Source organism: Evansella sp. AB-rgal1 (assembly GCF_041820985.1).
Classification (GTDB): Bacteria; Bacillota; Bacilli; order Bacillales; family Salisediminibacteriaceae; genus Evansella.
Genome location: NZ_JBGUAU010000002.1, coordinates 1 through 230,686 on the forward strand (window position 1 = coordinate 1; position 230,686 = coordinate 230,686).

Annotated in this window: 234 protein-coding genes, 1 tRNA gene, 4 pseudogenes and 2 riboswitches (1 of these 241 cut by a window edge); of the genes and pseudogenes, 202 read left to right on the plus strand and 37 right to left on the minus strand. The window is 35.5% G+C overall.

Features of this window, described 5'->3' with window-relative positions:
• The first annotated feature begins 11 nt into the window (after positions 1-11).
• From ACERII_RS01525 to ACERII_RS01615, 19 genes are all read left to right on the plus strand, one after another.
• On the plus strand, positions 12-329 hold the full coding sequence (locus ACERII_RS01525; RefSeq protein WP_373639914.1) for a hypothetical protein: 318 nt from the start codon (positions 12-14) through the stop codon (positions 327-329).
• Between the two features lie 397 nt (positions 330-726).
• Complete coding sequence (accB, locus tag ACERII_RS01530) at positions 727-1,233, plus strand: acetyl-CoA carboxylase biotin carboxyl carrier protein (protein ID WP_373639666.1); 507 nt, start codon at positions 727-729, stop codon at positions 1,231-1,233.
• Positions 1,234-1,244: 11 nt separating this feature from the next.
• Positions 1,245-2,606, plus strand: coding sequence for an acetyl-CoA carboxylase biotin carboxylase subunit (gene accC, locus ACERII_RS01535; RefSeq protein WP_373639667.1), 1,362 nt, complete (start codon positions 1,245-1,247; stop codon positions 2,604-2,606).
• A 23-nt stretch (positions 2,607-2,629) separates the two neighbouring features.
• Positions 2,630-3,049, plus strand: coding sequence for an Asp23/Gls24 family envelope stress response protein (locus tag ACERII_RS01540; protein ID WP_373639668.1), 420 nt, complete (start codon positions 2,630-2,632; stop codon positions 3,047-3,049).
• A 334-nt stretch (positions 3,050-3,383) separates the two neighbouring features.
• Positions 3,384-3,776, plus strand: coding sequence for a transcription antitermination factor NusB (gene nusB / locus ACERII_RS01545; RefSeq protein WP_373639669.1), 393 nt, complete (start codon positions 3,384-3,386; stop codon positions 3,774-3,776).
• Between the two features lie 22 nt (positions 3,777-3,798).
• Positions 3,799-4,656 carry a bifunctional methylenetetrahydrofolate dehydrogenase/methenyltetrahydrofolate cyclohydrolase FolD gene (folD, locus tag ACERII_RS01550; protein ID WP_373639670.1) on the plus strand — a complete coding sequence of 286 codons (858 nt, stop codon included), beginning with the start codon at positions 3,799-3,801 and terminating at the stop codon, positions 4,654-4,656.
• 4 nt (positions 4,657-4,660) lie between these two features.
• Positions 4,661-6,040 carry an exodeoxyribonuclease VII large subunit gene (xseA, locus tag ACERII_RS01555; RefSeq protein ID WP_373639671.1) on the plus strand — a complete coding sequence of 460 codons (1,380 nt, stop codon included), beginning with the start codon at positions 4,661-4,663 and terminating at the stop codon, positions 6,038-6,040.
• Entirely contained in the window at positions 6,030-6,266 is a 237-nt protein-coding gene (locus tag ACERII_RS01560) for an exodeoxyribonuclease VII small subunit (RefSeq protein ID WP_373639672.1), read from the plus strand. Before xseA ends, ACERII_RS01560 begins: the two co-directional genes overlap by 11 nt.
• Positions 6,263-7,144 carry a polyprenyl synthetase family protein gene (locus ACERII_RS01565; protein ID WP_373639673.1) on the plus strand — a complete coding sequence of 294 codons (882 nt, stop codon included), beginning with the start codon at positions 6,263-6,265 and terminating at the stop codon, positions 7,142-7,144. Before ACERII_RS01560 ends, ACERII_RS01565 begins: the two co-directional genes overlap by 4 nt.
• 769 nt (positions 7,145-7,913) lie before the next feature.
• Positions 7,914-8,528: a CNNM metal transporter family protein gene (locus ACERII_RS01570; protein ID WP_373639674.1), complete on the plus strand. Its 615-nt coding sequence runs from the start codon at positions 7,914-7,916 to the stop codon at positions 8,526-8,528.
• A gap of 9 nt (positions 8,529-8,537) precedes the next feature.
• Positions 8,538-10,427 carry a 1-deoxy-D-xylulose-5-phosphate synthase gene (gene dxs, locus ACERII_RS01575; RefSeq protein WP_373639675.1) on the plus strand — a complete coding sequence of 630 codons (1,890 nt, stop codon included), beginning with the start codon at positions 8,538-8,540 and terminating at the stop codon, positions 10,425-10,427.
• Positions 10,428-10,432: 5 nt separating this feature from the next.
• Positions 10,433-11,236 carry a TlyA family RNA methyltransferase gene (locus ACERII_RS01580; protein ID WP_373639676.1) on the plus strand — a complete coding sequence of 268 codons (804 nt, stop codon included), beginning with the start codon at positions 10,433-10,435 and terminating at the stop codon, positions 11,234-11,236.
• 188 nt (positions 11,237-11,424) lie between these two features.
• Entirely contained in the window at positions 11,425-11,874 is a 450-nt protein-coding gene (gene ahrC, locus ACERII_RS01585; RefSeq protein ID WP_373639678.1) for a transcriptional regulator AhrC/ArgR, read from the plus strand.
• A gap of 53 nt (positions 11,875-11,927) precedes the next feature.
• Positions 11,928-13,652 (plus strand): DNA repair protein RecN, encoded by a 1,725-nt coding sequence (recN, locus tag ACERII_RS01590; RefSeq protein WP_373639679.1) that lies wholly within the window; start codon positions 11,928-11,930, stop codon positions 13,650-13,652.
• A gap of 137 nt (positions 13,653-13,789) precedes the next feature.
• A complete protein-coding gene (gene spoIVB / locus ACERII_RS01595; protein ID WP_373639680.1) occupies positions 13,790-15,070 on the plus strand; it encodes a SpoIVB peptidase in 1,281 nt (426 codons plus the stop codon).
• 609 nt (positions 15,071-15,679) lie between these two features.
• Positions 15,680-16,465, plus strand: a complete 786-nt coding sequence (gene spo0A, locus ACERII_RS01600; protein ID WP_373639681.1) for a sporulation transcription factor Spo0A — start codon at positions 15,680-15,682, stop codon at positions 16,463-16,465.
• 150 nt (positions 16,466-16,615) lie between these two features.
• The gene (gene steA, locus ACERII_RS01605; protein ID WP_373639682.1) at positions 16,616-17,683 is read left to right on the plus strand and encodes a putative cytokinetic ring protein SteA; all 1,068 of its coding nucleotides are present in this window, start codon (positions 16,616-16,618) and stop codon (positions 17,681-17,683) included.
• Positions 17,684-17,686: 3 nt separating this feature from the next.
• Positions 17,687-18,343: a glycosyltransferase family 2 protein gene (locus tag ACERII_RS01610; protein ID WP_373639683.1), complete on the plus strand. Its 657-nt coding sequence runs from the start codon at positions 17,687-17,689 to the stop codon at positions 18,341-18,343.
• A complete protein-coding gene (locus ACERII_RS01615) occupies positions 18,331-19,119 on the plus strand; it encodes a hypothetical protein (RefSeq protein WP_373639684.1) in 789 nt (262 codons plus the stop codon). The genes ACERII_RS01610 and ACERII_RS01615 overlap by 13 nt, the downstream gene beginning before the upstream one ends.
• Positions 19,120-19,478: 359 nt before the next feature.
• Here ACERII_RS01615 and ACERII_RS01620 read toward each other — a convergent pair whose 3' ends face one another.
• Positions 19,479-19,715 (minus strand): DUF2627 domain-containing protein, encoded by a 237-nt coding sequence (locus ACERII_RS01620; protein WP_373639915.1) that lies wholly within the window; start codon positions 19,713-19,715, stop codon positions 19,479-19,481.
• Between the two features lie 198 nt (positions 19,716-19,913).
• Between ACERII_RS01620 and ACERII_RS01625 the strand changes: the two genes are divergently transcribed.
• The 16 genes from ACERII_RS01625 to ACERII_RS01700 all read left to right on the plus strand — a co-directional run bounded on the left by ACERII_RS01625 (position 19,914) and on the right by ACERII_RS01700 (position 35,499).
• Positions 19,914-21,977 (plus strand): sigma 54-interacting transcriptional regulator, encoded by a 2,064-nt coding sequence (locus tag ACERII_RS01625; RefSeq protein WP_373639685.1) that lies wholly within the window; start codon positions 19,914-19,916, stop codon positions 21,975-21,977.
• Between the two features lie 162 nt (positions 21,978-22,139).
• Entirely contained in the window at positions 22,140-23,048 is a 909-nt protein-coding gene (locus tag ACERII_RS01630) for a bifunctional enoyl-CoA hydratase/phosphate acetyltransferase (protein ID WP_373639686.1), read from the plus strand.
• A gap of 32 nt (positions 23,049-23,080) precedes the next feature.
• The gene (bcd, locus tag ACERII_RS01635; protein WP_373639688.1) at positions 23,081-24,178 is read left to right on the plus strand and encodes a branched-chain amino acid dehydrogenase; all 1,098 of its coding nucleotides are present in this window, start codon (positions 23,081-23,083) and stop codon (positions 24,176-24,178) included.
• Between the two features lie 82 nt (positions 24,179-24,260).
• Complete coding sequence (buk, locus tag ACERII_RS01640; protein WP_373639689.1) at positions 24,261-25,343, plus strand: butyrate kinase; 1,083 nt, start codon at positions 24,261-24,263, stop codon at positions 25,341-25,343.
• A 50-nt stretch (positions 25,344-25,393) separates the two neighbouring features.
• On the plus strand, positions 25,394-26,818 hold the full coding sequence (lpdA, locus tag ACERII_RS01645; protein WP_373639690.1) for a dihydrolipoyl dehydrogenase: 1,425 nt from the start codon (positions 25,394-25,396) through the stop codon (positions 26,816-26,818).
• Positions 26,819-27,027: 209 nt separating this feature from the next.
• On the plus strand, positions 27,028-27,969 hold the full coding sequence (locus ACERII_RS01650) for a thiamine pyrophosphate-dependent dehydrogenase E1 component subunit alpha (protein WP_373639916.1): 942 nt from the start codon (positions 27,028-27,030) through the stop codon (positions 27,967-27,969).
• A gap of 7 nt (positions 27,970-27,976) precedes the next feature.
• Positions 27,977-28,960, plus strand: a complete 984-nt coding sequence (locus tag ACERII_RS01655; protein ID WP_373639691.1) for an alpha-ketoacid dehydrogenase subunit beta — start codon at positions 27,977-27,979, stop codon at positions 28,958-28,960.
• Between the two features lie 34 nt (positions 28,961-28,994).
• Entirely contained in the window at positions 28,995-30,254 is a 1,260-nt protein-coding gene (locus ACERII_RS01660; protein ID WP_373639692.1) for a dihydrolipoamide acetyltransferase family protein, read from the plus strand.
• Positions 30,255-30,475: 221 nt separating this feature from the next.
• Entirely contained in the window at positions 30,476-30,949 is a 474-nt protein-coding gene (locus ACERII_RS01665; protein WP_373639693.1) for a hypothetical protein, read from the plus strand.
• Positions 30,950-31,059: 110 nt separating this feature from the next.
• Positions 31,060-32,346, plus strand: coding sequence for a metal ABC transporter solute-binding protein, Zn/Mn family (locus ACERII_RS01670; protein ID WP_373639694.1), 1,287 nt, complete (start codon positions 31,060-31,062; stop codon positions 32,344-32,346).
• Between the two features lie 174 nt (positions 32,347-32,520).
• On the plus strand, positions 32,521-32,949 hold the full coding sequence (locus ACERII_RS01675; protein WP_373639695.1) for a BrxA/BrxB family bacilliredoxin: 429 nt from the start codon (positions 32,521-32,523) through the stop codon (positions 32,947-32,949).
• 96 nt (positions 32,950-33,045) lie between these two features.
• Positions 33,046-33,399, plus strand: coding sequence for a hypothetical protein (locus ACERII_RS01680; protein WP_373639696.1), 354 nt, complete (start codon positions 33,046-33,048; stop codon positions 33,397-33,399).
• Positions 33,400-33,469: 70 nt separating this feature from the next.
• A tRNA-Arg gene (locus ACERII_RS01685) sits at positions 33,470-33,544 on the plus strand.
• Positions 33,545-33,637: 93 nt separating this feature from the next.
• A complete protein-coding gene (locus ACERII_RS01690) occupies positions 33,638-33,841 on the plus strand; it encodes a hypothetical protein (RefSeq protein ID WP_373639697.1) in 204 nt (67 codons plus the stop codon).
• Positions 33,842-33,936: 95 nt separating this feature from the next.
• Positions 33,937-34,905 (plus strand): aromatic acid exporter family protein, encoded by a 969-nt coding sequence (locus ACERII_RS01695; protein ID WP_373639698.1) that lies wholly within the window; start codon positions 33,937-33,939, stop codon positions 34,903-34,905.
• An 84-nt stretch (positions 34,906-34,989) separates the two neighbouring features.
• Positions 34,990-35,499, plus strand: coding sequence for a L,D-transpeptidase (locus ACERII_RS01700; protein ID WP_373639700.1), 510 nt, complete (start codon positions 34,990-34,992; stop codon positions 35,497-35,499).
• A 54-nt stretch (positions 35,500-35,553) separates the two neighbouring features.
• Here ACERII_RS01700 and prli42 read toward each other — a convergent pair whose 3' ends face one another.
• On the minus strand, positions 35,554-35,643 hold the full coding sequence (gene prli42, locus ACERII_RS01705) for a stressosome-associated protein Prli42 (protein WP_373639701.1): 90 nt from the start codon (positions 35,641-35,643) through the stop codon (positions 35,554-35,556).
• 191 nt (positions 35,644-35,834) lie between these two features.
• Here prli42 and mce point away from each other — a divergent pair, with 191 nt between their 5' ends.
• The 3 genes from mce to ACERII_RS01720 all read left to right on the plus strand — a co-directional run bounded on the left by mce (position 35,835) and on the right by ACERII_RS01720 (position 38,145).
• Positions 35,835-36,257 (plus strand): methylmalonyl-CoA epimerase, encoded by a 423-nt coding sequence (mce, locus tag ACERII_RS01710; protein WP_373639702.1) that lies wholly within the window; start codon positions 35,835-35,837, stop codon positions 36,255-36,257.
• 94 nt (positions 36,258-36,351) lie between these two features.
• Positions 36,352-37,467 carry a M20/M25/M40 family metallo-hydrolase gene (locus tag ACERII_RS01715; protein ID WP_373639703.1) on the plus strand — a complete coding sequence of 372 codons (1,116 nt, stop codon included), beginning with the start codon at positions 36,352-36,354 and terminating at the stop codon, positions 37,465-37,467.
• A gap of 192 nt (positions 37,468-37,659) precedes the next feature.
• Positions 37,660-38,145: a MarR family winged helix-turn-helix transcriptional regulator gene (locus ACERII_RS01720; RefSeq protein ID WP_373639704.1), complete on the plus strand. Its 486-nt coding sequence runs from the start codon at positions 37,660-37,662 to the stop codon at positions 38,143-38,145.
• A 24-nt stretch (positions 38,146-38,169) separates the two neighbouring features.
• Here ACERII_RS01720 and ACERII_RS01725 read toward each other — a convergent pair whose 3' ends face one another.
• The gene (locus ACERII_RS01725) at positions 38,170-38,367 is read right to left on the minus strand and encodes a hypothetical protein (RefSeq protein ID WP_373639706.1); all 198 of its coding nucleotides are present in this window, start codon (positions 38,365-38,367) and stop codon (positions 38,170-38,172) included.
• Between the two features lie 204 nt (positions 38,368-38,571).
• On the opposite strand from ACERII_RS01725, the gene ACERII_RS01730 reads away from it, so the two are divergent.
• The 10 genes from ACERII_RS01730 to ACERII_RS01775 all read left to right on the plus strand — a co-directional run bounded on the left by ACERII_RS01730 (position 38,572) and on the right by ACERII_RS01775 (position 53,214).
• The gene (locus tag ACERII_RS01730; RefSeq protein ID WP_373639707.1) at positions 38,572-39,843 is read left to right on the plus strand and encodes a DNA polymerase IV; all 1,272 of its coding nucleotides are present in this window, start codon (positions 38,572-38,574) and stop codon (positions 39,841-39,843) included.
• A 141-nt stretch (positions 39,844-39,984) separates the two neighbouring features.
• Positions 39,985-42,489, plus strand: coding sequence for a hypothetical protein (locus ACERII_RS01735; RefSeq protein ID WP_373639708.1), 2,505 nt, complete (start codon positions 39,985-39,987; stop codon positions 42,487-42,489).
• On the plus strand, positions 42,486-42,785 hold the full coding sequence (locus ACERII_RS01740; RefSeq protein ID WP_373639709.1) for an EscU/YscU/HrcU family type III secretion system export apparatus switch protein: 300 nt from the start codon (positions 42,486-42,488) through the stop codon (positions 42,783-42,785). The genes ACERII_RS01735 and ACERII_RS01740 overlap by 4 nt, the downstream gene beginning before the upstream one ends.
• A gap of 94 nt (positions 42,786-42,879) precedes the next feature.
• Entirely contained in the window at positions 42,880-43,305 is a 426-nt protein-coding gene (gene fliS / locus ACERII_RS01745) for a flagellar export chaperone FliS (RefSeq protein ID WP_373639710.1), read from the plus strand.
• A 15-nt stretch (positions 43,306-43,320) separates the two neighbouring features.
• Positions 43,321-44,931, plus strand: coding sequence for a flagellin N-terminal helical domain-containing protein (locus ACERII_RS01750; protein ID WP_373639711.1), 1,611 nt, complete (start codon positions 43,321-43,323; stop codon positions 44,929-44,931).
• Between the two features lie 189 nt (positions 44,932-45,120).
• Complete coding sequence (locus tag ACERII_RS01755) at positions 45,121-45,558, plus strand: YaaR family protein (RefSeq protein WP_373639713.1); 438 nt, start codon at positions 45,121-45,123, stop codon at positions 45,556-45,558.
• A 182-nt stretch (positions 45,559-45,740) separates the two neighbouring features.
• Positions 45,741-47,075 (plus strand): efflux RND transporter periplasmic adaptor subunit, encoded by a 1,335-nt coding sequence (locus ACERII_RS01760; protein WP_373639714.1) that lies wholly within the window; start codon positions 45,741-45,743, stop codon positions 47,073-47,075.
• Positions 47,076-47,108: 33 nt separating this feature from the next.
• Positions 47,109-50,183 carry an efflux RND transporter permease subunit gene (locus ACERII_RS01765; RefSeq protein WP_373639715.1) on the plus strand — a complete coding sequence of 1,025 codons (3,075 nt, stop codon included), beginning with the start codon at positions 47,109-47,111 and terminating at the stop codon, positions 50,181-50,183.
• Between the two features lie 220 nt (positions 50,184-50,403).
• Complete coding sequence (locus ACERII_RS01770) at positions 50,404-51,501, plus strand: extracellular solute-binding protein (protein ID WP_373639716.1); 1,098 nt, start codon at positions 50,404-50,406, stop codon at positions 51,499-51,501.
• 27 nt (positions 51,502-51,528) lie between these two features.
• Positions 51,529-53,214: an ABC transporter permease gene (locus tag ACERII_RS01775; protein ID WP_373639717.1), complete on the plus strand. Its 1,686-nt coding sequence runs from the start codon at positions 51,529-51,531 to the stop codon at positions 53,212-53,214.
• Between the two features lie 100 nt (positions 53,215-53,314).
• Here the strand turns inward: ACERII_RS01775 and ACERII_RS01780 are convergent, their stop codons facing one another.
• Positions 53,315-54,751, minus strand: a complete 1,437-nt coding sequence (locus tag ACERII_RS01780; RefSeq protein ID WP_373639718.1) for a phospholipase D-like domain-containing protein — start codon at positions 54,749-54,751, stop codon at positions 53,315-53,317.
• 155 nt (positions 54,752-54,906) lie between these two features.
• On the opposite strand from ACERII_RS01780, the gene ACERII_RS01785 reads away from it, so the two are divergent.
• Together ACERII_RS01785 and asnB (ACERII_RS01790) are read left to right on the plus strand one after the other, a co-directional pair.
• Entirely contained in the window at positions 54,907-55,134 is a 228-nt protein-coding gene (locus ACERII_RS01785; RefSeq protein WP_373639719.1) for a hypothetical protein, read from the plus strand.
• Positions 55,135-55,331: 197 nt separating this feature from the next.
• Entirely contained in the window at positions 55,332-57,239 is a 1,908-nt protein-coding gene (gene asnB / locus ACERII_RS01790) for an asparagine synthase (glutamine-hydrolyzing) (protein WP_373639721.1), read from the plus strand.
• Between the two features lie 879 nt (positions 57,240-58,118).
• On the opposite strand, the gene ACERII_RS01795 is transcribed toward asnB (ACERII_RS01790), so the two are convergent.
• The 3 genes from ACERII_RS01795 to cbpB form a co-directional block, all read right to left on the minus strand.
• Positions 58,119-59,123 (minus strand): C39 family peptidase, encoded by a 1,005-nt coding sequence (locus tag ACERII_RS01795; RefSeq protein ID WP_373639722.1) that lies wholly within the window; start codon positions 59,121-59,123, stop codon positions 58,119-58,121.
• A gap of 402 nt (positions 59,124-59,525) precedes the next feature.
• Positions 59,526-60,542, minus strand: coding sequence for an NADPH dehydrogenase NamA (gene namA / locus ACERII_RS01800; protein ID WP_373639723.1), 1,017 nt, complete (start codon positions 60,540-60,542; stop codon positions 59,526-59,528).
• A 140-nt stretch (positions 60,543-60,682) separates the two neighbouring features.
• The gene (gene cbpB / locus ACERII_RS01805) at positions 60,683-61,138 is read right to left on the minus strand and encodes a cyclic-di-AMP-binding protein CbpB (RefSeq protein ID WP_373639917.1); all 456 of its coding nucleotides are present in this window, start codon (positions 61,136-61,138) and stop codon (positions 60,683-60,685) included.
• A 344-nt stretch (positions 61,139-61,482) separates the two neighbouring features.
• On the opposite strand from cbpB, the gene ACERII_RS01810 reads away from it, so the two are divergent.
• Positions 61,483-61,725, plus strand: a complete 243-nt coding sequence (locus ACERII_RS01810; RefSeq protein WP_373639724.1) for a hypothetical protein — start codon at positions 61,483-61,485, stop codon at positions 61,723-61,725.
• Positions 61,726-61,817: 92 nt separating this feature from the next.
• Positions 61,818-63,443, plus strand: coding sequence for a M20/M25/M40 family metallo-hydrolase (locus tag ACERII_RS01815; RefSeq protein WP_373639725.1), 1,626 nt, complete (start codon positions 61,818-61,820; stop codon positions 63,441-63,443).
• Between the two features lie 48 nt (positions 63,444-63,491).
• Here the strand turns inward: ACERII_RS01815 and ACERII_RS01820 are convergent, their stop codons facing one another.
• The 6 genes from ACERII_RS01820 to proC form a co-directional block, all read right to left on the minus strand.
• Positions 63,492-64,052, minus strand: a complete 561-nt coding sequence (locus tag ACERII_RS01820; RefSeq protein WP_373639726.1) for a GNAT family N-acetyltransferase — start codon at positions 64,050-64,052, stop codon at positions 63,492-63,494.
• A gap of 9 nt (positions 64,053-64,061) precedes the next feature.
• The gene (locus tag ACERII_RS01825) at positions 64,062-64,865 is read right to left on the minus strand and encodes a divergent polysaccharide deacetylase family protein (protein WP_373639727.1); all 804 of its coding nucleotides are present in this window, start codon (positions 64,863-64,865) and stop codon (positions 64,062-64,064) included.
• A gap of 112 nt (positions 64,866-64,977) precedes the next feature.
• Positions 64,978-65,274: a MerR family transcriptional regulator gene (locus ACERII_RS01830; RefSeq protein ID WP_373639728.1), complete on the minus strand. Its 297-nt coding sequence runs from the start codon at positions 65,272-65,274 to the stop codon at positions 64,978-64,980.
• A gap of 148 nt (positions 65,275-65,422) precedes the next feature.
• On the minus strand, positions 65,423-66,232 hold the full coding sequence (locus tag ACERII_RS01835) for an ion transporter (RefSeq protein ID WP_373639729.1): 810 nt from the start codon (positions 66,230-66,232) through the stop codon (positions 65,423-65,425).
• A gap of 240 nt (positions 66,233-66,472) precedes the next feature.
• The gene (locus ACERII_RS01840) at positions 66,473-67,786 is read right to left on the minus strand and encodes a phytoene desaturase family protein (protein WP_373639730.1); all 1,314 of its coding nucleotides are present in this window, start codon (positions 67,784-67,786) and stop codon (positions 66,473-66,475) included.
• 152 nt (positions 67,787-67,938) lie between these two features.
• Positions 67,939-68,799 carry a pyrroline-5-carboxylate reductase gene (gene proC / locus ACERII_RS01845; RefSeq protein ID WP_373639731.1) on the minus strand — a complete coding sequence of 287 codons (861 nt, stop codon included), beginning with the start codon at positions 68,797-68,799 and terminating at the stop codon, positions 67,939-67,941.
• Positions 68,800-69,022: 223 nt separating this feature from the next.
• On the opposite strand from proC, the gene ACERII_RS01850 reads away from it, so the two are divergent.
• On the plus strand, positions 69,023-69,811 hold the full coding sequence (locus ACERII_RS01850; protein ID WP_373639918.1) for an SDR family NAD(P)-dependent oxidoreductase: 789 nt from the start codon (positions 69,023-69,025) through the stop codon (positions 69,809-69,811).
• 84 nt (positions 69,812-69,895) lie between these two features.
• Here ACERII_RS01850 and ACERII_RS01855 read toward each other — a convergent pair whose 3' ends face one another.
• Positions 69,896-71,095, minus strand: a complete 1,200-nt coding sequence (locus tag ACERII_RS01855; RefSeq protein WP_373639732.1) for a cystathionine gamma-synthase family protein — start codon at positions 71,093-71,095, stop codon at positions 69,896-69,898.
• Between the two features lie 239 nt (positions 71,096-71,334).
• Between ACERII_RS01855 and ACERII_RS01860 the strand changes: the two genes are divergently transcribed.
• Entirely contained in the window at positions 71,335-72,174 is an 840-nt protein-coding gene (locus ACERII_RS01860) for an MBL fold metallo-hydrolase (protein ID WP_373639919.1), read from the plus strand.
• A 167-nt stretch (positions 72,175-72,341) separates the two neighbouring features.
• Positions 72,342-73,631 (plus strand): Y-family DNA polymerase, encoded by a 1,290-nt coding sequence (locus ACERII_RS01865; protein WP_373639734.1) that lies wholly within the window; start codon positions 72,342-72,344, stop codon positions 73,629-73,631.
• A 71-nt stretch (positions 73,632-73,702) separates the two neighbouring features.
• Here the strand turns inward: ACERII_RS01865 and ACERII_RS01870 are convergent, their stop codons facing one another.
• Positions 73,703-74,056 carry a YolD-like family protein gene (locus tag ACERII_RS01870; protein WP_373639735.1) on the minus strand — a complete coding sequence of 118 codons (354 nt, stop codon included), beginning with the start codon at positions 74,054-74,056 and terminating at the stop codon, positions 73,703-73,705.
• 226 nt (positions 74,057-74,282) lie between these two features.
• On the opposite strand from ACERII_RS01870, the gene ACERII_RS01875 reads away from it, so the two are divergent.
• From ACERII_RS01875 to ACERII_RS01890, 4 genes are all read left to right on the plus strand, one after another.
• Positions 74,283-74,570, plus strand: coding sequence for a hypothetical protein (locus ACERII_RS01875; protein ID WP_373639736.1), 288 nt, complete (start codon positions 74,283-74,285; stop codon positions 74,568-74,570).
• A 223-nt stretch (positions 74,571-74,793) separates the two neighbouring features.
• The gene (locus ACERII_RS01880) at positions 74,794-75,273 is read left to right on the plus strand and encodes a low molecular weight protein-tyrosine-phosphatase (RefSeq protein WP_373639737.1); all 480 of its coding nucleotides are present in this window, start codon (positions 74,794-74,796) and stop codon (positions 75,271-75,273) included.
• Positions 75,274-75,698: 425 nt separating this feature from the next.
• Positions 75,699-77,546 carry an asparagine synthase (glutamine-hydrolyzing) gene (gene asnB, locus ACERII_RS01885; RefSeq protein WP_373639738.1) on the plus strand — a complete coding sequence of 616 codons (1,848 nt, stop codon included), beginning with the start codon at positions 75,699-75,701 and terminating at the stop codon, positions 77,544-77,546.
• 128 nt (positions 77,547-77,674) lie between these two features.
• Positions 77,675-78,418, plus strand: a complete 744-nt coding sequence (locus ACERII_RS01890) for an SDR family oxidoreductase (RefSeq protein WP_373639739.1) — start codon at positions 77,675-77,677, stop codon at positions 78,416-78,418.
• Between the two features lie 48 nt (positions 78,419-78,466).
• On the opposite strand, the gene ACERII_RS01895 is transcribed toward ACERII_RS01890, so the two are convergent.
• Together ACERII_RS01895 and ACERII_RS01900 are read right to left on the minus strand one after the other, a co-directional pair.
• On the minus strand, positions 78,467-79,984 hold the full coding sequence (locus tag ACERII_RS01895; protein ID WP_373639740.1) for an NCS2 family permease: 1,518 nt from the start codon (positions 79,982-79,984) through the stop codon (positions 78,467-78,469).
• A gap of 67 nt (positions 79,985-80,051) precedes the next feature.
• Positions 80,052-80,654, minus strand: a complete 603-nt coding sequence (locus ACERII_RS01900; RefSeq protein WP_373639741.1) for a xanthine phosphoribosyltransferase — start codon at positions 80,652-80,654, stop codon at positions 80,052-80,054.
• A gap of 157 nt (positions 80,655-80,811) precedes the next feature.
• A riboswitch (purine riboswitch) is annotated at positions 80,812-80,913 on the minus strand.
• Positions 80,914-81,152: 239 nt separating this feature from the next.
• Here ACERII_RS01900 and ACERII_RS01905 point away from each other — a divergent pair.
• Positions 81,153-81,680 carry a PTS sugar transporter subunit IIA gene (locus tag ACERII_RS01905; protein WP_373639742.1) on the plus strand — a complete coding sequence of 176 codons (528 nt, stop codon included), beginning with the start codon at positions 81,153-81,155 and terminating at the stop codon, positions 81,678-81,680.
• 206 nt (positions 81,681-81,886) lie between these two features.
• On the opposite strand, the gene ACERII_RS01910 is transcribed toward ACERII_RS01905, so the two are convergent.
• The 4 genes from ACERII_RS01910 to ACERII_RS01925 all read right to left on the minus strand — a co-directional run bounded on the left by ACERII_RS01910 (position 81,887) and on the right by ACERII_RS01925 (position 85,998).
• Positions 81,887-82,870 carry a TIGR03943 family putative permease subunit gene (locus ACERII_RS01910; protein WP_373639743.1) on the minus strand — a complete coding sequence of 328 codons (984 nt, stop codon included), beginning with the start codon at positions 82,868-82,870 and terminating at the stop codon, positions 81,887-81,889.
• Positions 82,871-82,889: 19 nt separating this feature from the next.
• Positions 82,890-83,930, minus strand: coding sequence for a permease (locus tag ACERII_RS01915; RefSeq protein ID WP_373639744.1), 1,041 nt, complete (start codon positions 83,928-83,930; stop codon positions 82,890-82,892).
• Positions 83,931-84,119: 189 nt separating this feature from the next.
• On the minus strand, positions 84,120-84,953 hold the full coding sequence (locus tag ACERII_RS01920; RefSeq protein WP_373639745.1) for an undecaprenyl-diphosphate phosphatase: 834 nt from the start codon (positions 84,951-84,953) through the stop codon (positions 84,120-84,122).
• 130 nt (positions 84,954-85,083) lie between these two features.
• Positions 85,084-85,998 carry an aldo/keto reductase gene (locus ACERII_RS01925; RefSeq protein WP_373639746.1) on the minus strand — a complete coding sequence of 305 codons (915 nt, stop codon included), beginning with the start codon at positions 85,996-85,998 and terminating at the stop codon, positions 85,084-85,086.
• A gap of 121 nt (positions 85,999-86,119) precedes the next feature.
• Between ACERII_RS01925 and ACERII_RS01930 the strand changes: the two genes are divergently transcribed.
• Entirely contained in the window at positions 86,120-87,217 is a 1,098-nt protein-coding gene (locus tag ACERII_RS01930) for a DUF3866 family protein (RefSeq protein ID WP_373639747.1), read from the plus strand.
• A 29-nt stretch (positions 87,218-87,246) separates the two neighbouring features.
• Here ACERII_RS01930 and mciZ read toward each other — a convergent pair.
• Positions 87,247-87,315 (minus strand): annotated as a pseudogene (gene mciZ / locus ACERII_RS01935) (Z-ring formation inhibitor MciZ); the annotation flags it as partial.
• Positions 87,316-87,379: 64 nt separating this feature from the next.
• Between mciZ and ACERII_RS01940 the strand changes: the two are divergent.
• From ACERII_RS01940 to ACERII_RS02035, 20 genes are all read left to right on the plus strand, one after another.
• Positions 87,380-87,916 carry an NUDIX domain-containing protein gene (locus ACERII_RS01940; RefSeq protein WP_373639748.1) on the plus strand — a complete coding sequence of 179 codons (537 nt, stop codon included), beginning with the start codon at positions 87,380-87,382 and terminating at the stop codon, positions 87,914-87,916.
• A 15-nt stretch (positions 87,917-87,931) separates the two neighbouring features.
• A complete protein-coding gene (locus ACERII_RS01945; RefSeq protein ID WP_373639749.1) occupies positions 87,932-89,122 on the plus strand; it encodes an endonuclease Q family protein in 1,191 nt (396 codons plus the stop codon).
• 88 nt (positions 89,123-89,210) lie between these two features.
• Entirely contained in the window at positions 89,211-89,855 is a 645-nt protein-coding gene (spoIIM, locus tag ACERII_RS01950; protein ID WP_373639750.1) for a stage II sporulation protein M, read from the plus strand.
• Between the two features lie 171 nt (positions 89,856-90,026).
• The gene (fur, locus tag ACERII_RS01955; protein WP_373639751.1) at positions 90,027-90,476 is read left to right on the plus strand and encodes a ferric iron uptake transcriptional regulator; all 450 of its coding nucleotides are present in this window, start codon (positions 90,027-90,029) and stop codon (positions 90,474-90,476) included.
• A 606-nt stretch (positions 90,477-91,082) separates the two neighbouring features.
• Positions 91,083-91,313, plus strand: coding sequence for a YqzK family protein (locus tag ACERII_RS01960; protein ID WP_373639752.1), 231 nt, complete (start codon positions 91,083-91,085; stop codon positions 91,311-91,313).
• Between the two features lie 37 nt (positions 91,314-91,350).
• Complete coding sequence (xerD, locus tag ACERII_RS01965; protein ID WP_373639753.1) at positions 91,351-92,232, plus strand: site-specific tyrosine recombinase XerD; 882 nt, start codon at positions 91,351-91,353, stop codon at positions 92,230-92,232.
• Between the two features lie 497 nt (positions 92,233-92,729).
• Positions 92,730-93,908 carry a phosphopentomutase gene (gene deoB, locus ACERII_RS01970; RefSeq protein WP_373639754.1) on the plus strand — a complete coding sequence of 393 codons (1,179 nt, stop codon included), beginning with the start codon at positions 92,730-92,732 and terminating at the stop codon, positions 93,906-93,908.
• A 16-nt stretch (positions 93,909-93,924) separates the two neighbouring features.
• A complete protein-coding gene (locus ACERII_RS01975; protein WP_373639755.1) occupies positions 93,925-94,758 on the plus strand; it encodes a purine-nucleoside phosphorylase in 834 nt (277 codons plus the stop codon).
• Positions 94,755-95,588 carry a purine-nucleoside phosphorylase gene (locus ACERII_RS01980; protein WP_373639756.1) on the plus strand — a complete coding sequence of 278 codons (834 nt, stop codon included), beginning with the start codon at positions 94,755-94,757 and terminating at the stop codon, positions 95,586-95,588. Before ACERII_RS01975 ends, ACERII_RS01980 begins: the two co-directional genes overlap by 4 nt.
• A 16-nt stretch (positions 95,589-95,604) precedes the next feature.
• The gene (locus ACERII_RS01985) at positions 95,605-96,909 is read left to right on the plus strand and encodes a pyrimidine-nucleoside phosphorylase (RefSeq protein WP_373639757.1); all 1,305 of its coding nucleotides are present in this window, start codon (positions 95,605-95,607) and stop codon (positions 96,907-96,909) included.
• A 107-nt stretch (positions 96,910-97,016) separates the two neighbouring features.
• Positions 97,017-98,210 (plus strand): D-alanyl-D-alanine carboxypeptidase family protein, encoded by a 1,194-nt coding sequence (locus ACERII_RS01990; protein ID WP_483867429.1) that lies wholly within the window; start codon positions 97,017-97,019, stop codon positions 98,208-98,210.
• 151 nt (positions 98,211-98,361) lie between these two features.
• Positions 98,362-98,715, plus strand: coding sequence for an anti-sigma F factor antagonist (gene spoIIAA, locus ACERII_RS01995; protein ID WP_373639759.1), 354 nt, complete (start codon positions 98,362-98,364; stop codon positions 98,713-98,715).
• Entirely contained in the window at positions 98,712-99,152 is a 441-nt protein-coding gene (gene spoIIAB, locus ACERII_RS02000; RefSeq protein ID WP_373639760.1) for an anti-sigma F factor, read from the plus strand. Before spoIIAA ends, spoIIAB begins: the two co-directional genes overlap by 4 nt.
• Positions 99,153-99,164: 12 nt before the next feature.
• Positions 99,165-99,926, plus strand: a complete 762-nt coding sequence (gene sigF / locus ACERII_RS02005; protein WP_373639761.1) for an RNA polymerase sporulation sigma factor SigF — start codon at positions 99,165-99,167, stop codon at positions 99,924-99,926.
• Between the two features lie 105 nt (positions 99,927-100,031).
• A complete protein-coding gene (locus tag ACERII_RS02010) occupies positions 100,032-100,646 on the plus strand; it encodes a stage V sporulation protein AA (RefSeq protein ID WP_373639762.1) in 615 nt (204 codons plus the stop codon).
• 1 nt (position 100,647) lies between these two features.
• Positions 100,648-101,061 carry a stage V sporulation protein AB gene (locus ACERII_RS02015; RefSeq protein WP_373639763.1) on the plus strand — a complete coding sequence of 138 codons (414 nt, stop codon included), beginning with the start codon at positions 100,648-100,650 and terminating at the stop codon, positions 101,059-101,061.
• An 18-nt stretch (positions 101,062-101,079) separates the two neighbouring features.
• Positions 101,080-101,640: a stage V sporulation protein SpoVABEA gene (gene spoVAEA / locus ACERII_RS02020; RefSeq protein WP_373639764.1), complete on the plus strand. Its 561-nt coding sequence runs from the start codon at positions 101,080-101,082 to the stop codon at positions 101,638-101,640.
• Positions 101,641-101,643: 3 nt separating this feature from the next.
• On the plus strand, positions 101,644-103,128 hold the full coding sequence (locus ACERII_RS02025; RefSeq protein ID WP_373639765.1) for a spore germination protein: 1,485 nt from the start codon (positions 101,644-101,646) through the stop codon (positions 103,126-103,128).
• Positions 103,129-103,363: 235 nt separating this feature from the next.
• Entirely contained in the window at positions 103,364-104,683 is a 1,320-nt protein-coding gene (gene lysA, locus ACERII_RS02030; RefSeq protein WP_373639766.1) for a diaminopimelate decarboxylase, read from the plus strand.
• A 126-nt stretch (positions 104,684-104,809) separates the two neighbouring features.
• Positions 104,810-105,247, plus strand: coding sequence for a peptidylprolyl isomerase (locus tag ACERII_RS02035; protein ID WP_373639767.1), 438 nt, complete (start codon positions 104,810-104,812; stop codon positions 105,245-105,247).
• A gap of 344 nt (positions 105,248-105,591) precedes the next feature.
• Here the strand turns inward: ACERII_RS02035 and ACERII_RS02040 are convergent, their stop codons facing one another.
• Positions 105,592-106,140: a site-specific integrase gene (locus ACERII_RS02040; RefSeq protein ID WP_373639920.1), complete on the minus strand. Its 549-nt coding sequence runs from the start codon at positions 106,138-106,140 to the stop codon at positions 105,592-105,594.
• A 376-nt stretch (positions 106,141-106,516) separates the two neighbouring features.
• On the opposite strand from ACERII_RS02040, the gene ACERII_RS02045 reads away from it, so the two are divergent.
• Positions 106,517-107,059: a hypothetical protein gene (locus ACERII_RS02045; protein WP_373639768.1), complete on the plus strand. Its 543-nt coding sequence runs from the start codon at positions 106,517-106,519 to the stop codon at positions 107,057-107,059.
• Positions 107,060-107,071: 12 nt separating this feature from the next.
• The gene (locus tag ACERII_RS02050) at positions 107,072-107,605 is read left to right on the plus strand and encodes a hypothetical protein (RefSeq protein WP_373639769.1); all 534 of its coding nucleotides are present in this window, start codon (positions 107,072-107,074) and stop codon (positions 107,603-107,605) included.
• A 63-nt stretch (positions 107,606-107,668) separates the two neighbouring features.
• Here the strand turns inward: ACERII_RS02050 and ACERII_RS02055 are convergent.
• Positions 107,669-107,818: pseudogene (locus ACERII_RS02055) on the minus strand (helix-turn-helix transcriptional regulator); the annotation flags it as partial.
• A 135-nt stretch (positions 107,819-107,953) separates the two neighbouring features.
• Here ACERII_RS02055 and ACERII_RS02060 point away from each other — a divergent pair.
• From ACERII_RS02060 to ribH, 9 genes are all read left to right on the plus strand, one after another.
• Positions 107,954-108,088: a hypothetical protein gene (locus tag ACERII_RS02060; RefSeq protein WP_373639770.1), complete on the plus strand. Its 135-nt coding sequence runs from the start codon at positions 107,954-107,956 to the stop codon at positions 108,086-108,088.
• A gap of 106 nt (positions 108,089-108,194) precedes the next feature.
• Entirely contained in the window at positions 108,195-108,374 is a 180-nt protein-coding gene (locus ACERII_RS02065) for a hypothetical protein (RefSeq protein ID WP_373639771.1), read from the plus strand.
• Positions 108,375-108,497: 123 nt separating this feature from the next.
• On the plus strand, positions 108,498-108,782 hold the full coding sequence (locus ACERII_RS02070) for a hypothetical protein (protein WP_373639772.1): 285 nt from the start codon (positions 108,498-108,500) through the stop codon (positions 108,780-108,782).
• Positions 108,782-109,117, plus strand: coding sequence for a hypothetical protein (locus ACERII_RS02075; RefSeq protein WP_373639773.1), 336 nt, complete (start codon positions 108,782-108,784; stop codon positions 109,115-109,117). Before ACERII_RS02070 ends, ACERII_RS02075 begins: the two co-directional genes overlap by 1 nt.
• Complete coding sequence (locus tag ACERII_RS02080; RefSeq protein ID WP_373639774.1) at positions 109,114-109,485, plus strand: hypothetical protein; 372 nt, start codon at positions 109,114-109,116, stop codon at positions 109,483-109,485. The genes ACERII_RS02075 and ACERII_RS02080 overlap by 4 nt, the downstream gene beginning before the upstream one ends.
• Before the next feature lie 269 nt (positions 109,486-109,754).
• Positions 109,755-109,902, plus strand: a riboswitch (FMN riboswitch).
• 223 nt (positions 109,903-110,125) lie between these two features.
• The gene (gene ribD, locus ACERII_RS02085; protein ID WP_373639921.1) at positions 110,126-111,187 is read left to right on the plus strand and encodes a bifunctional diaminohydroxyphosphoribosylaminopyrimidine deaminase/5-amino-6-(5-phosphoribosylamino)uracil reductase RibD; all 1,062 of its coding nucleotides are present in this window, start codon (positions 110,126-110,128) and stop codon (positions 111,185-111,187) included.
• A 5-nt stretch (positions 111,188-111,192) separates the two neighbouring features.
• Positions 111,193-111,840 carry a riboflavin synthase gene (ribE, locus tag ACERII_RS02090; protein WP_373639775.1) on the plus strand — a complete coding sequence of 216 codons (648 nt, stop codon included), beginning with the start codon at positions 111,193-111,195 and terminating at the stop codon, positions 111,838-111,840.
• Between the two features lie 18 nt (positions 111,841-111,858).
• On the plus strand, positions 111,859-113,052 hold the full coding sequence (locus tag ACERII_RS02095) for a bifunctional 3,4-dihydroxy-2-butanone-4-phosphate synthase/GTP cyclohydrolase II (protein ID WP_373639776.1): 1,194 nt from the start codon (positions 111,859-111,861) through the stop codon (positions 113,050-113,052).
• A 20-nt stretch (positions 113,053-113,072) separates the two neighbouring features.
• Positions 113,073-113,540, plus strand: a complete 468-nt coding sequence (gene ribH / locus ACERII_RS02100; RefSeq protein WP_373639777.1) for a 6,7-dimethyl-8-ribityllumazine synthase — start codon at positions 113,073-113,075, stop codon at positions 113,538-113,540.
• Between the two features lie 43 nt (positions 113,541-113,583).
• Here the strand turns inward: ribH and ACERII_RS02105 are convergent, their stop codons facing one another.
• Positions 113,584-114,108 carry a DUF309 domain-containing protein gene (locus tag ACERII_RS02105; protein WP_373639778.1) on the minus strand — a complete coding sequence of 175 codons (525 nt, stop codon included), beginning with the start codon at positions 114,106-114,108 and terminating at the stop codon, positions 113,584-113,586.
• Between the two features lie 145 nt (positions 114,109-114,253).
• Here ACERII_RS02105 and ACERII_RS02110 point away from each other — a divergent pair, with 145 nt between their 5' ends.
• The 15 genes from ACERII_RS02110 to ACERII_RS02180 all read left to right on the plus strand — a co-directional run bounded on the left by ACERII_RS02110 (position 114,254) and on the right by ACERII_RS02180 (position 127,965).
• Positions 114,254-115,027 (plus strand): segregation/condensation protein A, encoded by a 774-nt coding sequence (locus ACERII_RS02110; RefSeq protein ID WP_373639922.1) that lies wholly within the window; start codon positions 114,254-114,256, stop codon positions 115,025-115,027.
• Positions 115,014-115,613, plus strand: a complete 600-nt coding sequence (gene scpB, locus ACERII_RS02115; protein WP_373639779.1) for an SMC-Scp complex subunit ScpB — start codon at positions 115,014-115,016, stop codon at positions 115,611-115,613. Before ACERII_RS02110 ends, scpB begins: the two co-directional genes overlap by 14 nt.
• Positions 115,614-115,643: 30 nt before the next feature.
• A complete protein-coding gene (locus tag ACERII_RS02120) occupies positions 115,644-116,150 on the plus strand; it encodes a DUF3907 family protein (protein ID WP_373639780.1) in 507 nt (168 codons plus the stop codon).
• Positions 116,151-116,259: 109 nt separating this feature from the next.
• Positions 116,260-117,126 (plus strand): superoxide dismutase, encoded by an 867-nt coding sequence (locus ACERII_RS02125; RefSeq protein ID WP_373639781.1) that lies wholly within the window; start codon positions 116,260-116,262, stop codon positions 117,124-117,126.
• Between the two features lie 260 nt (positions 117,127-117,386).
• Positions 117,387-117,818, plus strand: coding sequence for a YhcN/YlaJ family sporulation lipoprotein (locus tag ACERII_RS02130; RefSeq protein WP_373639782.1), 432 nt, complete (start codon positions 117,387-117,389; stop codon positions 117,816-117,818).
• A 30-nt stretch (positions 117,819-117,848) separates the two neighbouring features.
• Positions 117,849-118,199, plus strand: coding sequence for a stage V sporulation protein AE (spoVAE, locus tag ACERII_RS02135; protein WP_373639783.1), 351 nt, complete (start codon positions 117,849-117,851; stop codon positions 118,197-118,199).
• A gap of 146 nt (positions 118,200-118,345) precedes the next feature.
• Positions 118,346-119,500, plus strand: a complete 1,155-nt coding sequence (locus ACERII_RS02140; RefSeq protein ID WP_373639784.1) for a D-alanyl-D-alanine carboxypeptidase family protein — start codon at positions 118,346-118,348, stop codon at positions 119,498-119,500.
• The gene (locus ACERII_RS02145; protein ID WP_373639785.1) at positions 119,493-120,083 is read left to right on the plus strand and encodes a nucleoside recognition domain-containing protein; all 591 of its coding nucleotides are present in this window, start codon (positions 119,493-119,495) and stop codon (positions 120,081-120,083) included. The genes ACERII_RS02140 and ACERII_RS02145 overlap by 8 nt, the downstream gene beginning before the upstream one ends.
• Before the next feature lie 6 nt (positions 120,084-120,089).
• Positions 120,090-120,620, plus strand: coding sequence for a spore maturation protein (locus ACERII_RS02150; RefSeq protein ID WP_373639786.1), 531 nt, complete (start codon positions 120,090-120,092; stop codon positions 120,618-120,620).
• 452 nt (positions 120,621-121,072) lie between these two features.
• Positions 121,073-121,792, plus strand: coding sequence for a pseudouridine synthase (locus tag ACERII_RS02155; protein WP_373639787.1), 720 nt, complete (start codon positions 121,073-121,075; stop codon positions 121,790-121,792).
• Positions 121,793-121,884: 92 nt separating this feature from the next.
• A complete protein-coding gene (gene resA / locus ACERII_RS02160) occupies positions 121,885-122,412 on the plus strand; it encodes a thiol-disulfide oxidoreductase ResA (RefSeq protein WP_373639788.1) in 528 nt (175 codons plus the stop codon).
• Positions 122,413-122,424: 12 nt separating this feature from the next.
• Positions 122,425-124,110 carry a cytochrome c biogenesis protein ResB gene (gene resB / locus ACERII_RS02165; protein WP_373639789.1) on the plus strand — a complete coding sequence of 562 codons (1,686 nt, stop codon included), beginning with the start codon at positions 122,425-122,427 and terminating at the stop codon, positions 124,108-124,110.
• Positions 124,091-125,278: a c-type cytochrome biogenesis protein CcsB gene (ccsB, locus tag ACERII_RS02170; RefSeq protein ID WP_373639790.1), complete on the plus strand. Its 1,188-nt coding sequence runs from the start codon at positions 124,091-124,093 to the stop codon at positions 125,276-125,278. Before resB ends, ccsB begins: the two co-directional genes overlap by 20 nt.
• Before the next feature lie 186 nt (positions 125,279-125,464).
• The gene (locus ACERII_RS02175) at positions 125,465-126,181 is read left to right on the plus strand and encodes a response regulator transcription factor (RefSeq protein WP_373639791.1); all 717 of its coding nucleotides are present in this window, start codon (positions 125,465-125,467) and stop codon (positions 126,179-126,181) included.
• A complete protein-coding gene (locus ACERII_RS02180; RefSeq protein ID WP_373639792.1) occupies positions 126,181-127,965 on the plus strand; it encodes an ATP-binding protein in 1,785 nt (594 codons plus the stop codon). Before ACERII_RS02175 ends, ACERII_RS02180 begins: the two co-directional genes overlap by 1 nt.
• Positions 127,966-128,101: 136 nt before the next feature.
• On the opposite strand, the gene ACERII_RS02185 is transcribed toward ACERII_RS02180, so the two are convergent.
• Positions 128,102-128,617: a MogA/MoaB family molybdenum cofactor biosynthesis protein gene (locus ACERII_RS02185; protein WP_373639793.1), complete on the minus strand. Its 516-nt coding sequence runs from the start codon at positions 128,615-128,617 to the stop codon at positions 128,102-128,104.
• 426 nt (positions 128,618-129,043) lie between these two features.
• On the opposite strand from ACERII_RS02185, the gene ACERII_RS02190 reads away from it, so the two are divergent.
• Positions 129,044-129,589, plus strand: coding sequence for a cob(I)yrinic acid a,c-diamide adenosyltransferase (locus ACERII_RS02190; protein WP_373639794.1), 546 nt, complete (start codon positions 129,044-129,046; stop codon positions 129,587-129,589).
• A gap of 72 nt (positions 129,590-129,661) precedes the next feature.
• Here ACERII_RS02190 and ACERII_RS02195 read toward each other — a convergent pair whose 3' ends face one another.
• On the minus strand, positions 129,662-130,318 hold the full coding sequence (locus tag ACERII_RS02195) for a SurA N-terminal domain-containing protein (protein ID WP_373639795.1): 657 nt from the start codon (positions 130,316-130,318) through the stop codon (positions 129,662-129,664).
• A gap of 433 nt (positions 130,319-130,751) precedes the next feature.
• Between ACERII_RS02195 and ACERII_RS02200 the strand changes: the two genes are divergently transcribed.
• A complete protein-coding gene (locus tag ACERII_RS02200) occupies positions 130,752-131,396 on the plus strand; it encodes a Crp/Fnr family transcriptional regulator (protein WP_373639796.1) in 645 nt (214 codons plus the stop codon).
• Positions 131,397-131,438: 42 nt separating this feature from the next.
• Here ACERII_RS02200 and ACERII_RS02205 read toward each other — a convergent pair whose 3' ends face one another.
• A complete protein-coding gene (locus tag ACERII_RS02205; protein ID WP_373639797.1) occupies positions 131,439-131,687 on the minus strand; it encodes a ferredoxin in 249 nt (82 codons plus the stop codon).
• A 254-nt stretch (positions 131,688-131,941) separates the two neighbouring features.
• Here ACERII_RS02205 and ACERII_RS02210 point away from each other — a divergent pair, with 254 nt between their 5' ends.
• The 19 genes from ACERII_RS02210 to fni all read left to right on the plus strand — a co-directional run bounded on the left by ACERII_RS02210 (position 131,942) and on the right by fni (position 153,021).
• On the plus strand, positions 131,942-133,006 hold the full coding sequence (locus tag ACERII_RS02210) for a YpbB family protein (protein WP_373639799.1): 1,065 nt from the start codon (positions 131,942-131,944) through the stop codon (positions 133,004-133,006).
• On the plus strand, positions 132,999-134,525 hold the full coding sequence (locus ACERII_RS02215; RefSeq protein ID WP_373639800.1) for a RecQ family ATP-dependent DNA helicase: 1,527 nt from the start codon (positions 132,999-133,001) through the stop codon (positions 134,523-134,525). Before ACERII_RS02210 ends, ACERII_RS02215 begins: the two co-directional genes overlap by 8 nt.
• Entirely contained in the window at positions 134,522-135,109 is a 588-nt protein-coding gene (locus ACERII_RS02220; RefSeq protein ID WP_373639801.1) for a CPBP family intramembrane glutamic endopeptidase, read from the plus strand. The genes ACERII_RS02215 and ACERII_RS02220 overlap by 4 nt, the downstream gene beginning before the upstream one ends.
• An 80-nt stretch (positions 135,110-135,189) precedes the next feature.
• On the plus strand, positions 135,190-135,486 hold the full coding sequence (locus ACERII_RS02225; RefSeq protein WP_373639802.1) for a hypothetical protein: 297 nt from the start codon (positions 135,190-135,192) through the stop codon (positions 135,484-135,486).
• Between the two features lie 75 nt (positions 135,487-135,561).
• Complete coding sequence (locus tag ACERII_RS02230) at positions 135,562-136,011, plus strand: DUF2663 family protein (RefSeq protein WP_373639803.1); 450 nt, start codon at positions 135,562-135,564, stop codon at positions 136,009-136,011.
• A gap of 791 nt (positions 136,012-136,802) precedes the next feature.
• The gene (locus tag ACERII_RS02235) at positions 136,803-138,485 is read left to right on the plus strand and encodes a formate--tetrahydrofolate ligase (RefSeq protein WP_373639804.1); all 1,683 of its coding nucleotides are present in this window, start codon (positions 136,803-136,805) and stop codon (positions 138,483-138,485) included.
• Positions 138,486-139,033: 548 nt separating this feature from the next.
• Positions 139,034-139,789 carry a metallophosphoesterase gene (locus tag ACERII_RS02240; RefSeq protein ID WP_373639805.1) on the plus strand — a complete coding sequence of 252 codons (756 nt, stop codon included), beginning with the start codon at positions 139,034-139,036 and terminating at the stop codon, positions 139,787-139,789.
• 433 nt (positions 139,790-140,222) lie between these two features.
• A complete protein-coding gene (locus ACERII_RS02245) occupies positions 140,223-140,804 on the plus strand; it encodes a genetic competence negative regulator (protein ID WP_373639806.1) in 582 nt (193 codons plus the stop codon).
• A gap of 460 nt (positions 140,805-141,264) precedes the next feature.
• Positions 141,265-142,554 (plus strand): Glu/Leu/Phe/Val family dehydrogenase, encoded by a 1,290-nt coding sequence (locus ACERII_RS02250; protein ID WP_373639807.1) that lies wholly within the window; start codon positions 141,265-141,267, stop codon positions 142,552-142,554.
• Positions 142,555-142,663: 109 nt separating this feature from the next.
• Positions 142,664-143,635 carry a YpdA family putative bacillithiol disulfide reductase gene (locus ACERII_RS02255; RefSeq protein WP_373639923.1) on the plus strand — a complete coding sequence of 324 codons (972 nt, stop codon included), beginning with the start codon at positions 142,664-142,666 and terminating at the stop codon, positions 143,633-143,635.
• Between the two features lie 22 nt (positions 143,636-143,657).
• Positions 143,658-144,623, plus strand: a complete 966-nt coding sequence (locus ACERII_RS02260) for an asparaginase (RefSeq protein WP_373639808.1) — start codon at positions 143,658-143,660, stop codon at positions 144,621-144,623.
• Between the two features lie 129 nt (positions 144,624-144,752).
• On the plus strand, positions 144,753-145,421 hold the full coding sequence (gene prsW, locus ACERII_RS02265; protein WP_373639809.1) for a glutamic-type intramembrane protease PrsW: 669 nt from the start codon (positions 144,753-144,755) through the stop codon (positions 145,419-145,421).
• Between the two features lie 514 nt (positions 145,422-145,935).
• Positions 145,936-147,057, plus strand: coding sequence for a cell wall hydrolase (locus ACERII_RS02270; protein WP_373639810.1), 1,122 nt, complete (start codon positions 145,936-145,938; stop codon positions 147,055-147,057).
• An 18-nt stretch (positions 147,058-147,075) separates the two neighbouring features.
• Positions 147,076-148,422, plus strand: a complete 1,347-nt coding sequence (gene ypeB, locus ACERII_RS02275; protein WP_373639811.1) for a germination protein YpeB — start codon at positions 147,076-147,078, stop codon at positions 148,420-148,422.
• 175 nt (positions 148,423-148,597) lie between these two features.
• Positions 148,598-149,260 (plus strand): flagellar brake protein, encoded by a 663-nt coding sequence (locus ACERII_RS02280; protein WP_373639812.1) that lies wholly within the window; start codon positions 148,598-148,600, stop codon positions 149,258-149,260.
• 105 nt (positions 149,261-149,365) lie between these two features.
• Complete coding sequence (gene cmk, locus ACERII_RS02285; RefSeq protein WP_373639813.1) at positions 149,366-150,052, plus strand: (d)CMP kinase; 687 nt, start codon at positions 149,366-149,368, stop codon at positions 150,050-150,052.
• On the plus strand, positions 150,045-150,632 hold the full coding sequence (locus ACERII_RS02290) for a lysophospholipid acyltransferase family protein (RefSeq protein ID WP_373639814.1): 588 nt from the start codon (positions 150,045-150,047) through the stop codon (positions 150,630-150,632). Before cmk ends, ACERII_RS02290 begins: the two co-directional genes overlap by 8 nt.
• Before the next feature lie 148 nt (positions 150,633-150,780).
• Entirely contained in the window at positions 150,781-151,938 is a 1,158-nt protein-coding gene (gene rpsA, locus ACERII_RS02295) for a 30S ribosomal protein S1 (protein ID WP_373639815.1), read from the plus strand.
• Positions 151,939-151,959: 21 nt separating this feature from the next.
• The gene (gene fni, locus ACERII_RS02300) at positions 151,960-153,021 is read left to right on the plus strand and encodes a type 2 isopentenyl-diphosphate Delta-isomerase (RefSeq protein ID WP_373639816.1); all 1,062 of its coding nucleotides are present in this window, start codon (positions 151,960-151,962) and stop codon (positions 153,019-153,021) included.
• A gap of 413 nt (positions 153,022-153,434) precedes the next feature.
• Here the strand turns inward: fni and ACERII_RS02305 are convergent, their stop codons facing one another.
• Positions 153,435-153,569 (minus strand): YpzI family protein, encoded by a 135-nt coding sequence (locus tag ACERII_RS02305; protein WP_373639817.1) that lies wholly within the window; start codon positions 153,567-153,569, stop codon positions 153,435-153,437.
• Positions 153,570-153,654: 85 nt separating this feature from the next.
• Here ACERII_RS02305 and ACERII_RS02310 point away from each other — a divergent pair, with 85 nt between their 5' ends.
• The 18 genes from ACERII_RS02310 to ndk all read left to right on the plus strand — a co-directional run bounded on the left by ACERII_RS02310 (position 153,655) and on the right by ndk (position 168,606).
• Positions 153,655-154,284 carry a YphA family membrane protein gene (locus ACERII_RS02310; RefSeq protein ID WP_373639818.1) on the plus strand — a complete coding sequence of 210 codons (630 nt, stop codon included), beginning with the start codon at positions 153,655-153,657 and terminating at the stop codon, positions 154,282-154,284.
• A 151-nt stretch (positions 154,285-154,435) separates the two neighbouring features.
• Positions 154,436-155,752, plus strand: coding sequence for a ribosome biogenesis GTPase Der (der, locus tag ACERII_RS02315; RefSeq protein ID WP_373639819.1), 1,317 nt, complete (start codon positions 154,436-154,438; stop codon positions 155,750-155,752).
• Between the two features lie 20 nt (positions 155,753-155,772).
• Entirely contained in the window at positions 155,773-156,384 is a 612-nt protein-coding gene (gene plsY / locus ACERII_RS02320; RefSeq protein ID WP_373639820.1) for a glycerol-3-phosphate 1-O-acyltransferase PlsY, read from the plus strand.
• 62 nt (positions 156,385-156,446) lie between these two features.
• Entirely contained in the window at positions 156,447-157,496 is a 1,050-nt protein-coding gene (locus ACERII_RS02325) for an NAD(P)H-dependent glycerol-3-phosphate dehydrogenase (protein ID WP_373639821.1), read from the plus strand.
• A 94-nt stretch (positions 157,497-157,590) separates the two neighbouring features.
• Entirely contained in the window at positions 157,591-157,854 is a 264-nt protein-coding gene (locus ACERII_RS02330; protein WP_373639822.1) for a stage VI sporulation protein F, read from the plus strand.
• Between the two features lie 310 nt (positions 157,855-158,164).
• Positions 158,165-158,368: a DUF2768 domain-containing protein gene (locus ACERII_RS02335; RefSeq protein WP_373639823.1), complete on the plus strand. Its 204-nt coding sequence runs from the start codon at positions 158,165-158,167 to the stop codon at positions 158,366-158,368.
• Between the two features lie 20 nt (positions 158,369-158,388).
• A complete protein-coding gene (locus ACERII_RS02340; RefSeq protein WP_373639824.1) occupies positions 158,389-159,111 on the plus strand; it encodes a hypothetical protein in 723 nt (240 codons plus the stop codon).
• A gap of 391 nt (positions 159,112-159,502) precedes the next feature.
• A complete protein-coding gene (gene spoIVA, locus ACERII_RS02345) occupies positions 159,503-160,981 on the plus strand; it encodes a stage IV sporulation protein A (protein WP_373639825.1) in 1,479 nt (492 codons plus the stop codon).
• A gap of 647 nt (positions 160,982-161,628) precedes the next feature.
• Complete coding sequence (locus ACERII_RS02350; protein WP_088075078.1) at positions 161,629-161,901, plus strand: HU family DNA-binding protein; 273 nt, start codon at positions 161,629-161,631, stop codon at positions 161,899-161,901.
• A gap of 286 nt (positions 161,902-162,187) precedes the next feature.
• Positions 162,188-162,754 (plus strand): GTP cyclohydrolase I FolE, encoded by a 567-nt coding sequence (folE, locus tag ACERII_RS02355; RefSeq protein ID WP_373639826.1) that lies wholly within the window; start codon positions 162,188-162,190, stop codon positions 162,752-162,754.
• A 22-nt stretch (positions 162,755-162,776) separates the two neighbouring features.
• Complete coding sequence (gene mtrB, locus ACERII_RS02360) at positions 162,777-162,992, plus strand: trp RNA-binding attenuation protein MtrB (protein ID WP_373639827.1); 216 nt, start codon at positions 162,777-162,779, stop codon at positions 162,990-162,992.
• Positions 162,993-163,174: 182 nt separating this feature from the next.
• Positions 163,175-163,987, plus strand: coding sequence for a heptaprenyl diphosphate synthase component 1 (locus ACERII_RS02365; protein WP_373639828.1), 813 nt, complete (start codon positions 163,175-163,177; stop codon positions 163,985-163,987).
• 4 nt (positions 163,988-163,991) lie between these two features.
• Positions 163,992-164,696 (plus strand): demethylmenaquinone methyltransferase, encoded by a 705-nt coding sequence (locus ACERII_RS02370; protein ID WP_373639829.1) that lies wholly within the window; start codon positions 163,992-163,994, stop codon positions 164,694-164,696.
• Positions 164,697-164,734: 38 nt separating this feature from the next.
• The gene (locus tag ACERII_RS02375; protein ID WP_373639830.1) at positions 164,735-165,601 is read left to right on the plus strand and encodes a UbiA-like polyprenyltransferase; all 867 of its coding nucleotides are present in this window, start codon (positions 164,735-164,737) and stop codon (positions 165,599-165,601) included.
• Positions 165,592-166,194 (plus strand): UbiX family flavin prenyltransferase, encoded by a 603-nt coding sequence (locus tag ACERII_RS02380; protein ID WP_373639831.1) that lies wholly within the window; start codon positions 165,592-165,594, stop codon positions 166,192-166,194. The genes ACERII_RS02375 and ACERII_RS02380 overlap by 10 nt, the downstream gene beginning before the upstream one ends.
• Positions 166,194-167,051, plus strand: coding sequence for a menaquinone biosynthesis protein (locus tag ACERII_RS02385; RefSeq protein ID WP_373639832.1), 858 nt, complete (start codon positions 166,194-166,196; stop codon positions 167,049-167,051). The genes ACERII_RS02380 and ACERII_RS02385 overlap by 1 nt, the downstream gene beginning before the upstream one ends.
• A 15-nt stretch (positions 167,052-167,066) precedes the next feature.
• Positions 167,067-168,038 carry a heptaprenyl diphosphate synthase component II gene (gene hepT, locus ACERII_RS02390; RefSeq protein WP_373639833.1) on the plus strand — a complete coding sequence of 324 codons (972 nt, stop codon included), beginning with the start codon at positions 167,067-167,069 and terminating at the stop codon, positions 168,036-168,038.
• A 121-nt stretch (positions 168,039-168,159) separates the two neighbouring features.
• Complete coding sequence (gene ndk, locus ACERII_RS02395; RefSeq protein ID WP_373639834.1) at positions 168,160-168,606, plus strand: nucleoside-diphosphate kinase; 447 nt, start codon at positions 168,160-168,162, stop codon at positions 168,604-168,606.
• Between the two features lie 535 nt (positions 168,607-169,141).
• Here ndk and ACERII_RS02400 read toward each other — a convergent pair.
• Positions 169,142-169,345: pseudogene (locus ACERII_RS02400) on the minus strand (IS4 family transposase); the annotation flags it as partial.
• Positions 169,346-169,641: 296 nt separating this feature from the next.
• On the opposite strand from ACERII_RS02400, the gene ACERII_RS02405 reads away from it, so the two are divergent.
• The 24 genes and pseudogenes from ACERII_RS02405 to ACERII_RS02520 all read left to right on the plus strand — a co-directional run bounded on the left by ACERII_RS02405 (position 169,642) and on the right by ACERII_RS02520 (position 193,549).
• On the plus strand, positions 169,642-170,415 hold the full coding sequence (locus tag ACERII_RS02405) for a CheR family methyltransferase (RefSeq protein ID WP_373639835.1): 774 nt from the start codon (positions 169,642-169,644) through the stop codon (positions 170,413-170,415).
• Between the two features lie 176 nt (positions 170,416-170,591).
• On the plus strand, positions 170,592-171,761 hold the full coding sequence (gene aroC / locus ACERII_RS02410) for a chorismate synthase (RefSeq protein WP_373639924.1): 1,170 nt from the start codon (positions 170,592-170,594) through the stop codon (positions 171,759-171,761).
• Entirely contained in the window at positions 171,761-172,843 is a 1,083-nt protein-coding gene (gene aroB, locus ACERII_RS02415; RefSeq protein ID WP_373639836.1) for a 3-dehydroquinate synthase, read from the plus strand. Before aroC ends, aroB begins: the two co-directional genes overlap by 1 nt.
• Before the next feature lie 2 nt (positions 172,844-172,845).
• Positions 172,846-173,229 carry a chorismate mutase gene (aroH, locus tag ACERII_RS02420; protein ID WP_373639837.1) on the plus strand — a complete coding sequence of 128 codons (384 nt, stop codon included), beginning with the start codon at positions 172,846-172,848 and terminating at the stop codon, positions 173,227-173,229.
• A 266-nt stretch (positions 173,230-173,495) separates the two neighbouring features.
• Positions 173,496-175,010, plus strand: a complete 1,515-nt coding sequence (gene trpE / locus ACERII_RS02425) for an anthranilate synthase component I (protein WP_373639838.1) — start codon at positions 173,496-173,498, stop codon at positions 175,008-175,010.
• Positions 175,007-176,020, plus strand: coding sequence for an anthranilate phosphoribosyltransferase (gene trpD / locus ACERII_RS02430; RefSeq protein ID WP_373639839.1), 1,014 nt, complete (start codon positions 175,007-175,009; stop codon positions 176,018-176,020). The genes trpE and trpD overlap by 4 nt, the downstream gene beginning before the upstream one ends.
• Positions 176,017-176,790, plus strand: a complete 774-nt coding sequence (trpC, locus tag ACERII_RS02435; protein WP_373639840.1) for an indole-3-glycerol phosphate synthase TrpC — start codon at positions 176,017-176,019, stop codon at positions 176,788-176,790. Before trpD ends, trpC begins: the two co-directional genes overlap by 4 nt.
• Positions 176,787-177,413 (plus strand): annotated as a pseudogene (locus ACERII_RS02440) (phosphoribosylanthranilate isomerase); the annotation flags it as partial. The gene trpC and the pseudogene ACERII_RS02440, both read left to right, overlap by 4 nt.
• Positions 177,402-178,619, plus strand: coding sequence for a tryptophan synthase subunit beta (gene trpB, locus ACERII_RS02445; protein ID WP_373639925.1), 1,218 nt, complete (start codon positions 177,402-177,404; stop codon positions 178,617-178,619). The pseudogene ACERII_RS02440 and the gene trpB, both read left to right, overlap by 12 nt.
• Positions 178,612-179,409: a tryptophan synthase subunit alpha gene (gene trpA, locus ACERII_RS02450; RefSeq protein ID WP_373639841.1), complete on the plus strand. Its 798-nt coding sequence runs from the start codon at positions 178,612-178,614 to the stop codon at positions 179,407-179,409. Before trpB ends, trpA begins: the two co-directional genes overlap by 8 nt.
• A gap of 343 nt (positions 179,410-179,752) precedes the next feature.
• Complete coding sequence (gene hisC / locus ACERII_RS02455) at positions 179,753-180,832, plus strand: histidinol-phosphate transaminase (protein ID WP_373639842.1); 1,080 nt, start codon at positions 179,753-179,755, stop codon at positions 180,830-180,832.
• A gap of 19 nt (positions 180,833-180,851) precedes the next feature.
• Positions 180,852-181,955 (plus strand): prephenate dehydrogenase, encoded by a 1,104-nt coding sequence (locus ACERII_RS02460; RefSeq protein ID WP_373639843.1) that lies wholly within the window; start codon positions 180,852-180,854, stop codon positions 181,953-181,955.
• 11 nt (positions 181,956-181,966) lie between these two features.
• Positions 181,967-183,259, plus strand: coding sequence for a 3-phosphoshikimate 1-carboxyvinyltransferase (gene aroA, locus ACERII_RS02465; RefSeq protein ID WP_373639844.1), 1,293 nt, complete (start codon positions 181,967-181,969; stop codon positions 183,257-183,259).
• Between the two features lie 51 nt (positions 183,260-183,310).
• Positions 183,311-184,204 (plus strand): hypothetical protein, encoded by an 894-nt coding sequence (locus tag ACERII_RS02470; protein ID WP_373639845.1) that lies wholly within the window; start codon positions 183,311-183,313, stop codon positions 184,202-184,204.
• Between the two features lie 78 nt (positions 184,205-184,282).
• Positions 184,283-185,551, plus strand: coding sequence for a tetratricopeptide repeat protein (locus tag ACERII_RS02475; protein WP_373639846.1), 1,269 nt, complete (start codon positions 184,283-184,285; stop codon positions 185,549-185,551).
• 60 nt (positions 185,552-185,611) lie between these two features.
• Entirely contained in the window at positions 185,612-186,646 is a 1,035-nt protein-coding gene (locus tag ACERII_RS02480; RefSeq protein WP_373639847.1) for a hypothetical protein, read from the plus strand.
• 160 nt (positions 186,647-186,806) lie between these two features.
• Positions 186,807-187,352 (plus strand): ReoY family proteolytic degradation factor, encoded by a 546-nt coding sequence (locus ACERII_RS02485; protein ID WP_373639926.1) that lies wholly within the window; start codon positions 186,807-186,809, stop codon positions 187,350-187,352.
• A gap of 891 nt (positions 187,353-188,243) precedes the next feature.
• Entirely contained in the window at positions 188,244-188,717 is a 474-nt protein-coding gene (locus tag ACERII_RS02490) for a YpiF family protein (protein WP_373639848.1), read from the plus strand.
• A 150-nt stretch (positions 188,718-188,867) separates the two neighbouring features.
• Positions 188,868-189,374, plus strand: coding sequence for a QcrA and Rieske domain-containing protein (locus ACERII_RS02495; RefSeq protein WP_373639849.1), 507 nt, complete (start codon positions 188,868-188,870; stop codon positions 189,372-189,374).
• A gap of 27 nt (positions 189,375-189,401) precedes the next feature.
• Positions 189,402-190,073, plus strand: a complete 672-nt coding sequence (gene qcrB / locus ACERII_RS02500) for a menaquinol-cytochrome c reductase cytochrome b subunit (protein ID WP_373639850.1) — start codon at positions 189,402-189,404, stop codon at positions 190,071-190,073.
• A gap of 26 nt (positions 190,074-190,099) precedes the next feature.
• Positions 190,100-190,909 carry a menaquinol-cytochrome c reductase cytochrome b/c subunit gene (locus ACERII_RS02505; RefSeq protein WP_373639851.1) on the plus strand — a complete coding sequence of 270 codons (810 nt, stop codon included), beginning with the start codon at positions 190,100-190,102 and terminating at the stop codon, positions 190,907-190,909.
• A gap of 361 nt (positions 190,910-191,270) precedes the next feature.
• Entirely contained in the window at positions 191,271-191,864 is a 594-nt protein-coding gene (gene lhaT / locus ACERII_RS02510) for a lipoprotein heptaprenylglyceryl N-acetyltransferase LhaT (protein ID WP_373639852.1), read from the plus strand.
• Positions 191,865-191,950: 86 nt separating this feature from the next.
• Positions 191,951-192,766 (plus strand): sporulation protein YpjB, encoded by an 816-nt coding sequence (locus ACERII_RS02515; RefSeq protein WP_373639853.1) that lies wholly within the window; start codon positions 191,951-191,953, stop codon positions 192,764-192,766.
• 93 nt (positions 192,767-192,859) lie between these two features.
• Positions 192,860-193,549: a zinc metallopeptidase gene (locus tag ACERII_RS02520; protein WP_373639854.1), complete on the plus strand. Its 690-nt coding sequence runs from the start codon at positions 192,860-192,862 to the stop codon at positions 193,547-193,549.
• Positions 193,550-193,731: 182 nt separating this feature from the next.
• On the opposite strand, the gene ACERII_RS02525 is transcribed toward ACERII_RS02520, so the two are convergent.
• On the minus strand, positions 193,732-194,604 hold the full coding sequence (locus ACERII_RS02525; protein WP_373639855.1) for a YitT family protein: 873 nt from the start codon (positions 194,602-194,604) through the stop codon (positions 193,732-193,734).
• Between the two features lie 483 nt (positions 194,605-195,087).
• Here ACERII_RS02525 and dapB point away from each other — a divergent pair, with 483 nt between their 5' ends.
• From dapB to ACERII_RS02620, 19 genes are all read left to right on the plus strand, one after another.
• A complete protein-coding gene (dapB, locus tag ACERII_RS02530; RefSeq protein WP_373639856.1) occupies positions 195,088-195,882 on the plus strand; it encodes a 4-hydroxy-tetrahydrodipicolinate reductase in 795 nt (264 codons plus the stop codon).
• A 25-nt stretch (positions 195,883-195,907) separates the two neighbouring features.
• Positions 195,908-196,324, plus strand: a complete 417-nt coding sequence (locus ACERII_RS02535; RefSeq protein ID WP_373639857.1) for a methylglyoxal synthase — start codon at positions 195,908-195,910, stop codon at positions 196,322-196,324.
• Complete coding sequence (gene bshB1, locus ACERII_RS02540; RefSeq protein ID WP_373639858.1) at positions 196,321-197,025, plus strand: bacillithiol biosynthesis deacetylase BshB1; 705 nt, start codon at positions 196,321-196,323, stop codon at positions 197,023-197,025. The genes ACERII_RS02535 and bshB1 overlap by 4 nt, the downstream gene beginning before the upstream one ends.
• A 2-nt stretch (positions 197,026-197,027) precedes the next feature.
• On the plus strand, positions 197,028-198,155 hold the full coding sequence (bshA, locus tag ACERII_RS02545) for an N-acetyl-alpha-D-glucosaminyl L-malate synthase BshA (RefSeq protein ID WP_373639859.1): 1,128 nt from the start codon (positions 197,028-197,030) through the stop codon (positions 198,153-198,155).
• Between the two features lie 10 nt (positions 198,156-198,165).
• Positions 198,166-199,320 (plus strand): CCA tRNA nucleotidyltransferase, encoded by a 1,155-nt coding sequence (locus ACERII_RS02550; protein WP_373639860.1) that lies wholly within the window; start codon positions 198,166-198,168, stop codon positions 199,318-199,320.
• Entirely contained in the window at positions 199,317-200,282 is a 966-nt protein-coding gene (locus ACERII_RS02555; RefSeq protein ID WP_373639861.1) for a biotin--[acetyl-CoA-carboxylase] ligase, read from the plus strand. Before ACERII_RS02550 ends, ACERII_RS02555 begins: the two co-directional genes overlap by 4 nt.
• 277 nt (positions 200,283-200,559) lie before the next feature.
• Complete coding sequence (gene panB, locus ACERII_RS02560; RefSeq protein WP_373639862.1) at positions 200,560-201,396, plus strand: 3-methyl-2-oxobutanoate hydroxymethyltransferase; 837 nt, start codon at positions 200,560-200,562, stop codon at positions 201,394-201,396.
• Between the two features lies 1 nt (position 201,397).
• The gene (gene panC, locus ACERII_RS02565) at positions 201,398-202,243 is read left to right on the plus strand and encodes a pantoate--beta-alanine ligase (RefSeq protein WP_373639863.1); all 846 of its coding nucleotides are present in this window, start codon (positions 201,398-201,400) and stop codon (positions 202,241-202,243) included.
• Between the two features lie 13 nt (positions 202,244-202,256).
• Positions 202,257-202,640, plus strand: coding sequence for an aspartate 1-decarboxylase (gene panD, locus ACERII_RS02570; protein WP_373639864.1), 384 nt, complete (start codon positions 202,257-202,259; stop codon positions 202,638-202,640).
• 78 nt (positions 202,641-202,718) lie between these two features.
• Positions 202,719-203,780 carry a tetratricopeptide repeat protein gene (locus ACERII_RS02575; RefSeq protein WP_373639865.1) on the plus strand — a complete coding sequence of 354 codons (1,062 nt, stop codon included), beginning with the start codon at positions 202,719-202,721 and terminating at the stop codon, positions 203,778-203,780.
• A gap of 65 nt (positions 203,781-203,845) precedes the next feature.
• The gene (dinG, locus tag ACERII_RS02580) at positions 203,846-206,641 is read left to right on the plus strand and encodes an ATP-dependent DNA helicase DinG (protein WP_373639866.1); all 2,796 of its coding nucleotides are present in this window, start codon (positions 203,846-203,848) and stop codon (positions 206,639-206,641) included.
• 38 nt (positions 206,642-206,679) lie between these two features.
• Positions 206,680-207,552 (plus strand): ComEC/Rec2 family competence protein, encoded by an 873-nt coding sequence (locus tag ACERII_RS02585; protein WP_373639867.1) that lies wholly within the window; start codon positions 206,680-206,682, stop codon positions 207,550-207,552.
• Between the two features lie 46 nt (positions 207,553-207,598).
• On the plus strand, positions 207,599-208,909 hold the full coding sequence (locus ACERII_RS02590; protein WP_373639868.1) for an amidohydrolase: 1,311 nt from the start codon (positions 207,599-207,601) through the stop codon (positions 208,907-208,909).
• Between the two features lie 309 nt (positions 208,910-209,218).
• A complete protein-coding gene (locus ACERII_RS02595; protein ID WP_373639869.1) occupies positions 209,219-209,395 on the plus strand; it encodes a YpmA family protein in 177 nt (58 codons plus the stop codon).
• 15 nt (positions 209,396-209,410) lie between these two features.
• Complete coding sequence (locus tag ACERII_RS02600; protein WP_373639870.1) at positions 209,411-209,917, plus strand: cell wall elongation regulator TseB-like domain-containing protein; 507 nt, start codon at positions 209,411-209,413, stop codon at positions 209,915-209,917.
• Between the two features lie 110 nt (positions 209,918-210,027).
• Positions 210,028-211,317, plus strand: coding sequence for an asparagine--tRNA ligase (gene asnS, locus ACERII_RS02605; RefSeq protein WP_373639871.1), 1,290 nt, complete (start codon positions 210,028-210,030; stop codon positions 211,315-211,317).
• Positions 211,318-211,493: 176 nt separating this feature from the next.
• On the plus strand, positions 211,494-212,216 hold the full coding sequence (locus ACERII_RS02610; RefSeq protein ID WP_373639872.1) for a DnaD domain protein: 723 nt from the start codon (positions 211,494-211,496) through the stop codon (positions 212,214-212,216).
• A 13-nt stretch (positions 212,217-212,229) separates the two neighbouring features.
• Entirely contained in the window at positions 212,230-212,889 is a 660-nt protein-coding gene (gene nth / locus ACERII_RS02615; protein WP_373639873.1) for an endonuclease III, read from the plus strand.
• Entirely contained in the window at positions 212,886-213,401 is a 516-nt protein-coding gene (locus ACERII_RS02620) for a YpoC family protein (RefSeq protein WP_373639874.1), read from the plus strand. Before nth ends, ACERII_RS02620 begins: the two co-directional genes overlap by 4 nt.
• Positions 213,402-213,472: 71 nt before the next feature.
• Here the strand turns inward: ACERII_RS02620 and ACERII_RS02625 are convergent, their stop codons facing one another.
• Together ACERII_RS02625 and recU are read right to left on the minus strand one after the other, a co-directional pair.
• Positions 213,473-216,025, minus strand: coding sequence for a transglycosylase domain-containing protein (locus tag ACERII_RS02625; RefSeq protein ID WP_373639875.1), 2,553 nt, complete (start codon positions 216,023-216,025; stop codon positions 213,473-213,475).
• 48 nt (positions 216,026-216,073) lie between these two features.
• Positions 216,074-216,670 carry a Holliday junction resolvase RecU gene (recU, locus tag ACERII_RS02630; protein WP_373639876.1) on the minus strand — a complete coding sequence of 199 codons (597 nt, stop codon included), beginning with the start codon at positions 216,668-216,670 and terminating at the stop codon, positions 216,074-216,076.
• Positions 216,671-216,841: 171 nt separating this feature from the next.
• Here recU and ACERII_RS02635 point away from each other — a divergent pair, with 171 nt between their 5' ends.
• The 4 genes from ACERII_RS02635 to ACERII_RS02650 all read left to right on the plus strand — a co-directional run bounded on the left by ACERII_RS02635 (position 216,842) and on the right by ACERII_RS02650 (position 219,525).
• Positions 216,842-217,786 carry a DUF2515 family protein gene (locus ACERII_RS02635; RefSeq protein ID WP_373639877.1) on the plus strand — a complete coding sequence of 315 codons (945 nt, stop codon included), beginning with the start codon at positions 216,842-216,844 and terminating at the stop codon, positions 217,784-217,786.
• A 108-nt stretch (positions 217,787-217,894) separates the two neighbouring features.
• The gene (locus tag ACERII_RS02640; protein ID WP_373639927.1) at positions 217,895-218,419 is read left to right on the plus strand and encodes a helix-turn-helix domain-containing protein; all 525 of its coding nucleotides are present in this window, start codon (positions 217,895-217,897) and stop codon (positions 218,417-218,419) included.
• 50 nt (positions 218,420-218,469) lie between these two features.
• Positions 218,470-218,835: a YppE family protein gene (locus tag ACERII_RS02645; protein WP_373639878.1), complete on the plus strand. Its 366-nt coding sequence runs from the start codon at positions 218,470-218,472 to the stop codon at positions 218,833-218,835.
• Between the two features lie 237 nt (positions 218,836-219,072).
• Positions 219,073-219,525, plus strand: coding sequence for a TcaA NTF2-like domain-containing protein (locus ACERII_RS02650; RefSeq protein WP_373639879.1), 453 nt, complete (start codon positions 219,073-219,075; stop codon positions 219,523-219,525).
• Between the two features lie 73 nt (positions 219,526-219,598).
• Here the strand turns inward: ACERII_RS02650 and cbpA are convergent, their stop codons facing one another.
• Positions 219,599-220,228 carry a cyclic di-AMP binding protein CbpA gene (gene cbpA, locus ACERII_RS02655; RefSeq protein WP_373639880.1) on the minus strand — a complete coding sequence of 210 codons (630 nt, stop codon included), beginning with the start codon at positions 220,226-220,228 and terminating at the stop codon, positions 219,599-219,601.
• Between the two features lie 169 nt (positions 220,229-220,397).
• On the opposite strand from cbpA, the gene ACERII_RS02660 reads away from it, so the two are divergent.
• The 7 genes from ACERII_RS02660 (at position 220,398) to ACERII_RS02690 (ending at position 225,920) form a co-directional block, all read left to right on the plus strand.
• Positions 220,398-220,658: a DUF2524 family protein gene (locus tag ACERII_RS02660; protein WP_373639881.1), complete on the plus strand. Its 261-nt coding sequence runs from the start codon at positions 220,398-220,400 to the stop codon at positions 220,656-220,658.
• Positions 220,659-221,087: 429 nt separating this feature from the next.
• Complete coding sequence (locus tag ACERII_RS02665; RefSeq protein ID WP_373639882.1) at positions 221,088-221,657, plus strand: cysteine hydrolase family protein; 570 nt, start codon at positions 221,088-221,090, stop codon at positions 221,655-221,657.
• A 91-nt stretch (positions 221,658-221,748) separates the two neighbouring features.
• A complete protein-coding gene (locus ACERII_RS02670; protein ID WP_373639883.1) occupies positions 221,749-222,066 on the plus strand; it encodes a thioredoxin family protein in 318 nt (105 codons plus the stop codon).
• Between the two features lie 102 nt (positions 222,067-222,168).
• Positions 222,169-223,299 (plus strand): conserved virulence factor C family protein, encoded by a 1,131-nt coding sequence (locus ACERII_RS02675; protein WP_373639884.1) that lies wholly within the window; start codon positions 222,169-222,171, stop codon positions 223,297-223,299.
• 435 nt (positions 223,300-223,734) lie between these two features.
• On the plus strand, positions 223,735-223,947 hold the full coding sequence (locus ACERII_RS02680) for a hypothetical protein (RefSeq protein ID WP_373639885.1): 213 nt from the start codon (positions 223,735-223,737) through the stop codon (positions 223,945-223,947).
• 13 nt (positions 223,948-223,960) lie between these two features.
• Positions 223,961-224,440 carry a PH domain-containing protein gene (locus tag ACERII_RS02685; RefSeq protein ID WP_373639886.1) on the plus strand — a complete coding sequence of 160 codons (480 nt, stop codon included), beginning with the start codon at positions 223,961-223,963 and terminating at the stop codon, positions 224,438-224,440.
• On the plus strand, positions 224,433-225,920 hold the full coding sequence (locus ACERII_RS02690; protein WP_373639887.1) for a PH domain-containing protein: 1,488 nt from the start codon (positions 224,433-224,435) through the stop codon (positions 225,918-225,920). Before ACERII_RS02685 ends, ACERII_RS02690 begins: the two co-directional genes overlap by 8 nt.
• A gap of 25 nt (positions 225,921-225,945) precedes the next feature.
• Here the strand turns inward: ACERII_RS02690 and ACERII_RS02695 are convergent, their stop codons facing one another.
• Positions 225,946-226,914, minus strand: coding sequence for a DUF2777 family protein (locus ACERII_RS02695; RefSeq protein WP_373639888.1), 969 nt, complete (start codon positions 226,912-226,914; stop codon positions 225,946-225,948).
• A 667-nt stretch (positions 226,915-227,581) separates the two neighbouring features.
• On the opposite strand from ACERII_RS02695, the gene sigI reads away from it, so the two are divergent.
• Both sigI and ACERII_RS02705 read left to right on the plus strand, forming a co-directional pair.
• The gene (sigI, locus tag ACERII_RS02700; RefSeq protein WP_373639889.1) at positions 227,582-228,319 is read left to right on the plus strand and encodes an RNA polymerase sigma-I factor; all 738 of its coding nucleotides are present in this window, start codon (positions 227,582-227,584) and stop codon (positions 228,317-228,319) included.
• Positions 228,316-229,425 (plus strand): anti-sigma factor domain-containing protein, encoded by a 1,110-nt coding sequence (locus ACERII_RS02705; RefSeq protein WP_373639890.1) that lies wholly within the window; start codon positions 228,316-228,318, stop codon positions 229,423-229,425. The genes sigI and ACERII_RS02705 overlap by 4 nt, the downstream gene beginning before the upstream one ends.
• A 123-nt stretch (positions 229,426-229,548) precedes the next feature.
• Here ACERII_RS02705 and ACERII_RS02710 read toward each other — a convergent pair whose 3' ends face one another.
• Together ACERII_RS02710 and ACERII_RS02715 are read right to left on the minus strand one after the other, a co-directional pair.
• Entirely contained in the window at positions 229,549-230,475 is a 927-nt protein-coding gene (locus ACERII_RS02710) for a hypothetical protein (protein ID WP_373639891.1), read from the minus strand.
• Positions 230,476-230,508: 33 nt separating this feature from the next.
• Positions 230,509-230,686: the 3' end of a toxic anion resistance protein gene (locus ACERII_RS02715; protein WP_373639892.1), read on the minus strand. 869 nt of this gene lie beyond the right edge of the window; only the last 178 of its 1,047 coding nucleotides appear in the window; its start codon lies off the right edge, out of view; its stop codon occupies positions 230,509-230,511.

The following is a 230,686-nucleotide window of genomic DNA, read 5'->3' on the forward strand; positions in this document are numbered from 1 at the left end:
GAGAGATAAAAATGGAATGGTCAGATTTAACTGAAGGTGCAAAGGCAGTGTTAGAACAAACTAGAAATATAAAAAATGATAAAATTCAAATTGTGGAATTTGAAGTAGGGTATGAACAATCGGAAGAGGATGCAGGAGATTCAGAACCTATTTCTATTCAAGAAGAGGATTATCAAAGCCTAAAACAATTTACACAAGAAAATGAATATGGTGATAAATACCATATGGCACGAAATAAAAATATTGTCAAAATAATTTTATTAGAGAAAGGGAAAATTCCTGATAACTTGTCAGAAATTCCGATATTTAAAGAATATAAAAACGAATAAGAACAAAGTATCTTTTATAGCAATATTTTACATAGGACTATTGCTTCATTTAGGTGACTCAGGAAGGAATGCCCTCTTGAGTCGCCTTTTTTCAATTCTATTACATTTAGAAGAATGAAGCCTTTTGAAACTTCTAGAGCTGAAAATGTTTTCTCATGAAAATAATAAAAAAAGGTTTCCATTTATTCAATTATGATGTAGCATATTTTTTAGGACTAACTCATAAGACAAAATAACAAATGTGAATTTTTCACTAAGTACTGTTATCTATATATTTTGAGTATTAGCCTACATAATTTTTCTATAATACAGTTGGATATCAATAAGACTTTCAAATGACAAAAATTAAAAAACATGACTAAATTACTTATAAAACTAGAACAAGGAGTGAAGGAACATGTTAAAGATTCAAGAGATACGTGAGTTGATTAAATTAATTGATGAGTCTAGTATTGAAGAGTTTAAATTTGAACAAAGTGGTTCTAAAGTTACTTTAAGAAAGAATGTAAACACAAAAGGTAGTTCAGTCCAACAAGTTAATGTGCCAACAGCTGCAACACATGCTACATCTCATGTAGCTGAACCAACAACTGTAAGGCAAGAGGAATTACAATCATCGATGGAAGAAAAAGTGGTTGCTGAGAAGGATACGAAGGAGCATAATTATCACACAATAAAATCTCCAATGGTGGGTACTTTTTATTCTGCCCCATCACCAGATTCATCTCCATATGTATCAATAGGTGATAAAGTAAAAGAAGATACAGTAGTATGTATTGTTGAAGCAATGAAATTAATGAATGAAATTGAATCTGAACTGAAAGGTGAAATTGTAGAGATACTTGCTGAAAATGGACAATTAGTTGAATACGGACAAGAGTTATTTTTAGTGAAACCAGAGTAGGGGATGAAAACATGATTAAGAAGGTTCTTATTGCAAATAGAGGAGAAATTGCTGTTCGAATTATTAGAGCATGTAAAGAATTAAATATTGAGACAGTAGCAGTTTTTTCCGAAGCAGATAGCGACTCTCTCCATGTACGACTTGCAGATGAAGCGTATTGTATAGGTCCGACACCTTCCGTTGATAGTTATTTAAATTTTACAAACATAATGAGTGTCGCTACATTAACGGAGGTAGATGCAATTCATCCAGGATATGGTTTCTTATCGGAAAATGCTGCCTTTGCTGAAATATGCGATGAATGTAATATTACTTTCATCGGTCCAACGCCAGATGCAATCAATCAAATGGGAACAAAAGATGTGGCTCGTACTACAATGAAAAATGCTGGTGTACCAGTCGTTCCAGGGTCAAATGGAATCATTGAAAATGTTGAAGATGGTGTGAAAATAGCGGGAGAAATTGGTTACCCTGTAATAATTAAAGCTACTGCTGGAGGCGGAGGGAAAGGAATCCGTGTAGCTCGTGATGAGTCTGAGCTGCGTAAAGGAATCTCTGTAACTCAGAAAGAAGCGAAAGCTAACTTTGGGAATTCTGGGGTCTATTTAGAAAAATATATAGAAGATTTCCGTCATGTTGAGATCCAAGTGTTAGCCGATAAACATGGAAATGTGATTCACTTAGGTGAAAGAGATTGTACGATTCAACGTCGACTGCAAAAACTTGTAGAGGAAACACCATCTCCTGCGTTGACAGAAGAGAAAAGACAAGAAATGGGAGATGCTGCTGTCAAGGCAGCAGTTGCTGTAAATTACGTTGGAGCAGGAACAATCGAATTTATTTATGACCATAATAATGGTGACTTTTATTTCATGGAAATGAATACTCGAATCCAAGTAGAGCATCCTGTAACAGAAATGGTAACAGGAATAGATTTAATAAAAGAACAGATATTAGTTGCTTCTGGAGAAAAGCTTTCCTATACTCAAGAGGAAGTCACTTTTAAAGGGTGGTCCATAGAGTGCAGAATTAATGCGGAAAATCCTGACAAAAACTTTATGCCATCTCCAGGGAAAATTTCTATGTATTTGGCTCCTGGTGGGTATGGAATTCGAGTAGATAGTGCGGTTTTTCCTGGTTACGTTATACCTCCATATTATGATTCTATGATTGCGAAGCTTATCACTCATGGAGACACGAGACAAGAAGCAATAGCAAAGATGAAACGTGCATTAAGTGAATTTGTCATAGAGGGTGTAGACACAACGATCCCATTTCATCTTCGGTTGTTTGATCATGAAGTTTTTGTTGGCGGTGACTTTAATACGAAATTTTTGGAACAATATTCTTTAAAGCCAGAAATAGAAGAGTAAAATCTTCAAAAGGAGGAGTCAACATGAAAGAAAATCAGTTAATTCATATTCCGGACGATAAGGACGAATTAGGTAAAGTAGAAATTTCCCCAGAAGTTATCGAAGTAATTGCGGGACTCGCAGCAACAGAGGTTGAAGGTGTAGGAACAATGCGTGGAAACTTTGCTTCAGGAGTTGTTGAAAGATTAGGTAAGAAAAACAATCATGGTAAAGGTGTAAAAGTTGAATTAAAACAAGAGGGTATTAATGTTGATGTTTATGTACTTATAAATTATGGTTTTTCTATTCCTGAAGTGTGTAAAAAAATTCAAGAGAACATTTATCAAACATTACAGAATATGACTTCTATCCAGCTCACAGAAGTCAATGTTCATGTAGTTGGTGTACAGCTTGAACAGCCAAAACAAGATTTAGAGCAAAGTAAAAAAGAGCAAGGTGCTTAAGCCAGGGGGTTTCCTTGGCTTTTCTCTTTTTTATTCTATGCGGGATAATTATGCGTTGATTGTTAATGGAAAACTGTCTAGTACTACTAACTTTGAGGGTTGATATTCATATGTTATAGTCTATATACTTTCCTGTGGGGAAACTGCATTGATTTCCCACGATTCCGCTTAAGAATAACCCACGCCTAGTATGTAAGGAGAGGTGTCTTTCAAAAAAATGAAGAAGGAAATAAAAATCAGCAATGGACAAACTGTTTTCTCACAAAAGTTTGTGCTATCATCATTAAAGGGAATAATAGGTATTAACTTTTACACATGTTAAGGAGTCGTTATAATGAATAGAAGAGTAGCACGAATTAAAGCTATACAATCTTTATATCAGGTGGAGATGACAGGTGTTTCATCTGAAGAAGCTATTACTACAGTATTAAATGAAGGGGAAGAAAAAACCCCATTTTTACATTCGATAGTAAACGGTACATTAGAACATTTGGAAGAAATCGATCAATTACTAGAAGGAGCGTTACAGAATTGGTCAATTTCTCGTGTATCGAGAGTTGATCGGGCAATATTGAGGATAGCTACGTATGAGATGAAGTGGCTAGACGATATTCCGATTAACGTAAGTATTAATGAGGCGATAGATTTAGCAAAAGGATTTAACGGTGAGGAAGAGCCTGGGAAGTTTGTCAATGGTGTATTATCAAAATTAGCTAAGTCTTTATAGAAATAACATTAGGGGGATAACGATGACAGCAACAATTATATCAGGAAAAGAACTTGCGAGAGAAAAACGGGAACAAATGAAGATAGAAGTGGAACAGTTGAAATCTCAGGGTATTGTTCCAGGGTTAGCAGTTATTTTGGTTGGAGAAGATCCAGCTTCACAATCGTATGTAAAGTCAAAGCAAAAATCTTGCTATGAAGTAGGGATACATTCTGAATTGGATGAAGTGTCAGTGTCTATTACTGAGGATGAGTTGTTACATAAAATAGACGTATTAAATAAAGCAGATCATATTCACGGTATTTTGGTGCAGCTTCCTTTACCTAGTCATATTTCCGAAAAAGCTGTTATAGAAGCTATTAACCCGAGTAAAGATGTAGACGGATTTCATCCTATCAATGTTGGAAGAATGATGACGGGTCAAGAAGCATTTCTCCCTTGTACACCATATGGAATTGTGGAAATGATTAAATCAAAAGGGATTGAATTAGAAGGGCAACAAGTAGTAGTAGTTGGTCGCAGTAATATCGTTGGTAAGCCAGTTGGACAACTTCTTTTAAATGAAAATGCAACAGTGACCTATTGTCATTCTCGTACTAAAAATATGAAACAAATTACGAGAACTGCCGATATTCTAGTTGTTGCAGTGGGGAAAGCGCATTTTATTAATAAAGAATACATCAAAGAGGGGGCAGTTGTGATTGACGTTGGTGTGAATCGTAATGAAGAAGGCAAGCTTGTAGGTGATGTTGTATTCGACGAAGCAAAGGAAGTTGCATCATACATCACACCTGTTCCCGGTGGAGTAGGACCGATGACAATTACAATGCTCTTATATAATACTATTGTTTCTGCAAAACGACTTGTAAGTAAGGGGTAGTGGGATGAGCCGAGACTATATGTCCGTTAGTGATTTAACAAAAAGGATTAAAAGTCTAATTGATCGAGACACTCTCTTACAAAATGTATGGATTCGTGCAGAAATATCTAACTTTAAATGGCATTCTAGGGGACATATGTATTACACACTAAAAGATGATAAATCGAGAGTGAACGCTGTTATGTTTGCTGGAAATAATCAGTTTTTGAAATTCACACCTGAAAACGGGATGAATGTCCTTGTACGGGGAGATATTTCTGTTTACGAACCTCATGGTCTATACCAGTTATATGTTAAAGAAATGCAACCAGATGGCATTGGAAGTTTATATCTAGCATTTGAAGAGTTAAAGAAAAAATTAGAAATGGCAGGATATTTTTCAAAGGATATAAAGAAACAAATTCCATCTATTCCGCAGTCAATTGCTGTAATTACCTCCCCAACAGGAGCTGCTGTTAGAGATATAATTACTACTTTGGAAAGAAGGTTCCCATTAACAAAGGTAACGTTGCTACCAGCTTTAGTACAAGGCCCCAATGCTGCACCGTCTATAGCAAGAGCTATCAATCAGGCCAATGTTGCTAGCACGTTCGATGTAATAATCGTAGGTCGTGGGGGCGGTTCTTTAGAGGAACTATGGGCTTTTAATGAACAAATTGTTGCTGAAGCAATTTATAATTCACATATCCCAGTTATTTCTGCGGTTGGGCATGAAACAGATATTACAATTAGTGATTTTGTAGCTGATTTACGTGCTGCAACTCCTACTGCTGCAGCTGAATTAGCTGTACCTGATATAGGAGAACTGATGGTTAGAATACAGGATAGAAAAGACCGAGTCATCCGAGCGATGGACAGAAAAATAGAAAATCTAAAAGAACGATTAAATTATATGTCAAAGTCTTATGCTTTTCGTTATCCACAACAACTTTTAGAACAGAAAGAGCAGGATTTAGATAGGTTAGTTGAAAGTATGCAAAAAATAGTCAATCAAAAGATAGATAAGCAGACTACTAGCTTGGGGAACTTGAATTCCCGAATTGTTCGATTACATCCTGAACATCGAATAATGGGTGAAAAGAAAAAACTAAAGACGAATAGTGAATTACTCATGAAGTCATTTAATGCGCTTGTTTCACATAAGAAAAATAACTATGGACTTTTGATATCGAAACTCAATGTATTAAATCCCCTTAACGTAATGGAGAGAGGGTACAGCCTTGTATACAATGAAGAAGATAAATTAATTAAAAGTGTGCATGACACAGAAACGAACTCTAATATTACGATACAACTTCGAGACGGAAAATTACATTGTCAAATTCATAGTAGTAAAGAAGAGGAATTACCACAAGCGAAATGGAGTGTTAAGTATGAGCGATAAGAAAGAACTTACGTTTGAAGAGGCTATGGACAAACTTGAAGCGGTTGTGAATAAACTTGAAGAAGCTGATGTTCCATTAGAAGAAGCTATTACAATGTTTCAAGAGGGAATGCATCTATCAAAGTATTGTCATGATAGATTACAGCAAGTTGACAAGAAAATGACAGAGGTCTTAACGGAAGACGGTGAACTAAAACCATTTTTTGTAGAGGAGAAATCGGAGTGACAGAAACTTTCTTAACGTTTATAGAAAAAGAGAAAGAGGAACTAGATAGACGACTTCCTGCCTTAATTGATTCATTAAACATTTCTAATACACTTAAACAGTCCATGACTTACTCATTAAAGGCTGGAGGGAAACGTTTAAGACCAATGTTGTTACTAGCAACACTTAGTGGTTATAATAAACCACTAGATTTAGGGTATGATGTTGCAGCTGCTATTGAAATGATACATACCTATTCCTTAATACACGATGATTTACCTGCTATGGATGATGATGATCTTCGAAGAGGAAAGCCAACGAATCATAAAGTCTATGGTGAAGCTATGGCTATTTTAGCAGGTGACGGTCTGTTAACTTACAGTTTTCAATGTTTATCATCATTACATTTAGATAGTGAAATGAAAGTAAACTTAATTTTTGAAATTGCGAAAGCAGCAGGTCCATTAGGGATGGTAGGTGGACAAGTTGCTGACATCGAGGGAGAAAATAAGGAATTAAATGTTGACCAATTAGAAGAAATTCATAATAGGAAAACAGGAGAATTACTTGGAGTTTCTGTAGTTGCAGGCGCTATACTTGCAGGCGTTTCCGATGGAGAAAGGCATTCATTAAAGCTTTTTGCCAAACACTTAGGTATAGCTTTTCAAATAAAGGACGACATTTTAGATGTCGAAGGTGATCAACAAATAATCGGGAAGCCTGTAGGTAGTGATGAACAAAATAATAAAAGTACATATCCAAAGATCTTAGGTATGGATGGAGCAAAGGAAAAATTGTCGTACCATATAGAACACGCAAAAAAATACTTATATGAGACAAGCATGAATCATACATTATTAGAAGAATTAACAAATTATATCGAATCAAGGTCAAGATAATGTATGTCTTCTCCTATTTCTATTTTTGATTTCCATTCTTACATTTATCTTTTTTTCAATTGGAAAAGGTATACTGTTAAAGAAATGGTTGTACGTTGTGTAAACAAAATATCTCATGTTATAATAGATCTACCGAGTGGTGCTGTATTCTAGTCAGTTCTCCATTTTCGAAAGCGGGCCTAAAAATCCGCTAAAGGGCACATCGATGAAGTTCCTAGTTTTGGCTTGAGGCGCCCAGCTTTGGGTCTCAACTGGGAGTAAAGGTGGTAGGGCGATCCACAATGGCATGTGGGCGTTGACCCTGCAACCGCGGAGGCCTTTCGTTATGGCGACCGTTCCCGCGGAAAGCTATAACAAAGGTATGAACCTGCATTGCAAGTTGGGGAACTTGTAAGCAGCGTAGCCTGCCTTGAGTGGAGTTTGAGGGGATTATAGATGCTAGGTTGTATACACAGCAATCATCTATATGAAATCTACTCTGCAAAAGAGGATAGAAAATGGCAAAGAACTGCTGAGGAAAACTCCTAGACTGTTCCGCACGGACATTTGAAGAGGATTATAGTGCGTACTAAGTGGTAATCCAGTCTGACGTTTGGTGACAGCGTCAAGTTAGGTTTAATGGGAAACCGCCATAGCGGCGACGCTAAGGTACTTAACTGGGAAAACCTACTGGACCTAAGACGCAGTTTTTACTCTTAAAATGACCACTCGGATACATATCTTATAATAGCAATTAGTTTATTGCAGAAGATAGGAACGATGTTTTATAATGAAGGAATCTGTGAAAAAATCTTTAAGTTGGAGTGTTATAGTAGCCGTTATCACACTGGTGTTAGCGGCTATTTTTGCGATTGTTTCCACCTCCATTTTAAGTGGAGTAAGTTGGGCAGTTGGAATGGTCATTGTTTTTCTTATTGTATTAATTGGTGTATTATTTGATACGATAGGAGTAGCTGCAACTGCAGCGAATGAAAAACCTTTCCATGCTATGGCAGCTGAAAAATTAAATGGTGCAAAACAAGCGGTACATATTACAAGAAATGCAGATCGTTTTGCAAATTTCTGTAATGATGTAATAGGTGATATTTCCGGTGTCATTAGTGGCACAGCTTCTGCATACGTTGTTTTACGCTTGTCCATGCAATTAGGACATGATGAAGGATCAAACTTTCAATTGATAGCATCTATCTTGTTTACAAGTGTTGTTGCAGCACTAACTGTAGGTGGGAAATCAGTTGGAAAAACACTAGCAATACAGTACTCAACGGAAATCATTTATCATGTGGGTAGATTATTTTACTTTTTAGAGGTAAAATTGAAAATAACCATATTTAATGGTAAGAAACGTAAAAAGAATGGAAATAAGAATAATAAAAGAAAGTGAGGGTTTTTCTTGGATTTGTCTAGCATTAAAGACCCAGCATTGCTTAAGAAATGCAGCAAAACCGAACTGGAAGACCTTGCACAGGACATAAGGCATTTCTTAATAGAAAAATTATCAGTAACAGGTGGGCATTTAGGGCCCAACTTAGGTGTTGTTGAATTGACTTTAATTCTTCACCAATTATTCGAGAGTCCGAGAGATAAAATCATTTGGGATGTAGGACATCAGGCATATGTTCATAAAATATTAACTGGTCGTGCTAACCAATTTGATCAATTAAGACAATACAAAGGCTTATGTGGATTTCCTAAACGCTCTGAAAGTGAACATGATGTATGGGAAACTGGCCATAGCTCAACTTCTCTTTCTGCTGCAATGGGAATGGCAGTTGCAAGGGATATTAAAGGAACGAATGAGAAGATCGTTGCTGTGATTGGCGATGGAGCTTTAACGGGCGGTATGGCGTTAGAAGCTCTTAATCATATTGGTCATGAACAGAAAGACTTAATTGTTGTTCTAAATGATAACGAAATGTCTATTGCTCCTAATGTAGGTGCACTCCATAATGTGTTAGGAAGACTACGAACAGCAGGTAAATATCAAAAAGCAAAAGATGAATTAGAGATGTTGTTGAAACGAATTCCTGCTTTCGGTGGCAGAATTGCTTCGACTGCTGAACGTGTAAAAGATAGCTTGAAGTATTTACTCGTTTCAGGAATTTTCTTCGAAGAATTAGGGTTTACTTACTTAGGACCTGTAGATGGACATGATTTAGATGATCTTACCACAAATTTTAATTATGCAAAAAAAACTAAGGGGCCAGTTATCATTCATGTTATTACAAAAAAAGGTAAAGGCTACGCTCCTGCAGAAAACGATGCATTAGGAACTTGGCATGGTTTAGGACCTTATAAAATGGAGTCTGGAGAAGTAGTAAAAAAACCAGGACCTCCAAGTTATAGTGGTGTGTTTGCAAATACATTAAAAAAGGTAGCTCGTGAAGATAAACGTGTGGTCGCTTTAACTGCAGCAATGCCTGGTGGAACTAAATTAGACGTTTTTGCTAATGAGTTTCCTGACCGTATGTTTGATGTAGGAATTGCAGAACAACATGCTACTACAATGGCAGCAGGATTAGCTACACAAGGCTTAAAACCTGTATTTGCAGTCTACTCTACCTTCTTACAACGCGGTTATGATCAAGTTGTACATGATGTTTGTCGTCAAAATTTAAATGTGTTCTTTGCGATAGATCGTGCCGGTTTAGTAGGTGCGGATGGAGAAACCCATCAAGGTGTATTTGATATTTCATATTTAAGACACTTGCCTAATATGAAAATACTGATGCCGAAGGACGAAAACGAATTGCAGCATATGATTTATACTGCAGTATGTTATGATGACGGTCCAATTGCTGTTCGTTATCCACGAGGAAATGGCTATGGCGTAAAAATGGATGATGAATTAAAGCAAATACCAATAGGGAAATGGGAAATACTGAAAGAAGGAAACGATTTAACTATCCTTACATTTGGTACTACTATACCGATAGCGCTTGAAGCAGCAGAACTACTTGAAAAAGAAGGTATTTCTGTAGATGTTGTAAATGCCCGATCGATTAAACCAATGGATGAAGAAATGCTAGCAGAATTGGCATTAAAAAACCGACCAATTCTTACAGTTGAAGAAGCCGCACTACAAGGTGGCTTTGGAAGTGCTGTTTTAGAGTATTTTCATGATAATGGATTTCATTCAACAGTTGTTGAGAGAATGGGAGTTCCAGACCGATTTATTGAACACGGAAGTGTAAAAGAGCTTTGGGAAGAAATCGGACTAACCTCACAAAATATCATAAAATCTGTTGAAAAAATAATTCCAAGAAAGAGACAAAGAGCTTAATCACCATGGATAAAAAACAAAGAATTGATGTTTTATTAGTTGATAAAGGTCTAATTGATACAAGGGAAAAAGCAAAGCGCTCCATTATGGCTGGAATTGTTTATGCGGATGGAGAAAGGATTGATAAGCCAGGAACTAAGGTGAAAGAAACATCATACCTTGAGGTGAAAGGTCCAACAATTCCTTATGTAAGTCGTGGTGGGTTAAAATTAGAAAAAGCTATTGAAGCATTCGACATTGACTTACAAGATAAAATAGTAATTGATATCGGTGCTTCAACAGGTGGGTTTACAGATTGTGCTTTACAAAATGGAGCAAAACTTGTTTATGCTGTAGATGTTGGATATAATCAACTTGCTTGGAAGTTAAGACAAGACGAACGTGTTGTGGTTATGGAAAGAACCAATTTTCGTTATGTAACCCCTGAAAATTTTCAAATAGGCTCACCTGAATTTGCGACAATTGATGTTTCTTTTATTTCATTAAAACTAATCTTGCCTGTGCTTAAAAACATTTTAACTCCTTGTGGGCACGTATCAGCTTTAATTAAACCTCAGTTTGAGGCTGGGCGGGAACAAGTTGGGAAAAAAGGTATTGTCAGAGATCCAAAAATTCATGAACAAGTTCTCAAAACAATTGTATCTTTTGCTACGAATTGTGGATTTTCCGTAAAAGGGTTAGTTCCTTCACCAATACGCGGTGGCGAAGGAAATATCGAGTTTTTGATCTACTTATCCACTGAACTGAACGGAGAAAATTATGTGGATGATAAAAGAATGGAAGATGTCGTCAAAGAAGCACATCAATAAATACATGGCACCAGTTGATGCTGGTGTCTTTTTTTGACGAATTTATTTGAAATTTGTAAAAGAATTACGTTTATTAGTTGGACCTATTACTGTATACTTATTAATAAATACAATGAATATTTGTATAAATATTAAATTCGTATCCTATCAAGTGAAGCGATTTTGTTGATAATTAATGGAGGAATAACATGAATAAAGGGCAAAGACACATTAAAATTCGTGAAATAATAACAAATCAAGAAGTGGAGACTCAAGATGATTTGGTCCAACAATTAAGAAATAGTGGTTTTAACGTTACTCAAGCAACGGTTAGTAGAGACATAAAGGAATTACAGTTAGTAAAGGTACCAATGATGGATGGACGATACAAATACAGTCTTCCAGCTGATCAAAGGTTTAATCCATTGCAAAAATTAAAAAGGGCGTTAATGGATAGTTTTGTATCAGTTGATTACTCTAACAATTTAATTGTTATGAAAACGCTCCCTGGCAACGCAAATGCGGTTGGGGCGTTAATAGACAACTTAGATTGGAATGAAGTGTTGGGTACTATTTGTGGTGATGATACGATACTAATAATTTGCCGTGATTCCGGACAAACAGAGGAAGTCAGTGAACGGTTCTTGAATATGCTATAAATAAAATGTAATGAACAGGTAAAAGAAGTATTATATAAAGGATGTGAAAGGTCTTGTTAATGGAGCTATCAATCCGAAACTTCGCTATTATTGATCACATTACTATTCCTTTTGAAAAAGGTCTAACTGTTTTAACTGGTGAAACAGGGGCGGGGAAGTCGATTATTATTGATGCAATTGGTCAATTAATAGGTGGGAGAGGTTCAGTAGAATATGTGCGTCATGGAAGTAAACGAGCAGAAATAGAAGGTATTTTCTCTATTGTAGATCCTAAAGAAATAATGGGTTTGATAAAGGATCTTGATATTGAGATTGATGAAGATGAAACAATTATTTTAAAAAGGGAAATAACACAACAAGGCAAAAGTGTCTGTCGTATCAATGGAAAGCTTGTTACATTAGCTGTTCTGCGTCAATTTGGTCAAGCTTTAGTTGATATACATGGTCAGCATGAGCATCAGTATTTACTTCAAGAAGATAAACATCGATTTTTATTAGATCGCTTCTCAGAGCAGGTTATATCTGATGCGAAGAGAGAATATGAAAATGTATTCCAAACCTTTATTGATCAAAGAAATAAGGTGAGCCAAGTTTCAGAAAATGAACATGAAATAATGCAAAGGTTAGACCTTCTACAATTTCAGCAAAAAGAAATTAATGAGGCAAAATTAAAACCAGATGAAGATATAATATTGTTAGAAGAAAAGAAGAGATTAGATTATAGTGAGGACTTGTATAAATCTGTCCATCGTTCATATGAAGCATTGTATGGTGAACAGAAAGGCTTAGAATGGACAATGGTGGCAATGAATGAAATGGTAGATGCTGCTACTATGGATGAAAAGCTTGTTCCTCTTAAAGAAACGATTACAAATAACTATTATCTTTTAGAGGAAGTAGCGTATTCTCTAAGGAATTATTATGAGAATATTGAGTTCGATCCTGATCGACTAAATGATATTGAAGCAAGGTTAAGCGAGATTAATACTTTAAAACGAAAATATGGAAAAGAAACTGTAAATGACATCCTAGAGTATGTAGAAAGTCTAGATAAAGAGATAGATACCTTGAAGAATCGTGATGAGCGATTGCAACAATGGCAAAACGAATTACTTACAATAGCCAAGGAATTGCTAATTGTAGGAAAACGTTTGACAGATCTTCGTAAAAAAGCAGCTATTCAATTAAAAGACTCCATCCAAACGGAACTCATTAATTTATATATGAAAGATACAAATTTTGAAGTAGAGTTTAACGAAAACCAAATAGAAGTAGAAGAAATAATTAATATCAAAAAACGTCTTCCTATTTCTAAGAAAGGGATTGATTCTCTACATTTTCTTGTTTCAACAAATAAAGGGGAACCACTCAAACCATTAGCTAAAATTGCTTCTGGTGGTGAGATGTCTAGAATTATTTTAGCGCTCAAGACAATCTTGGCATCTCATGAAGGGGTAACTTCGCTTATATTTGATGAAGTTGATACTGGTGTAAGTGGTCGTGTTGCTCAAGCTATTGCGGAAAAAATACATGAAATATCTTTCGGTTCTCAAGTACTATGTATTAGTCATTTACCACAAGTTGCAGCTATGGCAGACAATCATTTATTTATTGCAAAAGAAACAAATGGTGACAGAGTTGTTACTTCTGTTAGAAGATTAAAGAAATCTGAACAAATAGAGGAAATTGGCAGAATGATATCGGGAGTGGAAATAACGGATTTAACGAGAGAACATGCTAAGGAATTACTTATTCGCGCTCAACAATCGAAGCAATAATTACCTATTCATTGAAAAGCTATCCAAATAAGGTTAGCTTTTTTCTTTTTCTGATGTTATAAATGATGTGAATCAAGGCAAAATTAGTAGTACAGCCATGGTGGAGGTGTAGGTTATAACGAGGAGAGTGAATAAGGTTGAATAAAAATTTGATAAAAAAGTGTGTAGGTGCAATTCTCCTTGTGTTATTGTTCTCTGCTGCATTTTATCCTCCACTCCAACATTATATTGAAACACCACATCACCTTGTCTTTTTTGAAGGTCAGGAATATAATGTACCAACTTCGATACCTGCATTAGCTACTAATAATGCATCAATTGAAATTGAAACTGAGGATGGAGTTACTAAATTAAAGGGGAAGCAAGCAGATAAATCTTCTGTTCAATTTGGGATTGGGAAAATTCCACTACGTTCGATGGATGTTACTGTCCTTCCGGAGCTAAAAGTGATACCAGGAGGACAATCTATTGGAGTAAGAGTACAAACAGAAGGTGTGTTAGTTGTGGGACATCACCTCATTGAAACTCAAGATGGAAGTGTATCACCAGGAGAAATAGCAGGAATAGAAGTTGGAGATATTATTACAAAGATGAACGGGGTTAAAATTGAAGAGATGAATGATATAAACCCTGTCGTCCAGGACTCAGGGGAGATAGATGGGCCTATACAAGTAGAGATTAAACGGGATGGAAAATCATATAAAAAAGAATTACAACCAATTAAAGGTAAAACGGATGAAAACTTTCGTTTAGGTTTGTATATTCGTGATTCAGCAGCAGGGGTAGGAACACTAACATTTTACGAACCGCAGTCAAAAAAATATGGAGCGCTAGGTCATGTAATTTCGGATATGGATACAAAAAAACCAATAGAGGTAAATGAAGGAGAAATAGTAAGTTCTAAGGTAACTTCTATTGAAAAAGGTATGACAGGGGAACCAGGTGAGAAACTTGCAAGATTTTCAAGTGATCGAAAAGTATTAGGTGATATACAAAAGAATAGCCCTTTTGGGATATTCGGAAAACTTCACGATGATATAGATAATGGAAAACTGAATAAACCTATGGATATTGGTCTTTCTCACCAAGTAAAGGAAGGACCTGCAGAGATTTTAACAGTAGTTGAGGGCGATAAAGTTAAACGATTTGATATTGAAATTGTCAGTAGTACAGAACAAAAATTTCCTGCTACAAAAGGAATGGTAATTAAAGTAACAGATCCTGAATTAATTGAAGCAACAGGTGGAATTGTTCAAGGTATGAGTGGTAGTCCTATTATTCAAAATGACCGTATTATAGGTGCAGTTACTCACGTCTTTGTAAATGATCCAACTTCTGGTTACGGTTGCCATATTGAATGGATGCTACAAGAAGCAGGAATTGATATATATGAAACAGATAAGTCCAAGGCGAGTTAATTCATACTCGTCTTTTTTTTATGGGTTGTATATAATGAGTCTACCCTGAAAATACGTGTATCAGATTATCTGGTAATTCTATTTTTGTTGGTTTGTATTCCATTCGCTTCAGTCCACTCCTTTCCGTGGGGAGTTGCCGATCCTCCTCGAAGAATTCCGCTTAAGTACATGCCCACGTCCTGTGGACAACGGCGTCATGTCGCCATCCTGGCTTCGTTCTGCGGTGTCTCGCCTTTACTCTGCTTCCCACAGGAGTTCGTGGACTTGCGCTCATTCCATATAAAGTGAAGAGTACTAACTATATACTCATAACGTATTTTCATCCGCCAATGTGCAAATTTTTTGGTTTCGTGGGAGTCGTCGACTATTGAAAAATCTATCCAATATAAAGTAATTATGATAAGATATAAATACAAATAAAGATTTTTCGACAAATGCACATCTCGTGTGTTGGTATTAATCGAATGTGGTCGAAAAACAGAGCTATAATGAATAAACAAGAGAAAAAATAACTTTTTATAGAAAAAATGAAAAAATAAAAAGGTATACACTTTAGTTTGTCGAATATGTGTTATGACAGAAATTAATTATGAGTGGGAGGAAGTTTTTGTGAAAAACGTAAGAGTTTGTATTGCAGATGATAATCGAGAGTTAGTAATGCTTTTAGAAGATTATATTAATTCTCAAGAGGATATGGAAGTTATAGGTAAGGCATATAATGGACAAGAGTGTTTAGAACTTGTGGAGGAGAACGAAACTGATGTTCTTATTCTTGATATCATTATGCCACATTTAGATGGTCTAGCGGTTTTGGAGAAGTTAAATGAAAGACAACTTACAAAACGCCCAAATATAATTATGTTAACTGCCTTTGGACAAGAAGATGTTACTAAAAAAGCTGTTGAACTAGGGGCCGCATACTACGTTTTAAAACCTTTTGATATGGATACATTAATGAATAAAATTCGTGACGTAAGTGGAAATTCCTCCGCCTACATTAAACCAACAACTACTTCATCTATTCGCAGAGAAAATAAACCAATGAATTTAGATGCAAGCATCACTAGTATTATTCACGAAATTGGAGTTCCGGCACACATTAAAGGTTATATGTATTTAAGAGAAGCTATTACTATGGTTTATAACGATATTGAATTATTGGGATCCATCACAAAGGTGCTATACCCAGATATCGCTAAGAAATTTAATACAACAGCAAGTCGTGTAGAAAGAGCGATTCGCCATGCAATTGAGGTTGCTTGGAGTCGTGGGAACATTGAATCAATCTCTAAAATGTTTGGGTATACAGTGAGTGTATCTAAAGCAAAACCAACAAACTCAGAGTTTATTGCAATGGTTGCAGATAAACTTCGAATTGAACATAAAGTGAGCTAAGCAGAAAATAAAAGGAAGGTATCTCAAGGGATGAAAGATTCTCTTTTGAGATACCTTCTTTTTTTATGAATTCGTCCTCATGCTTTTACAATATATTGACCATACTAAAGAAAGATATGTAAATCATTATAATGTATCGGAGGGAAAAACATGGAGAGTCTTATTGTTGGCAATAGTTATTGTGGTAAAGTAACAAAGCAATTGTTACATCGAGTTCCCCCTCATTCGATCATTATAGTAGAACATGAGGACATAGATTTAGTTGCAGCAGAGGATATGGTAAGAAAAAAAGTGAAAGCAGTTATTAATACAAAGGTTTCCATGAGTGGTAATGTTCCTCGAACTGGAATGATGCATTTGCAGGAAAATGATATACCTGTTTTTGATATAAGTTTAACAATGGAAGAATTAGAAGATGATTATAACTATATAAAAATTGAAAACAATAAATTGTTTAAAAAGCGTAATAGTACTTGGACTTTGTTAGGAACAGTTACCTTATATGACCACGAAAGAATTACAAGTAAACAACAGCAAGGAAAATACCAATTTCAGAACCTTTTCAGAAAGTTTGCGATGAATAGCTTAGATTTTGCTTCTTTTGAAATAGAATCTTTTATAGATGCTGTGCAATCTCTACCAAAATTAACTGATATAGAGGGTAAATTAGTATTTTTAGTTGCAAGAGGGGGAGGAGTTCAAGAAGATTTAAGAATGATAAGACCATTTATTAAGCATAACGAATGTATTGTTATTGCTGTAGACGGAGCATCAGGTGTACTTTATGAACATCAAATAAAACCAAATTATATTGTAGGAGATATGGATTCAATATCCTCTGATGCAAATAGGTATACTAGTACTTTTATCGCTCACTCATATATGGACGGTAAAAGTCCTGGTAAATCAAGACTAGAACAACTATCCGTAGAATGTACATCGATACCTTTTCCTGGTATTAGTGAAGATCTAGCACTTATGTTAGCTTATGTTTCTGACGCATTACATATTTATACGTTAGGTTGTAGAAACTCGTTTGTAGAATTAATTGAAAAAGGTAGAAAAGGAATGGGATCCACTTTATTAACACGAATGTATGCCGGTGAGAAAATATCGGATATAAAAGGAATTAATCAATGGTTATGCTTTCAATCAGGTTATCCCTTCCCAGAAACTTCCTTCATAAAAGATTATTTTAATGTAACGAAGGAGTATTAAATAATGAAAGTAGATGTAATTATTCCTGCCTTTAATGAAGCCAAACATATAAAGGACACACTAGAGTCCATAAATAGATTATCTTGGGTAAATGAGATCATTGTTGTAGATGATGGAAGTTGTGATGAGACATATTCCATTGCAAAATTATATTGTACAAAAGTACTACAACACAAACATAATAAAGGTAAGATGACTGCCGTATTCACCGGACTTTCCTATGTCCGTGGTGAGTGGATTATGATATTGGATGCGGACTTGGGTAGTACTGCTTGTGAAGCGCAAAAACTATTACCAGCAATACAAAATAATGTTGCAGACATGACTGTTGCCATCTTTCCTGAATTTTCGAAAAAGGGATTTGGCATAGTGAAGCGGCGAGTAAGAAATGTAATACTACGTAAGACTGGTAAGAGATTATTAGCTCCATTATCAGGACAACGCTGCTTTCATAGACGATGGATACCCTTTATTGTAAATGAAAAAGGCTATGGTTTTGGACTGGAAATGTTAATGAATATAGTTTTTCTAAATAATGGAGCTGTGATCAAGGAAATTCAAACAAACATGAATCATCGGTTAACAGGGAAAAATATGGAGGGATTTTATCACCGAGCAAAACAATGGTTAGAAATGGAGAAAACACTATGGAATCATTAGTAATTTTGGGTGTCCTAGTAATATTTATGTTTTTTTATGTATCTTTTATTTTTAAAGACTATGGACTATCGGTGAAAAATTATAAGGGGTTACTAGTTCCGTATAGCATAGGATTTATCTTCGTAGTACTACTATCTGGTGATTATCTATTCACTAATTATTTGGTGATAGACAAATATACGTATCACTATGTTTTTTTTATTTGGTTATTGGGCTTTATTGACGATTGTTTTGGATCTCAGTTTCCTAAAGGGATAAAAGGGCACTTTTCTATATTATTTAGAGAAAAAGAAGTTACGACAGGGTTAATTAAGGCTGTAGGTGTTGTGGCTTTCTCCATATATTATCTAGTCATGAAAACAGATATGACTCCGACTTCTCTTTTAGTTTTCGCGTTACTTGTATTATTTCCTCATACGATGAATTTGTTAGATACAAAGCCCTTAAGGGTTTGGAAAATAACAGCTGTTACTACTGTTGTTCCCTTTTTCCTTCTCTCAGAAAGAGATGCATTTTTTATTTTCCTATTTCTTGTAGTATGTATGTGGGCTATTTTTGAGTCGAGAATGAAGGCCATGTTGGGGGATAATGGTGCTATGATTACTGGATCTGTAGGCGCAATCGTTGCTTTACAATTTAATAGTACTTTTTACACTTTGTGTCTTGTGTTTTTCTGTGTCTTCATTACGGTTGTAGCAGAGAAGATTTCCATTCAATCTTGGTTGGAAAGAACACCAGTATTTCGACAAATAGATCAGTTGGGTAGAAAAAGTTAGTATGTTGGAGTGATTATAGTTTTCAGCATGAATTCTTAGTTAGTGGTAAGAAGGTACCGAATTGAAACCAGGACGAACCGATTAACAATTTAAGGGTGACTTCGAAAAGTATTGTTAGACTTTTTGAATCACCCTTTGCTATTTCGTAACCCTTTTTTATTTTAGCTATGTTAAAGGACAAAATTGATATATGTGCCATGTTGATATTTACGGAAGGGGCGAGACTCCTAAGGGGTACGGCCCAGGCGAGAGCCCCACACCGAGGTATGACCGAAAAGGCTTGCGGTTCGCCCCAAGGAAATCAGAAACCTTATATATAGTATAACTTAATATCAACGTGTAACAGGGCATTTATTTAGTTATTGCTTCCGAAAACGAGGTGCTACTTTATTGTTTTTACGATCACGATGCAAAATAAATCCACCAATAAACCAAACTCCAAATACTAGTGCGATACACCCTACCATGAATTGTACGAAAAGTGAATCGAATGGCCATATATATTGTTGAAAGAGAGTATCCCTCATAAGCTTAATTCCATATCCTGCAATAAATCCAGGAATAAGTAAAATACATAATGCTAAAAAACGTTGGATTGTCATAATATGTTCCTTCCTACATTGAATTGATGACTTTTCTATTATTTTATAGTAAGGACGTGATACTAGCAACGATATATGAAATAATTCATGAAATCTTTGTTACAAGATTTATTTTTTTTCTATAGAAAATCATGTATAGTATAGAAATGGTGTATGAAAAAAATTGCACACCTCGGGGATAGGAGGAATGTCATGAAAAATATACTAATAATTGGAGCTGGTAGAGGAGGTACTTCGTTATTAAAACTACTGATGGAAACGGAGCAATTTCATATTGCTGGAGTAGTTGACCGAAACAGAGAGAGTTCCGGTTTATTGTTGGCTAAGTATCATGGGATTCCAATATATCAAGATTGGAAAATTGCTATAAGTGAACTAGAACCAATTGATATTATCATTGAAGCTACCGGAAACAAAGGTATTCTTCAGCGAATTAGTCATAAAATCAAGGATATGGCTATTACCTTAATTCCTAGCTCGGTGGCTTCTATCCTATTTTACTTAATTGAAGAAAAAGAACACTTAATTGATGAAGTGCTTCAGCAGAACTCTAAACTGGATATGATTGTAAATTCCACTCATGATGGAATGATTGCTATTGATATACATAATCAAATTACTCTAATTAATAAACGTGCGGAAGAGATGGCAGATTTAATTAAAGAAGGAGTAATTGGTAAAGATATAAGAAAGATAATGCCTACAAGTAAGCTCCCACGAGTGATTAAAACAGGTAAAACGGAAATAAATCAGCATCAAATTATCGGCAAAGACCGTTCTATTCTTACCACTCGCGTTCCAATGTTTAAAGGAAACGAATTATTTGGTGCTTTAGCTGTTTTCCGCGATATAACGGAAATTGTTAACATGGCAGAGGAAGTAACAAACTTAAAAAGTATTCAAGAAATGCTTGAAGCAATCATTCAATCATCGAATGATGCTATTTCTGTAGTTGATGAACATGGGAAGGGCTTGTTAATAAATCCTGCCTATACAAAATTAACAGGACTTAAAAGAGACGCAGTAATTGGAAAACCAGCAAATATTGATATTTCCGAGGGAGAAAGTATGCATATGCGTGTCTTACAAACCGGAAAACCTGTTAGAGGTGTTAAAATGAAGGTTGGTGCTAGTCGAAAAGATGTAATTGTTAACGTGGCCCCTGTAATTGTAGATAAAAAATTAAAAGGTAGTGTTGCAGTTATTCATGATATGTCAGAGATAGAGTCATTAACAACAGAATTAGAACGAGCAAAGCAAATTATTCGCACACTAGAAGCGAAGTATAGTTTTTATGATATAATTGGAAATTCTGAAGAACTACAAATAGCGATACAACAAGCAAAAATGGCTGCCATTACACCTGCAACAATACTACTACAAGGAGAAAGTGGAACTGGAAAAGAGCTATTTGCTCATGCTATACATAACGCAAGCAAACGAAAATATAACAAATTTATTCGTGTGAATTGTGCAGCTATATCTGAAACATTACTAGAAAGTGAATTGTTTGGGTATGAAGAAGGAGCTTTCTCTGGTGCGAAGCGTGGTGGGAAGAAAGGATTATTTGAAGAAGCGAATGGAGGTAGTATTTTCTTAGATGAAATCGGTGAAATCTCTCCTCAGACTCAAGCGAAATTACTAAGGGTTTTACAGGAACAAGAGATAGTAAGAGTGGGCGGTACTAAGGCGATCTCCATTGATATAAGAATAATTGCTGCAACAAATGTAAATATGGAAGAGAAATTAGAGAAAAAAGAGTTTCGGAACGATCTATATTTTCGCTTAAACAGAATGCCGATTCATATCCCTGCATTAAGAAGAAGAAAGGAAGATATCCCAAGTCTTTGTGACCATCTTCTCATAAAATTAAATCAAGATTATGGGAGGAATGTGGAAGGTGTGACTAAAGAAGCTCGGAATAGACTCCAATTATATCACTGGCCAGGAAATGTTAGGGAATTAGAAAATATTTTAGGAAGAGCAATTATTCATATGCAATTGCACGAGAAGTTCATTGATATACAACATCTTCCTCAATTAGATAGTAAAGAAGAACCGGTGAAAAATACATTTGAACATCCTTCATATTACAATTCAAGTAAAACGCTTCAACTAATCATGGAGGAGACAGAGCAAGGTATCATTCGAACTGCACTACAGGAGAATGGTGGAAATAAAACGAAAACCGCAAAACAACTAGGAGTGTCCATTCGTAATTTATATTATAAATTGGACAAATATCATAATTCATAGAAATGCACTATCGTGCATGCAAAAAAATGCAAGTTACTGAAAAATTCTGCATGTTTTATTTTGATTTACACTATTAATCGGTTAATGTCTCGTATTTTTGATGTTGGCATAAAAATTGCATATTATATAACTGTAGTAATATGGAAGGAAGGTGGGTTCTCAGTGACGTTGGAAGAATTAATAACAGCAATTCAGGAACGTAAGAATTGTCAAAGAATTGTTGTAGCTCATGCAACACATATTTCATTATTTTATGCAGCGAAGAAGGCAATAGAGTTGAAATTAGCTGATTTTATATTCGTGGGACCTAAAGAAATAATGTCAGAGTTAAAAACCGAAGCTGGGCTCTCTCAAACAACTGATAAAGTGTTTCGATTATTAGAAGCACAAGATGAGCAAGAATCTTCCAGAATTGCAGTGGAAATGGTTGCTAAAGGAGAAGGGGATGTATTAATGAAAGGAATGGTTTCTACCTCTCTTCTTTTAAAAGCAGTATTAAATAAAGAATTTGGATTAAGGTCAGGTAATGTCCTTTCTCACTTAGCAGGCTTTTCCATTCCGAATAAAGAAAATATGATATTTCTTACTGATGCTGCTATGAATATATCTCCTAATTTACAGGAGAAGGTACAAATAGTCCAAAATGCAGTGGAGGCAGTTAGAAAAATAGGAATTAATAAACCCAAAGTGGCCGTAATCGCAGCTGTAGAGACTGTAAATCCAGCAATGGAAGCAACGATAGATGCAGCGTCTTTGACAGTGATGAACAAACGAAATCAAATAAAGAACTGCGTTATAGACGGTCCTTTAGGGTTTGATAATGCTGTTTCTTTGGAAGCTGCAGAACAAAAAGGGATACGTTCAGAAGTGGCTGGTCAAGCTGATATAATCGTAGCCCCTTCTATTGATGTAGGGAATGTTTTATATAAGTCGTTAACGATATTTGGAAATGCAACTGTCGGTGGAATGATCGTTGGAGCGAGATCACCAATTGTACTAACATCAAGAGCTGACTCTGTGGAAAGTAAAGTTTTTTCAATGGCGATGGCCGTAAGTACATCGTTGAAATAAAAATAAAGGATGAATTTTGAGGAGGAATACTAGTGGAATTATTTAAGTATATGGAGACATATGATTACGAACAAGTTGTAGTTTGTCAAGATAAGGAATCAGGATTAAAGGCGATAATTGCTATTCATGATACAACGCTTGGCCCAGCACTAGGTGGTACAAGAATGTGGACATACGAATCAGAAGAGGCTGCATTTGAGGATGCACTCCGATTAGCAAAGGGTATGACTTATAAAAATGCAGCTGCAGGTTTAAATTTAGGCGGGGGGAAAACTGTAATTATTGGTGACCCAAGAAAAGACAAAAATGAAGCAATGTTTCGTGCATTTGGACGTTTTATTCAAGGGTTGAATGGTAGATATATTACAGCTGAAGATGTTGGAACTACGGTAGAAGACATGGATCTTGTTTACCAGGAAACAGATTATGTAACAGGTATTTCACCAGCGTTTGGTTCTTCTGGAAATCCATCTCCAGTAACCGCATATGGGGTATATGTTGGTATGAAGGCTGCTGCAAAAGAAGCTTTCGGAACGGATTCGTTAGAAGGAAAACGAGTGGCAGTCCAAGGGGTAGGAAATGTAGCCTTTACTTTATGCCGTCATTTGCACGAAGAAGGTGCGAAGCTAATTGTTACAGATATTAATAAAGAAGCAGTTCAACGTGCGGTGGATGAATTTGGAGCTACTGCCGTAGATACAAATGACATTTATAGTGTCGATTGCGACATTTATTCACCTTGTGCACTTGGTGCCACGATTAATGACGAAACAATCCCTTTATTGAAGGCTAAAGTAATTGCAGGAGCCGCGAATAATCAATTGAAAGAAACAAAGCATGGTGATACTATCCAAGAGTTAGGGATAGTGTATGCGCCTGATTATGTTATTAATTCTGGTGGTGTAATTAACGTTGCTGATGAATTATTAGGATATAACCGAGAACGTGCGTTAAAAAAAGTGGAAACTATATATGATAGTATATCTAAGATATTTGATATATCGAAGCGTGATAATATTCCAACTTATGTTGCAGCTGATAGAATGGCAGAAGAGCGTATGGAAACAATGCGGAAGTCACGAAAACAGTTTTTAAAAAATGGAATGAATATTTTAAGTCGTGGGAGATAACTAGTAGAACTAATTTGGAAGACGATGATTCAAAAAGTACTTTTGAATCATCACCTCCTCTTAAGAAAAGGAAGGGAAACAAGTGGAACTTAATAATTTTCGAATTTTAGCTATAAATCCCGGTTCAACCTCCACAAAAATTGGAGTATTTGATAACGAAAGAATGATTATGGAAGAAACAATTCGACATGATCGTGATATCATAGGTAGTTTTGATTCTATCATTCATCAATATCCTTTTCGCAAACAAACAATCCTTGAAACATTAGATAAATATAATATTAATTTATCTAAGTTATCTGCCGTGGTAGGACGTGGGGGGTTATTACGTCCTATTGAGGGAGGCACGTATGCAGTTAATGAACAAATGCTTGAAGACCTTCGCGTTGGTTATTCAGGACAACATGCATCAAATTTAGGTGGAATCGTGGCAAATGAAATTGCCGAACAACTCAATATACGTGCTTATATTGTAGACCCAGTTGTAGTGGATGAAATGGAACCGATTGCAAAAATTTCAGGGTTTTCGGATATCGAACGAAAGAGTATTTTTCATGCTTTAAATCAAAAAGCAGTTGCTCGACGTGTTGCAGAGGAATTAGATAAATCCTACAGTGACTTGAAATTAATTGTTGTTCATATGGGTGGGGGAATCACGGTAGGTGTACATAAATATGGTAAAGTGATTGATGTTAATAACGGTTTACATGGAGAAGGACCTTTTTCTCCTGAGAGAGCAGGTACTGTTCCTGCAGGAGACCTTGTTGCAATGTGCTATTCTGGAGAATATTATGCTGATGAAATAATGAAAAAAATTGTTGGGCAAGGTGGTTTAGTAGGATATTTAGGTACAAATGATGCTGTAGAAGTAGAGAACAGGATTTCAAAAGGTGATGAAAAATCAGAACAGGTTTATGAAGCGATGGCATATCAAGTCGCAAAGGAAATTGGAGCTGCAGCAGTGGTATTATCTGGTGAGGTTGATGCTATCGTTTTAACTGGCGGTCTTGCTTATGGAAAACAGTTTGTTAAGAAGATTATTAATCGAATTAACTGGATAGGACCTGTATTAGTGAAGCCTGGTGAAAATGAGCTTCAAGCATTAGCAGAAGGAGCACTAAGAGTATTACGAGAAGAAGAAAATGCGAAAGAATATAAATTCTAAATATAAATAAAGGATTTTCTTATACAAATATAGAATAAGGAGGAGTAGCTATGACTAAGGAATATGACCTAGTCATAATAGGAGCTGGTACTGGGGGTTACGTTGCTGCCATTAGAGCGTCACAGCTAGGTATGAAGGTTGCTGTTGTGGAGAGAGAGAAATTAGGTGGAACTTGTTTACATAAAGGGTGTATCCCTAGTAAAGCGTTATTAAGAAGTGCAGAAGTATACAAAACGGTTCAAAATAGTGACGAGTTTGGTGTTGAGAATGCTGCACCTGTGCTAAATTTCTTAAAGGTTCAAGAAAGAAAACAGCGTATTGTGGATCAATTGCATAAGGGAGTACAGCATCTTATGAAAAAAGGGAAGATTGACATCTATGAGGGATATGGGCGCATATTAGGTCCGTCCATCTTTTCTCCTTCTCCTGGAACCATTTCTATCGAAAAAAATGATGGATCAGAAAATGACATGATTGTACCGAAGTATGTATTGATCGCAACAGGTAGTAAACCTAAAACATTACCTGGTCTTCCATCAAGTGACCATATTATGACTTCTGATGAGGCACTTCAACTAAACGAACTCCCTGAATCTATTACGATAATTGGTGGAGGGGTTATTGGGATAGAATGGGCTTCTATGTTAGCTGATTTTGGCGTAAATGTAACGGTCCTCGAATATTTACCAAGAATCCTGCCGTTGGAAGATGAAGATATATCAAAAGAAATGCTTAGGTCTATGAAGAAAAAAGGAGTAAAAATTATAACCAATGCAAAAGTTTTATCCGAACAAGTAAAAGAGGAATCTTCATCTATTGTCGTACCATACGAGTATAAGGAAGAAGTAAAAGAAATTCGTTCAGAAAAGGTATTAGTTTCTATTGGAAGGATTGCTAACACCAATGATATTGGTCTCCAAAATACAGATATTAATGTAGACAAGGATGTTATTGTTGTCAATGAAAACTATCAAACGAAGGAGTCTCATATTTATGCCATTGGGGATGTAATTGGTGGTTTGCAGTTAGCTCATGTTGCTTCACATGAAGGGATTGCGGCAGTTGAACATATGGCTGGAGGAACTCCTCATCGGGTTCAAGAAACAATGGTAGCAAAATGTACCTATTCTTCTCCAGAGGTAGCTAGTGTCGGTTTAACAGAAGCAGCAGCACGAGAAGAAGGCTTTAATGTCAAAACTGGTACATTTTCATTTAAGGCAATTGGTAAAGCTCTTGTTTATGGTGATACATCCGGTTTTGTTAAGTTCGTTTCCAATTCTGAGAATGATGATTTACTTGGTGTTCATATGATTGGACCACATGTGACAGATATGATTTCAGAAGCAGCCCTAGCCAAAATGTTAGATGCTACTCATTGGGAGGTTGGAGAAACAATCCATCCACATCCAAGTTTATCGGAAGCAATTGGGGAAGCCGCACTTGCTGTAGATGGTAAAGCCATTCATGGGGGGTAATATCTGATTCCAATTCAATAGATAAGGGAGACCTTATGCTATCGGTGGGAGACCGGATACGACATAACGCCGTGTCAACAGATCGTGGACTGAGCTTAGGTGGTATTTGGAAGCCTTGCGTTTTTTTATAAGGAAGGATTAAAGGAGGGTTTTATGTGAGTGAATTACGTCATCAACAAATTGGTTTGTCTGATGCTGAAGTGTTGAAAATGTATGAAACAATGCTATTAGCAAGAATGATCGATGAAAGAATGTGGCTTTTGAACCGAGCCGGTAAAATTCCATTTGTTATTTCTTGTCAAGGTCAAGAAGCAGCACAAGTTGGAGCAGCAACTGCACTAAATACAGAAAAAGATTATATTTTACCATATTATCGTGATATGGGAGTAGTTTTAACATTTGGTATGACAGCTAAAGAGCTCATGCTTTCTGGATTTGCAAAAGCGGAAGATCCCAACTCTGGTGGAAGGCAAATGCCAGGTCACTTCGGGAAAAAGAAAAATCGAATCGTAACAGGCTCTTCGCCTGTTACAACACAGGTTCCACATGCAGTAGGATTTGGATTGGCAGCCAAGATGAAAAAGGAAGATTTTGTTGCTTTTACAACGTTTGGTGAAGGGTCATCCAATCAAGGAGACTTTCATGAGGGGATTAACTTTGCTAGTGTTCATGATTTACCTGTGATTTTTATGTGTGAAAATAATAAATATGCCATTTCAGTTCCAATTGAGAAACAGTTACGCTGTGAAAAAGTCTCTGATCGAGCTATTGGTTATGGGATTCATGGGGAAACAGTAGATGGAAATGATCCATTAGCAGTTTATGCAGCAATATCGAAAGCAAGAGACAGAGCGCTTAAGGGAGAGGGACCATCTTTAATAGAGACAGTATCATATCGCTTAACTCCACATTCTAGTGATGATGATGATAGTACGTACCGTGCAAAAGAAGAAGTAGAGGAAGCAAAAAAGGTGGATTCTATCGTTACATTTGGTTCTTATTTAAAGAGTGCGGGAATCCTCACGGAGGAAATGGATAATAAGATTCGAAGCGAAATTCGTAAAGAAATTGATGAAGCTACAGATTACGCAGAGAATGCTCCATATGCAGATGCAGAGAGTGCATTAAAATACGTTTACGGAGAGGAGTGATCATATCATGCCAATTATATCTTATATTGAAGCAGTTACGAGTGCAATACGAGAAGAGATGGAACGAGATGAAAATGTATTTGTGTTAGGAGAAGATGTAGGGAAGCGAGGGGGAGTTTTCAGAGCAACCAACGGATTATATGATCAATTCGGTGAAGAAAGAGTGATAGATACTCCCCTAGCAGAATCTGCAATTGCTGGAGTAGGGATTGGAGCAGCAATGTATGGACTACGACCGATTGCTGAGATGCAATTTGCGGATTTCATCATGCCTGCTATAAATCAAATTATTTCAGAGGCAGCAAAAATACGGTACCGTTCTAATAACGATTGGACGTGTCCTATCACAATTCGTGCCCCATATGGCGGAGGTGTTCACGGAGCGTTATATCATTCTCAATCTATAGAAGCTATTTTTGCAAATGTTCCAGGGTTAAAAATTGTTATGCCTTCCACACCATATGATGTAAAAGGATTGTTGAAGTCTGCTATTCGAAGTGATGATCCTATATTGTTTTTTGAACACAAGCGAGCATATCGACTTATTAAAGGAGAAGTGCCTGTAGAAGATTATATACTTCCTATAGGAAAAGCGGATGTGAAGCGTGAAGGGGAAGATATTACTGTTATCACATATGGTCTATGTGTACACTTTGCTATGCAAGCTGCTGAAAACTTAGCGAAAGAAGGATACGAGGCTCATATCCTTGACTTACGTACTGTATACCCATTAGACAAGGAAGCTATTATTGAAGCTGCAAGGAAAACAGGTAAGGTACTTTTATTAACAGAAGATAATAAAGAAGGAAGTATTATTAGTGAGGTCTCCGCTATTATTGCAGAAAATTGTCTTTTCGAATTAGATGCACCTATTAAACGTTTAGCAGGTCCAGATATTCCTGCAATGCCTTATGCTCCAACAATGGAAAAATATTTTATGGTAAATCCAGATAAAGTGGAAGCGGCAATGAAAGAGCTTGCTGAGTTTTAGAAAGATTAGACCTTTTCAAGGAGGTACCAAGTAAATGGTAAAAAATATTACAATGCCCCAACTTGGAGAAAGTGTAACAGAGGGTACAATAACCAAATGGCTTGTGAAACCTGGTGATAAAGTCAATAAATATGATCCATTAGCAGAAGTTATGACAGATAAAGTAAATGCTGAAATTCCTTCTTCTTATAATGGAATGATAGAACAGTTAATTGCAAACGAGGATGAAACGATTGCAGTTGGAGAAGTTATATGTACTATCAGTGTTGATGGAGAAGTGGATAGTGAAAGTCCGATCAATCATCCTTCTACTAAAACTGACGAGACTGTAAAGGGATTAGTTTCAGAAGATAAGTCAAATAAACGGCGATATTCACCGGCTGTTTTGAAGTTAGCTCAAGAAAATGACATCGATTTAGAGTTGGTTGATGGATCCGGACGTGGAGGAAGGATAACAAGAAAAGACCTGTTAGCGATAATTTCTGGGGCTGTACCAAAACATCAATCAGTAAAAACTATTGCACAGCAACAGGATGTAGGAGTGGAAAGAGACAATGATAGGACTGTTTCGGAACCTTCTGTATCTTCCGGACGAGTAGAAGAAATTCCCGTTTCCAACGTACGAAAAGCTATTGCAAACAACATGGTTCGATCAAAACATGAAGCGCCTCATGCTTGGATGATGATTGAAGTAGATGTAACAGAACTTGTTCGTTATCGTAATAAAGTAAAAGATGAGTTTTATAAGAAAGAAGACATGAAGCTAACGTTTTTACCGTTTTTCATAAAAGCGACGGTAGATGCTTTAAAGAAATATCCTGAAGTAAACTCTATGTGGGCCGGAGATAAAATTATACAATACAAGGATGTTCATATTTCTTTAGCTGTTGCAACCGAGAAAGAATTATTTGTTCCTGTAATAAAACATGCGGATGAATTAAATATTAAAGGATTAGCTAGAGAAATTAATCAACTTGCATCAAAGGTCAGGTCTAATTCGTTACAGCAAAAGGATATGCAAGGTGGAACGTTTACAGTAAACAATACAGGTTCGTTTGGATCTATTCAATCACAACCAATTATAAATTACCCACAAGCTGCAATACTATCGGTTGAATCTATAGTGAAACGACCAGTGGTTCTGGAAAATGATGCGATAGCGATTCGACATATGGTGAATCTTTGTATGTCCTTAGATCATCGAGTGTTAGATGGACTTATTTGTGGGAAGTTTTTAGCTCATATCAAAAGAAATTTAGAAAATATGAGTAATCAAAATACTTCTATATATTGAACCATTGTTGGAAATGTCATTTATTTAAGTCAGCCTGGATATGAACGTTTGTATTAATCTATATATGGACTCTTTTTGCTGTTTAGAAGAGAGGAATTAATAAGAGGGAGTGTCAAAGAGTAAAATCCTTATTGACACCTCTTTTTTTCATTTTTCTTACGTAGAATAGCGTAATATTTTCCCGTACATACTAATGGAAAATATGGAAGGATGATTAAATCATGAGACCATTTAGATTATTATTAGTAACTATTTTTTTGATATTGCAGTTAGGAACACCTATTCATGCTCTTGCCGAGGACCAAGGTAATAAAGAAAGTAATATGGAAGAATGGGAAATGAAACAAGACATTGTTCATAGACATGATTCTATAAAAATACATTTACAATATTACTATGAGTTGTTGGTTGAAAAACATCGACCAGAATTAAAAGAAGAGTGGATTGAAATTAATCGTGAAAAAGAAGCGATTTTAAAGAAGATGAGAGAAATGAAAAAAGAAGGTAAAACATTTGATTTTACACAAATTGATGGTGAATGGAAGGTAAAACATGAACGCATTCATGAAGAATTTATGGAAGTAGTAAAAAGTAGAGATAATGAAAAAATAAAAAATATATTACCTGAAATTATAAACCTTTCAAAAGAATGGAACGAAGTGTACCGTGAACTTCTTATAAATATGAATATGTAAAAATCCCTCTATTAATCGTAGTCATTCTTATTTACAAATATGATAATGTAAGTTATAATCCTATTTGGGTTTGATAAAACGTAATGATTACGAAATGAGAGGGGAAAATGATGAAAAGATTATGTATTTTATTATCATTTATGTTAGTACTATCAATGATACTTACAGCATGTGGACAAAATGAAGGGGAAGCAGGTCAATCGAATAACGATGAAGATATCGTGGAACAAATAAAAGTTTATACTACTTTATTCCCATTTGAAGATTTTACGAAACGTATTGGTGGGGAATTTGTAGAAGTAACTAATATTATACCAGCTGGGGCAGATGCACATTCCTTTGAACCGACAGCGAGACAAATGATTGAAATCGCTGAAGGTGATTTATTTATTTATAATGGTGCAGGATTCGAAGGGTTTGCAGAGCGTATTAAAGAAACACTAGAGTCACATGATGTTGCTATTCTTACTGCTTCAACAGGAATTTCGTTAATTGGATATGATCACGATCATGACAATGGACATGACGATCACAATGATGACCATGATCACAACGATGATCATAACCACAATGATGACCATGATCACAATGACGATCACAATGATGACCATGATCACAACGATGATCATAACCATAATGATGACCATGATCACAACGATGATCATAACCATAATGATGACCATAATCACAACAATGATCATAACCATAATGATGACCATGATCACAACGATGATCATAACCATAATGATGACCATGATCACAATGACGATCATAACCATAATGATGACCATGATCACAATGACGATCATAACCATAATGATGACCATGATCACAACGACGACCACGATGACCATGATCACAATCATTCACATGGTGATGAAGATCCACACGTATGGCTTGACCCAATTCGAGCTATTACAATCGCAGAAAACATTAAAAATGCTTTAGTTGAACTTCGACCGGAATTACATGATGTTTTTGAAGAAAATTTTGATACATTAAAGCATGAACTGGAAGATCTTGATCAAGAGTTTATTAAATTGAAGGAAGAAATTTCAAAGGATTCTTTTGTAGTATCGCACGCAGGTTATGGTTACTGGGATGATCGTTACCATATTCACCAAATTGGTATTTCTGGAATTTCACCAACGAATGAACCTACAGCAAGACAAGTACAAAACATTATTGAACTACTAGAGACAAATAATATTAACTTTATTCTAGTGGAACAGAATATTCCGTCTGCTATTGCTAATACCATTCGAGACGAAGTAGGAGTAGAAACATTATACCTACACAACCTAGAAACATTACAACCAGAAGAAGTAGAGGCTGGAGAAGATTATTTTAGTTTAATGCGTAAAAATATCGAAGCTCTAAAAACGGCTCTACAATAGTTATATTACTTTTACCCGCTATGATAAATGATAGCGGGTACTTTCTTGAATAATTACATAGTACTGGTTAATTATCGGTATGATAATACAAAAATGTAAGCAAAAACATGGTAATCAATATTCTTAAAGTGTAAAATAAAGATAAGTGCTAGAAATAAGAAAGGGTGTAAGGGTATGGATTTTCAAATGTTTATGAACGATGTTGTACAAACAGCTAGAAAAGAAATGGTTCAATCTGGGTATCAAGAATTGAAAACACCTGAGGAAGTAGACAATGTTTTTAAAAACACTGGTACAACGTTCGTAATGATAAATTCTGTATGTGGATGTGCAGGAGGAATTGCTAGACCTTCCGCTGCCTATATGAAAAATTTTGAAGTGCAACCAGATAACTATGTAACAGTGTTTGCTGGTCAAGATAAAGAAGCTACTGCTCAAGCTAGATCCTATTTTAAAGGATATGAACCGTCATCTCCGTCTTTTGCTTTACTCAAAGATGGAGAGATACAAGCAATGGTTGAAAGACATGAAATTGAAGGTCATGAACCAATTGAAGTAGTTCAAAAATTAGAAAAGGCTTTTGAGCAATACTTTTCAAAATAATGATCTGAAAAAAACAAATTTCAAGTATTTTTTGGAATTTGTTTTTTTCTTATGCTATAATTTTAACTTAGTTAAGAAAGAAGTGGAGTGAAGAAAATGAAGGAACTGTATAAACAAATACATATTTATTTAAATATGGAGGAAGAGATAAGTTTCGAAGAATTTGACAATTATTATAAAAAAGTAATTGATTATTTTAACGATAATGCTGATAAGTTTGATGAGGAATTGCTTTGGAAAGCTCTGTTTATTTCTGAAAATGTTATGTCAAATGCAGAAGCAAGAGCAAAAGAATCAAAAGGTTCTCTTATGAAAAAGTATCAAAAAATCGCACAAAGATTATCTCTTTGGGCTCAGAATTTTACTGCAAGGTTAGCAGAAAAAGGATACACGGAAGATCAAATGAATGAGCGGTTTGAAAATATGTTTCAAGATGATGTGAATAGTTAAAAAGAATACTTGATTTTTTTTGTTTGGATTGCTATACTCCTATAGTACGGTTGATTAGTAGTCCAACTAAGCGCCTATGGTGAAATGGATATCACACGAGATTTCGGCTCTCGCGTTCTGGGTTCGAATCCTGGTGGGCGCGCCATACATATACAACAAACTCCAGTTTTTTACTGGAGTTTTTTTTATAGAAGAAGCTTATTTTCACGGAGACCTGCATGCCAGTGAAATTTGCACCATGGCGGAAAAAACGTTATTAGATGCTTTAGTAACATCGACTTTATATGGAATGAGCGTAAGTCCACGAACTCCTGTGGGAAGCAGAGCAGAGGCGAGACACGGTAGCAGACGAAGTCGTGAAGTTGGCTCGACAGCTCCTCACGGAAAGGAGTGGACAGAAGCGAATGGAATACAAACGAACAAAGTTAGTAATACTATATAGTTTGACCTCTAATTTACAGAGTATTTTCAGGGTACACTATAATGAGAACCATAATAATTAAAGTTGTTACTATATTTTTTTTGGAGTGACATAGCATGTTCAAAATTGGTTATCGAACATTAAAAACTGCATTAGGTGCAGCAATTGCGATTGCAATTGCTCAAGCTTTTCAGCTCGAATTTTTTGCTTCAGCAGGAATTATAACAATCTTATGTATACATAAAACAAGAAGAAAATCGTTTCAATTATCATATGTCCGTTTTTTAGCATGTTCAATCGGGTTATTTTATGCTGCCATTTTATTTGAACTTATAGGATATCACCCCATTTCTTTAGCTGTATTATTGTTAATGTTCATTCCTACAACGGTCTTATTAAAAGCGCAAGAAGGGATTGTAACGAGCTGTGTCATCATTTTACATATTTACGCATCAGGTTATGTTTCAGTTCCACTAATCATGAATGAATTTGCATTAATATCTATTGGTATTGGTTGCGCATTGCTTATGAATGCGTATATGCCTAGTGTGGAAAGAGAGTTACAAAAACAGCAGCAGCAAATAGAAAGGCTATATGCTAAAATCTTTCATGAATTTGCTATCTATATAAAATATGGAGATAGACAATGGGATGGGAAAGAGATTACGGAAGCGGCTAGCTTGTTAAACTCCGCGAAGAACATTGCTATTCAAAATTTGGACAATCATATATTACGATATGAAGACCAATATTATCATTATTTCAAAATGAGAGAGAAACAATTAGAAATCATTGAACGGATGATGCCTTTACTTGCGAAGATAGAAATACAAGTGAGGCAAGGAGAAATGATTGGGAACTTTATGGAAGAACTTAGTGGAGGTGTGACACCAAAAAATACTGCAGGAAAATATATTGATAAGTTAGAGCAGTTACGTAACAATTTTGACGAAATGCCACTTCCAGAAACAAGAATGGAATTCGAAGCTAGGTCGTCGTTATTTTATTTAGTATATGAAATGGAACAATATTTATTAATAAAACAACAGTTTAAACCCATCCAAAATTATTCTGTATTTCGATGAATAAAAGCAGGCACTTCAGTAACAACTATACTGTATAGGGTTGTTTAGCTTAAACATGTCACCAAGAAAAGGCAGTGATTAGGTGTGAAATCGATTTTATTAGCTATTCTTGTTGTTGTATCACCCATATGGCCAATTGGGGTGAATCCATCCGTGGGTGATCCTTATATTATCGTAAATAAAAAGTCTCATGAATTAGCTTACATTCTAGATGGGGAAGTAAAACAAATTTATGAAGTAGCTGTAGGAAAAGCAGAGGCAAAAACTCCAGAAGGGGAACATACTATCATCGTCAAAGCTGAAAATCCTTATTATCGAAAGAAGAATATAGAGGGTGGATCGAAGGAAAATCCATTAGGAACGAGATGGATCGGTTTTGACGCTGAAAATACTGACGGACGCATATATGGAATTCATGGTACAAATAATCCATCATCTATCGGGCAAGATATAACAGCTGGCTGTGTACGTATGAAAAATGAGGATGTTGAGATATTATTTCAAGAGGTACCAATAGGAATGAAAATCCTTATTACATCTAGTGATGAGAGCTTTGATGATTTAGGGAAGAAGCAAGGGGCAATTAGGAAATAAAGTCGTATTATGATAAAGAACCGAGCAAAAGGTATTGCTCGGTTTTTCGTTTTCTTAGAAAAATGCTAAACCAGTTAAAATAGTTCCGAAAAACATGATAGCGACCATAAGGTAAATAATAATTTTTCGATATTTACGGGGCATGTGACTTACCTCCTTGCATAGTACTACTATATATTTTACTGCTTGTCTGCACGTATGACAAGAGAATTACATAAATATATAGAAGTTACATATTTTTTCGTAAGGGATGGCAGGGATCAAATATTCTGTAACGAACTTAATTGTATAATCTTATATTAAATATATTTAAATAATTTGTAGGGGGTTTATAAATGAATCAATTACCCACAAGTGTAAATCATATTGGCATTGCAGTAAGGTCAATAAATAAAGCATTGTCCTTTTATGAACAAAACCTTCATCTCAAAGTAGAAAAAATAGTGGAAGTACCAACTCAAAAAGTGAGAGTAGCTTTTATACCTATAGGCGATTGTAAGCTTGAATTATTAGAACCACTTACAGAGGATAGTCCGGTAGCTAAATTTATTGAAAAAAGAGGCGAAGGGCTACATCATATCGCATATTCTGTAGTCAATATAGAAAAACGTTTAGAACAACTTCAGAATGAGGGGATAAAGCTCATAAATGAAAAGCCGGTTATAGGTGCAGGGGGTCATCCAATCGCATTTCTTCATCCAAGCAATGCCAGTGGAGTACTGACTGAACTATGTGAAGAACCAGAAAAGGATGATTAGGGTACTGGTGTATATAAGCCCATTCGAGGACTTGCTCTTTGTTTTTTGATACAATGTAAACTGGTCTATATTAAATTAGTGGAGGAATATACATATGGTCAATGAACAGCGCTTAGTAGACGAATTTTTAGAGCTTGTAAAGATAGACTCTGAAACAAAATATGAAAGAGAAATTGCAAATGTATTAAAAAATAAATTTGAAAGTTTAGGTGTACATGTAAAAGAAGATGATACTACTTCTATTACTGGTCATGGGGCGGGGAATCTTATTTGTACGTTGAAAGGGAAGGTTGAAGTTACTCCGATATACTTTACGTCGCATATGGATACGGTTGTTCCCGGGGTAGGAGTAAATCCAATTATTGAAGAAGGATACATAAAATCAGATGGTACAACCATTTTAGGTGCTGACGACAAGGCTGGCCTAGCAGCAATGTTAGAGTCTGTTAGACTTTTAAAAGAAAATAGTATGGAACATGGAACTATTCAATTTATTATCACAGTGGGAGAAGAGTCAGGGCTTGTGGGTGCTAAAGCTATTAATCCAGAAGATATTATTGCTAAATACGGATATGCTTTAGATAGTGATGGAAAGGTAGGTTCACTCATTGTTGCGGCACCAACACAATCCAAAGTAAGGGCTACTGTCTATGGAAAAACAGCACATGCTGGAGTGGCCCCTGAAAAAGGAATATCTGCCATCACCGTTGCATCAAAAGCTATATCAAAGATGCCTTTAGGTAGAATTGATGAAGAAACAACTGCTAACATTGGACGATTCGAGGGTGGAAGTCAAACAAATATTGTTTGTGACAGAGTGGATATCCTTGCAGAAGCACGCTCACTTATTCCAGAAAAAATGGAAAAACAAGTAACTGCGATGAAAAAAGCTTTTGATGACGCTGCAAAAGAGATGAATGCCCGTGTAGAAGTAGAAACAGAAGTTATCTATCCAGGATTTAAACATCAAGATGGAGATCATGTAGTAGAGGTGGCAAAGCGAGCTGTTGTAGCGATTGGTAGAGAAGTAAAGCTTTTGCAAAGTGGTGGAGGAAGTGATGCAAATGTCATTGCTGGTCACGGTATTCCGACAATCAACTTAGGAATTGGTTATGAAGAAATTCATACTACGAACGAACAAATTTCTATTGTGGAACTAGTGAAAACGACAGAATTGATTGTAGAAATTATTAAGGAATCAACAAAATAAAGGAATCATCTAATAATGATTTCTCATAGAAAAATGTCACTAAGATACCCTTTTAGTGACATTTTTCACGTATATTTTGTAGGTAACTATATTGCTACACGAAAGTTATGTCATTTATGTAAAAAATATCCTTAAATAAGGGAAGTTATGGTAGAATATAGTTAATGTTAAAAAAAGGGTGTGAATATAGGCATGTTTTATGATGGGGAAATACATAAATTATTAAACTATATTCGAGGATTAGGGAAAGTTTTAGAAGAAGATTGGCAAGCAACCGCAAAAGAGTTAGGTTTAACTTTGGCTGAATTACATGTTGTGTGGATTGTAGGTACAAATAATAAACTATCTATAACAAATATTGCAAAAATTGGTCTGTGGGATCGCTCAACAGTAATGCAGATTATAAAAAGACTTAGGGCAAAAGACATCGTAACAATTACGAAAGATGATAAAGATTTGCGAGTAACGTTTGTTACTTTAACAAAAGAGGGAGAGGAAAAAAGGAAACTTTCTGAAAACGCCAATACAAGATTTTTACACTATATGGATATGTATCAGAATGAAAATATACAATCGATGAAAGAAGTTTTAACATTCTTTAAAGATTCAAATACCTATTTTCACAACGTTGAATTTATTAATTGGGTAGAAGGAAGTTCTGAATTATTTAAGAAATGAGGAAAAAAGAACCTGCAACATTCTTTATTGAAGAATGCTAACAGGTTCAATTTTCCCGAATTCTAATGATTCAAGAATAGTTTCTTCAGAATAACCTATTTTATGGGACAGTTCTCTTATCGTTGGTGAAGGCCATTCATTCCTTTTGTATAAGGCCACAATTTCAAGTATTAAATATAAAACACAGTTGTGGATGGTCTTACTTTGGACTACGTTTGTCATCATAACGACCACCTTTCCACGTTTTGTACTTTCATCATAACATACCTCAAACAAAATAAAAGGAAACTACTCATTAAATTCGGATTATTCAGTGTATATTTTCTAAAAAAGTGTTAATAAATGAGATTTTTTCTCGTTTTTAACACTCTTATTTGATTTCTTTTGTTACCCTTCATTATAATTATGAATTGGAGGGGTGTCTTTATGGCAGACAAGGCGAATGGAAGAATTATTTTTCATGTTGATATGAATAGCTTCTATGCATCCGTCGAGGCGGCATATGAACCAGAATTACTAGGGAAACCGCTAGCAATTGCTGGTAATGCGGAAGCTAGGAGAGGTATTATTGTTACTGCAAGTTACGAGGCTCGTGCAAAAGGTGTAAAGGCTCCTATGCCGCTTTGGGAAGCTTTAAAAAAATGCCCCAATTTAATAGTGAGAGAACCGAATTTCGAACGATATAGAGCTTCATCAAAGAGAATGTTTCAATTACTCCAAACGATAACACCATTGGTTGAGCCAGTTTCAATTGATGAAGGATACATGGATGTGACGAATTTAGATCTTGAAATGAATCCTCTTCAACTTGCGAAGCATATTCAACAAAGAATCAAGAGAGAATTAAATTTACCTTGTAGTATAGGGATAGCGCCAAATAAATTTTTAGCAAAAATGGCTAGTGATATGAAAAAACCTATGGGGATAACAGTTCTAAGAAAAAGAGAAGTGAAAGTAAAACTATGGCCTTTACAAGTTATCGAAATGCATGGGGTAGGAAACAAAACCGCTGAAAAGTTAAAAAAACTAGGGATAGAAACTATAGAAGATATTGCTAATTCAAATGTGACTTTTCTAAAAGCTAATTTTGGAATAAGTGGGGAAAGAATGTATGAACGTGCATTTGGAATTGATAACAGGTTAGTTGATCCTAATTCTATCGATGAATTTAAAAGTATTGGAAACTCAACAACTCTTCCAAAAGATAGCAAGAATATAGCAGAAATTAAAAAAATAATTATGAATTTATCAGACTCTGTTGGTAGAAGAATTAGGAATAAAAATATGTATGCTGGTAATATCCAACTTACCATTCGATATCATGATTGGAACACCGTAACGAGAAGTAGTAAGTTAGAGTTTCCTATCAATAATCATAAAGATATCTACGATTCTGCTTGGAAACTTTGGAACAAATACTGGGATGGAAAGTCGGTTCGATTACTAGGGGTAACTGCTATGGATTTGGTGGAAAAAGGTCATGCTCACAAGCAACTGGATCTTTTTTCATACGAACAGGATATGAAAGAGGACAAACTAAGTTCAGTCGTCGATGAGCTTAGAAATAAGTTTGGAGAAAGTGTGGTTTTAAAAGGAACCCAAATTGGTAAAGGAGATCGAAGTGACCAATTACGTGATAAGAAAAAACGTGGTACAAGTCTGGAAAAAGACTTTTTGAGAGATATAAACAAGTCATAACTATGTTCTTTAGGATACTTTAGAATATAGTTATTTATTTTGGTCATTTTGTGCATGTTTGGTAGCGGAAAAAAACTATTAACAAATCCATTATTAATCCGATAAATAGAAAGAGCGTATGAACCACAAGGAGAGTTAATGATGGAAATCAATGATAATGTATTAAATATAAAAACGTCAAATAAAGAGCAGCCTCTTCAGTTAAGAGCTGGTGGGGTTTATGATGCGAAAATTGAATCTAGAGTATCTGAACGTGAAGCAGTAGTTTCCATTAGGGGCCAAAAAGTGAATGCGACCTTTTCGGGAACAGTTCCAAATGGAGATAAAGTTAGTGTACAAATAGAAGGTAGAACAGAAGATGGGGTAAGACTAAGAGAAGTATCAAGTAATAAAGGGTATGAAAAAAGTAGTGAGTCGGGACGTACTGTGGAGCAGTCACTTGAACGTCTAATACGGCATAGTACAGACCGAGCACCATCCCCAGAATTGAGACAGGCAGTGGAACGGCTACACAAAAATAACATTCCCTTATCGAAAGAATCCGTACGTGATTTACATCATTTTATCGAAAAAGGTATTGGCACAAGAGAACAGCGTTTAAACACAGTGGATATGATTACACAAAAACGACTAGAACCAACAAGCAGTAATTTACACTCAGTGCATGAAGCGTTGCACGGTAGAAAAATCTCTGAACAAATGAAGGAAATAAATCCGAAAACAAATATAAGAAATGAGACTATGGACACTTCCCGATTTATGTCAGGAAGAAATACAACCATAGAGCAACATATATCAGAAACTAGAGACATACAAAGAAATATAGATCGCGAGACCTCAGAACGCCGAGAACCAGAAGTGAGAGTAGATCGTCAGGCACCAGAAAGACGAGAACCAGAAGTGATTAATAGAAGTGACATTCGTTCAGTAGAGGATATAGGTAAAACTAACCGTAGTGAAGTTTCTAAAGCACTTGAACAACTTAATAAAAGTGAGAGATCACAATGGCCTGCTGAAATTAGGGCTGTTCAACAAGTATTAGAACGTTCCGATACTGGAGTACGTGCTATGGTAAACCAAGGTTTACGTGAAGCACTTCAACTTCAGTCTATGCAAAAAGCAATGGAGGCAAACGAACGAATTTCTATGCTTATGAACCAAGTACAAAGAAATGAAGCCCAACATGTAACACCGCAATCAACTGTTAATAGACAAATGTTAGAGAACTTTAACAGTCTTATTCAGAATGAACCTAATATGCAACAAGCAATAAATCAAATACAAAATACCATAGCAGGTAATAATGATAACCAAGAGGTAAATTTATTATTAAGGCAAGGAATTACTGATGCGATAAATAAGTTGGATCAAGGGCGTGAATTAAAGGCACGTCAAATAATAATTGACACAATCCAAAGAGCTGAAAATCTTCTACCAATGATGCATACGCCTCCGCAGGATAGTAGAGTGGAAATGGAACAATATGTGGCTAATGAGATTATGCAATCCATAAAAAGTCCATCTAAGCAGTTGCTAATGACAGAAGTTACAGAAAGACTTGCTGCTGCAACAGATGAATTTAAAAGTTTTAAACGTGAAGTTACAAACCAATTAAGTCGTATTGAACATATTATTCAGCAATTCCGATCACAGTCTACTCAACAAGCAAAACCTATGCTTGAAAACGTTATTCGTCAACTGGATAATGCTTTGTTAAAAAATAATTGGTTATTATTTGCTGATATGAAAACAGAAAAACAAGTATTGCAAGCTAGCTCTCAATTAGCGGAAGCAAAAAAGTTATTAGCAAAAGGAAATCATACGGAAGCAAGACAAATAGTGAGAGAAGTTCAAAATTCACTAGATAGATTAAATTTCAAACCAAACAATCAAAAGATTATTCATCATATTGTAAAAGAACAGGAATGGCAACAGTCCAAACCTGGTGTGCATCGCTTGAGTACACAATATGAACAAACAGTACGAACTTTGACCTACAATCAAGGATCAGCTAGAGAAGTCTTTGAGGGTTTAAGAGGGTTGGGATTAAATAGAGAAGCTGAAATTGGTCAACTTTTAGCATCTGGTAAAGATGTAGGAGAGGACCAGCAAAGAAATATGAAATCTCTTTTTTTTCAGGCAGCTCATAGGGACGAAGAGGGAAGTAAAATACAACAACAAGCTCAACAATCCTTGCAAAATATCGCTGGTCAACAATTGATGAGTAGATCAGACCATCAGCAAAACATGCAGATGTTAATGTTTCAAATTCCTTTATTGTTAAAAGACGCTGTAGAAAATTTACAAGTATTTGTTAACTCAAGGAATGAGGGAGAAAAAATTGATTGGGAAAACTGTAGTCTTTATTTTTTAATAGATACGAAAAAAATGGGGGAAGTAGGCATTTCTTTAAACGTTACAGAAAGATCATTAAGTGTAACGATAAAAAATGACTCAGCAAGTTTCCAATCTAAAGTTGAACCATTAGCCAATAAATATTTAGAAAAATTAAAAGATATTGGATTTAATGTTAAGGAACTCCACTTTGCAGCTATGAGTATGAAAGAAAATGTAGATGAGTTAAATAAAATAGAAGAGCAACAACGTCCTACAATGACAAAGAAAGGATTTGATTATAAAATATGATGGTTACAAGACACTTTAATCAAATAAAGAGACGTGAAATAAATGGACCATCTGCAGTTGTTATTCGATATGATGAAGCTTCTGGGGATGAACCGAAAGTTGTTGCACAAGGAAAAGGTCATGTCGCTGAAAAGATATTGGAATTAGCAAAGTTCAATGGGATACCTATGGAAGAAGATACAAACCTTCTGGAACATTTATTGGATATGAATTTAGGTGATAATATTCCTCCTCAGTTATACAGTGTAATGGCAGAAATATTATTATTAATTGAAGAAATGGATAGAAACTATTAAACAAAGAAAATAAATGTCGATAATAATAGTATGATGACGACACAAATCGAGAGTATATACTAGAATGTAGTAAAATTCGCAATAGCAGAGGTGAATGATAACCGTGATTTCAAACGAAGCATTACATAAAAAATCACCGCAGGAGATAACTTCTTTGTTATACGAAGCATGTTTAGATAACTTAGAGGCAGCAAGAAATTCAATTGAGCAAATTGACCATTATAAAGCAAATACACATTTACAAAAAGCAAATGATATATTACGTAGATTAGGTGCGGGGCTCAATTATGAAGCTGGAATTATAGCAGACCAACTTGATGCTGTGTATAACTATTTAGCAGATAAAACAATAGAAGCTAATTATTCTAAAGATGTGAAAATAATAGATGAAGTCATATCTCATGTTACTTCCATATCATTAGCTTGGCAAAAGGCAATGTTACAAAATATAGATAGCCAAACTAAATCTAGAAAACAAACAGCAAATGCATACGAACAGACATCGATTTACGAGAGTTAGAGAGGGGAACTAGAAATGAAGATTAATAATAACATACAAGCGTTGAACTCATACCGAAACTTATATCAAAATCAAATGAAGACATCCAAGAACTTAGAGAAGTTATCTTCTGGTTTAAGAATTAACCGAGCTGCTGATGACGCTGCTGGACTAGCTATTTCCGAAAAAATGAGATCGCAAATCCGAGGTTTAAAGCAAGCTGAAAGAAATGCTTTAGATGGTATTTCTTTAATGCAAACATCAGAAGGAGCTATGCAGGAAGTACATTCAATGCTTCAACGTATGCGTGAGCTTGCGGTTCAAGCATCCAATGATACGAATACCGAATATGACCGTGAGCAAATCCAAAAGGAAATTGACCAACTAAAATTAGAGATTGATAGTATTTCGGAGAAAACAGAGTTTAATACTCGAAAATTATTAGACGGTAGCAGTGCAGTATTATCAGTTGTTAACCGTACTAGCGTGGAAGCAAATCTTGTAGCTTCACCAAGAGTAACTGATGCAAGAATTGAGTCTGGAAATTATACACTTGCAGTTCATGATGTTACGATGAGTTATGATGTAAAACAACCATTTGCAGGTCTTGGCCAACCTGGTGCAAATGACATTGAGTTTGCAGACCCGGCTTTACCTGGACAAGCATTAGGAGAATATACAATTGAAATTAGAGAATTTACTGGTGCGAATGCTAGAGTAACAGTAAAAGGTCCTGATGGACTTCCTATTGCTGAGAATGTAGTAATAAACGCAGGTGAAAATGCAGGGTGGGCTCAAGTTGGTGGATTGAATATAAATGCAGAAAATATTACAGGTTCTGGAACAGTGAAAATCCAAATTGAAGCTCAACTTAATGCTAGTGTAGAAAAAGATGGTGTAACAACATTTGTTAATAGAGAATTCACAACACGTAATGGTATATTTAACCATAGTGGGATTGAATTTAATGTGAATAGTGATGTACAACCATCATATTTAGTAAATACAGAAATCGGTACTAATAATCACACAGTTAGTGCAATATCTAATTTTAATGTTCCAACTTATGCAGAGGTTTTAGCAGAATTAGGGCTAAATCCTGATGATGTTACCACTCCTGGATTTAATTCATCGGATAAAGTGGTTTCAGGTACAATACAGATTGATGGTGATGAACACAATATAAATGTGGTAGACAATGTAGCACTTAACCAATTTTCAAAGGTTACAAGAACAGAATTCTCAGTAACCAACAACTCTCTTGCTTTCCAAATTGGACCTAATACAAACCAAAACGTAATGATTGACATCCCTAAGATGGATACGGTTGAGCTAGGTATAGAAGAATTAAATGTTCTTACAAACAAAGATGCAAACCACGCTATCTTTGTATTAGATCAAGCAATTAATAAAATATCGGAGGCTCGTGCCAAGCTTGGAGCAACACAAAATCGTATGGAGCATACAATCAACAACTTACAAGTAACACATGAGAATCTAACTGCATCAGAATCTCGTATTCGTGATGCAGATATGGCACTTGAAATGACGGAGTTTACGAGAAATAACATCTTAAATCAATCTGCAACAGCTATGCTTGCACAGGCCAATCAATTGCCACAAGGAGTATTGCAGTTACTTCAATAGTAAGAAAATGGTGGGTTGAAAGGTGCAATATCTTCTCAACACACCATTTTTTGTATAAAACTTTTTCTTGGGTTTCCTTCCTTAGTTTCATATAATAGTCTTATGTGTTCCAATTAGACAAACTCAGTTTCTTTTTCTAATAAACAAAAATCAAAATAACATTTTTTCAAGAATTAAAAGGAGACCACTATGGATGTACAAAAAATAAATAGAGTTGGACTAAATAAAATCGATCAAAAAAAAGGTGGAACCGAAGCGAAAGTCTCTTTTCAGGAAATTATGCAAAAAGGAAGAGATAATCAAGCTTATGAAAGATTAGGTGTGTTATTAGGGAAGATAGAAGACCAAGGAAAGATTTTAGGGGAATCAAGAACTATTGACGAACTAAGGAAGTACAAGCAATTAGTTAAGGACTTTATGGATGATGCTGTAAAGCTTGGACTAAGCTTAGAGGAACAGAAAGGATTTAATCGAAGAGGTAGAACAAAGGTTTACAAAATAGTGAGAGAAGTAGATCGGAAACTATTGGATTTAACAGATGCTATCATAAAAGAACAAAAAAAGGGTCTGGATATTCTAAATATGGTTGGAGAGATTCAAGGATTGCTAATTAATATATATGCTTAAGTGAGTTTGTTAAAATAGTAGACATTACTGTTTTAACAAACTCTTATTTGTCTAAAAATGAATGAAATAGTTAAAAAAAGGACATATTCTCTTTTTAAAACAATGATAAAATAGTATTTGGAAGTCTATCTTCAAGGTTAATATATATAACCTTGGCTGAATTGGAATTAGGAGGAGTAAAATTGAAAAGTTCACGAAATATATTTGGCTTGGCATTAGCTGGTGTTATTTTTATCCTAATAGGCTGTAGTTCTCAAACTACTGATGATAAAGTAAGTACAGATCAAGAGGTACCTGTACATCCTGTTGAAATAATGGAAGTGACGAAAGGTATCTTAACTAATGAAACGAGACTATCAGGAAATGTCTTGGCGGGTGAGCACATGCCTGTTATACCGATGTTGGCTGGAGAAGTTACAGCAGTTCATGTGGAAAATGGAGATAAAGTAGAGCGGGGAGACATTCTAATTGAAATACAGGCAGAGGATATTGAACTTAGCATTGCCCAAGCTCGTGCGGGGTTAGAGGCAGCGGAAGCAAATTTAAAAAGCACCTTGGCGATGCAAGAACAAGGGATAAAACAAGCGGAATTTCAACTGGAGCAAGCCAAGAATGTTCATGACATGCTTGTAAATGCTGAGGATACTGTAGAATTAGAACTTGATGAAGATCTGTCAGAGGAACTAAGAAAATTGGTGGAACTTCTAATTGAAAGTAATTTACCCACAGAAAATGATATTAAGCAAGCAAAAAATGCCGTAAAACAAGCAGAGTTAGCAGTTAAACAAGCAAAATCAACGGATCAGATTGATGCAGTGAAAGCATCAGTAAAGCAAGCTGAAATTGCCGTCCAGATGGCAGAGCAACAATTAAAACATGCGGTTGTCCGAGCTCCAATATCAGGGCAAGTAAGTGGTTTTCGTACAATTGTTGGATCCTTGGTTTCACCACAAGCACCACTATTACAAATAGTCCAAATGGATGCCCCAATTGTCCAAGTCAATGTTAATGAATCTTTACTACCAAGTATGGAAAAAGATCAAGAAGTAACTATTCGTATAACTTCTTACAATGAACTGTATAAAGGGAAAATATCATATATTAGTCTTCTCCCAGGAGAACAGTCTCGGTCATATCCTGTGGAAATAGAAATAATAAATGCTGATGATAAATGGAGAGTGGGTATGCATGCAGAAGTAATCCTCGGTTCTGCTATAGGAAACGAACAGGTTTTAGTTCCTGTTTCTGCAGTACATCGTGAAGAAGATAGATTAAGTGTGTATGTTACAACAGATGGAATCAAAGTAGATAAAAGAGAAATTACGATTTTTGATGAGACACATGAATGGTATGCAATCGGTTCAGGCGTAGAAGAAGGTGAATTCCTTGTTACGAGAGGGAATCATCAATTATATGATGGAGCATACATTACAGTTAGAAATGATCTAGGTATTCAATTTAAATCGAATCAAGATGAAATGAATGGTGAAAGTGACGAATCTACTTCCGAGAAATGATGCTGAACACCTAAGATAACGGAGGACCTATGTATGAAATTAATAAATGAATCAGTAAAACGGCCAGTGGGAGTTATTATTATAGCTCTAGTAATGATTATTTTAGGCGGCGTCTCGATAAAAGGACTAAAAGTAGATTTAATGCCTGATTTAGATTTACCTATAGCAGTAGTTTCCACTTCTTATAATGGAGCAGCACCACAGGAGGTAGAGAATTTAGTCACTCGTCCATTAGAAGGAGTATTAAGCTCTACAGAAGGACTAGAGACGATACAATCAATCTCAGCACCTAATCAATCAGTTATTCTATTAATGTATGATTTCAATACGAACTTAGACATTGTTATGTTAGATCTTCGAGAACGAATTGATATGGTTCGACAAATGTTACCAGAGGGAGCTGGTTCTCCTAGTGTGATGAGATTTGATCCGAACCAAATGCCAATTATGCAAATAGGTATTTCTGCAAACTTAGATATTAATCGTTTAACAAATATCACTGATGATTCCATTATTCCGATGCTGGAACGAATTCCAGGAGTTGGACAGGTTAGCTTAACAGGTGGTCAAGTAAGAGAGATTGTTATTGAACCTGATCTCACTACATTAAATAATTATGGGTTATCTCTTTCTCAATTAACACAAATTATTGGTGGAGAGAGTATGAGTACTTCAGCAGGAGAGATTACACGCGGTGGTCAGGATATGCCGCTACGGATTGTAGGAGAATTTCGTTCTTTAAGTGATATTCAACAAATAAATATCCCTTTAAGAACAGGTGATCATATTAGACTTAGTGATGTAGCTACTGTCAAAGAAACATATCAACAAATGGCTTCCTATGCATATGTGAATGGACAACCTACATTAAGTTTAGATATTTTAAAGCAAGCTGATGCGAATACAGTAGATGTATCCAATGCGGTAACGAATGTGATAGAAAGAATTCAGCAAGATGTTCCGCAAGAAGTTACGTTAACAACAATCATGGACTCTGCTTTATTTATAAAAGAATCCATTAATAATGTTGTGGTAAATATGCTTATTGGTGGATCCATGGCTATAGTAGTTCTTCTTGTTTTTCTAAGAAGTTTTCGAAGTACGTTAATCATTGGATTATCTATTCCAATTGCTTTAATATCAGCATTTACACTCCTTTATTTTGCGGGAGAAACAATAAACATCATAACATTAGGAGGATTAGCTTTAGGGATAGGCTTATTAGTTGATAGCTCGATAGTAATATTGGAGAATATCTATAAGTATCGGGAAAGAGGATATAGTCGCAGAGAAGCAGCGAAAAAAGGTGCCAGTGAGGTATCATCTGCTGTCATTGCTTCCACATTAACAAGTTTAGTAGTATTTATTCCCATTGTTTTTACTGGTGGTATAGCAGCAGAGATTTTTATGCCTTTAGCATTAACTGTGGGATTTACCTTATTAGCATCTTTGGTAGTTTCTTTAACACTTGTTCCTATGCTATCAGGCCTCCTTTTACCGGAATTAACTGTTGTTGAAGATCCAAAAGGGTTTGGAAAAATATCACAATCCGTAGGGAATATTTTAGAAAAACTGAATAACTTGTATCGCAGTATATTAAACTGGTCGTTGAAACATAAACTAACGGTTGTTCTTATCACGCTTGTATTGTTAGGCTCAAGTTATGGATCCGTTCGAATGGTTGGTATTGAATTAATTCCTGCCTTTGACCAAGGGGAAATTACAGCCAGATTTGATGCACCACCAGGAACTTCTTTGGAAGAAACAAGAGAGTCGGTAGGAGAGTTAGAAGCATTTTTAATAGATACTGGAGATGTTGAAGTCATCCACACCTCTATAGGTGGGGGAGGAATGTTTGGGAGAAACAGAGGACTAAATAGTGGTGAATTGTATATTCGATTGCTGCCATCAAGTGAAAGAGAACGAACAACGAATGATATAATCTCACAACTTAGTGACTTTGCTGATACTCTTCCGGATCTAGATGTTAGAGTTAGAGCATTTGAAAGCGATGGTATGGGTGGAGAACCGATTGAGATTGAAGTTAGAGGGGAAGACTTTGATACACTAAAATTGATTGCAGATGATTTAAGTGATATTTTTAGCGAAATTCCTGGCACTTCAAATGTATCTCATTCCATGGGAGAAACAAGACCGGAAATGCAACTTCGTGTTGATCGAGATTTAGCAAGACAATATGGTTTATCTTACGCTGAAATAATGCAGTTTGTTCGAGCGGGAATTAATGGACAAGTGGCTACGTATATGCGGACAGAAGGTCAGGAAGTAAATGTTACTGTTATTTTACCTGAGGAATATCGTAATAATTTTAACCAGATCCAGATGCTTCCATTGTTAACTCCAATTGGAGATACAGTTCCTCTATCAGCTGTCGCTGAGTTCATCCAAGTGGAGGGGCCTGATGTAATTAATCGTCAAAATCAATCGCGTGGAGTTACGATTACTGGTGATATTATTGAACGTGATTTAGGTAGTGTCATAGGAGATATTGAAAGGGAGTTAGAAAGGTATATTTTCCCTGAAGGATATGATTATCATACCGGTGGAGAGTATGAAACAATGATGGATTCGTTCGCAGATCTTGCATTAGCATTAGGTCTTGCCATATTTCTTGTATATGCTGTAATGGCATTCCAATTTGAAAAGGTGCTTTATCCATTTATTGTTATGTTTAGTCTTCCAACAACGTTTATAGGGATCATGATTGGATTTTTACTAACAGGTAGACCTCTAAGTGTACCGGCTTTTATTGGGATCATCATGTTAGCTGGAATTGTTGTGAATAACGCGATAGTATTGGTTGATTATATAAATAAATTACGAAATAGAGGAATGACTAGAGAAGAGGCTATCTTAGAAGCTGCACCAACAAGACTACGCCCAATTCTCATGACGATGCTCACAACCGTTCTAGCTATGCTGCCTCTTGCAATGGGGATCGGCGAAGGGTCTGAACTTCAGGCTCCTATGGCAACCGTCATCGTGTTTGGATTATCATTCTCTACATTTACAACATTGGTGCTTGTTCCTGTTATCTACATTTATACAGATAATCTAACAAACTGGTGGAAAGGGTTATTTCATTAGGGTATGTAGGCTCACAATTTGTGATGCAAAAGAAATTGTCTTTTGCATCACTTTTATATAGAAGTAGATTTAGAGGTTAACGTTCTATAGGTACACCATTTATTGTCTTTAATAGCATAAAATGAAATGTAATTACATTGACATAGTTTCATAATCAAAATATATTTATATTTATTAGTGATAATCATTATCACTAAAAACCAGTATAGGGGGGAAGAGAATGAGTAGAATCGTAAAAGGAATGCTATTCTCCATCATCTTTGTTTCATTATTAATAATAACAGGGTGTGGAGCAAATAATGATGAAAACGCCGAAAATATGCAAACAGGAAATCATAGCGACGAATCAGTAGAATTAAGTGGTGAACTTGTAGTATACTCTTCTCGTAATGAAAACTTTGTACAACCATTACTTGATAAGTTTACAGAGAATACTGGAATTGAAGTAAGAGCACTTCATGGTGCCGATCCATTACAACTAGAGGAACAAGCTAATAACGTACAAGCTGATATATTTATTTCTAATGATCTGGGTGCATTGGGGTATTTACACAACCAAGGCTTACTAGCAGAATCTAATCTAGATGGAATTGAAACTATCCCCGCTGAATATCGCGCTGATGATAACGCATACTTTGCAATCTCAGCAAGAGCGAGAGGATTTATATATAATAAAGACTTAATAACATATGAAGAAATGCCAAAAAGTATAGAGGATCTTTTTAATCCCAAATGGTCCGAAGTTGGGTATGCAATCACTCGGGGCGGTAACGGTGGTATGATAGGTCATGTTTCAGCACTTCGCTACGAGTGGGGTGATGAGAAAACTGCGGAATGGATTGCTGCAATTAAAGATAATGCGGCAGGAATATTTCAAGGACATGGTGATATTCGTAGGGAAGTAGGAGCGGGAGTTCACGCATTTGGACTTGTAAATAACTACTATTTCCACCAACAGCTATTAGATGAAGATAATAATGTTGGTTTCATTTATCTCGATCAAGAAGAAGATCAAATGGGCGCAGTTGTAAATGCAGCTGGTGTTGGGCTTGTAGCGGGTTCGCCAAATGAAACGAATGCACAAGTATTCTTAGAATGGCTATTAAAACCAGAAAATCAAGTTGCTTTTGTTGGGGAATCATTGGAACTATTGATTAACTCTGAATATAGAGTAGAATACCCACCAGAAGTAGCAGAACAAATTGTTGAATTTACTGAGTTGAAAGTACAGGATATGCCTTTAAAAGAGCTCGGAAATCACTTTGAAGGAACAAAAGAGTTAATTGAATCATCCGGACTTGACTTAGAACTAAGATAACGAAATGTTGCACCGGGAGAGGGCATTATGACAAAAAATAGGAACTTAAAGCATGAAAAAAATAATAACAAGAGTGCCAAGGTTGGAGATAGGAATTCTCCAACCCTTCTCCATGTAATGAGAAGAAAATGGTATGATATTTGGCGCGGTAATCCACCAGGATTTGTTTTACTACTATGTGGTTTACTAGTAGCGGTTATTATGTCAATTCCAATTATCTATGTAATGTGGCGTTCCATGTTTGCAGGAGTAGACAGATGGATGCGCCTCTTGGATGAAAGGATTCCTCAATTATTATGGAATACATTGTCCTTAACAGTAGCAGTTACAGTATTAGCAGTAATTATTGGTGTTTCATTAGCGTGGATAGTAGTTCGAACGGATGTTCCAGGAAGAAAAATGTGGCAGTGGCTTTTGGCTTTGCCATTAGTAATTCCACCATATGTTGGGGCTGTAACATATATTATCATCTTCGGACCAAGTGGATGGGCGCGGGATGCTTGGAGAGAAACACCGTGGCTTGTATCAACCTTTGGTGAATATCCCATTAATATTTATTCGTTTTGGGGCGTATTTTTTGTTTTAACCATGTTTACATATCCTTATGTTTTTTTAATTGCAAGTGCATCTTTACGAAAAATGAATCGAAATTTTGAAGAAGTAGCTCGATCTCAAGGACTTTCAACAGCGCAAGTGTTTTGGAAGGTAAACCTGCCTTTTTTACGACCTGCGATTGGAGCTGGAGCAATTCTTATTTCGCTTTATGTATTATCTGATTTTGGTGCTATAGCGATGCTTCGTTATGTAACGTTTACAGCTGCTATCTATTTTCAACGAGCAGGATTTGATACTGCGTCAGCGACTGTATTAAGCTTAGTATTAATAGTATTAACAGTTGTTATATTATGGCTAGAATCTGTTACACGTAAGAAAAATAAATATTATCAAACAACAAATACGTATAAAGAACCTGATATTCTCCCACTAGGAAAATGGAAGCTATTAACAATTCTATACGTTCTCGTTGTTTTTACAGTGTCAGTTTTATTACCTATTGTTGTTCTAACCTATTGGTCGATTATTGGTATCGGTAGAGGAGCAATAGATGAAAGATTTTTCGGCTTTGCATGGAACAGTATAAAGGTCTCGGGTTTTGCAGCGATTTTATGCATGGTTTTAGCTATGCCAATAATTTACTTGAAATCCCGTTATCCATCAATTATATCTACTACTATTGATAAGTTAAGTTATGCTGGATATGCCTTACCGGGTGTAATTGTTGCATTAGGCTTTGTGTTTATATTTAATAACCATCTTCCGATTTTATATAATACGTTTTACATGGTTGCCTTAGCATTTGTTGTTCGTTTTCTTCCACAGGCAATGCAAGCAGGAGAGGCATCTTTAAGTTTAGTATCACCTAGAATTGACGAAGCTGCTCGAAGTTTAGGCTATCCACCATGGAAAGTAATGGTGAAGGTAATAATGCCAACTATATTGCCGGGGGTTTTAGCTGGAGGTGCACTTGTTTTTGTTAGTTCTATTAAAGAGCTACCTGCAACGCTAATGCTTCGGCCACCAGGATTTGATACTCTAGCAGTAAGAATATATTTCGAAGCATCCGAAGCGTTTTATCACTTGGCAGCACCGCCTGCACTACTAATTATTTTAGTATCATGTTTACCATTACGCTACTTGTTAAAAAAATATTAAATGGAACAAAGAAGGTGTTTTCATCATGGAAACACCTTCTGATTTTTTAGAAAAAATGTATTACCATCATTTGTGTCATTTACGATACACAGGAAAAAATCTACAGCATATAGTCAAAAAAACGTGTTAGAAAAGATAGTGCTCTAGTTCCTAATGTCTTTAGTGCGGAAGCTTCTGTTGCCTGCAAAGAAGGGGTTGGAACATAGGAGCCATCAGGTTGAACAACTAGGCTTTTTGAATAGATATACTCAATTTCTTTCATTAACATGGTGGAAAGGGGCTCACTATCAATAACAACCATTGTCTCCGTGCTAAGAAAAGCAGATCTGGCATCTAGATTAAAGGAACCGATAACACTCAATCTATTATCAAATAAGTAAGTTTTTGCATGGATCGATCCAGGTCCTTGATATTCATATACATTAATACTTGCATTCACTATATCCTCTCTATGCTTTAGATAACCTGAGAATGCAAGGACATTTGGTGTAGATGCTAAAGAATTCGTGAGCATAAAGACATTATTGTGGCTAGGCAAGTCTCCTTCTAAATGATGAAGCATAGGATCAGTAGGGATAATATAAGGACTTTGGATAAAAACGGATTCTGAAGAGATTTCGATTAAATTTGTAATCTCTTTCCATACCCAAGGTTCTTTATTCATTCGTTCAATAGGATTGTGTATTAATGTAATGTTGTTTGTTTCCACTGACTTCTTTATCCAGTCAATAGATTGCTCGTAAAGATCCGGATGTTGACTGAGAAGCTCAGAACGTAAGCTTAGGAGGTATGCAATGTTCTCTTCTCCTCTTGATAGTTGTCTGTTTGTTAGAAAACTATTGGCATACTCTGTATATTCGTGATCCCAGATATATTCAAAGTAATCCTTTATTTCTTCTATCACACTGGATTCTTTTTTGTCAACATTGATTATGACTACATCTCTATCATTGGTAACTCTTTCATTGTCTTCTGGTGAAAAATATTTGTCTCCTATATTTCTACCACCTATCATCGCGATTTTGTTATCTGCGATCATATATTTATCGTGCAGTCTGTTATTCAACGTCCATGGCTTAAAAAGAGAAAACGGTTCATAAAGTTTTAATTCTATGTTGGGATGAAGGGCATAGGAATAGCGGATATCTTTTAAGTTTCCAGTTAAGTTATGGAAAATTCCATCAAGTAGTAGGCGGACTTTTACTCCTCTTTCAGCAGCATCTAATAAGGAACTGAAGAATATATCCGTTGATTGACCTTGGTGCAAAGTAAAATAGGAGATATCTAGCGTTTCCTCTGCCGTTTCAATTATATCAATTCGTGCAACTGCTGCTTCAAATCGATCCTCCACGAGTGCAACTCTATCGTTTGATATAGTTTCACTGAAAAATCGCTCAGGAGGATGATTGTCTGTGTAAGAACTAATATTAGGATGATGAAATCGAAAAATTATTACTCCAAAAACAAATGCATATACTACGTATATTACAAAGATACCGATTATTATTTTCAGTATTTTTCTCCAAATATTTTTCACGATGCTCGCTCCTTAACCAAATTGCTATTTTCGAGATAAACCTCCATACAAGTAAAGTTTGCTCTATAGTGGATGAAAATACGTTATGAAGTGTATTAGTACAATAAACTAATGATGGAATGAGCGTAGGTCCACGAATTCCAGTGGGAAGTAGAGTGAAGGTGAGACAACACCCCAGAACGGAGCCAGGATGGCGACATGACGCCGTTGCCCACAGGACGTGGGCAGTTTGTAGACGGACGGAATTCTTCGAGGAGGCTCCGCCACTCCCCACAGGAAAGGAGTGGACAGAAGCGAATGGAATAATATCCAACAAGATTAGTATACTAGATAAGTTAACGACTAATGGAGATACGTATTATCAGGGTAGACTTCACCATTAATGTACCATCACCATGTATAATTTAACAACAAAATACCCACATTATATATATTCATTTTATAGGACATTTAGTATACAGATATCATAGTGATGGAATCTCCCAAAAATATTGTAAAACGTTGTCTAATATAGTAATCTATTATGGTACTTACAATACATACAGAAGAGTATTGTTATTTTGACGTTAGGAGTGGTATTATGTGTGGTTTTGTTGGATCTTTTGGTGGAGCACTTCCGACGGATGAATCGTTAGAAAAAATCACCACTATGATAACTCATCGTGGACCTGATGCAGTGGGATATTATAAAGATGACTTTATTAAATTAGGTTTTCGCCGTTTAAGCATTATTGATTTAGAGAACGGACATCAGCCATTATCATATGAAAATCACCGTTATATCATTATTTTTAATGGTGAGATTTATAACCATGTTGAAATACGCGATAGGCTAAAAAAAGAAGGCTTGTCATTTGAAACAGAGTCAGATACAGAAGTAATCTTAGCTTTATACAGCATTATGAAAGAAGATGCTGTTAAAGAGCTTCGTGGAATGTTTGCTTTTGTAATTTGGGACAAGCAGGAGCAAGAAATTTTTGCTGCGAGAGATCATTTTGGCATTAAGCCGTTTTTTTACATCATCATAAATGATACTTTATTCATGGCATCTGAAGCGAAGTCTATTTACGATAAAAAAGAGGAATTAGAAGTAAATGTTGAATATTTACAACACTATTTAACATTTCAATACTATCCTGAGCCACAAACAGTTGTTAAGTCGATTCAAAAGCTTGAACCTGGTCATTATATCAAACAAAAAGTAAATGGAAAAATGGAAATAAAAGCTTATTGGCAGCCGCATTTTGCCCCATCGAAGGATTCTTATGAATACCAAAAAGATAAGATTCTAGAAACATTACGTGATTCTGTAAGAATCCATATGAGAAGTGATGTGCCTGTTGGATCTTTTTTATCTGGTGGAATTGATTCTACTGCAATTGTTGCATTAGCTAGAGAAGTGAATCCGAAAATTAAAACATTTAGTGTGGGATTTGAACAAGACGGATTTAGTGAAATTGATGTGGCGAAAGAAACAGCAGAAGCTCTTAATGTGGAAAATATAGATTATATTATAAGTCCGGAAGAGTACTTACAAGAGCTCCCAAAAATAATTTGGCATATGGATGAGCCAATGGCGGATCCAGCTGCAGTTCCTCTTTATTTTGTAGCAAGAGAAGCGAGCAAACATGTAACTGTTGTTTTATCAGGAGAGGGATCTGATGAGTTATTTGGTGGGTATAACATCTATCGAGAACCACAATCATTAAAGCCATTTTCTTATGTTCCAGACGCTGGTAAGAAAATGCTACACTCAATTGCTAAGCAATTACCTGATGGAATGAAAGGCAAAAGCTTTATTGAACGTGGAAGTACACCAATAGAAGAACGTTACTTTGGGAATGCTAAAATCATGACAGAAGAAGAAAAAGCATCATTCCTTTATACGTACAATAAAAAGTACCCTTCTACAGAAATGACAAAACGTTTTTACGATCAAATTAAAGATTATGATGATGTTAGGAAAATGCAATTCATAGATATGCATACATGGCTTCGTGGTGATATTTTAGTAAAGGCTGATAAAATGACGATGGCCCATTCGTTAGAGCTACGTGTTCCGTTTTTAGACAAGGAAGTATTCCGAATTGCTAGCCAGCTACAAACGGATTATAAAATAGCGAACGGAACAACAAAATATATTTTACGAGATGCACTAAAGCAAGTTGTTCCTGAGCACATTTTTATGAGAAAGAAACTAGGATTCCCTGTACCTATCCGTCATTGGTTAAAAAATGAATGGTATGAATGGGCAGTTCAATTAATTCAAACAAGTGAGACAGATTATTTGTTTAATAAAAGTTATTTATTAAATATGTTAGAGGCTCACAAAAATAATAAAGGAGATTATAGTCGAAAGCTATGGACTGTATTTATCTTTATGATTTGGCACCAAATATATATTGAGAAGAAGATTAATTTCGCAGATAAAGACAGCAAGGAGACGTTAGCTGGCTTTGAAATACAAACAAAGCAAACGAATCGATAATGTTTTATAAAATGGATTTTCCAAAAGGTGAAGTAGTTCCGTTTAGAGGGAAAAACTAAAAAAATATAGCAAAAACGAGACATTTTCACTTAGTGAAGTTGTCTCGTTTTTTTATCATAAAAAACATAGTAAATATACGTCTATTTGGTTCATGTTTAGTACGTTCCTATTCTGCATTTTTTTGAAGGAGAATGGAAAATTTTATGCTAGATAAAATAGTAAAGACTTTGATTGTGAAAATTGATTTTTGCAGCATACGAAGTTTTCTCCTTCATTGAGTGTGACCGAAGATACCTTAGAAAAACTTGCCTTATCGCCATGTCCTTGATGGCGAAAGCCTTAGTTTTTCTTATACTTTAAGCCTTTAGTGAAGTTAAGCATTCATAAAGTATAAAATAAGGCGAGGTTTTCCCTTTAAGCATACACAGAAATCAAATTATCATGTTTATCAAGTATATAGCGGGAATTTTTTCATCTATTTTCACTATTTTCGGTGCCATTTCCTAATTAAGGAAAGTTTCCTCCCCTTATTATTTCAACATATCTTGCCTGATTCCCTCATTGGTCCGATGTAAATGTTAAACTAGAATCAACAGTTTTGCACAATTAAGAGTAAACAGCGTTAGTTGAAGATGAAATAATTACTTTTAGTCCTAAAGAACCTACTACACAGGAGAAGTAGGTTCTTTTACATGTATTTTTATTGGTTCTTTAATTTCCATCAAATTCATCAATGCAGTCGCTATTTCGTTCAGTATGCTAGTCAGATCCCCACAGGAAAGTAGTGGACTGAAGGAATGTAATAAAAATCAACAAAGTTGCTATTAGAAGATAGTGAAATCGGCTTGATATCGCCCATATTCAGGGGAGATGCGGGCATCATTCTAATATAAATATAGCTTGTTTCCCCATTTGTTCCCATGCTTCTATAAAAGGTTGTTTTGCCTTTTTTCTATTAGGTGTTTCATGAAGTGGATCATTAAAATATATATAATCATTATCAAATCCAGTAATAACTACCGAATGTAGGTGATAGGTAATATCTATTTTTCCATTTGGCGTATGCCAAGTTTCAAAAGAGCTATTAGGTAGTTTTTTATATCTTGTGTTTGTAATGATCCATACTGGACGGCCTTTGGATACTTGTACTAATACATGGTCAAAATTTGCCCCAGTAATGTCTACAACTTTATCTCCTTTATATTGTTTTGCAAGCCTTTCAATGGGTTTATGATAAACACCGTAGCCTGGTTTATTTAAATCATACATGTCTCCAACAAAGCCTTTATTTGGATCACCATAATAAATCTTACCATCTTTAACCTCAAGTGGAGTTGTTTCTTTTTTTACTTCCTCTGCTAATGTCAATTTATCAGCATTCAAGTGATAATACTGTAACACCATTGCTAGACTTGTTACTTCACATCCTCGAGGCAATTCTGGATATTGATTTACTAATGGAACATCTAACAACACTTTTTTAGATAATCTCGTTGTAGATTGCCATATGATATTACCTTTTGTTCGATAATGAATCGCAACGTCTTCTGGTTGGCTCTCAGCGTACTCAACTCCATCTTTGTATTCAATGAAGCTTTCAACAATTTGGTTATTCATTACGACTAGAAAGTTTTCATATTTTGGGTTTTCTTTAGAATACTCCTCTGAATATACGAGTTGTTTCGATAAGAACGGAATATCCAGTACAAGATTGTTTGTGGATACATAATAAAAAATAGAAACGGAGGTTACTAATGAACTTGAAAATAGAAAAACTAGTAAACTTTTAATGACCAATTTCTTTTTTGATGAAATAAAATAATATAAAAAGAAAAAAAAGGCAAAGGTAAGAAACGTAATTATTATCCCATTAAAAGCTGTCACTATCTTACCCTCCTTTTGTTCTATTTAGTGAATAGTATATTCATATTTTACCATGAAGATCATGTGCATCATAGGAACAAAGTTCCTTAAATCTAACATTTTTCATAGGCCATTCTTATATAGATTTACTTTTTTCGTAAAATTAAAGCAATGATGTATTTTGAAGGTCAACAAAAACTCACGAAAAGCGAGGGTGAACCGAGAGGGAAATGGAATATTAAGCCTTTCAAAGATGTAAAACTAGATAGAGTATTCCGCCTGATTGATATCTCGCATCTTTAAATGTAACTAATTAAAAAGCGTCAAGGGTAGTATCTACATCTCCTCCTTTGACGCTTTTCCTTATACACGAACACGTTTTTAAACCGGTAGCTCAATTTAACACCTACTTAACAAATTTTCTTACCAACCTCGCTCATATTGAATAGGTGGATCAATAGTGATACCAAGTTCTTTTGCGGCAGTTCTAGGCCAGTACGGGTCACGAAGAAGTTCTCTTGCAATAAAAATGAGATCCGCTCGGTCATTACGTAATATTTCTTCGCCCTGTATTCCTGTTGAAATAAGGCCAACAGCTCCGGTTGGAATGCTAGCTTCATGTTTGATTGTTTCTGCGTGACGTACTTGGTAGCCTGGATATGGTTGAATTCCTGCTCGAACAACCCCTCCGGTACTACAGTCGATCAAGTCAACCCCGAGTCTCTTCATTTCGGAAGCATAGTAAATAAAATCTGCCATTTTGTTCCCTTTTTCATGATACTCATCTGCAGAAATTCTTACAAATAACGGTCCTTTCCAAACGGTTTTTACGGTTTCAATTACTTCTTTTAGTAAGCGGAAGCGATTTTCTCGTGAACCTCCATATTCATCCGTACGTTCGTTCGAAAGAGGAGATAAAAATTGATTAATTAAGTAGCCATGAGCACCATGGATTTCTATAATATCAAACCCTGCAACTTTAGAACGTTCTGCACCTAGTTTGAATGCTTCCACTGTTTCTTTGATATCCTGGATAGTCATTTCTTTTGGTATTTTAGTAGTGTCATCAAATGGAATGGAGGAAGGTGCAACAATATCACCACTATAAACTGCCTTTCTACCTGCATGAGCAAGTTGAATTGCTGTTTTTGAACCGTATGTCTTCATACCTTTTACAAGCTTAGCAAGGCCCCCTACATGCTCATCACGATAAACTCCTAAATCTTGAGGAGAGATTTGGCCCTGTTGAGTGACGGTAGTTGCCTCAATCATTATCAAACCAACTTGGCCAACTGCACGACTTATGTAGTGGGTGTAATGCCAATCTGTTACAAATCCATCTTCGTTATGAGAGGAATACATACACATCGGTGACATAACGATTCTGTTTTTTAACGTTACATTTTTTATCGTATAAGGGGAAAATAATTTAGATTCCATTAAAAATAACAACTCCTTGTCTTTTAAAAATGACTCTTCATTAATGTAGCACAGATTGATTTTTTTGTCTGAAATAACGAAGAAAACAGGATGCGAAAAGGTATAACCCTGCACCCTGTTTTCTTCGCTATTTCTAGTAGTTAGTATCTTCCTTTTTTCTTTGTTTCATGTAAATATCCATTTAGATAAGCTAATAACTTACTTCGTGTAATAATTCCAAGGAATGCTCCAGATTGGTCTTCGACACAAATAAACGGATGATTAATCGAATAAGATAATACTTTTTCAAACGTCTCTGAATCTTTACAGCGAGCAATAGATGTTGTCATTACATCGGCAACCTTCGTTTCTTGTAATCGTTCAGGTTCCATTCGTTCTATTCCCAAAATAGAATCAAGAATTTGGGCTTTACTAATTAATCCGTGAAGGGAAAAATTCGTATCTAACACTGGAATAGACGTGTACCCTGATTTAATTAATATTAACAGGGCATGTTCTATTGTGTTGTTTGGTTGAACATGAGCAACTTTTTCTACGGAAATAAGAAAAGGTGTGATGGAGTTTTCCAAAATGTTCATGTTATCAAGTTTTTGCATCATACATGCACACTCTCTTTTTTAAGATTGGTTTTCATTAAATAAATATAGGATTGATCACAAATATACTCCAATTACTATGGTAGTTTGAATAAGGTAAAATGTCAATCCGTACTGTAAACGCTTACAATAAATATTATGTAGTTATTCCATTATTAGTGCTTGTCTTTGTTGTTTTACTAGTCCTATAAGTACGTTTTTTCTTAGTAAGAGTTGTAATGTAACAAGAATGGTCTTCAACACTATATCTAAGGGTATTGCAAAAGTTCATTTGTACTTTTTCAGTGCTAGTTGGTTTATGATTTGCTATCTACACCAATACTAAAACTGGTGAGGTGAAGATCGTGCATAGTAAACAAACAGTAAAATACATTTGTGAACAATACCCTTCTGGAAACTGCTATTATTTTAAGCAAGAAATGATAACCTCAGATTCGTGGGATGATATTACTTCTTTACAATGGGGAAGGAAAAGACCTATTACAAAGAAGACATTTGAGAAAAGAAAAAGGGAAGGATTTAGAACAGTTGAAACGTATATTCAACAAGAACCAGCAGTGGTATTACCTTTCCGTAAATTACCATAAACAGCAAATACTCATTTAGTAGTAAAAAGGAATTACCCTTCACTTTGTAGAAACAATAATATAAGTTTCTTGTAGAAAGTGGGGTTACATATATGACAAAGTGGCAGTCAAAAGAAGGATTACAGCAGCTTACTGTCTCTCTTGCGGAATTAGAAAGTATAACAGGTTCTAAGCAAGAGATTGAAATTATGGATTATGTGGAAGAAGAGTTACGTATTTTACCGTACTTTCAAAAAAATAAATCATTATTACAAACACATGAAACAGAGGATGGCAGAAAAATTGTTACCGCCTTGGTAAAATCTAAAAGACATACGAGGAAAACAGTTGTGTTGATGGGACATATAGATGTCGTGGATGTGGAGGACTATGGAGAATATAAAGAATGGGCATTCCGTCCATTACAATTAACAGAAAAATTATATGCACAAAAACGAGAGCTTCCTGAAAGGGTACAGTTCGACTTGGAGAACGAGGAATGGCTATTCGGTAGGGGAACCATGGACATGAAGGCAGGAATTGCGATCTGCATGTCTATGATTGAGTGGGCTACACTAAGTCATTTTGAAGGCAATATTTTATTCCTAGCAGTTCCCGATGAAGAGGTAAATTCCGTGGGGATGAGAGCGGCTACTCCCGTTTTATTACAATTAGCTGAAAAATATGACCTGCGTTACGAACTTATCTGGAATACGGAACCGATGTTTGAATCATATCCCGGAGACAATCAACTATATATATATCAAGGATCGGTCGGAAAGATGTTGCCTGGCTTTTATTGCTATGGGAAAGAAGCACATGTAGGAGAACCCTTTGCAGGTTTAAATGGAAATTTCATGACGTCTGTGTTGACCCAAGTTATGGAGTTAAATCCTGGACTTTCAGAACAAGTGGGGGATGAGAGAACGCCTCCTCCAAGTAATTTAAGCCAGAAAGATTTGAAAGATGGATATTCTGTACAGATTCCCCATGCAGCAATCTCCATATATAATCTATTAACTATGGAGAAATCAACAACTGAAGTTACAAAGGACTTGCTGAAACATGCTAAAATAGCTGCAGATAAAATAGTAAAAAGGTATAAGGAGAGAGAAGAGAAATACACCAATAATAATGAATATAAACCTAGGGAGAGAAAGATAAGAGTACTCACTTATGAGGATCTTGTTAAGCATGCAAAGGAGAAGGTGGGACACGAAGAGATAGAAAAGAGAATCATTGCCATAAAACTTCGTGAGCCAAAGTGGGATGACCGAGAATTAACTTACTTCATAGTGCATGAAATAGCAACAATTTCTAAAGAATTAGCTCCGATGATTGTTTTGTTTTATGCGCCACCGTATTACCCTCATGTTTCATCCGCTAGTAATACAACTGTTAAAAATATAAGTGCACATATAATAGAAGTTGCGAAAAGTGACTATGATCTTGATATTAAAACTGTACAGTTTTTTCCAGGATTATCAGACTTGAGCTATACGTCGTTACAAGGAAAAATATCTGATATTTCATCCTTAACAAAGAATATGCCTTTGTGGGAAGTTACATACGATCTTCCATTAGAAGATATGAGAAAATTGAATTGCCCAGTTATTAACTTTGGTCCAATTGGAAAAGACCCTCATAGCTGGACGGAGCGTTTAAATATAACATTCACGTTTGAAAAGCTTCCGCAGATAATGAAAAAAAGCATACAACATCTGTTTCAAAGTTTGTAATCTTAAAGACAGAGTAAACAAAGGCCAAAATCTGGCCTTTGTTTACTTTTATCTATAAAAATAGGCCATAAATATTTCATCATCGAAGTTTCCATCTATACATACTTGTTCTTTTTGGATGCCTTCCGTAATAAAGCCGTATTTTTCGTATAACTTTTTTGCTACTTTGTTGGACGAAAATACAGTAAGGCATATTTTGTGTAGGTTATGAATTTTTCCCCAATTAATTGTGTAATCCATGATAGCATTTCCCAATCCTTTTCCTTGACCTGTTTTACTTAACCAAGTCCGAAAGAGAGCGGTATGTCGTTTCATCTTCAACTCTCCCCGAATCAGTCTTGCTATTCCAATTACTTCGTTATCAATTTCTACTGCTGTATACATATGATCTTGGTCCATCATTTGTTGAATAAAAATTTGCTCTTCTTCTACTGTACGAATTTGTTCTTTTTGAATATATTTTCCCTCTTGAATAATGGATTCAACATTTTTAATAATATCAAATGCATCATTTGTCTCTGCAGGCCTCAAAACAACGTTGGAACCGTCTTTTGCTTCTACATTCATTATTAATTTTTCCATTTGTAAGTTCATAGTTGTCTTTATCATGGTTCCTCCTTATTCTTGCCAAAAAGAGTCGGGTTTTTTTTCAATTTTCGTTTTAAGTAGATGGGAAGCAGGTACAATTGATACATTATTTTTTTCGAAATGAGCTAATGCGTCACTAATCCCATTAAATGTGTCTATACCTTTTACACCTACATGGCCAATAGCGATAACTTCCCCATTATTCTTAGCAAGCTCACACACATGTAGCATTTGTTTATATACATGATCTCTCGAAGAATGAGTATCATCTAAAAACCAATCACGTACAGAAAATGGGATATCTAATTCTTTTGCAATTTTGGGTATTACAGAGTCTCCGCTAGTTCCACTATCAACAATGTATAAATCGTGTTCCTTCGCTACTTCCAAAATAGCTCGGACGATTCGTTCATTCCCAACAATTTTAGAACCCATATGATTATTTAAGCCTTTTGCATGGGGAACACTCTCAATAGCCTTTTTTACTCTTCGTTTCACTTCTGCTGTCTCTAACTCAGAAGTAATTGGTAGAGGTCCCAACCATGAGCGCTTCCCTTTTTTAGGCTCTAATGGTAGGTGTATCATTACTTCCAAGCCCTTTTCATGTGCTATATTTGCTTGCTCTGAAGATGCATCTAAAAAAGGCATTATTGCAACAGTAATTGGGATATCACTATCAAAAAAGTTGGTAACTCCACCTGTATATCCACCAAAATCATCAATAATAATAGCTACTTTTCCATCTTCATAAGAAGTTTGAGCAATTACTTCTTCAAAACTAGTTACAATAAAAAGCAGACAACAGAAACATGACAAGATTCTTCTAACGTACAAGGAAAACACCTCCAATATAAATGTTAGTCTTCTTAGTATGTCTAATGAAGGATAGCTAATGAGTAAAAATAGAATAAAATAAAAAAACACCAATTTTTACTTGGTGTTTTTCTTATTTGCGCATTCTAAATGCTGCATTTAACTGACCTCGTAGCATTTTCTCACGGATATCTGCTTGCTTCATTTCTTCACGTCTAATTTCAAAAGTTTGCATACCATCTTCAATTTTGTTTGCAATTTCCACTAGTCTTTCTACATCATGGAACGAATACTTTCTCGTTCCGCCCTTACTTCGTTCTGGAAAGACTAATTTTCTCTCCTCATAGTATCGAATTTGTCGTTCTGAAAGACCGGTCAATTCACTAGTAATACCAATACTAATCACTTTTTTTTCTTTATATGATGACAAAGGAAATCCCTTCCTTCTTTCTAAATTTATTTATTGATACTATATCACGAACCTATTTTCTTTGTGGGGATTTTGTTAGATTTTCTCACGTAAGATTATTTCGAATTATATAAAATATACAGAAAGAAGGGAGGTGAGAGAGATTTTCTTATTTAAGTTGTTTTTCTAACAACACTTTAATCTCACTCAACTCTTTACGTAATTCTAACACTTCATTGTGTGTATCCTTTATCTCTTTATCGGCCTCTTCTGTTTTTTCCACATTATTAACTATCACACCAATAAATAGGTTAAAAACGACGAATGTACCTACGAGAACAAAGGCTACAAAATAAATCCAAGACCAAGGAAGGATTTCAAAGATTGGTCGCATGACTGCACTTGCCCATGACTCCAAAGTAACTACTTGGAATAAGGTAAGTAATGAGAGTTGCAAAGAACCAAAGTATTCAGGTGCTACCTCACGGAACAGCATGGTACCAGTTACAGCGAAAATGTAAAAAACAATGGACATTAGTAACATGATGTTTCCTAGTGCGGGAATAGTCATTAATAATGCATCCACTAAGCGTCGTAAAGAGGGTATTACAGAGATGGCTCTAAAAACACGAAGAACCCGAAGAATACGTAATACAGTTACAAAATGTGCTCCAGCAAAAATGTGTCCTGCTGAGACAATGAGTACATCAAACCAATTCCATCCATTACTAAAAAAAGCTCTTAAATTGGGAGCAGCTAATAACCTTATCATAATCTCAATAGAAAAAATCCATAGCAGTGTTACATCTATTCTAAAAAAAAGCATCTGATTGTCCTGGTAAATACTGGGGTATGTTTCGATTCCAACGATAATGGCATTAAACATAATGAGAATAATAATAAACCGAGAAAAATACTTATGTTCCACGATAAATTGAAGCTTTTGTTTCCAAGAAGGATATTCAGGATTTTTTGTCATATTATTTTCCTCCGTGTAATTGTTTGAATATGCTATTTTAATAGTTTTAGTTGTGTAGCTTGTCCATTTATTATTCTACTAGAAAGTAATACATAAGAAAAAGTAAAAACCCTCCAGCTTTTTAAGTAGGAGGGGGTATGACTTAATTTTGCGTAAGCAATAGTATATAAGTAAAAGATAGGATTTCGCCATTAAGTTGAGGATAAGCCATGTTCTTCTATTATATTCATTTAGCTCTAATTAAGCGCCTTTTTGTTCTGCTTGTTTTTTTAATATGCGTTGACAAACAGAATAGGAACTTGAAAAAGATAGCTCAGATAACTGACCTTCACCTTGACACCAATCTCCAGCAAAATGGGAATTAGGCAATTTGGAAAATGTAGTTGGTAAGCCTCTTTGGTGCATGGTCCATTTAATTGCTTGAACAACTGCTACTTTCGAAACTCTAGGAACAACTAGCTGTTTTCTCCAACCTTCAAAATGTTTATCATAAAAAGCTTCAATTTCTTGCTTAATACGATTATGAGCATAAGGGTCATGAATATCCTTTGATTTCAAATATGCAACCGCTTGAAGTAATTGTCCTCCTGGTGGTGCAGCTTCCATATCATAATAAGATATATCAGAGATGAATATTTGCCTGTCTCGGTCAAAAATATACGTATAAGGGGAATCAATTCGCTTCTTTAAACCAATATCATAAAACATTACATAAGTTGGTTCGTAAGAAGAGTACCCCTGCAAATCTTTTTCAATAGGACTATGTTCAAACAATATTTCAAGCTCTTCTGGTGGAATAGCAAATATAAAGTCTTCAGCAGTGTACTTCATTTTCTTTGTATAAACTTCTTTTACTTTTTTTCCATCCGTTAGTAAACTTGTTACCTTTGTTTTGGCAATGATTTCTCCACCATTTCCTTCAATTACTCTAACAAACTCGGCAATTAGTTTTTCCCATCCACCTTGAATATAGCTTACAGGTATATTCGTTTTAAATAATCGTCTGTAATATCCAAAGAATACATCCGATGGTATTTTTTCGGGTTCTCCTGTAAAAAAATTGGAGGATGCTAAATTTAGCATCATTTCTTTTACCGCAGGACTCACTTTTTTCTTATCTAACCATTGTTGGATTGAGATATTTGGGTCCCCTTTTTCAAAACCAAGTGTTGTAAATAAAATATGGTAAGCAAAACGGAATTTATCCATTCCTTTTAATAGTTTTGTTTGTAATAAACCACCTATATTAGAAGGAACAACGGATACTTCGTCTCCTAGGTCATATTTTGCCTTCATTTGTGTAAAGTCTGACCAATACAGTTTTAATCCTAACTCTTTTTCCATCAATGTTAGGTGAGATTGATCCCGACCGTAAATAGCATGAGCTCCGAAGTTAAATTGAAATCCCTTCATATTTATAGTCATGGCGCGACCACCAAGCTTACCACGTTCAATAACAGCAACTTTTTTCCCATGGTGAGAAAGGTAAGCCGCAGCAGATAAGCCAGCTAAGCCACCTCCGACGATGACAACGTCGTATTGGCTTTTCTTCATATTCATACCTCCTAAATTAGGTACAAGAACAATTATTACGTACTAATAATGATAATTAAATCAATAAACACTATTGAAATATTGGTTTAATTATAGCTTATTATATCATTAAAGAAAAGGTATGATTATTTATAGACAGTATCTATAATAGTTTAACGTTCAAACAATTTGGAAATCTGCTGTGCTTTTCTGCCATCTGTTTGGCCACCTAATTCAACGGAACGCTCCCAGGCTCGATGAATACAAGCAATAATTGATTGTTGTACTTCATTTTCCTTAAGTACATTAAATCCTGCTTCCGTAGTTCCTCCTGGGCTCATAATTTGTTTGTATAACTGAGCTGGTTCATCTTTACTTTCTTGTACTCGTAAACTTGCCCCCAGAAGTGTTTGAGATACAAGTGTTTTCGCTAATGTGCGATCAATTCCCATTTGTTCGGCTGCCATTTCCATTGCTTCCATTAAGTAATAAATATATGCTGGTCCTGTTCCCGTTAATGCAGTCATTGCATCCATTTGTTCTTCTGGAACAATCGCTGTTTCGCCAACACCCTTAAAAATGTAATTAATGACTTGTTTTATATTATCAGTCACTGTAATACCAAAAGAGATAGTTGTCATAGAAGCGCCAACAGTAGCAGAGGTATTAGGCATAGTTCGAATTACTGGAATATCCTCATTTGCTAATAGTTCTTGTATAGATTCTATTGTTACCCCAGCCATAACTGATACGACCGGTGTATCCTTTGTAAGAGAGGAAATATAAGGCTCAAGGGCACTCTTCCAATCTTTTGGCTTACACGCTAAAATGACAACGGTATTCGGTGAAATTAATTCCTCAGCAGAGCGAGAAGACTTTATTCCATAATATTGTGTTAACTCTTGTAAACGCCGATCATTGGATCGATTTGTTACAGTAATTTGCTTCTTGTCTAAATACTCTTTCTTTAACCAACCACTTATTAGTGATTCAGCCATGGCTCCTGCTCCAATAAAAGTAATGTTGTGTTTCATTTTCTATATTCCTACCTTTCTGTGCTTTAAGCTAAATTGATTTTTCATCGTTACGATGGAATGTAACAGTAGTAAATGTTCCTTATTATGAAAGTGTTCCCCGGTTCTGTCAATAGTTTTTTTCTAAATCATCAGAAAAATGGAAAAATCGACGTAGTTGTGATCGTTAAGTATAATGGAAATAATGATGATCAGTGAATTTTGAAAGGGTGAGTGTGTGACTGTGAATTGGGATGGTTTGAATGTGATTATTACCGGTGCCTCTAGTGGCATCGGTGAGAAGATAAGTTTTGAGGTAGCGAAAAAAGGAGCTACGCCTATCATGCTAGCTCGTTCTTTTGAAAAGTTAAAAAAAATTGCGGAAAGTATACAGGACGAAACAGGGATTACTCCTTTTACTTATAAACTAGATGTCTCGGATGAAGAAGCGGTAAAAGAAGTTTTTCAACACATATTATCCGATGTAGAACGAATCGATGTGCTAATTAATAATGCTGGATTTGCACATTTTGACTTGGCTCATGAATCAACGATGGAGTCGGTGAAGAATATGTTTCACGTGAATGTGTTCGGTAGTATAGTATGTACGCAAATGATACTATCTCATATGATGGAACAGCGTTCTGGACATATTATTTATATTGCATCTCAAGCGGGTAAGCTAGCCACTCCAAAATCTAGTGCATATTCAGCAACAAAGCATGCTATATTGGGATATGCCAACAGCCTGAGAATGGAGCTTCAAGGTACAAATATCAATGTTAGTGTTGTAAATCCAGGTCCTGTACGTACTAGTTTCTTTGCGACTGCGGATAAATCAGGAGAATATGAAAAAAGTGTGCAACGCTATATGCTGACACCTGAACGTGTCGCGTTAAAAACGGTGGAACTTATCCAAAAGCCAAAACGGGAAGTAAACCTCCCAGGTTGGATGAATATCGGAACAAAAATATACCAACTATTTCCAGGGTTGGTGGAGAAATTAGCAGGATCTCAACTTCGAAAAAAATAGGGCACCCCCAAAGGCGAGCACTACCTTTGGGGAACGAATAAAGTGTTGATCCAAGACACACAGAACTAGGGCAAGATGCTAATATTAATCTGTGTGTGTGATATAACTTAATGCTTGCTCTAAATCTTCTAATAAATCCTCTACATTCTCTATTCCAGCGGAGTACCTTACTAGTCCTTCTGGTATTCCTAATGTAGCTCTTTCTTCTGGAGTGTTTTCTACATGGCTTGTGGTGCGAGCTGGCCCCACTGTCGTTTCAACAGCTCCAAGATTAGCAGCTTTATTTGCATATTTTAATTTTGGCAGAAACTCTCTTACTGATTGTAAACCACCTTTTAAAGCGAAACTTAACATGCCACCGAAGTCTTTCATTTGATCTTTTGCTATATGATGGTTTGTGTGTGTTTCTAAGCCAGGATAGAAAACATCTTCTATTTTATCGTGATCTTGCAAATAACGGGCGATTGTCAAGGCGTTCACGCATTGTTGTTTTATTCGCAAATGGAGGGTTTTCATTCCTCTCAGTAATAAATATGCTGCCATGGGATCAAGACTAGCTCCATTTATTTCCCGATAATGATATATTTTTTCTACAAGCTCTTTATCATTACTACATACGACACCACCAAGTGCATCTGCGTGACCACCAAGAAACTTTGTAGCACTGTGAATAACTAAATCTGCCCCAAGCTCAAGAGGGTTTTGTAAAATAGGGGTTGCAAACGTATTATCTACATAAATCAATGCCCGGTTGTTTTTGGCTACTTTCACCATTCGTTTAATATCGGTAATTTTTACTGTGGGATTTGTAGGTGTCTCAATGTAAAGAATTTTACACCCTTTTTTTACTTCTTCCTCTATTTCCTCATGATTTCCAGTCTCACATAAGGCAACATCAATATTTAATTTTGGTAGAAACTCTGAAAAGATTTTATTTGTACCTCCGTATGTGTCTTTGATAGATACGATACGATCTCCTGGTACCAAAATAGTGGATAATGCATTACTTATTGCTGCCATTCCTGTGGAAAAACTCGTTGCTGCTATTGCTCCTTCTAAATCTTTTACTTTGTCTTCAAATGCTTGAACAGTTGGGTTTGTATTTCGTCCATATATATGTCCCTGCTTATTTCCAACTGCTACTTCATACCATTCATCTATATCGTCATAACCAAAAGATACACTATGAACGACAGGAACTTGAGTTGCACCGTGAACGAGGTATTCTTTTTCACCAGACCAAACGGAACGAGTTCCTATATTTGCATGTTCTTTTTTACTCATTCACTTTCACTCCCTTGGTTTCAGTTGTAAAAATCCTAATGGAGATAATGTTACTAATACCCTACTATGTTTAATGAAATAATCCATTCACCAAACTGTATGAAGTTTTTTTCATTTAGTCAGACAGTATGATGAATTAGAATAGCCAAGGGTATAAGAGGTTGCACTTTTCGGAAAAATAGAATTATATTTTTACTATTTAACTTGAAAAGAGGATTCCCATGGAGAATATTAATAACATGAATTATGGAAGGGATTATAAGTTTATACCTGCCACATCCGTAGGCAGTGGAGTAGGTATAGAGGTAGCTCCTAACATATACAGCTATACGGTACAGATTGTAAACATTTGCTTAGTAGGTGACAAAAATAACTTTGTTTTAGTGGATGCGGGTATGCCTAGATCTGCCGAAGAAATTATTAAGATGACAGAAGATCGCTTCGGAGAAAAAAGTAAACCTAGTGCTATCATTTTAACGCATGGCCATTTTGATCATGTTGGGGCAATCATAGAGTTAATAGATCATTGGGAAGTTCCTGTATACGCACACGAGGAAGAACTTCCTTTTTTAACAGGTGCAAGGAAGTATCCAGAGCCAGACCCTACCGTAGAAGGGGGGCTAGTTGCAAAAATATCCCCTCTATTTCCGAACGAACCTATCAATATAAGTATGCATGTAAAGGCCCTCCCTAAGGATCAGTCTGTTCCCTATATGATGGGGTGGAAGTGGATTCATACTCCGGGTCATACACCCGGTCATGTTTCTCTATTCCGGGAAGAAGATCGAGCCCTTATTGCTGGTGATGCATTTGTTACTGTAAAACAAGAGTCACTTTATAAAGTAGTGACGCAACAACAGGAGATAAGTGGACCTCCAAGGTATTTAACTGCTGATTGGAACAGGGCGTGGGAATCTGTAAAAACACTTCAATCGTTGTATCCAGACACTGCTGTAACTGGACATGGTTTACCGATGACAGGAGAGTTGTTAACGGAGAGCCTAGAAAAGCTCGTGACGAATTTTGAGGATATTGCCATCCCTGATTATGGGAAATACGTTAATAAAAGAAAACATTAAAAAGTAGAAGAGAGGGTGTATCATTTGGTGCGCCTTTCTTTATAATATAAATTCCAAGCGATTTACACTTCTTAGTCTGATCCAAACGAACAAAAAATTAGGGAAGTAATATACTTCCAGTTGATAAACGAAAACTGTTTGCATATAATATCCTTACAAGGGAACAAATGTTCTGTGGAGGGGTAAGGGTGGAAGAGAATTATGATACGATACCAAAACGTACGATTTTATGTATTGATATGAAAAGCTTTTATGCAAGCTGTGCAGCTGTCTCCTTAGGACTGAATCCACTGACATGTCATTTAGCGGTAGTAGGGGATAAAAATCGCCAAGGAAGTGTCATCTTAGCAGCAACTCCCGCATTGAAAAAAGATTTTGGCATTAAAACAGGTAATCGTCTTTTTGAAGTTCCAAATGACCCAAGAATTACGCTAGTAAATGCTACAATGGCTACGTATTTAAATGTTTCTGTGCAAGTGACAGAATTGTTTCATCAATATGTTCCGTTACATGCAATTCATACGTATAGTGTAGACGAAAGCTTTTTAGACATTCGAGGAACCGAGCGTCTCTGGGGAAATGAATGGGAGTTAGCCAAGAAAATTCAAGATGACTTATATAAACGTTTTGGGCTTTCTTGTGCAATTGGTATAGGTCCTAACATGTTGTTATCAAAGGTTTGTCTTGATTTGGACGCAAAAAAGACAGGGTCCAGCATAGCAAAATGGACCTATGAGGATGTGAAAACAAAGTTGTGGTCGGTTACTCCATTGCAAAAAATGTGGGGGATAGGTTCAAGGGTGGAGAAACGTCTACATCGAATGGGGATTTTCTCTATAGGGCAGTTAGCCAATTATCCTTTACATAGTTTGGAGAAGACGTTTGGTGTCATGGGAAACCAGTTATATTATCATGCATGGGGAATTGATTTTTCAGAAGTTGGAGCTCCCATTTTAAGCGGGCAAATCAGTTATGGGAAAAGCCAAATTCTGTTCCAAGACTATGACGATGAAGTGAAGATAAAGCGAGTTATTTTAGAGATGTGTGAAGAGGTAGCGGCGAGAGCAAGAAAAGAAAAACGGGCAGGACAAACAATATGTCTCGGTATCGGTTATAGTAAGTCTGCAACTAATGGTGGTTTTTCTCGTCAACTTACTATTGAAGAACCAACAAACATTACAATAGAAATGTATGAAGCATGCTTACAACTTTTTGATCAACATTACGACGGAAACGTTGTACGACGAATTTCTGTAGCTCTCGCTAATATATATGGCGATGATTGCATGCAGCTTAATTTGTTTAATGAAACTCGTCCAAAGCAACGAGCGCTTGGATATGTAATGGATGCTATTCGAAGAAAACACGGAGCAAATGCTATATTACGAGCTGTTTCCTATGCAGAAGGTGGTACCGCAAGACACAGAAATACTCTAGTGGGTGGACATAAAAAATAAGGCTGTGTCAAAGGTCGTTTTTTCCTTTAACACAGCCTTTAAGGCAATGAAAAGCCTCCGTGTTATTTGATTTAATACTCATCTTCAGTATCTATATCTACAGTAATATTTGTAATATCGCTTAACTGGAGCGTCGTTCTTTCTGAATGATACATGTCTTCTATTGTTATAGTCCGTTGGAGTTGATTAATTCGTTGAATAAATCCAGTAAAACAATTCTCTATTCCATTTGATATTGTTGTAATGGAAAGACTAATCTCTTGATGGTACGCTTCGGATAATAGTCTACTCCACTCATCAAGAAGTTGACTGTCGATTGATGGCTTCCTCTTTTTTTGATGGTTTTCGGCTAATTTCTTTAATTGATGTACATGTTCTGGGAGCATCATGGATGTCCATTTTATTGCACCACGATCACGATTCACTCGTGTCACCTCACTTCAAAGTATAGGAACGTACGTTCTTATAATAACACGAATATACGATAAAAAACAAGGTGGTAATAATAGCTATGTTTTTTACGAAAATGTAAAATAATAGTCACAATTTCTTTACCCAATAGTGTCGGATACAGTGTAGTATTAGTGCTGTAATAAAAAGTGTGACAGAGAAATTCTCACACGGAATTAATGACAAAAAGGGGCGCTGGCCATGATTGTTAAAGACTTAGTGGAAACAAGGGAACTGATGATAGAAGAGATGAAAGAGAATGTAGTTGTTGTGTACGAACGATTTGACAATATTGATTGTCATTGTGAAGGAAACAACGTGGAGCAAGTAGAATGTGAGCCAGAAGAAGTTGTACAAATTTTAGTAGGTTGCTCTGAGGATTCCTTAACAAATTATAAAACCTTCGAAGTAGGGGAAAAATATTCATCTGTGGATGAAATTTTAGAAAATATTAGAAAAAATTATAGTGACTTATTAAAAAGCAGATAGAAGTAAAAGGGAGACTGTGGTATGGTCAAGGAACCAATACTATAGTCTTTTTTTTATGATAAGGAAGTATAAATTTCTATTCACTTAACGATCAGGAGGGATCGTCAAGTTGAAGGTAAATTTGTTCTTTTATATGAAAAGTATAATTAGGAAATGGTGTATTTCATGAAGTGATAAGCTATAATAAATAGAACAGTTTACATGTGCTAAAGGAGAGAGAGTTGTGATTAGAGTTTTATTTGTGTGTTTAGGAAATATTTGTCGTTCCCCAATGGCAGAAGCAATTTTTCGTGACAAGGTAAAGAAAGCAGGTTTAGAGACTGAAATTGAAGTTGATTCCGCTGGTACTGGAGATTGGCATATTGGTAATCCACCTCATGAAGGAACAATAGCGATTTTAGACCGAAACAATGTTAAACATACAGGAATTACAGCGAGACAAGTAAAGTCAAAAGATTTAACAGATTATGATTTTATTATTGGAATGGATGCCTCCAATATTGGAAATATAGATAAACTAAAAGTAAAAGGCACAACAGAAACAGGAGAGATATCACGCCTATTAGACTTCACTCCTGAAAAAGCTGTTGCAGATGTACCAGACCCATATTTCACTGGCAATTTTGATGAAGTATACGACTTAATAAACGACGCATGCGAAAAACTATTCGTACATATTCTTGAAAACAAAAAAGTTAAGTAAGGAATATGAATTTACACCTGGTTCGGTATACAAATAATATCATCATAAGACCAATTCACACAGAGTTGGTCTTTTTAGTTTTATTCTAAAGGCTCTTCACTTTATATGGAATGAGCGGAGGTTCACGAACTCAGTACGGGCGAGACACCGTAGCGACGGGAGCCAGGATGGCGACATGACGCCGTTGCCCACAGGAAAGGGAGTGGGCAGTAGTGAATGGAATAGAAACCAACAATATTAGGAATACTAGATAAGTTAACCACCAATTGAGATTACGTATTTTCAGGGGAGACCTACTAAAACGTAACAAAAATGTTTTTCTAATTGAAAGCGTAAACATAGGCACATAGGACAAACGCTTGTGAATAGCATGGTAAAGAGGAGAAATACAGGAAGGAAATTTTAATGAAAAGAGGGATTCGTCCATGTGCGGAATCACTGGTTGGGTAGATTTCCATCGCCCTTTAAAAAATGAACATACAACGATTGAAAACATGGCCAAAACACTCAACCGAAGAGGTCCAGATATGGAAAATATTTGGATGGAAAATAAAGTAGCCTTCGGGCACGCTAGACTCATAGTAGTTGACCCAAAAGGTGGAGGTCAACCAATGACGCGAGAACACGATGGAAAGAAATATACGATTTGCTATAACGGAGAACTCTATAATACAGAGGATATAAGGCAAGAATTACTTCAAAAAGGATATACATTTCAATCACATTCTGATACCGAAGTACTTCTTGTTTCCTACATTCACTGGCGAGAAGCTTGTGTAGATAAATTAAACGGCATTTATGCCTTTGCTATTTGGGATGAAGAAAAGGACCAAGTGTTTTTAGTTAGAGATAGATTAGGAGTGAAACCACTATTTTTTTATAAGCATGGCGAAGGCTTGTTATTTGGTTCAGAGATGAAGGCAATTTTAGAACACCCTGAAGTAAAAGCAGAGATAAGTGAGGATGGGTTACGCGAGGTTTTCGGACTGAGTCCTTCAAGAACTCCAGGCCATGGAGTTTACGAAGGGATGGAGGAGCTACGCCCAGCTCATTGGATGCGAGTATCTAATGATGGAATAGAAATGAGACGTTACTGGCAAGTGGAAAGCAAGGTGCATACTGATTCGTTAGAAGAAACTGCAGAAACAGTAAGATCACTGTTTATAGATACTGTTCAAAGACAGTTGGTTGCTGATGTACCAGTTTGTACATTTCTTTCTGGCGGAGTAGACTCTAGTGCCATAACAGCAGTAGCATCGGATTATTTTGAAAAGAAAGATAGAGGAATGTTAAAAACATATTCCATCGATTATGAAGAAAATGATCAGTATTTTAAGGCAAGTAAATTCCAACCGAATTCTGACGGACATTGGATAGAAAAAATGCGTACACAATTTCAAACAGAACACCATCCGTGTGTAATCACAAATAACGATCTATATGATTACTTGATAAATGCGGTGAGATCAAGAGACCTTCCTGGTATGGCTGATATTGATTCTTCACTGCTTTGGTTCTGCGAAGAAATTAAAAAGGATGTTACGGTAGGACTATCGGGAGAATGCGCGGACGAAATCTTTGGAGGATACCCATGGTTCCATGATGAAGATATGATGAATCAGCCAATCTTTCCATGGATGAGCTCGGTTTCAGAGCGTCAATCCATGTTGGTACCAAAATGGAAGGACCGCCTTCAATTATCTGATTATGTAAAAATGAGGTACGAAGAAACGTTATCAGAAGTTCCTACTCTTGATGGAGAAACCGGAATTGATAAAAAGCGACGTGAGATGTTTTATGTAAATATGATTTGGTTTATGACAACATTACTTGACAGGAAAGATCGTATGAGTATGGCTGCTAGTTTGGAAGTTCGAGTTCCATTTGCTGACCACCGCTTAGTAGAATATGTTTGGAATATCCCATGGGATATGAAAATGCATGAAGGTAGAGAAAAAGGCATTTTGAGAAAAGCATTAGAAGGGATTTTACCTGATGAAGTGCTATATCGTAAAAAGAGCCCATACCCTAAAACACACCATCCTGTTTATACAAAACTTGTCACGAACGGTTTAAAAGAAATCATTGATAAAGGAGATTCTCCCTTATTTGAGTTTTTTGATAAAAATGCTTTGCAACAACTTGTGGAGACAAAGGGTGAATCGTTTAAAAGACCTTACTTTGGTCAGTTAATGACGGGACCGCAATTAATCGCACATTTAATTCAAGTTCATACGTGGTTGACAGAGTATAATATAAATGTAAAAGAGTAAAAAAATACACCAAGATTCCTAGAGTAGGGGAGTCTTGGTTTTTTTCTTAGATTTTCTGTATGATTGTTTATAGGTATGAAGTATCTATAAGGGTATAGTTAGGAAACTACTGTATGAGGTGAAGCCAGATGGATAAATGGAAAGACAAAGTGATTTTAGTAACCGGTGCAGCAAATGGAATTGGTAAAGCGATCGCCGAAGGGTACGCAAAATCTGATAGTATTGTATACATAGTTGATATCGATGAAAAAAATGGGGCGAAGCTTCAAAGCAAATGGAGAGCGAAAGGGAAAAGGGTAACATTTCTAAAGGGAGACGTCTCTAAAGATAATGATGTTAAAAAAATAGTGGATATCATTAAAAAAGAGCAGAATGAACTCCATGTATTAATAAATAATGCGGGAATTTCCAAATTTACCTCCATAGACAAATTAGAATTTGAGGAATGGGAAAGAATTCTCCATACCAATGTAACGAGTGTATTTTTGTTCTCCAAATATTGTTCTAGCTTGTTAGAAAATAGAGGTGCTATTGTAAATATCGCATCTACACGTGCAATCATGTCCGAGCCACATTCAGAAGCATATGCTGCGTCAAAAGGTGGTATTGTTGCCCTGACTCACGCATTAGCCGCAAGTTTTACAGATAAGAAGATACGAGTAAACTCTATAAGTCCTGGATGGATTGAAACAGGGAAATATGAAGAACTTCGTAATGCGGATCATGAACAACATTTTTCCAAACGGGTAGGGAATCCCGAGGATATTGTGCGAGCATGTTTTTTCTTGTCAGACCCTGAAAATGATTTTATATCAGGAGAAAATCTTGTTATTGATGGTGGAATGACTAGGAAAATGATTTATAAACATTAAAAAGAGAGCGACCTACAGGTAAAACTTGGGTCGCCCTCTACAATGCAATTATGCTGCTTCTGCACTGTCTTTTGTTTTCTCTTCCTGTGCTACTTTTACATCTTTCAACCAATAAGCTCCGAAGAATAAAGCAATTAAGGTGTAGCCAATAGCATATTCTGTAGCAGCTCCGAATTGTAACGAAGGAGCATGCATTAATCCTACAAAGCTTAAAAACGCAGCAACAAGAGAAAAAATGGCTGCTTTATGGAATTGTTGATCGATGATAAATACAGTGATTGCCCCTAATAGTATTGCAGTAAACATGGCACCTTGTCCTAGCGGAACAATACCTGATGACAGATTTGCAATCATTTCCGGATTGTTTCCATTAAATCGAGTCATTAAATAGTTTGCGAAATATGGAAGCATGGCAATAGCAACAGCAATATAATACTTCTTATCATTTGTTGAGAACGCAGAAGCGACCATAGAGGTACCTACGTATACTAATATTGGTGCAACAACCGCAACCGGGATAATTGCAGATAAAGCAGCAATAACACCAAACATTGCAGCAAAGAAGAAGACTACAGCATTTAAAATACTATATCCACGACCAGCCCCCATGTATTTAGATCCTACAGAAGCAATATAAACGGTAGTTGGGAACATACCACCAAACACTGCTCCTAACATCGTACCAACACCGTCAACAGCTTGACATTCACGAACATCATAGGAATCACCTTCTGCAGACATTGCTTCTACATTGTTCATTGTTTCCACAGCGTTATAAATAGTAATAGGTAAGATGACAGCTAATAGTGCGATCATTGCACCAAATAAATACGTAAAGCCTTCAAACACAGCTAATGACGGTAGTAGTGGATAGAAACCAAGATTACTAAATCCTTCACCAATAGCAGCTACATCGGCATATCCCAGTCCAAAAGCTAATATTGTTCCAATAACAATAGCAAATAAGGAAGCGGGAATTTTAAATGGTAAAGATATTTTTCCAACAATACCTACTAAAATGACAGCTAAAACAAATAGACCAACAATTGGCATTTCTAACGTTTTGAATAACATCTCTCCAGCAATAAATGCTAGTGCAACCCCTGCAAGAGCACCAAGCATAGCTGCTCTAGGTAAGTTACGTTGAATCCACTTTCCAGTAAAACTAGCTAATACTTCAATTAAACCGCTTATAAATGCTGCAGCTAAAGCAATTCTCCAGGCTAATTCAGGGTCTTCAGTAAATACATTTGCAGGTACTAATACCCCGAACAAGAAGATAAACATCACTGGAGTACTAATTCCATAAGATAGAGCTGTAACATTTGCTCTATTTTCCTTTTTCGCTAATCGATTTGCCATCCAAGCATAATAAAGGTTTCCGAAGATTACGGCTACAGCAGCTCCTGGAATAACCTTACCGAATACAATACTTGCAGGGAAACCTAATCCTAACATTGTAACAGTTATAATTACGAAATTAGCTAAATTGTTTTGGAAAAGAGCAAAGAATGCATCCGTATCTTCTTTTTTGAACCAAGGATAGTGAACAGTTTTTTCAGACATAGTATGTTTCTCCTTTTAGGTAAAGTACCTATTAATATTTATTGGTTTTTGAAAAAATTAATAGTAATCAATGTTTAAATGTATAATTCTCCGTTGTATCTTGTACAAAGGAGACCTTATTCTCTTCAAGGGATGAAATCCTTGCTAACGATTCTACACGATACCCATTTTTTTCTAAGTTTTCTCTTCCTGGTTGGAAAGACTTTTCAATAACAATTCCAATTCCTGCAACGGATGCACCTGATTGATTTACAATATCAATTAGGCCTAAAGCAGCTTGGCCATTTGCAAGAAAATCATCAATAATTAATATATTGTCTGATCCAGATATCAAATCTTTCGAAATGGATATTTCACTACTTTGCTGTTTTGTAAAAGAATAGACGTTTGCACTATATAGATGGTCAATCATAGTTAGAGATTTTCGTTTTCTAGCAAAAACTATCTCGCAATCTAGTGATAAAGCGGTCATAAGTGCGGGAGCAATTCCAGATGACTCTAATGTAACTATTTTTGTAACATTATCTTTTTTGAAGCGCTCGGCAAATTCTTTTCCGATTTCCACCATTAATTTAGGATCGATACCATGATTTAGGAAGGTATCCACTTTCAAAACACCATCGGATAGTACTGTTCCAAATTGTTGAATATAATTTTCTAATAATTTCATTTTCATTTTCCTCCTTAACAGAAGTTATATTAAAATAATAGGATGAAACAAAGAAAAACTCTGATCCATCCTTCACTTAAAAATACAAGTGAAGGGATGAACCAGAGTTTTGTACAAACGGAAAAAGGGAATAGATTAATAGATTTCTATCTATTCAAACTTTCGATCCTTCACTCGTAGTCAAATGATTTCCGGTCATTTGGTAGAGACTCGTGAGCCATATCCTCACAGTTATACGAGTTCTATTAAATTATTTACGAATTGAGTCGTAATTTGTCTATTGTTATAGGACGATATTGATTATAGCACAGAAAAAGACTAGAGGGAATATGTTTTACGAACTTAAATTTTATGATTTTGTATAACGTTCGTATTTTCCTTGTTTTCCCATGTTTGTATCTTTATATCTTACGTAATTTTCGGTCCTTATTTTACATGTTAAGGGATATATAGTACATTAGAAGGAGATGTATATACAAGTTTCGGAGAGTGATCGCGATGCTAAAAAAATTATTTGGGTTTGATAAGAAGGGGAAGTCCGCAGTGAATATGCCTGAAGCAACTGGAAAAGACGTATTAATGTCACCGATTACTGGTGATATTGTATCTCTTTCAGAAGTTCCAGATCCAACATTTTCTCAGAAAATGTTGGGAGACGGTGTTGCTGTAAAGCCAAAAGGAACTACTGTTGTAGCACCCACATATGGAGAAATCATTCAAGTTTTCCCAACAAAGCACGCGTTAGGATTAAAGACTGTAAATGGTATTGAGTTATTGATTCACATTGGACTAGAAACCGTGAGTATGAAGGGAGAGGGGTTTCAAGCTTTTGTGAAGGAAGGTGATAAGGTGGCACAAGGCGATAAATTAATTGAATTTGATATCCGTTTAATTGAAGAAAAAGCTACGAGTACTATAACTCCTATCATTATCACAAACGTTGATGCCGTGGAGTCACTTGTGAAAGAAAAAAACATTTCAGCGGTTGCTGGTGAAACGGCCATTATGACTGTTGTTACAAAATAATAAGAAAGAGGATGTCAAAAAGAGAATTCTCATATTGACATCCTTTTTTTAAAAGATAAAATATAAATTTTTAGACTTTGAAAGGTGTCTAGCTCCAGACGCCATCGGCTCGTGCAAATAGCCTAACCGTTTAAAAGTAAAAAGCACTTTTTATCGTCCAGAACATTTGCATTTCGGTCCTGAAAGGGTGCCTTGCGCTTTTCTAATTACCAATTATAACTTGGATATACATATGGAGTGGTAGGCTCTTCAACCTCTCGTAAGTAACTGTCAGTAATAACAGGAATTTGAAACTCATGATACTGACCTTTCTTTATAATCCCACTAGCATAAACCCAAGTATCTCCTTCAAACTGGGATGCATCATTTGATTCAACTAGTGTTCCATATACCCCAGCGTCAGCCGTACAACACGTCATGGAAAAACGAGCAATTACTAGTTCATTGTCGTTAAAGTCATCTTCACGAAATACAAATCCAATAATTTCAATTTCTTTCCCAATGAATCGATCTAAATACAAATCAAGCACAGTCATTACGTCTAAATAATTTTCTTCTGTTACGGTAATAACATCCTGTTGTTCTAATTCATTTGCAAATTCCTCATAAAAAGCATCGAACCAATCTTGGTCATATAATTCTTCAAATTGATAATGCTCAATATCGTTATCTGCATACAGTTGAGCATCCTGATATTCAAAATACCCCTCAGGGTCTTCAAGGTATGCATCCGCTCTTGATGTGCTACTTTCTGAAACTTCTTGCTCAACTTCATTTGAATTTCCTTCTGCTTGAACAGTAACTATCCCTGAACCATACTGAATTCCTCTATTTTTAGCAAAGTCACTATTTAACATTCGGTCAGGAAGAACAAAACCTAGCAATATTGGTAAAATAAAAATGCTATAAATACCTAGTTTCACTAGTTTTGGTCCACGTATTTGATGATCATGATCACAGTTGCAATGTTGCTCATGTTCGTCATCGTTTTTTGAAGTACTGCGAAAAATTTGAATGATACCAAGTATGAAAAAGGTAGTCATAGCAAAGTAAATAAATGGATACATCGTTGGTGCAATATAATAAACGAGGTTACCAGAAATGACGAGTGCTAACATAAGTAAAGCAAAGCCTATTAATATAATCCCTTTTATATATGCGTGAAAAGAGTGATCGTATGGTTTTTTCATAAGGGAACCTCCTCGTATATTATAATATTACTCCGAAAAGTACCATTACTGCTGTAAATACAATGATAGTAACAGTAATCATAAAGATGATGACAAATCTAGCTTTAAAGAAAGCAAACAGCATAAACGTATTTTTTAAGTCTAGCATAGGTCCATATGTTAAGAATGCTACTTTTGACATATCTGTGAATTGACTACCGAACGAAGCTGCTACAAAGGCATCGGCTTCTGAACATAAAGATAGTAAATACGCGAATGTCATCATAACTAGTGTGGAAGAATATGGGTTCGTTCCAATTGCCTCTAAAATAGATCGATCTAGGAATGTTTGGAAAAGGGCTGCAATAAATGCTCCCATAATTAAATATTTACCCATCATAAAGAATTCATCAACTGCATGATATAAAGTTTCTTTTAATCTAGCAGTCAATGTTGGTTTCTTATCATTTAGTTGATGGTGATGATGGTCATGAACGTGAGCCGTAGGTACGGAACTTCGTAACTGTTCACTATTGTTTCTGAAAATTGCGTAAAGAATTCCACCAATGATAATAGACAATACAAAAGCAAGTCCCATTCGAGAGTATAAAATGACATTCGTAGGTTCGCTTCGGAATGCGAAATAGGTAGATGCAAATACAATTGGATTAAGGATAGGTGCGGCAACTAAAAATACTACTCCTACATGAAGTGGCATTCCTTTTTTTATAAGACGCCTCACTACTGGAACGATAGCACACTCACATAATGGTAAAATTGAACCTAACATGGCTGCAGGCACTAATGCTAAAATTGCATTTTTAGGCAAGAATTTTTGTATGGTTTCCTCTGAAACATATACTTGGATTAGGGAGGAAACGAATACACCTAACAGTATAAATGGAATTGCCTCTAATACAATACTTAAGAAGATCGTATTAACGTTAATCCAATCCCCAGGTAAATTATTCAATGTTTCATTGTCGTTTAAACGATCACTTACAAGAAATAGGATAAGGAATAACAACAATAGACCAAATCCTAGTAGATCTTTTCCAATAAAGCTTTTTGATTTTTTCATGTTGTTTTCTCCTATTATGAATCTATTATTATCTAGATTTATTTATGAATAGTAAACTAGCAATTTTGAATACCGTTTCTAAGTTTACCAAAAATATAGGGTGTCGTAAATGTAACGGAAAAAATTGTTACAAAAATGAAAAAAGTGTAATGGTAGAGTTTTTCACCCTGCCATTACACTTTTTGTCTTTTATTTAATATCCATCACAGTATCTGGATCAATGAAGCTGAACACTAAGAAAGCTACAACGAAGCAATAGATCGCAAAATAAATCAATTTACTTTTCTTTAAAAAGCTAATTAACCAAATAATACCTAGTAACGAGAAGGTAAACGTAACAACAAATGCTACTATCAAATTGAGCGCACCTACGTATTGAACCATTTCTGATGAAAAATCCCCAATTGCTAAGACAGTAGAACCTAAAATGACAGGTATTGCTAATAAAAAAGAATATCTCACTGCAGTTTCTCGTTGTAAACCAGCGAGTAACGCAACTACTAATGTAGCGCCGGATCTTGAAATCCCTGGAATAACTGCTAGTGTTTGGCCTAAACCTACTAAAATGGAATCCCAAAATGTCATTGTACTTTCTGTTTTGTTTCCTGTTTTATGGAAACGTTCAATAAAGATTAACGATATACCTGTTACAATAAGAGCCCCGGCAATAAACGTTGGAGTTTTAATGGAATCAGATCCAACGTCCGATAATATTTTACCTAATATACCTGTTATTGCTGTGGCAACTAAAATGTATATTCCGAAGTAAAACTGTGATTTATCATCAGAACGCCGTTTTCCAATATATCGAAAAAAACCCACGATTATATCTACAAGGTCACGCCTAAAGTAAATTATAACAGCAAATACAGAAGCTAGATGAAGAAATATTTCAAAAGAGAGTCCTGGAAAAGAATAGCCAAATATCATCTGCGTAATGACAATATGTGCTGTACTAGAAATAGGTAAAAACTCGGTGATACCTTGTACAATTCCAAAAATAATTGCTTCCAATAAAGTCATGAAGATCTTCCTTTCTTATGTATGCATTATAACTTAGGAGTTTTTCTAAAGTATTAATGCACTGCTATTCATTCTATCAAAAATTCTTGTGAAGTGGTATAAAAAGTTAGCCTGAGTTAAACATACCTTTTTAATCTCTATGCTGCTCGTATTTCCACTCTTTTGTCATCATCTGCAATTGCTTTTTTGTATCTTCTGTCAAAGCAGGCTTAGTGGAGGCTATGATATTTTCTTTTACCTGATCTACCTGACTTGCGCCTGGAATGACGGTTGCTACAACAGAATGATCTAAGGAGTAACGAAGTGCTAATTCTTGTAGAGTGAGTTCATTCGTATTAGCAAAGTTTCTTAGTTGTTGAAGTGTCATTTTTAAGTCTTCACCAGAATAGGTTAAGTACCCCTGTTCTGATAATTTTTTATCATAATTATCAGTAAGTAATCCCTTTGCAACAGGTCCTCTAGCAATTATAGATACATTTTTTTCCTCAATGACAGAGAACCATTCTTCTGGCCTGCGGTCTAATAAACTAAATTGCATCATTATGCTTGTTATATTGGATTTTTCTAAATATGTTTTTATTACGTTCGGTCGAATCGAAGATATTCCATAATAACGAATTTTTCCTTCTTTCACTAATTCATCAAAAGCTTCTATTGTTTCCTCTATAGGGTCTTCCATTGTACCACCATGTAATTGATATAGATCCAAATAATCAGTTTGTAGTCGGTGTAACGACTTCTCTACAGCAGTTTTTAGATAGGATTTTGTAGGATTCCAGTTCCACCCATCCTTTCCTTCCGTCCATTCGTTTCCTCCTTTAGATGCAAGGAGAATGTCTGACCGCTTTCCTTTTAACGCTTTTCCAACTGAAATTTCATTCATCCCTTTATCATAGAGATCGGCTGTATCGAAGAAGTTCACACCGTTTGAGATAGCTTCGTGAAGGAGTCTCTCGTTCGTTTGTTGATCTCCAGTTAATGACATACAACCAAAACCAATCTCTGATACGTAAAGTTCCGAATGACCTAATTTGTTTTTCTTCATGTTAATAACACCTCATTTATTAAGATATATGTCCATCATAGCAAGCATAACACAAACTTTCTATTGCTTAGTTATGACGAACATGACTTTCGAATATAGTTTCATAACGGAGGTGATTCTTATGTTAACAGAGGAGAAAGTACAAGTACTAGAAGTATTAGAGCGGACATCAACCATCCTTCGTCTAAAAACGAGTGGAGGAAGCGGTAAGGCTATTTTATATCGTACTCTTCATTCTGATGTTCAATCAGGTGACTGGATTGTTGTGAACACAACGGCAACGAAGTTACAGTTAGGAACGGGTGGTTGGGATATTGTCAGAAATGTGATTGATAAACCTCTCTTAGATAAAAAAAAGGAAGACGAAGATGGACATATTATGAAAGCTAGGTATTTGGGAGATCAGCACAGTAGTCTAACAATAGAATCTCCTGAAAGTAGAACTCATCAAATGTTTCATCAAAAATTAGATCTTCAGGGAAGAAAAGTTTTACTGTGTGAATTACATAGTATGTTGCCTATTGTATGGTTTATCTTACAATCACAAGAAGTTAATATACCGTTACTAGTAGTTTTAAGTGATGAGGCTTCGTTACCTTTAGCAATGAGTAAGCACCTTACGTATTTACAAGAAATGGATAAGTTCGAATCCATTTCTACAGGTCAAGCATTTGGAGCTCAAAAGGAATCAATAAATATAGTAACTGCCTTACAATATTTCCATGAAACACACGAAGAGGGAATAATTCTTATAACACTAGGACCAGGAATAGTCGGCAGCAGTACCCGGTACGGGTTTAGTAGCTTATCTCAAGGTAACTGGGCCAATATGATTGGGGCATTAGGTGGAACTCCCATTTGGATTCCTCGACTTTCTGGGGCTGATGAGCGGGAAAGACATCAGGGGATAAGTCATCACACAATAACCCCGCTTACGGAACTAACCTTAACAAAAAGCATCCTACCACTTCCTAGTGGAGACTATTCTAACAAATGGATAGAGACTAGCCTTTTGTATTTAGAAACCATTGAAAATGTTAGTATAAAAAAAGTAGCTGAGCAAAAACTATTACCTCTATTAGATCAAGTTCAGCAGCTATCACCATTTCCTTTGACATCCATGGGGCGAACAATTGATAAAGATCCTCTTTTCTTTTTAGGAGTTGCGGCAGCTGTGTATTGGTATCTATCCGAGGATACCCATTCTTGTAATGTATGATATTGTTTAACTTTTTGTTTTAAAAATTCGCGAATTTCCCATGCCTTTCCTGCAAGGATTATGCCATTATTTCTATGATAACTTTTCACCTGAAACACCTCCTCATATGATATGCTTATCCATATGTTAAAAGGTAGAAATACAGAACTGGAGGAAGTAACAATGGAGAATTTTATTGAAAAAACAACGAAAACACAATCGATTTATAAAGGGAGAATTATTGACCTTTCCATTCACGATGTAACCTTGCCAAATGGAGAAAGCAGTAAACGAGAAATTGTAAACCATCCAGGTGCAGTAGCAGTTATACCAATTACAAAAGAAAACAAACTGATTCTTGTAAATCAATATAGAAAGCCTTTAGAAAAAGTGATAGCTGAAATTCCAGCAGGAAAACTTGAAAAGGGAGAAAATCCTTTAGAATGTGCAAAAAGAGAACTTGAAGAAGAAACAGGTACGATAGCACAAAAGTGGACTGAATTAGCATCTTTTTATACTAGTCCTGGATTCGCAGATGAACTTATTTATTTATTTTTAGCAGAGGATTTAGGGGAAGGAGTAGTCAATACCGATGAAGATGAATTCGTTGAACGTATCGAGGTCACTCTAGCGGAAGCAGAACAATTGATAAAAGAGAAAGTAATTCATGATGCAAAAACAATAATTGCTGTGCAATATCTACAACTAAGAAATAAATAAGATAGGTGAGCTTACGTGTTACAAGGGAAATTATCTTCGTATTATGTAGATCTACATATACATATAGGTCGTACGAGAACGAATAGACCTGTAAAAATAACCGCTTCGAATCAATTAACTTTACCGAATATTATGGAAGAGTCTGTATTAAGAAAAGGAATGGATATGTTAGGGGTTATTGATGCCCAATCCCCTGAAGTTTTAGATGAATTGGAAGAAAGTGTAATTTGTGGGGATGCACATGAATATAAGGATGGAGGAATTCGGTATAAAGACAAAGTAACCATACTATTGGGGGCAGAACTTGAGGTGTATGATGAATTTTCACAAGGTCCTATTCATGTCCTTTGTTTTCTTCCAACAATAGAGAGTATGCGTTATTTTTCACGTTGGTGTAGTGGGAAAATGAAAAACATTCATTTAAGCTCTCAACGAATCTATGTTACGGGAAAGAATTTACAGCAAGTTGTGAAAAAAATGGGAGGGTGGTTCATTCCAGCCCATGTATTTACCCCTTTTAAAAGTTTATATGGAAAAGGTGTTGAAGTTTCTCTTCAAGAGGTCTTTGATCCTTCACTTATTGATGCTATTGAATTAGGTCTAAGCGCAGATACGACATTGGCGGGAAAACTGATAGAATTGAATCCTTATACATTTATTTCAAACTCTGATGCCCACTCTACTTCAAAAATAGCGAGAGAACATCAAGTAGTTCAGTTAGCTAAACCTACCTTTGTAGAGATGGGGAAGGCATTGAAAAACGAAAACGGAAGAAGAATTGTGAAAAATATTGGACTAGACCCTCGATTAGGAAAATATCACCAAACTGTATGTAGAGTTTGCAACACAAAGGTGGATGATGGATATTGTCTACATGAGCATAGGGAGAAAATAGTAAAAGGTGTATATGAAAGGATACAGGAGCTTTCCGCAGCGCAAAAAACCTTATGTGCCCGAATAGAGGCGGAAGAGAAACGCCCTCCATATATACATCATGTTCCTTTACAATTTATCCCAGGAGTTGGTCCTAAGACATTACAGAAGCTTTTACAGTCCCATACGGAAATGGAAATTGTGCACGAGCTAGAACTAGAGGAACTAGTAAACATTGTACCAATAAAAATAGCTTTACTGATCATCAAAGCAAGAAGTGGAAAACTCCTCATTGAAGAAGGGGGAGGAGGAACATATGGAAAAATAAAATGAAACAAATCTAGTAGGTAATTGTCATAGTTTTCTTCATAGATTCATAGGCTTTGATAGAAGCAGAAATTAGAAATGAGGCGAGTGCTCTATGAAGCGTATGGGTGTTGTGCAGAGAACTATTATGGATCATGTTGAAGAACATCGGTCCATCTATATGTTTACAACTGTATTACTTATAATGGGAGTTATTTTTGGGGCAATTATCGTTAATAGTCTTAGCTTTTCGCAGAAAAATGATTTGTATGCATATCTATCATTGTTTTTTGGACAAGTAGAACAAGGAGAGTTTGCAAGTTCATCAGCAATGTTTTCACAAAGTCTCTCCCATTATAGTAAATATATTGGGATTATGTGGTTACTTGGTTTGTCTGTCATAGGTTTACCAATCATATTTATCCTTTTATTTATCAAAGGGTTAGTTGTGGGATTTACAGTTGGATTTCTAGTAAACCAAATGGGTTTTGATGGATTTTTACTAGCTTTCTCTTCTATCCTTCCACAAAATATCATACTAATTCCTATTTTTATCATTATTACCACGGTAGCTACTGCTTTTTCCATTAAGATCTGGAGACAAATTACTAGGAGAGGATACGAGCCTATCGCTCAATATTTTCTATCCTATGCTATATTTTTAGTGTTCGTTAGTGTATTCGTAGTTATTGTTTCTGCCTACGAGGCTTATGTTTCTCCTGCAGTTATGAAATTGGTGTTTCAATGGATAAGTTCGTAAGTTATTGTTTATAAATATAATAACTATTAGATGATAATAATTATAAAAACTTTTTTGTAACGATTCTTGTTTGACACTTATTTTTCTCAAAGAGTATAATAAGAAAAAGTAGAAGCGAAATTATAACTTCTTATTCTTATTACAATGAACGGCTTTTTGGGGGGGAATCTGATGGAGCAGAGAATTGAACGAATAAAAAAACAATTGCATTCGCAAAGCTATAAACTTACACCACAACGTGAAGCAACGGTTAGAGTCTTGCTCGAACATGAGGAAGATCATTTAAGTGCAGAGGATGTATACATGCTTGTAAAAGAAAAATCGCCTGAAATTGGCTTAGCGACTGTATATAGAACATTAGAGTTGTTAAATGAATTGAAAGTTGTTGATAAAATTAATTTTGGTGATGGTGTTTCTAGGTATGATCTCCGTCAAGAAGGAGCGGCCCATTTCCATCATCATCTTGTATGTATAGAGTGTGGTTCAGTAGATGAAATACAGGAGGATCTTTTAGAAGATGTAGAAAAAGTAGTGGAAAGAGATTGGAACTTTATCATTAAAGATCATCGGTTAACCTTCCATGGAATTTGTTATCGCTGTCGTGATCCGAAAAGCAAATAAGTGAGAGAGCCTTACTTTTGAAGTGAGGTTTTTATTTTTGTTTCAGAAATCATAAAATGTCGAAATGTGAACAATGCATGGATTAAGATAAAGTAAATTGTGATCGGGAAGAAATCGTTAAGTTGAGGTGACGTTACTCTCGTAAATTTAAGATTAAGAGGAGATATACAAGTTGAGAGAAGTTATTGCTTGTGAACTACCGAACGCGAGGTAATCAACATGTATTTTAGGTGTAGACATTCATGCAAGTGAAAAATTTGCACCATGGCGAATGAAAATACGCTGTGAAGTAGTGGATAGTGCTATGACTTTCTATGTAATGAGCGTAAGCCAGCGAGACTCCGGTGGGAGGCAGAGCAGGGGCGAGACCCCGCAGAGCTTTAGCTCGAGGAGGCTTGCCAGCTCCCCACAGGAAAGGGAGCTGGCAGTAGCGAATGGAATACAAACCAACAAGATTGTTAAAACTACATAGTTTATGCACTCTTAATAACACGTATTTTCAGGGGAGGCTTTAAGAAAAACAGCCCTTTTTTATAACAAAAGGTATAGAACTCGTCTTACCTGTCATATTCTTTACTAGGTGAAGAAAAAGAGAGGGAGATATATATGAGAAGTATTGGTGCTTTCTTAGAGGCTTTATGGATCTTTTTTATATTCATGGGGTGCACGCTTGTTTTTTATTATGGTATTCTATGGGTAAGTGCAGAATATAACGATTATCATCGTTATGAAGAACCTAAAGGGAGAGCTGTTAAGGTTGTTCAACAGCATGTAGATACACCTATGCTAGAATCTTCTTTTGAAAGACTGCGCTTTTTTCTGCGTCACGGGGAATAAGGAATAAGTAGTACTTTCATAAAGGGTGGAGAAGCAGATGGAAGATGAAGTAAAAAAGTTTATGCATTATTTAAACAGTGAAAAAGGGGTTTCGAATAATACCTTACAAGCATATAATTTAGATTTAACGACATATATGAATTTTTTAAAGACAGAAGGAAAAAAAGATTTCACAGAGGTAAGTAGAACTTCTATTGTACAATTGTTATTTGAGTTAAAACAACAAGGAAAAGCTGCTACTACTGTTTCAAGAATGTTATCTTCTATAAAAGGATTCCACCAGTTTTTAGTGAGAGAATCTTACATGAATACAGATCCATCAATAAATGTGTCTCTACCTAAAATACATAAGAAATATCCTGAGGTATTAACTTTGGATGAAGTAGAAAGGTTATTATCTTCATCTGTAAAAAATAAAAATCTTGATTTGAGAAATAAAGCATTGTTAGAGTTACTTTATGCTACTGGAATGAAAGTGTCAGAACTATGTGAGTTATCACTATCAGATCTTCAACTTCAGATGGACTTTATAAAATGTAATAATAAAAAGGAACGTATTATTCCCATTGGCAGAATGGCAAAAGCATCATTAGAGAAGTATCTAAAAGATGTTAGGCCATATCTAGTAAGGCAAAATATACATTCGTTCGTTTTTGTAAATCATCATGGTAAACAATTGACACGACAAGGATTATGGAAGTTAATTAAAAATTTGGCGGTAGAAGCGGAAATTTCCAAGAGTTTAACTCCACAAACATTAAGACATTCATTTGCAACCCACTTATTGGAAAATGGTGCGGATATTCAAGCGGTTCAAGAAATGTTAGGGCATATGAATATCTCAACAACACAAATATATTCTCATGTTATTAAGACGAGAATGAGGGAGGTCTATTCACGTTACCATCCTAGGGCGTAGGAGGGTATGAATTGATCTTTTTTTAGTCTACCCTGAAACTACGTAATTACAATTAGTTGTTAACTTATCTAGTATTACTAACTTTGTTGGTTTGTATTACGTTCGCTCCAGTCCAGTCCTTTCCCGTGGGGAGTTGCCGAGCCCCCTCCACGACTACGTTGCTACGGTGTCTCGGCTCTGCTTTGCTTCCCACAGGAGTCGTGGAACTGCGCTCATTCCAGATACAGTTGTTACTAAAGCATCTAATAACGTATTTTCATCCTCCGCGGTGTAAAATGCACTTCCTTGGAAGTATAGCGTGAAAGTACGTTACTTGAATAAAAGAGTAGCGACCATGTTTTTGTCTATTTTGTGTACATAAGACATTCTGGGATGTGAATTTCGCATCATTAGCAAGATAACATGATTAAAAAATCGTTGCTGGAGTTTTATATTTGATCGTACCATATTTGGGTATGTTATAACTATGAGATAGTTAGAATTAGGAGGTATAAATGATGAGTAAACAGTTTGAGAGAGTTTTTCTCGTTGTAATGGATTCAGTTGGAATTGGTGAAGCACCTGATGCAAAGGAATTTAATGATGAAGGTGCAGATACGTTAGGACACATTGCAGAAAAAATGAACGGACTAAACTTACCTAACTTAGATAAACTTGGTCTTTCTACAGTAAAAGATTATAAAGGTGGTTTAAAGGGAGAAAAACCTCTCGCTCACTATGGGAAGATGGAAGAAGCTTCAGTTGGGAAAGATACGATGACAGGGCATTGGGAGATCATGGGTCTAAACATCGACCAGCCTTTTCGAACATTCCCAGAAGGTTTTCCAGCTGTATTAATAAATGAACTTGAGGAAAAAACAGGGAGAAAGGTAATAGGTAATAAACCTGCCTCTGGAACGGAGATATTAGATGAATTAGGGGAAACTCATATGAAAACAGGAGACCTTATTGTCTATACATCTGCAGACTCTGTTTTACAAATAGCTGCGCATGAAGAAATAGTTCCAATTGAAGAACTATATAACATATGTAAACTTGCGAGAGAACTAACTCTTGATGAAAAATATATGGTTGGTAGAGTGATTGCAAGACCATTTATAGGTGTTCCTGGAAATTGGGAGCGTACGCCTAACCGTCATGATTATGCTTTAAAGCCATTCGAAAGGACGGTAATGAATGAATTACAAGACAACGGTTTGGATTCTATAGCTGTAGGTAAAATTTCTGATATATTTGATGGGGAAGGTATAACGAAGTCCCTTCGTACTGTCTCTAATATGGATGGAATGGATAGGTTACATGAAACAATTAACATGGATTTTAAAGGTTTGAGTTTCTTAAACCTAGTAGACTTTGATGCGAAGTTTGGACATCGGAGGGATCCGATTGGCTATGGCAAAGCGTTAGAAGAGTTTGATGATCGACTTGCAGAGGTTGTAGAGAAGTTAGGAGAGAAAGATTTGTTAATTATTACTGCAGATCACGGAAACGATCCTATTCACCACGGAACAGATCACACGAGAGAATATGTTCCACTTTTGGTTTATAACAAAAATATCGACGTTGGAAAATCATTAGGGGTTCGAAAGACGTTTGCGGATATTGGGGCTACCATTGCTGATAATTTTCAAGTAACGATGCCTAAGTTTGGAACAAGCTTTTTACAAGAAATATAGATAGGAGAGATTTAATATGAGTACTGTTGAAAAAATAAAAGCCGCAGAGGAATTGATTAGCAATAAGATTCAGAAAAAGCCATCAATCGGATTAATTTTAGGGTCAGGCTTAGGTGTGCTAGCAGACGAGATACAAAATGCTGTTCGTATTCCCTACAGTGACATTCCTGGTTTCCCAACATCTACAGTAGCAGGTCATAAAGGACAGCTTGTAATAGGTGAACTTGAAGGGAAACAAGTTGTAGCAATGCAAGGGCGGTTTCATTTTTATGAAGGATACCCAATGGATCTTGTGACACTTCCAGTCAGAGTAATGAAGGCAATTGGTGTTTCTTCCATTATTGTAACAAATGCTGCAGGAGGGATTAATGAAAACTATAAGCCTGGGGATTTGATGCTTATTCGTGATCATATTAACTTAACAGGTGCTAACCCTCTTATAGGTCCTAATGATGATGCCGTGGGTGTTCGTTTTCCAGATATGTCACAAGCATATTCTCCAAAATTATTGGATTTAGGTAAGCAAGCTGCAAAAAACATAGGACTAACAGTTCAAGAAGGAGTTTATGTTGGTAACCCTGGTCCTTCCTATGAAACGCCAGCTGAAATAAGAATGCTTCGGACTTTAGGGGGAGATGCTGTAGGGATGTCCACTGTTCCTGAGGTGATTGTAGCAAGACACAGTGAACTTCAAGTACTCGGAATATCTTGTATTTCTAATATGGCTGCTGGTATTTTAGATCAGCCTCTCACTCATGAAGAAGTAATGGAAACTACGGAGATGGTAAAAACGCAATTTTTAGCCTTTGTGAAAGAAATCGTTAAAAGAATGGATGGGGAGAAAAAATGATCGAAAAAATAAAACAATCTGTTCAATTTATTCAAGGAAAGATAAATGTAAAGCCTGAAATAGGCCTCATTTTAGGTTCTGGATTAGGTGACTTAGCGGATGATGTAACGAACGCAGTGAAAATTGATTATCGTGACATTCCTCATTTTCCATCTTCTACGGTGGAAGGGCATAAAGGGCAACTTGTTATCGGAGAATTAGAGGGAAAAATTGTTTGTGCTATGCAAGGTAGGTTTCATTTTTATGAAGGTTATTCCATGCAAGAAGTTACTCTCCCTGTAAGAGTCATGAACCTATTAGGTTGCGAGAGCTTAATTGTGACGAACGCATGTGGAGGAATGAATGAACAATTTCAACCCGGTGATTTAATGATCATCACAGACCATATTAACTTTACAGGGGCTAATCCACTAATAGGAGCAAACTATGATGAGTTAGGACCAAGGTTTCCAGATATGAGTCATGCATATACACCTAAGCTACGTGAGCACGCATGTAAGGTAGCTGAAACATTACATATCAATGTACAACAAGGAGTCTATGCAGCTGTTAGTGGTCCTACGTATATGTCAGCTGCAGAACTTATAATGTTACGAAAACTTGGGGGAGATGTTGTTGGCATGTCCACGGTTCCTGAAGTAATTGTAGCTCGACATATGAATATGAATGTACTAGGAATTTCGTGTATTACTGATATGGCAATAGGGGAGACAATTGAAGGAATAACACATGAAGAGGTAATGGAAGTTGCTTCTAAAGCAAAACCGCGCTTTATCAAGTTAGTTCGTTCCCTGTTACAGGAAGGCGACAATCAATTGTGGTCTATTTGAGAGAGGGTGTCATGCAATGAGAATGGTCGATTTGATTGAAAAAAAAAGAAATGGGCACGAACACACGAAAGAAGAAATTGATTTTATTATAAATGGCTATACGGAGGATTCCATTCCAGAATATCAAATTAGCGCTTGGGCTATGTCGATATATTTCCAAGGGATGACTGAAGGAGAAACAGCTCATCTTACAAATGCCATCGTACACTCTGGTGAAACGATCGACCTTTCCGAAATTAATGGAATTAAGGTAGATAAACACAGTACTGGTGGTGTTGGAGATACAACAACACTTGTGTTAGCCCCTTTAGTTGCAAGTGTAGGCGTACCAGTGGCAAAAATGAGTGGTAGAGGACTTGGTCATACAGGTGGAACGATTGATAAATTAGAAGCAATCAGCGGATTTAATGTAGAAATTACAAATGAAGAATTTATTAAACTTGTAAATAAAAATCAAGTAGCTGTGATAGGTCAAACAGATAACTTAACTCCAGCCGATAAAAAACTATATGGATTAAGAGATGTTACAGCGACTGTAAATTCCATACCTCTAATTGCAAGCTCCATTATGAGTAAAAAATTAGCTTCTGGAGCGAATGCAATTGTTTTAGATGTTAAAACAGGTGCTGGTGCATTTATGAAAGACCTTACGGAAACAAAGAAACTTGCGCAATCGATGGTTAGGATTGGAAACAATCTTGGGAGAAAGACAGCTGCAATCATTTCGGATATGAGCCAACCTCTTGGGTTTGCAGTAGGGAATGCATTAGAGGTAAGAGAAGCGATAGACACGCTTCAGGGAAAAGGGCCGAATGATTTAACGGAACTATGCTTAACGTTAGGGAGTCACATGGTACTCTTAGCGGAAAAAGCACCAACACTTGAGGAAGCGAGAACTCTATTACAAGATGCCATTTCTTCTGGTAAGGCATTACAACACTTTAAAACGTTTATTGAAGCTCAAAGTGGAGATCCATCCTATGTAGATAACCCAGAAAAATTACCGACAGCATCTTTTAAAATAGATGTGAAGGCAATCAAAAGTGGCTATGTTGCTGCAATTGAAGCCGATAAAATTGGTACAGCTGCAATGCTGTTGGGTGCGGGGCGTGCAACGAAAACCTCTATGATAGACTTAGCGGTGGGGATTGAATTACGGAAGAAAACTGGTGATAAGGTATCTAAAGATGATTCACTAGCTACAATCCACGCGAATAAAGAGAATGTTCAAGAAATAATAGAAATGATACGAGCTTCTTATACACTTGCTGAACAATCGGTTTCACTAGCACCACTGATATATGATGTAATAACAGAATAAGAGTTAGAATCTAAACATGTGCTGTTTCGTTTACCTAATAACGAATCAGCACTTTTTCACTATTTTCTTAGTTCTAGCTTTGTATAATCCCTTCCGTTTGGGGCAGAATGGTAAAGAAAAAGAATGGAGGGATACATTTGAAAAAATCATTCATTATTTTTTTACTAGGTATATACATTCTGGGGGGGACTACAGCGTACGCAGAGGAAGCAGGTGTTGATTTAGCAGATCAAGCTACTTCAGCTATTCTAATTGAAAGAGATACTGGTGAGGTTTTATATGAAAAAAACAGTAAAGAGAAACTCCCACCAGCAAGTATGACCAAAGTAATGACAATGTTATTAATTATGGAAGCGATTGATTCTGGAAAAATTAAGTGGGATGATAAAGTCAGAACGAGTGAAAGAGCGGCTTCCATGGGGGGGTCACAGATATTTCTAGAGCCTGGAGAAGAAATGACTGTGGAAGAGATGATGAAAGGAATCGCTATAGCTTCAGGTAATGATGCTTCCGTTGCGATGGCAGAGCATTTAGCTGGTTCAGAAGAGCAGTTTGTGAACATGATGAACGAGAAAGGAAAAGAGTTGGGGTTATCAAGCACACATTTCGTCAATTCAAATGGTCTTCCTGCTGAGAATCATTATTCATCTGCAAACGATTTAGCGATTATGGCTCAAGCTCTTTTAAAATACGAAGAAATCACAAAATTTACAAGTCTTTATGAGGACTATCTTCGTGAAGATACAGAAGATAAATTTTGGCTAGTAAACACGAATAAATTGGTCAAATTTTACCCAGGAGTAGATGGTCTAAAGACTGGTTTTACAAGAGAAGCAAAATATTGTCTTACAGCAACTGCAAATAAAAATGGGATGAGAATCATTGCAGTGGTAATGGGAGCACCTACTCCAAAGGATAGAAATCGACAAGTAACAGAAATGCTTGATTATGCTTATAGTCAATATGAGTTACAAAAACGCTATGAACGTGGCGCTCTATTAGGGGAAGCGAAAGTTAGCAAAGGGTCGACGGTTACGGTTCCAATTCTTGCGGACGAAAATGTTTCTTTATTAATGAAAAAAGGTGAATCCATTGAAGGGATTACAGAGCGATTAGAGTTGGAACAACCAGTTCCTGCCCCCGTAAAAAAAGGAGATCCAATCGGAACTCTTTATATTGAGAAAGATGGAAAAATCCTATCAGAAGCCACTGTCGTTGCGGAAGAAGACATTGCGGAAGCAAGTTTATGGACATTATTCAAACGTACAACATCGGTCCTCGTTGGAAATCGTAGTTTCTAATCGGATTATTTCTAGTTTTGACGAATGAACACTAGTTTTGTTTCTGAGAAGGAAACGTACAGTATCATCAAGAAATTGTAGGACGTAGAGCCATTTTTCCTCAGGGAGAGGGGAACTGGTGTGCAAAAGAACATGATGAGGGGTGAATGTAATGAGTTTACTCATTGATTTGGAAAAAAGAGACAACGTTCTCTGCGTAAGGCTTGAAGGAGAATTAGATCATCACACTGCAATGGAGTTACGTGAACGTGTTGATTCTGCATTGAAGGAAAATAACCTTACACATATTTTATTGAATTTAGAACAATTATCTTTTATGGATAGTTCGGGTTTAGGCGTTATCTTAGGGCGGTATAAATATGTTCAGACTCTAGGAGGGGAAATGGTCGTCTGTTCCATATCTCCTCAAATAAAGCGATTGTTCGAGATGTCAGGTTTATTTAAAATAATTCGTCTAGCATCAAATGAAACAGACGCTTTATTAGAGTTGGGGGTGGCATCATGAGAAACCGGATGGAGCTTTCCTTTAGTGCCCTAAGCCAGAATGAATCCTTCGCTAGGGTGGCAGTAGGTTCATTTGTTGCTCAATTAGATCCAACAATGGACGAGCTAACAGAAATTAAAACAGTTGTAAGTGAAGCTGTTACAAATGCAATTATTCATGGATATCATGAAGATAACAATGGAATGGTAGAATTAGAAGTAGAGTTAGAAGAGGAAACCGTTCGTTTAATCATACGTGATAGAGGTACAGGGATTCATAATTTAGATGAGGCTCGCCAACCATTGTATACTTCAAAACCAGAGCTTGAACGTAGTGGTATGGGCTTTACCATTATGGAGAACTTCATGGATGAAGTGGTAATTGAATCAGAACCAATGGTAGGTACTACTGTGACTTTAATGAAGAGACTCTCAAAGCAACGTGCACTGTGTAATTAGAGGGCTGCGACTATGGATGTAGAGTTAAAACAAACAAAACAGCCCAAACAAACATATCTTGATGACAAAGAAGTAAAACGTTTGATTCGAGAAGCTCAGGACGGTGATCAAGAAGCTAGAGACACGATAGTGAATTTAAACACTCGCTTAGTATGGTCTGTTGTCCAACGCTTTTTAAACCGAGGTTATGAAGCGGATGATTTATTCCAAATTGGTTGTATCGGCTTAATCAAGTCAGTAGATAAATTTGACTTAAGTTATGACGTTAAATTTTCTACATATGCTGTGCCTATGATAATAGGTGAAATTCAAAGATTCTTAAGAGATGATGGGACAGTTAAAGTTAGTCGTTCTATCAAGGAAAGTGCTAACCGTATTAGAAAAATGAAAGAGGAGTTAACAAAAACACTTGGAAGAACTCCTACCATTAATGAAATTGCAGAAAAACTAGAAATTTCACCTGAAGAAGTAGTTTTTGCTCAAGAAGCTAGTAGACAATTAACTTCCATACATGAAACAGTATATGAGAATGATGGAGATCCTATTACCTTACTTGATCAAATTTCTGATGATGGAGATTTAAAATGGTTTGATAAGATAGCATTGCGAGATGAGATTGATAAATTAGATGAACGAGAGAAACTTATTGTTTTTCTAAGGTATTATAAGGACCAAACTCAGTCTCAAGTAGCTGATCGATTAGGCATATCTCAAGTACAGGTTTCCCGTTTGGAGAAAAAAATATTAAAACAATTAAAAGAACAGTTAGGCTAATTGCCTGCTGTTTTTTTGTTTAGGTTTACTGTTCTTTTATACATAGTTTGCATACCATTTCCTCATACTATAAGAAAATGACTTATGAATGAAAGAGGTTTTTCGATGGATAAAAAAGTGTACATTCGATTGAAAAGCCGCCATTGGAGTAATGTAAATGAAACTATTTATTTACATGAAATTTCTCAAGTTTTATGTGAGGGGTGCAGTGAATACGAAATAAAACACCTCGAAATTGGTAAACTTCGTACAGAAAATGATGCACTACAAGTTATCGATTCAATGAAAGTTGTTTCCCTTATTCAACAACTTGAAGGAAACGTAGATGTTCAAATTATTGGACCAACTCAAACGGTACTTTATGTAAATCAAAAAATATCTCGAACGAAGCCTGTATTATTTGTATTTGTTTGGTTGTTATTATTTATCGGTGCTGGTCTTGCAATTATGTATTTCCATGAAGATGTTAGTATGCAGAAAGTCCATATAAAACTTCATACTATCATTACTGGAGAAGAAGAGGAATTCCCACTATGGCTACAAATACCGTATTCCATAGGACTTGGGTTAGGTATGATCCTCTTTTTTAATCACGTTTTTAAGGGTCGTATTAATGATGAGCCGACACCATTGGAAATGGAAATGTTCAATTATGAAGAAAATATAGACAAGTATATATCTGTTTATGAAAATGATGCTTGGAAAAAGGGAAAAAGATGAGATGAACTACTTTTTATTAGTATTAATAGGGTTGTCTGGAGGTTTAGCTGTAGGAAGTGGTCTTGTAGCTTTTCTTACGGTCCTAGGCATTATACCTCGACTTGCTAACTTAACAAGAACAAAGGAATTACTTACGTACTATGAAAAAGCAGTTATTTTAGGTTCGTTATGCGGTGTTTGGTTTAGTTTAGGAGTACCAATGTTTTCATTTTCCGCTTTGGTGTTAGTAATCATTGGTTTAGCGTGTGGTTTGTTTATTGGTATGTTAGCAGCAGCTTTAACCGAAGTTCTAAATGTATTTCCAATATTAGCAAAGAGAATTGGCATGAAAGAAATGACGGTCTGGTTATTGTGGGCAATTGTATTAGGAAAAATAGCTGGCTCTTTATATCACTGGATTTTTTTCGTTCAATAAAGTACTAAGGGGGTACACATGAATTCAAAGAAGAAGGTTATATTAATCACTGATGGAGATGCAGCTGCAAAGCAGGCTATTCAGACTGCAGCTGATAATCTCGGCTGTCATATCGTATGGGAATCAGGTGGAAATCCAACAAGGATTTCTGGAGAACAGATATTGAATTTTATATCGAAATCGGAAAAAGACCTAGTTCTCGTTATGTTTGACGATTGTGGATTTCCAGAAGAAGGCCCTGGAGAATCAGCTCTTATTGAAGTAGTAAATTCACCAGAAGTAGAAATACTAGGAGCTGTAGCAGTTGCTTCGCAGTCCTACTCACATGAATGGACAAGGGTAGACTTCAGTATCGATAAAAATGGTGTCATTACAGAATACGGTGTAGATAAGGATGGAATTATAGACACGGAGATTGGTCGTATAAGAGGAGATACAGTATATTCCTTAGATAGCTTGGAAATACCCATCATTGTAGGAGTAGGAGATTTAGGGAAAATGGGCGGACGTGATTCCGTTCAATTAGGGTCACCGATTACAAAGCTTGCAATAGAACTAATTCTAGAAAGGAGTGGGTAAAAAATGTCATCTAAACCAGATTCTCAACATAAGGAACCAATATCAAAAATAATAAGAGAAAATGAAAATAGGATTACTGAACGTATTGGTATAGGTACAAGTTTTGATGTTGGCGTTAGGAAGTTATACATACTGGATAAAGAAGTCCAGTTTTATTTTGTAAATGGACTGTGTGACATCCAATATATTATCGAACTATTAAAAGAATTAATGTATTTGGATGCTAATGAGAAGAAAGAGAATAGAGTAAAAGAGCAAATTGAAAATCGCCTTACACATGTTCAAGTGGAGCATGTCAACAATTTAGATGATGCGCTAAAACAAATGCTTTCTGGTTTAATCTTTGTTCTCATTGAAGGGGAGTCAGATGCTTTAGTAATTGATGTTAGAAGTTATCCCGGTAGAGGTCCTGAAGAACCCGACACCGAACGAGTAGTTAGAGGTAGCAGAGATGGTTTCACTGAAAATATTATTCAAAATACTGCATTAACTCGTAGAAGAATTCGAGACGAAAAGTTTCGTAATGAAATTATGCAAGTTGGTAGACGTTCAAGAACAGATATATGTTTAAGCTATATAGATGGCGTTGCTGACCCCAATTTAGTAGAAATAATTCGAAAAGAGTTAGAGGCTATTGATATTGATGGTTTAACAATGGCAGACAAAGTAGTGGAAGAATTTGTCGTAAAACAAGGAATTAATCCTTTTCCACTAGTAAGATATACGGAACGTCCTGATGTTGCGGCGAGCCATTTACTAGAAGGACACGTCATCGTTTATGTTGATTCATCACCAAGTGTTATTATCTTTCCAACAACATTTTTTCATCACGTACAGCACGCGGAAGAGTTCAGACAAGCACCAATGGTTGGAACATTTTTACGTTGGGTTCGTTTTTCTGGAATGTTGTTTTCTTTAATAATCTTACCTTTATGGTTATTGATGGTCATGCAGCCTTCCTTGCTTCCAGAACAGATTGATTTTATTGGACCGAATGAAACAACTAATATTCCAGTATTTGTTCAAATTGTATTTGCGGAGCTAGGAATTGAATTACTAAGGATGGCAGCTATACACACTCCTTCTCCGTTAGCAACAGCATTAGGTTTGGTTGCAGCATTATTAATTGGTGATATTGCAATAGAAGTAGGATTGTTAGTTCCGGAAGTTATCTTATATGTGGCTATAGGAGCTATTGGAATGTTTGCAACTCCAAGTTATGAACTAGGGTTAGCTCTGAAGATCGTAAGACTACTGTTAATTATTTTTGTTGCAGTTTTCAAGGCACCTGGTTTTATTATAGGACTAACAGTATTTTTTGTTTTCTTAGCTTGCATAAGGTCCTTAAATGTTCCCTATCTGTGGCCATTTTTGCCATTCTATCCAATGGCTCTTTTAGATATTCTTATTAGGCAGGGAGTACCAATGAAAAAGTATCGCCCAAGTATAGTAAAACCACAAAATCCAGTAAAGCAAAAATCAACTTAAAACCCTTGAAAGCTTTTAGGAGATATGTTATTGTTTTAACAGTTATAATCGTACCCTTGATTATTGGTTAATAACGTAAATTCACTCGAAGCTTTATAGGAGTGGACTGATCCGATGGGTGACGAATAAAATGATTGCGTCAAGGATAACGGATACAAACCGTTATCCTTTTTATATAAGAGATTTAGATTAAATCATTACTGAATTAAATAGAGTGAATAAGGAGAGAAGAAATATGGGGTTATATGGAACAAGTAAAGTGAATGAAAAAGGCCATTTAGAGATTGGTGGCGTAGATACAACATATTTAGCTCAGAAATATGGTACTCCCTTATATGTATATGATGTAGAAGACATTTGTTCCCGTGCCCTTCAATTTAAAAACACATTTGAGAAGCATGGCATGAAATATCAAGTTGCTTATGCAAGTAAGGCATTTAGTTGTGTTGCGATGATTCAGTTAGTAGACGAATTAGGATTAAGTTTAGATGTTGTTTCCGCTGGCGAATTGTATACTGCTCTAACTGCTGGAATTTCACCGGAGAGGATTCATTTCCATGGGAATAACAAATCGCAACAAGAACTTGAAATGGCAGTCAAAGAGGGAATAGGCTGTATTGTTGTGGATAACTTTACAGAGTTAACTTGGCTTATGGGGATAACGGAATCACTCAATCAAAAAGTGAAAGTATTAATTCGGATTACACCCGGTGTAGAGGCACATACACACGAATATATATCCACTGGACAAGAAGACTCAAAATTTGGTTTTGATATTCAAAGTGGTCAAGCATCAAAAGCGATTTCTTTAATTCAGGAACACGATTATATACAACTGGATGGTGTACATTCACATATCGGTTCACAAATATTTGAAACGGTAGGGTTTACTTCAGCCGTGCATGAGATATATAAACATCTAGTGATTTGGAAAAATTCTTTAGACTTTGAACCACGTGTATTAAATTTAGGTGGTGGCTTTGGGATTCGCTATACAAAGGATGATAAGCCGTTGCCTTTAGATAAATATGTAGAAGCAATGATAGAAGCAGTGAAAGAAAATACAAATAAAACGAGTCTATCTATTCCGGAAATTTGGATAGAACCAGGAAGAGCACTAGTAGGTGAAGCAGGAACAACGATTTATTCTATTGGTTCTAGAAAGGATATTCCTGGTGTTCGTACGTACCTTTCTGTTGATGGGGGAATGACAGATAATCTTCGACCTGCTCTATATAAAGCGAAGTATGAAGCAGTTCTTGCCAATAACATGAATGGTCCTAAAGAAGAAATGGTTTCAATTGCAGGGAAATGCTGCGAAAGTGGAGATATGCTTATATGGGATTTAGAGCTTCCGAAAGCAGAAGTAGGAGATCTACTTGCTGTTTCCTCAACAGGCGCTTACGGATATTCAATGGCAAATAATTATAATCGTATATTACGTCCTCCTGTAATTTTTGTTGATAGTGGGGATGACCAATGTGTGATCAAACGAGAAACATATGAAGACTTGGTGAAAAATGAAACGACGTACCGCCTAAAAAGTAAAGTGTAAGGTAGATAGAAAGAGTGATGCTGAAGGAAAAATCCCTTTTGCATTACTCTTATTTTATTTCTGTTACGAATTAGTATACAATAAGAAAGGTGTCAAAAATTGTTTTTTATTTAGGAGGAATTTTGAATGAAAAAAGGAACAATTACGTTAGAAAATGGAGATAAAATTCAAATTGAGTTTTATCCAAATGAAGCTCCTGGTACAGTTGCTAACTTTGAGAAACTAGCTAACGAGGGTTTTTATAATGGTCTTACATTTCACCGTGTTATCCCTGGTTTTGTAGCACAAGGTGGATGTCCAAGAGGAAATGGTACTGGTGGAAGTGGCCAAACGATTAAATGTGAAACAGAAGGAAATCCACATAAACATGTTGCTGGTTCTTTATCTATGGCCCATGCAGGTAAAGACACAGGCAGCAGTCAATTCTTTATTGTTCATGAGCCTCAGCCACACTTAGACGGTGTACATACTGTTTTTGGACAGGTAGTTGAAGGGATGGACGCTGTTTATAAGATTGGTCAAGGGAATGTAATGAAAGAAGTAAAAGTTTACGACGAAGAATAATTTATTCATAAAACATCTTGCTTTTTATAGAAGCAAGATGTTTTAATTTATTAAAAAAAGTCATTAAAGAGTTGATAAAACAGGAAATGTTCATAAAACCCTCAAACTTGAAGTCATACAATTCGTAAATACAGGAGTCTTTGTGATATAATAAACAGGACAATTATATACCGAACCTTCGGGGTAGGGATGTAGTACTAAAATAAAAAGACGTTACAAAACCTTATTTATCAAGGGTTGTAACGTCTTTTTATTTGGTAGGAATAACGTTTGGTAGGGTGTTTGGTAGGTTTTTTGAGATAACTATAATATATGCACGGATATTTAAGGGTATGACTACAACTTTAATAACTGTCCATTTTACTTGCCACTTCTTCTTGCATGTTGGGAATCAAGTGTGAATAGGTGTCAAGAGTAACTTTTATTGACGCATGTCCTAATAACTCTTGTACTTTTTTAGGGTGGACTTCAGCACTTAGTAAAAGGGAAGCGCATGTATGCCTCAAGTCGTGGAATCTTATTGCTCTTACTTTAGTCTTTTCTAAAATCCTTACCCAGAATTTATGAAAGTTTCCCCAACTAACAGGTAATCCGTTTTCTTGGCAAAATACTAAATTTTTATCAAAGTATTCATCAGCTTTCATTTTTTCCTCTTCTTGTTGTTCTTTGTGTTTCTTTAATTCAGATGCAACAAACGGTGACATTTTAATGGATCTATTACTTGTTTTTGTTTTAGCACCATCTTTTATTTTTGATTTAAAAGCTAATATTTGACGTATTCCTAGTCGATTGTTATCAAAATCAATATCAGACCACTTTAAGCCTAGTAACTCTCCTCTTCGAATTCCACAATAAATAGCAAGTACAAATAGAGCGTGTTGTCTATGATTAATTTCCTCTGAGTATCCCTCCTTAAAATTAGATTAACCAATTCTCAAAAGAAATACAAGAACGTTTGTTCTGAATTAGAGCGGAACTCATAAGTGTCAAACATTATATAAAACAAGAAAATTATAAAAATACATTTGTTATAATTCTATTTTTATAGATTGCTTGTAAAACTTTGATCAGTCGATAGCATCATAAACTACGAGAAATGCAGTTATATCAAATAAACTAATGGGATATTAAATTCTAATTACACAGGATAAAATACTAAACTAGCACAAGTAGACAGAATCTTATCGAATATTTAAAGTATTGACAAAATATTAAATAAATAATATATTAAAAAAGTTCAATGGACAATACACAATTTGGAGTGATTGCATGAAAAAGTTATTAATGTTAATTACTGTTATTTTTGGAGTTTCATTGTTTTTTAGTTTATCTGTAAGTGCAGAGGAGTCACCTGATTTAGGGGAACAATTACATGAAAGGTTACATCTTTCAAGTGGCGATGAAAATAATAGTAGTGTGGGCACCTTTAATATTAAACCGGAATTAAGAGGAATAAATAGTGGTGGCGGATCGTTTAGAGGTGGTGGAGGCAATGCGACTAAGCCTAAGCCAAATTTACCAACTCAAGGAACTGTGGACGGAGGAGTTAGAGGAGCTCCATTGGTAAATGCTGGTAAACAAGGGAACCATGTACAAGGCCATGTTAATAATATTCCTAGCAAATCACAATGGCCAGTAGGAGAGAATGGTGTTAAATTAACGCAAGAAGCTTGGATGAAAGGAACAACAGTAAAATTTGATGGGAGTGTTAAAACCTATAATTTTGGAAGGGTAGTTGGACCTAGAGGTGAAACGAGAGTAAAAGTTCACATTAATAAAGAAGGTCAAATACATGGTTACCCTGTACATTAAAGGAGTATAGTTATGGAGGAACAAAAAATAATTAATTTAATCCGAAAATCCTATGAGGCCGGCAATTTAGATTACATTTTAAGTTATGTAGATAAACACTATTGGTATAAAGTATTGAAATCTGCATTAAGTAATGTAACGGTTGATAATATAACTGATTTTAGTTACAGTAAGTGTTTTTCAATTTATTTATATCCTGATAATAAAGGAGAATTTGGAATTGGAAGTGAAGAACTAAAGAATTATATAAATAAAAATAAAAATTTTATTTGTATAAACTTATTAGTTTCAGCTATTGCACCTTTTGCTGTAATTAAATACAATAGGTTTTATTTCTCTGATGGAGAATCTATGTTACACGAACAATACGAACCTCTTGATGAAGAAACCCTTCTACTTGGAAATAAAGTAAAAGAAGTATTGTCTAAACACAGAATTAACCTACTTGATGAGGATATATTAAACATAGAAATACCGAATTTATCCCTTGATCTTAAAGAAGAGGGCGTTACAGTATATCATTGTCTATTTGAAGATAGTTATTAGAAATTTGTAAGGCAGAAACCTTGAAGGGTATTCCTTTTTGGGTTTCTGTTTTTCTTTGTATTTTTATATATTTTCATTTTCTGTTTTTATTCTACCTCCCCTAAAATCATCCACTTTGCAACATAAAACGTCAACTAATTTATATAATAATGTTCCATAAGGATCGTATTTCCCTCTTTCTACATTGCATAAATATTGCCGTGTCACTCCTACTTGTTTGGCAACAAAGTATGATTGCGTTGGTGTTTAAGAAATTATTGAATATCACCATGGCTGAGAATTTACTCAATAACATTTTGTTATTGAGTTTCTTTTTTGATAATACTGGATATGAAAGGGTGAGACATCATGAAGAAAAACAACTACAAATTAAAGTATACTTGGAGTAAAAAAGATGAGGAGAGTTTCAACAAAGTAATTGAGGGAGATAAGTTTAAAGTAGTGGTTGCAAGACTCTTTGATAAGAACAAGGACGCAAAATAATGCGTTCTTTTTTTGAATAAAAACTTAAATAAATGTAAAAATTAATATTAAATGTTTTTGACTAGAAATATTTAATATAATATACTGTATTCAAGGAGGTGAACAAATGGTAAGAAAGCATTTCACTACTACTATTGAAGAATCAATATCACAAGCGTTTAAAGAAAGCTGTGCAGAAAATAAAGTCAGAATGAATGAAGTGTTAGAAGCGTTTATGAAAAGTTATAGTGCTGGTGAGTTTAAAGTAGAAATGGAATACAAGATTAGCAAGAATGAAGACAAATAAAAAGGAATTCGTATCCCCGACCAAGAGAATGACGAATTCCTAAACGACAAACCTATATAGAGGCTTGCACTACATATTATATCACATTTCCTCTATATAGGTAAAAATAAGGAGGAAATTATAATGAGTAGAATTAGTAATGTAACTGTAGCTGAAAAGGTTAAAAATAAGAAGTTTGAGGCTTATGTAGAAGTGAAACTTGATATTTCCATTGAAGAAGCAACAATGATTGAATTAATGGAAAAAGTAAATAAAATAAACCTTGCGTTACCTGGTTCAGAAATTAAATTATTAATGGATGTAAATGGAACAATGAAGCCTTTGTATATCCATGATACTAATGTTACACTAACAGCCGTTTACAACAACGATACTAATGAACGTTTTGATTTAGAAGGTGAAGAGTAATGTTTATCCGTAGAGAGGATATATCTCTTCACTATTACTTTGACACAGAACTTAAAAGTGTACAATTCGCAGATCACAAACTTAAAAATTTAGAAAAGTTGGCTCATCGTTCATTCGATAATGCGATCAAACACTACTTGAAGAATGGTTCGATTTACCATGAAAATTGTTTTTCTGATATTTTCGATGGTGTTAAAAAAGCACTTCAGGTAATCGGTTATGAAATCCACTACAGAGAAAAAGTAGCAATTCCTTTTTATGTAGCAAAGGAGATCTTTGCAGAACTAGGGGAGAAGCCAGTCGAAAGTCTCAAAGATAGGGAGGCTTCCATATGAGAAAAGAAAACTTCCAATTAGCTGATTTATTGCAGAACCTTAGCAATGCGTTAAGTGACCGTGAAGGTAGGAATGCTATTCATGAAAATTCAGATGCTTATGTTGATGGAGTCAGAAAAGCTATTCCAGAAATTGAAAAGGCATTGGAGAAAGTTAAATCATATCTTAACTACAAGGATAGAAAGCCTGTTCCTACAATTTTAAAAAGGGTAATAGAACATGCTTATATTGAGGAGATAATAAACAGTGATTATAACTTTGATCAATTAGAAGAAGGTATTAGGTGGATAGAGGCTAATACAGATATTGATACAAAGGATATGCTAAACCAATTTGAACATGTGAAAATGGTTAGACGGGGGAAGTAAATTCCCTCGTTTTTATTTCGACACAATTTATACAAAGTTATTTTCCTTGCTATGTTCTTCACAATAGTGGTAATATCTAATCAACAAGTGGTAAAGTTAGTAAAAATGCAGGTAGGAAAACGGTAGGTTTTTGGTAGGTAATTATAATTTACGGTAGGAAATTTTAAGTTATGGTAGGAAACAAAAACATACCAAGTAATCTTACAAACGTTGATTTAAAGCCACTTACAAGCACTAAAGGAAACGAATGATAATTACAAATGAATATACCGAACCTTCGGGGTAGGGTGAAATTCCCAACCGGCGGTGATGAAGCGGACGTTGCTTCTAAGCCCGTGACCCGGTATTGATTTGCATACCGGTGGATTTGGTGGAAAACCAAAGCCGACAGTATAGTCTGGATGGGAGAAGGAAATTCGGTAAAAAATGAAGTGAATAAAATTGGTGGAGTATGCCTTTTTTTAGACACTCAAGATAACCTGGCACAAAAAATAAGTTCCGTGCCGGTTTATTAAAATTGCTTTCATTTTTTGCTGACTAACCTACTTATCCTGAAGGGACATATTTCCTTTAGGATTTTTTATTGGAAAAAATAGAAAGGTGTTTCGCATAGGAGTGATTCTTATTGGACAATAAATTTATGAAAATGGCATTAGAATTGGCAAAAGCGACAGAGGGTCAAACAGCACCAAATCCTGTTGTAGGTTCTGTTATCGTAAAAGATGGGCAAATTGTTGGTTTTGGTGCACATTTACGAGCGGGAGAAGAACATGCAGAGCGGCATGCGTTAAAAATGGCAGGGGAAAAAGCAAAAGGTGCCACAATGTATGTAACCCTTGAACCGTGTTCGCATTTTGGCAGAACATCACCCTGTGCTGACGCGGTTATAGAAGCGGGGATTAGTAAGGTCATAATTGCATCAACTGACCCAAATCCACTCGTTGCAGGACAAGGAATAAAAAAACTGCGAGATGCAAATATCGAAACTATAGTTGGAGTAATGAGGGAAGAAGCTGATAAATTGAACGACGTGTTTTTTCATTTTATTAAGCATAAAAAGCCCTTCGTAACATTAAAATCTGCCACCAGTCTTGATGGGAAAATAGCGACAAGCATAGGTGAAAGTCAATGGATTACAAGTGAGGAATCGAGATATGACGCACATTTATTGCGACATATTCATGACGCAATTTTGGTGGGTGTCAATACGGTAATTGCAGATGATCCTTCATTGACAACTCGGTTAGAACATGGTGGGAAACATCCTATACGAATTATACTTGATACACATCTGAGAACTCCAGTAACAGCAAAACTTGTTACGGATAAATTAGCACCGACTTGGATTATTACTACCGTTAAGGAAGAGGAGAAAATTGATTCTCTAAAAGCTTCTGGAGTATCGATTATACTCATGGACGAGATAACTATTCCAAATGTCTTATCGTACTTAGGGAAACATAATATATCTTCGTTGCTTGTGGAAGGGGGAGGAAAGATAAATGATTCATTCCTTCGTTCAGGTGAATTTCAACAAGTTATTATTTACTTAGCTCCAAAAATAATTGGTGGTCAAGGTGCCCTATCTTCTTTTTCAGGCGAGGGAATAACTACTTTAAGTGATGCACCAAAATTAACATTTTCATCAATGAAACAAGTGGGTCCTGATTTAAAACTTACATTATTAAAAGGAGGGGATTAGTTTACATGTTTACTGGAATAATTGAAGAAAAAGGTACAATTCAACAAATGAAAAGAACTGGCGATGCTATTGTTATGAAAATAAACGGATCCCGTATTTTATCTGATGTAAATTTAGGAGATAGTATTGCGGTAAATGGCGTTTGTCTTACCGTTACTGATTTTGATCATCAATCATTCTCTGTAGATATCATGCCAGAGACAGTAAAGAGTACAAGTTTACGCGATCTCTCCATTGGGTCCAAAGTAAACCTAGAGAGAGCGATGGCGGCGAATGGCCGATTTGGTGGACATTTCGTTTCAGGTCATGTCGATGGAATAGGGACTATCAAGTCAAAAAGGCCGGAACACAATGCTGTATATTACGAAATCGAAGTTGCTCCCGAATTACGTAAATATATGATGTTAAAGGGTAGTGTATCTGTTGACGGCACGAGTTTAACTATATTTGGACTTTCGAAGGATTCATTCACTATTTCCATAATTCCACATACAATTCAAGAAACTATTATTGGATCAAAAAAGGCTGGTGATATTGTGAATGTCGAATGCGATATGCTAGCAAAATATATAGAAGAACTAATTGTTCAAAGAAGTAGTAATACTAATTCTACAAAGTTGACAGAAGGTTTTCTTAGGGATAACGGTTTTTAAAATCAAAGGGGGAGCAAGATGTTTGATACAATTGAAGAAGCCATTTACGAGTTAATACAAGGGAAATCTGTTATCGTTTGTGATGACGAGGACAGAGAAAATGAAGGGGATTTTATTGCACTAGCTGAAAAAGCAACACCTGAAGTAATTAATTTTATGGTTACACACGGTAGAGGTTTAGTTTGTGCTCCTATAACGAGAGAAAGGGCGGAACAGCTAAAATTAGTACCTATGGTTGATCAAAATACAGACCCTCACGGTACGGCATTTACAGTTAGTATAGATCATAAAGATTGTGCTACAGGGATATCTGCACAAGAACGTTCATTAACTGTATTAAGCTTAGTAGACGATAGTACAAAACCATCGGATTACAAAAAACCCGGACATATTTTTCCACTTATTGCGAAAGATGGTGGAGTATTACGGCGTGCAGGTCACACAGAAGCAGCAATTGATCTCGCAAGAATGTGTGGAGCCAAACCCGCGGGAGTTATTTGTGAAGTAATGAATGAAGATGGAACGATGGCTCGAGTTCCTGATTTACGAAAAATTGCAGATGAACATGATTTAAAGATGATTACAATTAAGGATTTAATCCAGTATCGTAATAGGAAAGATAAATTAGTGAAAAGAGAAGTAGAAATTGATCTGCCTACGGACTTTGGAAATTTTCGTGCGGTCGGTTATAGTAATATAGTAGATGGAAAAGAACATATTGCCTTAGTGAAAGGGGAAGTGAATGGAGATACACCGACACTTGTTCGTGTTCATTCAGAATGTTTAACGGGTGATGTATTTGGATCTCACCGTTGTGATTGTGGTCCACAGTTACATTCTGCATTAAAGCAAATTGAAGAAGCAGGTTCAGGAATATTGTTATATATGCGTCAAGAAGGCAGAGGGATTGGCCTATTAAACAAATTGCGAGCATATAAGCTACAAGAAGAAGGTTATGACACTGTAGAAGCAAATGAGAAGCTAGGTTTTGGACCTGATTTAAGGGATTATGGTATTGGGGCACAAATACTGCAAGATTTAGGCGTTAAAAAAATGAAGCTTTTAACAAATAACCCCAGAAAAATCACAGGGTTAAAAGGGTATGATCTTGAAATTGTCGACCGATTACCATTGCAATTACCTCATTCAAAAGATAATGAACGTTATTTAAAAGTAAAAAAAGATAAATTAGGACATTTACTACATTTTTAGAATTATTAGGAGGAGAAAACATGGGTAAAGTATTTGAAGGACATTTAGTTGGAACAGGATTAAGGGTAGGTATCGTTGTTGGGAGATTTAACGAATTTATTACAAGTAAGCTTTTAGGTGGTGCTCAAGACGCATGTAAACGTCATGGTATAGCAGAGGAAGATGTAGATATTGCATGGGTACCAGGGGCGTTTGAAATACCTATTATTGCAAAAAAGATGGTGGAATCAGGAAAGTACGATGCAGTAGTTACGTTAGGAACTGTTATAAGAGGTTCTACACCGCATTTCGATTATGTATGTAACGAGGTAGCTAAAGGTGTAGGTTCTCTTTCATTAACTTCAGGTGTTCCTGTCATTTTCGGTGTATTGACAACAGATACGATTGAGCAAGCTGTCGAAAGAGCCGGAACAAAAGCAGGAAATAAGGGATGGGAAGCAGCAGTATCTGCAATAGAAATGGCAAATTTAACAAAAAGTTTTTCATAAGAAAAGGCAAAATAGAAGCACTTACCGGGAGGGAAGGAGGTATTTATTCCTTCCTCTCGGTTTGTTTAAGTTTCAAAGATGCTAACCGTTCTTGGATAACATCACTTCTATCCCTTAACTTATGTCTGAATATTAAAGACTCATTGTCAAGATCTTCAATAGTGCACCATGAAACATAATTATCAGTACATAATTCTTTACACCTAATAATTAGAGAATCATCTGTAATAGGTAGATTGATAGGTTCATAAGGACCTTCTTCTAACAGATTACGAATTCGCATTTTAATCATATTTTGTAATGCTTCTACATCAATGCTTAAATTACTAATAGCTGATGGATCAGTCCGTAGGTGAGTAAGTACTTTACGATAGAGGCGTAAGCTTCCTTTTATATTTTTTTGTCGTTCGTGATAGATAGCCACTGCTAATTGAATAAGGGCGAGCCAATGTTTTTTATATCCATCTTTTTTCCAATGTTCTTCCATTATTTCATGGCATTCAAAGAAATCTCTCGTACCGTGAAACTGAATTAAGTAATCAAGATATGCCTTAGGGTAATTATTCATGAGCTCCTCCATATTTAATAATAATGTATTTTTTTTTAGAGTAACATAATATAATGATAACTGCTTGAAATAAAACCTATTTCATTTTACGATTAATTTCTTCTTTTTATGATATAATTTAATGGAGAAAAAAAGAAATGGTGAGATCATGCAATATAGTGTAAAACTTCAAACATTTGAAGGTCCTTTAGATTTATTATTACATTTAATTCAAAAAAATGATTTGGATCTATATGATATCCCTGTAAAAGAAATTACCGAGCAGTATATGGTTTATATTCATACAATGCAGGTACTTCAGTTAGATATTGCAAGTGAATATTTAGTAATGGCTGCAACCCTATTACATATGAAGAGTAAAAGCTTGTTACCAGTACAAGAAGAAGAGATACTAGAGGACGAGTTTGAATATGATGATAGTGAAGATCCAAGAGAAGAATTAATGTATCGATTAATTGAATATAAGAAATATAAAGAGGCAGCTGGAGAGTTAAAAGAACGGGAAAGAGCTAGGAGTGATTTATTCTCCAAACCAATGACAGATCTAACAATATTACTAAATGACTCTGTAGAAAAAGAAGAACCAGCAAATATGAATGTAACCATTTATGATATGCTTCAAGCATTTCAGAAAATGAATAAACGTAAAAAGTTGGATAAGCCTACTTTTTCAAGAATAAGTAGAGATGAAATACCTATAGATGAGAAAATGAAGCAGATCATGGCAAAGCTTTTGATTCATCAAGGGAAATTAAGATTTTCACAATTATTTGAAGAAGAAGAAAAACATCATATTGTTACATCATTTTTGGCGCTCTTAGAATTAATGAAATCAAATTCAATTATTTGTAATCAAGAACATAATTTTGATGATATCATGATATATCAGAAGGAGAGTGTTGCTTTTGAAGAGTCATGAGATTAAGGCAGTTATTGAGGGTCTTCTCTTTGTTTCAGGAGAAGAAGGTATCGATGAAAAGCAAATTATGGAAGTTCTTCAATTAGATAGGAAAACAGTGAAATTCTATATGTCAGAATTGATGGAAGCTTACTCAGCTGATTCGAGAGGACTACAGATTGTTGAAATTGCTGGAGGATACCAATTTACAACCAAGGCTGAACATGCACTTTATTTTAAAAGGCTTATTCAATCTCCGTCTACAACAACATTATCTCAAGCAGCCCTTGAATCATTAGCAATAGTAGCTTACAAACAGCCTATTTCTAGGATTGACATTGAAGATATCCGCGGAGTGAAATCTGAGAGACCTATTCGTACTTTACTAGCAAAATCATTAATTAAAGAAGTTGGTCGAGTAGAAGGAACAGGGAGAGCAATCTTATATGGTACAACGAAAGAGTTTTTAGAACAATTTGGTTTACGTACTATTAAGGAATTACCGCCTCTGCCTTCAAATATTGAAGATGAAGACGTGGAAGAAGAAGTTGATTTATTTTTTGCCAAGTTTCAAGAACAATTAGCAGTAGTAAATGAAGACAAATGAAACGAGATTAGAAAGGTGGACTAACTAACTATGGGAAATGATTTAGTACAACAACAACTTACTTTTACAATAAGAAATTTAGAAGTTGCTGCGGAGGAAATACGAAATTATTTAAATAGCACAACAATCGAGTCTTTTATGAATGAGGTAGAGAACGGTTCCGAAGGGGATTATAAAGATATATTAGATCAATTTCGACGAATACTTGTATTTTTTGATGAAGGAAGAGAATCAGGATACTTAATTTTACGAAGTGAGAAATTTCGAAAAGGGGCAGCGGAAAAAACGTTATATTGGATATTTCATCAATGTATTGAAGAGTTTTTCCAACCAAAACTAGATGTATGGTATGAAGACAGCCGTGCTGCATATACAGGAAAAAATGCCATTCGTTTTAGATCAGCAATTCCAAATCAATTAGAGGAACTTGTAAAAAGGATAGAAGGTCCTTTACAGGAAGTACGCGAAGAATTAGAGTATTATGAAACAGATTATCGTACTAAAATGCGTCAACAGGACATTGATCAAAAGAAATAAGTGACGGTATTGTTCACTGAATTATATTTTGAGAGTAGGTGCAAATCTTTTGTGCCTACTCTCTTTTTTTTCGCATAAGTTAATTATGAAGAAGGAGGGAGGAGATTAAGTGAGCGAACATAATCACTATAAAAAAGAAGTAACGAATTGGCTTACAAATTTTTTGAAAGAAGTAAAAGAAAGTCTGGAGTTTCCCAACAAGGAGGAATTAACGGGAAAGGTGAAAGAGCTGTTAGATCTTTTACAACAGAGGGATTCTTTTGATAACGCAGGCTTAAGTTATATAGAAAATGAAGTTGAGCAATTGTATTCTGCCTATCTACTAGGAATCGAGAGCAGAAAAGAGCAGGAACAAAGAGTACCAATTGGAGGTCATAAATTACCAAAATTAAATTATAGTTATGATGCATTAGAACCATATATTCATCGAAGAATCATGGAATTGCATCATAAGAATCATCACCAATCGTATGTAGATGGGTTAAATAAAACAGAAAAAGAACTACAGGAACAAAGGAAGAAGAATAAATTTAATCAAATAAAGCATTGGCAACGTGAATTAGCTTTTCATGGTTCAGGACATTATTTGCACTCTCTCTTTTGGGATGTTATGTCTCCTCAAGGTGGAGGGAAAGCTAAAGGAAGTATAGGGAATCAAATTACAAACGATTTTGGCAGTTTTCAAGCATTTAAAAGTCATTTTTCTGAGGCGGCTAATTCAGTAGAAGGAAGCGGTTGGGCTATTTTAGTTTGGGTACCTAGAACGGGAAGATTAGAGATTTTAACTGCAGAAAAGCATCAAAACTTAACCCAATGGGATTCCATTCCTATTCTTCCTTTAGATGTTTGGGAGCATGCATATTATTTACAGTATGAAAATGAACGAGATCGGTATGTTGAAAATTGGTGGAGCGTGGTAGATTGGAACCGCGTAGAGGAAAGGTTTCAGTCAGTGAAAGATGGGATAAATCAATAATAGATTCAAATTAAAGGATGAATAATTGAGAGGGGCAGGTCTTAACGACATGCTCTTTTTTGAGCTTAAATATGCACTCTGGAGCGAATGGAATACAAACCAACAAAGATGTTAAAACTTGATGGTTTATGTACTCTTAATAACGAAAATTTTCAGGGCAGACTTATTAAACAACCACAGGTTTCCTCATGACATTTTCAATTCAGTACATATTTTACGTAAGAAATATAATACTAAATAAGTGAAAGGAGCGAAGTCTGATGAAGAAGCAATTACAGATTTTATTGCTCGTAGCAATTACCTTAGTTGGCTGCCAAGATATTGGAAGTCCACAAAATGCTTACATATATTCTGTGGAATCCAACTCTCAACCTGTAGTTTCACAACAATTAGCAGAACGAATAAAGCACAATATAGAAGAAATGAATGAAGTGGACGAAGTTTATGCAATATCATATGAAAAAGATGTATATATAGCATTATCAGTTTCAGGGTTTAATCGCTTATTTTTAAAACAAATTAGAGAAGATGCAAAAAAGCGAGCAAAAGAGATAGATGGGGAAATAACGATTTACATTTCAACGGATAGAAAAGTGGAAATGGAAATTTCAGATTTAGAGAGAAAAGTAAGAGGTAATATGAAAAAGGAAAAGTTGGAGAAAGAAATTAATAAAATACAAGATCATATGTAACGAAATATTTGTAATAAGGGGGATACTATTTTGAGCTTCTTTTGGGCTTTTGTTGTTGGTGGTATCATATGTGTAATAGGACAAGTATTGATGGATGTAATGAAACTTACACCAGCACATACAATGAGTACGTTAGTTGTTTCAGGTGCGGTTTTAGATGGAGTTGGGTTGTACGAACCATTAATTGACTTTGCTGGAGCAGGAGCAACTGTTCCTATAACAAGCTTCGGCAATGCATTAGTACATGGCGCAATGGCAGAGGCACAACAACATGGTTTAATTGGAATTATTACAGGGATTTTTGAAGTAACTAGTGCTGGTATCTCTGCAGCAATTATATTTAGTTTTTTGGCAAGTCTCGTTTTCCGACCGAAGGGTTAATAAAAAATTTTTAAGGTGGCTCATAACAAAGAGCCACCTTATTTTATATTCAAAAAAACAATGAATTGGACAACATTTCATAAAGGAGTAATTGACTTCACAAAAGTTGCATAGACTTGTACAAACAAAAAGTACGGAGGAATTGTATGAGAAAACTTATTACATCACTTTTCATATTCATCTTATTATTATCTAATATATCCTTTTCAACAAGCGAGGCAGCATCATATCCAGGTGGCGTATCTGCTAAGGGTGCGATATTAATGGAACAAGAAAGTGGCAGAATTCTTTATGAGAAAGAAGCCAATATTCAAATGAGAATAGCGAGTATTACAAAAATAATGACAGCATTACTTGCTATAGAATCAGGAGAGCTAGATGATTGGGTTACTGTTTCCAATAATGCAGAAGGAACAGAAGGATCCTCGATTTACTTGACTGCGGGTGAAAAAATTAAACTAAAAGACTTAGTATATGGATTAATGCTTCGGTCAGGAAATGACTCCGCAGTGGCAATAGCAGAACACGTTGGAGGAAGTTTAGAAGGGTTCGTTTTTATGATGAACGAAAAAGCGGAAGAACTAGGAATGACCAATACAGCTTTTGCAAATCCACATGGTCTAGATGATCATGAAGAACATTATTCTACAGCGTACGATATGGCAATACTTACCCAGTATGCTATGAAAAGTGAAAGTTATCGAGAAGTGGCATCAACAAAATCATACCGATCTGTTAGTAAAGAGGAGAGGTATAGAGTTTTTAATAATAAAAACCGACTTTTAACACAACTTTACAAAAACTCAACAGGTGGTAAAACAGGTTACACAAAGAGAGCAAAAAGAACGTTAGTATCTACTGCTGAAAAAGATGGCGTAGAATTAATTGCTGTTACCATTAATGCACCAAGTGATTGGCATGACCATATGAATCTATTTGAATGGGCATTCAATACGTTTGATGTCACTACAATAGTGAAAGAAGGAACAGTTCAGGGAATTGAAGATGAGTATTACAAAGATAAAATATCTGCGGAATATACGTTTGAATATCCATTATCAAAAGAAGAAAAGGAAAATGTTCAATCTAAACTAGTACTTTATGAGCCTCCATCTGATCAGCGATGGGAAAGAGATGGGCATCCTTATCCTATTGGAACAGTCCAAGTGGAGCTTAATAATTCTATAGTAGGTATTGTGCCTTTACGTTTCATAGAGGAGGAAATCATAGAAGAGAAACCATTTTGGCGTAAGTGGATAGATCAGCTGTTTATGACAACTGGAGTGAAGACAGGTGGTTAATTATATTTGGGTATCTTTATTTGTCATAGGATTAGTCTTTGCTGGTATTAATGGAACGATGGGAGATGTAAACGAAGCCATATTTAAAGGAGCATCAGAAGCTGTAACTATTTGTATTGGCCTAATCAGTGTGTTAACTTTTTGGCTTGGTTTAATGAAAATTGCAGAAAAATCTGGATTACTAAAAGGGTTAAGTAGAATACTCTCACCTTTCGTAAAAAGACTTTTCCCAGATGTTCCAAAAGATCATCCTGCAATGGGTTATATTTTATCAAATATGAGTGCGAATATGTTTGGATTAGGAAATGCAGCCACTCCTATGGGAATAAAAGCTATGGAGGAGCTAAAAGCATTAAATGGTGGGAAAGACGAAGCGAGTAGATCCATGATAACTCTTCTTGCAATCAATACAGCGAGCATAACCTTAATACCAACTACAGTTATATCAATACGTATGCAATATGAATCAATTGCACCAACAGAAATAGTTGGTACAACAATATTAGCAACAGCCTGTTCAACAGTAGGAGCAATTTTAATTGATAGATTTTTCTATTATCGACGTATAAGAAAAAGGGTGTGAGGGTAAATGGGATGGGTTACTACGGTTTCAATATGGATTATTCCCTCCATAATAGCTTTCATTTTGGTGTTTGGTACATTAAGGAAAGTACCAACATATGAGACTTTTGTAGAAGGAGCTAAAGAAGGGGTAAAAATGTCCTTTTCAATTATTCCTTACCTCGTTGGTATGCTCGTTGCTATAACAGTTTTTCGTGCTTCCGGAGCGATGGAATTCTTTATATCTTTATTTCGTCCATTTTTACAAATGATCGGTATTCCAGCAGACATAGTACCTTTAGCGCTGATTCGTCCATTATCAGGAACAGGAGCTTTAGGTATGACGAGTGATTTAATCGCTACACATGGACCTGATTCATTCATAGGTAGACTAGCCTCGACGATGCAAGGGAGTACAGATACTACTTTTTATGTTTTAACTGTATATTTTGGTGCCGTTGGTATTAAAAAAATGGGAGATGCTCTAAAGGTAGGCTTATTAGCTGACTTCATAGGAGTTATTGCCTCTATTATAATCGTTACAATTATTTTCATGTAAATAAAATTTTAAAAAAAGAAAGTGCCTTAGTGGGATGGCCCCTTTTAAGACACTTTCTTTTTTTGTATCTTAAAGAGAAGCAGAGCAACGGCGGGATGCCGAAGAGTGCTTGCACTCGAAGGTAGCTCGGCAATTCCCCACAGGAAAGGAGTGGGATGAAGCGAATGGAATACTAACCATAAAAGTTAGTAATTCTAAATAAGTTACTCATATTGGAGAACGTGTATTTTCAGTAGACAGTAGAAAGTATCGATGCAAAAACCCCTATAAATGTGACTGTTTTAAATATAGCTATACCTAGAAAATATATCATTGGAACTTACGGTCGTAAAAATATATAATGGTAAAAGCGTCTTTATTGTCACAAAACAAAAAAAAAGATAGAATTAACGTTTGAAAATGATAATTATACGTCGAAACTGTTATATAGAAAAAATTTATGAGGTGAAGTTGTGGAACGTCTACAAAAAGTAATTGCACAATCGGGAATTACGTCTCGAAGAAAAGCAGAACAGTTAATGGAAGAAGGTAAGGTATTTGTTAATGGAAAGAAAGTAACAGAGTTGGGAACGAAAGTAGATTCAAATAAAGATGAAATAGTAGTTAATGGTATTCCCATAGACAAAGAAGAACCAGTTTACTTTTTACTGTATAAGCCAACAGGAGTTATTTCGAGTGTAAACGATGATCGAGGTCGAAAGGTGGTAACTGATTTTATTCCTACAGATAAACGAATTTTTCCAATAGGGCGACTAGATTATGATACTTCTGGACTCTTACTATTAACAAATGATGGAGATTTTGCAAATAAACTAATGCATCCAAAATCAAAAGTGTATAAAACATATATTGCTAAAGTGGAAGGGATGCCATTACGTGAGACAATCAAGAAATTAGAAAAAGGCATACAGCTTGAGGATGGAAAAACCGCTCCTGCAAAAGTAAAGGTATCTAGATCTGACAAAAGTAAAAATTCAAGTATTATAGAAATCTCTATTCATGAGGGAAGGAATAGACAGGTAAGAAGAATGTTCGATGCGATTGGACATCCGGTAATAAAATTAAAGCGTGAAACGTATGGTTTTTTAGGCCTTAAAGGGTTAAATGCAGGTGAGTTCCGCGAATTAAAACCACACGAAGTTAAGCAGTTAAGGGAGCTAGTTGTCACATAAATGTCACAAATGAACTTACAAATAGTATATTAACAACATGTATGTAGTGATAACATAATGTTATGATTAAATAATAAAAATGGGGGAGAAGGATGAAACAGAAAAGATTAATCATCCGTTCTAGCATTCTGCTTATTATGGTAATTGCCATAGGTTATACGCTATATAATCATCTTTATAATGAGCGTGGATTGGTAGATAGAAATGATGTTGCTCCTAATTTTAAGGTTGAGGATTTAGATGGTAATATCATTGAATTGGAAGAGCTTAGAGGGAAAGGTGTCTATCTAAACTTTTGGGCTACATACTGTGTGTATTGCCGTCAAAAAATGGAAGTATTAAGAGATAATTATGAGGAGTATCGGGAACAGGGGATAGAGATTGTATCAGTAAATGTCAATGAACAGAGATTACGTATAGAGAGACATGCTGATCGGTTCAATATAAACTATCCTCTTTATTTAGATCAACATAACTTGGTTCGTGATGCTTATGGCGTGGTAAGCTTGCCGTCAACTTTTTTAATAGATGAGAACGGAATTGTTATAGAGAGACAAATAGGAGGAAGAACAGAGAGTCAAGTTCTTGCATCACTAGAGAAACTGATTCCAAATCAGTAATGGGGGATACAAATGGAAAAAGTAAAATGTGAATGTGGCCATGTAAACCCTTTTGGAACATACTTATGTGAGTCATGTGGAAAACCTTTAATTGAAGAAGATACTCCTGTTGCCAACATGAGATATGAGGGTGTAGCACGAAGATCCCAAACTTACAATCGAACAATTGTAGATAAAATTTGGAACTTCTTTTCTTCTGTAAAGGTTGGAATTTGGATTATCGTTTTATTATTAATAGCTTCTGCTATAGGAACAATTTTTCCACAAGAAATGTATATTCCGCCTGGGGAAAGACCTACTCTTTTTTACGAACAAGAATATGGAACGTTAGGTAAGTTATATTACCAATTAGGATTTCACAACTTGTATAGTTCCTGGTGGTACATGCTATTGATTGCAGCATTAGGGATATCGTTAGTAATTTGTAGTTTAGACCGTGTCGTTCCTTTGTATCGAGCACTAAAGACTCAAAAAGTAACGAGACATAAAGCATTCTTAGAAAGACAACGTCTATTTGGTATTTCAGAAGATACGATCGATGCTGATAAAGAGATAAAGATAGCAGAAAAAATGCTGAAAGAGAAGAAGTACACAATTAGAAAAGAAAAAGGTAATATTCTCGCAGAGAAAGGTAGATTTTCTCGATGGGGCCCTTATGTAAATCACATTGGTTTAATAATCTTTTTAATTGGAGCTATGCTGAGATTTTTCCCTGAAATGTATTTAGATGAACATATATGGGTGAGAGAAGGGGAAGAAGTAGTTATAAAAGGAACGAACGGGGAGTACTTCCTAAGAAATGACCAGTTCATTGTGGAATTATATGACACAGATGATGAACGCTTCCGTCAGGCTTTTGAACGTACAGGACAACAAGTTGTAAAAACATACCAAACATCAGCTACCTTATTAAGGCGAACCAATACGGGGGCTGTTGGTGTAGGAACAGAACTAGAAGAAGTGAAGCAATATGATATTCGAGTAAATGACCCTTTGACTTTTGACAGTTTTGCTTTATATCAGGTGGATTACAAATTAAATGAATTAGCTGAATTTACATTTACGTTAGATGCCGTAAATGATACGACTACGGAGGATTTAAGTGACGTTGTTTTTACAGTTAATTTGTATGACCCAGAATATGTATATGAATTTGATAATGGCTACCGTATAGAAATTATGGAATACTTCCCGAATTTTTACATTGACAATAATAACCAACCGGATACTAGAAATATGATACCAGATAATCCGCGAATCATCTTTGAAGTTTTTACTCCTGATATGGATCCAGATAGCGATTCAGGAGAATTAAGTTTAATTGGTGTTCAGGTAAATGAACCGTTAATAGGGGAAAATGATTATAGAATTCGTATGATTGATGTAGATATGAAGCATGTTACGGCTTTAACTGTTCGAAAAGATAGAACAATTCCAATTATCTCTATTGGCGGCGTTATATTTATGATCGGTTTAATTCAAGGATCATATTGGCATCACCGAAGAATTTGGATACAAAATCGTGATGGAAAGATTTGGATAGCTGGTCATGCTAATAAAAATTGGCATGCTTTAAAGCGCGATATAGATTTTGTTGCATCGAAAGCCGCTATACCGATTCCAAAAGATCAATTAGATGAGGAGCAAAACTCCGAAGGGGAAGAAGGAGGAAACAATAGTGATTCAACTAAGCAGTAACTTCTTGCTTATTTCGTTCTTTATGTATTTACTAGCAACAATATTCTTTACCGTATCTATCACTGGTAAACGTTTTAAAACAAAAGAGGGAGAAGAAAAAAACAAATCTGGTTTTTACGGTTATGTTTTTTCCATCCTTGCGGTTGCAACTTCCATTACCTATTTTATTTTAAGGTGGGTTGGAGTTGGACATGCTCCAGTAAGTAATATGTTTGAATATACAACATTTCTCGGAATAGCTATGGCTCTTGCATTTGTAGTAATATACCCTATGTATAAAAATAATTATCTAGGCCTATTCACAATGCCTGTTGTTATGTTGATTATCGCATATGCTTCCATGTTTCCTAGAGAAGTGCAACCACTTATTCCAGCTTTACAATCTTATTGGTTACACATTCATGTAATAACAGTTGCCCTCGGGCAAGGGATTTTGGCGCTAGGGTTTGTTGGTGGTTTATTGTATTTACTTCGAGTAATTGATTTTAGAAAAATAACAAAAAAAGTAGTCGGTGTAGAATTTATATTGTATTCTTGTCTCGCCGTACTTGCGTATATTTTACTTAATATAAGTTTCAGTGCAATGAATTACGAAGCAACATTTGAGTATGTAAATGAAAATGGAGTAGAAGCAGAAATCACATATTATAAGCCAGCACTAGTTGGTCCTAATGAAGGGGTTTTACTTACTGAAGGAAGATTTGATCCATTTATTCAAGCTCCTGCTATCATTCGTAGTGATGATTTAAATACGGTATTATGGTCTATTATAGGTGGACTTTTCATCTATGGAGTATTTATTTTACTGTTCCGTCAGCCTATTGGTGGGAAAATTCAACCTTGGTTAAAAAATGTTAACCCTAATTCAGTAGACGAACTAAGTTATCGTGCTATTGCAATCGGATTCCCTGTATTTACGTTAGGTGGACTTATTTTTGCAATGATATGGGCCCAAATAGCATGGACTAGATTTTGGGGATGGGATCCGAAAGAAGTATGGGCACTAATAACATTTTTATTCTATGCTGCTTATCTTCACCTTCGTTTATCGAGAGGATGGCATGGAGAAAAAAGTGCTTGGCTTTGTGTAATTGGGTTTGCGTTAATCATGTTTAATTTAATTTTTGTTAACTTAGTTATAGCTGGATTACATTCTTATGCATTTTAATTCTATTCTAACGAAAAAATGATAGTTTGGATTCCTTGAAAACATGAATTATAAAAGAAAGTGCGCTGTCATATTTTTAGATAGTTTTATTAATATCTTTTAACATGGTAAAATAATAAAAGATGTAAAATAATGTGGAAAAACGAACTGACAATATCATGTAACTGTAAATGAGGGGGAATTTACGTGACACAGGAAGCAAGAATCCTAGTTGTAGATGATGAAGATCGAATCCGTCGGCTACTGAAAATGTATTTAGAAAGAGAAGAGTATAATGTCGACGATGCAGAAAATGGAGAAAAAGCATTGCAGATGGCTCTCGATGAAGACTACGATCTTATCGTGTTAGATTTGATGATGCCTGGCATAGATGGAATTGAGGTTTGTGAGGAACTTCGTAAGCATAAGGCAACGCCTATTATTATGCTAACTGCAAAAGGGGAAGAAGCGAATCGTGTACAAGGCTTTGAAGCAGGAACAGACGATTATATTGTAAAACCTTTTAGTCCAAGAGAAGTGGTTTTACGTGTAAAAGCTCTTTTACGTAGATCTTCATCAACGAAATTTTTACAAACAGAAACGACAACAAAAGATGTGTTAGTATTCCCGCATTTAACCATCGATAATGATGCTCACCGTGTAACGGCCGATGGAAAGCATATTAATCTAACACCCAAAGAATATGAGTTGTTACATTATCTTGCACAATCACCAGATAAAGTATTTGCGAGAGAGCAATTATTAAAAGATGTTTGGAATTATGAGTTTTTTGGAGATTTACGAACAGTAGATACACATATTAAACGTCTTAGAGAGAAACTGAATAAAGTTTCTCCTGAAGCTGCAAATATGATTTCAACCGTATGGGGAGTCGGTTATAAGTTTGAGGCTGTGAAAGAGTAATGTGGTTATGGCGTAGTGTCGTAGGTAAACTGTGGTTAACCATTTTACTATTAGTTTCTGTCGTCTTAACTGTATTAACAATAATGCTACTTCAGTATTTTGATAAATTTCATTCAGATCAAGCCGAAAGCCAATTGTTAAATCACGCTACAGTAATTGCTTCTTTATTTGAAAATGAGGAGACAGGTGATGCTGCTTTTTCAATAAGCTCAGATTTATCTGAAACGTATGAAATTAATGTAGTATTGTTATTAGACGAAGAAAATCATTGGTTTACTCAGGGTGGAATCGACACAGAGTTACCTATCTCGGTTTTTTACGAAGACCGAGATATTTCACGTGCTGTAAATAATAGAGAGACAATTGTAACTCGCATAAATTACACTGTACCAATGAATGAGTCGGATGTTTCAGAAGCTGTTCTCGTTGTAGGGGTTCCAGTAGAAATATCTACAGCAGAAAATGCACAGATTTTTATATATCAATCTCTTGAAATTGTAGAGAATGCTACAACTCAAACTAAACATATTATTTTTCTCTCTGCTGGGATCGCAATTGTTTTAACTACTATTTTTGCTTTTTTTCTAACTACTAGAATTACAGCCCCACTTAGAAAAATGCGAAATGCATCATTAGAAGTAGCAAAAGGAAACTTTGATATGAAAGTTCCAATATTAACAAATGATGAAATTGGTTTATTAGGCATAGCATTTAATAGAATGGCAAGAGCACTAAATACAAACCTAAACGCGTTAAACCAAGAAAAAGAACAACTTTCTCGTATTTTAAGCTCCATGGCTGATGGAGTAATAACTCTTGATAGAGAAGGGTCTGTTATGGTAACAAACCCTCCTGCTAATGAATTTATTGGAGCTTGGCTTTATGAGCAAGGCTATGAAGTAGAAGAGTCAGGTGACTTGCCAAAAGAATTAGCAGATTTATTTGAACTAGTTGTTAAAGAGGAAAAGGAACAAATGGGTGAGGTAGATATTCAAGGACGTAGTTGGGTAATACTAATGACTCCACTTTATGATCAACAAGATGTTCGAGGTGCCGTTGCTGTATTACGTGATATGACTGAAGAAAGACTCCATGATAAACTACGTAAAGATTTTATTGCTAACGTCTCACATGAACTTCGAACTCCTATTTCCATGCTTCAAGGATATAGTGAAGCTATTATTGATGGTATTGCTAGTTCTGAAGAGGAAAAGACGGAGCTTGCTCAAATCATTTATGATGAGTCTCTTAGAATGGGGCGTCTCGTTAATGAATTATTAGATTTAGCTAGGATGGAAGCAGGACATATTCAATTAAATGTGGAAGAAATGAATATAACAGAGTTTTGTAAACGAGTATTAAAGAAATTTCAAGGTGTTGCAAAAGAACACGGCATTCATTTACTTGATGAAGTTCATGAAGTACATAAAAATATACATGCAGATGGCGATAGAGTAGAGCAAGTTTTAACAAATTTAATTGATAATGCAATTCGACATACACCAGAAGGTGGTAAGGTTGTTTTAAGGGTAGAACCATTCCATAACGGCATTAAGATCGATATTGAAGATTCCGGTACAGGAATTCCAGAAGAAGATCTACCGTTTGTATTTGAACGTTTTTATAAAGCAGATAAAGCAAGAACCAGAGGAAGATCTGGTACAGGCTTAGGGCTTGCTATTGTTAAGAATATTGTTGAAGCACACCATGGGAAAGTTTCTGCACACAGCAAATTAAACGAAGGCACGACATTTTCCGTCTTTTTACCGTATGAACATGAATAAAATATGACTAAATTTCAAGAAAGATCTTGTTCCACAGGAAACAAACAAAAAGCGACTCGAGAGTTATCTCTTCGAGTCGCCTTTTTCTGTTGATATATATTTCTTGTCTTAAGATGCTCACTAATCTTTCTTTTGTTTATTTTCTATCCTTATATATTTCACGCATTACATGAGCAAGTTCAGGGAGAATTAATTTTTCCATAGCTAATTTTACAGCCCCAGAAGAGCCTGGAGTAGAGAATATTGCCGTTGTGCCACGCACTCCAGCGATAGCTCTACTTAACATGGCAGCTGGACCTATATCGTATTCATAACTTATATAGCGAAAAAGTTCTCCAAAGCCATTTAATTCTTTATCTAACATACTAGAGACAGCTTCATATGTTGTATCTCTAAATGTAATTCCCGTACCACCATTAATTAGTAATGCTTCAATAGAATTGTCGGAATCTGCTAAACGAATCATTTGTTGTATAGCAGAATAATCATCTTTTACGATTATATGTTTCATTACATGAAAGTCACTAGCTTCCAGTAATTGTTTCATTAAAAGACCACTCTTGTCCGTTTCTTTCGTTCTTGTATCCGAAACGGTGAGAACCATACAAGAAACAGTTTGCGGAGCTTCTTTTTTGTGTTCTTCTACACTCATATCGTAACATCTCCTAACTTTCTCTAATCTTTTATTAGTGTAACGTTAAATTTATAAGAATGCACGAGGTATGTTTTTTTATTGTTGATCAATAATTGTTGTATAATCATAATGGAATATATGAAATACATATAAAGTAGTAAAGTCCAAGCAAGTGGATATTTGACCATGGCGTATGAAAATACGTTATGAAGTATATTAGTACTCTTCTCTTTATATGGAATGAGCGCAGGTCCACGAACTCCAGTGGGAAGTAGAGTAGAGGAGGCTTGCCAACTCCCCACAGGAAAGGAGTGGACTGGAGCGAATGGAATACAGTCCAACAGAGTTAGTAATACTAGATAAGTTTGACTACCATGAACCCACGTATTTTCAGGGTAGAACAAAACCAAAAAACTATTTGAAAATCAAGGGAGGGAATGCAGGATGAAGATTTATACAAAAACAGGAGACAAGGGAGAAACCCAATTAATCGGAAAAAGAGTAAGGAAATCCCACGAACGTGTAGAAGCGTATGGAACATTAGATGAATTAAACAGCTATATCGGGGTGACAATTACTTTTTTGGATGAAAACTGCAGTGATATAAAGGAAGATTTACAAAAAATCCAACATGAATTGTTTGACCTTGGCGGAGATTTGGCGAATGTCACAAAGAAAGAAAACTGGGCTACAAAAGATAGCTACGTAGCGTACTTAGAAAATAGAATAGATATTTATTGGAAGGAGGCTCCACAATTAACATCTTTTATATTGCCAGGAGGAGTGCAAGGAGCTGCTTATTTACACGTTTGTCGAACAATCGCAAGAAGAGCAGAAAGAAACATAGTGGATATTGAAGACGATACATCTTTCATCCCTTTGGCAATTCGTTATGTAAACCGTTTGTCTGATTTCTTGTTTGCCGCAGCAAGAGTAGTTAATGCAAGATCAAATGTAATAGATATGCCTTATGAACAGAAAAGAGAATGATCCGAATTAATTAAATCCATAAATGAAAAAAAGACATCTTTCACTTCTGAAAAATGTCTTTTCTGTAGTGGTTTAGATAAATGTTTCAATGTCGGCGTTTTCTTGAAGATTCTCCAGGTAATTAACCTGCATCAAGTAATGTTCTATTTCATCTTCTAGAACTTCATACTCATCTATATTTTCATGTTGTGCAACAAGTTGCTCATAATATTCTCTTTTTTCTTCCTCGGTTACAGCTAGTACACTTTTATCAATATGTTCTAACTCCAGCAGTTTTCTCACTTTTAGTTGTTGTTCCATATGCTCACGAAGAGAATCTTCGGTTAAACCTTGCATTTCTAAAACTTCATCAAAGGTCATATCTTCTGGTAAAGTTAAGGCTGCTTCTTCTTTCATTTGATCTAAATGAACAGTAACTTCTTCTTCTGTAACCTTAATATTTTGATCATCTGCTTCATTCAATAGTAGACGCTCTCTTATTAATTGATCAAGTATAATAGGTTCTACTTGTGCCGCAATTTCTGCTGCTTGCTCACTTTCTAAATCGAAACCTTCACGAAGGGCCGCTTCATTTATATCACTTCGGAAAATATCTTCTCCATTTACAGTAGCCACCACCTCAGTGCCAGCATCACCTGTTTCTTCTTTATCTCCATTATTCCCACATGCAACTATAAGGAAAATAGCACAAATAGATAATAATAAGAGACATCTTTTTGCAATTACCATGTTTCTCCACCTTTCTATATTAAAACAAATCTTTCACTAGTTACCACTTTACCATACATGTAAAAAGTAATTCAATTGAACTCTCAAATAAACTTTGAATTATATGAAAGAAGTTGGATGAAATGTTTACATACATAGCTTATAATTACAGAAGGTGTTTTCATAAGGGCACATTAGCAAAAGAATTACCCTATAAAGGTATTACATTTCATAAAACTCTCTTGCTAGGCATTTATTCTTTAGGCTATGTTAAAAGACATGTTGAGTTTTACGAAAGGTGCGAGTCTCCTATGGGAAAAACGTGCAGACGAGCCCCTAAACTGGGAGTTAACGACCGGATATGCTTACGGTACGCCCTAGGAAATCAAGAAACCTAGAGTAAAAATCAACAAAAAACTTTTAACAGAGCCATTATTTATATAGGGGGAAAACCATGAAAAATTGGCACAATCACATTAAACAAATGCCTTTTTTTGAAGGTCTCGAGGATGAGGAATTGCAGCCAGTTCTTAACTTAAGTCGAGTCATTCATCTAAAAGATAAAGAAATACTTTTTATTGAAGGTTCTACGAAAACCCATTTGTATATACTAGGGGCTGGAACTATCTTAATAAGTAAATTAACGGAAACAGGAGAAGAAAGCTTAATAAATGTTTTAGGTAAGGGAGAAATATTCCCTCATACAGGGATTTTTGATCATTCTCCATATCCTGGAACAGCCAAAGCAAAGAAAGATGTAACAGTTTTAGCTTTGCCAATAGAAGGATTTGAAACCTTAGTGAAGAATCATCCTCAAATTGCTTTTCGGATGATTCAAGTGATGAATGACAAGATAATCTTTTTGCAAAAAAGATTAAATGAAATACTATCTTTAAATGTTGAGGCAAGGCTAAAAGGAGCATTGGCTCATTTACAAGAAACACAAGGAAATACAATAAGATTAACACATCAAGAAATGGGGAACATAATTGGTTCCACTAGAGAAACAATTAGTAGACAATTAAAGAAGTGGGAACAAGAAGAACTTGTAGAAGTGAAAAAAGATAGGATTATTCTAAAAGCTAATTTAAACGATTGACTTAATTAAAAAACCACCGATATCGGTGGTTTTTTATTGTATCTATTCGAACTTTAATGCGTCGCCATCAAATGACTCTTCCGCAATTTTGATTGAATCTGTAGGACAGCCGTCAAGAGCATCTTCCATATCCTCATAAAGATCTTCAGGAACTTCTGCTGTACCTTGGTTATCGTCAAGAATTACAAATGCGATACCATCATCATCATAATCATAAATATCAGGTGCTGCTGCGCCACATGCTCCACATGCAATGCAAGTGTCTTTGTCCACGATTGTGTACTTTGCCATAACAAAAAACCTCCCATTGAAATTAAATTATAGAATCCCTTAATTTTCTCTTTTTATTCTAAAGGATCTTTGATTAAGAACAAATTTAATTGTGAAATTCATTCTTCCTTATTTTATTGTAAATGTTCCCATGATACATTTCAATATAAAATTACTGAGAATACTTATCATTAAAGGAATTTTAGTAGAAAGATATGCTAGACACCTATATAATTAATAGGGTTAAAGAATTTTTAAAAAGGGGTTTATTAGTAATGGATTATTATCATTGGTTAATCCTTACGTTTATAGATAAAATAAACGGGCAAAGAACCGTAGGTGGAATATTCCATCTTATTAAAGGGAAGAGGTCTGCTCAAACAATACAAGATGCTTACTATTTTCATGTATCTCCATTTGTTAGTTCAATAAAAGATTTAAACAAGCTAACTTTTGAAAACACGATTAAACAAATGGTTGAAAATGACTGGATTTATTATTCCAGTGAAGATGTTGTGATGATAACACCTAAAGGAGAGTCAACCTTATTAACTCTAAATAGTATGTATTACTTACCTAAAAATTACCATGGGGCAAAATTTGAGTGGAATGGTTCTGCATACCAGTTTTGGGATAGACTCGCTTTAACGGTACAAAGTTTATCACAAATGAGAAACGGAACTCCCTCTTTTGTTCCAATTTCATATCAACTACATACTCAGCATTGGGTTAAGCAATTATTTCACATGTATACTTATTCTGTTACTAGGATGAGCGACTTGTTGTATCATGACTTATTCACAGTTCTTAGTAAACTTCCTAATCGTGAAGCGGATTTATTTGTTGATCGTCTTACAAGTACAAAAAAAACAGGAAAAACGTTTCAACAACTTAGTAAAGGATATGCAAATGACGCTTTGTTTACAAAAATGCATTTTCAATCTGTCATTCATTTTATGATGAAAGAGATAAAGAGTAATGAGGTTAGTTATTCTTTCTTAAAGCACTTTATGACCGATATAGAAAAACAGCATGTTACTGTCTCTGCAAAAGAAACACATGTATTATTAAAAAAAGGAATGTCTATTGAAGAAATTGCCTTGATTCGAAACTTACGTAAAAGTACGATAGAAGATCATATCATTGAAATAGCTTTATACGATGAAGATTTTCCTTATGATCCATTTATAACTAAGAAAGAAATTGAAGCTGTGTTAGATATTGCTTCAAAATTAAATACAAAAAAATTAAAAGTGATCAAAGATCATTTAGGAACAACTTATAACTATTTCCAAATACGATTAGCTTTAACAAAGGAAAAAGGTGAATACTGTGACTAAGCTAACTACCGTACTGCATGAACATTTCGGATTTACAGAATTTCGTCCTGGACAAGAGGAGATCATCACTTCAGTTCTTCATGGTAAAGATGTATTAGCAATTCTTCCTACGGGTGGTGGGAAAACATTATGCTACCATCTACCTGCCAAATTAACAAAAGGTTTAACCCTTGTAATTTCACCTCTGTTGTCACTAATGGAGGATCAAGTTCATCAATTACGTGCACAGGGGGATAAAGATGTAGTTCAATTAAATGGAACATTAACCTTCGAGGAGAAGAAGAGTGTCATAGCTAATCTAAATGAAAAGACAATTCTATTTATTTCTCCTGAAATGTTAACAAATGAATATGTTGCGAGAAAATTAAAACGAATACATGTGGGGCTTTTTGTTGTAGATGAAGCCCACTGTATATCGCAATGGGGTCATGAGTTTCGAACAGATTATTTACGTTTAAAAGATATAAAGGAAATGGTTGGTTCGCCTCCCTGTTTCGCCTTAACGGCTACAGCTACAATAGAGGTACAAGAAGATATTATCTCCCGCTTATCCATGAAGGATTTAGTTGTCCACCGTTTTTCCGTTAATCGTCCTCAAATAAAGTACAATGTATATCAAACTGAGAGCAACAAAGAAAAGAAAAATCGGTTTTTTGAGATATTAAAAGTTGTTGAAAAACCAGCCATTATTTACACAGCAACTAGAAATGAAGCATTTCAACTAGCCGTTGAAATGAAAAAACGTGATTATCAAGATGTAGCGTTTTACCATGGGGGGATGTCCAAAGAAGATCGTTTGTTAGTACAGCATCAATTTCTTCGAGATGAACTAACATATATCTGCTGTACGAATGCTTTTGGAATGGGAATTAATAAACCAAATGTTCGAACTGTATTACATTACCATTTACCTAATTCGATAGAGCAATATGTTCAAGAGGTTGGGCGTGGTGGGAGAGATGGAAACGAATGTATGGCTATCCTTCTCTATACAAAGGAGGATCGACATGTTCCTATATCGTTTATTGAACGTGAATTTCCTACTCCGGAGGAATTAAAGGTGTGGTTCCAGGTGATAAATAATTGTTATAAAACGAAACAAAAGTTTGATAGTTCCATACAGCAACTCTTGTTGATAGATGATACTAGGTGGAAAATGCTGTTGTTTTACTTAGAGAAGTTGAATGTACTAAAAGGGAAAGTTGTAATAAAGGAAATAAATGAGGATTCAAAACTTCGTCTTAATCATTATTTTCAACAAAGGAAAAAGAATAAACTTCAACGCTTTCACCAATTAGAACAGATACTGAGTGATAATTTCTGCATAAGAACAGCTATTTTGAATTATTTTGGAGAAAAGAACGGGAAATCTCCATTAGTATGTTGTTCTGTTTGTGGAATAACCCTTAAAAAATCATCTGAAAATAATAGGAAATCTATGAAAGAACCGGAAATAGTAACTTGGCAGGAACAATTAAAATCTATCTTGCTACCAAGTACTGGAGGTAGCTTAAAGTGAAAAAGCAGGCAGAAATAATAAAACAGTTAACAGATAGAGAGCTACTCTTAAATTTGTACTTAACTCAAATGATAATGTTAATTATCGCAGTAGTTCTTAGTTTTCTTCTGTACCGAGACCCGCTATATCCTCTCTCACTAATTTATTGGGATTTGAACCACCTCCTACTAGGTATCGGAGTGGCTATTATCGTTGTTATTTTTGAACTGTTTCTAGCAAAAATATTACCTAAACATCTATTTGACGATGGGGGAATAAATGAGAGAATTTTTAGAAATCGCTCTATATTTCGCATTGCATTTTTATCTTTTATTGTAGGGTTTTCAGAAGAGATTCTTTTTCGTGGAGTAATACAAAGTAGTTTTGGCTTAATAGCAGCATCTCTCATTTTTGCTATTATACATTTTCGCTATCTACAAAATCTGTTTTTATTTACTTTTACCATTGTTTTAAGCTTTGTAATTGGATTGTTATTTTTCTATACTGGGAATTTACTAACTGTAATTATTTGTCATATGGTTGTTGACATGTTGTTAGGCTGGTGTATTAGACTTGGTGTTCTAAATGTTCGTAGTAACGAATAAATTTCAAAATAATTCTTTACATATGTTGTTTTCATGGTAAATTTAAATAAGAAAAATGGTAATAGAGAGAGGTGGGGAAAATGTCGAGTTATCCTCCTCGCAGTAAAGTAAAGCAATTAAAAAGGAAAAAATTGTATAAAGAGAAAGATAGCCCGGAATTAAATGAAGATAAAGAGTCTACGATTTCAAATACGTTAGATGTATTAAGTCTTCCTTCGCGTAAGGATATTCATAAGGAAAAGAAGTATCAAAAAATTAAAAATAATCGAACCCCAAAAAAGAAAAGCAATTTTCAGTTTCCATTAGTAAGAATTTTGTTAGTGCTTTTTATTTTATTAGTGTCAGGTATGTTTATTTACTCATTCTTGGCTCGATAATTTTGAATTCATTAAGACGTATAACTTGTCCCTCTTGCATATAATGTACTAATTATATTGCTAGGGGGATTTTTTATGGGTGAAAATGAAAAGGATTCAATTGTTGATATGAAAGAGCACCATGAAGTTGTTATAGAAGCATTAATAAAGGCAAAAGTGAAGGTAGAAACGGCAGAAAAAGCATTAATGAAAACAGGATTAACATTTCTTTCTATTTTGATATTAGGAATTGCTTATATTGTACTAAGAATCACATCTGGTGAAGGCGTGTCAGGCTCATATTTAACAATGCTAATATCTGATTGGATCATTTTAGCCTGGATTGCGATGTTGTTTATAAGCTTCTATTTTTTTGAGGGTAAGTCAAAAAAATTTGAAAAAACAGAAAAAGATTTTGATGAATTAAAAAATGATATCATTGATCGTTCCTCAGAGATTTGGAATTCAAATCAGTTAGAAGTGAAACGAATAGCACAGTTTCACGAATTAAAAAATAAATATGACATTAACTTATATCATAAATAAAAAAGCCTAAATGGCTTTTTTATTTCGGTCAGAACATTGGCAGATCTTAGACTGAGTTTGCGAGTCTTGTACTTTTCTTATTACGCACTGTTTTAAAAAAATGAACATTTTTATGACTTTTTGTTTTATAATGTCAACGATCAATAAACCTTCAATTATAATAAAAGATAAAGGGGGCGTTCTTTTATAAGAAAAACGATTATTACGAAACATTCTGATAGTGGAAGAAAGAAATTGCGGGTTACCTCGAACAAGATAAAAACAGAAAAAAATGTACAATTATCATTGTATGTTTTTGATTGTTAAACTATATTTTTTTGACCTGTGGATAAGAATTCCTGCAGACAAATCATACTATAGTTTCGTGAAAGGTTTCAGCATACATAATCAATGAGAATAACCTTGTAATAAAGAAATAGAAGATAAGGTCTCCTGTTATCGATCGACCTAGTTCATTCATTGCTTTAAACATCCCATCTTATAAAAAAAATACCAGTAAAGTAAAAGTTAATGGTAATGTTTTTAACGGCAGCTTTAGTATATCCTACTATAGTAAGACATGATGTTTCCCACTTTAGTATACATACATCTAAAATTGCACACTATTTAGGAATTGACCGTGTTTAAGGACATGGTATTATTAGGTGTTTTCATAAAAAAAACTGATATACTATGTAAGTAAAGCTTAATTTCCTTCCTCATTCAAGTTTTAGAGGGGAAAAATTAAGTTCCAGTAAATAAAAAGCTATACTAGGTGGAATGAAAGCAATGGAAGTTGAAGGAGTGAAAAAATGAGTTCAAATGTAAAATCAGATATTGAAATTGCACAACAAGCAAAGATGAAACGAATTCAAGATATTGTGGACGAACTTAAGCTATCGGTGGAAGAATGGGAGCCATATGGTCACTTTAAGGCAAAGCTGTCATTATCCATTTTAGATAGATTGAAGGATAAACCAACTGGGAAAGTAATTTTAGTTACAGCGATTAATCCAACTCCTGCCGGGGAAGGGAAATCAACGGTTACTGTTGGTTTAGGGCAGGCTTTAAATAAAATAGGGAAAAATACGATGATTGCTTTGAGAGAACCTTCTTTAGGACCAACAATGGGTATAAAAGGAGGAGCGGCAGGAGGTGGCTACTCCCAAGTAGTACCGATGGAAGATATCAACTTGCACTTTACAGGGGATATTCATGCAATAACTACAGCACACAATGCACTTGCTGCAATAGTAGATAATCATATTCATCGAGGAAACGAATTGAACATTGATGTTCGCAGAGTTGTATGGAAGCGAGTCCTAGATTTAAATGATCGTGCTTTACGAAATGTTATTGTTGGTTTGGGTGGGCCATTACAAGGTGTACCTAGGGAAGACGGTTTTGATATTACAGTAGCATCTGAAATAATGGCGATTTTATGCCTTGCTACTAGTCTAGACGATTTAAAAGAAAGATTATCGAGAATTGTAGTCGCATATACATTTGAAGAAAATCCAGTAACAGTGAAAGATTTACAAGTCGAAGGGGCATTAACTTTATTATTAAGAGATGCACTTAAACCTAACCTAGTTCAAACATTGGAAAATACTCCAGCGTTAATCCACGGAGGACCATTTGCAAATATTGCACATGGTTGTAACAGTGTTATAGCTACGAAAATGGCATCAAAGCTAGCAGATTATGTAGTGACAGAAGCGGGATTTGGTGCTGATTTAGGAGCAGAGAAATTCTTAGACATAAAAACTAGAGCAGGAGGAATTGATCCAGATCTAGTGGTAATTGTAGCTACTATACGTGCTTTGAAAATGCATGGTGGTGTACCAAAGGATGAATTAAAATCTAAAAATGTAGAAGCCTTAAAAAAGGGATTAGCAAATTTAGAGAAACATGTGGAAACAATTCGAGCGTTCGGATTACCACATGTTGTAGCAATTAATCGTTTCATTCATGACACGGACGAAGAAATTGACACTTTAAGAACCTGGTGTCATGAGCAAGGAATCAATGTTGAACTTGCAGACGTATGGGAAAAAGGAGGAAGTGGAGGTAAAGACTTAGCTACTCGAGTAGTGAAAGAAATTACAAACTCTAAAAAAGACTTTACTCCAATGTATGATCTGGATTCCTCTATTGAAGAAAAAATAACTGCCATTGCAACAAAGGTTTACGGAGCAACTGGGGTTGAATTTTCAAAGGAAGCAAAGATACAAATGACAGTTTTTAGTAAAATGGGATGGGATAAATTCCCCATTTGTATGGCGAAAACACAATATTCCTTATCTGATGATCCTACTAAACTTGGTAGACCAACAAACTTTACAATATCTGTTCGTGAATTAAAACCAGCTGTTGGCGCGGGTTTTATCGTAGCACTTACTGGAAATGTAATGACAATGCCTGGGCTACCGAAAGAACCAGCTGCATTAAAAATGGACGTAGACGAACACGGACGTGCTGTAGGATTATTCTAGATTTATATTAATACAAAAGTGTCCAAGAGATCAGTGGACACTTTTTGTATTATAAAAAAGAACGGAAATTTCAGGTTATATATCTTCTTTTTAGATATTAAATGGTATTCATTTTATTGATGATGACATATAGATTGTATTAATAAAACAATAACTAGTTAGTTGGAGGTGTTCCAACTGAAGGTACGAATTATTTTATACTTGATCACGTTGTTTTCTTTCCACTTCGTACATCAAAAATGGAAGGATATTGTTACGTCATCAAGTCAAATTAGAATGGAAATATTCTTCTTTGAGCCTTTCTCATGGTTTATGTTGGTAGTATTTTTTGTTATAGGTTTTCTTTGTTTATCAAAGCTTCTTTTTTTATACCTTTTTCCCAACATTCATAAATACGAAAAAATCTTCAGCATTATCGTTCTTTTAGTTTTGATAATTCTATATAAACTAGTGGCAATTCTCATGCTCGCTTTTGCAAGTGCTTATGCTATAATGGAAGCCATTGACTATTCAAAACGATTATCTCGATACACAAGGAGAGATCACCATTGATTTTTTTCATTCTTTTATTAACAGTCCTTTTCTTTATCTTACTTACGTATATGGCTAATCAAGCAAAAGAATTGCAAATAACGGAAGAGGTACTATACGTAGATAATATTACAAAAGAAATTAGTTTTCTATTTATAAGTGATGTACATCGACGTGAAATAAAAAAGGAAATCCTACAAAGGTTACCTCCTGTTGATTTTGTTGTAATTGGTGGTGATTTAGTAGAAAGAGGGGTAAAGGATGACCTAGTAAATAACAATATTACTAGTATACAAACTCTCGGACAAGTTTTTTTTATATGGGGAAATAATGATTACGAATTTGGTGAGCATAAACTCCGTCAAATTCTTTTTCAAAGAGGGATAACTTTATTAGAGAATGAGTCTTATTTATTTAAAGAGGAAAATGTTTTATGGAGCTTAGTTGGCGTAGAAGATGTAACTAGCTTACGAAGTGATTTACAAAGGGCAATGTCTTATGCAGAAGGACCATGCATTCTAATTAGTCATGATCCAAATATTATAAAAGAAATGGAGCACTCCCAAAATATAATAGCAATCCTTTCAGGTCATACACACGGAGGACAAATTAGAATAGGCCCTATAGGAATAGCAGAAAAGGGCGGTTGGAAACAAAAAAGAAATATACCAGTTTTTATTAGTAACGGTTTCGGAACGAGGAAACTACCTCTTCGCCTAGGTGCAGTACCACAAATACATATTTTTAAGATAATTGGAAAAAGGACTAATTAAGTACGGTCCTTTTTTTGCTTTTCTTCCAATAAATGAGAATATACAGCTGTACTTTAAGGTGAAATGAAAAGGCGTAATTTCAGACGAGAATACAGCTTCAAGCAAGTGGAAACATGAACCATGGAGGGACAAAATACTTTCTTAGATGTTTAATGCGGAATTTTGAGGAGGATCGGTAACTCCCTTGGAAAGTGAGCAGGTTGGAGCGAATGGAATACAAACAAAGGTGTTAAAAACTAGATAGTTTATGCACTCTTACGAACGTGTATTTTCCGGGAAACCTCATAAGCATGGACAAGCTTTCATTTAGAAGAAAAAAATATTCTTAGGCATTCGGTTGAACCAAAAACATGCTGTATACATAGTTTATCAGTAAGAGTATTGAAAACGTGAGAATAGACACTTTTTATGACACCATCAAGGAGGACCGACCATGCGACTGGAGCGGTTAGCATCAGATAAAATCAAAATATTTTTAACCTTTGATGACCTCAAAGAAAGAGGGATTACCAAAGATGAAATTTGGATGGATGTTCCGAAAATTCACGACTTATTTCGAGATATGATAACAGAAGCAAGTGATGAGTTAGGCTTCGATGCTGAAGGTCCAGTAATTGTTGAAGTTTTCGCTTTACCATCTCAAGGAATGGTTGTGATTGTTACTATAACAGATGAGGCAGAAGAAACTTTTGATGACTCTTTTATTGAATTACAAATTACATTAGATGTGAATGATAATTTATTATTTAAATTTGAGGATATTGAGGATGTAATACAATTAGCAAAACAGTTAACTACCTTAGGAATTAGTTCAGGAAAATTGTATCATTATGAAGATAGCTATTATCTACAATTTAACGAAATTGATGCAATTTCAATAGGTGTTGAATCTTTTATTTCCATTGTCGTAGAATATGGAGATACAGCAACGGTTACAACATATCGACTAGAGGAATACGGGAAGACGATTATTCAAAAACATGCGATTCAACAATTAAATAATTCCTTTATTTAAAAACTCCTAGACTTTAAAAGGAGTTTTTTTTATGTTAGATGCTTATACTATTTTTGTTCTAACGATATAGGCTTTTTCTAATGTCCTTTTAAAAAAGATTATAAAGCATTCCTTTTTGGGCTTTGTAGTTGTTTAGCTCTATGCGCCAACGGCTCGTGTCAAATAACCTGCCCGATTAAAAGTAAAAGCAAACTATTTATCGTCCACAATATTTGCACTTCGCCAGGAGAGAGGATGTCGACATTACGTCATTGCCCACAAGACTTGGGCTCGTTCTTAGGCCGAATTGGAAAGAGACTTGCAGTTCGTCCAAACAAAGCGAGCAACCAGAAGTAAAAATCAATGTCAACGTTTAACTGAGTCTAATTTTAAAATATAGGTGTGGAAAAATCCGGTTAGTTTCTTTATAGTAGAAATTGTAGATTTTGAATTATATTTTCGTATTCTTAGAGGTGAAAACATGGGTAATAGTGAAGATACTAACAAGAATAAAGATGAAGTTGAAAAAGAGGAAAATAAGAATGTTTTACAATCAACTAGAACTGTTATTAAAAGAGCGTTAGATCGTCTAGGATATCCACAAGAAGTGTTTGAGTTAATGAAAGAACCTTTACGCATGTTGACAGTTCGTATTCCAATAAGAATGGATGACGGATCCATTCATATTTTTACGGGATTTCGTGCTCAGCATAATGATGCAGTTGGACCAACGAAGGGTGGTGTACGATTCCATCCAGACGTTTCTGAAACTGAAGTGAAAGCGTTATCGATATGGATGAGTTTAAAAGCAGGAATTGTTGATCTTCCATATGGAGGCGGAAAAGGAGGGATCATTTGTGACCCTCGTGAAATGTCTTTTCCTGAACTAGAGCGATTAAGTCGTGGGTACGTACGTGCAATTAGTCAAATTGTAGGTCCTACAAAAGATATTCCTGCTCCAGATGTGTTTACTAACTCTCAAATAATGGCTTGGATGATGGATGAGTATAGCAGAATAAAGGAATTTGATTCTCCAGGATTTATTACAGGTAAACCAATTGTATTAGGAGGTTCACATGGGCGTGAATCAGCTACAGCAAAAGGAGTCACCATCTGTATTCGTGAGGCGGCAAAGAAAAAAGGCATTAACTTAGAGGGCGCAAGAATCGTTATCCAAGGCTTTGGGAATGCTGGAAGTTTCTTAGCTAAGTTTATGCATGATACAGGAGCAAAAGTCATTGCTATTTCAGACGTATACGGAGGACTTCATGATCCAGATGGTTTAGATATTGATTATTTATTAGACAGAAGAGATAGTTTTGGAACTGTTACAAAGCTATTTAAAGATACTATTTCAAATAGTGAACTTCTAGAACTCGACTGTGACATATTAGTACCAGCTGCAATAGAAAATCAAATTACAAAAGAGAATGTCCAAAAAATAAAAGCGGAAATTATTGTGGAAGCAGCAAATGGTCCAACAACGATTGAGGCTACAGAACATTTAAATGAAAGAGGAGTTCTCCTTGTTCCTGATGTACTTGCAAGTGCAGGGGGAGTTACAGTTTCGTATTTTGAATGGGTTCAAAATAATCAAGGTTATTATTGGACGGAGGAAGAAGTGGAAGAGAGATTAGAGAAAGTAATGGTATCTGCTTTTGATAATGTGTATAAAGTAGCAACGTCAAGAAAAGTAGATATGCGTCTGGCTGCATATATGGTTGGTGTAAGAAAAATGGCAGAAGCCAGTCGATTTAGAGGTTGGATTTAACAAAACTGCAAAATTACAATATAATATATGAAAGAAAATCCCTTTCGGTTGGAAGGGATTTTTCAGTTAGTACATAGATGACATAAGTTATGAGGTGGATTATATGATGATTCAAAGAGAACAGGCTATCATAATTGGAGGAGGACCTTGTGGATTAGCGGCTGCAATTGCCCTTAAAACCGCAGGACTAAATCCACTAATTATTGAAAAAGGAAATATAGTAAATGCTTTATACCATTACCCTACACATCAACAATTTTTTAGCACGAGTGAGAAGCTTTCGATTGGTGATGTTCCTTTTTATAGCACGGAAAGAAAACCAAAGAGAAACGAGGCACTAGTATATTACCGAGAAGTGGTAAAAACAAAACAGCTACGTATAAATGCGTATGAAAAAGTTTTGAATGTAACAAGGGATTCAAACGGGAATTTTCTATTAACAACAGACAAAGAGGGAAAAATGTATGAAACGACATACGTTATAGTAGCTACGGGTTATTATGACTCGCCAAATATGATGGGGATTAAAGGAGAAGAACAAGATCATGTTTTTCATTATTTTAAAGAAGCACATCCATTTTATGACCAGGATGTAGCGGTGATAGGTGGAAAAAATTCAGCAGTGGATGCTGCATTAGAATTAGAGAAAGCAGGTGCCCGGGTATCTGTATATTATCGTGGCACAGAATATTCTAGTAGTATAAAACCTTGGATTCTACCTGAGTTTGATTCACTTGTTCGTAATAAAAAAATTCATATGTATTTTAAATCAAAAGTAGAGGAAATAAAAAAAGGCTCTGTATTGATTAAACAGGGAAATCAAGTCATTGAAAATGCGGCCAATTTCGTATTTGCTATGACAGGATATCACCCAGATCATTCTTTTATTAAAAGTATGGGGGTATCTATTGATGATAGTACTGGTCGTCCATACTTTCATTCAGAAACGATGGAAACAAATATAGAAAATATTTTTATTGCAGGAGTTATTGCTGCAGGAAATAATGCAAATGAAATTTTTATTGAAAATGGACGTTTCCATGGACAACAAATTGCTCAAGCTATACAAAGTAGGAAATAGGTTAAAAAATTGGAGGACTTTTATGAAGAGGGTAGCTGTAATTACGACGGGAGGCACAATAGCAAGTAAGCAAAATGATGAGGGGCGCCTCACTTCTGGTGCCATGACTGGTGAAGAGTTAAAGGATATTCTTGATTTACCTACAGATATTAAGGTAAGTATTTATTCTATGGTGCAGAAGCCCAGTATGCATATTACATTTGAGGATTTAGATGAAATACGAGAAAAAATAAACGAGTTGTTTGAAAATGATCTAACAGATGGAATCGTTATAACACACGGAACGGACTCCTTAGAAGAATCTGCATATTATTTTGACTTGACAATAGATAATTCTAGACCGATTGTCGTTACAGGATCTCAGAGGGCGCCTGAACAATTAGGTAGTGATGCATTCATTAATTTACGACACGCTATCTATTCAGCTTGTGATAAACAGCTAGATAAAATAGGTACAGTCGTTGTATTTAATGAACGTGTATTTGCTGCTAAACTTGTAAAAAAAGAGCATGCATCTAATATTCAAGGATTTAATTCATTTGGATTTGGTTACTTAGGAATTATCGATAACGATAAGTTGCTTTTATATCAGCGTCCTACTCGTATAGAGAAAAACATTCCAATAAAAAAAGATATTCCAACGATAGATATTGTGAAAAGTTACTTAGGGGCGGATGAAAAACAAATTAGAGCTTGTATCGTTGCAAAGGTTGATGGGATAATTTTAGAAGGGGTAGGTAGAGGTCAGGTTTCTCCATTGATGATGCCTGCTATAAAAGAAGCGATCAATGCTGGTATTCATATTGTTATTACAACTGCGGCAGAAGAAGGTGAAGTTTATACCACCTACGATTATTTAGGTAGTGCATTTGATTTATATGAATCAGGTGTCATCTTAGGAAAAGATTATGATAGCAAGAAAGCAAGGATAAAGTTAATGACGTTATTGAGGGCAAACAAAAATGTGGCAGAAGGTTTTTTACATTAAATTTACTCAAGATGCTTTTTATAATTAGTAAACATTGGAATTAGAAACTTATTAATACTGTTGCTATATGGGAATATATTACTTATTATTAATAGAGAAAGTATTAAGTTAGGAAAGGCGATGAGCCTTATGATTCCAATATTAACTGCAGGGCTTGCCCCTGCAATAGCTTTGCTTTGTTTTTTCTATTTAAAGGATGACTTTGAACAAGAACCTATTTATATGGTTTTTAGAAGTTTTTTATTCGGTGCTTTACTTGTGTTTCCAATCCTTTTCATACAATTTGCTCTTAATGAGGAAGGTTTTGTTACATCCGTTTACAAGGAAGTATTTGTTCAAACTGCTTTAATTGAGGAATTTCTAAAATGGTTTATTGTATTATTAACAGTGTATCATCATATTCATTTTAATGAACGTTATGATGGCATTGTGTATGCAACCGCTGTTGCATTAGGTTTCGCTTCTGCTGAAAATGTATTGTACTTATTAGCTAATGGTCTTGAAACTGCTTTTCTTAGGGCGGTTTTCCCAGTTAGTAGTCATGCGCTGTTCGGGGTTTTAATGGGATATTATTTAGGTAAAGCAAAATTTTATCCAGAAAAGCAATATTTTTATTTAGCATTGTCTTTCTTCTATCCATATTTACTACACAGTCTTTATAACTTTATATTATTAACACAAAGTAGATGGATTTATATGCTAACCCCTTTTATGATATTTCTCTGGTTTCTTGGTTTAAGGAAGATAAAGAAGGCAAATCAAAATCAAGGATCCTATTTCAGAAAAAATATTGCTTAGATGGAATAGAAATGTACTCATTTCTTGAACCACAGTGTCACTTCGTTGTATAGTAAAAAACAAGATAAGTATATAATTACTGATTAATACAAAAAAGGAGTGATCATTATTGCCTGAAACAAAGCCGCGGTATAAAGTGACCATACGATGTTATGAATGTGGTGAAAAGTATATACTCCGTGGTCGTCCAAATAATAGTGGGGGCTTTGACACAGGATTCAAACGTTGTATTTGTGGGAATGAATCAAATCTTAAAATTGATATAACTCCAGAATGAAAATAGAGGGTGTATGGAAGGGATCTCGTTAGATCACTCCCATACACCCTCTTCTTATTTAGAGAAGAAACGCTGTGAGGCACCAAAAGTATGGCATGAAACATATTATCAGGTCTTTATTCTATGGAAATTAGGAAAGTTGGAGGTAGCTTTGTATAAAATAAGCTTGTTTGATAAAACTATCCATATTGAAACATGAAGTGTGAATTATACAGTAATAAATGAGGAGGATGTCACATGAATAACAGCAGGATTAGTGCAAAAAAGCGATTGTGCATCATATCGATGTTCATTTATGTCACGCTTACATTATTACCGATATCTACTGGAGCATTTTCTGATCAAGTTATCCAAAGAGGCGCTACAGGAGATGACGTGGTAGAGTTACAAGCTAGACTTCAATATATCGGGTTTTATGATGAACAAATTGATGGTGTTTTCGGATGGAGTACATACTGGGCAGTCCGAAATTATCAGTCAGAGTTTGGGATGGATGTCGATGGACTCGTAGGTGATCAGACGAAAGCGATGTTAGAAAGGTCAACTCAATTCGATAAAGAATTTGTGCACAAAGCACTAAGAGAAGGAAGGAAATTTACCCATTATGGAACAACCCCTTTAGATATTCAAAAGGGCCCTAAAGGAAGTAGAGATTCTGGAGAAAGTGAACAAGACGGTGGTAGCCCAGAGCAAGATCAACAGGGAGGAACAGCTCCTGAACAAGGGCAGGATTCAGGCACGGGGCAACAGCAACCAAGCCCAGGACAACAGCAATCAGATACTGGCCAACCACAAGATCAACCACCTACACCTGGTACGTGGGAGCAACCGGCACCACAAGAAGATCAACAAGGGATGGAAAGTCCAGACCCAGGACAGGTGACAGAACAAACTCCTCAACAAGGAGAAGAAGAGGTTGAAACTCCAACAGACGAAACTGTAGATCCAGAAGGGGAAACAAACGATGCAGATATACAAAGTGCTATAAATGTTCCTCAAGGTTTTTCTGATAATGATATTCGAATTATGGCACAAGCAGTTTATGGAGAAGCAAGAGGCGAACCTTATGTAGGGCAAGTAGCTGTTGCAGCTGTTATTCTAAATAGAATGCAAAGCCCTATTTTTCCAAATACTGCATCTGGAGTAATTTTTGAACCGAGAGCTTTTACTGCAGTAGCTGATGGTCAAATATATTTAGAGCCAAATGAAACTGCAAGAAAAGCTGTTTTAGATGCAATAAACGGACAAGACCCATCTGGGAATGCTTTATATTATTTCAATCCTGATACTGCAACATCCGGGTGGATTTGGACAAGACCTCAAATTAAGAAAATAGGGAAACATATCTTTTGTAAATAAATGGACGGAGGTGTTAGTGTGATACGTTCTGTAATGATAGGAATTTTAACAGTAGCATTAGTTGGAACAGGATTTTGGGGATATAAAGAACATCAAGAGAAAAATTCAATTCTTATAAAATCGGAAAATAATTATCAACGAGCCTTTCATGAACTAACATATCATATTGATCTATTACACGATGAAATCGGATCAACACTTGCAATGAATTCCAGAGATAGACTGTCGCCATCTCTAGCAGAAGTTTGGCGAATAACTGCTTTAGCACAAAATGATTTAGGACAATTGCCATTGGCTTTAATGCCTTTTAGTAAAACAGAAGAGTATTTGTATAATATTGGTTCTTTTTCTTATCGTAACGCTGTACGTGACTTAGAGAATGAACCGCTAACAGACGAGGAATATGACACATTAGTAGCATTATATGAACAATCAGGTGAAATCCAAAATGAAATGAGAAAAGTACAATCGATGGTTCTTAATGATAACCTTCGTTGGATGGATGTAGATTTAGCTTTAGCTTCAGAGGATGAACCTTTAGATAACGCCATTGTAAATGGATTTAAGATAGTGGATGAAAAAGTAGAAGGATTTGCTGAGGTAGACTTTGGTGCGGGATCATCAGAACTTGCTACAAATGATGAGCAAATTGCAGCTAACCTAGTAGGAGAAGAAATATCGGAGAAGGAAGCACTAGAAAAAGCGAAAGTTTTCTTTAATTTAGAAAATGTTAATGGTGCAGAAGTGACAGAAACTGGTGAGGGATTGGCATATGAAGCATACAGTATAGTTATTCCAGATGGAAAACATGATACAAATGTAGTGATGGACGTGACCAAAAAGGGTGGATATCCCGTTTGGATGCTAAATGAAAGAGATATTGCAAAACAGAGCATAAGTTTAAATGAGGCATTCGAGAATGCACAAGCTTTTCTAGAGAACAATGGCTTTGACAGTATGAAGCTAGTTGATAGCAAGCAGTATGACAATATTGGTGTATTTAATTTTGTAGGATTAATGGATAATGTAAGAGTGTACGCGGACTCTGTTGTTTTAGAGGTTGCCTTAGATGAAGGGGATATAATAGGTTATGAGGCCTTTGCCTATCTAGATCAGCATGGTGAACGGGAGGAATTTACTCAAGAATTAACAGTAGAAGAAGCTCAAGAGTTTCTTAATTCAAATTTGGAAGTTATGGAACATCATTTAGCAGTAATAGAAAATCAGCTTGGGGAAGAAGTACTATGTCATGAATTTTATGGGGTAATCAAAAATGACACGTACCGTATCTTTATAAATGCAGAAAATGGTAAAGAAGAAAAAGTAGAAAAACTTGCAAATCCAGAGCCTAAGTATCGCCCATAAGAAAAAAATGGAATGCTGGACAAGAAAAAGCTTTTAAATTTTTCTCCGAGAATGTCTCAGGGTATTTGTCACCTAAAGAGACATTCTTTTCTTTTTTATCAAAATAAGAAGGAATTTTAGGTTTCGTATCGAATATCATTTCGAGTACATTTTTGATTTAAAGGAGAAGGTTCATTTGATTAAGATCGGTAGTACAATATTTTTAGAATTAAATGATCCTGATGGGGATAAAAAACGATATCGAAGTAAGGTATTAGACTCAGAAGGAGATTGTTTGTATATTGATTATCCTGTTGAAGAAGTATCAAAGAAAGCTCATTTTTTGTTAGAAGGAACACAATGTCGAGCTTGGTTCGTTGGGAAGGACAAAGCTATTTACTTATTTAATACAGAAGTGTTAGGTAAATTAGAAAGAGAATTTCCTATGCTTGTATTGAGTGATCCAAAGAGTGAGAATTACATTCGAATTCAAAGGCGTCAATATGTTCGAATTGAACTACCAATAGATGTTGCTGTCCAGCCTCTCAGTAACAATGTTCATCCGTTTACAACAGTGACGATAGATATTAGTGGAGGAGGAATGGCCCTTTTATTACCCTCTAATCATACACTGAAACAAGATGACGAAGTGAATTCTTGGTTACCACTTCATTATCAATCAGGTGAGATTACCTATATCAATGTAACAGCAAAAGTAGTGCGAATCATTCCTGAAAAAGATAATGATAAGGGTTCATTTCAATTTGTGGCAATTAAAGAAGGGGATAGGCAGAAAATAGTTCGCTTTTGTTTTGAAAAACAACTTGCGCATAGAAAAGTAAAGACGAATAATGGCTAGGCAGTAACATAGCAGTATAGTTTCGAAACATAGACCTTCGTTCGCCTAATGTGATAAAATTGGCGTATAGTCTTAAAAATATGATTGTTAGAAAGGGTATACAGCATGATGAAACAGATTAATATTGCAATTGATGGACCTGCAGGGGCAGGGAAGAGTACCGTTGCGAAAATGGTGGCAGAAAAACTATCCTATGTGTATATCGATACAGGAGCAATGTACCGTGCACTTACATATGAAGCACTAAATAAAAAAGTGAATATAAATGACGGAGAGAAACTTTTTGACGTTCTCTCGAATATTACATTTTACTTAGAAAATAAAAATAGCGGTCAGTCTATTTATATTAATGGACAAGATGTTAGTGAACAAATTCGCTCCTCCTTCGTTACAAATCAAGTTTCCTATGTAGCAAAGCATTCAAAAGTTCGCACAGAAATGGTGAAAAGGCAGCAATTACTTGCAGAAAACGGTGGAACAGTAATGGATGGTCGTGATATAGGTACGGCTGTGTTACCTGAAGCAGAGGTAAAGATTTTCTTAACCGCATCTGTAGAGGAAAGGGCACGTAGACGCCATGAAGAACTTTTAACAAAAGGTCAACCTTCTAAATTAGAAAAATTAAAAGAGGAAATAAGTCTGAGAGATAAATTAGATTCAGAAAGAGAAATTGCTCCGTTGAAAAAAGCAGAAGATGCAAGGGAAATAAATTCTACCTCCATGACAATTCCGGAAGTTGTAAATGCGATTCTCTCTTTTGTTGATGAAAGAAGGGAAACAAAAAGTGAGTAAATTATATAGTACAGGACAATTCTTGTGTCGAACATTTCTTCGATTGTTTTTTCGCGTGAAAGTGATAGGGAAAGAAAACATTCCAGAGAATGAAGGGGTTCTGTTATGTTGTAATCATATTCATGAATTAGACCCTCCTTTTTTAGGTGCTTTTATTAAAAGACAAACAAGATTTATGGCTAAATCTGAGCTGTTTGAAGCTCCTATTTTAAAATCGTTGCTTCCTAAATTAGGTGCATTTCCTATTCGTCGAGGGATGAGTGACCGTCAAGCGTTAAGGACGGGATTAAAATTGTTATCTGAAGGAGAGCTAATAGGAGTTTTTCCTGAAGGTACAAGAAGTAAATCTGGAAAACTAGGAGAAGGTTTAGCTGGAGTAGGATTTTTTGCCCTACGTTCTAATGCCTATATTGTTCCTAGTGCTATCATTGGTAATTATAAATTGTTCTCGCAAATTACTCTAGTATACGGAAAGCCAATAGATATGGATAAATTAAGAGAAGAAAAAGTTTCTGCAGAGGAAGCAACGAATAAAATTATGGCAGGGATTCAAAAGCTACTTGACGAATATGATAAATAGGGGATTTCATATTTATATTTCTACTAGTATTTTATCTAAGTGAAAAAGGAAAATGAACGAAAAGAAGTGAAAAAGCCTCTCGAAGCTGAGAGGATTATCATATAAATAGTTCATGCCCGAATATCGGGGATTTAGGGAGGTATTGTCGATGGTAGATGAAATGAATAATGAAATGACTGAAGTGAAAACATTCTCAGTTGGTGAAATTGTTACAGGAACAATTTCAAAGATCGAGGAAAAGCAAGCATTTGTTAACGTGGGCTATAAATTGGATGGAGTAATCCCAATTAGTGAATTATCCAGTTTACACGTTGAAAAGGTAAGTGATGTATTGAGTGAAGGTGAAGAGGTTGAGGTAAAAGTACTAAAATCCACTGATGATGAGCTTGTATTATCCAAAAGAGCAGTTGCTGCTGCAAAGGCTTGGGATGAATTACAAGCGAAGCTAACTTCAGGAGAAACTTTAGAAGCTGATGTAGCTGATGTTGTAAAGGGTGGTCTTGTAGTGGATGTAGGTGTAAGAGGATTTATACCAGCATCTCTAGTGGAACGTCACTTTGTTGAGGACTTTTCCAATTATAAAGGGAAAACCCTACGTTTAAAAGTTGTTGAAATGGATAAAGAAAAAAATAAGTTGATTCTATCTCAGCGGGCAGTTTTAGACGAAGAAGCTTCTTTGAAAAAAAGGGAAACCCTAACCTCTATTAAAGTGGGCGATGTATTAGAAGGGATAGTTCAACGATTAACTGATTTTGGAGCGTTTGTTGATATAGGTGGGGTAGATGGTCTCGTACATATATCACAAATGGCGCATCATCATGTAGAAACACCATCAGAGGTACTTAATGAAGGAGATCAAATAAAAGTAAGAGTGTTAGGAGTAGATCCTGATAATGAAAGAATATCTTTATCAATAAAAGATACTCTTCCTGGACCTTGGGAACAAATTCAAGGCAAATTTAAACAAGGTGATATGGTGGAAGGTGTAGTAAAACGACTTGTTTCTTTCGGAGCATTTATTGAGATTTCCCCTGGTGTAGAAGGCTTAGTTCATATTTCTCAAATAGCTAACAAACATATTGGTACTCCAGGAGAAGTTCTGAAAGAAGGAGAAACAATTCAAGCGAAAGTGCTAGATATAAATATTTCTGACAAGAGAGTTTCTCTCAGCATCCGTGCCTTACAAGAGGAAAAAGAAGCAAAAATAGAAAATGAAGTAAAACAAGAATACCAAAAACAAGATGATCACGCTGGATTTTCATTAGGAGATGTAATTGGTGATCAGTTAAAAAAATATAAAAATTAAACAATAGAGTAGGTGATTGAGGTGAGTCGTTCAAAAAGGAAACTTGAACACATATCACATGCGTTACAAACAGGCCAGACCCGAAGTTCAGGGTTCGATGATATAATGTTTCTTCACCAAAGTCTACCAAATATAGATGTTGAGGATGTTTCATTAACAACCTCTATTGGCGAACTGGTTCTCAGTTCGCCTCTTTTTATAAATGCTATGACTGGTGGTGGTGGAAAAGGAACAGAGATGATAAACAGCCAACTAGCAGAAATTGCAAATCATTTTGGATTGCCGATGGCAGTGGGATCACAAATGTCTGCTATTAGAAATCCTTTAGAAGCTGCGTCTTTTAAAATTGTAAGAAAAAAGCATCCTAACGGCATATTATTTGCTAACATTGGAAGTGAAGCCACCGTTGATCAAGCAAAAAAGTGTGTTGATATGATTGAGGCGGATGCTCTTCAAATTCATTTAAACGTCATACAAGAACTAGTAATGCCAGAGGGGGACAGGAACTTTCATGGAGCACTTGATCGAATTGAATTAATTTCGAAAGAGCTTTCTGTACCTGTCATTGTAAAAGAGGTTGGTTATGGAATGAATAAAGAAACTGTAGTTAAGTTATATAATGCTGGAGTCTCCATAGTTGACATTGGTGGATTCGGAGGTACAAATTTTTCTAAAATTGAAGATAAACGAAGAGAAAAGTCATTATCTATTTTTCATGAGTGGGGAATACCAACTGTTGTTTCCATTGCAGAAGCAAAGCATTCTCCATTTCCAGTTACAGTGATTGGGTCTGGTGGAATACAAACATCACTAGATATAGCCAAGTCTATAGCTTTAGGGGCAAATGCGGCAGGGATGGCTGGGAATATTCTTCGTATAGCTAAAGAAGACGGCGTGGAAGGAGCGGTAACGTATATAGAGGATGTATTGGAGGAATTGAAAATGATTATGACGGCTGTTGGTGCAAAGAAGATCAATGACCTGCAGAAAGCTCCACTACTTATATTTAATAGGACAAAAGAGTGGTTAGAAATGCGTGAGATTTCACTTTCTATGTATAGTAATCGTCAGATCCCCGATTAATTAAAAAGAGGTCTAGCCTAAAAATAAACGATCTCATTGGTGGGTTACTTATTATATTTTGGCTATCTTTGTTGTTTTGTATTCCATTCGCTAGAGTCCACTCCCTTTCCTGTGCGGAGCTACCAATCCTCCTTGAGGAAGTACGGTGCCCAAGTCCTGTGGGAACAGCGTCATGTCGCCATCCTAGCTCCGCTCTGCGGTGTCTTGCCTCTGCTCTGCTCCCACTGGAGTTCCGTGGGCATTCGCTCTTTCTATATAAAGAGAAAAAGAGTACTAGAATACTTCTTAACTTATTTCATCCGGCATGAGGCAGGGCAAAATTTATACTTGTATAGAGGTCAATTCTTGAGTAAGCATACTAGTTAAGAATGAAAAAGGTTTGTCAAAGAGTACTGCTTTGACAAACCTTTTTATTAATCTCTTTGGCGTTTTCTTGCTGAATCTTCTCCTTCTAGTTTTGTACTACCGCCATAATGTAGGCTTTGATCTCTATCTGATGCAACTCGTCCTTCTTTTCTCAATTTTTTTTCCTGTCTATCTTTGCCCATGTTTATTTCCCCCCTTTTTTCAAACAATTATGTATATTTTACCTACTTTGTTGACGAATATGTATAGAAGAGAGGAGGAAGTTTTATGGATGGATTTTGGTTTTTTTGGGCAATGTGGTTGGTGGTTATTGCTATTCAGTTTTTTGATGAATCGTCACGAAAGCAAAAGTGGATTGTAACTTGCTTACTTATAATTAGTACATCTTCTATTGTGATTCCGTTTTTAACGATATCCCTTAGAATGCCATTAATTATTTTTGCAATAATATCATTTACATATATTGCGCGTTTGGACATGAAAAATATTTTTTATGCTTACATTCTTTCTACCCTTACCGCTGCCGTATTTTTAATGGTTAACTATTTTATTTTTTTCGAGCCTGTGTGGTTATATGTTTCCCCATTAATTATGGTGTCATTTTTAACGTTATTTTCAAATATCGTCTTTATGAAGAATCAGAAAAAGCGTGTCGCTATATTAGTTTCAGGTTTTGTACAAGGAGAAGGATTGCTTGTGGTTTTACTATGGCACCAGTCACACCCGTCGTTTAGTACATTTATTTATGGAGATTATATAGTTTTAGATATGCTTGGAATGTCATTATTTTTAGTACTTTGTTGGAATCTTATTGAAAATTTTGTTGAATTTATTAAGAAAAAATGGATTAACGGAAAACTTGGACCGCAACATAGTCCTGGTAAAGTAAATGTTTGAGGGGAAATATTCCAAGATTTATTTGTCGAAGCTGAACACATTTTGATATAATGTTGTAGCATCCTTTCCAAATGTAGTCTGGAAAGGATTTTCATTATGATAATGAGCACAATAATTATGTAGAACATTTTGTTGAAAGTGAGGAATGAACGTGCCAAAACCCATATTAGCAATAGTAGGAAGACCAAATGTCGGGAAGTCCACTATTTTTAATCGAATAGTAGGAGAACGTATTGCTATTGTAGAAGATAAACCAGGAGTAACACGAGATCGAATCTATAGTTCTGGAGAGTGGTTAAACAAAGAATTTAATATTATCGATACTGGTGGAATAGAAATAAATGAAGAGCCGTTAATGGTACAAATGCGGTATCAAGCTGAACTGGCAATTGAGGAAGCGGATGTCATTTGTTTTGTTGTTAATGGAAGAGAGGGAGTTACTGCAGCAGATGAAGAAGTTGCACAACTTCTATTCCGTTCAAAGAAACCAATAGTTTTAGGTGTTAATAAAATGGATGACCCTTCCATGCATGAAAAGCTTTATGAATTCTATAGTTTAGGTATTGGTGATCCATATCCAATATCAGGTTCACATGGAATAGGGTTAGGGGATTTACTAGACAAAGTGGTGGAAAGTTTTCCAGTAGAGCAAGAAGAACTTTATGATGATGACACCATAAAATTTAGCTTAATAGGAAGACCGAATGTAGGAAAATCCTCGCTTGTTAATGCAATATTAGGGGAAGAGAGAGTAATTGTTAGTGATATCCCTGGTACTACACGGGACGCGATTGATACGCCCTTTACAAAAGATGGACAAGATTATGTGGTTATTGATACTGCAGGGATGCGCAAAAAAGGAAAAGTGTACGAAAGTACGGAAAAATATTCGGTACTTCGAGCATTACGGGCCATTGAAAGATCGGATGTAGTTTTAATGGTAATTAACGCAGAAGAAGGAATGATTGAACAAGATAAGAAAATTGCTGGTTATGCTCATGAGGCAGGTAGGGCTGTAATAATAGTTGTGAATAAATGGGATGTAATAGAGAAAGACGATAAAACGATGCAAAAGTTTGAGCAAAAGTTACGAGAAGAATTTTTATATTTAAGCTATGCTCCGATCGTTTTCCTTTCAGCAAAAACAAAACGAAGAATGCAACATTTACTACCGGTAATTAATACAGTTAGTGAAAATCATACAATGCGTGTTCAAACACACGTTTTAAATGATGTGATTGTAGATGCTGTTGCTATGAATCCTACCCCGACTGATCATGGTGGGAAACGACTACGTATTAGTTATGCAACACAAGTATCAGTAGCACCTCCAACTTTTGTATTATTTGTAAATGATCCAGAGTTACTTCATTTTTCTTATAAGAGATATTTAGAAAATAAAATTAGGGATACATTTGATTTTACAGGTACACCTATCCATATTATTGCAAGGAAAAAAAGTGAATAATATATTTTAGGAGGTTTAGAATGATAGCAATATTCTCCATTATCATTTCATATTTGTTGGGTTCAATCAGTTTTAGTTATATCATTGCAAAGAAAATTAAAAAGGTTGACATACGTCAACATGGTAGTGGAAATGCAGGAGCAACTAATACGCTCAGAGTACTTGGGGTTGGTCCTGCTATCATTGTTCTTTTATTGGATTGTGCTAAGGGAATTGTTGCAGTTATTTTAGGGTCTGTCTTAACAGGAGATCCTTACATTGCTGCTGCAAGTGGGCTAGCCTCTATCATAGGTCATAATTGGCCAATCTACTATGGTTTTCGTGGAGGGAAAGGTGTAGCTACAACCGTTGGTGTATTAGCAATACTGGCTTTTTATGCTGCGCTTATTTCAGGGATAATAGCAATAGCATTCATTGTGGTTACCCGTTATGTTTCCTTAGGATCTCTAATCTTTATTATTGGAACAACCTTAATTACAGCTATTTTTGGTTCTTATTTTAATTATCCTATATATCTTTTCATTTTCTTAATAGCAATAGCAATCTTATCTGTTTGGCGTCACCGTACAAATATACAACGATTACTTAAAGGTAATGAAAGTAAGCTTGGAGAAAAAGCAGTAACTAAATAACAAGGAATGAATAATCCGCTATTATACAATTTTGTTCTTCTAAAATTAAGGGGGAATTTTTCATGGCTAGAATTGCAGTGTTAGGTGCAGGGAGTTGGGGAACGGCATTATCCATTGTTCTTGCGGATAATGGGCATCAGGTATCTTTGTGGGGGCGCTTTGAGAAACAAGTGAATGAAATTAATAACAAGCATGAAAACAGCAGGTATCTTCCAAATATCAAATTACCTACTAATATCTCTGCTAGTACTAACTTAGAGGAAGTACTAGAAGGTGCAGACACGGTTATATTTGTAGTACCTACTGCCGCAATGAGAGAAGTTTTAAAGGAAGTAAAGAAATTGTTAAAGAATAAACCGATCATTGCTCATGCTAGCAAAGGTGTAGAGCCGGGAAGCCATTTGCGAATATCGGAAATTATAGAAGAAGAAATTCCTGAAGCACTAAGACAAGCTGTTGTGGTTCTTTCAGGTCCAAGTCACGCGGAGGAAGTGTGTTTACGACAACCAACTACAGTAACTAGCTCTTCCCTTGATATGGATGCAGCAACATATGTTCAAGACTTATTTATGAATCAACATTTTCGTGTATATACAAATCCTGACTTAATTGGTGTTGAAATTGGTGGGGCGTTAAAAAATATCATTGCTATTTGTGCTGGAATGACAAATGGCCTAGGATTCGGAGACAACGCCAAAGCTGCACTTATGACCAGGGGATTGGCTGAAATTGCAAGATTAGGAATGAAGCTAGGAGCAAATCCTCTTACGTTTGCTGGACTCTCAGGATTAGGTGACCTTATCGTAACGTGCACAAGCGTACATAGTCGTAATTGGCGAGCAGGAAATATGATAGGAAAAGGAAAAACTGTAGAGGAAGTACTTGAAGAGATGGACATGGCTGTTGAAGGGATACTTACAACCAAAGCGGCTTATCAATTAGCAGAAGAAATGAACGTAGAAATGCCAATCACAAATGTTTTGTATGAAGTTTTGTTTAACAATAAAGCTGCAGATGCAGCGGTTTCAGAGCTAATGGGGCGAGTGAAGAAACATGAGGTAGAGGACCTGAAATTAGGTGGAAAAGATCCGTTAAATCACCTGGAACCATAATAAGAAAAACATATATTATTTTTGAAGGTTTTATTCACATGATCCTAAGTCATGCATATGATATCTTGACATCTTGCATGAGGAGGGCTTAATTTTGGACGAGAAAAATAATATTTTTGAGCAGGTGACCAAGAAAACGAATGTGAATCAACAAGACTTATTTAAACTAGCTAATTCAGTGAGTTCAACGGATCTGAAAAGTGAAGAGAATGTTCGTGACTTAATTCATCAGGTAGCAAAATTAGCGAATGTTCCTGTATCGAAAGAAAAAGAAGATGAACTAGTGAAAGCAATTACTTCTAATAACGTACCTATGGATTTCGGTAGCTTGGCAAAAATGTTTAATCAAAACAAATAATTTGGGCAGATGTTCTCATCGAACCCCTTTTCTCAAGCATATACTAAAACGGAATGGTAATAAAATAAGGGTTGTTTCTCTAAGGGTAGTATTTAGTTCGGGTTGAAGAAAGTTGCCCCTTTTCTTCAACCTTTTATTTTTGTTAGTATGATAAAAGAGTTTGACTAAATTTATCATACGTTACCTTTTTTTCTATTCTTAAATTTGATCTATATTTATGGAGAGTCATTAAATATACATGTAATAAAAGTTTATGCTATAATGATGCGGTAATTTATTATCTGGCGTACATAGTAAGTGGGGTGACAAAGTGACTAATGATCCAATGATAAATATGTGGATTTCTTTTATTGCAATGGGTTTAATGTTTTTTTCAGTAATAGTAACTATTTTTACAAAAGAGAAGCTACGCGGTTTCTTTAGGTATTTGTTATTAACGTTATGTTTTATATGTATTGTTGTTTCAGGCATTATAGTCTTTTTTACAGTTTTTGCAGGACCTACTCCAGAATAAGTTTTTAAGGTGGACAAGATATGAAGTACGTAATTCTTTCAGTATTAAGTATAGGTATTTTACTATTAACAGGTTGTCTATATCCCGATGAACAGAGAATGAAGAATAGAGTTCCTTATGCTGATCAAATCCAATCTGTACAATCAGCGGTGAATCAATTTCGTCAAGATCAAGGTGTTCTACCAATTAAAACAAGAGAAGCAGATACACCTATATTTAGGAAATATCCAATTGATTTCGCTAAGTTAGTTCCAAGATATCTACAAAGTGCACCAGGGAATTCATTTGAAAATGGTGGTACTTTTCAATATGTACTTGTTAACCCAGAAGAATTGGCGGAAGTAAAGTTGATCGATATAACAACGATTAGAGAGATACAGGAATTAAATCGCAGAATCACTCTCTACCGTCGTGAACATCGTTTTGCACCCATAGCTGAGTTAGTAGGATACGAACTGTTAAGACTCGATTACGAAGCTTTGAATTACTCAGAGGAGCCTACTGTCAATAGCCCTTTTCATCCAAATCATCGATTACCATTGCTTATGCAATCTAATGGTGAAATAGTGATTGATTATTCTTTAGATATTAAACATTATATTGAGGAATATGGTATGGATGGTTTTGAAGAAGGAGATGATCTCCGGTGGCTTCTAGTTAACAATTCTCCTTTTGTACCAGTTTATTCATTACCACAGATAATGAACAACGAACATGAAATTGTATTTACAGAAAATAAATAAGTTAGGTATAAGATTTAATAGATATAAAATCGAAAAGTGATTATCACTATTTCAAAAAATAATGGTTAATAGCTCAAATAAAAAATTAATAGATTGTTCTAAAGTGTCTTCCTTCTCAATATATATAACAAGAGAATGGGAGGCTTTTTTAGTTTTGTAGATTATATTTCCCCCTTCTAGCCAAATGAAAAAGCTAGATAACTTTAGAGGATGTGGTAATGATACCAACAATTAATAAGCAAATAAGTAAAATTGAAGGTCGTAGGAAAAATGAAATGAAAATACCTTGTCATATTTATTGGACAACATCATAAATATATACTGTCTTTCTATTGTAGCGTACAAGGATGTTTTGTATAACTTATTTTGAAATTGATCGGGAGGGGATTTTGTGGAGAAAATTGATATTTTTAAAGATATTGCGGAGCGTACTGGTGGTGACATTTATCTTGGTGTAGTGGGATCAGTAAGAACTGGAAAGTCAACATTTATTAAGAAATTTATGGAGTTAGCAGTAATTCCGAATATCGAAAACGAAGCTGACCGCGCAAGAGCGCAAGATGAACTACCACAAAGTGCAGCTGGAAAACAAATCATGACTACAGAGCCTAAGTTTGTACCAAATCAAGCTGTTTCCATTCATGTGGATGAAGGCTTAGACGTTAACGTACGGGTTGTAGATAGTGTGGGCTATGCTGTTCCTGGAGCTAGAGGGTATGAAGACGAGAATGGTCCAAGAATGATTAATACTCCTTGGTACGAGGATCCTATTCCATTTCATGAAGCTGCCGAAATTGGTACACGAAAAGTGATTCAAGAGCATTCTACTTTAGGAGTCGTAGTAACCACGGATGGTTCTATCGGGGAAATTGAGAGACAAGATTATGTAGAATCAGAAGAAAGAGTTATTGAAGAGTTAAAAGAAGTGGGTAAACCGTTTATTGTTATTGTAAATAGTGTCCATCCACAACATCCTGATACAGAGCAATTAAGACAAGACATTCATGATAAACATGATGTTCCAGCCATTGCGATGAACATTGAGGGTATGGGAGAACAAGAGATAAATCTTGTATTAAAAGAAGTACTATTCGAATTCCCTGTCCATGAAGTAAATGTTAACTTACCAAGCTGGGTGATGGTTTTAAAAGAAGATCATTGGTTAAGAGAAAATTACGAGGTTGCAGTTCGTGAGACAGTAAAGGATATAAAACGGTTACGCGATGTAGATAGAGTAGTTGGCCATTTCTTTGAGTATGAGTTTATAGCACAAGCAAGCTTAGCAGGGATTGAGATGGGGCAAGGTGTTGCTGAAATAGACCTGCATGCTCCCGATGAATTATATGATGAAATCTTAAAAGAGGTAGTAGGAGTTGAGATAAGAGGGAAAGATCATCTACTCGAATTAATGCAAGACTTTGCTTATGCCAAAGCTGAATACGATCAAGTGTCTGAAGCATTAAAGATGGTGAAACAAACGGGATATGGTATTGCGGCACCGTCTGTAGAGGATATGAGCTTAGATGAGCCTGAAATTATCCGTCAAGGATCAAGATTTGGTGTACGACTGAAAGCAGTGGCACCATCTATTCATATGATCAAAGTTGATGTGGAATCTGAATTTGCCCCAATTATCGGTACCGAGAAGCAAAGTGAAGAATTAGTACGATACTTGATGCAAGATTTTGAAGAAAACCCACTTTCTATTTGGAACTCTGATATTTTTGGACGCTCACTTAATTCTATCGTTCGTGAGGGAATTTCAGCGAAGTTATCATTAATGCCTGAAAATGCTAGATATAAATTAAAAGAAACGTTAGAGCGAATTATTAATGAGGGCTCTGGTGGACTAATAGCAATCATTTTATAACTCTCCTTATTGGAGGGTTTTTTTTTGTTTAAGAAGGAACAACGAAGCTTGAAACTATGAGGAATTCAATCCTTACCTTTGTGAAGGGCGTTTGCACTCGAAGGTAGCTCGGTAATTCCCTGCAGCAAAGGGAGTGAGGAGTAGTGAATGGAATACAATACAACAAAGTTAATAAAACTAGATAGTTTAACTGCTTATTGATACGAGTATTTTCAGGGAAGATCCATGTTAGTCAAAAATTAGGACATTGAATTATGAAAAATCATCCTCAAGATTTTCAGAGATGTCTATAATTTATTCTGTAAATATAGATGTTATAAATACAGAATACAACAAAATACTGCAGTATTTTTTGACAAACTATTTAACTTATAAAAACATGAAAAATGAAGTATTTTCAATATTTCCATAAGTTTCATGTGTATAATTTTAGTAATAAATGGTATAAAATTATACATATATTGGTAATTTAAGTGTTAAATTAATTAATTTACAAGGAATTCCGCAAAAATTGTTGAATTATTTGCTTGAATCGTTTAAGATTAGCCTTGTTATCCCATGAATTCAAGGGAAACGGGTATAAAAATCGTATGAATGTGAAACAAAGGGAATAACAGGACATAAATTAATGGGAGGAGGTGAATGGTATGAATAAGACAGAACTTATCAATGCGGTTGCTGAAAAAACGGATCTTTCCAAGAAAGATGCTACTAGCGCTGTTGATGCAGTCTTTGACGTCATCACTGGTTCTCTTCAAAAAGGAGAAAAAGTACAATTGATTGGTTTCGGTAACTTTGAAGTTCGTGAGCGTGCTGCCCGTAAAGGTCGTAACCCACAAACTGGAGAAGAAATTGAAATCCCTGCAAGCAATGTACCAGCATTTAAGCCTGGTAAAGCCCTTAAAGACGCTGTGAAGTAATTTTACATATAGGGCATTTATAGAAGATAGAAAGAGAACCATGCATTACGTGTGGTTCTCTTTTTCTTCTGTTGAATAAAGTTAATAAATATTTGGCTAAACAACTATAGCTGAGCGGTCTTCGTATTCCTTTCAAATTTTATAACAGTAAAGCCCCGTTGCTTGTAATATGTGCGTAGAATGTGCTAGAATTTTATCAAAATGAATTTCTATAGTAGTGTTTTGAATCTTTATAGAGATGACATACAGGAATAATAACTTTTCTACTAAACGGAGGAAATTGTAAATGAGTAACGTTGATCATAAAAAAATTGAACAAGCAGTAACAATGATTTTAGAGGCAATTGGTGAGGATCCGAACCGTGAGGGGTTACTTGATACACCTAGTCGAGTAGCGCGAATGTACGCAGAAGTTTTCCAAGGAATTAATCAAGATCCTAAAGAACATTTTATGACTGTTTTTGGAGAAGATCACGAAGAGTTAGTTTTAGTAAAGGATATTCCGTTTTATTCTATGTGCGAACATCACCTTGTTCCTTTTTTCGGTAAAGCACATATTGGATACATACCAAGGGGTGGAAAAGTAACTGGTTTAAGTAAATTAGCTAGGGCTGTTGAAGCGGTTACTCGAAGACCACAATTACAAGAAAGAATCACTTCCACTATTGCCGATTCTATATTAGAAACACTGGAACCGTTAGGTGTTATTGTTGTTGTTGAGGCAGAACACATGTGTATGACAATGCGGGGTGTGAAAAAACCAGGATCTCAAACAGTAACTTCAGCTGTACGAGGTGCTTTTGAGAAAAGTGCGGCAGCTAGATCAGAAGTTCTAACTTTAATAAAAGGGTAAATAAACCAAAGGAGAGACGTCCATGGCGCAAAACAATGATTATATTGTCATTAAAGCGAAAGAAGATGGAGTAAATGTAATAGGTTTAACAAGAGGTTCTGATACAAGATTCCATCATTCTGAGAAGCTTGATAAAAACGAAATTATGATTGCTCAATTTACAGAACATACATCTGCTATAAAAATAAGGGGTAAAGCAATCGTTCAAACTGCTCATGGGGAAATGAATAACGAGTAAAAAAGCGGTTTATTGACCGCTTTTATTTTTTTGGAACTGTATGGCAGCGAGCTATTCTACATAAGCTATTCGGAAATCATTACCTTATCTGCATAAAGCAATTGTGGTATACTAGATGTGTATTATTCCATCTTGCAAGTGTGTTATGATGATATGAGACTTTAGTGTTGGGGGACCATTGAATGACTTCTACATATTTTCACAACGATGAAGTAAACAAAATTATGGATATCTTTTATAAAAAAGTAAAACACCCATATCTGCAAAAGTATTTAGATACTCCTAACGTGGACGAGGATCAAGTGATGTTACTTTACCTCATGTTAAAAGATAAGGATTTAGATATTACTTATATAAACCATTGTATTTTAACAACGATACTCGTTCAATCTGCTCTAGATACTCATGAACAAGTATCCATAAAAAACTTATCCAAAGATTCTATGAAAAAGAAAAGACAATTAACTGTGTTGGCTGGAGATTATTATAGTAGTTTGTATTATTATTTTCTTTCAAAGGCAAACGACGTATCATTAATGCAGGTCCTAGCTAAGTCAATTCAAGAAATAAATGAGTCAAAAATGAATGTATATGTGAAGAAAAAACAACCGAGTAACTATCTAAATGATATTCGTATTATCGATTCGTCGCTTTTACTAAACATCGCAAATTTGTTCCAATTAAAGGAATGGAAGCTAATTATCGATGAATTTTTCTTTTTGAAACGCTTATTAAAAGAAAGGTTCATGTGGATTCATGCTGGTGTCAAAGGATATATTACGGAATTTATCGTAAATGATATCGTAAGGGAAGACTCGACCGTTGAACATGATAAAATCGTAAATCAATTTGATCTATATATTGAAACAACGAAAGAAAAGTTGATAAGCCTTTCACAAGAATGGGCGCCCATCGGTACATTTTTCCAAAAAAGAATAACGGATTTGATAAAAGAAAACCAGTATGATGAACAATGGGTGATGAAGGAAGGATAATGATATGTCTCAGTCAAAAGAAGAACGCGTACATCAAGTATTTGAATCTATCTATAGTAATTATGATAAAATGAATTCTATTATTAGTTTCCAACGACACCTTGCATGGAGAAAAGATACAATGAAAAAGATGCAGGTTAAAGAGGGGGCTGTTGCATTAGACGTATGTTGTGGAACGGCAGATTGGACGATAGCGCTTGCAAACTCAGTTGGAAATAATGGCAAAGTATACGGTCTAGATTTTAGTAAAAATATGTTATCAGTTGGCCATAAGAAAGTGAAGGAACTTAATCTTTCCCAAGTAGAATTAATTCATGGGAATGCTATGGACTTACCGTTTGAAGATAATATGTTTGACTATGTAACAATTGGATTTGGCCTTCGAAACGTTCCGAACTATTTGACAGCATTAGAGGAAATGCAACGGGTTATTAAACCGGGTGGGCTAGTTGTCTGTTTAGAAACGTCACAACCAACTTTATTTGGTTTTAAGCAGATATATTGGATATATTTTAAATACATGATGCCATTGTTTGGAAAAATTTTTGCGAAAAGTTATGACGAATACTCGTGGCTTCAAGAATCTACAAAATCATTTCCAAATAAAAAAGAGTTAAAAAAAATGTTTCATGAAGCTGGTTTTTCTGAAGTGGATTATAGATCATATTCAGGTGGAGTTGCAGCTTCACATTTTGCAAAAAAAGTGTAAAAGCATGAGCTACAGTACTAATTAAGTGAGGATACAAAATGAAAAAATTAAAAATAATTCTCGAAATGATTAAGTTTGAACACACAATTTTTGCACTCCCTTTTGCATTTTTAGGTGCAGTACTAGGTAGTTTATTAATAAATGGGGGATGGCCATCTGTAAGTGAGTGGATATGGATTACACTAGCTATGGTTGGGGCGAGAAGTGCTGCAATGTCTCTTAATCGATTAATTGATGCAAAAATTGATGGAAATAATCCTCGAACTGCAGATAGGGCAATTCCAGCAGGACTAATTTCAAAAATGGAAACAATGGTATTTATTCTATTTTCATTTGCACTATTATTCTTTTCTGCATATCAATTAAATATGTTAGCTGTATATTTATTACCGATTGCAGTTTTCTTTTTATTCTTTTATTCTTATACGAAACGTTTTACATGGGCTTGCCATGTATTTTTAGGAATTACAATAGGTATAGCTCCACTTGGCGGTTGGGTAGGTGCCACAGGTACTTTAACTTGGGAGGCTATCGTGTTGTTCCTTGCTGTTGCATTATGGACTGCTGGTTTTGACGTTATTTATGCCACGCAAGATGCAGATTATGACCGTGATGTTAAACTCCATTCAATCCCAAGTCGATTTGGTATAGCAAAAGCATTATTTATTGCTAGAGGTTTCCATATTTTTAGCTTTATTGCAATGATAACATTATTCTTTATTACTCCTTTAAGTTGGATATATTTAATTGGTATTCTTATTGTTGGGGGAATTATGATTTATGAACATTCATTAGTATCCCCAAAAGACTTATCGAAAGTGAATGTAGCATTTTTTACGATGAATGGGATCATAAGTGTTGTAATGCTTGTGTTCACGATTGGAGATTTGCTTTTATGGATGTAAAAGAACCAAAGGTGTATGCTGTTGGAATTACAGGTGCAAGTGGGGCAATTTACGGGATTCGTCTTGTACAAGCTTTACTAAAACAAAACCACCAAGTTCATCTCCTTTTAACAGAAGCTGCTTGGCAAGTGTTCCATTATGAATTACACGTAAATACGGAAGATAAAGATCGATGTCTGAATGAATTATTTGGTAACCATAACAACTTATATTATCATACGCAATATGAATTTTCCGCACCAATTGCAAGTGGTTCAGCAAAAAATAGTGGGATGATAATCATCCCATGTTCTATGGGGACGTTAGCGAAAATCGCACATGGAATTTCAAGTAATTTATTAGAACGTACGGCAGATGTAATGTTGAAGGAACGGCGTCCATTAATTATTGTACCTAGAGAAACACCGCTTCATTCTACACATTTAGAAAATATGAAACGTCTTAGCGATCAAGGGGCACAACTAGTACCTGCGATGCCGGGTTTTTATCATAACCCTTCATCTATGGACGATTTAATTAACTTTGTGGTAGGAAAAGTATTAGATCAATTAGGGGTAGATCATAACTTGTTTACACGGTGGGGGGAGTCTTAGTGAGTCTTGTTATCGGGGAAATATCCTATACAAACATATTACCTTTCTTTTATTATATCAATCGAGAGAAACTAGTAAACAAAGGGTGTCAGTTTATCCCAAGTGTGCCATCTCAACTTAATAACGGCATGGCAAAGGGAACTATTCATGTTGGGGGTATCTCCTCTTTTGCTTATGGAGAACATAGTAAGGACTATGTTATTTTTCCAAATTTTTCTGTGTCATCACATAAGGAAGTAGGTTCTATTTTCTTATTTTCAAAGGTACCAATTACACAGCTCGATAAGAAGTCCATAGCCCTTACATCTAGTTCTGCAACCTCTGTAAATTTACTAAAAATTCTATTAAATAGATACTACGATTTAGATGTAAAGTATGAAGTGATGGACCCTGATTTTTCAACAATGTTAACTCATCATGATGCTTGCCTACTTATTGGTGATGACGCTATCCGTACCTCATGGCAAAAAAACAATAATATTCATCAATATGATTTAGGTGCTTTATGGGAACATTTTACTGGGTATCCTATGACATATGCTGTTTTTGCAATCAGGAAAGATGCATGGGATTATCAGCCATTACTATTAGAGGAATTATATAATCAGTTTCAGCATAGTAAGCAAAAAACAGTAGCAAATGAATTTAGCGAGATGATTACATCCATACAAAGCGTGCTAGGTGGTAAGAAAGCCTTCTGGCAACACTATTTTAGTGGATTAAATTATGATTTAACGAGGCGTCATATAGAAGGTTTAGAACTTTACTTTCAGCTAGCATATGAGATGGAACTACTAAAAAAACCTGTTCAAGAAATATCGTTATGGCAACCCATGAAACATTGTTATTCTGTATAGTAAGGTGGAATAGGGATGAAATTGACAGACATCTATTGGCATTTGAAATCAGATATAGGAAAAATAGAAAAAGAAATTGAAAAAAATATCGATGCAAATCACCCAGTTTTACAGGAAGCATCTTCTCATTTATTAAAAGCTGGGGGTAAAAGGATCAGACCAGTATTTGTTCTCCTTTCCGCTCAATTTGGAAATTATCATATTGACCAAATAAAGCATATTGCTGTATCGCTAGAAATGATTCATATGGGCTCACTAGTTCATGATGATGTAATTGATGATGCAGATCTTCGAAGAGGTAAAAAGACGGTAAAATCGAGATGGGATAATCGAGTTGCTATGTATACGGGTGATTATATATTAGCAAAAGCTGTAGAAATGGCTACGTTTTATCACAATCCTAATGTCCACAAGATATTATCAGATGCAATGGTTGAAATGGTTATTGGTGAAGTAGAACAAATACGAGATCAATATAACTGGAATCAAAATTTACGTGTCTATTTTCGAAGAATTAAAAGGAAGACGGCATTATTAATTGCTGTTAGTTGTCAATTAGGGGCAATTGTTGCAGATGTTCCGCGCAAATATGAGGGTCAGTTAGCAAAGTTTGGATACTATGTTGGAATGGCATTTCAAATCACAGATGATATATTGGATTTTGTTGGTACAGAAAAAGAATTAGGTAAGCCTGCAGGAAGTGATTTGCTTCAAGGGAATGTAACTGTTCCAGCATTATATGCTATGTGCCACGATGAAATATTACGAACTAGAATTATCCATCACTTAGATGAGAACGTTATAGATAAATTGGAAATAAACGAAACTATAGAATTAATCAAGGGATCTGGTGCCATTGATTATTCGAAAGAATTAGCGGATAAATATTTAGTAAAAGCAAGAAAAGCATTAGACGAACTACCTGATATACAAGCAAGAAGGGCATTGTTGCAAATTGCCGATTATATTGGAGATCGTAAGTTTTAGATAATGGAGGAAGACCTATACTGAAAATAGGTCTTTTTGTTTTATCTTTGTGATTTGAGTGAATATTTGATATAATCAAAAAGGTTCATTTTTCATATATACATACATTGGGAGGATTATCATGGAACAAACATTTTTAATGGTAAAACCAGATGGGGTTCAGCGTAATATAATTGGGGAAATTGTTTCACGTTTTGAAAAGAAAGGGTTTACATTAGTTGGTGCAAAGATGTTGTCCATATCAAAGGAATTGGCAGAGACTCATTACGGTGAGCATCGAGATAAGCCTTTCTTTGGAGAATTAGTTGGGTTTATTACTTCTAGTCCTGTGTTTGCAATGGTTTGGGAGGGGGAAAATGTTATTGCTGAAGCAAGAAAAATGATGGGGAAGACTAATCCTACAGAAGCTGCTCCAGGAACAATTCGTGGTGACTTTGGAGTGAAAATGTCTATGAACATCATTCACGGTTCTGATTCTACAGAAAGTGCAGAACGAGAAATAAATCTCTTCTTTAATGAAGAAGAAATAGTAACATACAAAAAAGAAATTTCAACTTGGGTTCAATAAAAGTGTTTAATTTTTTCGAGGAGACCTCCATGAAAAAGGAATACTAATCATGAAGGATCAATATACTTTATCAGAAAATTTCAGAAACATCAGCTTTGAAATGAGCGTAAGCCCCGAGACTCCTGTGGGAGTGGGAAGTAGAGCTAAGGCGAGACCCCACAGAGCGGGAACCAGGATGGTGACATTGCGCCGTTGCCTACAGGACTTGAGCTGCTTCTTAGGCCAATTGGAGGAGGCTTGCCAGCTTCCCACAGGACAGCAGCGAGTGGGCTGAAGTGAAGGGTAATATAATTCAACAAAGTTAGCAATACTTGATAGGTTATCCTAGCGTATTTTTGTATTACATATAACGCATTACATTCTAATTTCCTTCGAATGTAATGCGTTTTTCTTGTTGTGATTTTACAACGGATACTTCGGACACTTTACAGAAGACCAAAGGCTGCAAGAAGTGAAGCGGATGAAATGGCGTGTGATTATTATGATGCACTTAGGATTTAATATTCGTTATTTTAGAAGCGCCAGAGGGATTTGAAAACAACTCAATTGCCCAGCTTGATTTATACATCTCTGAAATTTCTTCGGCACTTAAATCAAAACGGTTGGTGATTAAGTGAAGTTCATTCCCTTTTGTATCAAGTACTTTCAGATGGCGAAATTAGTTTTCTGTACAATTTTGAGTGGTGCCAATCAAAACCATTTGGTCGGACAAAACAGTCGTATCGTCGGCTAGTTTAAAATCATAGACTTCAAGGAAAAGAATTTGGAATAAATCAGGATTCATACCGTTTAATCGTCGTGAGAGCTGAGAAATACTAATCGAATCAAGGGCGATTCCTTTTTGAATTATAAAGGACTTTTTTTATGCATGGATTTAAGTAATTGAACCTTTTGAGTATTTTTAATATTGATATCTCATTCGTGCAACACTAGTGGTGAATTACTGTTAAAATATTTTTCGGTGGAAAGGTCTAGTAGATTCAAAACAAGAAATATGGTACAAAGAAAGAAAAAGAATTGTGGGGATAAAATACTATGTCAGATTATTTAACCTTTATTGATAAAATACATAATAAAACTGGAATTGATTTATCTTTATATAAAGAAGCACAAATGAAGAGAAGACTGACATCCCTTCGTGAAAGAAGGGGTTTTTCATCATTTGAAGAGTATTATTTTGCTATGGAAAAGGATCAATTATTATTTGAAGAGTTCCTTCAAAGAATGACAATAAATGTTTCAGAGTTTTTTCGGAATCCTAAAAGATGGGAAGTCTTAGAGAATAAAATAATACCTAGATTATTACAACATCAATCTTCATTAAAAATTTGGAGTGCGGCTTGCTCTACGGGGGAAGAGCCATACTCATTAGCTATCATGTTGGATAATCTCTTACCAAAAAATAAAATTTCCATATTAGCAACGGATATAGATACAACTATATTGGATAGAGCTAGAATGGGTTTTTATCCAGAAAGGTCCATAAAAGAAGTGCCAGAAAATCTATTAAGTATGCACTTCACAAAAGAAGCATTAGGTTATAAAGTCCAAGATGATCTTAAGAAACTAATTAAATTTAAACAACATAATCTTTTATCTACAACATATGATACTGGATTTGACCTAATTGTTTGTAGAAATGTAATGATCTATTTTACAGAAGAAGCAAAAGATCAATTATATATGAAATTTAATAATGCATTAAAACCTGGTGGTGTACTTTTTGTGGGAAGTACGGAACAAATATATAATCCTCAGAAGTATAATTTTGTGACAGAGGATACCTTTTTCTATCGAAAAATAGAGTAAGACAAGCTCAAATAGTAGTAACAAATTTAAATGATTCAGGCTCGTATAATCATAAATATAAAATAATATGAAAAAATTATCGAAAAAGTCTTGAAAATTAATGAAAAATAAAAGACAATGGTTAATAACATAATTTAACGCTTTTAAGCGATAAAGAAAAGAAGGAAGTTGATATGATGAGATTTTTAACAGCAGGTGAATCACATGGGCCAGAATTAACAGCTATTATTGAAGGCGTACCAAGTCAATTATCAATAACGGCAGAACAAATAAATGAGCACCTTCAACGTCGACAAAAAGGGTATGGGCGTGGAAGAAGGATGCAAATTGAGACCGACCGAGTACGTATTACTAGTGGAGTGAGACACGGCAAGACTACAGGGGCACCAATTACGTTAATCGTTGAAAATAAAGATTGGAAGCACTGGGATAAAATTATGGGAGCAGCACCTATCACAGACGAAGAAGAAAAAGAAGTGAAAAGGAAACTTACAAAGCCTCGTCCTGGTCATGCTGACCTTAATGGAGCGATAAAGTATCGTCATCGAGATATGAGAAATGTATTAGAGCGGTCTTCTGCAAGAGAAACAACGGTAAGAGTTGCTGTAGGTGCTGTTGCTCAAGTACTTCTAGAAGCATTTGATATAGAGGTTTGTGGCCACGTGCTAGAGATTGGTGATGTAAAGAGTGATGGGAACTTTTCGACTATAAAAGAGTTAAAAGAGCTTTCTGAAGCATCAGAAGTTCGTTGTGTCGATGAAACAGCTAGCGAAAAGATGAAGCGAGCTATCGATGAAGCAAAAGAAAACGGAGATTCTATCGGAGGAATAGTAGAAGTTGTTGCAACGAATTTACCAATTGGTCTTGGTAGTTATGTCCAATATGACCGTAAACTTGATGGGAAAATTGCTCAAGCAGTAATGAGTATTAATGCGTTTAAGGGAGTAGAGATTGGGATTGGTTTCGAAGCAGCAAGATTATTAGGAAGCCAAGTACATGACGAAATATTACATTCAGAAGAAAAAGGGTTTTATCGTAGAACAAATCGCTTAGGTGGATTTGAAGGAGGAATGACAAACGGAATGCCAGTTGTTGTTCGCGGAGCGATGAAACCCATACCTACTTTATATAAACCTCTTCAAAGTGTGGATATTGAAACAAAAGAGGTTTTCTCTGCTAGTATTGAACGGTCAGATAGTTGTGCAGTACCTGCGGCAGCAGTTGTATGTGAGGCGGCAGTTGCATGGGAACTTGCTAACGAACTATTAGGAAAATTTGGTTCTGATACAATGGAGGATATTGCTCAAAGTATTGCTGATTACAATGAAAAAGCGAGACAATTTTAATGAAAATGTTACGAGTCAATAGTTCCCAGCAGACGTATTCCATTGTTATAGAGAAAGGGAGTAGGAAGGAAGCTTACAATTACATTCAAAAACATGTAGCAAAGAAACCAACAAGTTACTTTATAATTACAGATGATAAAGTAGCTTCCCTTTACTTAGAAGAGGTATTACGATCATTTCCTAACGACAGTAAAGTAGAAACACATATTGTTCCGAACGGAGAAAAAGCAAAATCATTTCGACAATACGAGGAACTATTAACAAAGGCACTCCAAGCAAAATTAGATAGAAAATCTATGATTATTGCATTAGGTGGAGGGGTAATTGGAGATTTAGCTGGATTTGTAGCAGCGACCTTTATGAGGGGAATTCCATTTGTACAAATTCCTACTACACTACTTGCTCACGATAGTAGTGTAGGTGGAAAGGTAGGAATAAATCATCCTCTAGGGAAAAACTTAATTGGGGCATTTCATCAGCCTTCCCTCGTTCTATATGATCCAGAAATGTTGTTGTCATTACCAATACATGAATGGCGATCAGGCTTTGCTGAAGTAATTAAGCACGGATTTATTGCGGATGAATCATTTTTACAATGGCTTACGGACAACATTCGTACGTTGGAAGATTGGGATTTGGAAGTTCTAACTCAATTATTAGCTCGTTCCATACAAGTCAAAGCGACAATAGTTGAACAAGATGAGCGAGAGTCAGGGATTCGAGCTTACTTGAATTTTGGGCATACGTTAGGGCATGCAATTGAGGCAGAGCTAGGATATGGAGTAGTAACACATGGAGAGGCTGTAGTCGTTGGAATGGCATTTGCATTACCGTTAAGTGAAACATATTTTAACAAAACTTTATCTTATGAACCACATATGACATATTTAAAAAATTTAGGTTATAACATTAATATTCCTGAACATATTTCAAAAGAAAAATTAATAGAACGTATGAAAATAGATAAAAAATCTTACAATGGTTCCATTCATTTTGTTTTATTAAAACATATTGGTGATCCACAGCTAGTAGAAATAAGTGAGGAAGAACTATTAAAACAATTATCAAGCGAGGTGGACTGACCGTGGTTAGGGGAATAAGAGGGGCCATTACTGTAAAAGGAAATGATGGTGAAGAAATCGTAGCAGCGACAGCGAGATTAGTAGAACAAATGCAAACCGCAAATCAGTATCATCCAGATGATATTTCCCATATGATAATAACTGTTACGAATGATCTTAATGCAGCGTTTCCCGCTGCTGGATTACGAAAACTTAGTGGCTATGATCGTGTACCTGTTATGTGTGCTTTGGAAATTCCAGTACCAAATAGCTTGGAAAAATGTATTAGAGTGATGGCAACAGTTAACACAACAAAGAACCCATATGAGGTCCAACATGTGTATCTTGAGGATGCTGTTAAACTAAGACCAGATTTATCCTTGACAAAAGATAACCATTCACGTTAGTATGACTACAAGATGAGATTAGAATAGTTGAGTGAATATTTTAAATTAGTAGTTAGAGCTGAGGATATTTAGATGAGCTGAGTTGAGTATAGTAGAGTTGAGCTGAGTAGAGATTTAATGGACGATACCACACGTCTACCCTCTACGGTAGACGTTTTTGTTTACCTTTCGGTTTATCAGTTTAAAGCGTTAAATCGCATGTGCTTAGTATTAACCTTCAAAACAGCCTCCTCGTATCAATCACTCTAACAAAAACTTATGAGGTGATGATAGTGATTGAAACTAGTTTCCAAACGTTTGAAAAATATGCAAATAGGTATCATACGATACCTGTGTCTACAACCATTGTTGCAGATACAAAAACCCCAATTCAACTCTTTCAATTATTTAATGAAGAAGCAGCCTTTATTTTAGAAAGTAAAGATCCGGTTTCTGCATGGTCCAATTATTCTTTTATTGGGCTATCCCCCAGTTATTTTTTATTAGAAAAAGACGGAGAATTTAGATTAGAGGATAAAACAGGGAATGTTATGGTAAAAAAAGCTTCCTTTCAAGAAGTATGGAAGGATAGCATTGATTATTTAAACATTGCTCCAGTGTGGCCGGATTTTCCTTTTCCTGGAGGGGCTGTAGGTTACTTTAGTTTTGAATCTTATTCTATTTATGAAAAGAAAATTAAGAGTAAATCAACAGGGGAACCTGATGTATACCTCGTTTTTTGTGAAACTGTATTAGCATTTAACCATCAAAGAGAAGAACTAACATTGATTCACTATCAAAATGTAGATAAGGAATCTATTAAAGGTAGTTTTCAAGATAGTCAAACAAAGGTTAGTAAACTTCTCGAGAGGATACAGGAAGGGATGCCTCCTGAGAATGCACATATTTTACCGGTGAATGACCCTATTGAAGAAGATGTTTTTGTAGGAGTACAGTCTAATTATGAAAAAGATGCTTTTATTTCTGATGTGAAAAAATTAAAAACATACATCGAAGCTGGAGACATTTTTCAAGGTGTATTATCACAACGGTTTGATCTACCTGTAAAGTCTTCTGGACTAGAGTTGTATCGTGTGTTAAGAAAGGTCAATCCTTCACCATACTTATACTATTTACGTCTTGGGGATCAAGAAATTGTAGGAAGTTCTCCAGAGAGACTTGTAAAAGTGGATAGAACTGGAGAGTTAGAAATTCATCCTATTGCAGGAACAAGACGCAGAGGGAAATCAAAGGAAGAAGATGAATATTTAGCAAATGATTTACTTCAAGATGAAAAAGAGCGTGCAGAGCATTTAATGCTTGTAGACCTTGCGAGAAATGACCTCGGTAGAGTGAGTGAATTTGGATCAGTCACTGTACATGATATGATGACAGTTACGTATTTCTCACATGTCATGCATTTAATAACGAAAGTAAAAGCCAAATTAAGAAAAGACATAAATCCGTTTGAAGCACTATTTTCTTCTCATCCAGCTGGTACAGTATCAGGTGCACCTAAGGTAAGAGCTGTCGAAATATTGCAAGAGTTAGAACAAGACCGTCGAGGCGTATATGCAGGTGCAATTGCTTATTGCGGATATAACGGTGCAGTGGACTCCTGTATTGCAATCAGAACAATCATTCTGAAGAATGGGGTTGCTTCCGTTCAAGCAGGTGCTGGAGTTGTATATGACTCTGTACCAGAACTAGAGTGGGAGGAAACAAGAAATAAAGCAAGAGCTCTTATCTATGCAATTAAAGTAGCAGAACAACGTTACCATAAGGAGGCTGCTCTTAAATGAAAGCTACCATTGAAAAATTATTAAATAACCATACGTTAAGTGAAATAGAAGCCAAGGAATTAGTGCTTCAAATGTTACAAGGTGAGGTAACCGATGAACAGATTGCCTCTATATTAACTATTTTTAGGTTTCGAGGAGAAACGGTTGAAGAAATTGTAGGGTTTGCAAAAGGTATGAAAGAGTCGTCACTACAAATAGAGCCAACTTTTTCTGTTTTGGATACTTGCGGTACAGGAGGAGATGGTATAGGAACCTTTAATATCTCTACAGCTGTTGCCATCTTACTTAGTTCCATCGGCATACCTGTAGCAAAGCATGGGAATCGAAGTGTCTCTTCGATGACAGGAAGCGCTGATGTACTAGAATACCTGGATATCCCTATTCAATCTAATAAGGAAGAAGCATTACGATCATTAGAAGAGAATAATCTCTGTTTCTTATTTGCACCAATTTATCATTCGGCAATGAAACATGTAGGAAAAGCACGAAAACAACTAGGAGTGAAAACAATCTTTAATTTATTAGGACCTTTAACGAATCCAGCAGGAGCAACAAGGCGATTGATAGGTGTTTATAGTAAAGAACAAGGAAAGAAAATGGCTTTGGCTTCTATGGAGTTAGGAATTGAGAGGGCGCTGTTTGTAACAGGAGACGATGGGTTAGACGAAGTAACTATTACAGGAGCTACCTCAGTCATGGAAGTACAGAATGGTGAATTACTAGAATATACTATTACCCCGGAAGATGTTGGTTTGCAAAGAGAAGATATCCAGTCGATTCTAGTACAGTCACCAAAAGAGAGCGCTGAGATGATTGAATCCATCTTTCGTCAAAAGGGGCCTAAAGCCGCAGAATCCATTTTATTATTAAATGCTGGTGCGGCATTGTATGTTTATGGGCATGCTGCTTCTATTACAGAAGGTGTAAGTATAGCTAAAGGTGCTCTAGGAGAAACGGTATTAAACCAGTTATATAAGTTAAAACAACGAAGTAGAGAGGTATTACTATGACTACGATTTTAGATACAATTGTTGCTCAGAAAAAAAAGGAGCTTTCATATATAACAAATCTAAATAAAGAGAGTGAGTTTGATTCAAGATCATTTTATCATGCGTTAACAAACCCAACACGCGATTTAGCGATAATTGCTGAGGTAAAAAAAGCAAGTCCTTCGAAAGGGATACTTGTAGAAAACTTTGACCCTCTCGCAATAGCTAAATCATATGAAACTCTGCAAATGGATGCTGTTTCAGTACTAACGGATGAAAAATTTTTTCAAGGGAAAAAGGAGTATCTAACACAAATTAAAAAGCATACTACCTTACCTGTTTTACGAAAGGATTTTATTATTGATGAAAAACAAATTCATGAATCAAAAGCTATTGGCGCTGATGCTATTTTATTAATTGCTGCTATATTGGATTCTTCTCAGCTTAGAGAATATATGCAATTAGCGGAAGAACTGCAATTAGATGTACTAGTGGAAGTTCATGATGAAATGGAAATTGAGAAGGTACTATCCTCGACAAACCCAAAAATCATAGGTGTAAATAATCGAGATCTAAAAACTTTTGAGACGAAAATAGAAACTTCACAAAGACTGAGAAAATATATTCCTGAGGATATTTTATTCATTAGTGAAAGCGGCATTCATACACGCGAGGATGTTGACTTCTTAAGAAACAACAATGTTCATGGTCTTCTAGTAGGGGAAGCTTTTATGATAGAAGAAAAGAAAGATCGAGTTATCTCATCCTGGTTTCAGGAGGCATTAACGTGAATACGAAGCTAAAATTTTGTGGTATGAGATCTTATGAGGATTATTGTAAAGCTGTTAACAGTAATGTGGACCTTATTGGATTCATTTTTGCACCAAGTAAAAGGGAAGTTTCTCCACTACAAGTAAAACAATGGATGGAAGCCAAACCTTGTAAACAGCACCAAAAGCTTGTAGGTGTCTTTGTAAACGAAAGTATAGAAAAGATGAAACAAATTTCTGAGGATTGTTCACTGAATGTAATACAATGCCATGGAAATGAAGCGCCTAGTATGCTAGCAGAACTGAAAGAAAAAGTATCATGTGAGGTATTTAAAACTATTCACCATCAACATTACGGTGTATACGAGATGGTAGCATACCAAGGTATTGCTGATGGTTATGTCATCGATACGAAAACGGAGCAGGAATGGGGAGGAACAGGAACGCGTTTTGATTGGGAGGCAATTCCTTTCTATACAAATGAAGCGTTAAAACAACAAGTATTGTGTTTTATAGCAGGTGGTGTAAAAGTAGAAAACATCGATGAGTTGTTATCATTTTCTCCCCTTGGAATCGATGTATCATCTGGTATTGAAACGAATGAGCAAAAAGATGAGAGGAAGTTGATGGCTATGGTAACGAAAGTGAAGAAAACATATGATGCTCCTGATGCATTAGGAAGATTCGGATCTTTTGGGGGGAAATACGTTCCTGAGACATTAATGCTTGCGCTCGAGCAATTAGAGGAAGCATTTGAACAAGTAAAAGGTGATGAAAGCTTTTATAAAGAGCTTCATGAAGAATGGGAGCGTTATTCGGGTAGACCCACACCATTAACAAAAGCTACAAGACTTTCAGATACATTAGGTGGGGCACAAATCTTTTTAAAGCGCGAAGACCTAAACCATACAGGCGCACATAAGATAAATAATGCAATTGCTCAAGCACTTCTAGCGAAACGAATGGGAAAAACCCAAATTATAGCTGAAACAGGAGCAGGACAGCATGGGGTGGCAGCAGCTACTGTTGCGGCACGATATGGCTTAAGTTGTAAAGTGTTTATGGGTGAAGAGGACATGAAGCGTCAAGAATTAAATGTCTTCCGTATGAGACTATTAGGAGCAGAAGTAATTCAAGTAACAAGTGGAGGACGTACACTGAAAGACGCAACAAATGAAGCGATACGCCATTGGGTAACACATGTAAATGATACATTTTATCTAATTGGATCAGCTGTAGGACCTCATCCATATCCAAAAATGGTACGAGAATTTCAATCTGTGATAGGAAGAGAGAGTAAACAACAATTTTTATCCTATACTGGAAATCTTCCTGACGAGGTTATTGCTTGTGTTGGTGGTGGTAGTAATGCAATTGGTATGTTTTACCCGTTTATTGAAGAATCAGTTACATTAACTGGCGTTGAGGCAGCGGGTAAAGGTGTGGATACAGATGAGCATGCAGCAACATTAACAAAAGGTGTAAAAGGAGTACTTCATGGGTCTCTTTCCTACTTATTACAGGACGAACATGGTAATATCATTGAGCCATACTCCATTTCTGCTGGTCTAGATTATCCAGGTATTGGACCTGAACATGCCCATCTACGAGACATTGGTAGAGTTCAATATGAGTCAATTACGGATAAAGAAGCGTTAGAAGCATTAAAAACGTTATGTGAACTAGAAGGTATTCTACCTGCAATTGAATCAGCACATGCATTAGCACATGCTTTTAAACGAGCGAAGCAACTTACTCCTAAGGAGTCAATACTCGTTTGTTTGTCTGGTCGTGGTGACAAAGATGTTCATACGATCCAAGGGATATTTGGAGGAGAGAAAAATGAATAGATTACACGCAGAAGAATTTTTGAAAAAAAAGAGTCGATTTGTACCATATATCATGGCGGGAGATCCATCAGCAGAATCCTCTATCGATATTGCCTTAACTCTTCAGGAAGCGGGAGTGGATGCTTTAGAGTGGGGAGTTCCATTTAGTGATCCTTTAGCAGATGGACCGGTTATTCAAGCTGCTGGAGATCGAGCTAGGACAGCAGGGATGAATATTATAGTAGCAATAGATAGTATTAAAGAAGCAAGACATCGTGGTCTAACAATTCCAGTCATATTGTTTACTTATATCAACCCTGTGTTAGCGCATGGAGAAGATGTAATTTTAGCGAAAATGAATGAAGCGGATATAGATGGGATTCTTATTCCTGATCTGCCAATTGAGGAAAGTAATACAGTGAAACAGTTATGTAAACAATATGGTAAATCGCTTATATCCTTGGTTACATTAAATTCCGAATCTCGCTTGCAAAAAATTGCCAAAGAAAGTGATGGGTTCTTATACTTCGTTTCATCTTTAGGTGTCACTGGAACGAGAGAGAATTTTGCAGAAAACCTATCGCAGTCTATTAAAGATGTGAAAGCCCTGACGACCGTGCCAGTCTTAGTCGGTTTTGGTATTTCCAAAAAAGAACATGTCCAATTCTTTACTGATGTATCAGACGGAGTCATCGTTGGAAGTGCACTTGTGAAATATATAGGAGAGAGAAGTTCAGCATTACAAGACGAAAACGAAAAAGAAAATGCAATAAATGAAATAAAAGAATTTGTCCTAGAGCTCATTTCGTAATAGGATAAGAGTAGTAACAAAAGAACAAGCACTTCGCTACGTACGATGCACCAAGTAAGTTGAAAACACGTTATTAGATGCTTTAGTAACATCAACTTTATATGGAATGAGCGCAGGTCTACGAATTCCAGTGGGAAATAGAGCAGAGGCGAGACCCCGCAGTGCGCTTGCGCCCGAGGAGGCTTGCCAGCTCCCCACAGGAAGGAGTGGACCTGAAGCGAATGGAATACCAGCAAACAAAGTTGTTAATACTTGATAGTTTAAGTCCGCTTGATAACGCGTATTTTTAGGGTAGACAAGTAGATGTGCTTATGTTTTTTCTATTATGATGGAGGGATTAAAGTTGAACGTAAAGCAAACCATGGTAGGACTAGTTCCTTACCAACCAGGAAAACCAATTGAAGAAGTAAAACGTGAGCTAGGGCTTACAGAGGTAATAAAACTTGCATCAAATGAGAATCCGTATGGTTATTCACCAAAGGTAAAACAAGTAATACAAGAGTCTCTAGAGGACTTAGCGATCTATCCAGATGGTTATGCAAGAGAATTAAGAGAAAAAGTAGCAGCTCATTTAGGAGTAAAGGAAACGGACCTTATTTTTGGAAATGGCTCAGATGAAGTGATTTTAATTTTATGCCGATCCATTTTAACTAGTGAAGATAATATTGTAACGGCAACTCCTACTTTTCCACAATATCGACATAATGCAGTTATTGAAGGAACAGAAATCAAGGAAGTACCTCTTGTAAATGGTGTACATGATTTAGAAGGAATGCTCAATGCTATTGATGAGAATACAAAAATCGTATTTGTGTGTAATCCGAATAACCCTTCAGGAACTTATGTGGGTGAAGATGCGTTTCTATCTTTCTTACATCGTGTTCCTGAGCATGTTCTAGTAGTGAGTGATGAAGCTTATTACGAATATGTAGCAGCAGAGGATTATCCAAATACCATCCCTCTACTAAATCAGTATAAAAATTTAATTATTTTACGAACATTTTCGAAAGCTTATGGCCTAGCTGCACTTCGTGTTGGATATGGTGTAGCAAACTCAGATCTAATTCGATCTATAGATCCTGGAAGAGAACCGTTTAATACAAATACAATTGCCCAAAGAGCAGCTTCTAAAGCAATTGAAGATCAAGCATTTGTTCAAGAGTGTTTTGAGAAAAATAGATCAGAAATGAAACGCTTTGAAACGTTCTGCGAAGAAAATGGTTATGACTATTATCCTTCACAAGCAAACTTCATTTTAATGGATTTAAAGAAGCCTGGTAGCGAAATTTTTCAAACCCTACTTGAACAAGGGTTTATAACAAGAAATGGGGAAGCGTTAGGCTTTCCGACATCAGTAAGAATTACACTAGGTACATCAGAACAAAATAAACGAATTATTGAAGTGTTATCAAAATTATCGTAGTTATTCAGGAGGTACATTTGTGAGAAAGCAAGTGTTATTAATAGGGTTAGGCCTAATCGGGGGATCGCTAGCACTATCCATAAAAAAAGAGCACCCTGAATGTGACATAGTAGGATTTGATGTGGATAAAGAAGCTGTTAAGCTTGCTTTATCCCTTCAATTTATTGATAGAGCAGTGGAGGATTATAGAAAGGCTGCATTAGAAGCAGATTTAATTATATTAGCTACTCCAGTCCAAAGTGCTCTTTCTATTTTAGATGAATGTAAAACATTAGTTCTGAAAAATAATTGTATCATTACAGATGTAGGTAGTACAAAAGCGTCTATAGTTAAAAAAGGGAATGAGCTAGGAAAGAATGGCGTGATTTTCATCGGTGGTCACCCTATGGCTGGTTCACATAAAACAGGAATTACAGCTGCAAATGAACGTCTGTTTGAAAATGCTTTTTACATAATTACACCAACGAAGGATATACCTACTTCGAAAGTTATTCAGTTACAAAATTGGCTCAGAGGTACAAGTGCAAAATTCATCGAGTTGGATCCACAAGAACATGATAGATTTACTGGAATGGTAAGCCATTTACCACATATTATTGCATCTTCCCTCGTGAGACAAACTGGGGAGTTGGGCAAAGAGTATCCTGTTGTAACCCAATTAGCAGCTGGTGGTTTTCGTGATATTACGAGAATAGCATCTGCTTCCCCTGCAATGTGGAGAGACATCTTATTAGAAAACAAAGAGATATTGTTAGAAATGTTAAATAGCTGGAGTAAAGAGATGGATTATGTTACACAGATTATTGAACACGAAGATGAAGAAGCGATTTACTCCTTTTTTTCTGGTGCAAAATCATTAAGGGATCAATTACCAATCGGTAAAAAGGGTGCATTAATGCCGTTTAATGATTTATATGTAGATGTTCCTGACCACCCTGGTGTCATTTCTGATGTAACGGGAATTTTAGCAGAAGAAAAGATAAGCATCACTAATATACGAATCATTGAAGCAAGAGAAGATATTATGGGTGTTCTTCAATTAAGCTTCCGTTCTAATGAAGATTTATTATTAGCGAAGCAAGTATTAAAAGAACATATGTATGAAACATATGAAACGCCTTAGGAGTTGAGTTTATGGAGAATATTGTTGTAGAACCTGTAACAAAGGGTTTAAATGGATCTTTAACTATACCAGGAGACAAATCTATTTCACATCGGGCAGTGATGTTTGCTTCGATTGCTGAAGGAAAAACAGAAATAACTGGCTTTTTACCGGGGGAAGATTGTCTAAGTACAATTCGATGTATGCGCCAACTAGGAGTTACAATTACGGAAGATGGTGATACAGTAATAGTTGAAGGGAAAGGGATAGACGGATTAACAGAACCAACATCTGTTTTAGATGTAGGTAATTCTGGAACGACGATTCGACTCTTATCAGGAATTTTAGCGAGCTTACCATTCTCTTCTGTTTTAATTGGTGACAATTCGATTGCAAAAAGACCGATGGCTCGTGTTACGGGCCCGTTGAAAATGCTGAATGCCACGATAGATGGAAGAGATCATGGTCGCTTTACGCCTTTGTTTATACGTGGAGGACAGCTAACAGGGGTTCACTATGTATCCCCAATTGCTAGTGCACAAGTTAAATCATCTATTCTTCTAGCTGGATTAAATGCCAAAGGTGAAACCACTGTTACAGAACCATATCGCTCAAGAGATCATACAGAACGAATGCTAGAGGCTTTTGGAGTAGAAGTAAGAGTAGATAATGAAACTGTATCTATTATGGGTGGTCAAACGTTAAAAGGAACAAATATATCAGTACCAGGAGATATTTCATCTGCTGCATTCATGTTAGTAGCAGCTGCAATCGTTCCAAATAGTGAGGTTACATTAACTAATGTAGGCATTAACCCTACGAGAACTGGGATTATTGATGTGTTACAAGAAATGGGTGCAGACCTTGAAATTGTCGACGAAACTCTATTTGGAAAAGAACCAGTTGCAACACTTAAGGTGAAAACAAGTAGTTTGAAAGGAATTACTATCGGTGGAGAAATAATACCTAGATTAATCGACGAAATCCCTGCAATTGCTGTATTAGCTACACAAGCACATGGTGTAACGATTATTAAGGATGCGGAAGAATTAAAGGTAAAGGAAACGAATCGAATCGATACGATGGTAGATCAATTAAAAGCCCTAGGAGCAAATATAGAAGCTACGGAAGATGGGATGAAAATTGTTGGTCCTACACCTTTACATGGTGGCTTAACTCAAAGCTTTGGAGATCATCGTATTGGAATGTCGATGGCTTTATGTGGATTAATAGCAAAGGATACGATTTCTATTAAAGATTCAGAAGCGATCGCTGTATCTTACCCTAATTTCTTTGAGGATTTAAATAAGTTAAAGCAGGTATAACATAAAAACTCTTCTTCCCTCATAGCTTGTATTAGAGGGGAGGGGAGTTTTATGAAATATATGGTGAATGTTTTTGATGAAAACTCCAAGATATTTAGAACTCTATGGATTGATCATGGACGAGTTCGATACTCAGAATTACCAAATGAACGGTCAGGTATATATGAAGTAGCTACAACAAATTTTGAACTATATCCAGGAAAAGTAACTATAGACGAGAATGCAGTATCTGCATTTATAGAGGGAAACGGAGACTCCTATATTAAACGACTTCTTTTATATGGCTATACAAGCTTTGTTCAAATGATTTCTTTGAATTATGAAAGTGAGTTAACAAAAAAGTTGAAACGAAGCAGAGATGCATTAAAAACTTGTCCTATTGATTATGTTCATGCAGTGAAAATTCCACTGAATAAACTTTCTGAGTCACTTGCGAGAAAAGTAAAAATGGAGAATATACCGATAATATTTTTCCAAGCTGATTCAGTAGATGAAATTATTTCTACACATTGGAATTCAATCACAGGTTCTATGTTTCCTAGAAAAACTCTCCTCGTATGTGTGCCTTCATCAAACGTAAAATCTTCTCAGAAGAAAAAGCAAATGTTAGAACAGTGGCGTACTATCGTGGGAAAAAAACGGATAAATTCTTACTTTGGTTTTCCATCAGAAGGAGAAGAAATCAAGGAACTGTTAGCTAAACGGATTGGTCTGTTTCCTAAAAAAGGCTCTCTTGTGAACGGTAGTGATGCAGACTATGTAATGTACCAGACTGGTATTCGGAGAGTAAGGAATATTAATTTCCCGGATATCATTGTGTTGAAAGGAAACGTGGTGAAATGGGGAACGAAATGGGATCTCGAGCAATCAAAAGGTCAAGAATTGACGACATTGATACCTGGGAAATTCATACCTATTGAGGATATAAATCGATACGACGAGTAAAAGTAGAGGGGTCTTTAGTTGACTCCTCTTTTTAGTTCGTTAAAATAATGGGAAAGGTATAATTTTGGAGGGATAATAATGAATAAATCATTGCAAGAGGCAATTTCAATAATAGAAGCAGGTAACCATGAGTTAGGTCTTGAAAAATTGAATGAAATAAGTAGGATAGGAAGCGATGAAGAAAAAAGAACCATAAGTGAGATATATTATGAATTAGGTTTAATTGATCGAGCATTGATTTTACTTGAAGACCTTATGTTTACCTATCCTGATCACGGTGAATTGTTTGTATTTGCAGCTGAATGCTATAGTGAAATGGGAAAAGAAGAAGAGGCAATTGAAATGTTATTAGAAATAAAAAAAGGTGATCAAGCGTTTGTACAAGCTCAATTGCTCCTTGCTGATATCTATCAGAGTCAGGGGTTAGACGAGGTAGCTGAACAGAAACTCTTGCTTGCAACGGAGATAACCCCAAATGAACCTATATTACAATTTGGATTAGGTGAGTTTTATTTAAATAGAGGTGATTATAGTAAATCAATCCCTTATTTCAAAAAAGTAATTCATCAAGGTGACCTACTGAAGGATGAATCTCTTCACATAAACCCGTATCTTCGATTAGCGGAAGCTTATAGTACGACAGGAGAATTTGAAGAAGCAATAACATACTATGAACAAGGGTTATCTCATAAAGAGGATTTAGATGGGTTATTCGGATATGGCTATACTGCACTACAAGTAGAGGATTATGAAACTTCAGTTAAACAACTAACTAAATTAAAAGAATTAGATCCAAACTATACAACATTATATCCATACTTGGCTATTGCCCTTCGCTCTCTTAATCGACTGGAAGAAGCATTTACAACTTTGAGAGAGGGTATCAAGAAAGATGAATATAATGAAGACCTTTATTTAGAGATGGCAAAAGCACAGTTTTCTGCTGGGAATATGGATGAAGGGAAGGAGTACCTTCAAAAAGTGATTGCAATTAATCCATCAAATATAACAGCAATAAAAGAATTATTATTGTTTTTCCATCAATCAGAGGATTATGAGGGCGTACTAGAGTTATTATCGTTTTTGGATGAATATGGGGAATATGATCCCTTATTTGAACGCTATAAAGCAAAGGCATTATATGAAGAAGATGATCTTGAAAACGCAGTGAAAGCCTATGAAATAGCAGTGAATGAATTCTCAGAAGATGATGAGGTTTTGGAAGAAGCAGCCTTAGCCTTTTTAGAAGTAGGGGCAAGAGAAAAAGGGATTGCCATATATGAAAAACTATTATTGTTACATCCAGATAGATACGATATTGAGGAACGTTTACAACAATTAAAATAATATTCATAGTACTTCCATTTCCTTCACATACTATGTATACCATGTGAAGAGAGGTGTATTATGAAGCTTATTCAAGTTCTATTATCGCAACCTCAAAAAGAGCTAGTAAGTAGAGTGAAACAATTAAACCTCCAATGTAATGCCCATTCTAGACAGCAAGTAACGGAGGAACTGTCAAAGGCATTATTAAATAAAGACAGGCTAACAAAATCCTGGGAACAACTATCTATGTCTGAGAAGCACTTGTTACTTCAGTTATGTTATCGGACCTCTCTTCAGTTTATCTCCTCAGATGAACTGAAGATATGTTTGAAAAAAGATGATCGTGGGGAATTTGATAACATTGTAGGAACTTTAAAAGGTAACGGATGGATTTATCAAGATGCAAATTATTATTGGGTACTACCATTAGAATTGCAAAGCTGGTTACATAAAAAAATGTATGAAGACTGGTCAGAGGAGTTTTTAATTGTTCCACAAAACAAAAGTGCACCCTATAGCGCTGTAAACGATGTTTATCGGTTTTTGGAAATTGTGTCAGACAAAAAAATTGCCCTTACCAAAAATAATATAATTTATAAAAAAGAGTTAACATATATCTTATCGCAATTATCTAAAAAGGAACTGTTACCAGACGAAAAGTGGAGATTTGGATATGGGAGACATTTTCAAGTATACCCAGACTGTTTTAGTTTTTTATATGATTTTTGTTTTGAGCAAGGATGGATTCGGGAAACAGATCAATTAATCGTTACAAAAAAATGGCAAAAAGGGCAAGGATTATCTGTAAATGAGTTATTAAACAGGATGATTCGATCTTATACGAAGTTATATCGAAGAGCAATTCCACAGTTACCTTTTATCATTGAAATGACAGAAAAACTTCTCGGTAATGGAGATGCTATAGAGAAGGAAAGTTTTATACTAAGAATAAAAGAATACATCGATTCATATTATTATGACAAGCCCAGAAATATAGCTGAAAAAAGAATACTTCAGTTATTAGAGTACATCCACTTTTTAAGTTCATCGAAAATAAATGGAAGTACTTATTTATTTCTTCATCCAAGGTTTCTTTATACTAAATTGAAATAAAAAAATTATTAAGAACTTTCATATTTTTAAAGGGATTATTTCTTTGGATGTAGAATATATAAAACAAACAGAGATCATGAAAGTGTCAATAGATCGTCGTTACGACAACATAGACTGTCTTCCTCGAGTGATAAACGATAATATGGGGGAGGGGAAAATGATGAATAATCCTGTTCCAGTAATGGAAAAGCGTGATTTTCTAAAGTGGTTTTTAGATCAGTATCAGCTTAAACGTCGAGAGTGTGCATGGTTACTAAATTTTCTCATGAGTGATGATATTTTAATGGAGCGGGTTCATTTTGTTGAACAGGCCGAGTATTGTCCAAAGGCGTTAATGATATCAGCAAACGATGTGGACAGTGTTCCCTTTGCCTTTCATAAAAATCAGCACGTGACGATGGATGCAGAAAAATCCTTTCATGACATTCGATTAAATCGCAATGAGGATATTTATGTACAACTGAATTTTAAGAACAAACAATCCATTCCTCAATATGTGGCTGTGTTAGAGGAAAACCCTTATCTACCAATTAATAAGGACGAAGCTAACATCCATAGTTTATTAGCAGAAATGATTTTAGATGAGTCTATACAAGCTTACCGAATAGGCCTCATAGAAAAGGAAATCGATCAAGCTTTGATTAGAGGAGACGAAAAGACCTTTCATGAATTAGTAAATCAATATAAAGCATTAAAAGCCCTTTGAAGCTTAAGGGCTTTTCTTTTGGTGCAGCAGAACTACAGATGGATTTTAAAATATATGTAATGACAGAATCCTGAATAAAACTATAACGTTCTCTCGGCAACTAGCATAGAAGACCCCCGTTAAGAATGAACGATGTCGCACTTTACCCTTGGGTGAAACGCGATGGGCTGAAACGAAAGGAATACAAACTATCAAAGTTAGTGATAATACTATATAGTTTAATTCCGCTTGGTAACCGGTTTTTTCAGGGTAGACACCCATGTAAGTGAATATTTACACCATGGAGGATGAAAATACGCTGGGAATTAGTTTTAGTACCCTGACTAATTTGTAATGAACGTAAGCCCCGAGACTCCAGTGGGAAGTAGAGCAGGGGCGAGACCCCGCAGAGCTTTAGCTCGAGGACGGCTCGCCAGCTCCCCACAGGACAGCGAGTGGGCTGAAGTGAATGGAATAAAAACCAACAAAGTTAGTAATACTGGATAAGTTTGACTACCGCTAATTCGCGTATTTTCAGGGTAGACCTCCACGCAAGTGAAAATCTGCTCCATGGGGGATGAATTACGCTGAGAAGTATATTAGTATCATTTATTTTATATGCAATGAGCGCAAGTTCACGAACTCCAGTGGGAAGTAGAGTAGAGGCGAGACACCGTAGCGACGTAGTCACGGAGGTAGCTCGGCAACTCCCCACAGGAAAGGAGTGGACTGGAGCGAATGGAATACAAACCAACAGAGTAAGTAATACTAGATAAGTTATTCATTTAATGATAAGTGTATTTTCAGGGTAGACACTAAATATATCAACTATCGAATCAAAATATTATATATCCTAAGAAAACAAGAGTATAATAATTAGGGAAATGGTCATAAGTAAAAGGAGGAATTTTCTTGAAGTGGTCAGCAAAAGACATGGACTTGTATTTAAGTTCCAAAGAATATGTAGATACTGCAATCATCCCTTTAATTCCGTTAAATTGGGAAAGTGATCCAAAAGGGAAAATATCCATGGGAGAATTTACATCCATTCTCGTAGAGGAACTAGAAAGACAATTTAAAGGAAGGGTATTTCAAATTGCTCCCTTTACATACTTAACATCTGAAAATGAACAGGAAAAACTAAACAGACTAAGAGAATGGGATAAACATTTTTTTAACAATGGCTTTAAACACATCATATATGTAACATCTGATGTTGATTGGAAAAAAGTAGAGCGAGATATTCCTGACATGCTCGTTTGGGTTCCATCCCTATCTCTAGAATCTATGGATGATACATATGCAAAAGAAATTATTAATCAGCAATTAAAACAAATTTTACCATTAGTAACTAATAAATGGCAGGAAGAACCAAACGAGAGATAGTTATTTTAACGGTAAAAAAAGATTTTAAGAAAACAAAAATTATTATACAAATAGAATTGTTGACATTATGTGAAATTTTGGGCTATCATGAGTATGTCTTAGTATCCTTTTTTGTGATGTTAGTAGAATTTGAAGTGAGGAGGGAAGGTCGTGAGCGAGAAAGAACATAAAGTGTCTAGACGGCAATTTTTATCTTATACGTTAATGGGTGTAGGTGGTTTTATGGCTGCTGGTATGATCAGTCCAATGGTACGTTTTGCGTTGGATCCGGCTCTTGAAGTTGGCGGAGATACTGATTTCGTACAAGTTGCTATGGAAGATGAATTAACAGATGAGCCACAACGCTTTGACTTCAAAGTTGAAGTGGAAGATGCTTGGTATACATCAGAACAATCCAGAACTGCTTGGATTTATAAAGAAGGTAATGAGATTATTGCCCTTTCACCAGTCTGTACACATTTAGGCTGTACAGTGGGCTGGGATACAAATGAAGATCACCCAAATCAATTCTTTTGTCCTTGTCACTTAGGGCGATTTGAAAAGAGTGGTCAAAATGTTGATAACACACCACCAACAAGACCGTTGGATATTTATGAACATGAAGTTCGTGATGGTGCTATTTTTTTAGGTAGAACAATTCAACGTAGAACAGTATAAAGTAGTTAGAAGGGGGGACATGAGCGGATGTTACAGAAATTATATGATTGGGTTGATGAACGATTAGATATTACTCCTATGTGGCGTGATATAGCAGACCACGAGGTACCTGAACACGTAAACCCAGCCCATCATTTCTCAGCATTTGTATATTGCTTTGGTGGCTTAACATTTTTCGTTGTAGTCATTCAAATATTATCAGGAATGTTTTTAACAATGTATTACGTTCCAGATATTATTCATGCATATGAATCTGTTTATTTTTTACAAAATGAAGTAACTCACGGTGTTATCGTAAGAGGTATGCACCATTGGGGAGCTAGTTTGGTTATCGTAATGATGTTTTTACATACGTTACGAGTATTCTTTACAGGTTCTTATAAAAAGCCTAGAGAATTAAATTGGGTTGTTGGAGTTCTTATTTTCTTCGTAATGTTGGGATTAGGATTCACAGGCTACTTACTACCTTGGGATATGAAAGCGTATTTCGCAACAGTAGTAGGATTAGAGATTGCAGAGGCTGCACCAGTCATTGGTGGATTTGCAAAGGCATTATTAGCTGGTGGAGAAATTATTGGTGCTCAAACATTGACTCGTTTTTTCGCGATTCATGTATTTTTCTTGCCTGGAGCTCTTTTAGGACTTCTTGGGGCACACTTTTATATGATTCGTAAACAAGGTATTTCGGGACCATTGTAAGGTTCGGTTGAAAAGGAGGGAAAGCTATGCATCGCGGAAAAGGTATGAAATTCGTAGGGGATTCCCGTGTAAAAGCAAAAGAACATCGAATGAAAAACATACCAAAAGATTATTCCGAATACCCAGGTAAAACGGAAGCATTTTGGCCGAACTTTCTGCTGCGTGAATGGATGGTTGGGGCCGTCTTTTTAATAGGGTACCTATGTTTAACTGTAGCGCACCCTGCACCATTAGAGCGTATGGCAGATCCAACAGATTCTGGTTACATACCATTACCTGACTGGTATTTCTTATTTTTATATCAATTGTTAAAATATCAATATGCTGCTGGTGATTTTACTGTTATTGGGGCAGTAGTTATCCCAGGTATTGCGTTTGGGGCATTACTTTTAGCTCCATGGTTAGATACTGGTCCTGAACGTAGACCAGTAAAACGTCCTATTGCTACAGGAATTATGTTATTAGCAGTTGTTTCTGTTATCTTCCTTACATGGGAATCTGTAGATGAACATGATTGGGAAGCGGCTGCTCAACAAGGGGCAATCGTAGATACAGATCAATGGGATGTAGATGAAACAGCCGAAGCTTATGCTATCTATCAAAATCAAGCATCCTGTATCCAATGTCATGGTGGAGACATGTTAGGCGGAGCTGGAGCGCCACCTTTGTTTGAAAGTGAATACACAAAAGAAGAGGTACTTAAAATCATCGTAGAAGGTTCGGAAAACGGAATGATGCCAGGTGGATTATTCGATGGTACGGACGAGGAACTAGAAATTTTAGCTGCGTTTATTGCCAATGACGGACAAACACCAGGCGATGAAGGTGACGAGTAATTATATAAGTGAAGCTGACTGAGACTCATCAGTCAGCTTTTTCTAACAGCTTTCACTAGTTGGTCGATAAGAGTAAAATTTACACTATGGCGGATGAAAATACATTATTAGATGATTAAGTAACATCAACTTTATATGGAATAAGCGTAAGTCCACGAACTCCAGTGGGAAGTAGAGTAGAGGCGAGACTTAGGTGCGACGAAGGAGTGCAGAAGGCTCGGCAACTCCCCACAGGAAAGGGAGTGCGCAGCAGCGAATGGAATATTAAACAACAAAGTTAGTAATACTAGATAAGTTACCTACTAATTGAGAGACGTATTTTCAGGGTAGATCAGTTAAAAAACATATAAGGAAGATGCAAATGATCGAAGCAGGATTTCAATTATTAAAAAACAGATTATTTTTAGTTCTCCTATTAATAATTAATATTGGTGGAACAATCTATGGATATATTTGGTATGATTCTCAAATAGCAATAACACCACCAAAATTCTTACTTTTCGTACCAGATAGTCCCACAGCAAGCTTGTTTTTTTGCTTTGTTTTAATAGCATTTATATTAGGTAAGAATTGGCCATTACTCGAAGCATTTGCTTCCGTCACGTTACTAAAATACGGTGTTTGGGCAGTAGTACTCATTATCGTCCCAACATTTTATGGAGCAGAATTATATTGGACTCACTATATGTTAATTGTTTCCCATTTGGGGATGGCAGTTCAAGGGTTACTATACGCACCTTATTATCGAATCAAACCATGGCACTTAGTGGTGGTTGCAATATGGACATTACATAATGATGTTATTGACTATATCTATGGTATGCACCCATGGGTACATAGCACATTATCAAGCTTTATACAAGAAGTAGCATATTTTACATTTTGGTTGAGCATTTTCTCTTTAGGAACAGTTTATATTTTAAATTCGAAAATGATAAAACGGTATATCGTTTAACATCTTTTTTTATCTATTGAAATCTTTCAGGTCTACTCTTGTCCTTCTCTTCATACGATTAAGTATGAACTGGAGGAGGGACAAGCATGGCGGAAAGATTATTAAAAATAATAGTAGTACTTTCTATCCTGATCGTTTTGCCGTTTCATATAGGACATGCTGATGAAATGGAGAACAATAAAGAATTATGGCGAGATTTAAACCATTCAAGTGATACGATTTTACGTTATGTAAAAGAGGGGAAATACGGAGAGGCAAAGCAATTATTGCATCAGTTTTCCAACCAGTTTCTTTCTATACGAGCGACAGACCATAACATAACGATGTCAGAACTGCATGTCATAACATCAGTATATGAAGAGGTAGAAGAAGCAACAACGAGTGTTTCTCTATCGCATCAGGACCGTGTTCGAAAGGCATCGAAATTGAGAATTTTAGTAGATGTATATGAACCTTCACAGGAACCTCTATGGAAAAAAACGGAAATCTCCGTTATGAAGCCTATTGAAGATATGAAAAAGGCTGTCAGTGATGGGAATGGACAGACGTTTCATAAAGCTTATAGCGAGTTTATTCGCTCTTATGAAATTGTTCGTCCAGCATGGTCAGTTAGTTTACCATATGAAATATTTCAAAAGTTAGAAGCACATATTAAGTACTTAGAACAAGTGCAAGGAACATCTAAAAGCACGAAAATGATGTTAGAGCACATGGATTCTTTGGAAGTTCAAATTCAATCGATATATGATGAAGAAAAGGAAGAAGTATCGGATCCTTCATTAATTTGGGTTATGTTGACAATAGGTGGTTCTATTTTACTTGGTTTAACCTATGCGGGTTGGAAAAAATATAAAGGTGAAAAAGAAAGAGAAATACAGCGCTATAGAAAAAAAAGGGGTTGACGTTTGAGAGTTACTTTCGTTGACAGTATTTATAGCTTTTAATAAAATGATATATGAATATATTGAATAATGTTTCCGTAGGAGGAATACACGATGTTTGAGTCATTGGGTGGCTATCTTATCTATATTGCCCTTTTGTTGATTATACCATTATGGGCCCAGTCGAGAGTGAAGAGTGCGTATAGTAAATATTCACAGATTGCATCATCTTCAGGAATGACTGGTGCACAAGTAGCACGAAAAATTTTAAATGATAATGGGTTATATGATGTGACAGTTGAACCTGTAAAAGGTCAGTTAACGGATCATTATGATCCAAGAAATAAAGCAGTACGCTTATCGGAGCACAATTATTATGGCAATTCCATAGCAGGAGCAGCTGTGGCAGCCCATGAGGTAGGGCATGCGATGCAAGACGCTGAGGGCTATGCATTTTTGCGTTTTCGTCATGCATTAGTTCCAATTGCTAATTTTGGATCGAATATTTCATTCTTTTTAATTTTAGCTGGTATTTTACTACAAGCTTCTGGAATGATGCTTTTTGGTATCATCTTTATGTCTGCTGCAGTGTTGTTCCAGGTAGTTACACTCCCTGTAGAGTTTAATGCTTCTAATCGTGCAATGGAACAGGTTGTTTCTGTAGGTGTAATTCGTAATGATGAGGAACGAGAAACGAAGAAAGTATTAAATGCGGCTGCGTTAACTTATGTTGCTGCGGCATTAGTAGCAGTGATGGAACTAGTTCGATTCATTCTAATGTATCTTGCAATGAACAGAGACTAAGGTATTCTAATTAAGTTAGAAAATAGATAAGAACTTGAGAAGTGATCTCCATATCTCAAGTTCTTTTTAGTATGTCTACCCTGAAAATAGGTGTATCAGACTTGTAGTAATGCCAACTTTGAAGAATTCTATTTCATTCGTTTAAGCCCATTCGCTTTCCTAGAGGAGTTTCATAATAAAGATCAATCCCTTATTGGTCGCTTAAACTCATCGAAGGTAAAGCCTTCGCCCATTACATCTTGGACGTCTCCAAGTGTTACAAAAGCATGAGGATCTACTTTTGCAATTAGACTTTTTAGCCGTACTGTTTCATTTCTCCCTACAACACAATATAGTACTTCTTTATCCATTCCAGTAAAGCTACCTCTTCCTTGAAGAATTGTAGCGCCACGATCCATTTCCTTTAGTATTGATTTTGCAATATCTCCAACATGATCGGACACGATCATTGCTGCTTTACCTGAATATGCTCCTTGTTGCATAAAATCAATAACTTTTGCTGCTACAAAAACAGCTACTAGTGTGTACATTGCTTCCCGATAATTTAGATATATTAAGGAAGTAGTTATAACAATGGCATCGAAAACGAACATTGTTTTTCCCATACTCCAACCCAAATATTTAAAGCCAAGCTTAGCAATAATATCAACTCCACCGGTTGTTCCTCCAAAACGAAACACTATTCCTAGCCCCACTCCGATAAACACCCCAGCAAACAAAGCAGCTAATGTTAAATCATCATAAAGTGGTAGAGAAATAACAGGATATCTTTGAAAAAGCCACAAGAATACTGAAACGGAAATAGTACCTATAATCGTATAGATAAAGACATTTCTTCCTAACACCTTCCAACCTATAAAAAATAAGGGTATATTTAATACTAGGTTTGAATAAGCAGGATCAATTTGTAACATAAAGTAGAGTATAAGGGTAATGCCTGTAAAACCGCCATCAGCTAAATTATTCTCCATATTAAAATAAACGAGACCAAAAGACATGATTGCTGTACCTAAAATAATAAATAGAATATTTTTTAGTTTGATGGAACCAAACATAATAACACCTCCAATAAAATCCAGTAACTGCTTTATTATAAAGGAATGATTTAGGTCATTCAAATTAGATGTAATTTAGAGCAAATAATAATTGTCAAATTAGCAAGTTTTCAGTAACATGTAGTGGATAGAGAATGTTTGTAATAGAAGGTGATGAAGAGTAAAATTGAAAGGTACTACATTCTACATTCTGTGTAAAATGAGTAGATGATTACATAAAAACAAGATTAAGAAGGATCATTTTGATTTTTTAAGTATTCAATTAACTGTAGTACTTAACGTTTTATAAAATGGCTGTTAAAGGACAATGTTGATATTTGTGTTATGTTGATTTTTAAGGAAGCTGCTAGACCACGCTGGGAGATAACGACCAAGTTATCAAGAGGCTTGCAGTTCGCCCTAGGAAAGTGAGCAACCTGGAGTGAAAATCTATATCACCGTGTAACAGAGTCTAAAAAATTGTAAAAAAGGAGTAAGTGAAAAATGTTAAAAATAGTTATAGCAGGACCTCGAGGGAACATGGGGCGTGAAGCTGTCAAGATGGTACATGCTGATTCGAATTTTCAATTAGTCGGAGTTGTAGATATAGAGCACGATGGTTTAAAGATGAAAGAGGTTCCCGATATGGAGCCCCTTGATGTCCAAATATATGAAAATATTACCGAATGTTTACAACAAACGAAATGTGATATTTTGATTGATTTAACTTCACCGAAAGCTGGTAAGAAACATATGCTAGCTGCATTTGACAATGGCGTACGACCGGTAGTCGGTACAACAGGATTTACTGAAGAAGATGTAAAAGAGCTTTCAGATATAGCACAATCGAAACAAATTGGGGCCATTATAGCACCAAACTTTGCAATTGGAGCTATATTAATGATGAAATTTTCACAAATGGCGGCTCGTTATATGCCCCACGTAGAGATCATTGAACAACATCACGATCGTAAGCTTGATGCTCCTTCTGGAACGGCAGTTAAAACAGCACAAATGATTACTGAAGTAAGACAATCCATGAAGCAAGGACATCCTGATGAAGAAGAACAACTAAAGGGAGCAAGAGGTGCAGATTACGATGGTTTACGAATTCATAGTGTCCGACTACCTGGATTAGTAGCACATCAGGAAGTAATTTTTGGAGGAGAAGGACAAACATTAAAACTTCGTCATGATTCTTTAAATCGAACATCCTTTATGCCTGGTATAAAACTGGCTTGTGAAACGGTAATGAAGTTAGACGTGTTAGTGTATGGCTTAGAACATATTATGGAATAGATTATTTTCTGGGGAGGAAAGTACGATGAATATTGCATTTATAGCACATGATAAAAAGAAAAATGATATTGTACAGTTTGTAACAGCTTACGAGAAGGTTTTATCAGAGCATAATTTATTTACAACAGGTACCACAGGTCAACGGATTATGGAGGCTACATCTCTAGTGGTGCATCGTTTTCAATCTGGACCTCTTGGTGGCGATCAGCAAATTGGTGCAAGAATAGCAGAAAATGAGATGGATTGTGTCATTTTCTTTAAAGATCCATTAACTGCCCAGCCACATGAGCCTGATATCACAGCATTAATCCGTTTATGTGATGTTTATAGTATTCCTTTAGCGACCAATATGGCAACAGCAGAAATCTTACTCCGTGGACTAGAACGTGGTGATTTTCAATGGAGAGAAATTGTGAAAGGGAAATCTGAGGATCAATCATGAATTCGTTAGATATACTTGCAGTTGGAGCCCATCCTGATGATGTAGAGATAGGGATGGGTGGAACGTTGGCTAAGCTAGCATCACAGGGGTATAAAACAGGAATTGTAAATTTAACGAAGGCGGAGTTATCTTCTAATGGAACTGTAGAACAAAGACAAATGGAAGCAGAGGCAGCAGCCTCTGTTCTACAAGTTACAAAAAGAATTCAATTAGGGTTTCCAGATAGAGGATTACATTCTTCACAAGAGGAATGTATCCAATCATTAGTCAAGATATTTCGTCAATATAAACCAAAAATTGTTTTTGCACCAAATGGAGAAGATCGACATCCAGATCATGGCCATTGTGGAAGAATTGTAAAAGAGGCTGCATTTTCTTCAGGAATAAGAAATTATCTAACTAGCTACGAGTACAATGCGTGGAGACCAAAGAATGTATATTACTATCAAATAAATGGGTATGTTCGACCTGATTTTATTATTGATATTAGTGAGTTTATTGATACGAAAATTCAAGCTTTAACATGTTTTGAAAGTCAGTTTTATCAAAATGAAAGTACGGTTAATACACCATTAAATGACGGTTTTTTAGAACGTTTAAAAGGGAGAGAAAGTATTATAGGTAATGAAGTTGGAGTTCCCTTTGGTGAAGGTTTTATTTCTGAAAAACCTATGTTGATTTCAAGAATTATGGGAGAGTAAAAATGACATATAAAATAGGCATAACATGTTACCCTACCGTAGGAGGTTCAGGGGTAATTGCAACAGAACTTGGGAAAGCGTTAGCAGAAAAGGGTCATCAAGTACATTTCATTACATCAAGCGTTCCTTTTCGATTAGATGGTTGCGAAGCAAACATTTATTTTCATGAAGTAGAAGTAAATCAATATTCCGTGTTTCGCTATCCACCTTACGACATTGCACTAGCGAGTAAGATGGCGGAAGTAGCTAAAAGAGAGAAACTAGACATTTTACATGTACATTACGCCGTACCACATGCGATTAGTGCTTTTCTTGCAAAAGAAATGGTAGGAAATCATCTAAAGGTTGTAACAACGCTTCACGGTACGGACATAACTGTTCTCGGTTATGATCCATCCTTATCTGATGTGATTAGATTTGGAATAGAACGTTCTGATGAAGTGACAGCTGTTTCAAATGATTTAATTCGTCAAACAAAGGAATTATTACATACAGAGGCTAAGATTGAAACCATATACAATTTTGTTGACCATAGAACATATTTTCCAAGAAATACCGAATTATTAAAAAAGGAATATGGAATAAAAAGTCATGAAAAGGTAATTTCTCATGTATCTAATTTTCGTAAAGTGAAAAGAGTTCCTGATGTGATTAAGGCATTTCATCAAATCCAACAGGAAATAGACTGTAAATTGATATTAATTGGAGAAGGCCCCGACCTTCCCATTGTTAGAGAGTTGGCAAGAAAGTTAGGGATTGATGATAAAATACTTTACTTAGGAAATCAAAAGCGAGTAGCTGATTTATTGTCGATGAGTGACCTTGCTTTACTTCTTTCTGAAAAGGAAAGTTTTGGTCTCGTTATTTTAGAAGCAATGGCTTGTGGGATTCCTGTTATAGGAACAAATATTGGAGGAATACCAGAAGTAATTGATCATGGGAAAAATGGTTTCATCTGTGAGCTTGGAGATATTGATAACATAGCAGACCACGCTTTAAAGATACTAACAGACCCAACTATGCACAAACGTCTTTCTGAAGCTGCACTTTACACAGCTACAGTGGAGTTTCACCAAGAAAAAATAGTGCAGCAATTTGAAAAGGTTTACGAACGAGCTTTACATAAGTAGGTGGAAAAAAGTGATACGTGATAAAGCTGCTCATGCTGTACTGTCAAAACTTTATGAAGCAGGATATGATGCATATATTGTAGGGGGCGCGGTAAGGGATTACGTTTTACAGCGTCCTTTTCATGATATTGATATATGTACGAGTGCAACAACAGCCCAACTTGAACAACTTTTTCCAAACGCTATGGAGGTTGGGATAAAACATGGTACTGTAATCATTCCTTTTGTAAATAGTACAATCGAAGTAAGTGAATACAGGAAAAGCAAGGAAGATGAGCAAGCTAGTTTATTCACAGATTTACACTTGCGTGATTTTACTTGCAATGCCATAGCAATGGATGCAGATGGAACGATTATCGATCCTCTCCTTGGTACAGAACATATTAAGGAAAGAACTCTCTACGTTGTGGAGTCACCCGAGCGTTTTTTGGAAGACCCTTTACGATTATTAAGAGGTCTACGTTTGTGTATTACATTAGATTTTTCCTTACATAATCAAACAAACGAGTGGATAAAACAACATGCTTCTTTATTATCACAGCCAGCTATTGAAAGAATAGCAGGAGAGATAGAGAAGATGGTGACGAATAAAATAACAAAGCCTAATGTTCATTTCCTTTTAAAACACGAGTTACTTTTCCACATGCCTTATATTTTTCCATTCGAACCAATGAAACAGTACCTACTTGATTATAAATTTGAACTTGAATTAGAAGGAAAGGAAGAGTGGTGGGCAATCTTAACCTATTCTCCAAATATAGAAGAGACTGTTTCGGCGTTAACTTCCATGAAAAGGTCGAAGGATGTAATAAAAAAAGTAGAGAGTATAATGAAGGCTGTACATAAACGGATGGTTACTCCATGGGATGACTATGTTTTATATCAATTAGGTAAAAATAATATTATCTCAGCAGAAAAAATAGCAGCAGTGCTATTAGAGAAAAGAATCGAGACTGATATATTACTAAAACGATACGAAATATTACCTATACATTCCTTTCATGATGTATGCATATCTGGCAATGATATTGTACGTTGGTTTCCTAATAATCAAGGAAAATGGGTCGGTGAAACACTAAAGAGGATTGAAAGAAAAATTGTCTTAAGAGAACTTTCTAATAATCAAAGGGAAATATATGAATGGGTAAAGGAAGATATAGAATGAAAGCGAAGGTACTTCAAGTCTTAAGAGAAGCGGATGAATTTGTTTCTGGAGAAAAAATTAGTAATACATTGTCTTGCAGTAGAACGATGGTCTGGAAACATATTGATGCCCTTCGTAAAGAAGGGTATGAAATTGTTGCTGTATCCAATAAGGGGTACAAGTTAACAGGAGAAATTAATAATGTTTCAGAGCATGCTATCTCTTCACGATTACAAGTAGATTCGATGTTTCAACGTGTTGTATATGAAACGGTGGTTGACTCTACGCAAACGATAGCAAATAAGTTAATAAATGAAGGAATTCAATCTGGAACAATAGTTGTCGCTAACGAACAAACTGGTGGCAAAGGTCGATTAGGGAGGTCTTGGCATTCTCCAGAAAATACAGGAGTATGGATGAGTCTCATTTTACAACCAGAGATAGAAATTAGACATGCTCCACAGTTAACACTAGTAATGGCCGTTGCTGTGGTTCGTGCAATTACAAACGTTACTAACTTAGAAGGAAAAATAAAATGGCCTAACGATATCTTGTTAAATGGCAAGAAAGTATCGGGCATTCTAACGGAAATGCAGGCAGATCCTGATAGAATTAAATCTGTTGTAATTGGAATAGGCTTAAATGTTAACCAGCAAGAGTTTCCAGAGGAATTAAGTGAAATAGCCACATCACTATCAATAGAAAGTAGGAAACTCTATAATCGAACAGAAATGATTGTTCAAATTGTCAAAGAATTCGAATGGTTGTATCAGGTATATTTAGAAAAAGGTTTTTTATTCATCAAGCCACTTTGGGAACTTCATTCTATGACGATTGGAAAGAGAGTTAATATACATACAATGAGGGAAGTTATTGTAGGTATAGCCAAAGGGATAGATGAGGACGGAGTTTTAATTGTCACTGATCAAGATGGAGTGGATCAGCGAATTATATCTGGAGATATACAATTTGCAAACTCTTAACAAAGAAGGTACATAATCTGATATACTAACAATAGTGGGCAGTATCCTTAGGAACTGTACCAAATTTTGCATCCTTTATAAATTGATAATTCTGCCTTGATCCAAAGGGACTGGGACAGAGGGTTTGACAGCAATAAAGGGGATAGTTTGCCCTTTATTTCCGAACGAGCTAAACTAACCTTCTTCCACTCAGGAAGAAGGTTTTTCCTGATATAAGCGGGTCAGTTCGTTCATCTAAGTCTCCCTTTATCTCAGAAATATGAAAGGAGAGATTCGTTTGAAAACAACATTGGAATTCCAAAAAATGAAACAGAATAAAGAAAGAATATCTATGATTACAGCATACGATGCTCCTAGTGCAAAGCTCGCAGAAACTGCAGGGATTGATGTTATTTTAGTCGGTGACTCCGTTGGAATGGTCGTGTTAGGATATGACTCTACGATTCCTGTTACTATGGACGATATGATTCACCATGCAAAAGCAGTTGGGCGTGGGGCAAAAGATACTTTTATTTTAGTAGATATGCCTTTTTTAACTTATCATGGCTCGATCTCTGAAACGTTTCATCATGCTAAGAGATTAATGCAAGTAGGAGGGGCTCATGCCGTTAAGTTAGAAGGTAGTGATGAAGTATTTGAAACTACGAAAAAACTTGTTGCTGCAGGAGTACCTGTTGTTTCCCATTTAGGTTTAACACCACAGTCAGTTGGTGTTATAGGTGGATATCGTGTCCAAGGAAAAAGCGAAGAAGATGCCAAGAAATTACTGGAAGAATCTAAGAATGCTGAGGAAGCGGGAGCATGTATGCTCGTTTTAGAATGTGTTCCAGAGACTCTTGCAAAAGAAATAACCGAATCTTTGTCCATACCTGTGATAGGTATAGGAGCAGGGAAATTTACAGATGGTCAAGTCCTTGTATTTCATGATGTTATCGGCTATACACAAGGGTATGTGCCTAAATTTGTAAAGAAATATGCGAATGTGTCAGATGTAATAAGGGAATCTATTCGTTCCTTTCAAGAAGATGTAAAAAAAGGGGATTTCCCAGAAGAAAAGCATAGTTTTCAAACAGCAATTAATAATACAACACAAAAATTGTATGGAGGAAAGTAACGTGCACTTTTTTACAGAAATATCTTCCATAAAAAACTGGATACAGGAAAAGAAAAAAGCAGGAAAAACGATTGGTTTTGTTCCAACAATGGGATATTTACATGAGGGACATTTATCCTTAATACAACAGGCTAAAAAAGAAAATGATGTTGTTATTATTAGTGTTTTTGTGAATCCTCTTCAGTTTGGAGAAGGGGAGGATTTTGAGCAATATCCGCGAGATATAGACCGGGACTCTTTTTTAGCAAAAGAAAATGGTGTAGATGTATTATTTCATCCGACTGTCACAGAAATGTACCCTACGAAAATGAGTGCTATACTAAAAGTACAATCAGGAACAGATGTATTGTGCGGTGCAAGTAGACCAGGTCATTTTGATGGGGTGGCTACTGTTGTAATGAAATTATTTGGAATTACCTCCCCTGATCGTGCTTATTTTGGAATGAAAGATGCTCAGCAGGTGGCCGTAATAGAAAGACTTGTAATGGATTACCACCTAGATGTAAAGGTTGTAAGAGGAGCAACGGTACGAGAAGAAGATGGTTTAGCTAAAAGCTCACGTAATGTAAACCTCACCTGGGAGGAAAGGAAAGAAGCTCCAACCATATACGAGATATTAACAGATACAAAAGAAAGAGCGTTGAATCAATATAGAGATATGGAGGAAGTAGATCAATTTCTACTGACACAACTTACCAATAGGCTAAAAGGAACTATTGATTATGCAGAAGTACGAACATATCCGTTTCTAGAGAAAAATCAGTCACTGCAAGGAGAAATCATTATAGCGGTAGCTGTAAAATATAGCAAAGTTCGTCTCATTGATAACATCATATTTACCGTTTAAAAGGAGGATTAACATGTATAGAGAGATGATGAGTGGAAAGATTCACCGAGCAACTGTGACGGAAGCAAACTTGAATTATGTAGGAAGTATCACGATAGATGAGGATTTAATGAATGCTGTTGGAATTCTTGAAAATGAAAAGGTACACGTTGTAAACAACAATAACGGTGCTAGGCTTGAAACGTACGTGATAAAAGGGAGTCGTGGATCAAAAACCATATGTCTAAACGGAGCAGCAGCACGGTTAGTTCAACCAGGGGATAAAGTAATTATCATATCTTATAAATGGGTGGAAGAGGATCAGTGTATTCATCATATACCTAAAGTTGCTATTACGAATGATCAAAATGAAATTATAGAAATGATTGGAACAGAACCTGCTTCTACAGTTAAGTAAATATATTTGGTAGAAATTGAATAGCGATCCCTCCTTCGTTGGACACTGTATGTATGACAACGTTAAGGGGGGATTGTTTTGTTTTCATCTAAATGGAAGTCCATATCAGAATGGTTGTTAGAAAATCATGATACATTATCAAATGAAGAGAAGCAATATTGGATAGATGAGTTAGCAGAACAAAATGATAAAATTCTTGAACAATGGAGTGAGCAATTAGAACTTTTAGATGAGGTAAAAGAAAAACTCCTAACATCTACACCACTTTCTTTTAATAAAAAAGAGGAAAATCTACAAGGAATTAATTATTTTCATATAGGTTTATACTCAAAAGCTATAGAGGTGTTACATGCTGAATTGGAACATACAGAGCACTCATCCAGAGTGTATTTATATTTAGCCTTTAGTTATTTGTATATTAATAATCTCACGTTATCAAAGGAACATTTCTTAAACGTAGTACATCGTAGTAATGACCCGTTAGAAAAGCACTATGCTTTTTTAGGTTTAGGCTTACAGGCTGGAAAAGAAGATGATGTGGAACAAGCTATATCTTATTTTGAAAAAGCGGAACAACTCCAATTTAATCCTGATGTAGTGTATAATTTAGGCATCTGTTATTTGTTGTTAAAAATGCCAAACCAAGCACAACAATATTTCAAAGAGGTTATCCAAGCTGGCGAAGGTGATGGAGAGGCGTATTATTGGTTAGGAAAATCTTATATGGATGCAGGGGAAAAAACGTTAGCAATGGAGACATGGTATCAAGCTGTGCATGGATTTGATTCTGAACAGTTACTACTTTCGTTAGCTTTAGAATTTGAGGAAAAGAACTTGTTTTCTTGTGCTCTTTTTTGCTATGAACGTTTAAATGACCTCGGTTATGATGAATCTATTGTACTGCATGGGATCTCTTGGAATTATGGTTTAATGGATGAACGAATAAAAGCGAAGCAAGGATTTCAAGAGCTTTTACGACATGATCCTCAAAATATTAATGCCTGGATATCTTATTTATGGTTAATTAATACGTGGGAAGATAGTATGGCTTTAAAAGCTGCCAAAGTGAAGATTCAGTCATATAATTTAAGACATCCACTTATCCAAAAGATGACAGAAAAAATATATAGTCAACATTAGAGAATAATCTCTAAACAGATATATAAATCTGTATAGAGGTAGGAGAGACTGGTGGGGGAATTTTTATGGAACGTTTTGTCATCATTGACGTGGAGACAACAGGTGTTTCTTTTTTAAAGGGAGATAGAATAATACAAATAGCATACGTGATTATTGAAAACAATCAGGTAATAGAACGTTTTGATAGCTATATCAATCCTGGAAGGGGCATACCTTCGTTTATCCAAACGTTAACGAACATAGATAATAACTTAGTAAAGGATGCACCTCAATTTTCGGAAGTAGCTTCGATTCTGTTATCTGCATTAGATAATGGTGCTTATTTTGTAGCACATAATGTAGAATTTGATCTGTATTTTATAAATGATGAACTGGAAGCTGCAGGGTATGAACCTTTTAGTGGTCCAGTATTAGATACAGTAGAACTAGCAAGAATAGCTTTTCCTACTGCAGAGGGTTTCAGTCTGTCACGTTTATCTGAAAGCTTTAGGATGGAGCATAATTCTCCACACCGTGCTGATAGTGATGCAGAAGCAACGGGGCAATTGCTAGTGGAGATTATCAATAAACTCTCTCACCTACCTTATACGACATTAGTTCAATTGGATAAATTAAGAGGTAAACTAAAGAGTGATTTAGGAGTCTTAATTCATCAGTGGCAATTACTAAATTTGGATAAGGATTTAAAGGAGAATTGGGAAGAATTTCGCGGGTTAGTATTAAAGAATACAAATGTAAAGAAGGATAGTGATAATCAAAATGATATAGATGCTTCTTTACCCGCTTTTTTGGAAGAATGTATGAAAAATGAAGACTGGTGTAAAGAAAAAATAACTGGATATGAAACAAGACCAGGACAAATAGAAATGATGACGTTCATTCATGAAGTTTTCAATGACAGCGATATTGGATTAATTGAAGCTCAAACGGGTACGGGGAAAACACTGGCTTATTTACTACCAGCTGCTTTTAAAGCAAAGGAATTAAATAAACCGATTGTTATAAGTACACAAACGATACAGCTCCAAGAACAGTTAGTAAAAAAAGAGATACCTATATTAACAAAGATGATTCCATTCTCACTTCAAATTGCATTATTGAAAGGAAGAAGTCATTATCTATGCTTACGGAAATTTGAAAGACTTTTGCAGGATGATCCCAATGAAACGTATGACAAAATTGTCTCAAAGGCACAAATCCTTGTTTGGCTTACCGAGACGGAATCAGGAGATGTAGAGGAACTAAGCTTAGCATCTAGTACAAATCGTTTTTGGAATGATATTGCTAGTGATTCTTTTTCGTGTATATCTCCACGCTGTCCGTGGTTTTCCAGATGTTTTTATCAACGAGCAAAGACAAAAGCAAAGGACGCTCAACTGATAATCACAAATCATTCTCTAGTTTTATCTGATAGTATGTCAGAGCATCAACTAATTCCAACTTATGACTATATTATATTAGATGAAGCACATCATTTTGAAGAAACAGCAACAGATCAATTTGGAGTGAATATAGATTATTTATCTTTTACTCATTTATTTAATGAGATGAGTGGTAAAGAAGGAGATGGGCTACTTGCATCTCTTCAACCTATCTTTGCTAAAGATTTAACTTCTATAGATATTTTAATTTCTGTAGAGGAAAATACAAAAGAAGTAAAACAGGAATGGAATGATTTATTTCTACTTCTGCATCAATTTGTACATACGAATAATGCCAAACAAAATGAGCGTGGCAGAGTAGTAACAACTATTGATATAGAAAATTCTCGGTGGAAGCCGGTAAACGAGTCAATTAAACGTTTTCAAGTTAACTATCAGGAATGGCTCGCTAGTCTAAAGGAGTTATCTTCCTATTTGGAAAAACAAATTGGCAAGCAACTAGCTCGAAAAAAGTATGGATCTGCATTTAACACTTATTTAGATCGAATAGAAAAAGTATATACAGCTTTTGTGAAATTACTAATACAACATGACCAGGAAAGCATTTATTGGTTGGAATCTGATAGAAAAGGACCCAAACAATCAGTATTTATACAGAGTAAGCCTATCAATGTTTCTGATTTGCTAGCAGATCGATTTTTTCGAAAGAAACAAAGTGTAATACTGACTTCAGCAACCATGTCCGTAAACAAGGATTTTGCATACATGGAGGAAAAACTTGGTTTACAGGACTTTCCTACTAAAACGAAGATTGTTTCTTCCCCATTTAACTGGGAGGATCAAGTAAAATTAATGGTGCCAACCGACATGCCTTTGATTCAAGAAGTTGGAGAGTCCAGCTTCATAGAGGCTGCTGTACTTCAAATTTATCGTATTGCAGAAGTATCGAAAGGGAAAATGCTTGTATTATTTACATCATATGACATGTTAAAAAAAAGCTACAATTTCTTAAAAGAAATGCTTAGTGATGAATTTATGCTTATTGGTCAAGGCATTCAAACTGGGAGCAGATCAAAACTAACGAAGCATTTCCAACAATTTGACCAAGCAATATTATTAGGAACGAGCAGTTTTTGGGAAGGTGTTGATATCCCGGGTAGAGACTTGAGTGTCATCGTTATCGTAAGGTTACCTTTCACTCCTCCTGATGACCCAGTTTTTCAAGCAAAGTCAAGTAAGATGAAAAAAGAAGGGGTAAATCCGTTTATGAAACTTGCTTTACCTCAAGCAGTATTACGTTTTAAACAAGGGTTCGGTAGACTGATACGAAAAACTTCTGATAAAGGTGTTGTTGTCGTATTAGACCGAAGGATTTGTACTACAAGCTATGGAAATTCGTTTATAAAATCTTTACCACCTATTCCTTTTATTTATAAATCAATGGATGATTTGGAAAATGATCTCTCAAATTGGTTATAATATAATTGTGCGAACTCGTAATAGGAAGGACGTTCTAAATGAAGAAACCAATCGTACTATTCTTGACACTCTTGATTCTTCTCCTAATCACACCAACAGAAAGTAGTGCAGACAAACTACAGTTAAACTTAACAAAAGGAGAAATAGCATACACTTTTTTTGATCTAACCCATGGAGAAGCAACATTAATACAGGGAGACAGAGATCAAACTGTTCTCATCAATACAGGGCATGGACAAAGTGAGGAAGAATTAGAAGAGAGACTAAATATGTTCAATGTATCTTCTATAGACACATTAATCATTACAAGTAAACAAATTGAATATATTGGAAATCTCCCTTGGATTTTAGGTAATTATGATATTGAACGTCTCTTTCTTCCTCAGTCACTTTTTACAAAGTTTGAGAAACTTCTAAGTGATTTTGATGTACAAGTTACAACGTATAAAAAAGGGGACCACTATTCCTTATTAAACGACTTGCACATTGAAATATTGTACGTAGAAGATAAAGAAGGAGATGACAAGGGAGGAAGTGCGTTTTTCATTAACCACTTTGATCAAAAGCTGTTATACATGACAGTAGCGAACCCACATGTAGAAAAGCAATTGGTTCAAGAGTTTGATCTAAAATCTACTATGTTTAAAGTTCCTGATTTCGGAAGTGATCGAGGAACTTCGGAGGATTTATTAGATGAAGTAGATCCTCAAGTAGCAGTCATTTTTAGAAATGGAGAAAATAAACCAAGCAGTTATGTAATGGAAAGATTGCAAGAGACATGGATTGATATTTATCAGACAAGTAGAATTGGAACGGTAACGATTAAGTGTAATGAAAAGGATTATGAAATCATTACCGTTAGGCCTAAGAAGGATGGGTTATTTCCAAAAAGTTGGTTTACAAGAAAATGACTTAATAAGTCGATGAGGTATTTTAACTGTGTTGGGAGAGGGGAAAATGTACATTTTATTACATTCTGTCACTATTGTGACATTAAATAAAGAGAATGAAATCTTCCAAGGGTATGTAGTGTGGAAAGACGGTAAATTTACAGATATTGTAAAGGGAGATCCTACTTCTAATGAGCTTGCAAAAGTCCCTGAAATTATCAATGGAAATGGCAAGTGGCTTATGCCAGGGTTAATTAACAGCCATGGCCATTTAGGAAGCTCTTTTTTGCGAGGTGCTGGAGATGATTTACCATTAATGACATGGCTTGAAACAATAATGTGGCCGAATGAACGAACATTTACAGAAGAAACTGTAATTCAAGCTGCGTCACTTGCAATGATAGAAATGATTAAAACAGGTACAACAACGTTTTTAGATATGTATCATTTAGCGATGGATAAAATAGCAGAGTTAGTATTACAAAGTGAGTTGAGAGCGGTATTATGTCGAGGTATGATTGGTCTCGCTCCTGAAAAAGAACAGGAGGAAAAGCTTGAAGAATCAGTGAGTCTATTCCATAATTACCATGGCGCTAATAACAATAAGCTAACAATTGCGTTAGCGCCTCATGCACCATATACTTGTCCACCTGAATTTTTGCAAAAAGTAGTAAAAACAGCAGGACGTAATAATATGTGGATACATACTCATTTGTCTGAAACGAGAGGTGAAGTAGAGAGACATGTGTCTCAATATGGAATGCGTCCAGTAGAGCATTTACAAAACTTAGGTTTATTCCAGCAGCATTGTTTAATAGCACATGGAGTTCATATTAATGAAAAGGAAGTACAGATTTTAGCAGAAGAACGCGTATCGGTTTCCCATAATCCTATGAGCAATTTAAAATTAGGTTCCGGTATTGCTCCCGTTCCAATGATGGAAAAAACAGGAGTAAATGTAGCATTAGGAACAGATTCCACTGCAAGTAATAATAATCTAGATCTATTTGAGGAAATGAGATTTGCTTCGTTAATACATAAAGGTGTACACGAGGATCCAACAGTAACAACAAGTGAATCTATCTTAAAAATGGCTACCACTAATGGTGCAAAAGCATTACAATTAGATCATGTAGGATGTATTGAAAAAGGATATTTTGCAGATTTTATATTAATCGATCCTAACGTACCACATCTTCATCCTTGGAATGAGGAAAGGATTATTTCTCACCTTGTTTATTCCGTGAAAGGTTCGGATGTAACAGACTCCTTTGTACAGGGAAAGCAACTTATGAAAAACCGAGAAATTCTTACTTTAGATGAAGAAAAAATATTAAGCGATGCAATAAATTTCTTGAAAACGAGTCAAAAAGGATAATTTTTGACTCGCCTTCAAGTAGGTGGGGTGTAGGTTATTTAATTTTTGTTTTACAATGCTCTGGAAATTTTGTTTGTCTAAAGGCAATCTTTATTGTGTTAAAATGGTGGGGCCGGTGATGTGATCGTAAGGAAAAGATATCCTTTTCTTGTTGATAACATTCAGCAGTTGTTGTTACGTTTTCGTTCACGCTCATCATCCTTTTCTTTGGAGCGGTAATTATAGTATCACCAAATGATGCTGTTGTATAATTTACAATATTTCACCGTATAGGGAGAGATTGAGCAAGGCATAAAATGGAGGATACACATGGACCATAAAGGAATGGACACTTTAGCTTCTGTGAAAATAGAAAATTCTAGAGATATATATAAAGTAGTGGACTTGTTAAACCGTACGTTAAAAGGTCAAGATCTTATATTTGGTTTAGCGTTAGAAGATGATCATGAAGAAAAGAAGATGATTTTTACTATTTATGAAACGTAAATCGGGGTATGTATAATGAAACGTTGGATTTTTCCATTTATAGTTATAATTTTGACTGCATTTATAGGTTTATTTTATTATTTATATATGGAGATAAAAGAACCGTTACAGAGCAAACAAGCGCATATTACACAAGTAGCACTATCCGAAACAGATTTGGACTCTGTAAAACAGGTAGATTTTTATCATGGACGTCGTTCTTTTCAAGTAATAGAAGGGAAAGATAGTAACGGAGAAGACATGTTTGTATGGATTGAAGAATTAATCAATGAGAATGAAGGGAATACTGAACCACAAATTATTACAAGATATAAATCCGAAGGGATAACAATAGGGGAAGTTAGATCCATTGTCCAATCAAGACTGTCAATAACGCAACTGAAAAGTATTAAGTTGGGGATTATAGGTAACACGCCCATTTATGAAGTGATTTATATTGACGATGCAAATAGACATTCCTTTTACTATTTGACATTTGAGGATGGAGAATATATACGTCATTATCAATTTCAACGATCATAATAGAGTACTTTTAGTAATTATTGACTTCTATTTTTCTATAGTTGTATAATATTGAGAGTGTATTTTTCGTTTTAACATTTGCCATAGCAGTTTTTTTGGAGGGAAAAAAAGTGAAAACAACAATTTCAAATGTTGGTAACTATGTAGGTGAGTCAGTAACAATTGGTGCTTGGCTTGCAAATAAACGTTCGAGTGGAAAGATTGCTTTCCTTCAACTTAGAGATGGTACAGGCTTTATACAAGGTGTAGTAGTTAAAGCAGAAGTTGAAGAAGATGTTTTTAAAATTGCAAAAGAATTAACACAAGAAAGTTCTATTTATGTAACAGGTGTGGTCCGTGAAGATGAGCGATCTCCTTCTGGATATGAACTTACAGTTCAAGGGTTAGAAATCATTCATGCTGCAAAGGAATACCCGATTACACCAAAAGAACATGGAACTGAATTTTTAATGGACCATCGCCATTTATGGTTACGATCCAAACGTCAGCATGCCATAATGAAAGTAAGAAATGAGATTATTCGTTCTACATATGAATTCTTTAATCAGAATGGATTTACAAAAGTAGACCCACCTATTTTAACGGGGAGTTCTGCAGAAGGTACAACTAATTTATTCCATACGAAATATTTTGATGAAGATGCTTATTTATCCCAAAGTGGACAGTTATATATGGAAGCTGCAGCAATGGCATTAGGGAAGGTATTTTCATTTGGACCTACTTTCCGAGCAGAAAAATCCAAAACAAGACGTCACTTAATTGAATTTTGGATGATAGAACCTGAAATGGCTTTTATGGATCATGAAGATAGCTTAAAGGTTCAAGAGGACTATGTTTCCTATGTTGTACAAGCAGTGTTAGCAAATTGCAAAAAAGAACTTGCTGCATTAGAAAGAGATACATCAAAATTAGAGAATATTGTTGCACCATTCCCAAGGATATCATATGATGATGCCATTGAGATGCTTCAAAATGATGGGCATGAAATTTCATGGGGAGAAGATTTCGGTGCACCACATGAAACTGCCATTGCTGAAAAATTTGACAAGCCAGTTTTCATTACAAATTATCCAGCAAGTATAAAAGCATTTTATATGAAGCCGGACCCTAATAGAGAAGATGTTGTATTATGTGCAGATTTAATTGCTCCTGAAGGTTATGGAGAAATTATTGGTGGCTCACAGCGAATTGATGACGAAGAATTAATGAAGCAGCGTTACAAAGAACATAATTTATCTGAAGATGCATACCAATGGTACTTAGATTTACGTAAATACGGATCTGTTCCTCACTCAGGTTTTGGTCTTGGACTAGAAAGAACAGTTGCATGGTTATGTGGAGCGGAACATGTTCGTGAAACTATCCCATTCCCACGTCTATTAAATCGTCTGTATCCATAAGAATGAAAAATAGCGCCTCTGCATAGAGGCGCTATTCTTTTTGGTATTAAGGAAAGATAGATAAAGCGTGAGTTACTGGTAAAGTGAAGATGGCACTTTCGCAATTCTTTTTTACATTTTTTATACATCAAATTCGTAGGTAGAAAGTGTTATAATGGTCTGTGAGGTGTTTAATTATGAACAATGAAATGATGATACAGCAATATATGGACGAGCCTTTATCTATACCTTCTGCACTTATGACAAATTATACAAAACTAGGTTTAACGGAGGAACAATTTCTTTTACTAATTCATATAAAACGATTTGCTCAAGAAGGGAATTACTTTCCTACTCCCATAGAGATTCAGGAAAGAATGTCCATTGATGAAAATAGATGTACATTACAGTTAAAAGAGATGTTAAAAAAGGGGTTTATAAAAATACATGAAAAGCAAGATGAAGATGGTCGGTTAGGAGAAGCAATATCTACTAAGCCTTTATTTGAAAAACTTCTAGTACATTTATCAAATGAAGCGTTAGATGAAAATCGTAATAAGAAACAATTGGAAGAAGGTCAATTATTCCGTCGTTTTGAAGAAGAATTTTCTAGACCAATTACTCCAATGGAAATGGAAATGATCTCTATGTGGCTAGACGATGATGGTCATATACCAGAAATGATTGAAGCAGCTCTTCGAGAAGCTGTCGTTTCCTCTAAACTAAATTTTAGATACATCGATCGAATATTATATGATTGGAAAAGAAACGGCATTAAAACGATTCAAAAAGCGAGAGAACACGGGGAACGAATTCGTCAGCATCAACAACCTAGATCATCGCCTACGCACGAATCTTCAACAGCGCAGCAAAGATCACGACACCCACATTATAATTGGCTACAAGGAGAAAAAAGATAGTGGAGGAGAATCAATGCTAACAATAAAACAGATAGAACACGTTCTTTCAACGATGGGAGACATGTTTCCAGATGCAGAATGTGAACTTACTCATTCAAACCCATTTGAGTTAACTATAGCGGTTTTGCTCTCGGCTCAAGCTACGGATGCACTAGTAAACAAAGTAACCCCTACCTTATTTTCTAAATATAAATCGACAGAAGATTATATACAAGTGCCTTTAGAAGAGCTAGAAAATGATATTAAACGAATTGGTTTATTTCGTAGTAAAGCAAAGAATATAAAAAAACTGTGTCAATCTCTCATAGAAAACTATGGTGGGGAAATACCGAAAGAAAGATCAGAATTAGTGAAATTAGCAGGTGTGGGAAGAAAAACAGCGAATGTTGTAGCTTCTGTAGCTTTTGGTGAGCCCGCAATAGCTGTGGATACGCATGTAGAACGGGTAAGTAAACGTTTAGGAATTTGTAAATGGAAGGATTCCGTATTAGAAGTAGAGAAAACGTTAATGCGTAAAATACCAAAAGAAGAATGGTCTGTAACACATCACCGTCTTATTTTCTTTGGAAGATATCATTGTAAGGCACAATCTCCTAGATGTGAGGAATGTCCATTGTTAGAGATTTGTCGTGAAGGAAAAAAGCGTATGAAAAAACGAGGGGTTGTTGTATGATTGTTCCACAAACCTTTTGTTCTCCTCCGTTTTATGAAAAAAATAGTGAAATAACTATAACTAAATTTGCATCAATATTAGAAAGTTGGAAAGATGGCTTATTCCTAATGGATATAGCTTTTGCAACAAACGTTTTCCAAGATACAGAGAATCCTTGGGAATCGCCCGTTGAATCTGTACAATTAGCTGTTCAATACTGGCGTGAGTCAGGAAAGCCAACGATAGAAGAGTGTTTTAAAAAACGAGATCGAAATGGTGCCAAACCTCATATGGTTAAATTCTTAGCAATCTACATTCAAGTAATGCATTGGGCAAAAGGGGAGTCGGTAACATCACTAGATGATATATCTGATAAGATAAGTAGTATGTCTTATGCACCGATGAATGTATCTGAAAGGTTACAATTTATTTTGAATGTACCAAACCATCATCATGCATTTACAACATTAGATCAATTATTTGAGGAAAGTAAGAAAAAATTGGCAGTGTATCATTCGAAATTAAGAAAATGAAAGATGTAGCAAATAAAGAGGGTGCCCATAAAGGTTGTGTTTACCTTTCGGGCACCCTCTTGCACTTGGTATTACTCTTCTGGATCTACACGATCATCATCTTCCTCATCTTCACTGCCAATTAGGTCGTCAATCAAATCGTCAATGCCACCGTCATTGTTATTTCCATCATCATCGTCAGGTGGAGTTTCACCATTATCTCCAGAAGGAGGCTCTTCTTCTACAGGCTCTTCTTCTACAGGTTCCTCTTCCGGAATTTCAATTTCTTCCTCTGGAATCGTTAGAGAAACAGAAACGGCCTCACTCATTAATTCTTCGTTTTCGTCTGATATAGCTGTAACACGAATAGAATAAACAGTATCATATTCGATATTACCAATCGTATAGGCTAAATCTTTTGTAATGTCATACAGGGAGTAATCACCATCGCCTTCTTGAACTTCTAACATAAAGCTATAGCGTTCTACTAAGTCATCAGGGTAACTCCATTGTACCTGAATTTCGTGATCTTCTTCCACATATACAGCTTCTAATCCTGTTACAGGCTCTGCCTGTTCAAATTCATTTGACACTTCGGTAGGCTCATGTCCTTTTACGAAATACTCATAAATTATTTCGCTTTCAGGAGTATATTCACTCGGTAAAAGTCCGGTAGATTTTTCTATTCCAACACGAACAACAGAATCAGGTTGAACAAAATCTGCTGTTTCACGCCCTTGATGAGCGTACGTCATTATTTCGCTAAAAAGTAGCTTTGCTATATGCTGGGAACCGTCATATCTAATATAGCCATCTGATGGCGTATTATATCCAGTCCAAACTGCTGCAGTTAACTCCGTAGAATATCCTGCGAACCAAGAATCTCTTATACCACTGTCAATATTATGTCGTTGTCTTTCCACTTCTGTAAAGTTTGTTGACCCTGTTTTTCCCGCAATAGGAACTCCTGCAACTGCAGCTTGAGTACCAGTACCAGAACGAACGACCGTTTTTAGCATATCAGAGATCATAAATGCTGTATAATCGTTCATTGCTATAACGGGATCTGGTTTCATATCAATAACTTGACCACTAGGAAACTCCACTCTTGTAACTGTATGTGGTTTGTTATATTCTCCGCTATTTCCAAAGGCGGCATATGCCCCAGCCATTTGGTAAGATGATACACCGGTTGTAAAGCCACCTATAGAATAAGGTTCTTCGATAGTTGACAAATTAAACCCTAACTTTTCTCCAAACTCTCTTGCATAGTCTTTTCCTACTGCATGAAAAGCTTTTAAAGCTGTTGTATTTTGGGAAACCCGCAATGCCTCTCGCATCGTGATATCTCCTCTATATTCATTTCGGTTAAAATTGTGTATCGGAGTGCCATCAGAATATGCGTAAGGTTCATCCCTGATGATTCGTCCAGTAGACCATTTATGTTTTTCAATAACAGGACCATAATCTAAAATAGGTTTAATGGAAGAACCAGGTTGTCTTTGTGGATTTGTTGCCCAGTTCCACGTCTTCACTCCTTCTGCAGGTTTTCGCATCCCACCGATAGCTAAAACTTCTCCAGTTTTAGTGTCTAGGAGCGTAATCCCGGCTTGGAACAGTTCATCTGGAAAATTTATCACGTCGGACTGCATAACATGCTCCACATGCTGTTGTATCTTGCGGTCTAACGTAGTATAAATTTTTAATCCTCCCGTATAAATATCACTAGGTTCAATTCCATCAATGGATTCAACCTCAGTTAGCACTTGATCTATAAATGCTTGGTATGTGTAAGTTTGTCGTTCTCCAGGGTGTAATTGGTCTTCAATAGGAACGCTTCTTGCAGCTTCTGCTTGTTCTGGAGTAATCTTCTCATATCTTTCCATTAATGAAATGACTGTGTTTCGTCTGTTCTCTGCAGCTTCTGGATTTGTGTATGCATTAAAATAATTAGGCCGTTGTGGAATTCCGGCAAGCAGTGCTGCATCTTCAATGGTTAACTCGGACAGCTCTTTATTAAAGAAAAAGTGAGCAGCTTCTACAACACCATATCGGTTTCCAGAAAAGTTAATTGTATTTAAATACATTTCTAGAATTTCATCTTTTGTGTACTTTTGCTCTAACCTAACTGCTAAGTACTGTTCTTGAAGCTTTCTTGTCATGTTCTTATTAAAATCAAAATATAGGTTTTTAATAAGCTGTTGTGTAATAGTACTAGCACCTTCTGCACCAAAGCCTCTTGTAAAGTTTGCTACTACTGCACCGCCAATTCTACGTATATCTATTCCGAAGTGGTCATAAAAGCGAACGTCTTCTACCGAAATAAACGCATCAATTAGTACAGGAGGCATATCGTTTATACTGGCTAAACGACGGTTTTCGTTTGCTTGTAACGTTGTAATTATTTCTTCGTTTCGATCAAAGATTTCTGGATTTTGCGCTAAAGTAAGCCTGTCAGGATCTAACTCGGGAGCATCCCGAATAATTGCAAAAGCTGTAATTCCTCCTGCTAATACCATGACGAGAAAAAGAATTCCAATACCGATAAAGATTTTTTTAGCAATGGTTTTCTTATTTGTTGTTTTCTTCTTAGTTTCGTTCAGTTTTTTCTTTCGTTCTTGTCTTGTTCGATATTCATTTGACATGATGCATCTTCCTTTCAGATACAACTAAACTAGCAAATAAAACATAGTTTACATTATTCTATCAATTATTTTAAGATAGTCAATCCTAGGGTGAAATCCTATTGGGATGATTGCTCCCATAGCTTCGATTTCTTTTTTAGGGATGGACTTTTGCGTAGCCTTACCTGAAAAGTAAGGCAATAAATCTTCCCCATAAACAAGATAATCTTCATCCAATATAGTAAAACGAAGAATAGTAAAAGCTATACCGCCATGCTTGATCACCTCGGTTATATGGTTGATCTGATGATCATGAAAGTTTTGTAGAGGAAACCTTGTTTTGTTTCTTGTCTCTTTTGCTTCAAAATCAATGTACTTTCCTTTATAAACACCATTATAGTCAGTTGTAGATGGTTTTTTGAAATAAGCTTCTGTAACAACAGCAGCACTTCTTTTCGGATAACTAACATTGACAATTTGTAATGGTGTAGGTTTTTTGTGAATTACAGCTATTCCATGGGCTCGATAGTATTCATTTGTATTATTAATATCTTCCTCTAATGTCATCCCACGATTACTGTATCTCTCATCTTTTATGACATCACTTTGCTTGTTTACGATTCGTTTTGGTACAAATTTTTTTCCGTTTGGATATCGGAACTGCATAGCCACACATCCTTTAAAAAATAACAAAAAAAGCTCCTGAGACTTCTTAATAAAACCATCAATATATATTACCACAAAAATAACGGCAGAATATAGACTATATGACTATTTTTCACATTAATACAAATACTAAAACGTAATTTGTATTAAAAGGAAAGAGAGATTAATTATATGAATGTAGAAGCAATTAAAAAAGAAACAGAGAAGTGGAATAGAGATAACATCACTAGAACGGAGGCTTATCAATATTACTATCAATGTAACCCTGAAATTGAATGGTCTTATTTAGCAAGTATGGTTTCAAGAAATGCTGGTTGGAACATGTCTGATCTTTGGAGCAAGCCATTCAAGCAATTGCTTTCACTTGAAAAACGAAATCATTTATTTATGACGTATGAACGCGCTAACTGGATGATATTTTCAGATGCGTATCCACAGCTTCTTGTATATGATTGGTCAAAAAAAAGAAGCAAACCGTTGTTTTATTTATTATCTTATTTTCAAGTTTCTTCATGGATGATAAGGCAATGGGAGGATTTTTGGCAAACAAAGAATAGAAAGAAACTTCTTCATGCTTTAATTATTAATGAACAACATCTTATTCAGCAGCCTGTTATTGAATCTCCTTTCTTTAAAAAAGCTGTATTTAGTGAACTTGATTTTCTTGTACAGGAAAAATTACATTTTAGCAGTGTTATATTTCCAACCTTATATGGAGATCTATACGGGCGATCCGTAAAGAAGTTTATAAAAGTAGAAACAAGAGTTCAACTAGGTAAAGAATTAGCATGGATACTGTTAGAATCTCCAGTGAAAAGGGAGATTAAAGCATTTTTCCTTAAAAATGATTTTACTGCATCAAGAATAGACTATCAAAAATATCAAGAAGGTAAATTCACCTATACTCCAAAGCTTAAGTATATGTATCCATTTGTATATCATGAGGACAAACGTATAGATTGGTCTAAAAATCCACAGTTTAAACCTAATAAATTATTACAAAAACATAATATAACGTCTGTGCATTATATACTAACAGACTGGTACAAAAAAAAGCAGCAAGAAATTCTAGTAACGGCTAGTCTTGTTGGAAAAATGAAAGATATTTTTCACTAAGCTTGTCGTATAAAAACGTGAAAATCTACTTACTTTGTTGAATTCCTTCTAGTTTTGTCAAGGGTAAAGGAAGGACAGGATATATCTAGAATATAAGGTTTATAAAAGATAAAGGAGAGTGTCAAGATGATGAAGACGAAAGATGTGGCTGAGATGTTGGGTGTTAGTCAAAAAACCGTTCGTCGTTGGATAAAGCTCTTTCAATTGCCGTGTGAAGTAAATGAAGTAGGGCATTATATCATTAAAGAGCATGAGTTTCGTCAGTTAAAAACTATTCATGATGATATAAAAAACGGAAGAAGTATAGACGAGATGAAACGAAATAAACAGAGAGGGAAATATGAAAATATGGTCTCTTCTCAGGAGCTGAATGATAAGTTTAACAATCTCCTTTTTCAAATTGATTTATTAGATCGTAAGATTCAGACAAAAGCAGAAGATATTATAGAAATACAAACATTACAACATAGAAGAGAAATTGATGAAATAACGGATTCTTTAGAGAAGTTTAATCAAAGGTTATCTACTCTTGAGCAAACACTAAATAAGAAAGCAGATAATCTTTTACCAATTCATACAAAACAACATGAACCAGTCAAAAAACGTAAACTTGCTAGTATTTTTAGTTTGTGATTCTTTCATTAAGACGTTTGTTTTGATACAATTTCCTTGGAGGTGGGAAGATGTCCAAGGATTACACTCAATTAGAACAATTAACCAGTAAGTTATTTGAGGTAAATAAAACGATACTAACAAATTTTGAAGAATATACATTAAACAAAATAGATGCAGATTTTATAAAAGTAGTAAAACCATTTGCCGATGAAGTGAAGGAAATTAGTGATAAATGGCTTCCTATGGCGTTACATTTTGTTGAGACAGTAAAGCCCAAATATTTGTTTAAGCATCAAATAGAAGATGTGCATGAAAACTTACAAATCGAGGCAGTTGCATGTTTTCAGGGAGATACGAAAAGAAAGCGATTTTTAGAAAGAAATAAGTCGGTTGCTTATACGTTGGACATGTTATTGCAATCCATAAAAAGATGATTAGAAAAAGGTATGTAGAAAAGGGGAACCTTTACATACCTTTTTTGATGATCCAGAAATAAGATATCAATCTAAGTCCTTGCCTTTAAGGATATGTTATTTCGCATTCTGAACGTTCATCCCATACAGAGCAGATTTATTCTGCTTGGATGTCCTAGCTCCGGTATACTCTTTTTACAACTTGCTGCTAGTTAGGTATAATTTGTTTGTTGAGGGCTGAAAGAGGGAGATACATAAATGAGTGTACGAATTTGTGTTTTATTTATTGTATTAATTTTACTTGTAAGTGGTTGTGGGGAGGATGATGCTGTTTGGGAGAACGTAGCGGGTGATGAATTCGCCAGTGTAGAACAGTTTATGAACGACTATATAACTTCGTGGGAAACAAGTTTACAAACTCAAAATTTCTCAATAATGGAACCTTATTTTATAATTAATAGTCATGTATATCATATGCAAAGAAGACAGCATCAACAATTAGTTGGAGCACGTCAACGGGAAGAAATTGTTCAAACAGAGGAACACACCCTTCAAACAAATCAGTATAATCAATTAAGGTGGATATGGACAGAAGTAGTAAATGTACATCAGCATGTGGAAAAATTAGAAGAGGTGAGAAGCAGAACTTTTTCTATTTCTAGAAGTAATGAAAGCTACAAAATAACGGCAATTGAGCATCAAAGTGAGTAGAGAATAGGAATTTGAAATAGGAGGGGTACGTTACAAGTGCTACTTTGTAACGTACCCCTCCTATTTATTGTTATTATATTTTTTCAATATCAAATACGCGTAACCCTTGTTCCTCTAAGCCAGTAATTACTTTTTTTACACTTTCTTCCGAAGTATTACTTGGAAGTGTTACAATAATTCTTCTGAAGAATTTACTTTCATTATCTAACGTTAAAAGTGCTTGAATGCTAGAATATTTTTTGATTGTGGAGACAATCGTACTGAGTGCACCTTGATATTCATGAGTTGATATCGTGATCGTATAACTACCTGTCTTTAACCCCCAAGAGTCTTCTAAAATGGAAACAACATTTGCATGTGTAAGGATCCCCGAGAATGTTCCATCATTTGTTAATACTGCTAAATAAGGATATTTTTTTATGTTGGAGAAAATACGTATAAAGGAAGCGGATTCGTCTATAAAGACATTTGTATCGTCTTTTAATGTAAGAACAGAATCATCCCAAGAGTGAGATTGCTTCACAATAGCTTTATAAATATCTTGTGCATAAATGTTACCTAAAAACTTCGTTGTTGATTTATCCAAAATTGGAATACATCTGAATCCACTGTCTTCTAATTCTTCTAATGCTTCACGTATTGTGAATGTTTCTTTAACAAAGCGAACGGCTTCTTTCTGTATAATGTTATATTTTATCTTCATGCTATTTTCCCCTTTCCTTTGATTACTTTTATTATATACGAAATACACATGAAAAAGAGAAAACTGTAAAAAAATATATGGTTATATTTCTATCATTACTACATTTATCCAGCATTTATTTAGAATAATATATCGTTCATTTTCTTATCTTATAGATGAGGTGAAAACAATGACAAATTCAAATTATTTAAAAGGTGCTGTGGAAGAAATAGAAAATATAATGAATGTTGCAGAAGAACAGTTATCAGATTCTAAACGAATCAAGGAAGGAAATCCAGAAGAGTTTACGAATGCTCAGTTACAATTGGAAGAAGCAAATATGGAATTAGAAAAGATGATTGCAAGCGCAACACACGAACAACGCGACCAGCTAATACGCTTGCAACAACAAGTGCATCATCTTCAAAACAAAATGATCCTAGGATTATAATTTCCCTTGAGCAACCTTACCATGAAAATTAATACTTGAGACAATTACACAAGAGGTGGTTAGATATTGATCACCTCTTTTTTTTCGTACATACACCCTGAAATTCATTTAGAAAAACTACATAATAGAACAAGAGTTGATCTCTAATGACGTAAATACACTAAGAAGTAGTTTAGTACTTTCAACTTTATAGGAATTTAGTGTAAGGCCATGAGACTCCTTGAAAATGCTAACGTATTTTACTGCGTGAGGTTTATTTTCAAGGAAGCTTATTCATAGTCCTGTGTAATACAGACCATCAAAGTTGTTTAAAACTAGTTAGTTTAAAACCAATTGCTAACGCGTATTTACAGGGTAGATCCTAGATAGTTCGACCTTGTTTTCTAACCCTCCAAAACGATATAATATTTAAAAGAGGAGAGGGTATTTATGAAAGCATTAATAGTAATAGATTATACAAATGATTTTGTTGCTGATGATGGGAAATTAACTTGTGGAGAACGTGGTCAATCAATTGAACAAAGAATTACTGACATCACAAAAGAATTTATCAATGATCAGGACTACGTTGTTTTTGCAGTAGACGTACACGATGAAAATGATCCATTTCATCCAGAAACAAAACTTTTTCCAGCACATAACTTACGAGGAACAAAAGGACGTAAATTATACGGTCAATTAGGAGAATATTTTAATGATGTCGTTCATGAACACAGTGCAGTTTATGAATGGATGGATAAAACAAGATATAGTGCATTTGCCGGAACAAACTTAGAAATGAAACTTCGAGAAAGAGGGATAGTAGAGATTCATCTCGTAGGAGTTTGCACGGATATTTGTGTTTTACATACTGCTGTGGATGCATACAATAAAGGTTTTACAATCGTTGTCCACGCAGATGCTGTTGAGTCGTTTAATCCAACAGGACATGAGTGGGCATTAGAACATTTTAAAACCACGTTAGGTGCGAAGGTATTAAAGAACGGAATAGTTCTATAATACAAGGAATATTCATTATTAATTTGAGGATGTCTTAAAAGGTAAAATTGACCTTTTTAGGCATCCTCTGCTATTCATTAGGAGGCTAACTTTGATAAAAATTAAGAGTGAGGAACAATTCGATAATCTACAAAAAGGTAATGACGAACCAATCATATTATTTATGACTACTCCAATGTGTGGTACATGCCAATTAGCACGTAATTTTTTACTTGTGTTAGAAAAAGTAGACAATGTACCTCCAATTTATGAAGTAGATGTGAACTATTTTAAATCTTATGCAAACTCATGGGAGATTGAAAGTGTTCCTTGTTTACTTTACATATTAGGAAACTCAATAACTAAATTATATGCATTTGAATCTGTTACGAAAATATATCAATTTATACAAGACTCAGCAAAAGGATGAGAAAAAAGATGCGCATGCATTTTAATTGGGTTGGCATTTCTTCTGTGTTAGTATTAATAAAGCCATTAATATGATTAAAATTGAAAAGGGGCGAAGTGATGAATGAAAATTATTTCAGTTGAACCTACACCCAGTCCAAATACAATGAAACTAACATTAAGTCAATCTCTCCCTCAAGGGAAAAGCCATAATTATACAAAAGCTACTGCAGATAATGCACCTGAATTTGTAAAACAACTACTTAAGGTCGAAGGTGTTAAGGGAGTATACCACGTCGCAGACTTTATTGCCGTAGAGCGTAACTCAAAGGTAGATTGGAAAAGTATTTTACCCAAAGTACGTGCTGTTTTTGGTGAAGATGTTCATGATGGGAAAGGCGGAGCACAACAAATAGACGAGCACTATGGTGAAGTAAAGGTGCAAGTTCATATGTTCAAAAGTATTCCTATTCAAGTGAAGACGATGGCAGGGGATGAAGAGGTTCGTGTTGCTTTACCTGATATGTTTAGAGAAGCAATTGCAAAAGCTACTTTACCTGAAGATAATATTGTTGTACAACGTAAATGGGTAGATTTTCGAGCTAGATATGGTGACTTACATGAAGTAGCAGAGGAAGTAGCTGAAGAAATGCAAGCTACATATACAGAACAGCGTTTAGAGGAATTAGTAGCAGAAGCTCATGCTCAAAAGAATGCAAGAGAAAAAGCAAGTAGTAAAAAATGGCTCCAAGTCACTGTTGATATGCTTGATAACCCAGATTGGAAAAAAAGGTTTGCAGCACTAGAACAAATGGACCCAACTATAAAGGATTTACCTGTATTAGAAAAAGCCTTAAAAGATGAGAAAGCATCTATAAGACGCTTAGCTACCGTTTATTTTGGAATGATTGAAGATGAGAATGTCTTACCTTATTTGTACGAAGCATTAAAAGATTCCTCTGTAACTGTACGTAGAACTGCTGGAGATGCCCTTTCCGATATTGGGAGTACAAAGGCTATTCCAGCAATGATAGAAGCATTATCTGATAAGAACAAACTAGTTCGTTGGAGAGCGGCGATGTTTTTATATGAAATAGGAGATGAGTCGGCAGTAGAAGCTTTAAAGCAGAGGGAAGATGATCCTGAATTTGAAGTGAGCATGCAGATTAAGTTAGCCCTAGCCCGTATTGAAGGTGGCGAAGAAGCAAAAGGGTCAGTCTGGAAGCAAATGACAGAAGCTTTTGATAAAAAATAACAAAAAAAGCAGATATCTTAAGAAGAAGTAATTCTTTTTTAGATATCTGTTTATTATTATATTAGCTTAGTTGACTAATACAAAAACAAACAAATACTACAACCATGGCGGATGAAAATACGTTATGAGTATAGTTAGTACCATTCATTTTCTATGGAATGAGCGCAAGTCCACGAACTCCAGTGGGAAGCAGAGTAAAGGCGAGACCCCGTAGCGACGTAGTCGTGGAGGGGGCTCGGCAACTCCCCACAGGAAAGGAGTGGACAGAAGCGAATGGAATACAACCAACAAAGTTAGTATTCCATATTAGTCTGATACGCATATTATCAGGGTAGGCAACATGGATTTTATTGTTAATGAAATAGCATAACCTCATTTATTTATGATAAAGTACAAATGGAGGAAGTATTAAAAAATGAAACGGAGAGAAATTCAATGAGTAGAGACGAAATAATCAACCAACTGAAAGAAAGAAACATGGAAGAAATAATAGAATTAATTGAAGACGCTGAAAATGGAAACCTAGAAGAATTAGAATTAGCAAAAGCGTTAGGCTTACTTCGAGATGAAACGCTCAATGATTTAGTTATAAAGTTATTAGAGGAAAATGGTGTGAACATAATATACTTAGAGGATGATGAAGAGTAAGGGGAGGGAAGATATGAGAGAAAAGCCAGATCAACGTTTAGCAACTAAAACACTCAAGGTTTGGCGAATCGTAGCTTTAATAGAATGGTGTTTTATGTTGCTCATTCCAATAGGTTACGGGTTTGCTTGGTGGTATTTTTCGATACCCCAATGGCCTATATATGTTTTAATTGGGTTAGCAATAATAATAGCTTATTTCAAGATTTTTGTTATTCCAAAACTTCAATGGAGAAAATGGCGGTATAAAATTTTTGAAAACGAAGTAGAGCTAATGTATGGTGTATTTGTTGTCAGAAGAGTAATTATACCGATGATACGTGTACAACACGTTGACACAAAACAAGGCCCTATTTTACGCTACTATGGCTTATCAACAGTAACCATTTCTACAGCAGCAACTGTTCATGAGATACCAGGTCTAGAGGAATATACAGCAGATAACTTACGTGATAATATTGCAAAGTTAGCAAGGGAAGCTGATCCAGATGAGTGATTGGAATAGACAACATAGTACAGCTATTTTTATAAGCTTTTTAAATAATCTAAAAGAGATGTTATTTACAGTTATTGCTGTGGTTATATTTGGACAGTCCTCGCAAGCTGGTGGAATTGGGTATTACACTGTTTTCTTTAGTATCATTTTAATTTTATCGTTAGCTAGCGGAGTAATAAAATGGTTGACCTTTAAATACCGTCTTGTGGATAATGAATTACAAATTAAACAAGGACTAATTTTTAGAAAAAATAGATACATAAGAAAAGAAAGAATACAAAGTATTGATATTAACGCAAAAGTAATACAACGAATGTTTCAACTTGTGGAACTAAGGATTGAAACCGCAGGTGGAGGATTAGAGCCTGAGTTCCGTATTGTTGCATTAAAACGTTCTGAAGCAGAAATTATTAAGGAAGAATTGTTACTTAATACAAAGGACATAGTGTTGCAAGATGAAGCAGAAAATCAGCAATTAGTTAATGTTGATAATGCGGAAATGAATAAAGGTGAGACTGAAAATAAACCGGATTTTTCCTGGGATCTTTCTAATAATCGACTTATTATTGCAGCTATTACATCCAGTGGTATTGGAATCGCAGTTACATTTGTTGCAGCTATCATGACGCAATTACAGCAACTAATACCTGAAGCAATATATGAGAATGTATTAGGTTGGATCATTCATTCAAGTATTTTGTATATATTTTTTTGGATACTAGCAATTTTATTGATTGGATGGATTATAACTTTTATCAGCACATTACTTAAATACGGAAAGTTCCGAATTATCAAGGAAGGAAATGATATTCAAATATCTCGAGGCATTCTTGAACAACGTCAGTTGACATTATCTGCAAATAAAATTACAACAGTCCGCCTTGTACAGAACATATTTCGCCAACCTTTTGGTTACGTGTCTGTTTATGTTGAGAGTGCTGGTGGTGGGAGAAAAGAAGAGGATTTATCAACAATACTAATTCCTATATGTAAAAAAGACGAAGTAAATGTACTTTTGAACGACCTTTTACCACAGTTTGTAGTGAAGCGATCGTATGAGTCGTTACCAAAACAAAGTATTCGCAGGTATATCATTAAGCTAACATTTCCGTTTATCGTCATTGCGATTTTAAGTTCTCTTTTTGCACCATTTGGTTGGATAGCATGGATTTTTCCAGTTATAGCGGCAGGATTTGGCTTCTGGCAATATGTTGATGCTGGTATTGGCAAAGACGAACATGTAATAATGATGAAAACAAGAGCAATATCATTGCAAGAAGCGATTGTTCCAAAATACAGAATACAAGCATTAAACACATCACAATCAATGTTGCAGAAAATGGATGATCTTTACACCATTCGAGTTTCGATTATTACTAGTGTGATAGGAAAAACTTTTATGGTCCGACATATCAGTCGATTACAAATGGAGGAAATATTATTGTGGTTTTCATATGAGAAAGATACCCGAGAGAAATAAAGATATTCTCTTGGGTATCTTTCTTTTATTCATTTGATAATTGTGTTGCATAGGTTGTTAGAACACGTTCTCCTGCGTCAGATGTAAACTCAAAACGGTCAAATGTTACAGGCTTTCCATTGTGCTTCGCTGTTCTTTCATAATGGTGTTGTACAACAAATTGATTATTGGAATTTGCATAAGAAATAAAGTTTACGCCATGAAATTGTTCTTGATCAAATGAGTTTAGCAATTGCATTAATAAGGAATTATGACAATATACAGAGTGTTCATGACCAATCCCCAGCTTCTGTAAGCCTTTTTCAAGTGCATGTAACGATGCATTTTCTAATTCATTAATTAAAATACGATAAGGATCAAACTGAGTTTTATTAAGACGTATGGTAGACCCATGTGTTAAATCCTTTTGACGATTATTTTTATTAATTACAAAAGTCAAACCCGAAACATAGGTAGCCTGTACCCATTCTCCATCAACATTAATTTCAAACTCAAATGGACAACCTTCAATAGACATAGTTTCACGCTTATCTTCATCTAAAATATGAACTTTACGTCCCTTTTTCACGAGTTGATAATATTCGTAACTATCTTCAAAAACTAGATGTTCTGCATGAAGTCTTCGTAACTCCTGCTGAATAAGAGAGAGAATTATTTCAGAGTCTTGATTTATTTGCTGAACTTCGTCCCATTTCTCCTTTAATGCATGTTTCACAGAATCATTGTAATTTGTGGTAAATGGGTGTGGCAAAAGAGCTATCCTTTGTCCAGAGCATTCATGATGTTGGTCTTCTTTTAAAAATGGTTCAACCAACTCCAATTTATCGAAATCGAAATCGGGATACTCATAAATACCAGTGATGCGAGTTAGAGCGCGCCAAGGTTTATTTGGTTCTGTTATCATTTTTTCTAAAATCCCAATATATTGACCATGATCGCCTTCATCAATTAACACTTCTTGTCCAATAAATTGTTTTGCTTTTTTTCGGTCCATATGAATCCCCACTTTAAATTTCTGTTATGCTTTATTAAAAAGCTAATGAATTATTAAGTATATTATAATATACTTTTGGACTCACTAAAACCTAAAAAGCTATGATATTCAAAGGAAATGAAATGTTTATATTAAATTTTCAATATAAAGTAGTAGATAATCTAGTGCATGAATATATGTTGTGAGGTCCTTTTCGTTGCGACAAGTTAACCAAAGCTTTATAGAATCAGTGAATGCCCACGGAACTCCATGAAAGTCCGTACGCAATATCTGCGTGCGTTACTTTGCGTGTAAAGATTTGAAACCAACAAAGATAGTAATACTAGATAAGTTATCCACTGATAAGAAGATAAACATATTATACGAGGGTAGACACATATTAATGTCTCTATTTGAAAGTTACATAATCTAGTTAAAAAGACCTATGAAAACCAACTGAAAACTAGTAGCGATTACTTTCCTAATCATATGATATACAGTGTATTTAAGGGATATAATAGCCTAACTATCGTAATGAGATTGTAAATAATTTAACAAGAAATTAATGCTAGGATAGGCACATGTACCTTTGGATAGGAAAGAAGAAAAATATATTATGAAATAATGCCCCCATATAATAGTAAAATGGGTCGAATAAATAGATGACTAAAAATGAGAGGTGTTTTCCGTGCTAAAGCGCCTAAGCATACTAGAAAAGGTGTCCGTAGAGGAAAATATAAGACACATTCAACTAGGTGATAAGGAAAAACAAAATGAATTTATTGCAAATTATATACCTTTTATAAAAGGTACAACAGCGAAAGTGTGTAAACGTTATATAGGTAATTCAAATGACGAGGAATTTAGTATTGCCCTTATTGCTTTTAACGAGGCGATAGAGCAATTCTCTCCATCGAAGGGATGTTCCTTCCTTTCCTTTGCGAGCCTTGTTATGAGACGTAGAATAATTGATTATATTCGATATGAACAAAGGAGAAGGGTTACCTTATCGCTTGATTATGAGGAACAAGATAAAGAGAAGATGGAAAATGTTATTGAAATAAAGGCCTCATTTAAAGAGTACGAAAAGAGTCTTGAGGCTGAGTATCGAAGAGAAGAAATAATTCACTTGCAAGAGCAATTAAAATTATATCGAATTACAATAGTAGAAGTAGCAGAACAATCTCCGAAACATAGAGATGCTAGAGATAATATGTTAAAAATTGCAAAGATAGTAATAACCCATGATGAATTAAAAAAGTTTTTAATAGATAAGAAACGTCTGCCGTTAAAGAAATTAGCTACGATTAGTGAGATGAGTAGAAAAACGATGGAACGTAATAGGAAATATATTATTACACTGTGTATCATAATGATGGAAGACTACCAATATTTGCAAGACTATATAAAGGAGTGGATCTCATGATCGAAGGGGTCGTAGTTGAACTGGAAAAAAGATATATGGTAGTCCTGACTAGGGATGGTGAATTTCATAAAACAAGACGTGAAGATGGAGTAATGTTAGGAGAAGAAGTTCGTCTAACCCCTAGTAGAAGAATGAATTATGTCTTTTTTCCTAAAAAATTTACTCTTTTAGCAGTTGCAGTTGTCATGTTTTGCTTTATTCCAATGTATGTTTTTATTACATCTACAGAAAAAGTGTATGGACTAGTAGCGGTTGATATAAATCCTAGTGTAAAGTTTACAATAAATAGTAAGTACGAAGTAATGGATGTTACACCGTATAATGAAAAAGGTGTTGTGATTTTAAATAAGATAGAAACGAATATAATTGGTCTTTCGCTACAAGAAGCTATCTATCAATTACTACTAGAAGGAAGTAACTTAGGATTTGTGAAAGAAAATCAATCTATATATATTTCTTCATCTCTAAATTTGAAAAGTAGCTCAATATTTGAGAATAATTATGATCGTTGGATAGATGGGATTCAAGAAAATATCCCAGTAGATGTGATTACCCTGAATTTAGAGGATGAGGTTGTTACTCAGGCACATAAAAACTCGTTATCTCCCGTAAAGTACTTACTATTAAAGGATGCAGAAAATCGCGGTGTTTCCGTGAATTTTTCCAGCGTATCTAATACTTCTATTCAAGATATTGAAGAGAACTCTGGAAGGGAATTAAAGTCAATTATTTCTTCGAGTAAAATGAAGGTAAATATCAAAGAAAAAAATAGTAACCCTGTTGCAGAGAAAATAATCGAAATGAATATAGGACAAAAGGAAGAAAAGATGGAACCGAAAAGTAAGAGTATACCTATTAAGGGGAATAATGGATTGAACGAAGAAAACCAAAGCAAAGATAATAAAAGAGATATTAATAAAATGAAGGAAGACGAAGTTCATCCTTCGGAGTTGAGAAAGGAAAATTCCATGATTCATTCACCACGCCTAAGTGAATTAGAAAAGCATCCTTCTGAATTAAAAGGAAATAATCGAGATCGAAACAATAATGGTAGGGAAAATAGAAATAATAGTAGTAATGAGAATAGCAGAGGAAAAGGAAAATAAGAAAAGCGCAAGGCGCCCTCTCAGGACCGAAATGCAAATGTTCTGGCGCCTGGAGCTAGCCACCTTTCTAAGTTCAAAAAAATATATAAATTCTTATCCTTTAATAAAAAATAGGGGAGAAGACTATATGTAGTCATCTCCCTTTCTTTCAGAGTGATATCTTATTTTATTTAACTGAATTAATTGATTCATTCTGTCCATTCTGGAGTTGGTAAGTTGTTTTGATTGATTTTCAATATAAGAACGCATGGAATGAATAGAAGCTATAACATCATTGTAGCTCTTTTTTCTTTGATCTGTATTCAAATTAATGTATGTTTCCAATAGATTTGGTAGATCATAATTTACAAGTCTTTTCATATGGTGTTTTTCTTCAATGTCCAAAAGATCAACTTCTTTTAAACATTCTTCTAATGCATATTCTATTTCTTCTAATTTTGTAACAATTAAAGGATCAAGTTTCTGATATTGCTTTAAGAGTGCGCGAATCTGTTGATTGATATGCAGTTTCTCTACTTCTGATTTGCTTGACAACTGTCTTTCTACTACAGCTGTTTCTTCGACTTGTTCCAAGTTAAACCCTTCTCCAGATAAGGATTTATCTAATTGATGTAATCGAATAAAAATTGCTTGAAACAATGGGTGTTTTCGTATATTTCTAACAATGGTTTTGTTATTAACTACATAATAAATAGTAGAGTCTATACATTTACCCATTCCTTGCTCTGATTTTATTTCTTTTCGGAATATGGTAATATAAATACGTTTTCTTATATTAGCAGTAGATTTTTTTGTGTCTATTAGCTCAAGATGTATTTTTTTGGGTTTTATTTTTACTTTAAATAAAAATCCTTTAATGTTTCTTTTAAATGTTTTGTTTAAGCGAGGAAGCTCTGACAAAGAAGATAAATCGGTTAGAAATTCCTCTGCTTCTTTAATTAATTCTCTTGTATGTTCTGTTTCAATACGTGTATCTTGAAGTGGCTTTAAGTAGTTTGGCAATAATGGCTCAATCCATTTTACTTCCCAAGCCCGTTCACGCCAGCTCATGACGATCACCTCATCATAACTAAAGCATTTGCCTTAATTTAATAATTTTTGTTCCATTTGTTTGTTCAATTGATCCATCTCTTGAATAAATTGTTTACTCGATTCCACAATTCTACTATTTGATTGCTCTGTCATTTCAATTGCTGCGTATACATCTTCGTATGCTTTCTTAAATGTTTCTAAAGCGATAGCGGGTTCCTCTAACGTTTTT

Excerpts from the sequence above, each read along its gene's own strand:
- ACERII_RS01930 (WP_373639747.1), top strand. The coding sequence starts at position 86,120 with ATGTTAACAGAGGAGAAAGTACAAGTACTAGAAGTATTAGAGCGGACA.
- ACERII_RS01975 (WP_373639755.1), top strand. The coding sequence starts at position 93,925 with ATGAGTACTGTTGAAAAAATAAAAGCCGCAGAGGAATTGATTAGCAAT.
- qcrB (WP_373639850.1), top strand. The coding sequence starts at position 189,402 with ATGTTACAGAAATTATATGATTGGGTTGATGAACGATTAGATATTACT.
- ACERII_RS02375 (WP_373639830.1), top strand. The coding sequence starts at position 164,735 with ATGAAAAAATTAAAAATAATTCTCGAAATGATTAAGTTTGAACACACA.
- ACERII_RS02245 (WP_373639806.1), top strand. The coding sequence starts at position 140,223 with ATGCGACTGGAGCGGTTAGCATCAGATAAAATCAAAATATTTTTAACC.
- ACERII_RS02305 (WP_373639817.1), bottom strand. The coding sequence starts at position 153,569 with ATGGGCAAAGATAGACAGGAAAAAAAATTGAGAAAAGAAGGACGAGTT.
- ACERII_RS02600 (WP_373639870.1), top strand. The coding sequence starts at position 209,411 with ATGAAACGTTGGATTTTTCCATTTATAGTTATAATTTTGACTGCATTT.
- ACERII_RS01835 (WP_373639729.1), bottom strand. The coding sequence starts at position 66,232 with ATGACAAAAAATCCTGAATATCCTTCTTGGAAACAAAAGCTTCAATTT.
- ACERII_RS02370 (WP_373639829.1), top strand. The coding sequence starts at position 163,992 with ATGTCTCAGTCAAAAGAAGAACGCGTACATCAAGTATTTGAATCTATC.
- trpA (WP_373639841.1), top strand. The coding sequence starts at position 178,612 with ATGAATAGATTACACGCAGAAGAATTTTTGAAAAAAAAGAGTCGATTT.
- dinG (WP_373639866.1), top strand. The coding sequence starts at position 203,846 with ATGGAACGTTTTGTCATCATTGACGTGGAGACAACAGGTGTTTCTTTT.
- ACERII_RS02365 (WP_373639828.1), top strand. The coding sequence starts at position 163,175 with ATGACTTCTACATATTTTCACAACGATGAAGTAAACAAAATTATGGAT.
- ACERII_RS01920 (WP_373639745.1), bottom strand. The coding sequence starts at position 84,953 with ATGACTTTATTGGAAGCAATTATTTTTGGAATTGTACAAGGTATCACC.
- ACERII_RS02015 (WP_373639763.1), top strand. The coding sequence starts at position 100,648 with ATGAACTACTTTTTATTAGTATTAATAGGGTTGTCTGGAGGTTTAGCT.
- ACERII_RS02585 (WP_373639867.1), top strand. The coding sequence starts at position 206,680 with ATGAAGAAACCAATCGTACTATTCTTGACACTCTTGATTCTTCTCCTA.
- ACERII_RS02180 (WP_373639792.1), top strand. The coding sequence starts at position 126,181 with ATGTGGTTATGGCGTAGTGTCGTAGGTAAACTGTGGTTAACCATTTTA.
- ACERII_RS02535 (WP_373639857.1), top strand. The coding sequence starts at position 195,908 with ATGAATATTGCATTTATAGCACATGATAAAAAGAAAAATGATATTGTA.
- lhaT (WP_373639852.1), top strand. The coding sequence starts at position 191,271 with ATGATCGAAGCAGGATTTCAATTATTAAAAAACAGATTATTTTTAGTT.
- ACERII_RS02325 (WP_373639821.1), top strand. The coding sequence starts at position 156,447 with ATGGCTAGAATTGCAGTGTTAGGTGCAGGGAGTTGGGGAACGGCATTA.
- ACERII_RS02230 (WP_373639803.1), top strand. The coding sequence starts at position 135,562 with ATGGGTGAAAATGAAAAGGATTCAATTGTTGATATGAAAGAGCACCAT.
- ACERII_RS01755 (WP_373639713.1), top strand. The coding sequence starts at position 45,121 with ATGGATGTACAAAAAATAAATAGAGTTGGACTAAATAAAATCGATCAA.
- ACERII_RS01840 (WP_373639730.1), bottom strand. The coding sequence starts at position 67,786 with ATGAAGAAAAGCCAATACGACGTTGTCATCGTCGGAGGTGGCTTAGCT.
- ACERII_RS01910 (WP_373639743.1), bottom strand. The coding sequence starts at position 82,870 with ATGAAAAAACCATACGATCACTCTTTTCACGCATATATAAAAGGGATT.
- plsY (WP_373639820.1), top strand. The coding sequence starts at position 155,773 with ATGATAGCAATATTCTCCATTATCATTTCATATTTGTTGGGTTCAATC.
- ACERII_RS01985 (WP_373639757.1), top strand. The coding sequence starts at position 95,605 with ATGAGAATGGTCGATTTGATTGAAAAAAAAAGAAATGGGCACGAACAC.
- ACERII_RS02035 (WP_373639767.1), top strand. The coding sequence starts at position 104,810 with ATGAAAAAAGGAACAATTACGTTAGAAAATGGAGATAAAATTCAAATT.
- spoIIM (WP_373639750.1), top strand. The coding sequence starts at position 89,211 with ATGAAGCGTATGGGTGTTGTGCAGAGAACTATTATGGATCATGTTGAA.
- ACERII_RS01860 (WP_373639919.1), top strand. The coding sequence starts at position 71,335 with ATGAATTATGGAAGGGATTATAAGTTTATACCTGCCACATCCGTAGGC.
- steA (WP_373639682.1), top strand. The coding sequence starts at position 16,616 with ATGGAGAGTCTTATTGTTGGCAATAGTTATTGTGGTAAAGTAACAAAG.
- ACERII_RS02060 (WP_373639770.1), top strand. The coding sequence starts at position 107,954 with ATGAAGAAAAACAACTACAAATTAAAGTATACTTGGAGTAAAAAAGAT.
- nusB (WP_373639669.1), top strand. The coding sequence starts at position 3,384 with ATGAATAGAAGAGTAGCACGAATTAAAGCTATACAATCTTTATATCAG.
- ACERII_RS02185 (WP_373639793.1), bottom strand. The coding sequence starts at position 128,617 with ATGAGTGTAGAAGAACACAAAAAAGAAGCTCCGCAAACTGTTTCTTGT.
- bshA (WP_373639859.1), top strand. The coding sequence starts at position 197,028 with ATGACATATAAAATAGGCATAACATGTTACCCTACCGTAGGAGGTTCA.
- ACERII_RS02690 (WP_373639887.1), top strand. The coding sequence starts at position 224,433 with ATGAGTGATTGGAATAGACAACATAGTACAGCTATTTTTATAAGCTTT.
- ACERII_RS02225 (WP_373639802.1), top strand. The coding sequence starts at position 135,190 with ATGTCGAGTTATCCTCCTCGCAGTAAAGTAAAGCAATTAAAAAGGAAA.
- ACERII_RS01990 (WP_483867429.1), top strand. The coding sequence starts at position 97,017 with ATGGTAAAGAAAAAGAATGGAGGGATACATTTGAAAAAATCATTCATT.
- ACERII_RS01855 (WP_373639732.1), bottom strand. The coding sequence starts at position 71,095 with ATGAGTAAAAAAGAACATGCAAATATAGGAACTCGTTCCGTTTGGTCT.
- resB (WP_373639789.1), top strand. The coding sequence starts at position 122,425 with ATGGAAAAAGTAAAATGTGAATGTGGCCATGTAAACCCTTTTGGAACA.
- ACERII_RS02260 (WP_373639808.1), top strand. The coding sequence starts at position 143,658 with ATGAAGAGGGTAGCTGTAATTACGACGGGAGGCACAATAGCAAGTAAG.
- ACERII_RS01775 (WP_373639717.1), top strand. The coding sequence starts at position 51,529 with ATGACAAAAAATAGGAACTTAAAGCATGAAAAAAATAATAACAAGAGT.
- spoVAEA (WP_373639764.1), top strand. The coding sequence starts at position 101,080 with ATGAATTCAAAGAAGAAGGTTATATTAATCACTGATGGAGATGCAGCT.
- ACERII_RS01615 (WP_373639684.1), top strand. The coding sequence starts at position 18,331 with ATGGAATCATTAGTAATTTTGGGTGTCCTAGTAATATTTATGTTTTTT.
- ACERII_RS02070 (WP_373639772.1), top strand. The coding sequence starts at position 108,498 with ATGAGTAGAATTAGTAATGTAACTGTAGCTGAAAAGGTTAAAAATAAG.
- ACERII_RS02130 (WP_373639782.1), top strand. The coding sequence starts at position 117,387 with ATGAAGAAGCAATTACAGATTTTATTGCTCGTAGCAATTACCTTAGTT.
- ACERII_RS02620 (WP_373639874.1), top strand. The coding sequence starts at position 212,886 with ATGATTGTTCCACAAACCTTTTGTTCTCCTCCGTTTTATGAAAAAAAT.
- ACERII_RS01765 (WP_373639715.1), top strand. The coding sequence starts at position 47,109 with ATGAAATTAATAAATGAATCAGTAAAACGGCCAGTGGGAGTTATTATT.
- trpD (WP_373639839.1), top strand. The coding sequence starts at position 175,007 with ATGAAAGCTACCATTGAAAAATTATTAAATAACCATACGTTAAGTGAA.
- ACERII_RS02680 (WP_373639885.1), top strand. The coding sequence starts at position 223,735 with ATGAGTAGAGACGAAATAATCAACCAACTGAAAGAAAGAAACATGGAA.
- cmk (WP_373639813.1), top strand. The coding sequence starts at position 149,366 with ATGATGAAACAGATTAATATTGCAATTGATGGACCTGCAGGGGCAGGG.
- ACERII_RS02310 (WP_373639818.1), top strand. The coding sequence starts at position 153,655 with ATGGATGGATTTTGGTTTTTTTGGGCAATGTGGTTGGTGGTTATTGCT.
- spoIIAA (WP_373639759.1), top strand. The coding sequence starts at position 98,362 with ATGAGTTTACTCATTGATTTGGAAAAAAGAGACAACGTTCTCTGCGTA.
- resA (WP_373639788.1), top strand. The coding sequence starts at position 121,885 with ATGAAACAGAAAAGATTAATCATCCGTTCTAGCATTCTGCTTATTATG.
- ndk (WP_373639834.1), top strand. The coding sequence starts at position 168,160 with ATGGAACAAACATTTTTAATGGTAAAACCAGATGGGGTTCAGCGTAAT.
- prsW (WP_373639809.1), top strand. The coding sequence starts at position 144,753 with ATGATTCCAATATTAACTGCAGGGCTTGCCCCTGCAATAGCTTTGCTT.
- ACERII_RS02625 (WP_373639875.1), bottom strand. The coding sequence starts at position 216,025 with ATGTCAAATGAATATCGAACAAGACAAGAACGAAAGAAAAAACTGAAC.
- ACERII_RS02470 (WP_373639845.1), top strand. The coding sequence starts at position 183,311 with ATGAAATATATGGTGAATGTTTTTGATGAAAACTCCAAGATATTTAGA.
- sigF (WP_373639761.1), top strand. The coding sequence starts at position 99,165 with ATGGATGTAGAGTTAAAACAAACAAAACAGCCCAAACAAACATATCTT.
- ribD (WP_373639921.1), top strand. The coding sequence starts at position 110,126 with ATGAAAATGGCATTAGAATTGGCAAAAGCGACAGAGGGTCAAACAGCA.
- ACERII_RS02200 (WP_373639796.1), top strand. The coding sequence starts at position 130,752 with ATGAAAAATTGGCACAATCACATTAAACAAATGCCTTTTTTTGAAGGT.
- accB (WP_373639666.1), top strand. The coding sequence starts at position 727 with ATGTTAAAGATTCAAGAGATACGTGAGTTGATTAAATTAATTGATGAG.
- ACERII_RS01890 (WP_373639739.1), top strand. The coding sequence starts at position 77,675 with ATGGATAAATGGAAAGACAAAGTGATTTTAGTAACCGGTGCAGCAAAT.
- ACERII_RS01560 (WP_373639672.1), top strand. The coding sequence starts at position 6,030 with ATGAGCGATAAGAAAGAACTTACGTTTGAAGAGGCTATGGACAAACTT.
- ACERII_RS02485 (WP_373639926.1), top strand. The coding sequence starts at position 186,807 with ATGAATAATCCTGTTCCAGTAATGGAAAAGCGTGATTTTCTAAAGTGG.
- ACERII_RS01905 (WP_373639742.1), top strand. The coding sequence starts at position 81,153 with ATGCTAAAAAAATTATTTGGGTTTGATAAGAAGGGGAAGTCCGCAGTG.
- bshB1 (WP_373639858.1), top strand. The coding sequence starts at position 196,321 with ATGAATTCGTTAGATATACTTGCAGTTGGAGCCCATCCTGATGATGTA.
- ACERII_RS02075 (WP_373639773.1), top strand. The coding sequence starts at position 108,782 with ATGTTTATCCGTAGAGAGGATATATCTCTTCACTATTACTTTGACACA.
- ACERII_RS01895 (WP_373639740.1), bottom strand. The coding sequence starts at position 79,984 with ATGTCTGAAAAAACTGTTCACTATCCTTGGTTCAAAAAAGAAGATACG.
- ACERII_RS02095 (WP_373639776.1), top strand. The coding sequence starts at position 111,859 with ATGTTTGATACAATTGAAGAAGCCATTTACGAGTTAATACAAGGGAAA.
- ACERII_RS02120 (WP_373639780.1), top strand. The coding sequence starts at position 115,644 with ATGGGAAATGATTTAGTACAACAACAACTTACTTTTACAATAAGAAAT.
- panD (WP_373639864.1), top strand. The coding sequence starts at position 202,257 with ATGTATAGAGAGATGATGAGTGGAAAGATTCACCGAGCAACTGTGACG.
- ACERII_RS02555 (WP_373639861.1), top strand. The coding sequence starts at position 199,317 with ATGAAAGCGAAGGTACTTCAAGTCTTAAGAGAAGCGGATGAATTTGTT.
- ACERII_RS02010 (WP_373639762.1), top strand. The coding sequence starts at position 100,032 with ATGGATAAAAAAGTGTACATTCGATTGAAAAGCCGCCATTGGAGTAAT.
- ACERII_RS02645 (WP_373639878.1), top strand. The coding sequence starts at position 218,470 with ATGTCCAAGGATTACACTCAATTAGAACAATTAACCAGTAAGTTATTT.
- ACERII_RS02610 (WP_373639872.1), top strand. The coding sequence starts at position 211,494 with ATGAACAATGAAATGATGATACAGCAATATATGGACGAGCCTTTATCT.
- ACERII_RS02080 (WP_373639774.1), top strand. The coding sequence starts at position 109,114 with ATGAGAAAAGAAAACTTCCAATTAGCTGATTTATTGCAGAACCTTAGC.
- ACERII_RS01960 (WP_373639752.1), top strand. The coding sequence starts at position 91,083 with ATGAGAAGTATTGGTGCTTTCTTAGAGGCTTTATGGATCTTTTTTATA.
- ACERII_RS02525 (WP_373639855.1), bottom strand. The coding sequence starts at position 194,604 with ATGTTTGGTTCCATCAAACTAAAAAATATTCTATTTATTATTTTAGGT.
- ACERII_RS02480 (WP_373639847.1), top strand. The coding sequence starts at position 185,612 with ATGAAGCTTATTCAAGTTCTATTATCGCAACCTCAAAAAGAGCTAGTA.
- ACERII_RS02210 (WP_373639799.1), top strand. The coding sequence starts at position 131,942 with ATGGATTATTATCATTGGTTAATCCTTACGTTTATAGATAAAATAAAC.
- ACERII_RS01820 (WP_373639726.1), bottom strand. The coding sequence starts at position 64,052 with ATGATAAAGACAACTATGAACTTACAAATGGAAAAATTAATAATGAAT.
- asnB (WP_373639721.1), top strand. The coding sequence starts at position 55,332 with ATGTGTGGTTTTGTTGGATCTTTTGGTGGAGCACTTCCGACGGATGAA.
- ACERII_RS01680 (WP_373639696.1), top strand. The coding sequence starts at position 33,046 with ATGAAGGAACTGTATAAACAAATACATATTTATTTAAATATGGAGGAA.
- nth (WP_373639873.1), top strand. The coding sequence starts at position 212,230 with ATGCTAACAATAAAACAGATAGAACACGTTCTTTCAACGATGGGAGAC.
- ACERII_RS02065 (WP_373639771.1), top strand. The coding sequence starts at position 108,195 with ATGGTAAGAAAGCATTTCACTACTACTATTGAAGAATCAATATCACAA.
- ACERII_RS02695 (WP_373639888.1), bottom strand. The coding sequence starts at position 226,914 with ATGGACCGAAAAAAAGCAAAACAATTTATTGGACAAGAAGTGTTAATT.
- ACERII_RS02705 (WP_373639890.1), top strand. The coding sequence starts at position 228,316 with ATGATCGAAGGGGTCGTAGTTGAACTGGAAAAAAGATATATGGTAGTC.
- ACERII_RS01665 (WP_373639693.1), top strand. The coding sequence starts at position 30,476 with ATGAGACCATTTAGATTATTATTAGTAACTATTTTTTTGATATTGCAG.
- ACERII_RS02665 (WP_373639882.1), top strand. The coding sequence starts at position 221,088 with ATGAAAGCATTAATAGTAATAGATTATACAAATGATTTTGTTGCTGAT.
- ACERII_RS01735 (WP_373639708.1), top strand. The coding sequence starts at position 39,985 with ATGGAAATCAATGATAATGTATTAAATATAAAAACGTCAAATAAAGAG.
- lysA (WP_373639766.1), top strand. The coding sequence starts at position 103,364 with ATGGGGTTATATGGAACAAGTAAAGTGAATGAAAAAGGCCATTTAGAG.
- ACERII_RS01655 (WP_373639691.1), top strand. The coding sequence starts at position 27,977 with ATGCCAATTATATCTTATATTGAAGCAGTTACGAGTGCAATACGAGAA.
- ACERII_RS02380 (WP_373639831.1), top strand. The coding sequence starts at position 165,592 with ATGGATGTAAAAGAACCAAAGGTGTATGCTGTTGGAATTACAGGTGCA.
- ribH (WP_373639777.1), top strand. The coding sequence starts at position 113,073 with ATGGGTAAAGTATTTGAAGGACATTTAGTTGGAACAGGATTAAGGGTA.
- ACERII_RS02685 (WP_373639886.1), top strand. The coding sequence starts at position 223,961 with ATGAGAGAAAAGCCAGATCAACGTTTAGCAACTAAAACACTCAAGGTT.
- asnB (WP_373639738.1), top strand. The coding sequence starts at position 75,699 with ATGTGCGGAATCACTGGTTGGGTAGATTTCCATCGCCCTTTAAAAAAT.
- spoIIAB (WP_373639760.1), top strand. The coding sequence starts at position 98,712 with ATGAGAAACCGGATGGAGCTTTCCTTTAGTGCCCTAAGCCAGAATGAA.
- cbpB (WP_373639917.1), bottom strand. The coding sequence starts at position 61,138 with ATGCAAAAACTTGATAACATGAACATTTTGGAAAACTCCATCACACCT.
- ACERII_RS01695 (WP_373639698.1), top strand. The coding sequence starts at position 33,937 with ATGTTCAAAATTGGTTATCGAACATTAAAAACTGCATTAGGTGCAGCA.
- recU (WP_373639876.1), bottom strand. The coding sequence starts at position 216,670 with ATGCAGTTCCGATATCCAAACGGAAAAAAATTTGTACCAAAACGAATC.
- ACERII_RS01940 (WP_373639748.1), top strand. The coding sequence starts at position 87,380 with ATGGAGAATTTTATTGAAAAAACAACGAAAACACAATCGATTTATAAA.
- ACERII_RS01815 (WP_373639725.1), top strand. The coding sequence starts at position 61,818 with ATGACAAAGTGGCAGTCAAAAGAAGGATTACAGCAGCTTACTGTCTCT.
- ACERII_RS01660 (WP_373639692.1), top strand. The coding sequence starts at position 28,995 with ATGGTAAAAAATATTACAATGCCCCAACTTGGAGAAAGTGTAACAGAG.
- ACERII_RS02340 (WP_373639824.1), top strand. The coding sequence starts at position 158,389 with ATGAAGTACGTAATTCTTTCAGTATTAAGTATAGGTATTTTACTATTA.
- dapB (WP_373639856.1), top strand. The coding sequence starts at position 195,088 with ATGTTAAAAATAGTTATAGCAGGACCTCGAGGGAACATGGGGCGTGAA.
- ACERII_RS01900 (WP_373639741.1), bottom strand. The coding sequence starts at position 80,654 with ATGAAATTATTAGAAAATTATATTCAACAATTTGGAACAGTACTATCC.
- ACERII_RS01715 (WP_373639703.1), top strand. The coding sequence starts at position 36,352 with ATGGTCAATGAACAGCGCTTAGTAGACGAATTTTTAGAGCTTGTAAAG.
- ACERII_RS02520 (WP_373639854.1), top strand. The coding sequence starts at position 192,860 with ATGTTTGAGTCATTGGGTGGCTATCTTATCTATATTGCCCTTTTGTTG.
- xerD (WP_373639753.1), top strand. The coding sequence starts at position 91,351 with ATGGAAGATGAAGTAAAAAAGTTTATGCATTATTTAAACAGTGAAAAA.
- fliS (WP_373639710.1), top strand. The coding sequence starts at position 42,880 with ATGATAACCGTGATTTCAAACGAAGCATTACATAAAAAATCACCGCAG.
- ACERII_RS02590 (WP_373639868.1), top strand. The coding sequence starts at position 207,599 with ATGTACATTTTATTACATTCTGTCACTATTGTGACATTAAATAAAGAG.
- ACERII_RS01865 (WP_373639734.1), top strand. The coding sequence starts at position 72,342 with ATGTTCTGTGGAGGGGTAAGGGTGGAAGAGAATTATGATACGATACCA.
- xseA (WP_373639671.1), top strand. The coding sequence starts at position 4,661 with ATGAGCCGAGACTATATGTCCGTTAGTGATTTAACAAAAAGGATTAAA.
- aroA (WP_373639844.1), top strand. The coding sequence starts at position 181,967 with ATGGAGAATATTGTTGTAGAACCTGTAACAAAGGGTTTAAATGGATCT.
- ACERII_RS02660 (WP_373639881.1), top strand. The coding sequence starts at position 220,398 with ATGACAAATTCAAATTATTTAAAAGGTGCTGTGGAAGAAATAGAAAAT.
- ACERII_RS02250 (WP_373639807.1), top strand. The coding sequence starts at position 141,265 with ATGGGTAATAGTGAAGATACTAACAAGAATAAAGATGAAGTTGAAAAA.
- ACERII_RS01750 (WP_373639711.1), top strand. The coding sequence starts at position 43,321 with ATGAAGATTAATAATAACATACAAGCGTTGAACTCATACCGAAACTTA.
- namA (WP_373639723.1), bottom strand. The coding sequence starts at position 60,542 with ATGGAATCTAAATTATTTTCCCCTTATACGATAAAAAATGTAACGTTA.
- ACERII_RS01570 (WP_373639674.1), top strand. The coding sequence starts at position 7,914 with ATGAAGGAATCTGTGAAAAAATCTTTAAGTTGGAGTGTTATAGTAGCC.
- ACERII_RS01670 (WP_373639694.1), top strand. The coding sequence starts at position 31,060 with ATGAAAAGATTATGTATTTTATTATCATTTATGTTAGTACTATCAATG.
- aroC (WP_373639924.1), top strand. The coding sequence starts at position 170,592 with ATGAGATTTTTAACAGCAGGTGAATCACATGGGCCAGAATTAACAGCT.
- ACERII_RS01525 (WP_373639914.1), top strand. The coding sequence starts at position 12 with ATGGAATGGTCAGATTTAACTGAAGGTGCAAAGGCAGTGTTAGAACAA.
- folE (WP_373639826.1), top strand. The coding sequence starts at position 162,188 with ATGAGTAACGTTGATCATAAAAAAATTGAACAAGCAGTAACAATGATT.
- ACERII_RS02405 (WP_373639835.1), top strand. The coding sequence starts at position 169,642 with ATGTCAGATTATTTAACCTTTATTGATAAAATACATAATAAAACTGGA.
- ACERII_RS02475 (WP_373639846.1), top strand. The coding sequence starts at position 184,283 with ATGAATAAATCATTGCAAGAGGCAATTTCAATAATAGAAGCAGGTAAC.
- ACERII_RS01770 (WP_373639716.1), top strand. The coding sequence starts at position 50,404 with ATGAGTAGAATCGTAAAAGGAATGCTATTCTCCATCATCTTTGTTTCA.
- ACERII_RS02195 (WP_373639795.1), bottom strand. The coding sequence starts at position 130,318 with ATGGTAATTGCAAAAAGATGTCTCTTATTATTATCTATTTGTGCTATT.
- ACERII_RS02595 (WP_373639869.1), top strand. The coding sequence starts at position 209,219 with ATGGACCATAAAGGAATGGACACTTTAGCTTCTGTGAAAATAGAAAAT.
- rpsA (WP_373639815.1), top strand. The coding sequence starts at position 150,781 with ATGGTAGATGAAATGAATAATGAAATGACTGAAGTGAAAACATTCTCA.
- ACERII_RS02235 (WP_373639804.1), top strand. The coding sequence starts at position 136,803 with ATGAGTTCAAATGTAAAATCAGATATTGAAATTGCACAACAAGCAAAG.
- ACERII_RS01580 (WP_373639676.1), top strand. The coding sequence starts at position 10,433 with ATGGATAAAAAACAAAGAATTGATGTTTTATTAGTTGATAAAGGTCTA.
- ACERII_RS02140 (WP_373639784.1), top strand. The coding sequence starts at position 118,346 with ATGAGAAAACTTATTACATCACTTTTCATATTCATCTTATTATTATCT.
- accC (WP_373639667.1), top strand. The coding sequence starts at position 1,245 with ATGATTAAGAAGGTTCTTATTGCAAATAGAGGAGAAATTGCTGTTCGA.
- ACERII_RS02025 (WP_373639765.1), top strand. The coding sequence starts at position 101,644 with ATGTCATCTAAACCAGATTCTCAACATAAGGAACCAATATCAAAAATA.
- ACERII_RS02515 (WP_373639853.1), top strand. The coding sequence starts at position 191,951 with ATGGCGGAAAGATTATTAAAAATAATAGTAGTACTTTCTATCCTGATC.
- ACERII_RS02270 (WP_373639810.1), top strand. The coding sequence starts at position 145,936 with ATGAATAACAGCAGGATTAGTGCAAAAAAGCGATTGTGCATCATATCG.
- ACERII_RS01980 (WP_373639756.1), top strand. The coding sequence starts at position 94,755 with ATGATCGAAAAAATAAAACAATCTGTTCAATTTATTCAAGGAAAGATA.
- prli42 (WP_373639701.1), bottom strand. The coding sequence starts at position 35,643 with ATGCCCCGTAAATATCGAAAAATTATTATTTACCTTATGGTCGCTATC.
- ahrC (WP_373639678.1), top strand. The coding sequence starts at position 11,425 with ATGAATAAAGGGCAAAGACACATTAAAATTCGTGAAATAATAACAAAT.
- ACERII_RS01915 (WP_373639744.1), bottom strand. The coding sequence starts at position 83,930 with ATGAAAAAATCAAAAAGCTTTATTGGAAAAGATCTACTAGGATTTGGT.
- ribE (WP_373639775.1), top strand. The coding sequence starts at position 111,193 with ATGTTTACTGGAATAATTGAAGAAAAAGGTACAATTCAACAAATGAAA.
- ACERII_RS01540 (WP_373639668.1), top strand. The coding sequence starts at position 2,630 with ATGAAAGAAAATCAGTTAATTCATATTCCGGACGATAAGGACGAATTA.
- ACERII_RS01740 (WP_373639709.1), top strand. The coding sequence starts at position 42,486 with ATGATGGTTACAAGACACTTTAATCAAATAAAGAGACGTGAAATAAAT.
- mce (WP_373639702.1), top strand. The coding sequence starts at position 35,835 with ATGAATCAATTACCCACAAGTGTAAATCATATTGGCATTGCAGTAAGG.
- ACERII_RS02675 (WP_373639884.1), top strand. The coding sequence starts at position 222,169 with ATGAAAATTATTTCAGTTGAACCTACACCCAGTCCAAATACAATGAAA.
- aroB (WP_373639836.1), top strand. The coding sequence starts at position 171,761 with ATGAAAATGTTACGAGTCAATAGTTCCCAGCAGACGTATTCCATTGTT.
- proC (WP_373639731.1), bottom strand. The coding sequence starts at position 68,799 with ATGAAACACAACATTACTTTTATTGGAGCAGGAGCCATGGCTGAATCA.
- trpB (WP_373639925.1), top strand. The coding sequence starts at position 177,402 with ATGGTAACGAAAGTGAAGAAAACATATGATGCTCCTGATGCATTAGGA.
- ACERII_RS01725 (WP_373639706.1), bottom strand. The coding sequence starts at position 38,367 with ATGACAAACGTAGTCCAAAGTAAGACCATCCACAACTGTGTTTTATAT.
- ACERII_RS02105 (WP_373639778.1), bottom strand. The coding sequence starts at position 114,108 with ATGAATAATTACCCTAAGGCATATCTTGATTACTTAATTCAGTTTCAC.
- ACERII_RS01610 (WP_373639683.1), top strand. The coding sequence starts at position 17,687 with ATGAAAGTAGATGTAATTATTCCTGCCTTTAATGAAGCCAAACATATA.
- hepT (WP_373639833.1), top strand. The coding sequence starts at position 167,067 with ATGAAATTGACAGACATCTATTGGCATTTGAAATCAGATATAGGAAAA.
- ACERII_RS02710 (WP_373639891.1), bottom strand. The coding sequence starts at position 230,475 with ATGAGCTGGCGTGAACGGGCTTGGGAAGTAAAATGGATTGAGCCATTA.
- ACERII_RS02150 (WP_373639786.1), top strand. The coding sequence starts at position 120,090 with ATGGGATGGGTTACTACGGTTTCAATATGGATTATTCCCTCCATAATA.
- ACERII_RS01925 (WP_373639746.1), bottom strand. The coding sequence starts at position 85,998 with ATGAAGAAAAACAAATTAGGTCATTCGGAACTTTACGTATCAGAGATT.
- ACERII_RS01720 (WP_373639704.1), top strand. The coding sequence starts at position 37,660 with ATGTTTTATGATGGGGAAATACATAAATTATTAAACTATATTCGAGGA.
- folD (WP_373639670.1), top strand. The coding sequence starts at position 3,799 with ATGACAGCAACAATTATATCAGGAAAAGAACTTGCGAGAGAAAAACGG.
- ACERII_RS02350 (WP_088075078.1), top strand. The coding sequence starts at position 161,629 with ATGAATAAGACAGAACTTATCAATGCGGTTGCTGAAAAAACGGATCTT.
- lpdA (WP_373639690.1), top strand. The coding sequence starts at position 25,394 with ATGACTAAGGAATATGACCTAGTCATAATAGGAGCTGGTACTGGGGGT.
- ACERII_RS01690 (WP_373639697.1), top strand. The coding sequence starts at position 33,638 with ATGGCGGAAAAAACGTTATTAGATGCTTTAGTAACATCGACTTTATAT.
- ACERII_RS02205 (WP_373639797.1), bottom strand. The coding sequence starts at position 131,687 with ATGGCAAAGTACACAATCGTGGACAAAGACACTTGCATTGCATGTGGA.
- ACERII_RS02505 (WP_373639851.1), top strand. The coding sequence starts at position 190,100 with ATGCATCGCGGAAAAGGTATGAAATTCGTAGGGGATTCCCGTGTAAAA.
- trpE (WP_373639838.1), top strand. The coding sequence starts at position 173,496 with ATGATAGTGATTGAAACTAGTTTCCAAACGTTTGAAAAATATGCAAAT.
- ACERII_RS02045 (WP_373639768.1), top strand. The coding sequence starts at position 106,517 with ATGAAAAAGTTATTAATGTTAATTACTGTTATTTTTGGAGTTTCATTG.
- ACERII_RS02635 (WP_373639877.1), top strand. The coding sequence starts at position 216,842 with ATGAATGTAGAAGCAATTAAAAAAGAAACAGAGAAGTGGAATAGAGAT.
- ACERII_RS01875 (WP_373639736.1), top strand. The coding sequence starts at position 74,283 with ATGATTGTTAAAGACTTAGTGGAAACAAGGGAACTGATGATAGAAGAG.
- ACERII_RS02050 (WP_373639769.1), top strand. The coding sequence starts at position 107,072 with ATGGAGGAACAAAAAATAATTAATTTAATCCGAAAATCCTATGAGGCC.
- ACERII_RS01650 (WP_373639916.1), top strand. The coding sequence starts at position 27,028 with ATGTATGAAACAATGCTATTAGCAAGAATGATCGATGAAAGAATGTGG.
- ACERII_RS02650 (WP_373639879.1), top strand. The coding sequence starts at position 219,073 with ATGAGTGTACGAATTTGTGTTTTATTTATTGTATTAATTTTACTTGTA.
- cbpA (WP_373639880.1), bottom strand. The coding sequence starts at position 220,228 with ATGAAGATAAAATATAACATTATACAGAAAGAAGCCGTTCGCTTTGTT.
- ACERII_RS01675 (WP_373639695.1), top strand. The coding sequence starts at position 32,521 with ATGGATTTTCAAATGTTTATGAACGATGTTGTACAAACAGCTAGAAAA.
- mtrB (WP_373639827.1), top strand. The coding sequence starts at position 162,777 with ATGGCGCAAAACAATGATTATATTGTCATTAAAGCGAAAGAAGATGGA.
- fur (WP_373639751.1), top strand. The coding sequence starts at position 90,027 with ATGGAGCAGAGAATTGAACGAATAAAAAAACAATTGCATTCGCAAAGC.
- deoB (WP_373639754.1), top strand. The coding sequence starts at position 92,730 with ATGAGTAAACAGTTTGAGAGAGTTTTTCTCGTTGTAATGGATTCAGTT.
- ACERII_RS01730 (WP_373639707.1), top strand. The coding sequence starts at position 38,572 with ATGGCAGACAAGGCGAATGGAAGAATTATTTTTCATGTTGATATGAAT.
- trpC (WP_373639840.1), top strand. The coding sequence starts at position 176,017 with ATGACTACGATTTTAGATACAATTGTTGCTCAGAAAAAAAAGGAGCTT.
- ACERII_RS01625 (WP_373639685.1), top strand. The coding sequence starts at position 19,914 with ATGAAAAATATACTAATAATTGGAGCTGGTAGAGGAGGTACTTCGTTA.
- ACERII_RS02190 (WP_373639794.1), top strand. The coding sequence starts at position 129,044 with ATGAAGATTTATACAAAAACAGGAGACAAGGGAGAAACCCAATTAATC.